211 protein-coding genes, 3 tRNA genes, 1 other RNA gene and 1 pseudogene (2 of these 216 running past the window's edge) are annotated in these 229,260 nt (G+C 74.1%); 71 read left to right on the top strand and 145 right to left on the bottom strand.

The window, feature by feature from the left end; all coding sequences use genetic code 11:
• The 20 genes from serB to LQ327_RS13755 form a co-directional block, all read right to left on the bottom strand.
• A protein-coding gene (serB, locus tag LQ327_RS13850; RefSeq protein ID WP_230734439.1) for a phosphoserine phosphatase SerB crosses the window boundary here: on the bottom strand, positions 1–1,045 show its 5' portion. The gene continues 191 nt to the left of window position 1, outside the view; only the first 1,045 of its 1,236 coding nucleotides appear in the window; the start codon lies at positions 1,043–1,045; its stop codon lies beyond the left edge, outside the window.
• A 50-nt stretch (positions 1,046–1,095) separates the two neighbouring features.
• Positions 1,096–2,859: an aa3-type cytochrome oxidase subunit I gene (gene ctaD, locus LQ327_RS13845; protein ID WP_230734438.1), complete on the bottom strand. Its 1,764-nt coding sequence runs from the start codon at positions 2,857–2,859 to the stop codon at positions 1,096–1,098.
• Positions 2,860–3,069: 210 nt separating this feature from the next.
• Positions 3,070–3,142: transfer RNA gene (locus LQ327_RS13840), tRNA-Ala, on the bottom strand.
• Between the two features lie 64 nt (positions 3,143–3,206).
• The gene (locus LQ327_RS13835; protein WP_230734436.1) at positions 3,207–3,995 is read right to left on the bottom strand and encodes a DsbA family protein; all 789 of its coding nucleotides are present in this window, start codon (positions 3,993–3,995) and stop codon (positions 3,207–3,209) included.
• 23 nt (positions 3,996–4,018) lie between these two features.
• Complete coding sequence (locus LQ327_RS13830) at positions 4,019–5,575, bottom strand: cryptochrome/photolyase family protein (protein ID WP_230734434.1); 1,557 nt, start codon at positions 5,573–5,575, stop codon at positions 4,019–4,021.
• Positions 5,572–6,819: an MFS transporter gene (locus tag LQ327_RS13825; protein ID WP_230734432.1), complete on the bottom strand. Its 1,248-nt coding sequence runs from the start codon at positions 6,817–6,819 to the stop codon at positions 5,572–5,574. The genes LQ327_RS13830 and LQ327_RS13825 overlap by 4 nt, the downstream gene beginning before the upstream one ends.
• A 228-nt stretch (positions 6,820–7,047) precedes the next feature.
• Positions 7,048–8,823: a protein kinase family protein gene (locus LQ327_RS13820; protein WP_230734430.1), complete on the bottom strand. Its 1,776-nt coding sequence runs from the start codon at positions 8,821–8,823 to the stop codon at positions 7,048–7,050.
• A 190-nt stretch (positions 8,824–9,013) separates the two neighbouring features.
• Positions 9,014–9,390, bottom strand: a transfer-messenger RNA (tmRNA) gene (gene ssrA, locus LQ327_RS13815).
• A gap of 72 nt (positions 9,391–9,462) precedes the next feature.
• Positions 9,463–10,395, bottom strand: a complete 933-nt coding sequence (locus LQ327_RS13810; protein ID WP_230734428.1) for an amidohydrolase family protein — start codon at positions 10,393–10,395, stop codon at positions 9,463–9,465.
• Complete coding sequence (smpB, locus tag LQ327_RS13805; RefSeq protein WP_230734426.1) at positions 10,392–10,934, bottom strand: SsrA-binding protein SmpB; 543 nt, start codon at positions 10,932–10,934, stop codon at positions 10,392–10,394. The genes LQ327_RS13810 and smpB overlap by 4 nt, the downstream gene beginning before the upstream one ends.
• 14 nt (positions 10,935–10,948) lie before the next feature.
• Positions 10,949–11,854: a permease-like cell division protein FtsX gene (gene ftsX / locus LQ327_RS13800; protein ID WP_230734425.1), complete on the bottom strand. Its 906-nt coding sequence runs from the start codon at positions 11,852–11,854 to the stop codon at positions 10,949–10,951.
• Positions 11,851–12,540, bottom strand: a complete 690-nt coding sequence (gene ftsE / locus LQ327_RS13795; protein ID WP_230734423.1) for a cell division ATP-binding protein FtsE — start codon at positions 12,538–12,540, stop codon at positions 11,851–11,853. Before ftsE ends, ftsX begins: the two co-directional genes overlap by 4 nt.
• 94 nt (positions 12,541–12,634) lie before the next feature.
• Positions 12,635–13,774, bottom strand: a complete 1,140-nt coding sequence (prfB, locus tag LQ327_RS13790) for a peptide chain release factor 2 (protein WP_230734421.1) — start codon at positions 13,772–13,774, stop codon at positions 12,635–12,637.
• A gap of 27 nt (positions 13,775–13,801) precedes the next feature.
• On the bottom strand, positions 13,802–14,941 hold the full coding sequence (locus tag LQ327_RS13785; RefSeq protein ID WP_230734419.1) for a DUF3500 domain-containing protein: 1,140 nt from the start codon (positions 14,939–14,941) through the stop codon (positions 13,802–13,804).
• On the bottom strand, positions 14,938–15,264 hold the full coding sequence (locus LQ327_RS13780) for a putative quinol monooxygenase (RefSeq protein WP_230734417.1): 327 nt from the start codon (positions 15,262–15,264) through the stop codon (positions 14,938–14,940). Before LQ327_RS13780 ends, LQ327_RS13785 begins: the two co-directional genes overlap by 4 nt.
• An 88-nt stretch (positions 15,265–15,352) precedes the next feature.
• A complete protein-coding gene (locus LQ327_RS13775; RefSeq protein WP_230734415.1) occupies positions 15,353–16,450 on the bottom strand; it encodes an acyl-CoA dehydrogenase family protein in 1,098 nt (365 codons plus the stop codon).
• Positions 16,451–16,458: 8 nt separating this feature from the next.
• Complete coding sequence (locus tag LQ327_RS13770; RefSeq protein WP_230734413.1) at positions 16,459–17,631, bottom strand: acyl-CoA dehydrogenase family protein; 1,173 nt, start codon at positions 17,629–17,631, stop codon at positions 16,459–16,461.
• A 116-nt stretch (positions 17,632–17,747) separates the two neighbouring features.
• Positions 17,748–18,986, bottom strand: a complete 1,239-nt coding sequence (locus LQ327_RS13765; protein ID WP_230734411.1) for a glycoside hydrolase family 3 N-terminal domain-containing protein — start codon at positions 18,984–18,986, stop codon at positions 17,748–17,750.
• A 78-nt stretch (positions 18,987–19,064) separates the two neighbouring features.
• Entirely contained in the window at positions 19,065–19,661 is a 597-nt protein-coding gene (locus tag LQ327_RS13760; protein ID WP_230734409.1) for a class I SAM-dependent methyltransferase, read from the bottom strand.
• 59 nt (positions 19,662–19,720) lie between these two features.
• Positions 19,721–20,020 (bottom strand): YggT family protein, encoded by a 300-nt coding sequence (locus tag LQ327_RS13755; RefSeq protein ID WP_230734407.1) that lies wholly within the window; start codon positions 20,018–20,020, stop codon positions 19,721–19,723.
• 90 nt (positions 20,021–20,110) lie between these two features.
• Here LQ327_RS13755 and LQ327_RS13750 point away from each other — a divergent pair, with 90 nt between their 5' ends.
• Complete coding sequence (locus LQ327_RS13750) at positions 20,111–20,467, top strand: DUF952 domain-containing protein (RefSeq protein WP_230734405.1); 357 nt, start codon at positions 20,111–20,113, stop codon at positions 20,465–20,467.
• Between the two features lie 163 nt (positions 20,468–20,630).
• Here LQ327_RS13750 and LQ327_RS13745 read toward each other — a convergent pair.
• The 4 genes from LQ327_RS13745 to LQ327_RS13730 form a co-directional block, all read right to left on the bottom strand.
• Positions 20,631–20,707, bottom strand: a tRNA-Met gene (locus LQ327_RS13745).
• A gap of 132 nt (positions 20,708–20,839) precedes the next feature.
• A tRNA-Met gene (locus LQ327_RS13740) sits at positions 20,840–20,916 on the bottom strand.
• Between the two features lie 60 nt (positions 20,917–20,976).
• On the bottom strand, positions 20,977–23,937 hold the full coding sequence (locus tag LQ327_RS13735; protein WP_230734403.1) for a UPF0182 family membrane protein: 2,961 nt from the start codon (positions 23,935–23,937) through the stop codon (positions 20,977–20,979).
• A gap of 147 nt (positions 23,938–24,084) precedes the next feature.
• Positions 24,085–25,110, bottom strand: coding sequence for a YlbL family protein (locus tag LQ327_RS13730; RefSeq protein WP_230734401.1), 1,026 nt, complete (start codon positions 25,108–25,110; stop codon positions 24,085–24,087).
• Positions 25,111–25,296: 186 nt separating this feature from the next.
• Here LQ327_RS13730 and LQ327_RS13725 point away from each other — a divergent pair, with 186 nt between their 5' ends.
• Complete coding sequence (locus LQ327_RS13725; RefSeq protein ID WP_230734400.1) at positions 25,297–26,823, top strand: zinc-dependent metalloprotease; 1,527 nt, start codon at positions 25,297–25,299, stop codon at positions 26,821–26,823.
• A 98-nt stretch (positions 26,824–26,921) separates the two neighbouring features.
• Here the strand turns inward: LQ327_RS13725 and LQ327_RS13720 are convergent, their stop codons facing one another.
• Complete coding sequence (locus tag LQ327_RS13720; RefSeq protein WP_230734398.1) at positions 26,922–27,515, bottom strand: M48 metallopeptidase family protein; 594 nt, start codon at positions 27,513–27,515, stop codon at positions 26,922–26,924.
• Between the two features lie 53 nt (positions 27,516–27,568).
• Here LQ327_RS13720 and LQ327_RS13715 point away from each other — a divergent pair, with 53 nt between their 5' ends.
• Both LQ327_RS13715 and LQ327_RS13710 read left to right on the top strand, forming a co-directional pair.
• Positions 27,569–28,540, top strand: a complete 972-nt coding sequence (locus LQ327_RS13715; protein WP_230734396.1) for a TOMM precursor leader peptide-binding protein — start codon at positions 27,569–27,571, stop codon at positions 28,538–28,540.
• On the top strand, positions 28,537–29,853 hold the full coding sequence (locus LQ327_RS13710) for an ABC1 kinase family protein (RefSeq protein ID WP_230734394.1): 1,317 nt from the start codon (positions 28,537–28,539) through the stop codon (positions 29,851–29,853). Before LQ327_RS13715 ends, LQ327_RS13710 begins: the two co-directional genes overlap by 4 nt.
• 96 nt (positions 29,854–29,949) lie before the next feature.
• Here the strand turns inward: LQ327_RS13710 and LQ327_RS13705 are convergent, their stop codons facing one another.
• From LQ327_RS13705 to LQ327_RS13690, 4 genes are all read right to left on the bottom strand, one after another.
• Positions 29,950–30,267, bottom strand: a complete 318-nt coding sequence (locus LQ327_RS13705; protein ID WP_230734392.1) for a WhiB family transcriptional regulator — start codon at positions 30,265–30,267, stop codon at positions 29,950–29,952.
• Positions 30,268–30,386: 119 nt separating this feature from the next.
• Complete coding sequence (locus LQ327_RS13700; RefSeq protein WP_230734390.1) at positions 30,387–30,689, bottom strand: hypothetical protein; 303 nt, start codon at positions 30,687–30,689, stop codon at positions 30,387–30,389.
• Positions 30,690–30,808: 119 nt separating this feature from the next.
• The gene (locus LQ327_RS13695) at positions 30,809–32,932 is read right to left on the bottom strand and encodes an ATP-dependent DNA helicase UvrD2 (RefSeq protein WP_230734389.1); all 2,124 of its coding nucleotides are present in this window, start codon (positions 32,930–32,932) and stop codon (positions 30,809–30,811) included.
• Between the two features lie 56 nt (positions 32,933–32,988).
• On the bottom strand, positions 32,989–33,699 hold the full coding sequence (locus LQ327_RS13690) for an AraC family transcriptional regulator (RefSeq protein ID WP_230734387.1): 711 nt from the start codon (positions 33,697–33,699) through the stop codon (positions 32,989–32,991).
• A 154-nt stretch (positions 33,700–33,853) separates the two neighbouring features.
• Here LQ327_RS13690 and LQ327_RS13685 point away from each other — a divergent pair, with 154 nt between their 5' ends.
• The gene (locus LQ327_RS13685) at positions 33,854–37,204 is read left to right on the top strand and encodes a proline dehydrogenase family protein (protein ID WP_230734385.1); all 3,351 of its coding nucleotides are present in this window, start codon (positions 33,854–33,856) and stop codon (positions 37,202–37,204) included.
• Positions 37,205–37,229: 25 nt separating this feature from the next.
• A complete protein-coding gene (locus LQ327_RS13680; protein ID WP_230734383.1) occupies positions 37,230–37,490 on the top strand; it encodes a mycoredoxin in 261 nt (86 codons plus the stop codon).
• 67 nt (positions 37,491–37,557) lie between these two features.
• Here LQ327_RS13680 and LQ327_RS13675 read toward each other — a convergent pair whose 3' ends face one another.
• The gene (locus LQ327_RS13675) at positions 37,558–39,051 is read right to left on the bottom strand and encodes a DHA2 family efflux MFS transporter permease subunit (RefSeq protein WP_230734381.1); all 1,494 of its coding nucleotides are present in this window, start codon (positions 39,049–39,051) and stop codon (positions 37,558–37,560) included.
• 128 nt (positions 39,052–39,179) lie between these two features.
• Between LQ327_RS13675 and LQ327_RS13670 the strand changes: the two genes are divergently transcribed.
• The gene (locus LQ327_RS13670; RefSeq protein ID WP_230734379.1) at positions 39,180–40,151 is read left to right on the top strand and encodes an Lrp/AsnC family transcriptional regulator; all 972 of its coding nucleotides are present in this window, start codon (positions 39,180–39,182) and stop codon (positions 40,149–40,151) included.
• Between the two features lie 81 nt (positions 40,152–40,232).
• Here the strand turns inward: LQ327_RS13670 and nudC are convergent, their stop codons facing one another.
• The 7 genes from nudC to LQ327_RS13635 form a co-directional block, all read right to left on the bottom strand.
• Entirely contained in the window at positions 40,233–41,291 is a 1,059-nt protein-coding gene (gene nudC / locus LQ327_RS13665) for an NAD(+) diphosphatase (RefSeq protein WP_308286308.1), read from the bottom strand.
• Positions 41,288–42,703, bottom strand: a complete 1,416-nt coding sequence (locus LQ327_RS13660; protein ID WP_230734377.1) for a M16 family metallopeptidase — start codon at positions 42,701–42,703, stop codon at positions 41,288–41,290. Before LQ327_RS13660 ends, nudC begins: the two co-directional genes overlap by 4 nt.
• Positions 42,700–44,025 carry a M16 family metallopeptidase gene (locus LQ327_RS13655; RefSeq protein ID WP_230735091.1) on the bottom strand — a complete coding sequence of 442 codons (1,326 nt, stop codon included), beginning with the start codon at positions 44,023–44,025 and terminating at the stop codon, positions 42,700–42,702. The genes LQ327_RS13660 and LQ327_RS13655 overlap by 4 nt, the downstream gene beginning before the upstream one ends.
• 33 nt (positions 44,026–44,058) lie before the next feature.
• Complete coding sequence (locus LQ327_RS13650) at positions 44,059–44,805, bottom strand: hypothetical protein (protein WP_230734375.1); 747 nt, start codon at positions 44,803–44,805, stop codon at positions 44,059–44,061.
• Positions 44,806–44,963: 158 nt separating this feature from the next.
• Positions 44,964–45,977, bottom strand: a complete 1,014-nt coding sequence (locus tag LQ327_RS13645) for an SDR family NAD(P)-dependent oxidoreductase (RefSeq protein WP_308286307.1) — start codon at positions 45,975–45,977, stop codon at positions 44,964–44,966.
• Positions 45,978–46,017: 40 nt separating this feature from the next.
• On the bottom strand, positions 46,018–47,466 hold the full coding sequence (locus tag LQ327_RS13640) for a M20/M25/M40 family metallo-hydrolase (RefSeq protein ID WP_230734373.1): 1,449 nt from the start codon (positions 47,464–47,466) through the stop codon (positions 46,018–46,020).
• Between the two features lie 22 nt (positions 47,467–47,488).
• On the bottom strand, positions 47,489–47,908 hold the full coding sequence (locus LQ327_RS13635) for a DoxX family protein (protein WP_230734371.1): 420 nt from the start codon (positions 47,906–47,908) through the stop codon (positions 47,489–47,491).
• Positions 47,909–48,060: 152 nt separating this feature from the next.
• Here LQ327_RS13635 and LQ327_RS13630 point away from each other — a divergent pair, with 152 nt between their 5' ends.
• Positions 48,061–49,887, top strand: coding sequence for a gamma-glutamyltransferase family protein (locus LQ327_RS13630; protein WP_230734369.1), 1,827 nt, complete (start codon positions 48,061–48,063; stop codon positions 49,885–49,887).
• Between the two features lie 56 nt (positions 49,888–49,943).
• The gene (locus tag LQ327_RS13625; RefSeq protein ID WP_230734367.1) at positions 49,944–50,348 is read left to right on the top strand and encodes a DoxX family protein; all 405 of its coding nucleotides are present in this window, start codon (positions 49,944–49,946) and stop codon (positions 50,346–50,348) included.
• An 8-nt stretch (positions 50,349–50,356) separates the two neighbouring features.
• On the opposite strand, the gene LQ327_RS13620 is transcribed toward LQ327_RS13625, so the two are convergent.
• From LQ327_RS13620 to LQ327_RS13600, 5 genes are all read right to left on the bottom strand, one after another.
• A complete protein-coding gene (locus LQ327_RS13620; protein ID WP_230734365.1) occupies positions 50,357–51,076 on the bottom strand; it encodes an FAD-binding protein in 720 nt (239 codons plus the stop codon).
• Between the two features lie 37 nt (positions 51,077–51,113).
• Positions 51,114–52,526, bottom strand: coding sequence for an FAD-binding oxidoreductase (locus LQ327_RS13615; protein WP_230734363.1), 1,413 nt, complete (start codon positions 52,524–52,526; stop codon positions 51,114–51,116).
• A 148-nt stretch (positions 52,527–52,674) separates the two neighbouring features.
• Positions 52,675–53,673 carry a pirin family protein gene (locus tag LQ327_RS13610; RefSeq protein WP_230734361.1) on the bottom strand — a complete coding sequence of 333 codons (999 nt, stop codon included), beginning with the start codon at positions 53,671–53,673 and terminating at the stop codon, positions 52,675–52,677.
• A 424-nt stretch (positions 53,674–54,097) separates the two neighbouring features.
• Entirely contained in the window at positions 54,098–57,628 is a 3,531-nt protein-coding gene (locus LQ327_RS13605; protein ID WP_230735087.1) for an ATP-dependent helicase, read from the bottom strand.
• Entirely contained in the window at positions 57,625–60,921 is a 3,297-nt protein-coding gene (locus LQ327_RS13600; protein WP_230734359.1) for an ATP-dependent helicase, read from the bottom strand. Before LQ327_RS13600 ends, LQ327_RS13605 begins: the two co-directional genes overlap by 4 nt.
• Positions 60,922–60,999: 78 nt before the next feature.
• On the opposite strand from LQ327_RS13600, the gene LQ327_RS13595 reads away from it, so the two are divergent.
• Complete coding sequence (locus LQ327_RS13595) at positions 61,000–61,290, top strand: MGMT family protein (protein ID WP_230734357.1); 291 nt, start codon at positions 61,000–61,002, stop codon at positions 61,288–61,290.
• 51 nt (positions 61,291–61,341) lie between these two features.
• Here the strand turns inward: LQ327_RS13595 and LQ327_RS13590 are convergent, their stop codons facing one another.
• The 8 genes from LQ327_RS13590 to LQ327_RS13555 all read right to left on the bottom strand — a co-directional run bounded on the left by LQ327_RS13590 (position 61,342) and on the right by LQ327_RS13555 (position 69,764).
• On the bottom strand, positions 61,342–62,541 hold the full coding sequence (locus LQ327_RS13590; protein ID WP_230734355.1) for an MFS transporter: 1,200 nt from the start codon (positions 62,539–62,541) through the stop codon (positions 61,342–61,344).
• A gap of 138 nt (positions 62,542–62,679) precedes the next feature.
• Entirely contained in the window at positions 62,680–63,414 is a 735-nt protein-coding gene (locus LQ327_RS13585; RefSeq protein ID WP_230734353.1) for a mycothiol-dependent nitroreductase Rv2466c family protein, read from the bottom strand.
• Between the two features lie 172 nt (positions 63,415–63,586).
• The gene (locus LQ327_RS13580; RefSeq protein ID WP_230734351.1) at positions 63,587–64,708 is read right to left on the bottom strand and encodes an MSMEG_0565 family glycosyltransferase; all 1,122 of its coding nucleotides are present in this window, start codon (positions 64,706–64,708) and stop codon (positions 63,587–63,589) included.
• Positions 64,709–64,724: 16 nt separating this feature from the next.
• Positions 64,725–65,555, bottom strand: a complete 831-nt coding sequence (locus tag LQ327_RS13575) for a carbon-nitrogen hydrolase family protein (RefSeq protein ID WP_230734349.1) — start codon at positions 65,553–65,555, stop codon at positions 64,725–64,727.
• An 18-nt stretch (positions 65,556–65,573) separates the two neighbouring features.
• Positions 65,574–66,464, bottom strand: coding sequence for a carbon-nitrogen hydrolase family protein (locus LQ327_RS13570; RefSeq protein WP_230734347.1), 891 nt, complete (start codon positions 66,462–66,464; stop codon positions 65,574–65,576).
• Positions 66,461–68,008 (bottom strand): MSMEG_0567/sll0787 family protein, encoded by a 1,548-nt coding sequence (locus tag LQ327_RS13565; RefSeq protein ID WP_230734345.1) that lies wholly within the window; start codon positions 68,006–68,008, stop codon positions 66,461–66,463. Before LQ327_RS13565 ends, LQ327_RS13570 begins: the two co-directional genes overlap by 4 nt.
• A gap of 3 nt (positions 68,009–68,011) precedes the next feature.
• Positions 68,012–69,154, bottom strand: a complete 1,143-nt coding sequence (locus tag LQ327_RS13560) for an MSMEG_0568 family radical SAM protein (protein ID WP_230734343.1) — start codon at positions 69,152–69,154, stop codon at positions 68,012–68,014.
• 91 nt (positions 69,155–69,245) lie between these two features.
• Positions 69,246–69,764, bottom strand: coding sequence for an MSMEG_0572/Sll0783 family nitrogen starvation response protein (locus LQ327_RS13555; protein WP_230734340.1), 519 nt, complete (start codon positions 69,762–69,764; stop codon positions 69,246–69,248).
• 416 nt (positions 69,765–70,180) lie between these two features.
• On the opposite strand from LQ327_RS13555, the gene LQ327_RS13550 reads away from it, so the two are divergent.
• Both LQ327_RS13550 and LQ327_RS13545 read left to right on the top strand, forming a co-directional pair.
• Positions 70,181–71,542 carry an MSMEG_0569 family flavin-dependent oxidoreductase gene (locus LQ327_RS13550; protein WP_230734338.1) on the top strand — a complete coding sequence of 454 codons (1,362 nt, stop codon included), beginning with the start codon at positions 70,181–70,183 and terminating at the stop codon, positions 71,540–71,542.
• A 70-nt stretch (positions 71,543–71,612) separates the two neighbouring features.
• Complete coding sequence (locus tag LQ327_RS13545) at positions 71,613–74,708, top strand: AfsR/SARP family transcriptional regulator (protein ID WP_230735085.1); 3,096 nt, start codon at positions 71,613–71,615, stop codon at positions 74,706–74,708.
• 4 nt (positions 74,709–74,712) lie between these two features.
• Here LQ327_RS13545 and LQ327_RS13540 read toward each other — a convergent pair whose 3' ends face one another.
• From LQ327_RS13540 to LQ327_RS13530, 3 genes are read right to left on the bottom strand one after another with little or no spacing between them, the layout of a single operon-like run.
• Positions 74,713–75,531, bottom strand: coding sequence for an ABC transporter permease (locus LQ327_RS13540; RefSeq protein WP_230734336.1), 819 nt, complete (start codon positions 75,529–75,531; stop codon positions 74,713–74,715).
• Positions 75,528–76,499, bottom strand: coding sequence for an ATP-binding cassette domain-containing protein (locus LQ327_RS13535; protein WP_230734334.1), 972 nt, complete (start codon positions 76,497–76,499; stop codon positions 75,528–75,530). Before LQ327_RS13535 ends, LQ327_RS13540 begins: the two co-directional genes overlap by 4 nt.
• The gene (locus LQ327_RS13530) at positions 76,496–77,614 is read right to left on the bottom strand and encodes an FAD-dependent oxidoreductase (protein ID WP_230734333.1); all 1,119 of its coding nucleotides are present in this window, start codon (positions 77,612–77,614) and stop codon (positions 76,496–76,498) included. Before LQ327_RS13530 ends, LQ327_RS13535 begins: the two co-directional genes overlap by 4 nt.
• Positions 77,615–77,767: 153 nt before the next feature.
• On the opposite strand from LQ327_RS13530, the gene hrpB reads away from it, so the two are divergent.
• Positions 77,768–80,224, top strand: a complete 2,457-nt coding sequence (hrpB, locus tag LQ327_RS13525; protein ID WP_230734330.1) for an ATP-dependent helicase HrpB — start codon at positions 77,768–77,770, stop codon at positions 80,222–80,224.
• 32 nt (positions 80,225–80,256) lie between these two features.
• Here hrpB and LQ327_RS13520 read toward each other — a convergent pair whose 3' ends face one another.
• The 8 genes from LQ327_RS13520 to LQ327_RS13485 all read right to left on the bottom strand — a co-directional run bounded on the left by LQ327_RS13520 (position 80,257) and on the right by LQ327_RS13485 (position 84,751).
• Entirely contained in the window at positions 80,257–80,628 is a 372-nt protein-coding gene (locus LQ327_RS13520) for a cupin domain-containing protein (RefSeq protein WP_230734328.1), read from the bottom strand.
• Positions 80,629–80,643: 15 nt separating this feature from the next.
• The gene (locus LQ327_RS13515; RefSeq protein ID WP_230734326.1) at positions 80,644–80,958 is read right to left on the bottom strand and encodes a nitrile hydratase accessory protein; all 315 of its coding nucleotides are present in this window, start codon (positions 80,956–80,958) and stop codon (positions 80,644–80,646) included.
• Entirely contained in the window at positions 80,955–81,527 is a 573-nt protein-coding gene (gene nthA, locus LQ327_RS13510; RefSeq protein WP_230734324.1) for a nitrile hydratase subunit alpha, read from the bottom strand. Before nthA ends, LQ327_RS13515 begins: the two co-directional genes overlap by 4 nt.
• Entirely contained in the window at positions 81,524–82,207 is a 684-nt protein-coding gene (gene nthB / locus LQ327_RS13505; protein ID WP_230734322.1) for a nitrile hydratase subunit beta, read from the bottom strand. Before nthB ends, nthA begins: the two co-directional genes overlap by 4 nt.
• A gap of 48 nt (positions 82,208–82,255) precedes the next feature.
• Positions 82,256–83,488, bottom strand: coding sequence for an amidohydrolase family protein (locus tag LQ327_RS13500; RefSeq protein ID WP_230734320.1), 1,233 nt, complete (start codon positions 83,486–83,488; stop codon positions 82,256–82,258).
• A complete protein-coding gene (locus tag LQ327_RS13495; protein ID WP_230734318.1) occupies positions 83,485–83,787 on the bottom strand; it encodes a hypothetical protein in 303 nt (100 codons plus the stop codon). Before LQ327_RS13495 ends, LQ327_RS13500 begins: the two co-directional genes overlap by 4 nt.
• The gene (locus LQ327_RS13490) at positions 83,774–84,163 is read right to left on the bottom strand and encodes a Rieske (2Fe-2S) protein (protein ID WP_230734316.1); all 390 of its coding nucleotides are present in this window, start codon (positions 84,161–84,163) and stop codon (positions 83,774–83,776) included. Before LQ327_RS13490 ends, LQ327_RS13495 begins: the two co-directional genes overlap by 14 nt.
• A gap of 132 nt (positions 84,164–84,295) precedes the next feature.
• The gene (locus LQ327_RS13485; protein ID WP_230734314.1) at positions 84,296–84,751 is read right to left on the bottom strand and encodes a MarR family winged helix-turn-helix transcriptional regulator; all 456 of its coding nucleotides are present in this window, start codon (positions 84,749–84,751) and stop codon (positions 84,296–84,298) included.
• A gap of 63 nt (positions 84,752–84,814) precedes the next feature.
• Between LQ327_RS13485 and LQ327_RS13480 the strand changes: the two genes are divergently transcribed.
• Entirely contained in the window at positions 84,815–85,204 is a 390-nt protein-coding gene (locus tag LQ327_RS13480) for a DUF5313 family protein (RefSeq protein WP_230734312.1), read from the top strand.
• Positions 85,205–85,244: 40 nt separating this feature from the next.
• Here the strand turns inward: LQ327_RS13480 and LQ327_RS13475 are convergent, their stop codons facing one another.
• The 8 genes from LQ327_RS13475 to LQ327_RS13440 form a co-directional block, all read right to left on the bottom strand.
• Entirely contained in the window at positions 85,245–85,925 is a 681-nt protein-coding gene (locus LQ327_RS13475; protein ID WP_230734310.1) for a sirohydrochlorin chelatase, read from the bottom strand.
• Positions 85,922–86,779, bottom strand: coding sequence for a uroporphyrinogen-III synthase (locus tag LQ327_RS13470; protein ID WP_230734308.1), 858 nt, complete (start codon positions 86,777–86,779; stop codon positions 85,922–85,924). Before LQ327_RS13470 ends, LQ327_RS13475 begins: the two co-directional genes overlap by 4 nt.
• On the bottom strand, positions 86,776–87,207 hold the full coding sequence (gene nirD, locus LQ327_RS13465; RefSeq protein ID WP_230734306.1) for a nitrite reductase small subunit NirD: 432 nt from the start codon (positions 87,205–87,207) through the stop codon (positions 86,776–86,778). Before nirD ends, LQ327_RS13470 begins: the two co-directional genes overlap by 4 nt.
• The gene (gene nirB, locus LQ327_RS13460; RefSeq protein ID WP_308286306.1) at positions 87,204–89,807 is read right to left on the bottom strand and encodes a nitrite reductase large subunit NirB; all 2,604 of its coding nucleotides are present in this window, start codon (positions 89,805–89,807) and stop codon (positions 87,204–87,206) included. Before nirB ends, nirD begins: the two co-directional genes overlap by 4 nt.
• Positions 89,808–89,894: 87 nt before the next feature.
• On the bottom strand, positions 89,895–91,286 hold the full coding sequence (locus LQ327_RS13455) for a nitrate/nitrite transporter (RefSeq protein ID WP_230734304.1): 1,392 nt from the start codon (positions 91,284–91,286) through the stop codon (positions 89,895–89,897).
• A 155-nt stretch (positions 91,287–91,441) separates the two neighbouring features.
• On the bottom strand, positions 91,442–92,251 hold the full coding sequence (locus LQ327_RS13450; protein ID WP_372460681.1) for a TIGR02569 family protein: 810 nt from the start codon (positions 92,249–92,251) through the stop codon (positions 91,442–91,444).
• Positions 92,252–92,394: 143 nt separating this feature from the next.
• On the bottom strand, positions 92,395–92,847 hold the full coding sequence (gene cynS, locus LQ327_RS13445; protein ID WP_230734300.1) for a cyanase: 453 nt from the start codon (positions 92,845–92,847) through the stop codon (positions 92,395–92,397).
• Positions 92,848–92,880: 33 nt separating this feature from the next.
• Positions 92,881–93,954: an o-succinylbenzoate synthase gene (locus tag LQ327_RS13440; RefSeq protein ID WP_372460680.1), complete on the bottom strand. Its 1,074-nt coding sequence runs from the start codon at positions 93,952–93,954 to the stop codon at positions 92,881–92,883.
• A 24-nt stretch (positions 93,955–93,978) separates the two neighbouring features.
• Between LQ327_RS13440 and menE the strand changes: the two genes are divergently transcribed.
• The 3 genes from menE to LQ327_RS13420 all read left to right on the top strand — a co-directional run bounded on the left by menE (position 93,979) and on the right by LQ327_RS13420 (position 98,798).
• Positions 93,979–95,193: an o-succinylbenzoate--CoA ligase gene (menE, locus tag LQ327_RS13435; RefSeq protein ID WP_230734298.1), complete on the top strand. Its 1,215-nt coding sequence runs from the start codon at positions 93,979–93,981 to the stop codon at positions 95,191–95,193.
• A 202-nt stretch (positions 95,194–95,395) separates the two neighbouring features.
• On the top strand, positions 95,396–97,861 hold the full coding sequence (locus LQ327_RS13425) for a ferredoxin-like domain-containing protein (protein WP_308286304.1): 2,466 nt from the start codon (positions 95,396–95,398) through the stop codon (positions 97,859–97,861).
• A gap of 10 nt (positions 97,862–97,871) precedes the next feature.
• Complete coding sequence (locus LQ327_RS13420) at positions 97,872–98,798, top strand: 1,4-dihydroxy-2-naphthoyl-CoA synthase (RefSeq protein WP_230734296.1); 927 nt, start codon at positions 97,872–97,874, stop codon at positions 98,796–98,798.
• A 3-nt stretch (positions 98,799–98,801) separates the two neighbouring features.
• Here the strand turns inward: LQ327_RS13420 and LQ327_RS13415 are convergent, their stop codons facing one another.
• On the bottom strand, positions 98,802–98,993 hold the full coding sequence (locus tag LQ327_RS13415; RefSeq protein WP_230734294.1) for an LLM class flavin-dependent oxidoreductase: 192 nt from the start codon (positions 98,991–98,993) through the stop codon (positions 98,802–98,804).
• Positions 98,963–99,733 carry an LLM class flavin-dependent oxidoreductase gene (locus LQ327_RS13410; RefSeq protein WP_230734292.1) on the bottom strand — a complete coding sequence of 257 codons (771 nt, stop codon included), beginning with the start codon at positions 99,731–99,733 and terminating at the stop codon, positions 98,963–98,965. Before LQ327_RS13410 ends, LQ327_RS13415 begins: the two co-directional genes overlap by 31 nt.
• Before the next feature lie 461 nt (positions 99,734–100,194).
• Between LQ327_RS13410 and LQ327_RS13405 the strand changes: the two genes are divergently transcribed.
• Together LQ327_RS13405 and LQ327_RS13400 are read left to right on the top strand one after the other, a co-directional pair.
• A complete protein-coding gene (locus LQ327_RS13405) occupies positions 100,195–100,452 on the top strand; it encodes a hypothetical protein (protein WP_230734290.1) in 258 nt (85 codons plus the stop codon).
• Positions 100,453–100,594: 142 nt separating this feature from the next.
• Positions 100,595–100,981 carry a VOC family protein gene (locus LQ327_RS13400; RefSeq protein ID WP_230734288.1) on the top strand — a complete coding sequence of 129 codons (387 nt, stop codon included), beginning with the start codon at positions 100,595–100,597 and terminating at the stop codon, positions 100,979–100,981.
• A 10-nt stretch (positions 100,982–100,991) separates the two neighbouring features.
• Here LQ327_RS13400 and LQ327_RS13395 read toward each other — a convergent pair whose 3' ends face one another.
• Positions 100,992–101,504: a GNAT family N-acetyltransferase gene (locus tag LQ327_RS13395; RefSeq protein WP_230734286.1), complete on the bottom strand. Its 513-nt coding sequence runs from the start codon at positions 101,502–101,504 to the stop codon at positions 100,992–100,994.
• 78 nt (positions 101,505–101,582) lie between these two features.
• On the opposite strand from LQ327_RS13395, the gene LQ327_RS13390 reads away from it, so the two are divergent.
• On the top strand, positions 101,583–102,644 hold the full coding sequence (locus tag LQ327_RS13390; protein ID WP_230734284.1) for an MBL fold metallo-hydrolase: 1,062 nt from the start codon (positions 101,583–101,585) through the stop codon (positions 102,642–102,644).
• 65 nt (positions 102,645–102,709) lie between these two features.
• Here LQ327_RS13390 and LQ327_RS13385 read toward each other — a convergent pair whose 3' ends face one another.
• A complete protein-coding gene (locus tag LQ327_RS13385) occupies positions 102,710–103,570 on the bottom strand; it encodes a formate/nitrite transporter family protein (RefSeq protein WP_230734282.1) in 861 nt (286 codons plus the stop codon).
• Positions 103,571–103,789: 219 nt separating this feature from the next.
• On the opposite strand from LQ327_RS13385, the gene LQ327_RS13380 reads away from it, so the two are divergent.
• Positions 103,790–104,320 (top strand): dihydrofolate reductase family protein, encoded by a 531-nt coding sequence (locus tag LQ327_RS13380; protein WP_230734280.1) that lies wholly within the window; start codon positions 103,790–103,792, stop codon positions 104,318–104,320.
• Positions 104,321–104,630: 310 nt separating this feature from the next.
• Here the strand turns inward: LQ327_RS13380 and LQ327_RS13375 are convergent, their stop codons facing one another.
• Complete coding sequence (locus tag LQ327_RS13375; protein ID WP_230734279.1) at positions 104,631–108,632, bottom strand: glycosyltransferase; 4,002 nt, start codon at positions 108,630–108,632, stop codon at positions 104,631–104,633.
• A gap of 216 nt (positions 108,633–108,848) precedes the next feature.
• Here LQ327_RS13375 and LQ327_RS13370 point away from each other — a divergent pair, with 216 nt between their 5' ends.
• Entirely contained in the window at positions 108,849–110,516 is a 1,668-nt protein-coding gene (locus LQ327_RS13370; protein ID WP_230734277.1) for a sensor histidine kinase, read from the top strand.
• Here LQ327_RS13370 and LQ327_RS13365 read toward each other — a convergent pair.
• The gene (locus LQ327_RS13365) at positions 110,451–111,131 is read right to left on the bottom strand and encodes a response regulator (protein WP_230734275.1); all 681 of its coding nucleotides are present in this window, start codon (positions 111,129–111,131) and stop codon (positions 110,451–110,453) included. The two genes, LQ327_RS13370 and LQ327_RS13365, sit on opposite strands and share 66 nt — an antisense overlap.
• A 127-nt stretch (positions 111,132–111,258) precedes the next feature.
• On the opposite strand from LQ327_RS13365, the gene LQ327_RS13360 reads away from it, so the two are divergent.
• The gene (locus LQ327_RS13360) at positions 111,259–112,668 is read left to right on the top strand and encodes a cation:dicarboxylate symporter family transporter (RefSeq protein WP_230734272.1); all 1,410 of its coding nucleotides are present in this window, start codon (positions 111,259–111,261) and stop codon (positions 112,666–112,668) included.
• Between the two features lie 69 nt (positions 112,669–112,737).
• Here LQ327_RS13360 and moeZ read toward each other — a convergent pair whose 3' ends face one another.
• From moeZ to LQ327_RS13345, 3 genes are all read right to left on the bottom strand, one after another.
• Complete coding sequence (gene moeZ, locus LQ327_RS13355; protein WP_230734270.1) at positions 112,738–113,913, bottom strand: adenylyltransferase/sulfurtransferase MoeZ; 1,176 nt, start codon at positions 113,911–113,913, stop codon at positions 112,738–112,740.
• 92 nt (positions 113,914–114,005) lie between these two features.
• Positions 114,006–114,968: a DUF3152 domain-containing protein gene (locus tag LQ327_RS13350; protein ID WP_230734268.1), complete on the bottom strand. Its 963-nt coding sequence runs from the start codon at positions 114,966–114,968 to the stop codon at positions 114,006–114,008.
• Positions 114,965–116,071 (bottom strand): alpha/beta fold hydrolase, encoded by a 1,107-nt coding sequence (locus LQ327_RS13345; protein ID WP_230734266.1) that lies wholly within the window; start codon positions 116,069–116,071, stop codon positions 114,965–114,967. Before LQ327_RS13345 ends, LQ327_RS13350 begins: the two co-directional genes overlap by 4 nt.
• 195 nt (positions 116,072–116,266) lie before the next feature.
• Between LQ327_RS13345 and LQ327_RS13340 the strand changes: the two genes are divergently transcribed.
• The gene (locus tag LQ327_RS13340) at positions 116,267–116,908 is read left to right on the top strand and encodes a TetR/AcrR family transcriptional regulator (RefSeq protein WP_230734264.1); all 642 of its coding nucleotides are present in this window, start codon (positions 116,267–116,269) and stop codon (positions 116,906–116,908) included.
• A 168-nt stretch (positions 116,909–117,076) separates the two neighbouring features.
• Here LQ327_RS13340 and LQ327_RS13335 read toward each other — a convergent pair whose 3' ends face one another.
• On the bottom strand, positions 117,077–117,316 hold the full coding sequence (locus LQ327_RS13335; RefSeq protein WP_230734262.1) for a DUF3107 domain-containing protein: 240 nt from the start codon (positions 117,314–117,316) through the stop codon (positions 117,077–117,079).
• Positions 117,317–117,489: 173 nt separating this feature from the next.
• Positions 117,490–118,158, bottom strand: coding sequence for a ferritin-like fold-containing protein (locus LQ327_RS13330; RefSeq protein WP_230734260.1), 669 nt, complete (start codon positions 118,156–118,158; stop codon positions 117,490–117,492).
• Positions 118,159–118,521: 363 nt separating this feature from the next.
• On the opposite strand from LQ327_RS13330, the gene LQ327_RS13325 reads away from it, so the two are divergent.
• The 5 genes from LQ327_RS13325 (at position 118,522) to LQ327_RS13305 (ending at position 124,599) form a co-directional block, all read left to right on the top strand.
• Positions 118,522–120,153, top strand: coding sequence for a DEAD/DEAH box helicase (locus tag LQ327_RS13325; RefSeq protein ID WP_372460679.1), 1,632 nt, complete (start codon positions 118,522–118,524; stop codon positions 120,151–120,153).
• 7 nt (positions 120,154–120,160) lie between these two features.
• Positions 120,161–121,555, top strand: coding sequence for an Rv3212 family protein (locus LQ327_RS13320; RefSeq protein WP_230734258.1), 1,395 nt, complete (start codon positions 120,161–120,163; stop codon positions 121,553–121,555).
• Between the two features lie 136 nt (positions 121,556–121,691).
• Positions 121,692–122,570, top strand: a complete 879-nt coding sequence (locus LQ327_RS13315; RefSeq protein WP_230735074.1) for an alpha/beta fold hydrolase — start codon at positions 121,692–121,694, stop codon at positions 122,568–122,570.
• Entirely contained in the window at positions 122,567–123,400 is an 834-nt protein-coding gene (locus LQ327_RS13310; protein WP_230734256.1) for an oxygenase MpaB family protein, read from the top strand. The genes LQ327_RS13315 and LQ327_RS13310 overlap by 4 nt, the downstream gene beginning before the upstream one ends.
• Positions 123,397–124,599, top strand: coding sequence for a kynureninase (locus LQ327_RS13305; protein ID WP_230734255.1), 1,203 nt, complete (start codon positions 123,397–123,399; stop codon positions 124,597–124,599). Before LQ327_RS13310 ends, LQ327_RS13305 begins: the two co-directional genes overlap by 4 nt.
• 52 nt (positions 124,600–124,651) lie before the next feature.
• Here LQ327_RS13305 and LQ327_RS13300 read toward each other — a convergent pair whose 3' ends face one another.
• The 6 genes from LQ327_RS13300 to LQ327_RS13275 form a co-directional block, all read right to left on the bottom strand.
• Positions 124,652–125,242 carry a hypothetical protein gene (locus tag LQ327_RS13300; protein WP_230734253.1) on the bottom strand — a complete coding sequence of 197 codons (591 nt, stop codon included), beginning with the start codon at positions 125,240–125,242 and terminating at the stop codon, positions 124,652–124,654.
• A 39-nt stretch (positions 125,243–125,281) separates the two neighbouring features.
• Complete coding sequence (locus tag LQ327_RS13295; protein WP_230734251.1) at positions 125,282–126,133, bottom strand: RecB family exonuclease; 852 nt, start codon at positions 126,131–126,133, stop codon at positions 125,282–125,284.
• 10 nt (positions 126,134–126,143) lie between these two features.
• Entirely contained in the window at positions 126,144–126,995 is an 852-nt protein-coding gene (locus LQ327_RS13290; protein WP_230734249.1) for a PHP domain-containing protein, read from the bottom strand.
• A 13-nt stretch (positions 126,996–127,008) separates the two neighbouring features.
• Complete coding sequence (locus LQ327_RS13285; protein ID WP_230734247.1) at positions 127,009–127,518, bottom strand: PH domain-containing protein; 510 nt, start codon at positions 127,516–127,518, stop codon at positions 127,009–127,011.
• A 70-nt stretch (positions 127,519–127,588) separates the two neighbouring features.
• Positions 127,589–127,750, bottom strand: a complete 162-nt coding sequence (locus LQ327_RS13280) for a hypothetical protein (protein WP_230734246.1) — start codon at positions 127,748–127,750, stop codon at positions 127,589–127,591.
• A 64-nt stretch (positions 127,751–127,814) separates the two neighbouring features.
• A complete protein-coding gene (locus tag LQ327_RS13275; RefSeq protein ID WP_230734243.1) occupies positions 127,815–128,330 on the bottom strand; it encodes a MaoC family dehydratase in 516 nt (171 codons plus the stop codon).
• A 378-nt stretch (positions 128,331–128,708) separates the two neighbouring features.
• Here LQ327_RS13275 and LQ327_RS13270 point away from each other — a divergent pair, with 378 nt between their 5' ends.
• Positions 128,709–129,797 carry a magnesium and cobalt transport protein CorA gene (locus LQ327_RS13270; RefSeq protein ID WP_230734241.1) on the top strand — a complete coding sequence of 363 codons (1,089 nt, stop codon included), beginning with the start codon at positions 128,709–128,711 and terminating at the stop codon, positions 129,795–129,797.
• Between the two features lie 101 nt (positions 129,798–129,898).
• Positions 129,899–131,401: an MFS transporter gene (locus LQ327_RS13265; RefSeq protein WP_230734239.1), complete on the top strand. Its 1,503-nt coding sequence runs from the start codon at positions 129,899–129,901 to the stop codon at positions 131,399–131,401.
• A gap of 301 nt (positions 131,402–131,702) precedes the next feature.
• Here the strand turns inward: LQ327_RS13265 and LQ327_RS13260 are convergent, their stop codons facing one another.
• From LQ327_RS13260 to LQ327_RS13250, 3 genes are all read right to left on the bottom strand, one after another.
• On the bottom strand, positions 131,703–132,221 hold the full coding sequence (locus LQ327_RS13260; protein ID WP_230734237.1) for a YflT domain-containing protein: 519 nt from the start codon (positions 132,219–132,221) through the stop codon (positions 131,703–131,705).
• A 293-nt stretch (positions 132,222–132,514) separates the two neighbouring features.
• The gene (locus tag LQ327_RS13255; protein ID WP_230734235.1) at positions 132,515–133,711 is read right to left on the bottom strand and encodes an acyl-CoA dehydrogenase family protein; all 1,197 of its coding nucleotides are present in this window, start codon (positions 133,709–133,711) and stop codon (positions 132,515–132,517) included.
• A 109-nt stretch (positions 133,712–133,820) separates the two neighbouring features.
• On the bottom strand, positions 133,821–134,825 hold the full coding sequence (locus tag LQ327_RS13250; RefSeq protein WP_269069883.1) for an HpcH/HpaI aldolase/citrate lyase family protein: 1,005 nt from the start codon (positions 134,823–134,825) through the stop codon (positions 133,821–133,823).
• 185 nt (positions 134,826–135,010) lie between these two features.
• Here LQ327_RS13250 and LQ327_RS13245 point away from each other — a divergent pair, with 185 nt between their 5' ends.
• The 3 genes and pseudogenes from LQ327_RS13245 (at position 135,011) to LQ327_RS13235 (ending at position 138,209) form a co-directional block, all read left to right on the top strand.
• Positions 135,011–136,387 (top strand): magnesium transporter MgtE N-terminal domain-containing protein, encoded by a 1,377-nt coding sequence (locus LQ327_RS13245; RefSeq protein WP_230735072.1) that lies wholly within the window; start codon positions 135,011–135,013, stop codon positions 136,385–136,387.
• Positions 136,380–136,820, top strand: a pseudogene (locus tag LQ327_RS13240) (DUF1003 domain-containing protein); the annotation flags it as partial. The gene LQ327_RS13245 and the pseudogene LQ327_RS13240, both read left to right, overlap by 8 nt.
• A gap of 252 nt (positions 136,821–137,072) precedes the next feature.
• Positions 137,073–138,209, top strand: a complete 1,137-nt coding sequence (locus LQ327_RS13235) for an Mrp/NBP35 family ATP-binding protein (RefSeq protein WP_230734231.1) — start codon at positions 137,073–137,075, stop codon at positions 138,207–138,209.
• A gap of 58 nt (positions 138,210–138,267) precedes the next feature.
• Here the strand turns inward: LQ327_RS13235 and LQ327_RS13230 are convergent, their stop codons facing one another.
• From LQ327_RS13230 to LQ327_RS13220, 3 genes are all read right to left on the bottom strand, one after another.
• A complete protein-coding gene (locus tag LQ327_RS13230) occupies positions 138,268–138,747 on the bottom strand; it encodes a GNAT family N-acetyltransferase (protein WP_230735070.1) in 480 nt (159 codons plus the stop codon).
• A 117-nt stretch (positions 138,748–138,864) separates the two neighbouring features.
• Positions 138,865–140,220 carry an MFS transporter gene (locus LQ327_RS13225; protein ID WP_230734229.1) on the bottom strand — a complete coding sequence of 452 codons (1,356 nt, stop codon included), beginning with the start codon at positions 140,218–140,220 and terminating at the stop codon, positions 138,865–138,867.
• A gap of 48 nt (positions 140,221–140,268) precedes the next feature.
• Positions 140,269–141,144, bottom strand: coding sequence for a dioxygenase family protein (locus LQ327_RS13220; protein ID WP_230734227.1), 876 nt, complete (start codon positions 141,142–141,144; stop codon positions 140,269–140,271).
• Between the two features lie 80 nt (positions 141,145–141,224).
• Here LQ327_RS13220 and LQ327_RS13215 point away from each other — a divergent pair, with 80 nt between their 5' ends.
• Positions 141,225–141,731 carry a MarR family winged helix-turn-helix transcriptional regulator gene (locus LQ327_RS13215; RefSeq protein ID WP_230734225.1) on the top strand — a complete coding sequence of 169 codons (507 nt, stop codon included), beginning with the start codon at positions 141,225–141,227 and terminating at the stop codon, positions 141,729–141,731.
• A gap of 46 nt (positions 141,732–141,777) precedes the next feature.
• Here LQ327_RS13215 and tatB read toward each other — a convergent pair whose 3' ends face one another.
• The 4 genes from tatB to sigE form a co-directional block, all read right to left on the bottom strand.
• Positions 141,778–142,269 carry a Sec-independent protein translocase protein TatB gene (gene tatB / locus LQ327_RS13210; protein ID WP_230734223.1) on the bottom strand — a complete coding sequence of 164 codons (492 nt, stop codon included), beginning with the start codon at positions 142,267–142,269 and terminating at the stop codon, positions 141,778–141,780.
• An 8-nt stretch (positions 142,270–142,277) separates the two neighbouring features.
• Entirely contained in the window at positions 142,278–143,915 is a 1,638-nt protein-coding gene (locus LQ327_RS13205; RefSeq protein ID WP_230734221.1) for a S1C family serine protease, read from the bottom strand.
• A gap of 152 nt (positions 143,916–144,067) precedes the next feature.
• Positions 144,068–144,757, bottom strand: coding sequence for a zf-HC2 domain-containing protein (locus LQ327_RS13200; protein WP_230734219.1), 690 nt, complete (start codon positions 144,755–144,757; stop codon positions 144,068–144,070).
• Positions 144,754–145,422, bottom strand: a complete 669-nt coding sequence (gene sigE, locus LQ327_RS13195; RefSeq protein WP_230734217.1) for an RNA polymerase sigma factor SigE — start codon at positions 145,420–145,422, stop codon at positions 144,754–144,756. Before sigE ends, LQ327_RS13200 begins: the two co-directional genes overlap by 4 nt.
• A gap of 120 nt (positions 145,423–145,542) precedes the next feature.
• On the opposite strand from sigE, the gene LQ327_RS34750 reads away from it, so the two are divergent.
• Positions 145,543–146,634 (top strand): class I SAM-dependent methyltransferase, encoded by a 1,092-nt coding sequence (locus LQ327_RS34750; protein ID WP_230734215.1) that lies wholly within the window; start codon positions 145,543–145,545, stop codon positions 146,632–146,634.
• A gap of 85 nt (positions 146,635–146,719) precedes the next feature.
• Here the strand turns inward: LQ327_RS34750 and LQ327_RS13185 are convergent, their stop codons facing one another.
• From LQ327_RS13185 to dapE, 9 genes are all read right to left on the bottom strand, one after another.
• Positions 146,720–148,255 (bottom strand): leucyl aminopeptidase family protein, encoded by a 1,536-nt coding sequence (locus LQ327_RS13185; RefSeq protein WP_230734212.1) that lies wholly within the window; start codon positions 148,253–148,255, stop codon positions 146,720–146,722.
• 4 nt (positions 148,256–148,259) lie between these two features.
• A complete protein-coding gene (locus LQ327_RS13180) occupies positions 148,260–148,427 on the bottom strand; it encodes a DUF3117 domain-containing protein (protein WP_230734210.1) in 168 nt (55 codons plus the stop codon).
• Between the two features lie 146 nt (positions 148,428–148,573).
• Positions 148,574–149,158: a DNA-3-methyladenine glycosylase I gene (locus LQ327_RS13175; RefSeq protein WP_230734209.1), complete on the bottom strand. Its 585-nt coding sequence runs from the start codon at positions 149,156–149,158 to the stop codon at positions 148,574–148,576.
• Positions 149,155–149,616: an SRPBCC family protein gene (locus LQ327_RS13170; RefSeq protein WP_230734207.1), complete on the bottom strand. Its 462-nt coding sequence runs from the start codon at positions 149,614–149,616 to the stop codon at positions 149,155–149,157. Before LQ327_RS13170 ends, LQ327_RS13175 begins: the two co-directional genes overlap by 4 nt.
• Positions 149,603–150,043 carry a DivIVA domain-containing protein gene (locus tag LQ327_RS34745; RefSeq protein ID WP_308286302.1) on the bottom strand — a complete coding sequence of 147 codons (441 nt, stop codon included), beginning with the start codon at positions 150,041–150,043 and terminating at the stop codon, positions 149,603–149,605. The genes LQ327_RS13170 and LQ327_RS34745 overlap by 14 nt, the downstream gene beginning before the upstream one ends.
• 36 nt (positions 150,044–150,079) lie before the next feature.
• A complete protein-coding gene (locus LQ327_RS13160; protein WP_230734205.1) occupies positions 150,080–151,012 on the bottom strand; it encodes a glucosyl-3-phosphoglycerate synthase in 933 nt (310 codons plus the stop codon).
• A 16-nt stretch (positions 151,013–151,028) separates the two neighbouring features.
• The gene (locus LQ327_RS13155) at positions 151,029–151,580 is read right to left on the bottom strand and encodes an LOG family protein (protein ID WP_230734203.1); all 552 of its coding nucleotides are present in this window, start codon (positions 151,578–151,580) and stop codon (positions 151,029–151,031) included.
• On the bottom strand, positions 151,577–152,386 hold the full coding sequence (locus tag LQ327_RS13150) for an LOG family protein (RefSeq protein WP_230734201.1): 810 nt from the start codon (positions 152,384–152,386) through the stop codon (positions 151,577–151,579). Before LQ327_RS13150 ends, LQ327_RS13155 begins: the two co-directional genes overlap by 4 nt.
• Positions 152,387–152,547: 161 nt before the next feature.
• Positions 152,548–153,618 (bottom strand): succinyl-diaminopimelate desuccinylase, encoded by a 1,071-nt coding sequence (gene dapE / locus LQ327_RS13145; protein ID WP_230734199.1) that lies wholly within the window; start codon positions 153,616–153,618, stop codon positions 152,548–152,550.
• 40 nt (positions 153,619–153,658) lie between these two features.
• On the opposite strand from dapE, the gene dapD reads away from it, so the two are divergent.
• A complete protein-coding gene (dapD, locus tag LQ327_RS13140) occupies positions 153,659–154,639 on the top strand; it encodes a 2,3,4,5-tetrahydropyridine-2,6-dicarboxylate N-succinyltransferase (protein ID WP_230734198.1) in 981 nt (326 codons plus the stop codon).
• Between the two features lie 73 nt (positions 154,640–154,712).
• Here dapD and LQ327_RS13135 read toward each other — a convergent pair whose 3' ends face one another.
• The gene (locus tag LQ327_RS13135; protein WP_230734196.1) at positions 154,713–155,870 is read right to left on the bottom strand and encodes a PucR family transcriptional regulator; all 1,158 of its coding nucleotides are present in this window, start codon (positions 155,868–155,870) and stop codon (positions 154,713–154,715) included.
• Positions 155,871–156,029: 159 nt separating this feature from the next.
• On the opposite strand from LQ327_RS13135, the gene LQ327_RS13130 reads away from it, so the two are divergent.
• From LQ327_RS13130 to LQ327_RS13095, 8 genes are all read left to right on the top strand, one after another.
• The gene (locus LQ327_RS13130) at positions 156,030–156,911 is read left to right on the top strand and encodes a squalene/phytoene synthase family protein (RefSeq protein WP_230734194.1); all 882 of its coding nucleotides are present in this window, start codon (positions 156,030–156,032) and stop codon (positions 156,909–156,911) included.
• On the top strand, positions 156,908–157,861 hold the full coding sequence (locus tag LQ327_RS13125) for a squalene/phytoene synthase family protein (RefSeq protein ID WP_230734192.1): 954 nt from the start codon (positions 156,908–156,910) through the stop codon (positions 157,859–157,861). The genes LQ327_RS13130 and LQ327_RS13125 overlap by 4 nt, the downstream gene beginning before the upstream one ends.
• Positions 157,861–159,252 carry a hydroxysqualene dehydroxylase HpnE gene (gene hpnE, locus LQ327_RS13120; protein ID WP_230734190.1) on the top strand — a complete coding sequence of 464 codons (1,392 nt, stop codon included), beginning with the start codon at positions 157,861–157,863 and terminating at the stop codon, positions 159,250–159,252. Before LQ327_RS13125 ends, hpnE begins: the two co-directional genes overlap by 1 nt.
• Positions 159,253–159,329: 77 nt before the next feature.
• The gene (locus tag LQ327_RS13115) at positions 159,330–160,349 is read left to right on the top strand and encodes a polyprenyl synthetase family protein (protein ID WP_230735068.1); all 1,020 of its coding nucleotides are present in this window, start codon (positions 159,330–159,332) and stop codon (positions 160,347–160,349) included.
• Position 160,350: 1 nt separating this feature from the next.
• Entirely contained in the window at positions 160,351–162,297 is a 1,947-nt protein-coding gene (gene shc / locus LQ327_RS13110) for a squalene--hopene cyclase (RefSeq protein WP_230734187.1), read from the top strand.
• Complete coding sequence (gene ispH, locus LQ327_RS13105) at positions 162,294–163,889, top strand: 4-hydroxy-3-methylbut-2-enyl diphosphate reductase (RefSeq protein WP_230734185.1); 1,596 nt, start codon at positions 162,294–162,296, stop codon at positions 163,887–163,889. The genes shc and ispH overlap by 4 nt, the downstream gene beginning before the upstream one ends.
• Before the next feature lie 2 nt (positions 163,890–163,891).
• Positions 163,892–164,908: an adenosyl-hopene transferase HpnH gene (gene hpnH / locus LQ327_RS13100; protein WP_230734183.1), complete on the top strand. Its 1,017-nt coding sequence runs from the start codon at positions 163,892–163,894 to the stop codon at positions 164,906–164,908.
• A gap of 102 nt (positions 164,909–165,010) precedes the next feature.
• Positions 165,011–165,673 (top strand): VC0807 family protein, encoded by a 663-nt coding sequence (locus LQ327_RS13095; RefSeq protein ID WP_230734181.1) that lies wholly within the window; start codon positions 165,011–165,013, stop codon positions 165,671–165,673.
• On the opposite strand, the gene LQ327_RS13090 is transcribed toward LQ327_RS13095, so the two are convergent.
• Complete coding sequence (locus LQ327_RS13090; RefSeq protein ID WP_230734179.1) at positions 165,670–166,743, bottom strand: MGDG synthase family glycosyltransferase; 1,074 nt, start codon at positions 166,741–166,743, stop codon at positions 165,670–165,672. The two genes, LQ327_RS13095 and LQ327_RS13090, sit on opposite strands and share 4 nt — an antisense overlap.
• Before the next feature lie 17 nt (positions 166,744–166,760).
• Here LQ327_RS13090 and LQ327_RS33895 point away from each other — a divergent pair, with 17 nt between their 5' ends.
• From LQ327_RS33895 to LQ327_RS13070, 3 genes are read left to right on the top strand one after another with little or no spacing between them, the layout of a single operon-like run.
• Positions 166,761–169,271 (top strand): WS/DGAT domain-containing protein, encoded by a 2,511-nt coding sequence (locus tag LQ327_RS33895; protein ID WP_269069881.1) that lies wholly within the window; start codon positions 166,761–166,763, stop codon positions 169,269–169,271.
• A 33-nt stretch (positions 169,272–169,304) separates the two neighbouring features.
• On the top strand, positions 169,305–170,264 hold the full coding sequence (locus LQ327_RS13075; RefSeq protein WP_230734177.1) for a DMT family transporter: 960 nt from the start codon (positions 169,305–169,307) through the stop codon (positions 170,262–170,264).
• Positions 170,207–170,986 (top strand): SDR family NAD(P)-dependent oxidoreductase, encoded by a 780-nt coding sequence (locus tag LQ327_RS13070; protein ID WP_308286301.1) that lies wholly within the window; start codon positions 170,207–170,209, stop codon positions 170,984–170,986. Before LQ327_RS13075 ends, LQ327_RS13070 begins: the two co-directional genes overlap by 58 nt.
• Before the next feature lie 32 nt (positions 170,987–171,018).
• On the opposite strand, the gene dapC is transcribed toward LQ327_RS13070, so the two are convergent.
• From dapC to LQ327_RS13010, 12 genes are all read right to left on the bottom strand, one after another.
• Positions 171,019–172,128 carry a succinyldiaminopimelate transaminase gene (gene dapC, locus LQ327_RS13065; protein WP_308286300.1) on the bottom strand — a complete coding sequence of 370 codons (1,110 nt, stop codon included), beginning with the start codon at positions 172,126–172,128 and terminating at the stop codon, positions 171,019–171,021.
• Entirely contained in the window at positions 172,125–172,445 is a 321-nt protein-coding gene (fdxA, locus tag LQ327_RS13060; protein WP_230734175.1) for a ferredoxin, read from the bottom strand. The genes dapC and fdxA overlap by 4 nt, the downstream gene beginning before the upstream one ends.
• A 222-nt stretch (positions 172,446–172,667) precedes the next feature.
• Entirely contained in the window at positions 172,668–173,492 is an 825-nt protein-coding gene (locus tag LQ327_RS13055; RefSeq protein WP_230734173.1) for a hypothetical protein, read from the bottom strand.
• Between the two features lie 103 nt (positions 173,493–173,595).
• Positions 173,596–173,976: a hypothetical protein gene (locus tag LQ327_RS13050; RefSeq protein WP_230734171.1), complete on the bottom strand. Its 381-nt coding sequence runs from the start codon at positions 173,974–173,976 to the stop codon at positions 173,596–173,598.
• Complete coding sequence (gene mshB / locus LQ327_RS13045; protein ID WP_230734168.1) at positions 173,973–174,842, bottom strand: N-acetyl-1-D-myo-inositol-2-amino-2-deoxy-alpha-D-glucopyranoside deacetylase; 870 nt, start codon at positions 174,840–174,842, stop codon at positions 173,973–173,975. Before mshB ends, LQ327_RS13050 begins: the two co-directional genes overlap by 4 nt.
• 10 nt (positions 174,843–174,852) lie before the next feature.
• A complete protein-coding gene (locus LQ327_RS13040; protein WP_230734166.1) occupies positions 174,853–175,521 on the bottom strand; it encodes a maleylpyruvate isomerase family mycothiol-dependent enzyme in 669 nt (222 codons plus the stop codon).
• A 31-nt stretch (positions 175,522–175,552) separates the two neighbouring features.
• Complete coding sequence (locus LQ327_RS13035; RefSeq protein WP_230734164.1) at positions 175,553–176,566, bottom strand: ABC transporter ATP-binding protein; 1,014 nt, start codon at positions 176,564–176,566, stop codon at positions 175,553–175,555.
• Positions 176,563–177,606, bottom strand: a complete 1,044-nt coding sequence (locus LQ327_RS13030) for an ABC transporter ATP-binding protein (protein ID WP_230734162.1) — start codon at positions 177,604–177,606, stop codon at positions 176,563–176,565. The genes LQ327_RS13035 and LQ327_RS13030 overlap by 4 nt, the downstream gene beginning before the upstream one ends.
• A gap of 7 nt (positions 177,607–177,613) precedes the next feature.
• On the bottom strand, positions 177,614–178,546 hold the full coding sequence (locus LQ327_RS13025; RefSeq protein WP_230734160.1) for an ABC transporter permease: 933 nt from the start codon (positions 178,544–178,546) through the stop codon (positions 177,614–177,616).
• The gene (locus LQ327_RS13020; protein WP_230734158.1) at positions 178,539–179,465 is read right to left on the bottom strand and encodes an ABC transporter permease; all 927 of its coding nucleotides are present in this window, start codon (positions 179,463–179,465) and stop codon (positions 178,539–178,541) included. The genes LQ327_RS13025 and LQ327_RS13020 overlap by 8 nt, the downstream gene beginning before the upstream one ends.
• A 98-nt stretch (positions 179,466–179,563) precedes the next feature.
• Entirely contained in the window at positions 179,564–181,183 is a 1,620-nt protein-coding gene (locus LQ327_RS13015) for a peptide ABC transporter substrate-binding protein (protein ID WP_230734156.1), read from the bottom strand.
• Between the two features lie 174 nt (positions 181,184–181,357).
• A complete protein-coding gene (locus tag LQ327_RS13010; RefSeq protein ID WP_230734154.1) occupies positions 181,358–183,499 on the bottom strand; it encodes an ABC transporter family substrate-binding protein in 2,142 nt (713 codons plus the stop codon).
• Positions 183,500–183,717: 218 nt separating this feature from the next.
• Here LQ327_RS13010 and LQ327_RS13005 point away from each other — a divergent pair, with 218 nt between their 5' ends.
• The gene (locus LQ327_RS13005; RefSeq protein WP_230734152.1) at positions 183,718–184,095 is read left to right on the top strand and encodes a hypothetical protein; all 378 of its coding nucleotides are present in this window, start codon (positions 183,718–183,720) and stop codon (positions 184,093–184,095) included.
• 1 nt (position 184,096) lies between these two features.
• On the opposite strand, the gene LQ327_RS13000 is transcribed toward LQ327_RS13005, so the two are convergent.
• Positions 184,097–184,513, bottom strand: coding sequence for a (deoxy)nucleoside triphosphate pyrophosphohydrolase (locus LQ327_RS13000; RefSeq protein WP_230734151.1), 417 nt, complete (start codon positions 184,511–184,513; stop codon positions 184,097–184,099).
• Positions 184,514–184,581: 68 nt separating this feature from the next.
• Here LQ327_RS13000 and LQ327_RS12995 point away from each other — a divergent pair, with 68 nt between their 5' ends.
• The 3 genes from LQ327_RS12995 (at position 184,582) to LQ327_RS12985 (ending at position 186,708) form a co-directional block, all read left to right on the top strand.
• Positions 184,582–184,875 (top strand): 4a-hydroxytetrahydrobiopterin dehydratase, encoded by a 294-nt coding sequence (locus tag LQ327_RS12995; RefSeq protein ID WP_230734149.1) that lies wholly within the window; start codon positions 184,582–184,584, stop codon positions 184,873–184,875.
• Positions 184,876–184,880: 5 nt separating this feature from the next.
• Positions 184,881–186,083 carry an MFS transporter gene (locus LQ327_RS12990; protein ID WP_230734147.1) on the top strand — a complete coding sequence of 401 codons (1,203 nt, stop codon included), beginning with the start codon at positions 184,881–184,883 and terminating at the stop codon, positions 186,081–186,083.
• A 112-nt stretch (positions 186,084–186,195) separates the two neighbouring features.
• Positions 186,196–186,708, top strand: a complete 513-nt coding sequence (locus LQ327_RS12985; RefSeq protein WP_230734145.1) for a hypothetical protein — start codon at positions 186,196–186,198, stop codon at positions 186,706–186,708.
• 125 nt (positions 186,709–186,833) lie between these two features.
• Here LQ327_RS12985 and LQ327_RS12980 read toward each other — a convergent pair whose 3' ends face one another.
• Positions 186,834–187,463, bottom strand: coding sequence for a hypothetical protein (locus tag LQ327_RS12980; RefSeq protein ID WP_230734143.1), 630 nt, complete (start codon positions 187,461–187,463; stop codon positions 186,834–186,836).
• Between the two features lie 104 nt (positions 187,464–187,567).
• Entirely contained in the window at positions 187,568–188,275 is a 708-nt protein-coding gene (locus LQ327_RS12975) for a GPP34 family phosphoprotein (RefSeq protein WP_230734141.1), read from the bottom strand.
• 300 nt (positions 188,276–188,575) lie between these two features.
• Between LQ327_RS12975 and LQ327_RS12970 the strand changes: the two genes are divergently transcribed.
• Positions 188,576–189,349: an isocitrate lyase/PEP mutase family protein gene (locus LQ327_RS12970; RefSeq protein ID WP_230734139.1), complete on the top strand. Its 774-nt coding sequence runs from the start codon at positions 188,576–188,578 to the stop codon at positions 189,347–189,349.
• 78 nt (positions 189,350–189,427) lie between these two features.
• On the opposite strand, the gene LQ327_RS12965 is transcribed toward LQ327_RS12970, so the two are convergent.
• A complete protein-coding gene (locus tag LQ327_RS12965) occupies positions 189,428–190,009 on the bottom strand; it encodes a TetR/AcrR family transcriptional regulator (RefSeq protein WP_230734137.1) in 582 nt (193 codons plus the stop codon).
• A gap of 49 nt (positions 190,010–190,058) precedes the next feature.
• Between LQ327_RS12965 and LQ327_RS12960 the strand changes: the two genes are divergently transcribed.
• Complete coding sequence (locus LQ327_RS12960) at positions 190,059–190,904, top strand: alpha/beta fold hydrolase (protein ID WP_230734135.1); 846 nt, start codon at positions 190,059–190,061, stop codon at positions 190,902–190,904.
• On the opposite strand, the gene LQ327_RS12955 is transcribed toward LQ327_RS12960, so the two are convergent.
• The 3 genes from LQ327_RS12955 to LQ327_RS12945 form a co-directional block, all read right to left on the bottom strand.
• On the bottom strand, positions 190,905–191,315 hold the full coding sequence (locus LQ327_RS12955; protein WP_230734132.1) for a VOC family protein: 411 nt from the start codon (positions 191,313–191,315) through the stop codon (positions 190,905–190,907).
• Between the two features lie 18 nt (positions 191,316–191,333).
• Positions 191,334–191,969, bottom strand: coding sequence for a maleylpyruvate isomerase family mycothiol-dependent enzyme (locus LQ327_RS12950; protein ID WP_230734130.1), 636 nt, complete (start codon positions 191,967–191,969; stop codon positions 191,334–191,336).
• A 72-nt stretch (positions 191,970–192,041) separates the two neighbouring features.
• Positions 192,042–193,115: a DICT sensory domain-containing protein gene (locus LQ327_RS12945; RefSeq protein ID WP_230734128.1), complete on the bottom strand. Its 1,074-nt coding sequence runs from the start codon at positions 193,113–193,115 to the stop codon at positions 192,042–192,044.
• Between the two features lie 235 nt (positions 193,116–193,350).
• Between LQ327_RS12945 and LQ327_RS12940 the strand changes: the two genes are divergently transcribed.
• Positions 193,351–194,370, top strand: coding sequence for an LLM class flavin-dependent oxidoreductase (locus LQ327_RS12940; protein ID WP_230734127.1), 1,020 nt, complete (start codon positions 193,351–193,353; stop codon positions 194,368–194,370).
• A 3-nt stretch (positions 194,371–194,373) separates the two neighbouring features.
• On the opposite strand, the gene LQ327_RS12935 is transcribed toward LQ327_RS12940, so the two are convergent.
• The 6 genes from LQ327_RS12935 to ychF form a co-directional block, all read right to left on the bottom strand.
• Positions 194,374–194,640 carry a hypothetical protein gene (locus LQ327_RS12935; RefSeq protein ID WP_230734125.1) on the bottom strand — a complete coding sequence of 89 codons (267 nt, stop codon included), beginning with the start codon at positions 194,638–194,640 and terminating at the stop codon, positions 194,374–194,376.
• Between the two features lie 32 nt (positions 194,641–194,672).
• Complete coding sequence (locus LQ327_RS12930) at positions 194,673–194,987, bottom strand: muconolactone Delta-isomerase (RefSeq protein ID WP_230734123.1); 315 nt, start codon at positions 194,985–194,987, stop codon at positions 194,673–194,675.
• 49 nt (positions 194,988–195,036) lie between these two features.
• Positions 195,037–196,227, bottom strand: a complete 1,191-nt coding sequence (locus LQ327_RS12925; protein WP_372460678.1) for an FAD-dependent monooxygenase — start codon at positions 196,225–196,227, stop codon at positions 195,037–195,039.
• 87 nt (positions 196,228–196,314) lie between these two features.
• Complete coding sequence (locus tag LQ327_RS12920) at positions 196,315–196,719, bottom strand: TA system VapC family ribonuclease toxin (protein WP_230734119.1); 405 nt, start codon at positions 196,717–196,719, stop codon at positions 196,315–196,317.
• Positions 196,716–196,946: a hypothetical protein gene (locus tag LQ327_RS12915; protein ID WP_230734117.1), complete on the bottom strand. Its 231-nt coding sequence runs from the start codon at positions 196,944–196,946 to the stop codon at positions 196,716–196,718. Before LQ327_RS12915 ends, LQ327_RS12920 begins: the two co-directional genes overlap by 4 nt.
• 892 nt (positions 196,947–197,838) lie before the next feature.
• Entirely contained in the window at positions 197,839–198,912 is a 1,074-nt protein-coding gene (gene ychF / locus LQ327_RS12910; RefSeq protein WP_230734115.1) for a redox-regulated ATPase YchF, read from the bottom strand.
• Positions 198,913–199,024: 112 nt separating this feature from the next.
• Here ychF and LQ327_RS12905 point away from each other — a divergent pair, with 112 nt between their 5' ends.
• The 3 genes from LQ327_RS12905 (at position 199,025) to LQ327_RS12895 (ending at position 202,351) form a co-directional block, all read left to right on the top strand.
• A complete protein-coding gene (locus LQ327_RS12905) occupies positions 199,025–199,633 on the top strand; it encodes a methylated-DNA--[protein]-cysteine S-methyltransferase (protein WP_308286299.1) in 609 nt (202 codons plus the stop codon).
• 48 nt (positions 199,634–199,681) lie between these two features.
• On the top strand, positions 199,682–201,097 hold the full coding sequence (locus LQ327_RS12900; protein ID WP_230734113.1) for a DNA recombination protein RmuC: 1,416 nt from the start codon (positions 199,682–199,684) through the stop codon (positions 201,095–201,097).
• 111 nt (positions 201,098–201,208) lie between these two features.
• Positions 201,209–202,351, top strand: a complete 1,143-nt coding sequence (locus LQ327_RS12895; protein ID WP_308286319.1) for a DUF6542 domain-containing protein — start codon at positions 201,209–201,211, stop codon at positions 202,349–202,351.
• A gap of 45 nt (positions 202,352–202,396) precedes the next feature.
• Here LQ327_RS12895 and LQ327_RS12890 read toward each other — a convergent pair whose 3' ends face one another.
• Positions 202,397–203,419 (bottom strand): 4-hydroxy-3-methylbut-2-enyl diphosphate reductase, encoded by a 1,023-nt coding sequence (locus tag LQ327_RS12890; protein ID WP_230734109.1) that lies wholly within the window; start codon positions 203,417–203,419, stop codon positions 202,397–202,399.
• Positions 203,420–203,530: 111 nt separating this feature from the next.
• Between LQ327_RS12890 and LQ327_RS12885 the strand changes: the two genes are divergently transcribed.
• The 4 genes from LQ327_RS12885 to LQ327_RS12870 all read left to right on the top strand — a co-directional run bounded on the left by LQ327_RS12885 (position 203,531) and on the right by LQ327_RS12870 (position 206,845).
• Complete coding sequence (locus tag LQ327_RS12885) at positions 203,531–204,088, top strand: lipid droplet-associated protein (RefSeq protein WP_230734107.1); 558 nt, start codon at positions 203,531–203,533, stop codon at positions 204,086–204,088.
• A gap of 55 nt (positions 204,089–204,143) precedes the next feature.
• Positions 204,144–205,379 (top strand): exodeoxyribonuclease VII large subunit, encoded by a 1,236-nt coding sequence (gene xseA / locus LQ327_RS12880; protein WP_230734104.1) that lies wholly within the window; start codon positions 204,144–204,146, stop codon positions 205,377–205,379.
• 107 nt (positions 205,380–205,486) lie between these two features.
• Positions 205,487–205,717 carry an exodeoxyribonuclease VII small subunit gene (locus tag LQ327_RS12875; protein ID WP_230734103.1) on the top strand — a complete coding sequence of 77 codons (231 nt, stop codon included), beginning with the start codon at positions 205,487–205,489 and terminating at the stop codon, positions 205,715–205,717.
• A gap of 39 nt (positions 205,718–205,756) precedes the next feature.
• A complete protein-coding gene (locus tag LQ327_RS12870) occupies positions 205,757–206,845 on the top strand; it encodes a hypothetical protein (protein WP_230734101.1) in 1,089 nt (362 codons plus the stop codon).
• Between the two features lie 160 nt (positions 206,846–207,005).
• Here the strand turns inward: LQ327_RS12870 and LQ327_RS12865 are convergent, their stop codons facing one another.
• Positions 207,006–207,575 (bottom strand): DUF4245 domain-containing protein, encoded by a 570-nt coding sequence (locus tag LQ327_RS12865; RefSeq protein ID WP_230734100.1) that lies wholly within the window; start codon positions 207,573–207,575, stop codon positions 207,006–207,008.
• Positions 207,576–207,712: 137 nt separating this feature from the next.
• Here LQ327_RS12865 and glpX point away from each other — a divergent pair, with 137 nt between their 5' ends.
• The 3 genes from glpX (at position 207,713) to LQ327_RS12850 (ending at position 211,789) form a co-directional block, all read left to right on the top strand.
• Positions 207,713–208,768 (top strand): class II fructose-bisphosphatase, encoded by a 1,056-nt coding sequence (glpX, locus tag LQ327_RS12860; protein WP_230734098.1) that lies wholly within the window; start codon positions 207,713–207,715, stop codon positions 208,766–208,768.
• 61 nt (positions 208,769–208,829) lie between these two features.
• A complete protein-coding gene (locus tag LQ327_RS12855) occupies positions 208,830–210,257 on the top strand; it encodes a class II fumarate hydratase (protein ID WP_230734096.1) in 1,428 nt (475 codons plus the stop codon).
• Positions 210,258–210,268: 11 nt separating this feature from the next.
• A complete protein-coding gene (locus LQ327_RS12850; protein ID WP_230734093.1) occupies positions 210,269–211,789 on the top strand; it encodes an ATP-dependent DNA ligase in 1,521 nt (506 codons plus the stop codon).
• Between the two features lie 32 nt (positions 211,790–211,821).
• On the opposite strand, the gene LQ327_RS12845 is transcribed toward LQ327_RS12850, so the two are convergent.
• The gene (locus tag LQ327_RS12845; protein WP_230734091.1) at positions 211,822–212,478 is read right to left on the bottom strand and encodes an O-methyltransferase; all 657 of its coding nucleotides are present in this window, start codon (positions 212,476–212,478) and stop codon (positions 211,822–211,824) included.
• A gap of 67 nt (positions 212,479–212,545) precedes the next feature.
• On the opposite strand from LQ327_RS12845, the gene LQ327_RS12840 reads away from it, so the two are divergent.
• Both LQ327_RS12840 and LQ327_RS12835 read left to right on the top strand, forming a co-directional pair.
• On the top strand, positions 212,546–213,469 hold the full coding sequence (locus LQ327_RS12840; protein ID WP_230734089.1) for a LysR family transcriptional regulator: 924 nt from the start codon (positions 212,546–212,548) through the stop codon (positions 213,467–213,469).
• Positions 213,470–213,490: 21 nt separating this feature from the next.
• Positions 213,491–214,930: a GuaB1 family IMP dehydrogenase-related protein gene (locus LQ327_RS12835; RefSeq protein ID WP_230734088.1), complete on the top strand. Its 1,440-nt coding sequence runs from the start codon at positions 213,491–213,493 to the stop codon at positions 214,928–214,930.
• Between the two features lie 162 nt (positions 214,931–215,092).
• Here the strand turns inward: LQ327_RS12835 and phoH2 are convergent, their stop codons facing one another.
• Together phoH2 and LQ327_RS33890 are read right to left on the bottom strand one after the other, a co-directional pair.
• Complete coding sequence (phoH2, locus tag LQ327_RS12830) at positions 215,093–216,493, bottom strand: RNA 5'-3' helicase PhoH2 (RefSeq protein ID WP_372460660.1); 1,401 nt, start codon at positions 216,491–216,493, stop codon at positions 215,093–215,095.
• Positions 216,494–216,875: 382 nt separating this feature from the next.
• Positions 216,876–218,192 carry an amino acid adenylation domain-containing protein gene (locus tag LQ327_RS33890; protein ID WP_269069878.1) on the bottom strand — a complete coding sequence of 439 codons (1,317 nt, stop codon included), beginning with the start codon at positions 218,190–218,192 and terminating at the stop codon, positions 216,876–216,878.
• A gap of 345 nt (positions 218,193–218,537) precedes the next feature.
• Here LQ327_RS33890 and LQ327_RS12820 point away from each other — a divergent pair, with 345 nt between their 5' ends.
• The gene (locus LQ327_RS12820; RefSeq protein WP_230734086.1) at positions 218,538–218,885 is read left to right on the top strand and encodes a hypothetical protein; all 348 of its coding nucleotides are present in this window, start codon (positions 218,538–218,540) and stop codon (positions 218,883–218,885) included.
• 176 nt (positions 218,886–219,061) lie between these two features.
• Here LQ327_RS12820 and LQ327_RS12815 read toward each other — a convergent pair whose 3' ends face one another.
• Positions 219,062–219,841: an isoprenyl transferase gene (locus LQ327_RS12815; RefSeq protein WP_372460659.1), complete on the bottom strand. Its 780-nt coding sequence runs from the start codon at positions 219,839–219,841 to the stop codon at positions 219,062–219,064.
• A gap of 183 nt (positions 219,842–220,024) precedes the next feature.
• Between LQ327_RS12815 and trhA the strand changes: the two genes are divergently transcribed.
• Positions 220,025–220,651, top strand: coding sequence for a PAQR family membrane homeostasis protein TrhA (trhA, locus tag LQ327_RS12810; RefSeq protein WP_230735053.1), 627 nt, complete (start codon positions 220,025–220,027; stop codon positions 220,649–220,651).
• Here the strand turns inward: trhA and abmR are convergent.
• From abmR to mca, 4 genes are all read right to left on the bottom strand, one after another.
• Complete coding sequence (gene abmR / locus LQ327_RS12805; RefSeq protein ID WP_504766136.1) at positions 220,642–221,298, bottom strand: ATP-binding transcription factor AbmR; 657 nt, start codon at positions 221,296–221,298, stop codon at positions 220,642–220,644. The two genes, trhA and abmR, sit on opposite strands and share 10 nt — an antisense overlap.
• Before the next feature lie 162 nt (positions 221,299–221,460).
• A complete protein-coding gene (locus LQ327_RS12800) occupies positions 221,461–223,503 on the bottom strand; it encodes a thioredoxin domain-containing protein (RefSeq protein ID WP_230734083.1) in 2,043 nt (680 codons plus the stop codon).
• A 59-nt stretch (positions 223,504–223,562) separates the two neighbouring features.
• The gene (locus tag LQ327_RS12795) at positions 223,563–223,865 is read right to left on the bottom strand and encodes a hypothetical protein (RefSeq protein ID WP_230734081.1); all 303 of its coding nucleotides are present in this window, start codon (positions 223,863–223,865) and stop codon (positions 223,563–223,565) included.
• Positions 223,862–224,770: a mycothiol conjugate amidase Mca gene (gene mca, locus LQ327_RS12790; protein WP_230735048.1), complete on the bottom strand. Its 909-nt coding sequence runs from the start codon at positions 224,768–224,770 to the stop codon at positions 223,862–223,864. Before mca ends, LQ327_RS12795 begins: the two co-directional genes overlap by 4 nt.
• Before the next feature lie 309 nt (positions 224,771–225,079).
• On the opposite strand from mca, the gene greA reads away from it, so the two are divergent.
• Positions 225,080–225,574 (top strand): transcription elongation factor GreA, encoded by a 495-nt coding sequence (gene greA / locus LQ327_RS12785; RefSeq protein WP_230734079.1) that lies wholly within the window; start codon positions 225,080–225,082, stop codon positions 225,572–225,574.
• Here greA and ilvA read toward each other — a convergent pair.
• Positions 225,562–226,815: a threonine ammonia-lyase gene (gene ilvA, locus LQ327_RS12780; RefSeq protein ID WP_230734077.1), complete on the bottom strand. Its 1,254-nt coding sequence runs from the start codon at positions 226,813–226,815 to the stop codon at positions 225,562–225,564. The genes greA and ilvA overlap by 13 nt on opposite strands.
• A gap of 243 nt (positions 226,816–227,058) precedes the next feature.
• Between ilvA and LQ327_RS12775 the strand changes: the two genes are divergently transcribed.
• Complete coding sequence (locus LQ327_RS12775) at positions 227,059–227,328, top strand: hypothetical protein (RefSeq protein ID WP_230734075.1); 270 nt, start codon at positions 227,059–227,061, stop codon at positions 227,326–227,328.
• Between the two features lie 120 nt (positions 227,329–227,448).
• Here LQ327_RS12775 and LQ327_RS12770 read toward each other — a convergent pair whose 3' ends face one another.
• Both LQ327_RS12770 and LQ327_RS12765 read right to left on the bottom strand, forming a co-directional pair.
• Complete coding sequence (locus LQ327_RS12770; protein WP_230734073.1) at positions 227,449–228,597, bottom strand: cystathionine gamma-synthase; 1,149 nt, start codon at positions 228,595–228,597, stop codon at positions 227,449–227,451.
• Positions 228,598–228,672: 75 nt separating this feature from the next.
• On the bottom strand, positions 228,673–229,260 hold the 3' end of the coding sequence (locus LQ327_RS12765; protein ID WP_230734071.1) for a cystathionine beta-synthase. It continues 789 nt past the right edge of the window; 588 of the gene's 1,377 nt are visible here — the last part of the coding sequence; the start codon falls outside the window, past its right edge; it ends in the stop codon at positions 228,673–228,675.

The raw sequence follows: 229,260 nt of genomic DNA, 5'->3' as shown, positions 1-229,260 counted from the left end.
TGGCGCCGTCCCCGACCGCGACCGTCTGCTCGATCGGGACCTCGACCGCCTCCGCGAACGCCTCGAGCTGCCGTGCCTTCCCCGCCCGGTCGACGACGTCCCCGACCACGCGGCCGGTGAGCTTGCCGTCGGCGATCTCGAGCTCGTTCGCGGCCGCCCAGTCGAGCCCGAGCTCGTCCACCAGGTGCGCGATGACCTGCGTGAAACCGCCGGAGACGACACCGCACTTGTAGCCGAGACGCTTGAGGGTGCGGATCGTGGTCCGTGCCCCGGGGGTGAGCGCGAGCTTCTTGCCGACCTCGTCGAGGCAGGACGCGTCGAGGCCCTCCAGGGTCGCGACCCGGCGGTGGAGCGACTGCGAGAAGTCGATCTCGCCGCGCATCGCGGCCTCGGTGACCCGGCGGACCTCGTCCTCGCGCCCGGCGTAGGCCGCGAGCATCTCGATGACCTCGCCCTGCACGAGCGTCGAGTCGACGTCGAACACGATGAGCCGCTTGGCGCGCTGGGCGATCCCGACCCGCTGCACCGCGACGTCGACCCCCGCCCGCTGCGAGGCCCCGACGAGGGCCTGCCGCAGCGCCGCGTCGGTCGGCGGCGACGACGCCGGCGTCGAGATCCGCAGTTCGAGGCCGGTCACCGGATAGTCCGCCACGCGGCGCACGCGGTCGATGTTGACCCGCTGCGCGGCGAGCGTGCGCGCGACCTCGGCGAAGCCCGCCGCGGTGATCGGCCGCCCGAGCACCGAGACCACGTGCGTCGAGTAGGGGTGCACCGAGGACGCGTCGCCGCCGGTCTCCACCGTCACGGCGAGCCCGAGGGCCGGGATCGCGACGTCGAGGCTGCGCTCGAGCCGTCCCGGGTCCCCGCTGACCCCGACCAGCGCGGACAGCGTCAGGTGGCCGTGGATCGTGGCCTGCTGGACGTCGAGCATCTCGGCCCCGTGCTCGGCGAGCACCGTGAACAGTGTGGCGCTGACCCCCGGGAAGTCCGGGCCGGTCACGGTGACGAGCAGGGTCGTCCGTTCCGCGGCCAGGACCTCCGACACCGACTCCGTCGATGCCGGGAGGTCCGAGCCGTCATCCCCCGATATGTCGGTCACTTGTTCCGGGGATCGCTGCCCGGCAGGTGCTCCTGCCCGACGAGCCCGGTCGCGGCCTCACCGATGCTCTCGCGGTGCCCGCCCCCGCCGATGTGCGCCTCGAGGCGGATCCGCTCGGTGAGGTGCGGGTAGTGCAGCTCGAACGCCGGGCGCTCCGAACGGATCCGTGGCAGCTCGGTGAAGTTGTGCCGCGGCGGCGGGCAGGACGTGGCCCACTCCAGCGAGTTGCCGTGGCCCCAGGGGTCGTCCACCTCGACGGGACGGCCGTACCGGTAGCTGTAGAACGCGTTCCAGATGAACGGCAGCGTCGAGGCACCGAGGACGAACGCGCCGATCGAGGAGATCGTGTTCAGCGTCGTGAACCCGTCCGAGGGCAGGTAGTCCGCGTAGCGCCGCGGCATGCCCTCGTTGCCCAGCCAGTGCTGCACCAGGAAGGTCGTGTGGAACCCGATGAACGTCGCCCAGAAGTGGAACTTGCCGAGGCGCTCGTTCATCATCCGGCCGGTCATCTTCGGGAACCAGAAGTAGATGCCGGCGTAGGTCGCGAACACGATCGTCCCGAACAGGACGTAGTGGAAGTGGGCGACCACGAAGTACGAGTCCGAGACGTGGAAGTCCAGCGGCGGCGCGGCGAGCAGGACACCGGTCAGGCCACCGAACAGGAACGTCACCAGGAAGCCGACCGAGAACAGCATCGGCGTCTCGAAGGTCAGCTGCCCCTTCCACATGGTGCCGATCCAGTTGAAGAACTTGATGCCGGTCGGGACGGCGATCAGGAACGTCGTGAAGGAGAAGAACGGCAGCAGCACGGCGCCGGTCGCGTACATGTGGTGCGCCCACACCGCGACCGACAGCGCCGCGATCGACAGCGTCGCGTAGATCAGCGTCTTGTAACCGAAGATCGGCTTGCGGCTGAAGACCGGGAAGATCTCCGAGACGATGCCGAAGAAGGGCAGCGCGACGATGTAGACCTCGGGGTGCCCGAAGAACCAGAACAGGTGCTGCCAGAGGATCACGCCGCCGTTGGCCGGGTCGAAGATGTGCGCCCCGAGGTGGCGGTCGGCCAGCAGGCCGAACAGCGCGGCGGTGAGGATCGGGAAGGCCAGCAGCACGAGCACGACCGTCACGAGGATGTTCCAGGTGAAGATCGGCATCCGGAACATGGTCATGCCCGGGGCGCGCATGCAGACGATCGTCGTCACGAAGTTGACGCCGCCGAGGATGGTGCCCAGACCGGAGACGGCCAGGCCGACGATCCAGAGGTCGGCGCCGTAGCCCGGCGTGTAGAGCGAGTCCGACAGCGGCGAGTAGGCGAACCAGCCGAAGCTGGCGGCGCCGCCCGGGGTGAAGAACCCGGAGACGACCATCGTGCCGCCGAACAGGAACAGCCAGTAGGAGAAGGCGTTGAGCCGCGGGAACGCGACGTCGGGGGCGCCGATCTGCAGCGGCACGATGTAGTTCGCGAAGCCGAACAGGATCGGCGTCGCGTACAGCAGCAGCATGATCGTGCCGTGCATGGTGAACAGCTGGTTGTACTGCTCGACCGAGAGGATCTGCAGGCCCGGCTGGGCGAGCTCGGCGCGCATCAGCAGCGCCATCAGCCCGCCGATGAGGAAGAACGCGAACGACGTGATCAGGTAGAGGATCCCCAGGTCCTTGGGGTCGGTCGTCTTCAGCATCCGACCGATGAACGAACCGCGCTTCGACTCCCGCGCCGGGTACGGCGTGGTCGAGATCGGCTTCGGTGCGACGGCCGTCACGGATGCCTCCTGCCCACGTCTGCCTCCTCTGCCGCGGTCCCGACGGCGGGACCGCTGAACGACCGGGCGATCGTAACCGCCGCGGAGCCGGGTGGCTCGGTGGGTGACCCTATCCACGACGCTGCGTCGTACGACAGCGGGGAGCAGATCGTCCGCAGACGACGAAGGCCCGCCGACCAGGTGGTCGACGGGCCTCGTGCGTTCATCGGGTGGAGCTGAGGGGACTCGAACCCCTGACCCTCACACTGCCAGTGTGATGCGCTACCAGCTGCGCCACAGCCCCAACACCGGTGAACGCTACACGGCGGATGAACGCTCGTCGTCAGGGGGGTCGTGGCCCTCGGGCGTCAGCCGAGCGCGGCGTCGAGGGCCGGGTCGTTCACGCTCACGGTCTTGCCGTTGACCTGGATCGTCGGCGTACCGAACCCGCTCTGACCGCCCTGCTGCTGCTGGAGAGCCGGGTCGGACGACGCCTGCTGGTAGTTCTGGGAGACCGCGGCGCCATAGGTGTTGTTGCGGACGCACGCCTCGTACCCGGGTCCCGCGCCGGAGTTCTTCCCCATCGTCACGAGGTCGTCGACGGTGAACCCGGCACCGCCCTCCTCGGGCTGGCGGTCGTACAGCGTCCGGTGCAGCGTCGCGAACCCGCCGTTCTGTGCGGCGCACATGATCGCGTTGCCGCCCAGGGTCGAGTAGCCGGGCGGGTTCGAGCTCTGCTCGAGCAGGTTCACCATGTGGTACCGGACGGTGAGCTTGCCCGCGTTCAGCCCGTCGGTGATCTTCTGCCCGTCGAGCTGCTCGAACTGCTTGCAGGCCGGGCACTGGGCGTCCTCGTAGACGTCCAGCGTGGTCGGGCCCTTCCCCGCGACGACGACGGAGCCCTGGACCTGGGTCTGGTAGGTCGCGTTCACCGGGGTGATCGGCTGGTTCGCCGGCTGCGCGGCGGTCTTGGTCTGGTTCGCCGAGTACACGGCGACCCCGATCACCCCGACCAGGATCACCAGCACGACGACGGCGATGATCGTCGGTGTCCGCGACTTCCCGACCGAGGGCTTGCGGCGCCCGCCCGAGACCGGGTTCCGCCCCCGGCTGGCTGTGTTCGGCCGCGACCGGCCCGCCTGCTGGTTCTTGGCCATGTCCCTACCGTATCCAGGCCGGATCAGAACCCCGTACGGCCCTTCTCCTGCTCCAGCAGCGCGTCGAGGTCGGCCAGCCGGTTCATGGTCGCGACGGCGCGCGAGGTGCGGTGGTTGCCGCGCAGCAGGTCCGCGTGGCGGTGCACGAACTGCCAGTAGCCGGCAGTGAACGGGCAGGCCTTGTCCCCCACCCGGACCTTCGGGTCGAACACGCAGTCACCGCAGTGGTCGGTCATCTTGTTCAGGTACGCCCCACCGGAGGCATAGGGCTTCGTCGCGAGCTTCCCGCCGTCAGCGTGCTGGCTCATCCCGACGACGTTGGGCGGCATCACCCACGCGAAGCCGTCCACGAACGACGTCGTGAACCATTCGGACAGGGCGCTGGGCCGGTAGCCGCGCTGCAGCGCGTGGTTGCCCAGGATCATCAGCCGCGGGATGTGGTGGACCCAGCCGCGGTCGCGGACCTCGTTCATGGTGTGCGAGAGGCAGGCGGCGGTGACCGCGTCGCCGTCGAGCTCGGTCCACCACCGCGGCAACTGCTGCCGCGCGTCGAGCTGGTTGCTGCGGTGGTAGCCCTTCCCGAAGTGCCAGTACAGGTGCCAGATGTACTCGCGCCAGCCGAGGATCTGGCGCACGAAGCCCTCGACGGAGCTCAGCCGGGCGGTGCCGTCGTGGTGGGCCTGCTCCGCGGCGTGCACGGCGTCGAGCGGGTGCAGCACCCCGAGGTTGAGCGGTACCGAGAGCAGCGAGTGCGCCATGGTCGGGTCGCCGGAGAGCACCGCGTCCTCGAAGGGCCCGAACGGGTCGAGCCGGTGCTCGACGAACCGCTGCAGCGCCTGGTGCGCCTCGTCGGGGGTGACCGCGAACCAGCGGGGTCCGTCGGCCCCGACGGTGTCGAGCGCCATCGCGTCGAGGTCGGCGCGCACCTGCTCGTCGATGCCGTCCTCGGTGGGCCACCACGGTTCGGGGACGCCGAGCGTCCCGGCCTTCTTCGGGGGCTGCTCGCGGTTGTCGTGGTCGAGGTTCCAGGTGCCCCCGACGGGCGCGTCGCCCTCCATCAGCACGTCGAAGCGCTGCCGCTGGTCGCGGTAGAAGTTCTCCATCGTGAACGAGCTCGCGTCGCCCGCCCAGGCCGCGAACTCCGTCCTCGGCCGCGCGAACGTCGTCGTCGGGAGGACGGCCGCGACCAGGCCCTCCTTGCGCAGCCGGTCGACGAACTCGGCGGCGGCGTACGACGTCGGCTCGTGCACGACGACGGGTCGACCCACCTTCTCCAGCGCCTCGCGGTAGGTGGTGGTGCGGTGGTAGGCCGAGCGGTCGCCGAGGTCGTCGTCGAGGTGGCGCATGCCGGACAGCAGCAGGTGGAGCTTCTGGCGGTGGTAGCGCCGGCGGCGCAGCACGGCCGAGGACTCGACGAGCACGACCTCGCGCTCGGCATGCTGCGGCAGGCCGTGCACGGCCGGGCCGAGCTGGTCGCCGAAGCACCACAGCGGCGCCGTCGGGTCGACCCCCTCCAGGGCGGCGTCGACGGCCTCGCCGTAGATGTCGACGACGCCCTCGGGCACGGCTGTCCTGGTCATGCGGCGCGGGTGCCCGCCTCCTCCGGGGGCGAACCGCAGGACCCCTCGGGCACCGGCTCGGTGGTGAGCAGCCAGACGACCATCGCGGCCAGGGCCACCGCTCCGGAGACCCCGAAGGCCGCGCCGAACCCGACGTACTGGGCGAGCGCACCCGCGGCCAGCGGGCCGACGATCGCGCCGACGTCGGAGGCCATCTGGAACCCGGACAGTGCGGGACCGCCGGAGCGGCGCGATCCGACGAGGTCGGCGACGGCGGCCCCCTGCGCGGGTTGCAGCAGCCCGCCGCCCGCACCCGCGACGAGGGAGGCGACGAGGAGCGCGGGCAGGGTCGGCACGACGCCCAGACCGGCCGTGCCCACCGCCACCATGGCCAGGCCGAGGACGACGACCGGACGGCGGCCGCGGCGATCGGAGAGCCCGCTGGTGAGGAGCAGCATCGCGCCGTCGCCGACCGCGAACACGGTCAGCGCGATCCCCGTCCACAACGGCTCGCGGCCGAGGGCGACTGTCACGAAGAGCGGGACCAGCGCGATGCGCACGCCCTGCACCGCCCAGCCGGTCGCGAGACCCGACGTCAGCGCGGCCCGGTAGGTCGGCCGGCGCAGCGCCCGCGCGATCGTCAGCGGTTCGACCGTGGGGTCGGGGGCGCGGACGCCGACCCCGGTCGAGCGGGCGAGCAGGCCCCCGACGACGGCCGTCGCCAGCACAAGCGCGGCGGCGTAGACCACGAACGGCGCGCGGACGTCGACCGAGACCAGTAACCCGCCGAACGCCGGCCCGGTGATCCCGCCGAGCAGGAACGAGCCGGTGAACAGGCCACTGACCTGGCCGCGTCGACCCTCCGGGGCCAGCCGGAAGATCAGCGAGAACGCCGAGACGGTGAACATCGTCGACCCGATGCCGCCGAGCCCGCGGTAGATCAGCAGCTGCGGGTAGCTCGTGGCGAGCGCACACGCTCCCGTCGAGGCCGCGACGACCATCAGCCCCGTGAGGTACATCGCGCGCTCCCCGACCCGCGCGACCAACCGTCCCGAGACCGGCGCGAACAGCAGCCGCAGCACGGGCAGCGCGCTGACGACGGCCGCGGCGGCGGTCACCCCGACCCCGAAGCTCCGCGCGAACACCGGCAGCGCGGGCGCGACGATCCCGTAGCCCGCGGCGACGAGGAAGCTGCCCGCGAGCAGCGCCCACACCTCCCAGGGCAGGCCCTCGCGGGGCACCGCACGACCCTCGCGCGCGGACATCCTCGTCCTCCTCACCGCCATGGTGCGGGGCCGAGCGCACCGCAGCGCCACGACCCTACGGTCCGGGCCGGGTCGGGGCTCGGGCGTTCTGAGCGAGGGGCCCCTTCGCTCGGTAGAGCCGCCGAAGGGCGCCCACCGCCGGAACGCGGCCTCGCCGGCCCCCTGAGCGAGGGGCCCCTTCAGTCGGTTCTATCGACCCAAGGGCACCTTCGCTCAGAACTCCTGGGGTCAGCGGCCGGCCGCGAGGACCTGCGCTGCCGGGACGGTCGTGGTGGTGGGCGTCACCACGCCCGTCCCCGTCGTGGTCGTGCCGGTGGTCGTGGTGCCGGTCGTCGTGGTGCCCGTGGTGGTGGTGCCCGTGGCCGCCGGGACGGTGGTGCTGGTCGGCTGGGTCGTCGTCGACTGCTGGGTGGTGGTCGACGGCTGCGTGGTGCTCGGCTGCGTCGTCGGCGGCTGCGTCGTCGTCGGCTGGGTCGAGCTCGGCGTGGTCGGCCGGGTCGTCGTCGACGGGGGCTGCGTGGTCGGCCGGGTCGACGACGGCGGGAGGCTCGTCGGGTCGGTCGGGTGCGTCGGCCCGGTCCGCGGCGGGATCTCCGAATGGCTCGACGTGGTGGTGGGATCGGTCGACGAGGTCCGCGCCTGCGGCAGCGCCGCCTGCCGGGAAGCGACACCGACCGCCTCGGCCCGGGAGCCCGACCCGTCGCCGCTGTCGGACCCGGAGGAGCCGGACCCGGATCCGGAGTCGCCGGGCCAGCTGTTCTCGGTGTAGAGGCCGCCGAACGACGGGAAGTGCGGCACCGCGGGCGCCGGCACCGAGGGGGCGGACGCACCGATCTCGGCCTGCGCCTCCGGGCGCACGACGTGCGACTCGCCGGCCCAGATGACCAGCCCGGACGCGAGGGCCAGCGTCGCGGTGGCGGCGCCGAGCACGCCGGCCCGTCGGGCACGCCGGCGCGCGGACTGACCGACGACGGCGAACGGGGTGACGCCGCCGGCCCCGCGGGTTCGCACCGCCGGTCCGGACGCGAGCGCCGTCGTCGTCTCGACCGCGGGGACGGGCGGGCTCTCCGACCAGGACGCGACGACCGGGACGAGCCGGGCGGGCTCCCCCTCGCCGGCCCGTCCCCCGCCGCGCGCGACGCGGACCAGCCGCTCGGACAGCAGCGCGGCGCTCGGCGGGGTCGGGGAGTCGACGCCCCGCAGCACCGCGACCAGCGGTGAGACGGGGGCGTCGTCGTCCCGGGCCGTGGGCCGGGTGACGGCCTCCGGGTCGTCGCCGCCCTCGACGGCCGCCGCGTGCTCGACGACCTCGGCGAGGGTCGCGGCGAGCGCCCGCACGTCGGTGTCCCGCCGCCGCGCCGCGCCGTCCCCGTCGTCCTCGGCGTCGGGGTCGACGACCGGGAGCGGGCCGCTCAACGACGCCGTGAGCCCGACGAGCCAGGCGTCGGCGTTCGCGCGGTCGACCAGGATGCTCGCGGCACCGATGGCGCCGTGCTCCACGCCGTGGGCGTGCGCGTGCGCCAGGGCGGAGGCCAGCTGCGCGCCCATCCGGGCCAGGGCGGGCTCGGTGATCGGGCCCTCGCGCAGCACGAGCGGCAGCGGCTCGCCCGGGACGTTCTCCAGGACGAGGGTGCTCTCGGTGTCCGGAGCGAGCCCGTCGACGTCGTAGACCTCGAGCAGGTGCGGGTGGTGCAGGCGGGCGAGGTGGCGGACCTGCTCGATGCGTTCGGAGAGGACCTCGCCGGACGCCGGCGGGAGGGTGACGAGCCGGACCTCGCGGCCCAGGACCTCGTCGACCCCGCGCACCGCGGCATCCGCGGCGCCGATGGTCAGGCCACCGGTCGGGTCGTCGTCGGCCACCACCTCGTCGACCACCACGTCGTCCACCGCCGGCCCGCCCGGGCCGCTCTCGGTGACCGCGTGCGGACTCTCCGTGCCCGACCTCGGGAGAGCGTCACCGTCCGGAGTGGTCCTGGTCTTCTCGACCGGCGCCTGGGACGTCACGACGGCTCCCCCTGCCTCCTCTACGTGGACACGATGCCGACTCGATCACTCGGCCGGGTGATGTTATCGCCCGAGCGGGGCTTGGTCGACGGGTATTGAGGAGATCCACACCGGGGATCGGCGATCTCACGCCCGGCGGGAGCACACACGACGACGGCCGGAGAGCGTGTGCTCTCCGGCCGTCACCTGGGGGTGGAGGTGCCGGGAATCGAACCCGGGTCCTCCGAACACTCGTCAGGACTTCTCCGTGCGCAGTCTGCGTCGTCTCTGCTCGGGTCCGTCGGTCGTGCAGACACGCCGACGTGACGACCCCAGTCGCTGTGAGATGTCCCGACGGGCCCCGCGACCGGGCCCGGCGGTGGAGTCCCCTAGCTGATGCCGGTGACCGGGTCGGGGACGAACCCGGGCCGACACAGTTCAGTCGCTACTTAGGCAGCGAGCTGGAACTGGCGCTGAGTACTGTTCTCGGCGCTTATTTCTTTGCGACGGGTGGTTATCGAGATCATCGTCGCCTTCCTCGGCACGCTTCTCCTGATCAACCGCTCGGAGTCGAAACCAGTCACCCCCTTCTCCCCGCCGTCGTCGGCAGGGCCAGTCATCATAACGCGCCGCGGCCCGGCGATCATCCCGCCGGGTCGATCAGACGAGGCCGAGCAGGTCGGCGGGCGCGTCGTGCAGCACCGACCGGAGGAACCCCTTCCCCAGCCGGTCGTCGGCGGCCGCCCAGGAGCGGATCGCCTCGAGCTGGTGGAAGTAGCCGTACGGGATGTTCGGGAAGTCGGTGCCCAGCACCACCCGGCCCTCGCCGGTCAGGTCCGCGAGCCGCGCCGGCCAGTCGTCGGGCAGGGGCGCGAACCCCTGCGTGAACGGGGTCCCGACCATCGTCGTGTCGAGCCGGACCGCCGGGTGACGTTCGACCAGGCGCAGCGCCTCGTCGTACTCCGGCAGCCCGGCGTGGGCCAGCACCAGGCGCAGCCGGGGGTGCCGGTCCATCACCTCGCCGATGATCCCGATCCCGGTGTGCTTCCCGGGGATCGGGCCGTCGCCGCAGTGCGCGACGACGGGGACGCCGGCCTCGGCGAGCAGGCCCCAGGCCGGGTCCAGCAGGGGGTCCCGCGGGTCGTAGCCGCCGACCTGCACGTGGGCCTTGACCAGCCGCACCCCGCGCTCGACCGCCTCGCCGAGGTACGTCGTCACCGACTCCTCGGGGAAGAGCGTCGCGGTCGGCACCGCCTCGGGGACCTCGGCCGCCCAGTCCAGCGCCCACCCGGTCAGCCACTCCGCCATGTCCGGCTTGTGCGGGTAGACCAGCGGGGCGAACGTGTCGACACCGAACGAGCGCAGCCGAGCCAGGCGCTCGTCCTCGGGGAGCTTGTAGTGGATCGGCCACTCGTAGCCGTAGTTCGCCACGGCGTCGTCGAAGTAGGCCCAGACCTTGCGCAGCATCCGCTCGGGCAGGAAGTGCACGTGCACGTCGACCAGACCCGAGCGGCCGTCGGGACCCAGCCCCAGCGAACGCACCCAGCCCGCGACGTCGTCGTCGGACGTCAGCGGGGTCTGGAGGGCCGTCACCAGCCCTTGATCCGGCGTCCCACGATCCGCTCGGCCTCCCGCTTCGCGTCCCGCTCGGCCATGGCCTCCCGCTTGTCGTGCTTCGCCTTGCCCTTCGCCAGGGCGAGCTCGACCTTGGCGAGCCCGCCGGAGAAGTACAGCGACAGCGGCACCAGGGTGTGCCCGCCCTCGCGGGTCTTGCCGATCAGCCGCGAGATCTCCTCGCGGTGCAGCAGCAGCTTGCGGTGCCGGCGCGGCTCGTGGTTGGTCCAGCTGCCGTAGTCGTACTCCTGGATGTGCAGGCCGCGGAGCCAGACCTCGCCGTCGGTCACCGTCGCGAACGCGTCCGCGAGGGAGGCCCGGCCGGCGCGCAGGCTCTTCACCTCGGTGCCCTGCAGGGCGATCCCGGCCTCGTAGACGTCGAGGACGGTGTAGTCGTGCCGGGCCTTGCGGTTGGTCGCGACGACCTTGCGCCGCTCCTCGGGGCGGTTGGAGGAGGTGGCCTTCCTGGCCTTCTCCTTCGCGCGCCCCGAGTCCGTCGGGACGGCCGTCTTCGCCACCGGGATGACCCCCTCTAGTTACGCACGTACAGGCGCAGGGTGACATACCCCGTCGCCGTCGCGATCGCCGCGCCGACGACCACCAACAGGGGTGCAACGAACAACAGCACGTCGCTCATTCCGACCGCGGGGATCGCGTTGGAGATCAACCGGCCGGACAGCAGCCGGTCGATGAAGAAGAGCTTGCCGAGCACCAGGCCCCCGGTCGCCAGGACCGCCCCGACCACGCCCGTGATCACCGCCTCGATGAGGAACGGCACCTGGGTGTACCAGCGGGTGGCGCCGACGAGGCGCATGATCCCGACCTCGGTCCGCCGCGTGAACGCCGAGACCTGGATGGTGTTGGAGATCAGCAGCAGCGCCGCGAGCGCCTGGATCGAGGCCAGCCCGAACGCGGCGTTGCGGACGCTCGCGAGGAACGTGAAGAGGTCCTGGACCAGGGCGCGCTGGTCGACGACGTTGCGCACGCCCGGCTTCCCGGTGTACTCGGCGACGAGCGCGTCGCCGCGGGTCGGGTCCTTGGGCGTCACGCGCAGCGTCGCCGGGAGGCTCTGCGGGCGCACCAGCTGCAGGATCGACTGGCCCGCGTAGATGCGCAGGAAGCGCTGGTAGGCCTGGTCGCGGCTCTCGTAGGAGACGGCCGAGACGAGCGGGTCGCCCTGCAGCTGCTCGCGCAGCCCGGTGCAGGTCGGCGACGAGCAGTTCGCGTCGCCCGCGCTCGTCGGCTCGTCGAGGGCGACCTGCACCGCGAGCTGGGAGTAGTAGAGGTCCTGGGTGCGGTCGATGGTCCGCACGGCGAGCAGGCCCGCGCCGAGCAGGCCGAGCGAGATCGCCGTCGTCAGGACCATCGCCACGCTCATGGTGACGTTGCGACGCAGGCCCGCGAGGGCCTCGCGCCAGACGAAGCCGAGCCCGTTCACCGGCTCGCCCCGTAGACGCCGCGGGCGTCGTCGCGGGCCAGCTTGCCCAGGTGCAGCTCGACGACCCGGCGGCGCATGGCGTCGACGATCTGGCGGTCGTGGGTGGCCATGACGACGGTGGTGCCCGCACGGTTGATCCGGTCGAGCAGCAGCATGATGTCGTCGCTGGTCTCGGGGTCGAGGTTGCCGGTGGGCTCGTCGGCGAGCAGGACCAGCGGCCGGTTCGCCAGCGCCCGGGCGATCGCGACCCGCTGCGCCTCGCCGCCGGAGAGCTCGGCGGGCATCCGCTCGCTCTTCCCGTCGAGCCCCACCAGCTCGAGCATCTCCGGCACGACGGTGCGGATCGTGTGCTCGGACTTGCCGGTCACCTCGAGGGCGAACGCGATGTTCTCGGCGACGGTGCGGTTTCCCAGCAGCCGGAAGTCCTGGAACACGCAGCCCATGCGCTGGCGCAGCTTGGGGACCTTGCGGTTCGCCAGGCGCGCCACGTTCCAGTTGGCGACGAACACGTTGCCGCTGCTCGGGGCCTCCTCGCGCAGCAGCAGACGCAGCAGCGTCGACTTGCCGGACCCGGAGGGCCCGATGAGGAAGACGAACTCGCCACGGTCGACGTCCATCGACACGTCGTCCAGCGCCGGCCGGACGGACGTCGGATAGAGCTTCGTGACGTTTTCGAGCCGGAGCACGACGCGGGATGCTACGCGGCGGGCGGGCGCACCCCGGACGGGCGAGCGTCGTCCGTTCGGGCGCCGGACGTGTGGGGGACCGACGCGTCCGGGACTAGGCGGCCTCGGTCTGCTTGCGCCAGCGGATGCCGGCGTCGAGGAAGTCGTCGATGAACCCGTCGAGGACCTGGCCGGTCTGCGAGGTCTCCTGGTCGGTCCGCAGATCCTTGACCATCTGGTACGGGTGCAGCACGTAGGACCGCATCTGGTTGCCCCAGCTCGAGCCGGAGTCCTTGAGCGAGTCGATCAGCGCCCGCTCCTCGGCGCGGCGGCGCTCGAGCAGCTTCGCGGCGAGCACCGTCATCGCCGTCGCCTTGTTCTGCAGCTGCGAGCGCTCGTTCTGGCAGCTCACGACGATGCCGGTGGGCAGGTGGGTCAGGCGCACCGCCGAGTCCGTGGTGTTCACGCCCTGCCCGCCGGGGCCGGACGAGCGGTACACGTCGACGCGCAGGTCCTTCTCGTCGATCTCCACGTGGTCGGTGGACTCGACGACGGGCACGACCTCGACGCCCGCGAAGCTGGTCTGGCGACGGCCCTGGTTGTCGAACGGCGAGATCCGGACGAGCCGGTGGGTGCCCTGCTCGACCGACAGCGTCCCGTAGGCGTAGGGCGCCGAGACCTTGAAGGTGGCGGACTTGATCCCCGCCTCCTCCGCGTAGGAGGTGTCGTAGACCTCCGTCGGGTAGCCGTGGCGCTCGGCCCAGCGCAGGTACATCCGCATGAGCATCTCGGCGAAGTCCGCGGCGTCCACCCCGCCGGCCTCGGCGCGCACCGTGACCAGCGCGTCGCGCTCGTCGTACTCGCCGTTGAGCAGGGTGCGCACCTCGAAGGCGCTGATGTCGGCGTGCAGGCTGGACCGCTCGGAGTCCGCCTCCGCGGTGAGCTCGGCCGAATCGGAGCCGGACTCCTCGTCGGCCATCTCGTAGAGGGTCGAGAGGTCGTCGAGCCGGGAGCGCAGCGACTCCGCCTTCCGCAGGTCGGACTGCTTGTGCGTGAAGTCGCTGGTCAGCTTCTGGGCGGTCTCGACGTCGTCCCACAGATCCGGGGCGGCGACCTGCGTCTCGAGCTCCGCCACCTGGCGCCGCAGACCGTCGAGGTCCATGGCCGCCTCCACGGAGTCGAGGCTGGCGGCGAGGTCCTTGAGTTCGGTCGCGGTCGAGTCGTCCACGTCCCCAGGGTAATGCCGGGGTGACATCCCACCGACGGGCGCGGGGCGTGCCCGTCAGTGGTGCGTGCGCCGGTGCTCGGCGAGCACGTCCCGGCCGAACTCGTGCCCCGACGCCCGCCAGACCGAGTGGGCGTGGTTCACGCCGCGCTGGGTGTTGTCCCACTCGGCGAGCAGGCCCGGGCCCTCGAGCCGGTAGTAGTGCGGCTGGCCCCGCTGGTAGCCGCCGGCCCAGGCGAAGTGCACGGCGTCCAGCGCGTCCCCGTCGAACCGGGCCCGCTCCCGTTCGACCAGGCCCGGGGGCATCCGGCCGACGTAGGTCTCGAGCAGGTTCCGTAGCGTGGCCCGCTGCTCGGCGTCCAGATCGGACCCGGCGATCCCCTTCGGCGCGGCGCCGATCTCGGTGGCGGCCCGGTCGGCCTCGGTGACCCCGAGCTGGGCCTCCAGGCCGTCGTGCATCGACCAGAGCCGGTCCTCGAGGGCCTGGTCGTCGAAGTGGCCGCGCCACAGGTCGGGCAGCGGGATGAGCCGGTCGCCGGGCGAGACCTCGACGCGGTTGGCGCCGATGATGTCCGCGGGCGCGATCGGGGAGAGCACCGCGACGGCCCGCCGGCCGGGGTCCAGTGCGTGCAGCAGGGCGCGCCCGAGGTCCTCGATCCCGCCGAGCGGGCGCAGCTCCTGCCCGCCGAGCAGCGGCGAGACCATCGGGTCGGCGCCCAGGAAGCACGGCGAGCCGGCGACCGCCTCGCCGTCGACCACGAGGTGGTTCACCGACACGTGGTGACCGCCGAACCGCCATCCCCAGGGACCGTCGCCCGACGGGTCGCCGAAGACGCGCAGGTAGTACATCCCCGGGTCACGGCCGCGATCACGCGCGAATCCGACGGTGAAGCCCTCGGTGCGGTCGAGGACGTTCTCCAGGCCCATGATCGTCGTGGCGCTGACGTAGGCCGGTTCGGACAGTCCCGTCGCGAGCAGCCGCATCGCGGCGCGCTGCTGGTGGGGCAGCTGCTCGTGCAGGGTCAGCCCGCCGTGGTCGGTGGGCGTGTAGAACCACGCGGTCCGCTCGGCCTCGGCGGCCTTCGACCCCGGCCAGCTCCACACGCCCTGCGCGCGCTGCTCGTCGTCGAGGGTCTCCCGCCACGCCCCCGCCGCCTCGGCCATGGCCGAGGCGACGGACGCCGGGGTGGTGCTCACTTGATGCGGTTGAGCCGCTGGATGACCAGGCCCTCGGAGCCGCCGGCGAGGAGATCCTCGAGCTTGCTCGCGAAGTCCACCAGGTGGTCGGCGGCCAGGTGGGCGTCGAGCTTGGCGCCGGACTCCCAGTTCTCGTAGAAGAAGAACGTGGCCGGGTCGTCCTCGGCCACGTGCAGGTCGTAGTTGACGCAGCCGTCCTCCTGGACGGTGATCGGCACGAGCGCCTCGAGGGCGCTGCGCAAATCCCTCTCCCGGCCCGGCTTCGCGGTCATGCGGGCGACGACCGTGAGGAGGTTCGGGTTCTCGTCGGTGGGGGTGGCCACGGGATTCCTCCTGGCTGCGCTTCGCGCTCGTGAACGGTGATCCGAGTCGTAGCACGGATCACCGCTCACCCGCGCGGTTCAGACCTGCCTAGATGGTCAGGGCGGCGAGCCGCTCCCGGTGCTCGTCGGCCGACCCGAAGAGCGGCGCACGACGGCGGGCGCGCTTGTAGAAGAAGTGCGCCTCGTGCTCCCAGGTGAAGCCGATGCCACCGAAGAACTGGATCATCGCGCCGGTGGCCTCCCACGCCGCGTCGGACGCCTTGGAGCCCGCGACGGCCACCGCCACGTCGGCGCCCGGGTCGTGGCTGTCCAGCGCGTACGCGGCGAAGAGCACCGCGTGCTCGGCCATCGTGACCGCGACGTGCAGGTCCGCCATCCGGTGCTTGATCGCCTGGAACGAGCCGACCGGGACGCCGAACTGGGTGCGCTCGCGGTCGTAGGCGACGGTGCGGGTGAGCGCCTCGCGGGCGACCCCCACCAGGTCCGCGGCATTGAGCACGGCCCCGCGGGCGAGCAGCGCCCGCACGGCCTCGGGCCCGCCGGCGGTCAGCGCCTCGGCCGGGGTGTCGGCGAGCTCGACGGCGCCGACGCGGGCGGTGCCGTCGTAGGTCTGCTGGTCGCGGACCGAGAGCCCGCTCGCGGCGGCCTCGACGACGTACAGGCCGGGCGTCCCGGACGAGTCCGTGGCCGCGACGACGAGCAGGCCGGCGACGCCCGGGTAGTCCACCGGGGAGGCGGAGCCGGAGAGCCTGCCGTCGTTCGCGTCCACGGTGATGCCGGAGCCGTCCCAGGCCCCACCCTCCCCGCGTAGCGCGACCGTCCCGACGGTCTCGCCCGCGGCCAGCGCGGGCAGCCACCGGGCCTGCTGCTCGGCCGAGCCCGCGAGCCGGACCGCCTCGGCGGCCAGCACCGTGCCCAGCCAGGGGCCGGGCGCGACGCCCGCGCCGAGCGCCCGCGCCACGACCTGCGCGTCGACCAGGCCCAGCCCGAGCCCGTCGTGCTCCTCGGGGACGAGGACGGCGAGCGCCCCCTGGTCCGCGAGGCCCTTCCACAGCGTCAGCGGGTGCCCGTCGCCGTGGGAGTCCTCGACCACACCGCGCACGGCGTCGAGGTCGAAGCGGTCCGCGAGGAACTCCGAGACGGTCGAGGCGAACGCCTGCTGCTCGTCGGTCAGTGCGAAGAACACGAGCGCTCCTACCGGGGCAGGCCGAGCACGCGCTCGGCGACGATGTTGCGCTGGACCTGCGACGAGCCGCCCCAGATGGTCACCGACCGGGACCAGTGGTCCTGCGCGTGGAACGGCGTGAGGTCGACGTCCGGGCGCGGGGCGGCGAGCGTGGCCTCCGGGCCGAGGACCTTCTCGAAGGCCTCCCAGAGATCCTGGAACGCCTCGGACCACTGCAGCTTCGTCATCGACGACTCCGAGCCCAGGTCACGGCCCTGCTCGGTCTGGGTGAGGATGTGCATCGCGTGGTAGCGCAGGCACTCCAGCTCGACGAGGCAGCGCGCGAGCTCCTGGCGGGCCACCGGGTCGTCGGCGCGACCGAAGCGCTTCGCCTCGGCCACGATCTCGTCGTACTGGCGGCGGAACTCGGTGTACTGGCCGACGCCGGACGCGCCGCGCTCGAACGACAGCAGCAGCATCGCCGTGCGCCAGCCCTGCCCGATCTCGCCGAGGCAGTCCTTCGCCGGCACGCGCGCGTCGGTGAAGAACACCTCGCCGAACTCGCTGGCCCCGCTCATCTGCTTGAGCGGGCGCGCCTCGACCCCGGGCTGGTTCATGTCGATGAGCAGCATCGAGATGCCCTTGTGCTTCTCCGAGCCCGCCTCGGTCCGCACCAGGGTGAAGATCTTGTCGCCGTGCATGGCGTTGGTCGTCCAGATCTTCTGGCCGTTCACGACGAAGTCGTCGCCGTCGCGCACGCCGCGGGTCGACACCGCCGCGAGGTCGGACCCGGCGCCGGGCTCGGAGAAGCCCTGGCACCAGATGACCTCGTTGCGCAGCATCGGGCCGATGATCTCGGTCTTCTGCTCCGGGGTGCCGATGGCCATCACGGTCGGCGCCAGGAAGGTCAGCCCGAGGGTGTTGACGGTCTGCGGGGCGCGGGCCCGGATCGTCTCCTCGTCGTAGATCGCCTTCATGCCGGGCGTCCCGCCGCGGCCGCCGTACTCGACGGGCCACTGGATGCCCGAGAAGCCCGCCGCGGTCTTGCGGGCCTCCCACTCCCGGCGCTTCTCGAACGACTCGGTGTCGTCCAGCGAGGCCCAGTACCCGGGCTCGGTCCACTCCGCGGGGATGTTCTCCGCCAGCCAGGTCCGCAGCTCCGTGCGGAACTGCTCCTCCTCGGCGGTATAGCTCAGGTCCACATCGGCTCCAAGGCTCTCTGCGGGTCGGCCGGTACGCATCCGGCCCGCGGTGCACTCTCGCAGGTCCGCCCACAGCCTGCACTACCCACGGGTAGCCCGCCCGGGTGGGAAGATGATCAGCAGTGCAGGACGCCCTGCTGCTGCTTCAGGGCGAGGACCCGGTGCACCGCGTCCTGGGCCCGGGCCGCGAAGGCCGGCTCCTTCGCGGCCGCCGTGATCGCGTCGAGCATGGGCGTGAGGTCCTGGGGCTGGACGGTGAGGATCAGGTCCCCGCCCGCCGCGAGGAACTTCGTCGCGCGGGCGCCGACCGGAGTGTCGGCGAGCGCCTGGGCCGCGCCGACGTCGTCGGTCATGATCACGCCGGTGAAGCCGAGGCGCTGACGGAGCAGGTCGTTCATGACCTTGGACGAGAACACCGCCTGGTTGTCCGGGTCGATCTTGGCGTAGCGCGCCGAGGACATCATCACCAGCGGGGCACCGGCCTTGATGCCCGCGGCGAACGAGCCCAGCTGCGGGGAGTCGGCGCTGGTCTGCTGGTCGACCACGCCGCCGGCGAAGTCGGTGTTCTGGCGGACCTCGCCCAGCCCCGGGAAGTGCTTGAGCGCCGACGCGACCTTGGCGTCCCGCATCCCGTTCACGAACGCCGTCACCGCCGGCGCCACGGTGTTCACGTCGGTCCCGAACTGCCGGCCGAACTTCCCGACGGGGGCGTTCGCCGTCCCCAGGGCCGGGTCGACGACGTCGGCGACCGGCGCGAGGTCGGCGGTGACCCCGACGTCGCGCAGTTCCTTGCCCCACGTCTTCGCCTGTCCCCGCAGCGCCGCGGGGTCCTTGCCCTGGGTGGTGGCCGGCGGGATCCGGGTGAACCCGGGCCCCTTGAGCTCCTGGACCTGCCCGCCCTCCTGGTCCGCGGTGACCAGCATCGGGACGTCGCCGCCTCCGGTGGCCTGCGCGCTCGTGACGACCTGGGTGACGTCGTCGGAGCTCGCGGTGTCGCCGTCGGTGAGGATGATCCCGCCCGGCTCCTTCGTCAGCGCGGTCCGCGCCGCCGGGCTGACCCCGCCCGCGGGCAACCCGACGACGAGCAGCTGCGCCCACCGCTGCGCGGGCGTGAGCCGGTCGTAGGTGGCGTCCACGCAGGCCGCCGGACCCGCCGGGGCCGTCGTCGGGGACGCCGGGCTCGCGGACGTGCCGGCGGTCGGGGAGGAGGCGGCGGGCGGTGCCGTCGGGGCCTGCGTCGACCCGCACCCGGCCAGCAGACCCGCGGCGAGCACCGTCGCGCCGGCGAGGCGGACCTGGCGCGAGGCCGCAGTGCCGGAGGGACGGGACGGTCGCGGGTCCGGGCGGGGCGTCATCGCGGGCCAGCGTAGGGACCGCGCACGGTCACCGAGGGCGCCCCTCGCCGGAGACGCCCCGATCGGGAGGTCGCCGGCTCAGACGCCCAGGTTGCGGCACTGGTAGCAGAGCGCGGGCGGGACGTTGCGCCACACCGTCGGCGTCACCCGCACCTCGTCGAAGCTCTCCTCGAGCAGCTCGCGGAAGCGCCGCTGGGTGGGCAGGTGCATGACGTGGCGGTAGGCGAACGTCGTGAACACGCCGCCGGGCACGAGCACCCGCGAGACCTGCTCCATGATCCCCCGCTGCGCCTCGCGCGAGAACAACGTCCAGGGCAGGCCGCTCACCACGGCGTCGACCTGCGTGATCCCGATGTCGGCGAGCAGCTTCTGGAGGTCCTTCGCGTCGCCGCGCACCACCTCGAGCCACGGGCGCGTCCGGGTCAGGTGCGCGACCATCCCCGGGTCGATCTCGACGGCGACGTGGCGCGCCTCGGGTGGCAGACGGCGCCGCAGGGCCTGGGACACCACCCCGGTGCCGGGGCCGAGCTCCACGACCGTCGCCGTCCCGTTCACGGGGGCGACCGACGCGAGCAGGTCGCACAGCGCCCGTCCGCTCGGCGCCACCGCGCCGATCACGCCGGGGCTGCGCACGGCCGAGGAGACGAACGTCAGGAGGTCACGAGCTGCCGTCACCACGGCAGAGTCTCAGGTGTGGTGGTGGAGGGACCAGCCGGGACGTCGTTCGTCACGACTCACCGGGGATCGACGACCCGCATGATGATGTAGACGACGATCAGCAGGATCATCATCGAGAGGTCCAGGCTGATGTTGCCGATGCGGACCGCCGGGATGAGCTTCTTCAGCAGCTTCACCGGCGGATCGGTGACCCGGTACATCAGCTCGAGGCTGACCGCGGTGCCGCCCGCGGGCCGCCAGTCGCGCGCGAAGCCCCGGACGACCTCGACGACGAGGCGCCCGATGATGAACAGGTAGAACACGAACAGGACGTAGTAGACGACCAGCAGGATCGTGTCCGTCGGGCTCGCGAGCATGGTTACCACTATGGCGCGTTCTCGTAGGGCCGGTGTGGGCCACCCCCGCCCGAATCGTCCGGGGACCCACCCGCTGCGAGGCTGTCCCGCGTGATCCTCCACATCTGTCCGCGCGCGGACTGGGACGCCGCGGACGAGTTCCTCACGCCGGCCTCGCTCGACTCGGAGGGGTTCGTCCACTGCTCCGATCCGGGCACCGTCGCGCTGCCCGCCTCGGCGATCTACGCCGGACGGACGGACCTGCTGCTGCTCGAGGTGGACCCGGGGAGGGTCGGGGCGCCGGTGCGCTGGGAGCCGGGCGTGCGCGACGGCCGGGTCGAGGCGTCCGGGCCGTGGTTCCCGCACGTGTACGGGCCGCTGCCGCGGGCCGCCGTCGTCGACGTCCACGCCTTCCCGCCCCAGGACGACGGGACGTTCCGGCTGCCCGCGTCGCTCGCGGAGCGCTGAGGGGCCGGTCGGGTTCGGCCGCCCCGGAAACCACGAACGGCACTTTCGTGACGCTCGAAGGTGACGAACGCGCCGTTCGTGCCGTGGACGGGCGGGCGGGTGGGGCGATCCCCAGAACGACGAAGGCCCCCGATCTCACCGAGGAGATCGGGGGCCTTCGTGGTGGTAGCGGGGACAGGATTCGAACCTGTGACCTCTGGGTTATGAGCCCAGCGAGCTACCGAGCTGCTCCACCCCGCGCCGCACCGGAGTACTTCCCGGTGATGGATATGAGACTACCGGGCGGTGAACCGGGCCCGCGTAGGGGGGTGGGGCGGGGCCGGGAACGACGAAGGCCCCCGATCTCACCGAGGAGATCGGGGGCCTTCGTGGTGGTAGCGGGGACAGGATTCGAACCTGTGACCTCTGGGTTATGAGCCCAGCGAGCTACCGAGCTGCTCCACCCCGCGTCGCAGAGAGGAACTCTACGCGACGCGGGGTGGACGCCGATCACCCGGGGTCGGTCGGCGTCACTGCGAGCCGGTCGCCGACCGGTACTGGTTGATCGCGGTCGCCAGGTCCTGCTGGGCCTTCCCGATCCCGGCGAAGTCCCCCTGCTGCTGGGCGGTGCGCAGCTCGTTCAGCGCGCTGTTCATCGCGGTGACGGCCGAGCTGACCTGCGGGTTCGCCGCGGCCGCCGCCCCGCCGGCCGCCGGGGCCTGGGCCGCGGCGCCCTGGCCCACGCTCGCCTGCGCCGGGGCCTGCGGTGTCGCGGCCTGGCCCGGCGTCGTCGTGGCCGTGCCCGAGGACCCGAACACCTGCGTGAGCGCCTCCGGGAGGGTCGGGGCGTAGCCGATCTTCCCGCCGAAGCTGACCAGCACGCGGGAGAGCTGCGGGAACGACGACTCCTGGTTGGAGCGCTCGATGTAGACCGGCTCCACGTAGAGCAGGCCGCCCGCGATCGGCAGCGTCAGCAGGTTGCCGTAGAGCACCTGCGTGCCCTGCTGGCGCAGCAGGTTCAGTTCCGTGGAGACCTGCGGCGACGACAGGAACTGCGTCTGCACCTGCTGCGGGCCCTGGGTCTGGGTGTCGGTCGGGAGCTGGAGCAACGTCATGTGCCCGTAGCTGCCCGGGTCCGAGCTCACCGAGAGGTACGCCGAGAGGAACTCCCGGCGCAGGCTCACGAGCGCCGTCGTCAGCTGGAACTGCGGGGTCGTGCTGCCCCCGCGCCGCGGATCGTCGGCGAGCAGGTAGTACGGCGGCTGCGGGTCGCCCGCGGCGGCCGCGGCGTCGCTCGTCGGGTCCGACGGGACGTCCCAGAACGACACCGTCGAGTAGAACTCGTTCGGGTCCGAGACGTGGTAGCGCGTGAGCAGATCACGCTGGACCTTGAAGATGCCCTCCGGGTAGCGGAAGTGCGCGCGCAGGTCCGGCGGGATCTCCGCCTGCGGCTTGACGACGCCGGGGAAGGCCTTCTCCCAGGTCTTCAGCACCGGGTCGGTCGGGTCGTTCTCGTAGAGCTGGACCTGACCGGTGTAGGCGTCGACGGTGGCCTTCACCGAGTTGCGCATGTAGCCGGCGGTCTGCGGGGCGATCGTGCCGGTGTTGGCCGAGTCGCGCGTGGCGTCGCCGAGCGAGACCTGCTGGGCGTACGGGTAGCGCGGCAGCGTGGTGTACCCGTCGACGACGTACTTGATCTGGCCGTCGACGACGGCCGGGTAGGTGTCGTTGTCCAGCTGCAGCCACGGGGCGACCTTCTGGACACGGGTCAGCGGGTCGCGGTTGTACATGATCCGCGAGTTGTCGCCGATCGAGCTGTTGAACAGGATGTTCCGCTCGAAGCCGTAGTAGGCGAAGAACGCCAGCCGCGACAGCGGGTTGGACAGCGCCACGCCCCCGGGGCCGTTGTAGGTGGACTGCTTGGTGTCGGTGTCGTACTCCCGCGGCGGCGTGCCCGGGTCGCCGCCGACGATCGCGTAGTCGTCGGGCTGGTTGACCAGCTCGCCGTAGTAGATCCGCGGCTGCTTGAGGCCGAACGGTCCGGGGGTGTCGACGTCCGAGACCTGGAACTGCGGGTAGCCGCCCTGCCCGCCGTTCGAGTCGACCGCCGCGTTCACGGTGTTCGCCGGGGCCGCGATGAAGCCGTTGCCGTGGGTGTAGACGAGGTGGCGGTTGATCCAGTCCTGCTGGTTGCCCGTGAGGTTGTCCGGGTCGATCTCGCGCGAGGCGACGATGTAGTCCTGGGTCTGGCCGTTCAGCGTGTAGCGGTCGACGTCGAGGGTGGGCGCGAACCCGTAGAAGTTCCGTCGCTGCTCGAGCTGGGTGAACGTGCGGGAGAGCCGGTTCGGGTCGAGCAGCCGGATGTTCGGGACCGTGCCCTGGTCGGTGGAGATCGCCTGCTGGACGCCGGCCGCGCTCTGGTCGGTGGTCCCGGCGTACGGCTGCACGCTGACGTTCTGCGGCGTGATGTTGAACGCCTGCCGCGTGGCCTGGATGTTCCGGTCGATCGACACCGCCTCGCGCTGGTTGGCGTTCGGGCGGACCGAGAACTGCTCGAGCACCGCGGGCCAGGCGGCGCCGATCAGCACGCTGGACAGGATGAGCAGCGCGAGCGCGATCGCGGGGATCTGCAGGTTGCGCAGGAACACCGCGGCGAAGAAGGCCGCCGCGCAGATCACCGCGATGAGCAGCAGGATCAGCTTGGCCGGCATCGCGGCGTTGAGGTCGGTGTAGCTCGCGCCGAAGAAGTTGGCGCCGCCGACCGAGGCCTTGCGGTCGGAGAAGAGCAGGTCGTAACGGTCGAAGAAGTACGCGACCGCCTTGAGCAGCACGAACGTCCCGGCGAGCACGGCGAGGTGGGCCCGCGCCGCCGTCGCGAGCGAGCCGTTGCGCCCGGCGAGGCGGATGCCGCCGAAGATGTAGTGGGCGACGAGCGCGGCCAGGAAGCTGAGGCCGACGCCGACGAAGAGCCACGACAGCACCGCGCGCCAGAACGGCAGCGCGAAGACGTAGAAGCTGATGTCGTGCCCGAAGACCGGGTCGACCTGGTTGAACGGCGTCTGGTTCAGGAACAGCTGCGTGGTCTGCCAGTCGCCCTGCGCCGAGAGGGCGGCGATGATCGCGACCAGCAGCGGGATCCCGATCGCGAACAGCCGCAGGTGGGCGAGGACGACGGTGCGGTAGCGCGCGACCGGATCCTCGGGACCGGCCACCGGGACGAACACCGGCCGGGTGCGGTAGGCGATGTAGAGGTTGACCGCGATCAGCCCGCCCATGAACACGGCGGCGACGACGGCCTGCACGATGCGGGTGACCAGGACGGTCGTGAAGACGTTGCGGAAGCCGACCTCGCCGAACCAGGCCCAGTCGACGTACACGTCGACGAGGCGGGCCAGGGCGACCAGCACCACGAGCACGACCGCGCCCAGCACCAGCAGGGACTTCGTTCGCCGGGACAGCTGCGGGTTCCCGGTCGCCGGCCGGTTGGCCACTGTCGGTCACACTCCAAGCGGGGACGGGTGCGTTCGGGTCGGGACTGACCGAGTGAGCCGGTCCGGTGTGTGAACTCTACGAACGGCGTGTGGGTTCCCTGTGCTCCGTGTTCCTCGTGTCGGATTCTCCGGCAGCACCCCACCTGGTCAGCAGGTCGGAGGCACCCGTCCGGCCGCGAGGTCCTGCACGGCCGACACACCTTCGCGCAGGTCGGACACGCGCGCCAGGGTCAACCCCGAAGGAGCGGAGCGGACCGCCTCGGAACAGTTGCCCGCGGGCACGAGGAAGGCCTGCGCCCCGTCGTCGCGGGCGGCGTCCATCTTGAAGCGGATGCCGCCGATCGGGCCGACGCGGCCGTCGGCGTCGATCGTCCCGGTCCCGGCGATCTCCTTGCCGCCGGTCAGCTCGCCCGGCGTCAGCTTGTCGACGATCGCGGTCGCGAAGATCAGTCCGGCCGACGGTCCACCGACGTCGGCGAGCCCGATCTTGATGTTCGCGGGCGAGGTGGTCTGCGACGCCGCGGTGATCCCCAGGTAGCCGCGGGACGCATCGCCGGGGCGGGCCGCCGCGGTGACCGTGACGTCGCGGGTGTCGGCGCCGCGCTGGACCCGCAGCACGACGGGGGTCCCCGGGGCGATGGCGCCGACGGCGTCCACGACGTCCTGCGGGGTCGTCACCGCCCGCCCGGCGATGGTGAGCACCCGGTCCCCCGGGTTGAGCAGGCCCGCCGACGGACCGGGGTTGGTCACGTCGCCGATCTGCACCGTGGACGGGTAGCCCAGGTAGCGCAGGGCGGCGGTCTGGGCGTCGTTCTCGGACTGCGAGAACTGCCGGGTGTTCTCGGCGTCGACCTGCTGGCTGGACTGGCCGGTGGGATAGACCTGCTCGCGGGGCACCACCTCGTGCGAACCCGTGACCCACATGGCGATGGCGCCGAACAGCGTCACCTGGCTGGTGACGGCGACCGTGGTCATCCGGAGCTGGCCCGACGTCGGATAGGTCGGCACCGGACCGGACACGTCGATGATCGGCTTGCCGGACTGGTCGCCCAGGACGTCGAAGGTGGGCCCGTCCCCCAGGGCCACGAACGGCACCCGCACGGTGGCGCCGGCCAGGCCGAGGACCGCGGCGAGCACCAGCCCGAGGGCGATGGTCGCGCGCAGACGGGTCACGGGCGGGCAGGGTAGTGATCGGGGGTGTGGGGCGCGCGTCCGGTCTCGACTTCCGATCATCGCCGGTGACTCGCCCATGGCTCGCCTTGCCGCGACGACACTGTTCGCTGTGGGCTTGCCGAGAACCCGCTGAGGACACGTCCGGACGGGGGTCGGGGCAGCACGTCACGCGTACCGTGGGGCGGTATGAGTGACCTGCCCTTCGGATTCGGCCCGTCCGACCCAGACGACTCCCGACGCCAGGGGTCCTCCGGGTCCGGGTCCGGTGACTCCGGCTCCGGGGGCTCGGGTTCCGGCGGCTTCGGCTTCGGTTCCGGCGGCTCCGGCGGCTCGGGGGACAACCCGTTCGCGGCCTTCGGTGGCGGCGCGGGCGGAGCGGGCGGGTTCGACCTCGGCCAGCTCGGCCAGATGCTCACCCAGCTCGGTCAGATGCTCTCGCAGTCGGGCGGCTCCGGCGGGGGCGACGGCGGGCCGGTGAACTACCAGCTCGCCGCGCAGATGGCCCACCAGCAGCTGGGGTCGCGCGGGTCGAAGCATCCGACCGCCGAGCAGCGGTCCGCGATCGAGGAGTCGCTGCGGCTGGCCGAGCACTGGCTCGACGACGCGACGACGCTGCCGTCGGGGGTCTCGACGGTCACCGCGTGGTCCCCGAACGACTGGGTCGACGCCACCGTGCCCACGTGGCAGCGGCTGTGCGACCCGGTGGCGCGGCGCGTCGCGGACGCCTGGGTCGAGGGCCTGCCCGACGAGGCCCGCGAGATGGCGGGCCCCATGCTCGGGATGATCTCCCAGGTCGGCGGCATGGCGTTCGGCTCGCAGCTCGGGTCGGCGCTGGGCCAGCTCGCCGGCGAGGTGCTCACCTCCTCCGACGTCGGACTGCCGCTCGGCCCCGAGGGCACCGCGGCGCTCCTCCCGGAGGCCGTCACCCAGTTCACCGACGGCCTCGACCGGCCGTCGAGCGAGGTGCTCGTCTTCCTCGCCGCCCGCGAGGCCGCGCACCACCGCCTCTTCGGGCACGTGCCGTGGCTGCGCCAGCGCCTGCTCGCCACCGTCGAGGAGTTCGCGCACGGCATCACCATCGACACCTCGCGCATCGAGGAGCTCGCCCGGGACCTCGACCCGTCGAACCCCGCCGCGATCGAGCAGGCGATGTCGTCGGGGCTGTTCGAGCCGCAGACCACCGAGGCCCAGAAGGCCGCGCTCGGTCGGCTGGAGACCCTCCTCGCGCTCGTCGAGGGCTGGGTGGACCACGTCGTCGCGCAGGCCATCGGCGAGCGGCTCCCCGGCGCGGACGCGCTGCGGGAGAGCATGCGTCGCCGCCGCGCCTCCGGCGGGCCCGCCGAGCAGACCTTCGCGACGCTCGTCGGGCTGGAGCTGCGTCCCCGCCGGCTGCGCGATGCCGCCGATCTGTGGCGTCGTCTCGCCGAGGAGCGCGACGTCGACGGGCGCGACGCGGTCTGGGCGCACCCCGACCTGCTGCCCACCGCCGAGGACCTCGACGACCCGACCTCCTTCCTCCGCGGCCGCTCGAGCCTCGCCGAGGGATCGGGTGAGGAGTCGGAGTCGTTCAGCGACCTCGACGACCCGATCGCCCGCCTCGAGGCAGAGATGCGGGCCGAGAAGGAGTCGGGGAAGTCGGCGCCCGACGAGGGCTCGACCGGGTCGTCCGGCGAGAAGGGTGACGACGACGGGTCGGAGGGCCCGAAGTCCTGAGTCGGCTCCGTGCCGCCGTCTTGATCAGGAGCACGTAGCGCAGCTTTCGCGCGCTCGAAGCCTGCGTGGCGTGCCCCTCGACGCAAGACGGCGATCCGTCAGTCGGTGTCGTCCGCGTCGTCGCCGATCTCGAGGCCGGCTCCGGCGGAGAGGCCCTCGAGGTAGCCGATCGCGCGCTCGCTGCGCGGGTAGCGCGCCTCCAGGGCCCGGAACGCCGGGCTGTGGTTGCCCTCGCGCAGGTGCGCCAGCTCGTGGACGAGCACGTGGTCGAGCACCCAGCCGGGGACCTCGCGGAGGCGCTCGCTCACCCGGATCGTGCCGTCGACCGGGGTGCACGAGGCCCACCGCGTCCGCATCGGGCGGGTCCAGCGCACCGACGACGGCCGGGGCCAGCGACCGTCGGGGGACGCCGCGTCCAGGTGCTCACGGGCGAGGCGGTCGGCGCGGGCCGCGAGGTCCTCGTCGCCCGCGCTGCGGCCGGGCCGGCGACGCCGGTCCGAGCGCTCCAGCCGCTCCAGCATCTTCTCGACCCACTGCTTCTCCTGCGCCCGGGTCATCGAGGCGGGGACCGAGACGATCACCGTGTCGCCCTCGCGCCGGGCGTCGACCGTGCGGCGGCGCCGTGCGCTGCGCCGCACGATCACCTCGGGCCGCTTCGTGTCCTCGTCGCCGTCACCGCCCACAGTGCCCACGACGCACCACGCTAGCGAGGGAGCCGACGGGGCCGCGCGTGCGTCCAAGTCCCGTGAGTCCCTCCCCGCTCCCCCGCCGTCCCGACGACCGGCCCGTCCTGCTCTGGCGCGACGTCGCCACCGTGCAGGTCGGGGCCGACCCCGCGACCGCGCTCACCCTCGGTGCGCTGACCCCGCCGCTCGCGTCGCTGGTGCGGGCCCTCGCCGACGCGACGCCACTCGCGCTCGCGGTCGCCGACGCGGTCGCGCGTGGCGGCACGCCGGTGGAGATCGCCGCCGTCGTCGCGGCGCTCGCGCGGGCCGGGCTGCTCGCCGCACCGCGCCCCGCTCCGGCGGCCGCGTACGTGCGCGTCCACGGCGCCGGGCGCCTCGGCACGGCGATCGCCGTCCTGCTGGCCGGCGCCGGGGTGGGCCGGGTGGCGGTGCGGGCGGCGGGCACGGTGGCGCCCGACGACGTCGGGACAGGGCTGCGCGACGCCGACGTCGGCCGTCCGGCGGTGGTGGCGGCGGCCGAGGCGGTCGCGCGGACCGCACCCGTCGTCGTCGGGGAGCCGACGCGACGGCGGCCGGAGCTCGCCGTGCTCGTCGGGGCCGCGGCCGCGGACCCGGTGCTCTCCGCGCGCCTGCTCGCGCGACATCAGCCCCACCTCGCGGTGACCGCGACCGGCGGCACCGGCACCGTCGGGCCCCTCGTCGTGCCGGGGCGCGGCTCGTGCCTGCGGTGCGCCGACCGGCACCGGGCCGCCGCCGACCCCGCCTGGCCACGGCTCGCGGCGCAGCTCGCCCACACGGTGGAGTCGGCGGGGGTCGCGACGGCCGCCGCGGTGGCCGCCCTCGCCGTCGAGCACGTCCTGGACCACCTGGCGCACGGAACGTCCCGACTGATCGATTCGGCCCTGGAGCTGGACCTCGGCGTGAGCACACTCACCCGGCGCTCCCGGCCTGCGCACCCCCGTTGCTCGTGCTCGGGGGCCCCGCCCTGGTCGAGCCGCGGCGGAGCAGTCGGGGGACAATCGGGATCGTGACGTCCGATGACATCCCGCGCCGCACGGTCCAGCGCTCCGCGCGCCTGGCGTCGCTCCCCCTGGGATTCGCGTCACGCACGGCGGCCGGCTGGGGCCGGCGGCTCGCGGGCGGGGACGCCGGAGAGATCTCCGCCGATGTCGCGCGCCGGGGCGCCGAGCAGCTCTTCGCCGTGCTGGGCGAGCTCAAGGGCGGCGCGATGAAGTTCGGGCAGGCGCTCTCGGTGTTCGAGGCGGCCGTGCCCGACGAGCTCGCCGAGCCCTACCGCGAGGCCCTCACCCGGCTGCAGACCGCGGCGCCGCCGATGCCGGCCGCGCGGACCCACCGGGTGCTGGCCGAGCAGTTCGGGCGGGGCTGGCGCGACCGGTTCCAGGAGTTCGACGACACCCCGGCGGCCTCGGCGAGCATCGGCCAGGTGCACCGCGCGGTGTGGGGCGACGGTCGCGAGGTCGCGGTCAAGGTCCAGTACCCGGGCGCGGAGGAGGCCGTCATGGCCGACCTGCGCCAGCTGCAGCGCTTCGCGCGGGTCATCCAGCCGATGGTGCCGGGCATGGAGATCAAGCCGCTCCTGCAGGAGCTGCGCGACCGGATGGCCGAGGAGCTCGACTACCGCGACGAGGCCGACGCCCAGCGCGCGTTCTCGGCCGCGTTCGAGGGCGACGAGCACGTCGTGGTGCCGCGGGTCGTGGCCTCCGCGCCGAAGGCGATGGTGTCGGAGTGGATCGAGGGCACCCCGCTCTCGCACATCATCCGGACCGGGGAGCCCGAGGAGCGCGATCGCGTCGGGAAGCTGCTCTCGACCTTCCACTTCTCCGCGCCCGCCCGCGTCGGCCTGCTGCACGCCGACCCGCACCCCGGCAACTTCCAGATCCTCGCCGACGGTCGGCTGTGCGTGATCGATTTCGGCGCGATCGCACGGCTGCCCGACGGTCTGCCGCACGAGCTCGGCGAGATGCTCTCGCTGTCCGTGGAGGACCGCTCGGGCGAGCTGCTCGACCTGCTGCGGCGGCTCCACTTCGTGCTGCCCGACACCGACATGTCCGCCGAGCGCGCGATGGCCTACCTCGGACCGCTGGTCGACCCGCTGCGCGCGGAGAAGTTCCACTTCACCCGCGAGTGGATCCGTGGTCAGGCCGAGCGGCTCGGTGACCTGCGGCGGCCCGAGTTCGAGACCGGGCGGGGGCTGAACCTGCCGCCGCAGTACCTGCTCATCCACCGGGTCACGCTCGCGTCGGTCGCGGTGCTCTGCCAGCTCGACGCGGAGATCCCGATGCGCCAGATCTTCCGCGACTGGCAGCCCGGCTTCGACATCTGAGGGTCCCGGAATCGAGCGAAGGGCACCGTCGGTCGACCAGATCGACCGACGGTGCCCCTCGCTCAGAACCAGAACCTCCCCCGACGACGGCGGGCGTCACGCCACGCCGGCCGCCTGCCGGGCCGCCGCGATCTCGGCGTCCCGGGCCAGATCGGCCTTGCTCGGCCGGCCCCGCGGCCGCTTGCGGGCGATCACGGCGCCCCGGTCGAGGATCTCGCCGCCCCACACGCCGGCGAACTCGCGACGCTCCAGGGCACCGGTCAGGCACGCGCGCCGGACCGGGCAGGAGGTGCAGAGGATCTTCGCCTGCTCGAGCTCGGCGGGGCTCTCGGAGAACCACAGGTCGTCGGTCTCGTCCCGGCAGGGCAGTGAGACCGACCCGGGTATCTCGGGGGCAGAAGGGACGGGGTACATGCTCGGACCTCCTACGGCGGGTGTTCGGGGATCACCCGGGAACCGCGGAGTCCTCGTCGCCACCTGAGACGACGAAGGCCGCGAACCCGGGGGGTCCGCGGCCAGTGCTCGGGGGTGTGTCAGCCACACCCGCCGCTGGGTCGCGGACGCTGGGGGTCGAGATCGATGTGCTGGTTGCGCTTGCGCTGCGGCATGCCGGCCGGTCGGCGACCGCCCTGGGACCACACGTGTCCCGTGACGCCGCCGGTGCTCGGCGCGACCGTGGACACGCGCGTGCCGGCGAGCCCCGCGGACGGGACCTCCCAGCGCGGCGTGGCGACCGCGGAGCAGCGCGATGCGGCGACGGCTTGGACGCCGTACGCCTCGAACACATCGGACACCCGGGACGGAGAGACGGGCGTGCCCGTGAGCAGCAGCTTCATGATCGGCACACCTCCCGTCGTGGGGTATCGACCCGGCACGTCCGCGCCGGTGCGATCGAACTTAGGGGCCCCCGCGCGGAGGCCGCAACGGAATTTCCGGCGAGATCCGAGAAGTTTTTTCAGGCGTCGTGCTCGCGGACCATGGCGAGCACGTCGTCGCCGTAGCGCTCGAGCTTCGAGGCGCCGATGCCCGGGATGGTCACCAGGCCCTTGGCGTCGGTCGGGCGCTGTTCGGCGAGGGCGACGAGCGTCGCGTCGGTGAACACCACGTAGGCGGGCACCGAGCGCTGCTTGGCCTCGTTCGACCGCCACGCCCGTAGCGCGTCGAGCAGCTCCACGTCCACGTCCGACGGGTGCTCGGTGCAGCGGCCGATCTTCTGCGCGGCCGGGTCGGACAGCACCTTCCCGCACACCCGGCAGCCTGGCTTGGAGACCTTCGCCTTCGGCCCGCCGTCGACCCCCGACCCGGGCTTACGCGCCGCCGGGTGGTCCTCGGGCACCAGGCCGTACAGGAAGCGACTCCGACGACGGGTCCGCCGCCCGCCCGACGACCGCGACAGCGCCCACGAGAGCCGCAGGTGCACGCGGGCCCGGGTCACCCCGACGTAGAAGAGCCGCCGCTCCTCCTCGACGGCGTCGTCGTCGCCGTCGGCGTGCTGGATCGGCAGCGTGCCGTCGGTGAGCCCGACGAGGAACACCGCGTCCCACTCGAGGCCCTTCGCGGCGTGCAGCGAGGCCAGCGTGACGCCCTGCACCGTCGGGGGGTGCTGGGCCTGCGACCGGGTGTGCAGCTCGGCGAGGAACCCGCCGAAGGTGGTCTCCGGGACGCTCTCGACGAGGTCGTCGGCCAGCTCCGCGAGGGCCCGCAGCGACTCCCAGCGCTGCCGCTGCGCACCGTCGGCCGCGCTGCCCGCCGGGGGCACCTCGGTCAGGCCCTGCTCCCCCAGCACGGCCCGGACGGTCGTCACGGCGTCCTGACCGGCGACGGCGTCCTGACCGCCGTCGAGCCGGCCGGCGGTGGTGCGCAGAGCGGCGATCGCGTTGCGGACCTCGGTGCGCTGGAAGAACCGCTCGCCGCCGCGTACCTGGTAGGCGATGCCCGCGTCGGAGAGCGCCTGCTCGTAGGCCTCGGACTGGGCGTTGACGCGGTACAGCACGGCGATCTCGGCGGCTGCGACGCCGTCGTCGAGGAGGTCACGGATCTGCTCGGCGACGGCACCGGCCTCCGTGGGCTCGTCGTCGTGCTCGGTGAAGTCCGGCGCCGGGCCGGGCGGGCGCTGGCCCTCGAGGCGCAGGCGGGACCCGGCGGCGCGGCCGCGGGCGGCGCCGATCACGGTGTTCGCGGCCGCGACGACCTGCGGGGTCGAGCGGTAGTCGCGCACCAGCCGGACCACCTCGGCCTCCGGGAAGGCGCGCGGGAAGTCCAGCAGGTAGGAGGGGCTGGCGCCGGCGAACGAGTAGATCGTCTGGTTGGCGTCGCCGACGACGGTGAGGTCGTCCCGCCCGCCGAGCCACGCCGAGAGCAGCCGGTGCTGCAGTGGCGTGACGTCCTGGAACTCGTCGACCACGAAGCAGCGGTAGCGCTCGCGGAACTCGTCGGCGACCTCGGCGGACCCCTCGAGCGCGCCCGCGGTGTGCAGGAGCAGGTCGTCGAAGTCGAGTTGTTCGGCGCGGTTCTTGAGCTGCTCGTAGGCCTCGTAGACCTGCGCCACCTGGTCGACCGGGGCGGGGGCGTCGCGCTGCGCCGTGGTCGCGGCCGTCGCGTAGGCGTCGGGCGCGATCAGGCACGCCTTGGCCCACTCGATCTCGCTGGCGAGGTCGCGCAGCGACTCCCGCGTGGTCGGGGCGTTCGAGCGCTGGGCGGCCTGGCCGACGAAGCGCATCTTGTTGTCCAGCACCGGCCAGGCCTCGCCGCCGACCGCGCGCGGCCAGAAGTACCGCAGCTGGCGCAGCGCGGCCGCGTGGAAGGTGCGCGCCTGCACGCCCCCGACGCCGAGGTCCCGCAGGCGGGTGCGCATCTCGCCGGCGGCGCGCGCGGTGAACGTGACCGCGAGGACCTGGCCCGAGCGGACCTGCTCGGAGCGGACGAGGTGGGCGATGCGGCGGGTGATGGTGCGCGTCTTGCCCGTGCCGGCGCCGGCGAGCACGCAGACCGGGCCGCGTGGGGCGAGGACGGCGGCCCGCTGCTCGGGGTCCAGGCCCTGCTCGGGGCTCTGCTGGGCCTGGGCCGCGGTCGCCGTCACCGCCCCATCGTCTCAACCCGGGCCGACGTCGTGGGGCGGGACGGGCCGGTGGGTCGCTATGTCGTCTGCGCGCGGCGGCGGAACTGGCCCGGCGTCTCCCCGGCCAACCGGGTGAACTGGCGGGTGAAGGCGGGCTGGTCGTAGAACCCGCACGCGACCGCGATCTCCGCGAGCGGCCGGTCGCTGCCGGTGAGCAGCGCCCGGGCACGGTCGATGCGGGCGCGCAGCACGAACTGGGTCGGGGCGAGCCCGAACACCGCGCGCATCCGCCGCTCGAGCACCGACGGCGAGAACCCCGCGGCCGCGGCCATCTCCTCGACCCGCGGCGGCTGCTCGAGACGCGACTCGACGAGCTCCACCACCCGGGTCAGCGCCGGCATCGACGGGTCCGACGCGTCCGCCGAACGCAGGTCCTCCGAGACGCTCACGACGCCGTCGACGGTGCCGTCGGCGTCCGTCACCGGGATCTTCGTCGTGAGGTACCAGCCCGGGGAGCCGCCCTCGCGGCGGATGAGCTCGAGCTCGTGCCGCAGCGCTGCCCCGTCGGCGAGCACCCGCGCGTCCTGCTCCTCGTACCGCTCGGCGAGGGCGGGCACGAACAGCTCGCCCGCGCGGTGCCCGATCACCCCGGCCCGCGTGCGCTGATTGGTGCGCCGCACGAACGCGTCGTTGACCTCGACGTAGCGCCCGTCCGCGTCCTTCGCGCAGAACATGACGCCGGTCAGCTCGGCGAACAGCGCCAGCAGCGCCGACGCGGGCACCTCCACGGTCGCCTCCTCCTGGGCCGTCGTGAGGGGAGGATCCGGTCGCTCTAGGAGGCCGAGGGTTCCCCTCGTGCGGAACGGGGTTGGCGCGGGCCCGCGCACCGGGAGCGGGAATCGTACAAGACCGACAGCCACCTCCCGGCCGACGATGAACGGCATGAGCGAGCAGGTGACGGCACCGACGGGCGGGCTCGACACGGCCCTGGTCGAGCGGGCGATCGTCCGCGCGGACCGCTGGAGCGCGGCCAGCGCGAGCGGCCACGACGCGGCGACCCGCCGGCTCGCGTCCCTCGTCCACGACCCCGACGGCGTCGACTTCGCGTTGCGCTTCGTCGACCGCGTCGCCCGTCCCGACGACGACGGCGTGGCCGCCCGGGAGCTGGCACGGCTCGCCGGACGTGGCGCGACGCTGCCGGGCTTCGCCTCCGCTCTCGACCGCGGGATGCTGCGGGCCGGCGCGATGCTGGCCCCGAAGGCCCCGCGGCTCGTGGTGCCGGTCGCGCGGCGGCGGCTCGAGCAGCTCGTCGGGCACCTCGTCGTGGACGCCTCGGACCGGTCGCTGCGCCGCCATCTCGCCGCGGCGCGGGCCCAGGGCCGGCGGCTGAACCTCAACCTGCTCGGCGAGGCCGTCCTGGGTGAGGACGAGGCCGACCGGCGGCTGGCGCGCACGGTCGAGCTCATCCGCCGCCCGGACGTCGACTACGTGTCCGTGAAGGCGTCGTCGGTCGCGTCGCAGCTCGTGCCGTGGGACCTCGAGGGCAGCCGGGACCGGCTCGTCGAGCGGCTGGCCCCGCTGTTCGCGACCGCCCGCGACCACGGTGTCTTCGTCAACCTGGACATGGAGGAGTACAAGGACCTCCACCTCACGGTCGCGCTGTTCACGGCGCTGCTCGATCGGCCGGAGCTGCGCGGGTACTCGGCCGGGATCGTGCTGCAGGGCTACCTGCCCGACTCCGTCGCCGCGCTGGAGCACCTCGCGCAGTTCGCCCGACGGCGGGTCGAGGGCGGCGGGGCGCCGGTGAAGGTGCGGCTGGTCAAGGGCGCGAACCTCGCGATGGAGCGGGTCGACGCCGCGCTGCACGACTGGCCGCAGGCCCCGTACGCGACCAAGGCCGAGGTCGACGCCAACTACGTCCGGCTGCTCGACCACGCGCTGCGCCCGGAGCTGGCCGACGCGCTGCGGGTCGGGGTCGCGAGCCACCACCTGCACCACGTGGCGCTCGCCGTCGAGCTGGCCGCGGCGCGCGGGGTGGAGCGGCAGATGGACGTCGAGATGCTGCAGGGGATGGCGCCGGCGCAGGCGGACGCGGTTGCCGCCGATCTCCGCGGGACCGAGAACCTGGTGCTCTACACGCCGGTGGTGCACGCCGAGGACTTCGACGCCGCGGTGAGCTACCTGGTGCGGCGGCTCGAGGAGAACGCCGGGCAGGAGAACTACCTGTACGCGATGTTCTCGGCGGCGGGCCCGTCGTCGTACGTGGACCGGTTCCGGGCGTCGGTGCGCGACCGCGACGTCGTCGCCGACACGCCGCGGCGGCCGCAGGACCGGTCGGCCGAGGCGTCAGCGGTGGCACGTTCCTGTCATCTGACGAGCGAAGAGCGCCACTTGCGCACGGATGGCCCGGCGTTCCACAACGAGCCCGACACCGACCCCTCCCTGCCCGCGAACCGGGCCTGGGCACGGCGCGCGGTCGCGGCCCCACCCGCCGTCGTCACCGAGCCCGAGCTGACCGACCCGGCCGCGGTCGACGTCGTCGTGGAGCGGGCCGCGGCGTCGACGTGGCGTCACCAGGAGCCGGCCGAGCGGGCGCGGCTGCTGCGGGAGGCCGCCCGGTCGTTGGCCGCGGCGAGGACCGAGCTGCTCACGACGATGGTCCACGAGGCGGGCAAGACCGTCACCGAGGCCGACCCGGAGATCTCCGAGTCGATCGACTTCGCCGCCTACTACGCCGACCGGGCACTCGAGCTGCCGCCGCAGCGGTTCACGCCGGACCGGGTCGTCGTCGTGACCCCGCCGTGGAACTTCCCCGCCGCGATCCCCCTCGGCGGCTGCCTCGCCGCGCTCGCCGCCGGGGCGGCCGTCGTCATCAAGCCGGCGCCGCAGGTGCGGGCGTGCGCGGAGGTCGGCGTCGCGGCGCTGCACCGGGCGGGCATCCCGGCCGACGCGCTGCAGCTCGTGCACACCGACGAGGCCGCCGCCGGACGACGGTTGATCACCCACCCCGCCGTCGAACGCGTGGTGCTGACCGGGGCGAGCGAGACGGCCGCGCTGTTCCGGTCGTGGCGGCCCGACCTGGGGCTCGTCGCGGAGACGAGCGGCAAGAACGCGCTGGTGATCACGCCCGCGGCGGACCCGGACCTCGCCGTCGCCGACCTGGTCCGCTCGGCGTTCGGGCACGCCGGCCAGAAGTGCTCGGCGGCGTCGCTGGCGATCCTCGTGGGGTCGATGGCGGATCCGCGCTCGCGGGTCGGAACGCGGTTCCGGCGCCAGCTGGTGGACGCGGTGACGACGCTGCGGGTGGGTCACGGGAGCGACCTCGCGACGACGATGGGCCCGCTGGTCGGCGAGCTGTCCCCGAAGCTGGAGCGGGCGCTGACGACGCTCGACGACGGCGAGTCGTGGCTGGTCCCGCCGCGGCGTGTCGGTGAGGCGCTGTGGACGCCGGGGGTGCGCGACGGCGTGGCGCCCGGGTCGTGGTTCCACCGCACCGAGTGCTTCGGGCCGGTGCTGGGGCTCATGACGGCGGGGTCGCTGGAGGAGGCGGTCGCGCTGCAGAACGCGACCCGGTTCGGGCTGACCGGGGGGCTGCACTCCCTGGACGCGGATGAGATCGCTCGGTGGAGTTCGGCGGTCGAGGTCGGGAACGCCTACGTCAACCGGCACATCACCGGGGCGATCGTGCAGCGGCAGTCGTTCGGCGGGTGGAAGGGCTCGGTCGTGGGGCCGGGCGCGAAGCCGGGTGGGCCGAACTACGTGGCGCAGTTCGGGTCGTGGGGCGATCCTTCCGAGTTGCCGTCCGCGCCGCTGGGCCGGGCGGTGTCGGACCTGCTCGCGTCGGTGGCGTCGTCGGTGTCGGCGGAGGATCTGGGGTGGCTGCGGGCGGCGGCCGGGTCGGACGCGTACTGGTGGCGTGAGGAGTTCTCGGTGGAGCACGATCCGACCGGGATCGCCGCCGAGGCCGACGTCTTCCGGTACCGGCCGCTGCCGTCGTTGCGGGTGGTGGTCGGGGCCGGGGTCGCGGAGCGGGACGTGCTGCGGGTGCGGCTGGCCGGGGCGTGCGCCGGGGTGTCTCTGGTGGCGGTGGGCTCCGATGTGATTCCGGAGCCGGGTGAGCGGCTGCGGGTGATCGGGGAGGTCCCGACGACGCTGCGCGAGGCGGCGGCTCGGGTGGGTGCATCGCTGGTCGAGGGTCCGGTGCTGGCCGACGGACGCCGCGAACTGCTCACCGTGCTGCGCGAGCAGGCGGTCAGTGTGACCCGTCACCGGTTCGGCCACGTGGAAGCGTGAGGCCGGACGCGGTGTTGCACGCGACATGGCCCAGATGACGATGTACACGACCAGCTGGTGCGGGTTCTGCCGACGGCTGAAGAGCCAGCTGGACCGCGAGGGCATCGGCTACGAGGAGGTCGACATCGAGCGCACCCCGGACGCCGCCGAGATCGTGATGCAGGTCAACGGCGGGAACCGCACGGTGCCGACCGTCGTCTACCCGGATGGCTCCGCTGCCACGAACCCGGGCTTCGCCGAGGTCAAGGCCGCGCTGGCGAAGGCCGAGGCCGCGTCCGGCGCGTGACCCGCCCGTTCTGACCGAGGGGCCCCTTTCGCTCGAACTAGTCGAGTGAAGGGGCCCCTCGCTCAGTTCAGGAGGACCGGGCCGCCACGGGCCGCGGAGTCGGAGCCGAAGCAGCAGCCGGCGCCGGCCGGACAAGCACCGCCACCAGCAGCGCCGCCACCAGCGCAGCGACGCCGGCGACCGTGAACACCGTGTCGAGCCCGGACGCGAACGCCGCGTGCACCGTGCCGGAAGCGACCGGCACCTGCCCCGCCCGGCCCCCGGCCAGCGCGTTCGCCGCCCCGGTCGGGTCCGCCACGCCGGAGCCGGCGAGCACATGAGCCACCCGGCCCGCGAAGATCGTCCCGAGCACCGCGAGCCCGACGGCCAGTCCGAGCTGCCGGAACGTGTTCACCGCCGCACTGCCCACCCCCGCCCGGTGCGCGGGCAGCACCGACAGCGTCGCCGACACCAGGACCGGCGTCGCCAGCCCCACCCCGAGCCCGGCCACGACGAGCCCCGCGAACAGCGCCCACGGACCCGACGTCGGCCCCACCAGCGTCATCAGCAGCACCCCGACCCCGATCAGGGCCAGCCCACCGGCGATCGGGCGCGCGGGCGCTCCGCCGTGCAGGAACCGACCCGCCGCCACCGAGACCACGAACGAGGCGATGCTCAAGGGCACCGCGACCAGCCCGGCCCGGATCGGCGAGAGCCCCAGCACCGACTGCAGCCACAGCGACACCAGCGCCAGGTGGGAGAACGCGGCCGCCTGCAGCACGGTCGCCGCGACCATCAGCGCCGCGAACGACGGGTCGGCGAAGAGGGCGAGATCCAGCATCGGCGCCTCGACCCGACGCTCCACCACGACGAACGCCACGACCGCCGCCGCGGCGAGCGCCAGGGCGACCACGGTCGTCGTCGCACCCCAGCCGTCCTCGCCGGCCGACACCAGGCCGTAGACCAGCGCGGCCGAGGCGAGCGTGAACGTGGCCGCGCCGACGACGTCGATCCGGGCACGCCCACCGGACGCGGACTCGGTCACCACAGCCAGCGTGAGCACCACCGCGACGACCGCGACCGGCAGGTTGACCAGGAAGATCGCGCGCCAGCCCCAGGCCTCGGTGAACAGCCCGCCGAGAAGCGGCCCGCACGCCGCGGCGAGCCCGTTGACCGCGCCCCACACGCCGAAGGCCACCCCACGACGCGGGCCGTGGTAGGTCGTCGCGAGGATCGCGGCGGTCGTCGCGAACATCGCCGCCCCGCCGACGCCCTGCACGACGCGGGCCGCGACCAGCGCACCCGCGCTCGGCGCGAGACCGCAGGCCAGGGACGCGAGCGCGAACACCACGAGCCCGACGACGTAGAGACGACGACGGCCGAAGCGGTCGGCGAGCGTGCCCGTGACCATGAGCAGCGCCGCCAGGGCGAGCGCGTACCCGTCGATCACCCACTGCAGCGCGCCGAACGACGTGCCCAGCGACGCCGCGATCGGCGGCAGGGCGACGTTCACGATCGTCACGTCCACGAGCAGCATGAAGGTGCCCAGGCACACCGCCACCAGGGGCCACCACGGACGCATCCGTCCTCCTCCGAGATCAGGGATTCCCTCGACGACGGGCGCCGTCGGTGCCACCATCGTCGACATCGGCTGGGTCGAAACCCACCTCTCCTGGCGGACTTCGACGCTCCTCGACATCGAGGTGATACGTGGCGGTGGAATTCGACGATCTCGACCGCGGCGTGCTGCACGCGCTGCAGCTCGACGGCCGGGCGCCGTTCCGGCGGATCGCCGAGGTCCTCGGCGTCTCCGACCAGACCGTGGCCCGGCGCTACGCGCGCATGCGATCGGCGCAGGCGGTGCGGGTGATCGGGTTCAGCGACCCGGCGGTCGTCGGCGACGACCAGTGGATGGTGCGGGCCCGCTGCGCTCCGGACGCGGCGCCGGAGATCGCCGACGCGCTCGCCCGCCGGCCGGACACGTCCTGGATCAGCCTGAACTCGGGCGGGACCGAGATCGCGTGCTCGCTGCGGGCGCAGGACTCCGCGGCCGCGGGCGAGATGCTGCTCTCCCGCCTGCCCCGGACGCCGCGCGTGCTCGACGTCAGCGCCCACCAGGTCCTGCACGTGTTCTACGGCGGGGCGCACGAGCCGTTCACGAAGCAGGGACCGCTCGACGACGGGCAGGTGGCACGGCTCGTCGAGCACCTGCCCGTGCCGGCGCCGCCCCCGAAGCTCGACGACGTCGACCGGCGGATCCTGCGGCTGCTGCGCGGGGACGGACGGTCGTCGGTGGAGGACCTGGCGCGGGACTGCGGGTCGTCACCGTCGACCGTCCGGCGTCGGCTGCACGACCTGCGCGCCGGCGGGCTGCTCTACCTCGACGTCGACGTCTCGCCGGAGGCGCACGACCTCCCGATGCGCACGATGCTCTACCTCACCGTGCTCCCGGCCGATCTCGACGCCGCGGGACGGGCGCTCGCGAGCCACGCCGAGGTGCCGTTCGCGGCGGCGACGACGGGGCGCACCAACGTCTACGCGAGCGTCGCCAGCCGCGACGCCCCGGAGCTCTACCGGTACCTGACGACGAAGATCGCGGCGCTGCCCGGTCTCCAGGGCGTCGAGACGGCGCCGGTCATTCGCACGGTGAAGGCGGCCGGGACCCACTACCCGGCGCGTTGACCTTCGGTACGTGCGTGCCCTATCGGCGTGCTGTGTTACTGCCGTGTGCTTGGACACGGAAACGCACGCACGTACCGAAGGTCAACCGGCCGCGGCCCACGCCTCCAGCATCGCCCGCGCGATCGACACCCCGCCCGGCAGGATCAGGTCCCGGTCCTCGCCCGCCTCGAACGCCGTCCCGCCGACGCCGCGCGCGCCCGACAGCCGCGTCACCGGGCTCTCGCCCTCGCGGGTCATCCAGTCCCCCGCCGCCAGGGCCTCGACCAGTTCCTCGCGCGTCACCCAGCGGGCGTTCTCGATCTCGCCCTCCTGCAGCTCCATCGCCTGGTCCGGATCGGCCACCGCCGAGAACCCGATCATGAGCGACCGCGGGAAAGGCCACGGCTGGGAGCCGAGGTAGGTGATCGTCGAGACGGTCACCCCGACCTCCTCGGCGCACTCGCGCGCCACGCACGCCTCGAGCGACTCGCCGGCCTCGACGAATCCGGCCAGCACGCTGTACCGGCCCTCGGGCCAGATGGGCTGGCGGGCGAGCAGGACGCGGTCGGCGCCGTCGTGCACCAGGCAGATCATCGACGGGTCGGTGCGGGGATACTCCTCGTGGTCGTTCGCCTCGCACAGCTGCGCCCAGCCCGCCTTGATCGCCCGCATCCGGGAGCCGTCGCGGGCGCAGAAGCGGGCACGGTCGTGCCAGGACAGCAGCGCCACCGCCGTCGTCAGGAGCCCGGCGGACCGGGCGTCGAGGTCGCCGCCGGAGACCCGGAGATCCCGCCACAGCTCGACCGCCGAGAACCCCGAGCCGGCGTCGTTCGACTCGTCGGGATCGGGCACCCGCACGCCCCAGTACGCGGTGCCCTCCTCCTCGCCGAGCAGCACCGCGCCCTCGGGGATCGCGTCGCCGAAGTCGCGCGCCGGGGCGTCGACGAGCTCGAGCGACCCGTCCGGCGCCTCCGACACCGGGGTGCGTCCCCGCGGGTCGACCCGGACCACGCGGGCCAGCGGCCAGGTGGACGCGACGTGGTCGGGGTCGTCACGCACCTGCTCGCGCCGGTCCACCGTCGAGCGGGACAGGCGGGGCAGGGAGTCCAGGTGGAACGCGGCCCGCAGATCCGGACCTGACGTCGTGCTGGTGGTCGTCACGAACCCGATGATTCCCCGGGAACCCGGATCCCGCCCAACGCGGACAGCGGCGCCGCCGACGTCGCGGCATCGGCCACGACGACGCCGGTGAACCGGGCGGGCGCGAAGAACTCGGCCGCCGCGGCGGCCACCTCGTCGTCGGTGACCGCCTCGAGCCGCTGCGGGTGCTCGCGGACCCATTCCGACGACAGCCCGACGCCCGCCAGCCCGGCGAGCGTCGACGCGAGCCCGGCCTGGGTCGTCATCGAGATCAGCAGCGAGCCGATCGCGTACCGCCGGGCGGACTCCAGCTCCGACGCCGAGGGCGGCAGGACGGCGACCCGGCCCAGCTCGTAGCGCATCTCGAGCAGGGCGGCCGCGGTGACCTCGGAGGCGCAGTCGGTCTCGACGAGCAGGGCCGCGCCGTACGGGTCGAACTCCAGTGACGACGACGCGTGGTACGTGTAGCCCTTGTCCTCGCGCAGGTTCTCGACCAGCCGCGAGGAGAAGTAGCCGCCGAACGCGAGGTTGGCCAGCTGCAGGGCGGGATAGCGGTGATCGGTGCGCGGGATCGCGGCCGCCGAGAGCCGAAGCTGCGACTGCACCGCGCCGGGCCGGTCGACCAGGAGCAGGTCGGAGCCGTGCAGCTCGGGCAGCCGCGGCAGCACCGAGGCGTCGCCGGGGGTGTCCCAGGGGGCGAGCGCCGCCTGGACGGCGGCCACCGCCTCGTCCGGGTCGAGGTCGCCGACGAGGACCAGCACCGACCCGGAAGGCACCACCATGCGCCGGTGCATGGCGAGCAGGTCGTCGGTGCCGACGCCGGCCACCTCGTCGACCTCGGGCATCTCCCGGGTCACGGGGTGGTCGCCGTAGCGGTGGCGCTGCAGGGCACGGCGGGCGATCACCGACGGCTGCGCGGCCGCGACCTGGATCCGCTCGGCCAGCCGCTCCCGCTCGCGCTCGACCTCGTCGGCCGGGTAGGTCGCCGAGGTCAGGACATCGGCGGCGACGTCGAGCAGGGTCGGCAGGCCCTCGGCGAGGGCGTGGCCGGAGGCGGCGAGACGCTCGGGGTCGACCGAGAACCCCATCTCCCCGCCGACGCCCGCGAGGTCGTCGTCGAGCGAGACCCGGCTGCGTCGCTCGGTGCCCGAGAGCACCGTCGAGGCCAGGACCTCGGCGACGGCGGCGTGCCGCGGGTCGCTGTCGGAGAACGGGATCCGCAGCCGGAGCTCGACCATCGGGACGCCGGGGCGGCGGACCGCGATCACCCGCAGCCCGGTCGGCAGGACGGTGTCGACCTCGGCCGGCGCGGGCACCTGCGGCTGCGGGCGCAGCGGGGGCAGCGCGCGCGGACCGGTCGGGGTGCGCCCGATCTCCGCGGCCGAGCGGCGCAGCGCGGGGTCGGGGGCGTCCGAGGTGGTCGGGGCGCTCATGCGTCGGCTCCGGGGGTGAGGACGAGCAGGGCCCGGGCATCGGGTCGGAGGGACGACGCGGCGGTGGCGACGGCCTCGGGGGTCAGGGCGGCGATGGCGGCCGGGAGCTCGTCGGAGAGCTCGGCGCGCCCGTGCACCAGCTCGGCCGACCCGAGGGCGAGCATGCGGTTCATCAGCCGGTCGTGCTCGCGGTAGAGCGCCGACGACCAGCGGGCCGTGACGCGGCGCAGCTCCTCCGGGTCCGGTCCGTCGGCCCCGAGCGTCGCGAGCTCGGCGTCGACGGCGTCGGTGACCCGGCGGGGCTCGACCCCGTCGGGGTGCACCGCGGTGATCGTGAAGGTGTCCGGGTCGCGGGCGTCCAGCGGCGCGCCCATCAGTCCCGCCGAGGCCGAGAGGTCGGTGACGAGGCCGTCGCCGTAGACCAGCCGCTGGGTCAGCCGGGCGGCCTCGCCGTCGGTCAGCAGGCTCGCGAGCACCGCGTGGGCGAGGTAGCCCGGCAGGTCGGTGCCCGGGTCCGGCATCCGGTAGCCCAGCGCGAGGGCGGGCAGCGGCGCGTGCGCGTCGACGACCGACTCGAACCGCTCGCCGTCGGGACCCGGCTCGGCGAACGACGGCCGGGTGGGCACCGCGCGGGCGGGGATGTCGCCGAAGTGGCGCTCGACGAGCTCGGCCGCGTCGGACACGTCGAAGTCGCCGACCACGGTGAGCACCGCGTTGCCCGGCGCGTAGTAGGCGTCGAAGAACGCCGCGGCGTCGTCGAGCGAGGACCGCTCGAGGTCGGTGAAGTCGCCGTAGCCGTTGTGGGCGTTCGCGAACGTCGAGTACAGCACCGGCGGCAGGAGGATCCAGGGGAACCCGCCGTACGGCCGGTTGAGGACGTTGAGCCGGATCTCCTCCTTCACGACGTCGATCTGGTTGGCGAGGTTCTCCTCGGTCAGCTTCGGCGCGCGCAGCCGGTCGGCCTCGAGGAAGAGCCCGCGCTCGAGCGCCGCGGCGGGGAGGATCTCGAAGTAGTCGGTGTAGTCCTGGTGGGTCGAGCCGTTGAAGACCCCGCCCGAGCCTTGGACGTGCCGGAAGTGGGAGAGCTTCTCGAGGCTCTCCGAGCCCTGGAACATCAGGTGCTCGAAGAGGTGCGCGAACCCGGTGCGTCCCTCGGGCTCGCTGCGGAAGCCGACGTCGACGTGCACCGCGACCCCGACGACGGGGTTCGACCGGTCGGGGGCGAGCAGGACGCGCAGTCCGTTGTCGAGCGTGAGCCGATGGCGCGCCGCTCCGCTCGTGCTCCCGAGGGAACTGGGTGGTGCCGGTGCGGCACCGGGGATCGGGGGGAGTGCGGCCGTACTCACCCCCCGACCCTAACGGCGACGACGAGGGCCGGCCGCGCGCCGTGCGGAGGCGGCTGTCGATCGAGTGGCCCGGACGCGGGTGGGCCGCACGGCGTGTGGGCCGACGGTGCGCCGGGCGGGCGCGGAGACGCTGCGGGAGCGCTGGGCCGGGACCCGGCCCGTCCCCACCCGGGCCCGGGCGGCCGGGCGGCGGCGGGAGGCGCCCCCACGGGCGAGGACGACGACCAGCGAGCCCGCGCCGAGCGCGGCGGCGACGGTGAGGACCAGCTCCAGGCGGGCGACCAGCGGGGAGACGCCGTCACCGGCGAGGTCGGTGGTCGCGGTCGGGGTCTGCCCGCCGCTGCCGACGACGGCGACGGGGCCGGCGATCCGCCCGTCGGCGGGCACCGTCACCGGGACCGGCGTGCCGGCGGGGCGCCCGCACCCGTCGAGGACGGCCTGGTGCCGGGTGCCCGCGACGTCGAGGACGATCCGGTCGTGCGGATCCGGCGAGAGGCACGAGGCGGTGGCGACGACGACGCCGGTGACGGTCACCGGCGGCGCGGCGGCCGGGGCCGGCGCCGTGGGCGCGATCCCGACGGCCTCGGCCAGGGCCGGGACCCGCGGCACCACGAGCGCGACCACGGCCATCGCCCCGAGGGCGAGCGCGACGAGCACCCCGAGGGCGCGTCCCGCCGGTCGCCGGCGTGCCCGTGACCTGCCGTCCGTGAGCGCCGGACGGGGGAGATCGGAAGAGAGGGCACCGGCGAGTGACACGGGCGTGATTCTGCCCTCGCCGCGCCGGACCCGATCGAGGGATCCCGGCGTCGTACCCACGTTCACCGGCTGCTACACCTACGGGTTTCACCGGCGCCCCGCCCGGCCGCAGTGCGGCCGATCGGGACGCCGGGCCCACCACCGTGGGTGCCGGCCGCTCAGGCTGCGGAGAACCCGTCCACGCCGGTCGCCTCGACCGAGTAGGCCCACAGCCGGGCGGCCTGCTCGGGGTCGATCGCGTAGGGCATGACGCCGTTGCGGCGCCCGCCCCGGCCGTCGACCGCCGCGGACTCGTCGACGACCTCCGCGACCTCGCAGTCCTCGAGGTACACCCCGCCCATCCCGGCGAGCCGCGGGCTGGTGGCCGCCCAGGTCTCGGTGGCCGCGCCCTGCCCGGTCGTCTTGAACGACGACGCGGCCGGGCCCGGGTTGCCCTGCTCGTCGAGCCAGCCGAGCGCGACCATCTCCTCGCGCGGGAGGTGGCGCTGCAGCGGGGTCATGATCCCGCCCGGGTGCAGGGCGAACGCCCGGATGCCCCGGTCGCGGGCCAGCGCGTCGAGCTGGACCGCGAACAGCACGTTGGCGGTCTTGGCCTGCCCGTAGGCCTGCCACTTGTCGTACCCGGAGTGCTCGAAGTGCACGTCGTCCCACCGGATCGGCGAGAAGTGGTGCCCGCGCGAGGACACCGAGACGACGCGGGAGCCGTCGGCCAGGGCGGGGGCGAGGCGGTTGACCAGAGCGAAGTGGCCGAGGTGGTTGGTGCCGAACTGGCGCTCCCAGCCGGGCCCGACCCGCTCGAGCGGGCACGCCATGACGGCCGCGTTGTCGATCATCATGTCGACGCGGCGGCCGGAGTCGACGACGCGCTGCGCGAAGGCGGCGACGGAGTCGAGGTCGCCGAGGTCGAGGGTGTCGTGCTCGACGCGGTCGGCGTGGGCGAGGTCCGCGAGGTTCTCGGCGGCGACCTCGGGACGGCGGGCGGGGACGATCACCCGCGCACCGGCGTCGGTGAGGGCGCGGGTGGCCTCCAGACCGAGGCCGGAGTAACCGCCGGTGACGATCGCGAGCCGGCCGGAGAGGTCGAGGCCGGCAAGCACGTCGGCGGCGGTGCTGGTGGCGCCGAAGCCGGAGTCGATCGGACGTTGCGGGGTGGACTGCTGTGCTGCTGTCACGTGATCGACGCTAGGAGTTCGAGCGCGCTCGAACGCAACCTCAGGCGCGGGCCCGCTCCCCGAGCAGCCGGACCAGGTGCGCCACCGACTCCGCCCCGCGCAGCAGCAGCGGGAGCACCGCGCGCTCGTCGGGGGCGTGGATCCGGTCGCCGGGGAGCATGACGCCGAGGAACGCCAGCGGCGCGTCCAGCTCCGTCGTCAGTAGCGCCTCGGGGCCGCTGCCGCCCTCCCGCGCGGGCAACACCTCGGCGCCGAGCGCGATCCCCATCGCCTCGCGGATCGAGGCGACGAGGTCGGAGTCGAGGTCGCAGATCAGCGGCGGCACCCCGGGCCCGCCGGTCGACACCTCGGCGGTGATCCCGGCCGGCACCCGGTCGTTCACGAACCGCTCGACGAGGGCCTTGATGCGGGCGGGGTCCTGGTCGGCGACCAGGCGGAAGGTCATCTTCGCGGTCGCCGAGTGCGGCACGATCGTCTTGTGCCCCGGCCCGGCGTAGCCGCCGTGCAGGCCGTTGACCTCTGCGGTCGGGCGGGCCCAGAGCCGCTCGTAGGTGCTCCAGCCGTCCTCCCCCGCCGTCGCACCCGCACCCGCCGCGGACCCGGCGAGCCAGGCGGGCTCGTCGAACGGCAGCGCCGCCCAGGCCGCGCGCTCCTGCGCGGTCGGTTCGCGGACGTCGTCGTAGAAGCCCGGGACGGCGACCCGGCCCGCGTCGTCGTGGAACGCCGCGACGAGCGCCGCCAGCTCGGTGACCGGGTTCGACACCGCCCCGCCGAACTGGCCGGAGTGCAGGTCCACCGACGCGCCGTGGAAGACCACCTCGAGGTCGACCAGCCCGCGCATCCCGGTGCAGACCGTCGGGACGTCGCGGTCGACCATGCCGGTGTCGGTCACGACGATCTCGTCGCAGGTCAGCGCCTCGCCGTGCGCGGCGAGGACCTCGGCCAGGTGCGGCGACCCGGACTCCTCCTCGCCCTCGACGAGCAGCTTCAGCGAGACCGCGGGGGCGGACGCGCCGGTCGCCGCGAGGTGCGCGCGCACCCCGAGCAGCACCATCGCGATGTGGCCCTTGTCGTCCGAGGCGCCCCGCCCGCGCAGCTCCTCCCCCACGACCCGCGGCTCGAACGGGGCGAACGACCAGCCGTCCTCGAGATCCGCGGGCTGCACGTCGTGGTGGCCGTAGATCAGCACCGTCGGCGCGGCCGGGTCGGCGGCCGGCCAGTGCGCGTACACCGCGGGCAGCGCGGCGGTGTCGTCCCCATTCCCCGTCGCTCCGCTCGCCCGGCCCCACACCTCGACCGTCGGCCACCCGTCGCGGCGCAGCGTGGCCTCCAGCCAGGCGGCGGACCGGGCGACGTCGCCGTGGTGCCCGGGGTCGGCGCTGATCGACGGGATCCGCAGCCACTCCGAGAGCTCGGCGACGAACGCGTCGGCCCGCTGGGCGACCTGCGCCTGCTCGACGGTCCCGGAGTTCGCCACGGTGTCGGTCACGCCGGCCACGGTAGTCCGGGTGTCAGGCCCGTGAGACGAGCGCGGTGATCTCCGCGCGCCGCACCCGGGCGACGACCGCGAGCAGCACCCCGACGATCACCGGGGTGTACCAGTAGCCCACGTCGAGGAAGAACAGCTGCGCGCCGGTGGCCCCGACCATGAGCACGACGAGGCAGGTCGCCGCGAGCCCGGCGAGGCGCGGGACGAGGAGGCCGATCCCGCCGGCGACCTCGGCCAGCCCGACGAACAGGCGCAGCCACGGGCCGCCGCCGAGCTCGTCGAAGATCTGCACGGCGTAGGCCTCGCCGAACAGCTTCGGCAGCCCCGAGCCCGCCACGAACATCAGCGCGAGCAGCCCCTGCAGCGTCCACAGGCCCGCCGTGACGGCGCGCGGACGGGCCGGGGCGACGGTGGCGGTCTCGATGCGGGTGGCGGTGGTCATCGCGGCCTCCTGGCGGGGGTGCTCCCGCCGACTGCGGAAGCGATACCGGGATACTGCTCAACCGCACCGTTGAGTGTCAATAACGTACTGATGGATACTGTTTTCGTACTTGTCTTGCTGCGAGCTGGTCCGCCCTGCGCGACGATGCCGCGATGCGCTTCAGCCGTCCGCCCGCGTTCACCACCCGGCCGACCCTCGAGGGCACCGTCGGGATGGCCGCCTCGACGCACTGGGCCGCGTCGGCCACGGCGATGGGGGTGCTCGAGCGCGGCGGCAACGCCGTCGACGCGGCGGTGGCGGCCGGCTTCGTCCTGCAGGTCGTCGAGCCGCACCTCAACGGGCCGGGCGGGGACCTCACCGCGGTGTTCGCGACCGCCGACGACCCGACACCCCGCGTCCTCGACGGCCAGGGGCCGGCGCCCGCGGCCGCGTCGGCGGCCCGGTACCGCGACGAGGGCCTCGACCGCGTGCCGGGTGCGGGGGCGCTGGCCGCGGCGATCCCCGGCGCCACCGACGCCTGGCTGCTCCTGTTGCGCGACCACGGGACCTGGGAGGTCGCCGACGTCGTCGGGGCGGCGATCGGCTACGCCCGGGACGGCTTCCCCGCCGTCGCGCGGGTCGGCTCGACGATCGGGGCGGTGGCGAGCCTCTTCCGCGCGCACTGGCCGTCGTCGGCGGCGCTGTGGTTGCCGGACGGGCGGGTCCCGGAGCCGGGCGAGGTGCTGCGCAACCCGGCCTGGGCGACGACGCTGGGGCGTCTCGCCGACGCCGCGCAGGGCCCGACGCGCGAGGCGCGCGTGGACGCCGTGCGCGAGGTGTGGGCCGAGGGATTCGTCGCGGAGGCGATCGAGACGTTCTGCCGGACCCCGCACCGGCACGCCTCGGGTACGGACCACGCCGGGGTGCTCGCCGTCGCCGACTCGGCGCAGTGGCGGTCCTCGGTCGTCGACGCGTTCGTCGGCGGGTTCCGGGGCTACCTCGTCGCCAAGACCCCGGCCTGGGGTCAGGGGCCGGCGCTGCTGCAGATGCTGGCGCTCCTGGAGCCCTACGACGACGCCGCGCTCGACCCCTCGACCGAGGCCGGCGCCCACCTGGTCCTCGAGACGATCAAGCTCGCGCAGGCCGACCGGGAGGCGTGGTTCGGGGACGGTCCCGACGTCCCCGGTATCGGCGACCTGCTCGACCCCGGTTACCTCGCGGCGCGGCGCGGGCTGCTGACCGACCAGGCCTCGCCCGACGTCCGGCCGGGTCGCGTGGGCGGCCGCGACCCGCGGCTGGCGACGCTGGCCCTGGCCGGGCACGTCCCCGGGGTGTCGGGGAGCTCGGCGGTGGGCGAGCCGACCGTGACCCTCGGCGGGGAACCCGGGACCTCGTCGCACGGCGAGACGCGGGGCGACACCTGCCACCTCGACGTCGTCGACCGGTGGGGCACGGTCGTCTCGGCCACTCCGTCGGGCGGCTGGCTGCAGTCCTCCCCGACGATCCCGGAGCTCGGCTTCGCGCTCGGCACCCGGCTGCAGATGACCTGGCTCGAGGAGGGCCTGCCCTCGACGCTCACCCCGGGACGGCGGCCGCGGACCACGCTCACCCCCACGCTGGTCCTCGACGACGAGGGCCGCCCGGTGACCGCGGTGGGGTCGCCGGGCGGCGACCAGCAGGACCAGTGGCAGCTGCTCTACCTGCTGCGCACGCTGGTCGGAGGGTGGTCCCCGCAGGCCGCGATCGACGCGCCGGCGCTGCACACCACGTCGTCGCCGGGGTCGTTCTGGCCGCGGGACCGGGAGCCGGCCGGGGCGGTCGTGGAGGACCGGCTCGGCGACGACGTCATCGCCGGGCTCGCGCGGCGGGGGCACCGCGTCTCGCGCGCGGGCGACTGGGCGCTCGGGCGGCTCTCGGCCGTCGGGATCGACCACGCGCGGGGCGTGCTGTGGGGCGCGGCGAACCCCCGGGGCATGCAGGGCTACGCGGTCGGCCGCTAGCGCTGTCCCGCTGGTGCGGTCGGCCGATGGGGTTGTCCTCTGGAAAGGTGCGGCGCATGCGCTTCCCGTCGCCCCGTCGTCGTCGCACCCGGCCCGACCCGGCCGGCCGACGTGCCGCCGTGCTCGCCTACCCGCTGCTGGGCATGGGCGTCCTGCACTTCGCGGTGCCGCAGCCCTTCGACGCGATCGTGCCGTCGTGGATCCCCGGGTCGGCCCGCTTCTGGACCTACGCGAGCGGCGTCGCCGAGCTCGCCGTCGGGGGCGCGGTGGCGACGCCGTCGACGCGGCGGCTCGGCGCGACGGCCGCCATCGGCCTCTTCCTCGCCGTGTTCCCGGCGAACGTGCAGATGGCGTGGGACTGGCGGCGCAAGCCGTGGCCCTACGCGGTCGGTGCCGTCGGCCGCCTGCCGCTGCAGTACCCGATGATCACCCACGCCCTGCGGGTGCGCTCCGAGGCCTGAACCGGACGTCAGTGCGGGACGCCGAGCAGGCCCGCCGGGTCGTACCGGCGGGCCAGGTGCACGAGCCGGATCAGCTCGGCCGGTGACGTGCGCGTCCGGGGCAGCACCGTCGTGGTGTATCGGGCGTCGACGACGACCGCGGTGACGATGCCGACCGCGCCCGGGCGGGCGCGGAAGGCCCACCAGAGTTCGGCCGCGCACCCCTGTTCGGGCAGCCCGTGCACGACGCCGTCGCCGGTGACGACGGTGGCCCCGCGCAGCGTCGTCGCCCCGAGGGTCGATGCCATCGTCCCCGGACGGGACAGCGCCGCGCAGGGTCGCCCGACGGCGTCCGCCGCCACCCGGTGCACCGCCGCCCAGGCCGCGCCGACCCCGGCCCGGACGGTGCCCGAGTCGGGGTCGGCGACGACGTGGTCGACCCGCGAGAGCGAGAGCGCCACCGCCGGGCGGTCCCCGGTCCGGACCCCGTGCCCGTGCGAGGCACCCGTCCCGAGGACCACGACGTCGATGTCGTGCTCGGCCGCCCACCGGACGACCTGGACGACGTCGGCGATCCCCGTCGCCCCGACGACGGCGATCAGCCGCCGCAGCGCACGCACCGGGAGCCCCGGATCGAGGGCGAGCTCGATCGTGGCGTCGATGCTGTAGGGCGGGTGGACGGGTCCGTCGAGGAGGCCGTCGAGGGTCACCAGCGCCTCGCTGGTCCATCCCGGCCGTCGCACGGTCATCGCGTCGCTCGTCCCGGTACCCGGCTCGACGCCCGGCTCAGCGGAGCCCGAGGCGGCGGCCGCCGAGCACGCCGTCGGGGTCGACCCGCCGCGAGACCTCGGTGAGCCGCGCCCGCTCCTCGGCGGTCCAGCACGCCCCGGGGCGCGCCGCGATCGTCTGCGGAGAGGCGAAGTTGACCGGGACCGTGCCGGGCGACCACGGCGCGAGCGCGTCGACGATGCCGTGCCCGACCGCCGGGACGACGTCGACGAGCGGCGGCACCATCGGGGCGATCACGCCCATCAGGTACGGCGCCCGCGGCAGGCACCCGGCCGTGCCGCGCATGCCGGCGCCGCCGATCGCCCGGAGCTCGACCATGATCACCGGCAGCTCGTGCTGCGGACCGGCCGCGGCGAGCAGCGCGTCGATGGTGTCGTCGTCGACGGTGTCGACGAACGCGCCGGTGGCCCAGGCGAGCATCGGCTCGGTCGGGTCGCAGTGCACGGCGTCGATGGCGCCCGCGGGCATCTCGGCGACCATGTCGACGATCGGGGTCGCCACGCGCCGCATCGGGCTCACGACCTCGAGACCCTCGATCTCCGGGCCGAGGTGGGCGACCCGCACCTGGACCACGGTGCGCCCGCGCAGCGGCGGCGGCGCGGCCTCCATGTCGGGCATGCGCAGGATCGCGATCGAGGTGGTGGTGTTCTCCGTGAGGCCCAGCTGCCACGTGCGCCACGCGTGCATGACGGCGGAGGCGTCCGCACCGTCGAAGAAGATCGACCCGCCGTAGAAGCGCGTCATCTCGACGAGCTCGACGGTCATCTCGACGACGATGCCCGCGGCGTCCTTGCCGCCGAGGACGGCGTTGAACAGCTCGGCGTCCTGGGTCGGCGAGACCTCCCGGACCTGGCCGTCACCGGTCACGACCTGCATCCGGCGCACCCGGTCGCAGCCGTAGCCGAAGCGACGCACGAGAGGGCCGATGCCGCCGCCGGTGGTGAAGCCGACGACGCCGACGTCCGAGGACGACCCGGTGACCGCCGACAGCCCGTGCGGCGCCGCGGCCTCGAGCACGCGGGCCCACTTGACCCCGGCGCCGACGGTGACGGTGCGCTCGGCCGCGTCGACCTGACAGCGGTCCAGCCGCTTGGTGGAGATCACGACGACACCGCGGTGCGAGAAGTCGGCGTGGCCGGTCGCGACCACGCCGACGCCGATCCCGCGGACGCGGGCCCACCGCACGGTGGCCGCGACGTCCGCCGCGCTCGTGGCGGCGACGACGGCCACCGGCTCGTGGGACGGGGCGAGGTTGAAGCCGGCGAGCTCGGTGACGACGTCGACGTCCCCCGGATCCCACACGGGTCCGGACACGGCTCTGCGGAGGTCGGCGATCTCCTGGGCCGACGTGGTCTCGGTGGTGACCGGCTCGGTGGCGGCGGTGGCGGGGCGCATGGACAGCTCAGTCATCTGACTCTCCGTGATCTCTTGTGGCGCTTTCAGGTGAAGCACCGCAAGGTTGACGGTAGAGTTACCACGTAGCGTGACACAAGAGCCGGAATTGTCCCGGATCGCTCACCCAGGGTGACTCCGGGTGCTCTCCGATGATGACGGAGCGTCAGCCGCGGGGCTTGATCCGGGCGTTCGGGAGGGCCGGAGCGTGGAGCCGGGCGGTTCCGCCGTCCTTGCCGACGTAGCCGCTGACGTGTCCGTACCGGCCCTCGGGATCGTCCTCCCAGGCGGTCCGGAACGCGACGATCTCGTCGTGCGTGCGGGCCACGAAGTTCCACCACATGACGATCTGCTCGCCGAAGGGGGTGCCGCCGAGCAGCAGCAGTCGGGCCGGGGTGTCGGCGTCGTTGGCCAGCTCGAGGCGGGTCGGACCGGGGGCGAGGTAGCCGAGCTCGGCCGCGGCGATGTCGGTGCGGGTGATGCCGGGGCCTGCGACGGCGACCGTGCCGGCGTCGAGCAGGAGTCCGTGCTCGAAGGCCGGGTCGACGTCGAGGGTGGCGGTGCCGTGCGGGGCGAGGACGATCTCGGCGCCGAGCAGCGGGGAGAACGTCTCGACGGGGCTGGTGACGCCGGCGAGGGTCCCGAGGAAGACGCAAATCTCGGCCGAGCCCAGGTCGACGGGCTCCGGGGCGTGGTGGGCGAAGGCGCGCGGGGTGTCGCGGGCGGCGTCGGGGAGGGCCAGCCAGAGCTGGGCGCCGTGCAGTGTCGAGGTGTCCGGGGTCGAGACCTCCGAGTGGCAGACCCCGTGGCCGCCGGTCATGAGGTTGAGCTCGCCGGGGCGCACGATCGCGTGCACGCCGTGGCTGTCGCGGTGCTCGACCTCGCCGGTGAACAACCAGCTCACCGTGGCCAGGCCGGTGTGCGGGTGCGGGGCGACGTCCATGCCGCCGGTCGCCCCGACGTCGTCGGGCCCGTAGTGGTCCACGAAGCACCACGCGCCGATCAGCGAGCGCCGGCGTTGGGGCAGGGTGCGCCGGACCGTCATCGCCCGGGGACCGCCGAGCGGGACCTCACGCGGGGTCAGGATCTCGACCGCCACCGGCTCGCGCGGAGTGGTGTCCGCGCCGCACACGATCTCGTCCGGTGCCACCTCGACGTTGCTCACCCGCCCGATCCTCCGCTTCCGCGTGGGTCATTTCGAGGCGGGCGGGTGTCCGTTTCGAGCGCCGTCTCTCCGTTCCGAGCGAAGGTGCCCTTCGGTCGAATAGATGGGCCGAGGGCGCCCCTCGCCAGAACGCCCCGAGCTCGAGCGACTGCCGGCTTCGATGATCACGAGCACACGGCGCACCCGCGAACCGAAGTACGCATGCCTCGTGTGCCCCTGGTCGGAGAACCGACGCGGCGGCCCTTGATCACCAGCACAGGACCCATCTCGAACGTTGCGCGAACCTGCGTGACGTGCCCTTCGCGGAGCGGCCGAGCACCCCGTTCCGAGCGAAGGTGCCCTTCGGTCGAATAGATGGGCCGAGGGCGCCCCTCGCCAGAACGCCCCGAGCTCGCGCGATCGACGGAGTGCGGCCGGTGGCGCGTCAGCGGGAGTCGCGGTCGCCGTCGTCGAACCCGGTCCGGTCGGGGTCGGCGTCGTCCTCGGACCAGGGGGCGGGCGGCCCGGGATGCGGCACGACGTCGTCGCCCTCGGGCTCGCGGATCTCGACGGGCACCGAGGCGACCAGAGCACGCAGCCCACCGGCGTCGAGGAGGTCCGACGGGGTGACGGTCCGGTCGGCGCGGACGTAGTGCAGCGCGGCCCGCACCCGCTCGACCGGTACTCCGGACAGTGCCGCCCACGCGAGCCGGTACGCCGCGAGCTGCACCGAGAGCGCGGGCATCGCGTCGGGGGCGGGCGGTGCGCCGGTCTTCCAGTCGACGACGGTGGCCCCGCCGTCGGCGTCCGCGAACACCGCGTCGATGCGGCCGCGGACCAGCGTGCCCTCCACCTCGGTCTCGAACGGCACCTCGATCGCGACGGGACTCCGGGTGGCCCACCGGCTCGCGGTGAAGCGCTCCTGCAGCTCGGCGAGGTCGGCGGCGGCCGGGTCGCCCTCGTCGGGGTCCTCGTCCGCCGCGCCGGGCAGCTCGTCGAACTCGAGCAGCTCGGTCTTGGCGAACCAGCGCTCGACCCACGCGTGGAACTCCGTCCCGCGGCGAGCCCGGGGGTCGGGCGGGCGTGGGACCGGACGCCGCAGCCGGCGGGCGAGCGCGGCCGGATCCGCGGCGAGGTCGACGAGCTGGCTCACCGAGAGCTGCGGGGGCAGCAGCACGCGGGCGTGGCGCTCACGGGCCGCGGCGCGCTCGGCGAGCAGGACGTCGACGTCCGCGGCCCACCCGTCCGGATCGGCCTGGTCGTCCTCGGCCGCCGCCTCGCCGACGGCACCGTCCCCGTCCGCCGATGCGCCGACCGCCGCCTCGCCGACGGCACCGTCCTCGTCCGCCGCATCGTCCCCGGCCGCCAGCCGCTCACGGGCCGCCCGGACCAGCGCCGCCCCCTCCTCCACCGCGTCCCGCCGAGCGCCGAGCGGGTCGACCGGCCAGGCCTGCGTGTGCTCGATCTCGGCGAGCGGGTTCGCCGCGCCCTCCTCCGGCGCCGCCGCCCAGGCGTCGACGACCGCGGCACCACGGCCGGCCAGCTCGCCGATCTCGGTGAGGAACTCCGACGGCCCGCGGGGCTTCTCGCCGGACTCGCCCCACCAGTGCCCCGAGACCAGCAGCGTGCGCTCGGCCCGGGTCAGGGCGACGTAGAACAGCCGCCGTTCCTCCACCAGGCGGCGCTCGTCGAACTCCCGCTCGTGTCGGTCGAGACGGTCCTGGAGCTCCTTGCGGTCGCCGGCGTCGCGGACGTCGAGGACCGGCAGGTCGGGCCGGTCGCCGCGCAGGTCGGCGGGCAGCGACGGGATGCTCGTCAGCCACGACCCGGAGAGCTTCGGCCCGGGGAACGTCTTCGCGCAGACGTGCGGCACCGCGACGACCTCCCACTCGAGGCCCTTCGCGGCGTGCACGGTCAGGATCTGCACCCGGGCACCGCCGAGCGCCGGGTCGGCGCCCGCGGTGGACTCCACCTCGCCCGGGGTCAGGCCGTCCTCGGCCTCCTCGGCGGCGTCGAGGTAGGCGAGCAGCGCCGTCGGGGTGGCGGTGCCTCCGGACGTGGCCGCGCCGCCCGCGAAGTCGGCCACGACGTCGGCGAACGCGTCAAGGTGCGCCCGCCCGACCTCGCCCGGCCGGGCGGCGGCCTCGACGTCGAGCAGCAGGGTGCGCTCGACGTCGGCGACCAGGTCCACCAGTGGCGCCGTGACTCGCCGACGCAGTCCGACCAGCTCGCGCGCGAGCCGCCGCAGCCGCGCGTAGCCGGCGGTCGAGTAGCGCTCGGGCGGTCCCGGGTCGTCGAGCGCGTCGACCAGCCCGGCCCGTTCGGCGTGCTCGCCCGGCAGGGCGTCGGCGATCGGGTCGGGCGCGCCCGCCGTCGGCGCGGTCTCGGGCACCGGCGGGGCGGCGAGCTCGCGCGCCCGCCGCCACAGCGCCGCGAGATCGGCACCCCCGATGCGCCACCGGGCCCCCGTCAGCAACCGGATGGCCGCCCCGCCGGCCAGCGGGTCGACCACCAGCCGCAGCGCGGACACGAGGTCGCGGACCTCGGGCTCGTCGAGCAGGCCTCCGAGCCCGACCACCTCGACCGGCAGGTCCCGGTCCCGCAGCGCCGCGGCGATCTCGGTCATGTCGGCGCGGCGCCGCACGAGGACCGCGCTGGTCGGCGGCGGATCCCCGCGGTCGACGGCGGCCCGCCACCGGTCGGCGACCGCGTCGGCGAGCCAGGCCCGCTCGGCCGTCACGTCGGTGTGCAGCGCGACGTGGACGTCGCCCGGCTCGGCACCCGCGAAGGCCCGCAGTTCGCCGACGCCGTCGAGCGCGCGCGGTTCGCGCAACGGCTCCACGACCCCGTTCGCCAGCTCCAGCACCTCGGGCGGGTTCCGGAAGCTGGTCAGCAGCCCGAACCGCCGGGCCGCGACCCATTCGCCGTCAGCGTCCGGGCGCGGGAAGTCGGTGACGAACCGCGGCAGGTTTGCCGCGCTCGCGCCCCGCCAGCCGTAGATCGACTGGAACGGGTCGCCGACGGCCGTCACCGCGGTCTGCTCGTCGCCCCCGAACAGGGCCCGGAGCATGATCCGCTGGGCGTGGCCGGTGTCCTGGTACTCGTCGAGCAGCACGGCCCGGAACGCGGAGCGCTCGGCCTGCCCGACCTCGGGGTGCCCGTCCGCGAGACGCGCCGCCGCGGCCATCTGGTCGGCGAAGTCCAGGCAGCGCTCGGTCTGCTTTCGCGCGGCCAGCTCCTCGACGAGCGGCAGCAGAGCCACCCGGAACCGCTGGCGCTCGACGATCTTCGTCAGCGCCTGCGGTAGAGCGGGCCGCTGCCCCTTGGCGGGCGGCGCCGACTCGATCGTCCGCGCGAGCGCCTCGGTGTGCTCGCGCAGCTGGTCGGGCTCGGCGAGGTGCTCCCCCAGCTCCCCGGCGAGCGCGAGGACGTAGCCGGTGACACTGGTCGGGATGAGCGCGGTGTCGAGGTCGCGGGTCCAGGAGGAGACCACCCGGTGCGCGAGCTGCCACGACGCCGTCGGCGAGAGCAGCCGCGCCCCGGGATCCGTGGGCAGCCGCAGGCCGTGCTCGGTGAGCAGCCGCCCGGCATAGGCGTGGTAGGTCGAGACGGTCGGCTCGAGGGTCCGGACGAGCACCCGACGCTCCCCGCTGGGATCCAGCTCATCGAGCAGCGGGTCCCCGGCGAGGCGGCGGAGCCGGCGCCGGATGCGGTCGGCGAGCTGGCCCGCGGCCTTGCGGGTGAACGTCAGGCCCAGCACCTGGTCCGGGGTGACGATCCCGTTGGCCACGAGCCACACCACGCGGGCGGCCATCGTCTCGGTCTTGCCCGAGCCGGCTCCCGCGGTGACCAGCGCGGACGCGAACGGCGCCGCGATCACCTCGGCCTGCTCTTCGGTGGGGCGGCGCAGCCCGAGCCGCTCGGACAGCTCCGTCGGGTCGATCAGACCCGTGGCGTTCGCCAGCAGCCCGGTCACGGCACCTGCCTTCCCGAGGAGTGCACCGGGCAGGCGGTGCGCACCGGGCAGCGCGGGCACGCGTCGTTCTCCTGCCCGACGAACACCGGGCCCTCGGTCATCCGGGCCGCGGTCGCGACCTGCTCGCGCCAGTGCTCGACGCCGTCCTCGTCGAGCGGCTGCTGCGCACGTTCCTTCGCCTTCTCGCCGTCGCGCTGCAGGTAGACCAGCCGGGCACCGCCGGGCACGGTGGCCGCGGCCGACCCCTCCGACGCGGGCGGCGCGGCCAGCGCCTCGGCGAACGCCCCGAGCGACACCGCCAGCTGGTAGACCGCGAGCTGCGGGTGCTCGGCCGCCTTCGCCGCCGAGATCGGGCTCTTGCCGGTCTTCACGTCGACGATGACCGGGCGTCCCTGGTCGTCGACCTCCAGGCGGTCGACCCGGCCGCGGATCGCGACGTCGGCGTCGGCCCCCTCGAGCCGGGCGGTCACCGTCTCCTCGACCGCCTGCTCGGTCAGCTCCCGCCGCGTCCCGTCCCGCCACGCGAGGAACGAGCGCAGCATCCGCCGGCAGTTCGCGAGCTCGCGCCGCGAGAACCAGGGCGCACCCGCGTCGACCGAGGCCCACGCGACGTCGAGCGCCTCGTCCAGTTCCTTCTCGCCCGCACCCTCCGCGGCGCGCTGGACCAGGGCGTGGACCAGCGAGCCGGTGACCGAGGCGAGCGAGTCGGAGTCGTCCCCGCCGTGGCTCTGCAGCGCCCAGCGCAGCGGGCAGGTCAGGATGGTCTCGACCGCGCTCGGGCTCACCGTGATCCGGGAGCCCGGCTCGCGCAGCGGCTCGGCGGTGGACACGTCGAGCAGGCCGTACCAGTCGCCGGGGTCGGCGCCCGGCACGCCGGCCTCGGCCAGCCGCGCGAGCTGGGTCGCGGCGCGGGCGCGGCGCTCCGGAGTGGTCGACGGGGCGGTCACCGCGCGGCGCAGGTCGCCCACCAGTTCGGCGAGCACCAGCGACCGGCTCGGCCGGCGGCGCCGACGGCCGGCGTCGTCGGGTTGCCCGTCGCGCCCGGCGGCGTCCGGCTCGACGTCGTCGAGGAACCGCGACGGGGTGACGTCCTCGGACTCGACGGCGCCCACGTGGACCGCACGGCGGGCCCGGGAGAGCGCCACCGCGAACAGCCGCCGCTCCTCGTCGAGCAGCGGGACGCGCGAGGACAGCGCCGGGTCGTCCGGGACGCCCGCGAGCACGTCGACCATCCGCTCGACGCCGAGCAGGGTGCCGCGCCGGCGCAGGTCGGGCCAGACGCCCTCCTGGACGTCGGGGATCACGACGACGTCCCACTCCCGCCCGCGCGCGGCGTGCGCGGTGAGCAGCGCGACCGCCTCGCCGTCGGGCGTGCGCGGTGCCAGCCCGTCGCTCGCGAACCGCTGGTCGTCGACCTGCGCGACGAACCCCGCGACGGTGCCGCCCGGCAGGTCCTCCACGAAGCGACCGGCCCGTTCGACGAGGGCGACGACGGCGTCGAGGTCGCGATCCGCCTGCGCCCCGGTGATCCCACCCCGCTCGCTCGCACTCACCCACCGGGACTGCAGCCCGCTCTCCGACCACACCGCCCACACCACGTCCGGCACGCTCTCCCCCGCCCGGATCGCCTCCACCGCGCTACCGAGCAGGTGCGCGACCCGGCGCAGCGGCCCGGCGTCCGCGTCGGGGAGGACCGCCAGCGGGTCCGGCCGGCCGGCGAGGTGGTCGACGAGGACGTCGACGATCAGCTCGTCGCTGGAGCGCTCGGTGCCGTGGCCGGCCGCCTCGTGCAGGCGCAGCAGGCCGCGCCGCAGCCGGCGCAGCCCGAGCGGTTCCGCGCCGCCCAACGGCGACGAGAGCAGGCCGAGCGCGGTGTCGGCGTCGACCGCCGACGACGGCGGGGCGGTGGCCGCCGTCGCGGCGCAGCGCAGCAGGGTCAACACCGGTGCGACGGCGGGCAGCGCCGCGAGCGGGGTGTCGTCCGCGGGGACCGCCAGGGGAACGCCCGCCGCCAGCAGGGCGCGCCGCAGCGGGGGCAGCGAGAGCGACACCGAACGCACGACGACCGCGAGCCGCGACCACGGCACCCCGTCCACCAGGTGCGCCCGGCGCAGCGTGTCGGCCGCCCAGGCCGCCTGCCGACCCGGCGTCGGGAACACCGACACCGTCGCGGCGCCGCCCTCGGGCGACTCGTCCGGTGGCCCGACGCGTCTGCGGCCCGGCCCGGTGCCCCGCAGCGGCTCGACCGCCCGGGCCACGGCGTCCCGCACCGCGGGGGACCCGCGGTGGTCCAGCGTCAGCACCGCGGTGGACCGCCCCCCGGGATCGGCCTCCCGCAGCACGTCCGGCGCCGCGCCGCGGAAACCGAGCACCGAGGAGTCCGGGTCCCCGGCGAGCACCCACGCCCGGGCGGTGGCCCCCAGCGTGCGGGCCAGCTCGAGCTGCTGGGGGTCCATGTCCTGCGCGTCGTCCACCACGAGGTGGCGGACCTGCTCCTGCTCGCTCGCCAGCAGGCCCGGGTCGGTGGCGAACGCGTCCAGCACCGCCGCGACCAGCTCGGCGGCGTCGAGCGGTGGCGCGGAGGCCAGCGGGTTCGCCGAGCCCGCCGCCGCGCGCAGCAGCGTGACCTCCTCGAACGTCTGGTAGAAGCGCGCGGCCGCGACCCAGACCGCGACGTCGTGCTCCTTGCCCAGCGCCCGCAGCTCACGGGGGCCCAGGCCGCGCTCGGCCGCGCGCAGCAGCAGATCGCGGACCTCGGCGGCGAACGCGGGGGCCTCGAGCGCCGGCTGCAGCCGCGCGGGCCACCCGGACCCCCGGCCGGCACCGTCGGCCTCGCCGGCCAGCAGCTCGCGGACCATCGCGTCCTGCTGCGCGCCCGGCAACAGCCGCGGTGGCGCCTCCTCGCGGCGGGCCGCATGGCGCCGCAGCACCGCGAACGCGTACGAGTGCACGCTGCGCACCAGCGGCTCCCGCGCCGCGGTCAATGCCCCGTCGGCGGCGCCGTCGAGCACCCGACGCCGAGCCGAGATCCGCTCGCGCAGCGCGGCGGCGGACCGTCGATCACCCACCAGTACCAGCGAGCGGGCGTCCGGGTCCGCGTGCAGCAGCTGCGCGACCCGCTCGGCCAGCAGCGTCGTCTTCCCCGTCCCGGGGCCGCCGAGGACGCGCAGGAACCCGGCGTCGTGCTCCAGCACCCGCCGCGCCGGCGGGTCCAGCACCAGGTCCGCGGGCAGGCGGGTGGCCGCGCGCAACAGCTGCGGCGCATCCGCGGCCGGCCGAGCCCCCGTCGTCATGTCCCCGAGGGAACCACGACCCCCCGACAGTCACGTCCCACGGGCTCGCCGGAGGCGGGTTCCGGCACGATGACGGTCATGGACGAGGCCCGCCACGAGCGGATCCGGGAGATCGTCGCGTCGATCCCCGAGGGTCACTGGGTCAGCTACGGCGACGTCGCGGCCGTGGCGGGCGAGCGGTCGGCCCGCGTCGTCGGGACGGTGCTCTCCCAGGACGGCGCCGACCTGCCGTGGCACCGCGTCCTGCGCTCCACCGGCACCCCGGCGCCGCACATCGCCGTCGAACAGATCCGGCGGCTCACCGCGGAAGGGGTCCTCGTCATCGACGCCCGGGCCGCGAAGGGCCAGCGGTACACCTGGCCGTCGTGAGCAGAAATCGACGCCAGAGCCTCAATTTCTGCTCACCAGCGCGAAGCGCACCTAGACGGGCTCCGCCGGCGACGGCCGCCAGAGTTCCAGCGCCCACGTCGCGATCCCGATCAGCGCCACGACCGCGCCGAGCGCGCACACCCCGGGCCATCCGACGACGGCGTAGAGCGCGGACGTCAGGGCCGACGCGATCGCGCCACCGATGAACGCCGACACCAGGTACGCGCTGGTCACGCGGCTGCGGGCGTCCGGGCGGCGGGAGTAGATCGCGTGCTGGTGGGAGATCTGCAGCAACTGCTGGGCGAGGTCGAGCACGACGATCCCGACGATCAGCGCGACGAGCGAGGTCCCCCCGAGCGCGAGCACGCCCCAGCTCACCAGCAGCAGGGCGAGCCCGATCGTCACCACCCGCCGTCCGTGCCCCTGGTCGGCGAACCGGCCCGCGTAGACCGCCGTGACCGCCCCGGCCAGCCCCGCGAGCCCGAACAGCCCGATCACGCCGGAGCCGTAGGAGTACGGCGGCGCGGCGAGCAGGAAGGAGATCGCGGTCCAGAGGATCGTGAAGCAGCCGAACCCGACGCCGCCGAGGACCATCCGCCGCCGGATCAGCGAGTCGTGGCGCACGATCGATCCCACCGAGCGCAGCAGGCTCGGGTAGGACGCCTCGGCCGCGATCGGCACCCGCGGGAGCACCAGCCGGACCGCACCCGCCAGCACCACCATGACGACGGCCGCGAGCACGAACACCAGCCGCCAGCCGCCGATCTCGGCGACGAGTCCGGCCACGGTCCGGGCGAGCAGGATCCCGATGAGCAGCCCGCTCATCACGGTCCCGACCACCGAGCCCCGGTTCTCGTCGGAGGCCAACGAGGCCGCCATGGGGACGACGATCTGGGCCACCGCGGAGGTCACCGCGACGATCGCCACCGCAGCCAGCAGCACGCCGAACGTGGGCGCCGCCGCGGCGCCGATCAGCAGCACGCCGGTGACGAGCAGCAGGACGCTCACCAGCCGCCGTCGCTCGAGGATGTCGCCCGCCGGCACGAGGAACGCGAGCGCGAGCGCGTAGCCGATCTGGGACGCCGTCACCAGCAGCCCGGCCTGGCCCTCCCCGACCGAGAAGGCCTGCGCGACGACGGGCAGGAGCGGCTGCGCGTAGTAGATGTTCGCGACGGCGGCGCCGCACACGACGGCGAGCAGTCCGACGGTGGGACGCCCGAGGTGGGTCGGGGTGGCTGCCTGGGTGCTCATCGCCCGCCGAGCCAACCAGATGACCCCGACCGGTGGCGCGCGATCGGCTCGCGCATCACACCCGGCGTCGGATGTGAGGATGCCGCCTTCCTGACGTCAGATGTCAGCAACGGCCCATCGCTGACACAAGGGCGGGCCTCACCGATGCTGCCGACGACTCCCGGCGTGCCAGTCCTCGGTGAGCCCGACCTCGCCCTGCCCGACCCCGAACGCCGCCAGCTGCGGGCGCTCGCGCAGGCTGCGCTTGAGCTCCGCGAACCCGGGGAAGCGCGCCAGCCCGACGACGTGGTCCCACAGCTCCTCGGCCTCGTCGTCGGAGGGCTTGCGGCTGATCACCGGCCCGAAGAACGCGGGCCCGTCCACCCCGATCTGGATGATCGGCGTCCCGACGTCCTTCCCGGTCAGCGCCAGCGCCTCGTCGGTCTCGGCCTGGATCGTGGGGTCGTGACGGGTGTCGTCCACGGACTCCGCGAGCTCAGCGGGCAGCCCGGCGCGCTGCAGGACCGGGAGCACGAAGGCGTGGGTCCCGCGGTACTCCCGGCTGCCGCTGTGCTCGGGGACCTCCTCGCGCTCGAAGACCGCCGCGCCCAACTCTTCGTAGAACCGGGCGAGCGCCTCCGCGCCCTCCTGCTCGCGCACGGCGGCGCACACCCGGAGCAGACGCAGCCCCGCGGTGTGCCCGGCCTCGTACTCGGGCGGGAACCAGGACTCGTAGTCGACGTGGGCGTTGAGCAGCCGCAGCGAGATGAACCGCCACTCGACCGGGAACCCCCGGCGCCGCGCCACGGTGCGGATCCACGTGCTGGTCAGCCAGCAGTAGGGGCAGACCGGGTCGAACCAGAAGCGGACGGTGTCGTTCGCGGAGTCGGGCACGCACTCACGCTAGGCCTCGCGAGCGGCCGTGGCATCCCTCGTCGCGGGGTCCCGACGACGGGTCTCGGCTCGCCTTGTCGCGGCGAGCTGCGGCACCCGGGCTGCCTTGTCGCAGTGATTCACTGCGACAAGACGCCGAGGCGACCGCGGGAGCCCGCAACAAAGCGGCCGATCAGCCGACCCCGACCCGGGATCCGTACGCCGCGAGGTGGGCCGCGGCGACGGTGTCCCACGAGTGCGACGTCGCCAGTGCGCGCCCGACGGCGGCCCGCGCCGGGCCGCCGTCGTTCCCGCCGGAGAGCACCGCCGCCAGCTCGCCGGCGTACGCCTCGGCGAAGCCGGGACCGTCCGGAGCGAACCGGACCGCGCCCGCGAACACCTCACGCAGCACCGGCAGGTCGCGGGCCACCACCGGCACCCCCGCCGCCAGCGCCTCCATCGCCGCCAGCCCGAAGCCCTCCTTCGTCGACGGGAACGCGAACACCGACGCCCCCGCGACCAGGCCGGGGAGCTCGCCGTCGTCGACCGGCCCCAGCACCACCGGCTCGACGCCCAGCGACGCCGCGAGCGTGAAGACCTCCTCGCGGTAGGGCCGGTAGTCGAACAGCGTGTCCCCGCCGGCCACCACGAGCGGCGCCGCGACTCCCCGAGCAGCCAGCGCGGCCATCGCCGCCACCAGGTCCCGGGTGCCCTTGCGCGGCTCGATGCCGCCGACCGCCAGCACGTAGGATCCGAGCCGCTCCCGCCACGGCCGACCGGCCCCGGACGAGGCCGCGGACGCGAACCGCGCCGCGTCCACCCCGTTCCCGACGACGGGTGCGGTGCGCCCCCAGCCGGCGTGCACCTCGGCGGCCACCGCCTCCGAGACGCACAGCAGCGAGGCCGGCTCGACCAGCGCGCGCTCGTGACAGGCGACCAACGACGGCGTCGTGAACTCGTCGAGGTGGTGCACCGTGCGGACCAGGTCACCGTACCCGCCGGCCGCGCCCTCGGCGTTGGCGGTGAGGCAGTCCTGGGCGTGCCGGACGTCGACCGGCGCGGCGTCCGCGAGCGCCTCGGCGAGCAGGTCGATCGAGCGCAGGATGCGGTCGCCGACCGGCTCCCCCTCGATCTCCGGCACGTCCACCAGCCGGATCGGCACCGACACCGACCGGAAGAACGCCGTGTCACCGCCGCGCGCCAGGGCCCACACCTCGACGTCGTGACCGGCCCGGGCCAGCGCCTCGGCCAGCGCGAGGGTGTGGACGACGCCGCCGCGGGGCTTCGTCGAGTAGGTGGAGAGCCGGATGCGCATCAGCGGCGGCCCCCGCTCAGCAGCGGTACGCCGACGGGCGGCGCTCGTCGAGGTGGTGCAGGACGGCGCGGGCGGCGTCCACCATCGCGGACGGGTCGACCTCGGTCATGGCGAGCCCTCCTTTGGACCAGGTGCGCGCGAGGATTTCACCTCCCGGACCGACGACCTTCGCCCGCCCGAGGAAGTGCAGTGCCCCCGAACGCCCGCTCTGGTTGGCCGAGAGGAGCAGCACCTGGTTCTCGGCGGCCCGCGACTGGTCGTAGAGGTCGAACAGCCGGGCCTGCCGGTCCTGGGCCATGCGCGGCGCGCGGTTGGTCAGCGAGGTCGGCCACGCCGAGAGGCACGCGATCATCGACGCGCCGTCCATCGCCAGCGAGCGGGCCGACTCCGGGAACGTCTTGTCGTGGTCGATCAGCATCCCCATGCGGCCGACCGGGGTGTCGAACGCCGAGAACCCGCAGCCCGGCATGAACAGCTTCGCGACGCCGGCCGGGTGGTGCACCTTGCGGTGCCGGCCCAGGATCCCGTCGCCGTGCAGCGCGACGGCGGCGTTGTAGCGCTCGCCGTCGGGACCGGCCTCGCAGTAGCCGAGGCACACGACCATGTCGCCGGCCAGGTCGATCACCGACCGGACCTCGTCGCCGTTCGGCTCCAGGGCGGGCGGCAGGTCGACGGCGCCGGCGTCGCTCGGGCGCAGGTCGGTGACGTAGCCGCCGAGGGCACCGTCGGGCAGGGCCAGCAGCCCGACCCCGGCCTCGCGCGCATGGGCGATGATCACGCCGATGCGCTCGAGGTCGAAGTCCAGGTCGCGGGTGAAGTGGGCCGCCGCGGCGGCGATCCGGAGCACGGGGTCCCGAGCCCGGGCTCAGGCGGACAGTGGAGCCGTCGCTCCGCTCGCCCCGTAGTTCTCCCCCGTCGCTCCGCTCGCCCCGTAGCTGCCCAGGCGCATGTCCCGCAGGTGCCCCATGAACCGGCGCGCCGAGTCGACCGAGTCGTCCACGTCGATCGAGGCCACCGCGAGCCCCGCCTCGGTGCCGGTGGTCGCGAGGACCTCCCCGCCCGGATCCACGATCTTCGCGCTGGCCACGAGCTGCATCGTGCCGAACTCGCCCGCCTGGTTCGCCGACACCCAGACGATCTGGTTCTCCAGCGCGCGGGCGCGGTCGAACAGGTCGAACCGCCGGGTCCAGCGGTCGTCGGCGAGCACCGGCGCCCGGTTCGTCCGCGAAGCCGGCCACGCCGACATGCACACCACGACGCGCGCCCCGTCGACGGCGAGCGCCCGCGCGGCCTCCGGGAAGGCCTTGTCGTAACAGATCATCATGCCCATGCGCCCGACCGGGGAGTCGAACGCGGCGAACCGGTCGCCCGCGGCGTAGGAGTTGTTCTCGTTCAGCGGCTGGTGCACCTTGCGGTGCCCGCCGAGCACGCCGGTGCCGGTGACCGCGACGCAGCTGTTGTACGGCCGCCCCTGCGAGGCGTCGTCGCCGCGCTCGCAGTACCCGGCGGTGATGACCATGTCCCCGGCGAGGTCAACGAGTCGGGCGATCTCGGGCCCATCGCGGTCGAGCTGCGGCGGCTCGTCGTCGTGGTCGCCATTGAGGGAGGAGAGGTAGCCCCCGAGCGCGGCCTCGGGCAGCGCGAGCAGGTCCGCATCGGCCTCCCGCGCCTGGCCGACGAGCTTCTCGATGCGTCGGAAGTCCTCGTCCAGGTCGCGGACGAAGCCCTCGGCGGCAGCGGCGAAGGTCAGGGTCATCGGTGAGTCCTCTCGTGTCCGGTGGCGGGGCCCAGCCCGGTGACGGGCCCGGCGACGGCGGCCGTCGTCTCCCCGTCCGGCCAGCGCAGCGCCACGCCGGGACCGTCGGTGAGCGTGCCGCACTCGGCGCCCGTGGCGGGCCCGGCGGCGGGCAGCGGGCTGCCCGCCGCGTCGGTGGTGAGCAGGGCGAAGCCCGGGAAGCAGGTGAACCAGTCGGCGACGCCGACCCCGGTCGGCCGGGGCACGGACGCCACGTCCAGGACGGCGCCGGTGCCGCTCGCCTCGGCGAGCATCCCGAGGGTCCCGACGAGGCCCGCCATGGAGACGTCCTTGGCCGCGGCGGGGTGGTAGCCGGCATCCGGCCCGATGGCGTTCACCATCGCGCGGAGATCCTCGCCCCGGCGGCGCGAGGTGGTGTCCCACTGCACGCCCGAGTAGCCGGGGCGCCAGGACCCGTCGAGGTCCGCGGTCAGCCGGACCCGGTGGCCGGGGCGACCGCCGCCGGCCGGGACCGGGGTCGGCGTCGTCCCGAGGGCGGTGACGGCGAGCGAGGCGGGCACGTCGACGGTGGTGTGACCGCCGAGCACCGGCACCCCGTAGGCGTCGGCGGCGGCGCGCAGCCCGCGCAGCACGCGGGCGGCGAAGGACGGGTCGCGGGCGCCGACGGCGTCGAGCAGGCCCACCGGGCGGGCGCCCATCGCGGCGAGGTCGTTGACGTTGACGAGCACGCCGCACCAGCCGGCCCACTCCGGGTCGCGCTCGACCATCGCGGGCAGGATCGCGTCGCAGGCGGCGACGACGTCGGTGCCCGGCACCGGGGCGCCGTCGTCGCCGACGAACCCGTGCGGGGCCATGCCCGCGACGAGCTCGCCGAGGGGCGACTTGGTGGCGTCGACGAGCCGCTGGATGCGGTCCATGGGGTGGCGCATGCGCAGGTGCGGGACCTCGGGCGCGCCGGGCACCGTCACCGGCCGCACGGTCTGCCAGCCGAGCCGGGAGAACAGCGGGCCGTTGGTGGCCTGCACGTCGGCCTCGAAGCGCAGCACACCGGAGGACTCGGCCCGCGCGACGGCGGCCCGGATCAGGGCCGCGCCCACGCGCACCCCCGCCCGGCGACGACCGCCGACGCTGACGGCGAGGCGGCTGCCGGTCCACCACCCGACGTCGGGCTCCGCGGGCCGGGCGGGCCCGAGGCGCACGCCGCCGAGCGGGGTGCCGTCGGCGTCACGGGCGAGCAGCACGAGCGCCCGGGGGTCGGCGTCGGTGTCGTCCAGGTCGTCGCCGCGCCCGCCGAAGAGGCCCTGCTCGTCGACGAACACGGCGCGGCGCAGGGCGCGGTGGGCGACGACGTCGGGGTGCCCGGCGTCGCTCGCGCGGGCCTCGCCGATGGTGATCTCGCGGGGCGCGGGCCGGCGGGCGAGGCCGCCGAGGATCTCCTCCGCGGTGCTCAGCGTGCTGCGCAGGGCGGCGTGCTGGGGCACCACCAGCGGCGGCCGGCCGTCGGGGTTGGCCCGCAGCGGGGGCGGGCCGTCGACCAGCGTCATCGTCTAGCCCCCCGCCGCGGACAGGGCGCTGCAGGCACCGCAGGCGGCACAGCCCGCGGCCTGGTCGGCGCCGCGCATCCCCGCGGCCCGCAGGCTCGCGGCGACCCGGGCGGTGACGTCGGCCAGCAGCGCCGGGTCGGGCGCCGGGTCGCCGTCGGCGAACGCGAGCGTGCCCGGGATGGGGCGGTAGGGGACGACGAAGGGGTAGACGCCCGCGTCGATCAGCTGTTCCGCTCCGGCGACGAGCTCGTCCGGGTCCTCGCCGAGCCCGACGATCAGGTAGGTGGAGACGGCGTTGCGGCCGAAGAGGCGCACGCTCTCGCGCCAGGCCGCCCAGTACTGGGAGAGCGGCACGCTCGCCTTGCCCGGCATCCAGCGGGCACGGACGGCGTCGTCGAGGGATTCGACATGGATGCCGATGGCGTCGGCCCCGGCGTCGTGGAGTGCTGTCAGCGCCGCGAGGTCGTCCGGTGCCGGAGGTTCGCACTGCACCTGGATCGGCAGCCCCGGCACGGCCTCGCGGATCGCGGCGGTGCAGCGGGCGAGGTGACGGGCGCCGCGGTCGCGGCCGTTGGAGGTGCCCGTCGTCATGACCATCTGCGTCACACCGTCGAGCCGGACCGCGGCCTCGGCGACCTCGGCGAGCTGCGCCGGGGTCTTCACCGCGGTGGTCGCGCCGCTGCGCAGCGACTGCTCGATCGCACAGAACCGGCAGCGGTCGGCTGCGTCGTCGTCCGAGCCGTAGCGCACGCAGGTCTGCACGACGGTCGTCGCGAGCACGTCGTCGCCGTGCAGGCGGGCGATCTGCTCGTAGCGGACGCCGTCGGCGGTCGTGAGGTCGTAGAAGGCGGGTCTCGCGACGGTGTCGACGTCCACGCCGAGGTCGGTGACCCCGCCGTCGGGCCCGGTCCGGACGAGCCGGCCGTCGCGCAGCCGGTAGGGGCTGTCCGGGTTGATCGGGATCGTGGTCTTGAGGCCGTCGACGAGGACGTGGCCGTCGTCGGAGGGGCCGGCGCCGCCGGGGCGGCGGAGCGGGATCGTGGATCCCAGGTCGACGGTGGTGCTGCTGGTCGGGGGGTCGATCGCAACGCCGCGGACGGCCACTTCGGAACGGACGGCGACACCGGAATCGGTGGGTGCGGACACGCGGGTGACCTCCTCGGTAGGTGCGGACGGGGCCGCATGTGAGCACTGATCCGTGCCAGGGCACGGATCAGTGCTCACATGCCGGAGGCACCTAGAGCTGATAGGTCGAGTTGATGATCGCGCCCTTGCGCGCGTAGTAGATGAGCGCGTCCTGGACGTCGAGCGGGTGCGTCGGGATGACGCCCTCGATCAGGTCCTCCTCACGGGCACCGTGCAGCGACAGCCCGAAGCGGCAGCAGTAGGCCTTGCCGCCCTCGGCGATGAAGGTCTTGAGCTGGTCGTTGATGTTGTGCTCGCCGGGGAAGGCCGAGCTGCCCGTGGTGGGGAAGCCGCGGGTGGCCAGGCAGTTCAGCGAGCCCGGGCCGTAGAAGTAGATCGCGGTCTCGAAGCCCTTGCGCAGCGCGCGGGTGGCCTGCAGGACCGCGACGAAGCTGACCGACGACTCGTGCGCGATGCCGTGCACGAGCGTGAAGTAGGTCTCGCCACTCTCCGCCTGCAGGTCGGGGAAGACCTTCGTCCCCCCGTAGATGCTCGACCCCTCCGGCAGGGACGGGTGGGGAATCTCCTCGAGGCTCTTCTGCTCGATGTCGGACAGTTCGGCCGTGGTCATGCCGTTCTCCTTCGAATCTCGCGGGGCGGTGGCGGGTGCGTTCTCGGACGGCGCGGGCGCGGCATCGGTGGCGACGGTCCCGGGCTCGCCCCCGGTCCCTCCCGTCACTTTCAGTCGCACCTTCGCCCAGAAGCCAGGCACGATGTCCCCCCGACTCCGCGTGGGGTGCGGTCGGCGACCGGGACATCTCGACCCGGCCTCGTGCTGCGAAAGCCAAACAACGAGCCATTGCGCGACCGTTTCGACGTGACTACGAGCGCGTGACCGAAACGACTTTTCATGACCGTCATGTTTCGAAACATTCGGCAACGCCGCGGTAGTCAGACGGCAACCATTCGGACATCGATCGTCCCGACGCTGAGGACCGAATCGAGACGTGCACCGTCTCGCCGTCCGGACGAGAGGAACGACCGGCCATGACCACCGCATCCGTCACGCCACTGCGCGGCACCGGGAACGGCGACCTGGACGGGGCGCACCGCCCCGTGATCGTCGTGGGTGGCGGACAGGCCGGCCTCTCCATGAGCCGCTGCCTGCAGCGCGCCGGCGTGGATCACCTCGTGCTCGAGCGCGACGAGATCGGCCACTCGTGGAAGACCTACCGGTGGGAGACGTTCTGCCTGGTCACCCCGAACTGGCAGTGCACGCTCCCGGACTTCCCCTACGGCCGCGACGCCCACGGCAACGGGTTCGGCGGCACCGACCCGCACGGCTTCATGGTGCGCTCGCAGATCATCGACTACCTGGAGGCGTACCGGGCCTTCGTCGACCCGCCGCTGTACGAGGGCGTCGGCGTGAACCGGGTCAGCCGCGACGACCACGGCACCTACGTGCTCGAGACGACGGCGGGCACCTGCACGGCCGACCAGGTCGTCGTCGCCACCGGCGGGTACCACACCCCGATCACCCCGCCGATGTCCGAGCCGCTGCCCTCGTCGATCACCCAGGTGCAGTCGCAGCACTACAAGGACGGCTCCGGGCTGCCGCCGGGCGAGGTGCTGGTGGTGGGGTCCGGGCAGTCGGGCGCGCAGATCGCCGAGGACCTGCACCTGGAGGGCCGGCAGGTCCACCTCGTCGTCGGGAACGCCCCGCGGGTGGCGCGCTTCTACCGGGGGCGCGACGTCACGGACTGGCTCGACGACCTCGGCTACTACCGCATGCCGGTCACCGAGCACCCCCGCCGCGAGGCGGTCCGCGCGCAGGCCAACCACTACGTGACGGGACGCGACGGCGGGCGGGACATCGACCTGCGGGCCCACGCGCGTGACGGGATGAAGCTCTACGGCCTCATGACCGACCACCGCGACGGCACCCTGCACTTCAACCCCGACCTCACCGAGAGCCTCGATCACGCCGACGAGGTCTCGGAGTCGATCAAGGACACCATCGACAAGCACATCGCCGCGCAGCAGATCGACGCGCCGAGCGAGGACCGCTACGCGCCGGTGTGGTCGTCCGAGCAGGACCCGACCGAGCTGCGGCTCGCGGACACGAACATCACCTCGGTGGTCTGGTGCATCGGCTTCCGGCAGGACTTCTCGTGGATCGACGTGCCGGTCTTCAGCGGCCGCGGCGCGCCGGGGCACAGCCGCGGGGTGACCTCCGCGCCCGGCCTGTACTTCCTCGGGCTGCCGTGGCAGTGGACCTGGGGCTCGGGCCGCTTCTCCGGGGTCGGCGACGACGCCCGCTACCTCGCCGAGCGCATCCGCTCGCAGCGCGGCCTGACGTCGTCGGGCGGTCGCGGCGACGTCTGCAACGTGCTGGCGCTGGGCAGCTGACGCTGCATGTGAGCGGATTTGGTTGCTGGGACGACCAAATCCGCTCACATGGCGGAGCCTGTGACCCGTGATGGTGATCCGGCTGCTCGGCCCGGTGTCCGTCCGGGACGCGGACGGGCGCGAGCTGCTGCCCGCCGGGGCGCGGGTGCGGGGCCTGCTGGCCCGGCTCGCGCTCGACGCCGGGCACCCGGTCGACACCACGACGCTGGTCGACGCGCTCTGGGACGACGACCCGCCGCCGAGCGCGAACGCGCTGCAGTCGCTGGTCTCGCGGCTGCGGCGCGCGCTCGGGCCGGAGCGGCTGCGGTCGTCGTCGGGCGGCTACGTGCTCGAGGTCGATCCCGACGACGTCGACGCGCTGCGGTTCGCGACGCTGCGCCGCGAGGCGGCCGCCGCGGCCGACGACGAGCGGGCCCGAGCGCTGCTCACCGAGGCGCTCGGACTCTGGCACGACCCGGTGCTCGGCGGCGTGCGGGAGCTCCCCTTCGCCGGGCCGGCGGTCGCCCGCCTCGCCGACGCCCATGCGGCGGCCGCCGAGGACCTGGCCGCCGGCGGGCTCGCCGCGGGGATCCCCGACGCCGGGCGCGACGCCCTGGCAGCGATCCTCGACGAGCACCCCCTCCGCGAGACCAGCGCCGTCGCGCTGGCGCGGGGACTGCACGCGGGCGGTCGCCGGGCCGACGCCCTCGCCGTGCTGGACCGGACCCGGACGGCGCTGGCCGAGGAGCTCGGCGTCGACCCGGGCCCGGAACTGCGCCGAGCCCGCACCGAGCTGCTCCACGACCCGCAGCAGGGACCGCCACCGGATGCGCCACGCCCGCCGGCCGAGAGCCGGTCCCCGGCCTGGCACCGCGCACCCGCCCTGACCTCGTTCATCGGACGCGACGACGACCTCGCCCGCCTCGCCGCGCTGACCCGCACCTCCCGCCTCGTCACCGTCACCGGGCCGGGCGGCGCGGGGAAGACGCGGCTGACGCTGGAGGTCGTGCGGGATCTCGACACCGCGGTGGCCGTCGCCGAGCTCGCTGCGCTGACCGGGCCCGACCAGGTCGCGCCGACCGTCCTGCACGCGGTCGGCGGCCCGGAGCTGGCCCTCGGCGAACGCACCGCGACGGACACCCTCGTCCGGCTGCGGGCCGCCCTGGCCGGCCGGGACCTGGTGCTCGTGCTCGACAACTGCGAGCACCTCGTCGCCGCGGCCGCCGACCTGGTGCACGAGCTGCTCACCGCCGCACCGGGCCTCGTCGTGCTGGCCACCAGCCGGGAACCCTTGGGGGTCCCCGGCGAGGTGCTCCACCCTCTCGGCGCCCTGCCCGACGACTACGCGACCCGGCTCTTCGCCGAGCGCGCGGCCGCCGTCCGGCCGGGCTTCGTGCTCGACGGCGACCAGGCCGTCGTCCGGGAGATCTGCCGCCGTCTCGACGGCCAGCCGTTGCCCATCGAGCTGGCGGCCGCGCGGGTGCGGACCCTCGAGCCGGCCGAGATCGCCGACCGGCTGGCCGACCGGTTCCGGTTGCTGACGACGGGCGCCCGCACGGCGCTGCCGCGGCACCAGACGCTCCGGGCGGTCGTCGACTGGAGCTGGGACCTGCTCTCGCCCGCCGAGCGGACCCTGGCGGACCGGTTCGGGGTGTTCGCCGGAGCCGTGGACGCCCGCACGGTCGAGGCCGTGTGCGGCGAGGACTCGTTCGAGACCCTGGCCGCGCTCGTGGAGAAGTCCCTGGTCGTCGTCACCCCCGGGGCGGACGGCGGGCCGACCCGCTACCGGATGCTGGAGACCGTCCGTGAGTACGCCGCGGCGCGGCTGGAGGCCGCCGCCGACCGGGACGCGGTGTTCGACGCCCACGCCGCCCGGGTGCTCGCCGTCCTGGAGCCCGGCGAACCGCGGCTGCGCACCGACGCCCAGCTCGACGAGCTCGTCGTCGTGCGCGGCGTCGAGGGCGAGGGGGTCCGGGCGCTCGAGCGCGCGGCCGACGCCGGTGAGGGCGCCCGGGCGCACCGGCTGCTGGCAGCCCTGTCGTGGAGCTGGCTCCTGCGCGGCGACATGGCCACGCTGATGCACTGGTCGGACCGGGTCGCCGAGCTCGCGCCGGGCGAGCCGACGATGGCGATCGCGGTGAACACCGCGCTGCACGCGGTGCTGCTCGCCGCCCGGCCGGACACCACGGGCGGCACGGCCGAGATCGCCGCGGTCACCGCGATGCTCCCGGTGCTGCCCCGGCCGTGGCACCCCGTCGTGGTCCTGCACGGCCCGGCCCACCGGACGTTCGCCGACGGCGACCGGTCCGGGCTCGTCGAGATCGCCGACGGCGACGGCGAGCCCTGGACGCGGGCTGCGGCCGCCCAGATCCTCGCGATGCACGCCGAGAACGCCGGTGACCTGGACGTCCAGCGCCGGTACCTGCGCGTCGCCCACGACCTGTTCTCGGCCCTCGGGGACCGCTTCGGGCTGGGCCTGACGACGTTCTCGCTGGGCGAGGTCGAGGACCTCTCGGGCGACCGGGACGCCGCCCGTCGGGCCTGGCACGAAGCGATCGCGCTCGCCGAGGAGCTGCGCAAGGTCGACGACCTGCCGCAGTACCGGACGGCGCTCGCCGCGCTCGCCGCCCGCGACGGCGACCCGGCCGAGGCCCGGCACCAGCTCCGCCTGGCCGAGGAAGTCATGAGCCGGACCAGCGAGGACTGGGCCGCGATCTGGCTGGGATGGCTGCGCGCCGACGTGGAACGCCGGCTGGGCGATCCGGAACGGGCCCTCGCGGTTCTCGACGGGGCCCGACCCTCACCCGACGAGCCGGGGCCCGGCCCGGAGCAGCGCGACGCCCTGGTGCACCGCCTCGCCGCGGCCGCACTCGCCGATCTCGGGCGCTACCCGGAGGCCCGGGAGAAGCTCGAGGTCGCGGCGCGCGCGGCGGTCAAGAGCGACGACGGGCCGGTGCTCGGCCAGGTCGCGGAGGCCTCCGCCCGCGCCGCGCTCGCCCTCGGCGACGCCGCGCGGGCGGGTGAGCTGCTCGGGGTCGCCGAGGCCCGGCGCGGGACGCTGCACCTCGGCGACCCCGAGGTCGTGGCGACCCGCGACGGCGTCGTCGCCGCGCTCGGCCCGGCGGGGGCCGAGGCGGCGATCGCCCGGGGCCGGGCGCTCCCCCGCGACGCCGCGCCCAGCCCCTGACAGATCAGGTCCGACGGCGGTACAGCGCCACCGCCAGCGGCGCGAACACCGCGACCACCACCGCGCTGACCAGCAACGACACCGCCGACGCGGCCCCGGCCGGTGTGCCGTCGAGCAGCGCCCGCACCGCGTCGGCGGTCCGCGAGACCGGGTTGACCGCGACGAACCCCTGTAGCCAGCCGGGCATCGTCGTCGTCGGGACGAAGACCGAGCTCGCGAACGTCAGCGGCAACATGATCACCGCGGAGAGCCCCTGCACCGTGCGCGGCTCGCGGACGACCATCGCCAGCGCGGTGAAGACCCAGCAGAGCCCGAACGCGAACGCGACCACCAGCCCGAAGGCGCCCAGCACCCCGAGCACCCCGGCGCCGGTGCGGTAGCCGAGGACGAGGCCGAACATCAGCATGACGACGCCGGAGGTCACGTAGCGGACGAGGTCGGCGCCGATCGCGCCGATCAGCGGCGCCGCCCGGGAGATCGGGAGGCTGCGGAACCGGTCGAAGATCCCGGTCTTGAGGTCGTCGGCGAGCCCGGTGCCCGTCCCGGCCGAGGCGAACACGACGGTCTGGAGCAGCACGCCGGGCAGGGCGTACTGCAGGTAGTCGCCGCTGCCGCCCGCGATCGCGCCGCCGAAGACATACACGAACAGCAGCAGGAAGATCACCGGCTGCAGCGTGACGTCGATGAGCGCCTCCGGGGAGTGCACCGTCTTCGTGATCCCGCGCCGGGCGAGGGCGGCGCCGTGGCGCAGCGTCGAGGGCAGGCGCCGGGCACGGGTCTCCACGACGGGGGCCGTGCGCCGCGGTTCGAGGGTGATGGTCATGCGGCACCTCGGGTGGGCTCGGAGGCGGACTCGGTGGCTTCGCCGGTCAGGGACAGGAAGACGTCGTCGAGGCTGGGCAGCCGCAGGCCGATCTCGGCGACCGCGATGCCGGCGACGGCCAGCCGCTCCTCGACGCGGCGCAGCGCACCGGCGTCGGGGGTCGCGACGACGACCTCGCCGGACGGCTCGACCGTCGGTTCCACCCCGGTGTCCGACGCGACGATGGCCGCGACCAGCGCCGCCTCGCCCGGCGCCTCGGGGCGCACGTGCAGCCGCCGTCCGCCGGCGCGGGACTTCAGCTCGGCGGCGGTCCCGGAGGCGATCACCCGGCCCCGGTCCAGGACGACGAGGTCGTGCGCGAGCTGGTCGGCCTCCTCGAGGTACTGGGTGGTGAGCAGGACGCAGACGCCCAGCTCCGCGAGGCCGCGCACGGTCTCCCAGACCTCGTTGCGGTGCCGCGGGTCGAGCCCGGTGGTCGGCTCGTCGAGGAAGAGCACGTCCGGGCGCCCGACGAGGCTCGCGGCCAGGTCGAGGCGTCGTCGCATCCCGCCGGAGTAGGTGCGGACCCGGCGGCCGGCGGCCTCGACGAGGCCGAACTGCTCGACGAGCTCGTCGGCCCGGGCCCGGGCGTCGCGTCGGGTGAGGTCCAGGAGGCGGCCGATGAGGAAGAGGTTGTCGCGGCCGGAGAGGGCCTCGTCGACGGCGGCGTACTGGCCGGTGAGCCCGATCCGTCCCCGGACCGCGGCGGCGTCGGCGACGACGTCGTGGCCCAGCACCCGCGCCCGGCCCGCGCTGGGCGGGAGCAGGGTGGCGAGCATCCGGACGGTCGTGGTCTTGCCCGAGCCGTTCGGCCCGAGCAGGCCGAGCACCTGGCCGGGGTGGGCCTCGAAGGCGATGCCGTCGACGGCGCGGCCGTCGCCGAAGGTCCGGACGAGGTCGTCGACCTCGATGCTGGGTGCGTCTCTCACGACCGGCCCCCGCTCGTCGTCAGGAACTCGATGATCTGCTCAGGAGTGAGGTCCCCGACGGCCTGCGACGCCTCGGCGGACGCGGCGCTGCGGGGGAACAGGGCGTGCTCGTAGGCGGCCAGCGCCGCCTCGACGTCGCCGGGGTGCGCGGCGAGGGCCAGGGCGAGCTCGGCGCCGTCCTGCATGGCCAGGTTGGCGCCCTCGCCGTCGGGCGGGGCGAGGTGGGCGGCGTCGCCGAGCAGCGTCACCCCCGGCACCCGCTCCCACCGGTGCCCGACCGGAAGCGTGTGGAGGGGGCGCAGCACCGGCGTGACGTCGCTGTCGGTGATCAGCGCGGTGATCTCCGGGGCCCACCCCGCGAACTGGTCCGCGATGCGGGCGACGCCGGCGGGGTCGGCGAGGTCGACGTCGTCGAACCACTCCCGCGGGCGGGTCAGCGACACGTAGGCGTGCAGGGTCCCGGCCCGCTCGCAGTGGGCGCCGAGCCATAGCCCCTCGGCCCCGACGACGAACATCGAGCCGCCGCCGACGGCCCGCGCGGTGGCCGGGTGGCGGCGGTCGCTGTCGAGCAGCCAGGTCTCGACGAACGACATGCCGACGTACTCGGGCACGGCGGAGGACACCAACGGGCGGATCCGCGACCAGGCGCCGTCCGCGCCGACGACCAGGTCCGTCGTGACGCTGGTGCCGTCGGCGAAGGTCACCTCGTGCCGGCCGCCGCCGAGGGGACGTGCGTCGGTGACCTTCCGGCCCCACCGCACGGTGCCCTCGGGCAACGAGTCGAGCAGCAGGGCGCGCAGCTCGCTGCGCTGCACCTCGGGCCGGCTCCCGTTCCCGTCGTCGGGGCTGTCGGCCAGGACGGTGCCCGCGGTGTCGAGGAGCCGGTACTGCTGGCGGCCCTCGAGGATGAGGGTCTGGAACGGCTCGGTCAGGCCGGCGGCCGCGATGGCCGGCTGGCCGTTCTCCTCGTGGATGTCGAGCAGGCCGCCCTGTGCTCGTGCCGTGGGCGAGGACTCCGCCTCGTGGACCGTGACCGGGATGCCGTGCACGTGCAGGACGCGGGCCAGGACGAGACCCCCGAGACCGGCGCCGATGATCGTGACGGGTGCGGACATTCAGTACTCCCAGGTGTGGTGCCCGGCCGCCGGAGGTGGCGGCCTCGGTGCCGACGGTGCGCCGGGGCGCTGGCACGGCACCGGCATCGCGCTGGCACGGCGCTGATCCGGCAGCTCGGCACGAGGGGAAGGGGCCCTGGTAGACCGGCAGGCGTGATCGGCAGCGTCATCGACCCCGCGGCGCTCGAGCTGCCGGTACGCCCGGCGCTGCCGGACGTGCTCGCGGCGCTGGACACCCACGGCGCGGCGGTCCTGGTCGCGCCGCCCGGGACGGGGAAGACGACGCTCGTCCCGCTCGCGCTGGCCGGGGCGGTGGAAGGGCGGGTCCTCGTCGCCGAGCCGCGCCGGGTCGCCGTCCGGGCCGCCGCCGCGCGGATGGCGTCGCTGATGGGTGAGCGGGTGGGCGAACAGGTCGGGTACGCCGTGCGGGGCGAGCGGCATGTCGGCCCGCGAACCCGGGTCGAGGTGGTGACGACGGGGCTGCTGGTGGCGCGGCTGCAGCAGGACCCGGAGCTCGCCGGGGTCGACGCCGTCGTCCTCGACGAGTGCCACGAGCGCCACCTCGACACCGACCTGGCGCTGGCGTTCGCCGTCGACGCCCGAGCGCTGCGCCCCGACCTGCGCCTCCTCGCGACGTCGGCCACCGCGGCCGCCGACGAGCTCTCCGCCGCGCTCGACGGCCCCGTGATCACCGCGCCCGACCCGATGCATCCCGTCGACACCGTCTGGTGCCCGCCGCCGCGACCGGTGCCGCCGCCGCGCGGGATGCGGGTGGAGCCGGCGCTGCTCGACCACGTGGGCGCGGTGGTGCGCCGCGCGCTCGCCGAGGCGCCGGGCGACGTGCTGGTGTTCCTGCCCGGGCGGCGCGAGATCGACGAGGTGGCGCGGCGACTGGGCGGGACCGACGCCGAGGTGCTCGCGCTGCACGGCGGGCAGGACGCCGCGGTCCAGGACTCCGTGCTGGCCGGGGCGAGCGGAGCGACGGGGGACGGAAACGGGCCCGGGGGCACCCGGCGCGTCGTGCTCTCCACCGCCGTCGCCGAGACGAGCCTGACGGTGCCGGGGGTGCGGGTCGTCGTCGACGCCGGGCTGTCGCGGCAACCGTGGACCGATCACGCCCGCGGGCTCGACGCCCTGGTCACGGTGCTCGCGTCGCAGTCCTCGGCGACGCAGCGGGCCGGGCGCGCGGGCCGGGAGGCGCCCGGGGTGGCCTATCGCTGCTGGTCCGAGGCCGAGCACGCGCACCGCGACCGCGACGACGCCCCGGAGGTCGCGCACGCCGACCTCGCCGGGTTCGCGCTGGCGCTGGCCCGGTGGGGCACGCCGGACGGCGCGGGGCTCGCCCTGCTCGACCCGCCCCCGACGACGGCGTTCGCCGCGGCGCGAGCGGTGCTGCGCGGGCTCGATCTGACCTCCGACGACGCCGGAGCGATCACCGAGCGCGGCCGGGCGGTGGCCGTGGCCGGGGTGCACCCGCGGCTGGGCCGGGCGCTGCTCGACGGCGCCGCGGCGGTCGGCGCCCGGACGGCGGTCGAGGTGGTGGCGCTGCTCGCCGCCGAGGTGTCCGGCGGGTCGGACGACCTCGACGAGCGCTGGCGGGCGGCCCGCGCGACGAACGATCCCCGGTGGCGGGCGGAGGTCAGAAGGCTTCGCCATGTGAGTGGATGTGGTCGTCTGGACGACCACATCCACTCACCTGGCGACGTCGTCGCCCTGGCCTACCCGGACCGGCTGGCCCGGGCACGCGGCGCCGACTCCCGCGAGTACCTGACGACGGGCGGCACCGGCGTCGAGCTGTCCGCGACCTCGGCCCTGCGCGGCTCCCCGTGGCTCGCCGTCGCCGACGCCGTGCGCGGGCCCGGCGACCGGGTCGCGCGGGTCCGGCTGGCCGTCCCGATCGACGAGGACCTCGCCCGGGAGGCCGCGGCCGGCTGGTGGCACGACGACGAGGTGGTCGCCTGGGAGGACGGCGACGTCGTCGCCGAGCGCCGCGAGCGCCTCGGCGCCGTGATCCTCGCCCGCCGTCCGCTGACCCGTCCCGACCCGACGGCGGTCGCGGCCGCCGTCCGCGACGGGCTCACCACCGAGGGACTCGGCCTGCTCCGCTGGGACGACGCCGCCACCGCCCTGCGCGCCCGGCTCGCTTTCCTGCACGAGGCCCTCGGCGACCCGTGGCCCGCGGTCGACGACGCCACCCTGCTCGCCCGCGCCGACGAGTGGCTCGACCTCACCGGCGTCCGCCGCCGGGCCGACCTGCGCCGGGTGAAGGTCGCGACGGCGCTGCGCCACCTCGTTCCGTGGTCGGCGGCGTCCCGGCTCGACGAGCTCGCGCCCACGACCCTCACCACCCCGGGCGGGCGCACCGTCCGCGTCGACTACTCCGACCCGGCCGCCCCGGTGGTGGCCCTCAAGCTCCAGCACGCGTTCGGCTGGGAGCGCGCGCCGGTGCTGGCCGGCGTACCCGTCGTCGTGCACCTGCTCTCCCCGGCCGGGCGCCCGGCCGCGGTGACCGCCGACCTGGCGTCGTTCTGGGAGACCGGATACCCGCAGGTCCGTGCCGAGCTGCGGGGCCGCTACCCGAAGCACGCGTGGCCGGAGAAGCCCATGTGAACGAATTCGGTCGCCCTGGCGACCAGATCCGTTCACATGGGGGTGCCCTCCTCCGCCACCAGCCGGTCGAACCGCGCCGGGCACACGATCGTCAGCAGCCGCGCGGGCCCCTCGCCGATCACCGCCAACGCGTGCTCGACGTCGCGCGGCAGGAAGATCAGGTCCCCGGGCCCGGCCCGGAACGGGTCGTCGCCGCAGTACCCCTCGACCCGCCCGGCGAGCACGTGGAACATCTCGTCCTCGCCGTCGTGGGTGTGCGGCGGGACGACGAGCCCGGCCGGCGCCTCCTGCTCCATGACGCCGACGCGGCCCTCGGTGTCGCCGGCAGGGACCTTCATCGTGAACACCGCCCCGCCGAACGCGAAGCGCTCCCCCGCCCCGGCCGGCCGTACGAACCCGCTCATCGGACCTCCCGGGGGTCAGTGCTCGTGATCGTCCCCATGGTCGTCGACCTCGCGCAGCGCCGCCGCCCGCGCCGTCACCGTGGCCTCGTCGACCGTCCCGGACAGCATGTCCTCCAGCGCGGCGAGCCAGGCCTCCCAGTACGGCCGCGCTTCGACCTCCCCGACCCGCACGATCAGCCGCGACCGGAACTCCTCGTAGGTGAACCGCCCCGAATCCACGAGGGTCACGACGAGCCCGAACGCCCGGCTCTCCCACGGGGCGGCGAACACCAGCTCGCCGTTCGACCGCGGCGGCGCCGCGGGCCCGTCCATGTCCAGCGTCGTGCTCACAGCCGCGCCACCCCCACCATCGCGTCCCGCGTGACCAGGGGGGCCAGCTCATCGACGCCCAGCTCCTCGGTGCCGGCCGGACGTTGCGGGACGACGAGGTAGCGGACCTCCGCCGACGAGTCCCACACCTGGATCCCGACGTCGTCCGGCAGCGGACAACCCATCTCCGCCAGCACGGCCCGCGGCTCGCGCACCACCCGTGAGCGGTACGCCGGGTCCTTGTACCAGCTCGGCGGCAGTCCCAGCACCGGCCACGGGTAGCAGGAGCACAGCGTGCAGACGACGACGTGGTGGACCTCGTCGGTCTGCTCCAGCACCACCATGTGCTCGCCCTGCGGGCCGGAGAAGCCGAGGTCGGCGATGGCCGCGGTGGCGTCCTTGCGCAGCCACTCCAGGTACGACGGATCCGTCCACGCCGTCGCGACGACCCGCGCGCCGTTCATCGGCCCGACGTCGCGCTCGTAGCGCCCGATGAACCCGTCCATGACCGACGGGTCGACCAGCTCCCGCTCGACCAGCAACGACTCCAGCGCCGCGGTCCGCTCGGCGGGTGAGAGCCGCTCGGTCACGAGTCCTCCGTCCCAGTCACAGCAGCCAGGTAGCTGTCGAACAGGTCCGCGTGCAGCCGGAAGGGCTCGGCGTCGGGGCCCCAGAGCTCCGCCGAGTCGAACCCGACCGTGTAGACCTGCTGCGGGTTCTCGCCGACGAAGACCCCGTGGGTGTCGGGCAGGACGTGGGCCGGGCGGACCGCGGTCACCGTCCCCCGCCGTCGTCGCAGGTAGGCGGGCAGTTTCGACGGCCCGCGCGGGTGCACGTCGGCGGTGACGACGGCCTGCCCGACGGCGAGGCGGGGCGGGTCGGCGACCTCGCGCAGCGAGCCGGGGGCGCTCGGCGCGTACTCCGGTTTCCGGGGCTCGGGGAAGGCCGGTTCGGCGACGTCCTCGCCGCGGTCGCGCCGGACCCGCGTGTCCACCGCGCCCGGCGCGAGCACCGCGGACTCGACCAGCATCAGCTCGGCCGCGTTCAGCCAGCGCCCGTAGTAGCCGTCGGCGAGGTAGTCCAGCGGGCTGAGCCGTTCCAGCGCGTGCCGGAAGGCGTCGAGGTTCCGTCCGGAGATCCGCCCCATCGCCAGGACGGTCATCGCGAACGCGCGACCCTCCCACGGCTCGGCGAACGGCGGCTCGTCGGCCATCGGGCGCGACGCGGGCCCGTACCCGAGGACGCCGCCCATGTCGGCGATCGAGTCCATGGTCGACACCTCACCACCGGACGATTGCCAGGGTGTTGCCTCCTGACCTCAGCGGTGTGACGAGGGCGCGATGTCGCCCAGCTCGAACACCTTGCGCGCGGTCTCGCCGAGGATGTTGCGCTTTCCGTGCTCGGACACGAACGGCAGCGCGGCGATCCGGCCCGGGACGTCGAAGTCCCAGTGCGGCCAGTCGCTCGAGTACATCAGCGAGTTCTCGGCGTCGATGGCCTCGAGGGTGGCGGCGAGCAGCTTGTCGTCGGTCCATTCCATCGGCTGGCTCGTGTAGAACATCTCCCGCATGTAGTGCGACGGCGGGCGCGTGAGCAGCGGCGCGTCCGAGGAGCGCATGTAGTACTCGTGGTCGAGGCGCTGCATCATGAACGGCAGCCACGCCAGCCCGCTCTCGATCCAGATCGTCTTCAGGCCCGGGAAGCGCTCCGGGATCCCGTTGACGACCCAGTTCGTCATGTGCGTCATGTTGCAGGTCACGAAGCTCATGGCGTGGGCCGAGAGGAACCGGTTCATCGTCGAGGTCATGGTGTCGGCCTGGTTCGGGCCGGCGTGGAACCCGATCGGCAGCCCGCGCCGCTCCAGCTCGCGGTAGACCGGCATGTAGGCGTTGCGGTGCACGCCGGCATGGCGCTGGCTGGTGACGAGGAACCCGATGACGCCGGGGGTGTCCCCGAACTCCTCGATCGTGGCCAGGCACGCGTCCGGGTTCTCGAACGGCAGCCCGAGCATCGTCCGGATCCGCGGCTCGCGCGGGAGGATCTCCGTCGTGAACCAGCGGTTGTAGGCGGCCAGCAGGGCGGTCGCGACCTCGGGCTGCGGGTGCAGCCCGGTCTCGAGCATCGGCTGCGGGAAGACGACCTGCAGGTCGATGCTCATCGCGTCCATCGCCCGCCGGACGAGCGTGACGTCGCGGTCCGCACCCGTCGTCGCACCCGGGGTGTCCTCGCCGAGCGAGGCCTGGTGCGGGATCCGCCCCGAGACGTCCTGCATCGTCAGGCCGGGCGGGTGGTTGTGCAGCGCCAGGTGGGAGGCCTGCGGCCAGTTGCGCATCATCTGGTTCGCGGTGTCGCGCATGACCGGGCTGTCGAGGTAGGCGAGGATCTCCGGCCAGGAGTCGAGCTCGACGTGGTGCGAGTCGACGTCGACGATCAGGTAGTCGTCCAGCCCGTAGCGCTCGATGTCGCGGCGGGCGTTGGCGAGGATCTCCCGGGTGTCGGTGGCGGTGGTGATCTCCTGGGTGTCCAGGCGCCGCACGCTCGGGTCGGTCATGACGTACTCCTCGAGAACCACAGGGCGAGGTCGAACGGGTTCAGGTCGTGGCTGCGCAGCGCGGCCGTGGCCAGGGCGACGGCGTCGGTCGGGGTGGTGTCGCGACCGTCCGGCGGGTCGGCGCCCTCCTCGGCGGCGACGGCCCAGCAGCGGGCGGCGGTGCTGACCAGCCGCCGCGCGGTGGCCGGGTCGAGCGAGGCGATCGCGCCGTCGTCGAGCCCCTGCTCCACCTCGGCGGCGAGCGTCGTGACAAGCTCGTCGATGCGACGGGCCCGCTCGGTGTGCTCAGACGGCGACACGGATCCGGCCTCCGTCCTCGGCCACCGGGAACGACCGCAGCGCGAGGTCCGGGCGCCCCGGATGCCGACCCGTCGTCACGTCGTACTCGAAGCCGTGCCACGGGCAGACCATGTGCAGGACGTCCTCGTCGAAGCGCAGGCCGAGGCTGCGGCGCTCGTCGTCGAGCCGCTCCCGGACGCGGCTGACGATCCGGCCCTGGCACGCGGGCCCGCCCTGGTGCGCGCATCGGTTCTCCCACGCGTAGAGCCGGCCGCCGAAGCGGAACACCCCGACGGTCACCGGACCCGTCGGACCGCCGATCTCGACGACGAGCCGGCCGCGCTCGGGCACGTCGTCGGACGCGCCGACGTCGACGAGCCGTTCCGTGGTGGTCATCGGTCCACGGTGCTCCGGGTCGCTCCCCCGTGTCGAGCCGTTCCCGGTGCCCGTGATCGTCTTCCGTGTGAGACGGGTGGGCGAGGACCGAACGGTCCCTCACGGTCCTGACGATCACCCGACGACGACGGGTCAGGCCGGTTCCGCGCCGGCCGCGGCGATGACCGCGGTCAGGTCGGCGTGCAGCCGCATCAGCTCCTCCAGCGGCATGCCCAGGCGCTCGACGATGGCCGGCGGGATGCGCTCGGCGTCGGCGCGCAGTGCACGGCCCGCGTCGGTGAGCGTGACGGCGAGGGTGCGCTCGTTACCGGGGACCCGACGACGCTCGACGTAGCCCTGCGCCTCGAGGCGCTTGAGCAGCGGGGAGAGCGTGCCCGGGTCGAGCGCGAGCATCCCGGACAGCTCGGTGACCGACAGCGGCGACCGACCCCAGAGCGCGAGCATCACGAGGTACTGCGGGTGGGTCAGGCCCATCGGCTCGAGCAGCGGCCGGTAGAGCGCGATCACCGAGCGGGCCGCCACCGCCAGCGCGAAGCAGACCTGGTTCTCCAGCGCGAGCGGGTCGATCTCGTCTGTGGTCGCGGTCATGACGCGCACTCTACCCTTGGGGCGCATACTGTTGGTGCACAAAACGTTGGAGGAGGTGCGCCCGTGGTCCCGACGCCGCGACCGGGTCCGCTGTGGTGGCTCTGGTACGCCTACGGCGGCGGGCTGCCCGCGCGCTTCGCCCCGTGGGTCCTGCACGACACCACCTGCCGGACCTGGTGGGTGCGCCACGTCGCGCGGGTGGTCGTGCAGATCGCGCCGTTCGTGGCGGCGATCATCGTCTTCGTGCCGGGCCCGCTGTGGCTGCGGGTGATGAGCGCCCTGGGCGGCGCGATCATGGGAATGATCTTCGCGGTGGCCTACGTGCACGAGACGGCCGAGCACCGGCTGGTCAAGGCCGGGTATCCGCAGGGCACCGGCGTCGAGGCGCGGGCGGAGCGCACGCGGGAGAAGGACGAGGCAGCGGCGGCCCGCTATGCCGCCCGGTGGCGGTAGGTGCGCTTCGCGCTGGTGAGCACAAATTGACGCCAGGGCGTCAATTTGTGCTCACAGGCGCGGAGCGCACATAGCGGTCCAGCACCACGTTCACGACGCCGTCGTGATCACCCAGCGGCTCGGCCACCACGGCCGCCCCGGCGTCGGCGAGCCAGCGGTGGAACGCCCCGGGCGCGACCAGCCAGGTCAGCAGCGCGACCGGCCCGTCCTGCGCCGCGACCACGTCGGCCACCCGCGGTTCGCCGCCCGCGATGTAGCCCACGGGCACCGCCGTGCCGAGACGCTCGGCGAACAGCCCCGCGGCGGTGCGGAGGTCCGCCTGCGCGACCGGGTCCGTCGAGCCCGCGGCCGCCAGCACCACCGCCCGACCGTCCGCGCCGCCGGCCTCGTGCAGCCGCTCCACTGCCACCTCGACCAGCCCCGGGTCCGGCCCGAACGGGTCGGCGAGCGTCACGTCGTCGCGACCGATCTCCGCCAGCTGCCCCGGGACGTCGACCCGCACGTGGAACCCCGCCGCGAGGAACGCCGGCACCACGACGACGGGGCTGTCGAGTTCCGGCAGGACATCGGCCAACCGCGGCCGGGCGACCCCCGCGTAGGCGAGCCGGACCTCGACGCCGGGAAGTGCATCACGCAGCCGCAGCAGCAGCCGGCCCCAGGTGCCGCGACCGGCGGCGTCGCCGGTGCCGTGGGCGAGGACGACCAGTGCCGGCGGTCTCATCGTGCCGGGGTACCCGCTACATGCTCCTCGAGCCGCCGCACCATGGCGCCGAGCCGGAAGCGGTCGGGGGCGATCGACGGCACGTCCCGGCGGTCCAGGGGCGCCGCCGTCACCGGGCCCACGACGCACGCCAGCGCACCCGCACCGTCCGGTCCGCCGCGGAAGGACGCGAGCAGGTCCTCGGTCCGCCCGAGGCTCTCGGCGCGGTGCAGCAGCCCCTCGACGGCGGGCGCGCTGGTGAAGGTCACGGCGTCGACCGCGCGGCCCACGATCGCGTCGATGAGGGCGTCGACCGCGGGCAGGTCGGGCGGCGGTTCCCAGCGGTAGACGTGCACCTCGACGACGTCGGCGCCCGCCTCGCGCAGCGCGGTGAGGAAGGACGTCATCGGGTCGCCGTGCAGCTGGACCGCGATCCGCCGGCCCGCCAGGGGGCCCTCGCCGCCGGAGAGGAGGTGCTCGAGCACCTCCGGCGACGACTCGGTCGCCTCGGCCGCCCACGCCTCGCGCAGCCCGACCCCGCGGATCGCCCCGCGCGCCTTCGGCCCGCGGGCGAGGACGGCCGCGTCACCGAGGACGGCGCGCAGGTCCTCGCCGAGTCCCCACTCGTCGGCCACCTCGATCCAGCCGCGGAAGCCCTGGCCGGTGGTCGCGACGACGACGGCGGCCGGCTTCTCGAGCAGGGTGCGCGTGGTCGTGGCCAACTCGGTGTCGTCGGTGAGCGGGACGATGCGCATCGTCGCGCCGTGCAGCGTGGTGGCGCCGCGTCGGTGGAGCAGCTCGATCTGGTCGTCCGCGCGCCGGTCGGCGGTCACCCCGACCCGCACGCCCTCCAACGGCCCCACCTCCGACGTCATGCGCCTCCGACCTCGACCGTCCCGTCCACCACCCGGACAGGATAGGTCGCGACGGTGACCGTCGGGTCCTCGACGGCGGTTCCGGTGTCGAGCGCGAAGTGCTGTTTGAACAGCGGGGACGCGACGACGGGGGTGCCCGCGAGGTCGCCGACGATGCCGCGGGAGAGCACGGAGGCGCCGGAGAAGGGGTCGACGTTGTGCAGGGCGTAGAGGGCGTCGTCGTGGGTGCGGAACACCGCGACGGGTTCGCCGCCGACCAGCGCGCCGACGCCGCGTTCGCGCTGGAGCCGCTCGAGCGGGCAGATCGGGGTCCAGCCGTCGGCGGGCTCCGGGGTGGTGGGAACCCCCGGGTCCGGACGGGGGTCCTTGGCCTCGGCCCCGGCGGTGGTGCCCGCGGGGTGGAGACGGACGTCGGCCTGGGCGGTCATGCGGGGGCTCCCACGGGAATGGTCGGGCCGGCGATGGGAACGCTGGTGTCGAAGCCCAGGGCGCCGAGGTCGGTGGGTTGGCCGTCCTTCATGCCGGCCGGGACGCGGTGGCCGTGGTGGTCGACGAACTCGATCGTCGGGTCCGGGGTGCCGGGGGCGTTCACGAACGACGTGAACCGGGCGAGCTTGTCGTCGTCGTCGAGCACCGCGGCCCATTCGTCGGCGTAGCTGCGCACGTGGCGGGCCATCTGGGCGTCGAGTGAGGCGCAGATCCCCAGCGAGTCCTCCATGACCACGGCGTGGAGGTGCTCGATGCCGCCGTCGAGGGACTCGATCCACGGGGCGGTGCGCTGCAGCCGGTCGGCGGTGCGCACGTAGAACATCAGGAACCGGTCGATGGTGCGCACCAGCGTGGCGGTGTCCAGATCCGACGCGAGGAGTTCGGCGTGACGGGGGGTGAAGCCGCCGTTGCCGCCGACGTAGAGGTTCCAACCGGTCTCGGTCGCGATGATCCCGAAATCCTTCGAGCGGGCCTCGGCGCACTCCCGGGCGCAGCCACTGACGCCCGACTTGAGCTTGTGGGGGCTTCGCAGCCCCCGATAGCGGAGCTCGAGGGCGACGGCGAGCCCGACCGAGTCCTGCACGCCGTACCGGCACCAGTCCGTCCCGACACAGGACTTCACGGTGCGCAGGGCCTTGCCGTAGGCGTGCCCGGACTCGAACCCGGCATCGACGAGCCGGCGCCAGATGGCCGGGAGGTCGTCGAGGCGGGCGCCGAACATGTCGATGCGCTGCCCCCCGGTGATCTTGGTGTAGAGCCCGAAGTCCCGGGCGACTTCCCCGATCGCGATCAGACCGTCGCCGGTGACCTCGCCGCCGGGCAGCCGCGGCACGACCGAGTAGGTGCCGTTGCGTTGCATGTTGGCGAGGAAGTGGTCGTTGGTGTCCTGCAGCGTGGCCTGTTCGCCGTCGAGCACGTGCCCACCGGCGAGGGTGGCCAGCATGGAAGCCACCGCCGGTTTGCAGACATCGCAGCCGCGGCCGGTGCCGTACTCGGTGAGGATGTCGGAGAAGGTGGTCAGGCCGGTGGCCATCACGATCTCGTAGAGCTCCGCGCGGGACTGGCTGAAGTGCTCGCACAGCGCCTTGGACACCTCGACCCCACAGGACGCGAGGACTTTGCCGAGGGTGGGGACACACGAGCCGCAGGTGGTGCCGGCGCGGGTGCAGGCCTTCAACTGCGGGACGGTGGCCGCCTCGCCGCTGGTGATGGCATGCACCAGCGCGCCTTTGGTGACCGCGTTGCACGAGCAGATCTGCGCGCCGTCGGGCAGCGCGTCGATCCCCACCCCGACCGCGCCGTCGCCGGCCGGGGCGATCAGCGACATCGGATCGCCCGGGAGCTTCTCGCCGAGGAACCCGCGCAACGTCTCGTAGTTCGCCGCGTCCCCGACCAGCACCCCACCGAGCAGGGTCTGTGCGTCGTCGGAGACGACGAGCTTGGAATAGGTGCCCGCCACGGGATCATCGAGGCGGACCTCCAACGCGCCGGGGGTCGACGCGTGGGCGTCGCCGAAGCTGGCGACGTCCACCCCGAGCAGCTTGAGCTTGGTCGACATGTCCGCCTCGGTGAACCGGCCCTCGGCGTCATCCCCCGCCAACCGGCCCGCGACGACCTCGGCCATCGCATAGCCGGGCGCGACCAGGCCGTAGGTGCGGCCACGGACCGCGGCGACCTCCCCGATCGCCCACACGTGCTCGTCGGCCGTCCGGCAGCGCTCGTCGACCAGCACCCCGCCGCGCTCGCCGACCTCCAGGCCGACCTCGCGGGCCAACCCGTCCGCGGGGCGGATACCGGCGGAGAACACCACCACCGACGCGTCGAGTTCGAGGCCGTCCGAGAGCGTCACCGTCAGCCCACCGCGGTGATCCCGGGCGATCGAGGACGTGGACACCCCGGTGTGGATCCGCAGGCCCAGCTCGGAGACCAGCCGCGCCAGCAGCGCCCCGCCGGGCTCGTCGACCTGCACCGGCATCAATCGCGGCGCCATCTCCACCACATGCGGCGAGAGCCCCAGCCGGCGCAGCGCGTTCGCCGCCTCCAGCCCCAGCAACCCGCCCCCGACGACCACCCCGGAACGCCGGCCGGCACCCGCGCCCACCGTGGCCTGCTCGGCGGCTTCCCGCAACCCGTCCAGGTCATCGAGGGTGCGGTAGACGAACACCCCGTCGAGATCGCGGCCCGGCACCGGCGGCACGAACGGCACCGATCCCGTCGCCAGCACGAGCTCGTCGTAGGCCACCGACCGGCCCTTCCGAGTCGTCACCACCCGGCGATCCCGGTCGACGGCGACGGCGGGGTCGTCCAGGTGGAGTTCGACCAGCGAGTCCGCGTGGAACCCGTCGTCGGCCAACGCCAGGTCGTCCTCGCTCGCTTCTCCCACATACGAGGACAGCGCCACCCGGTCGTACGCCGGACGCGATTCCTCAGCGAGAACGACCACTCGCCACGCGCCTCCGGAATCGCGACGACGCAACGACTCGACGAACCGATGACCGACCATTCCATGACCGACCACGACGACAGTGCGGGGTTGCACGAGGCTCCTTTCGACAGGTGGCCTTCGGCCTCGTGAGCACTCATTGGCGCCATAGCGACGATGAGTGCTCACGAGCGCGAAACGCACCTACACGGACGCGTAGCTGACCGTCGAACCCGTCTTCGGGTCGGTGGCCGCCTTCGAGTTCCGCATGTAGACGAGGTAGGTCACGATGAAGCAGACGGCGTAGAAGGCCACGAAGGACCAGAACGCCGGGGTGCCGCTCTTGGCCACCTGGAACGACTGCCGGAAGGCCAGGTTGATGAGCAGGCCACCGAAGGCGCCGATCGCGCCGGCGATGCCGATCACCGCGCCGGAGACCCGCCGGGCCCAGAGCAGGGCCGCGGTCTCGTCCCGGCCCCGGGACTCCGACGCCGCCAGCGCCTTCGTCCGGAAGATCGCCGGGATCATCTTGTACACCGAGCCGTTGCCGATGCCGGACGTGATGAACAGCAGCACGAAGCCGATGACGAACAGCGGGAGCGACTTGATCGACGACGCCCCGATGCAGATCAGGGCGCTGACGGCCATCGCCACGAAGTTCCAGAAGGAGACCTTCGTGCCGCCGATCCGGTCGGAGAGCATCCCGCCGAGCGGGCGCACCAGCGATCCCAGCAGCGGGCCGATGAACGTGATGGCGGCCGCCTGCAGCGGGGTGCGGCCGAACTGGTTCTGCAGCACCAGGCCGAACGCGAAGCTGTAGCCGATGAACGACCCGAAGGTGCCGATGTAGAGGAACGAGATGATCCAGGTCTGCGCGTCCTTCGCCGCCTCGGCCAGTGCCCCGGAGTCGTTGCGGACCGTCGAGAGGTTGTCCATGAACAGCACCGCGCAGACCAGCGCGATCACGATCAGCGGGATGTAGACGGCGAGCACGATCCGCGGCGCGCCGGTCCCGGCCGTGGCGATGACCAGCAGGCCGACCAGCTGGATGACCGCGACGCCCAGGTTGCCGCCACCGGCGTTGAGCCCGAGCGCCTTGCCCTTCTCCTTCTCGGGGAAGAACGCGTTGATGTTCGTCATCGACGAGGCGAAGTTCCCACCGCCGACGCCGGCGATCGCCGCCACGATCATGAAGGTCGTGTACGAGGTGCCGGGGTGCATGACGATGGCGAGGAGGATCGACGGGATCAGGAGCAGTGCCGCCGAGATGATCGTCCAGTTGCGGCCGCCGAACACCGCGACCGCCATCGAATAGGGCAGGCGCAGGACGGAACCGACCAGCGTCGGCATCGACACCAGGAAGAACTTGCCCGCGGTGTCGATGTGGTACGCGTCGCCCATGAACAGCGTGAGCACCGCGAACAGCGACCAGATCGAGAACCCGATGTGCTCGGAGAACACCGAGAACCACAGGTTCCGGTTCGCGATCTTCTTTCCGGTGCTCTCCCAGAACCCCTGGTCCTCAGGGCGCCAGTCGTCGATCCAGCGCCCCCCGCGGGTCCCGGAGGCCCCTGACGGTTCTGCGGCCACGCTCATCTGCCTTCGCCCTCTCGTCGTCCGGGGGCGCGTCCGTTCGGACGATCCCTGATCCGGGGCAGACGGTAGGAATCGGGCGCTACACGCTGATGACTGCGTGTTTCAGGGACGTGACGGAGCGAGAGGGCGGCATGAATCCCGGGTGGGGGATCGCCTCAGAACTGCTCGGTGACCACCCGGGCCGCGTGCTCGAGCCCGCGCAGCGACTCCTTGGTGCAGGCCGGGTGCTGGGCGTGCACGGCGAGCCGGAACAGCAGGCCGTGCAGCAGCATCTGCGGCCACTGCACGAGGTGGGACCAGCGGGTGACGATCCCGGCGTCCGCCCCGCCCCAGGCCAGGGCGTCCACGACGACGACGGCCGCGGCCCATTCGACGGGCCGCCAGAACGGCACGATGTCGAGCACCGCGGGCGGCGCCTGCTCGGTGGTGGGGCCGTCGGGCCCGTCCGGTCCGTCGAAGAGCACGGTGCCGAACAGGTCGCCGTGCACCAGCTGCGAGGGGACCGGCAGCTTCAGGCGGCGCCGCGCGAGCTCGGCGAACAGGTCGCCGCCGGTCTCGGCGTCGAGGGACACCGTGCGCTCGCCGAAGGCCATCCGGTCCGCGCGGGCGAGGATGTCGTCCCGGTCGTCGACGAAGCGGGGACGCGCGATCTTCGCGGTGGCGCGGTGCAGCCGCAGCGAGACCGCGACGACGTCGTCGTGGCGCGGCCGGACCTGGCCCGCGACGTCGTGGCAGGCGGCCCAGCCCGACACCACGCGGCGGCCGTCGGACGCGCGCACCGGGCGGGCAACCCGGACGCCGTCGACGCCGGAGCCGGAGAGCTCCTCCGCCGTGGCGGCCGACCAGGCGGCCAGCACCGTGTCGGAGACCGGGCGCAGCAGCACGCCGTCGCAGGTCCAGGCCGGTCCGGGGAGGTGGGGGCGTGGTCGTGGTTCCGCCTCGCGCACCCCGAACGCGGTCCGCACGTGCAGCGGCGGGCCCTCGGGCTCGCCGCCCGCGGCGGGCTGCTGCACCCGGGAGTCCTGAGGTGGGGCGGCGGTCACGCTCCGCACGCTACCCCCGGACCGGTCGAGTCAGTCCGACGCCGCGGCGGCGTGTCGAGCGTGTGTCACCAGACCTTGTAGGGCAGGAACTTCCCGCTCCAGGTCAGCTTGACGCGGTCGCCCTTCGGGTCGGGTTCGCGCTCGAACTCCAGCGAGAAGTCGATGGCGCTCATGATGCCGTCGCCGAACTCCTCGCGGATGAGCTCGTGCAGCGCGGTGCCGTACACCTGCAGGGCCTCCTGCAGGCGGTAGGTGACCGGCTCGGTGGGGTCGAGCGCGGACTCCCCGCGCACCGGCGGGAGCGAGAGCGCGACGACGACGTCGTCCTCCAGCCCGAGGACCCCACCCACCTTCTGTGCCTGCTCCGCGGACAGCGGCTGCTGTCCCAGCAACGCCGACGTCGTCCACACCAGGGAGCGCTCGAGGGCGTCCGCGAGCTGCTGCCAGCTCATGCCCTTCGCGTCCTTGGCCGCGACGATCGCGCGGCCGGCCTCCAGTCGGTCGTACGTGTCCGGCATCTGCACTCTCCTGATCAGCGGGGTCGGTGGTCGTCAGCGGACCTCGTCGTCCACCCGGTGTAGTACCCGGTTCAACCGGTCGAGCCACCACGACGCCCGGTCCGGGGACGCGAGCGACGGCGCGAGGGTCGTGGGATCCGGCCGCGGCGGTGCGGTCGGGACCGGCAGCGACCCGCCGTCGGGAACATACGGCGCCGCGACGGTGTCCGCCGCCAGCAGGCTCGTCGTGGCCAGCCCGCACGCGTGCGGCAGCGCCGGCAGCGCGCCCGCGAGCGCCAGCCCGGCGGCGAGCCCGACCGAGCTCTCCACGGCCGAGGACACCACGCACGGCAGCCCGATCGCCTCGGCGATCCGCAGCGAGGCGGCGACCCCGCCCAGCGGCGCGACCTTGACGACGGCGACGTCGGCGGCCTCGGCCGCGACCACCAGCATCGGGTCCTCGGCGCGACGGATCGACTCGTCGGCGGCGATCGGGACGTCGACCCGGCGTCGTACGGCGGCGAGCTCGTCCACCGTCGCGCAGGGCTGTTCCACGTACTCCAGCCCGCCCGCGGCGCGATCCAGCGTGGTGACCGCCGCGACGGCGGCCTCGACGTCCCACCCGCCGTTGGCGTCGACCCGCACCCGCCCGCCGGGGCCGAGGGCGTCCCGGACGGCCTCGACGCGGGCGAGGTCCGCGGCCAGCGAGGCGGCGGGGTCGGCGCCCGGCTCGGCGACCTTCACCTTGGCGGTGCCCGCACCGGACGCGGCGACGACGCGGTGCGCGTCGGCCGGCCCGACGGCGGGCACGGTGGCGTTGACCGGGATCTCGTGACGCACCGGGGTCGCCCAGTCGGCACCGATCACGCCGGCCGACTCCAGCGCGCACCGCAGCCAGGGCACCGCCTCCTCGTCGTCGTACTCGACGAAGGGGCAGAACTCGCCCCAGGGCGCGTCCGATCCGGCGTCGGCGCGGCGCAGCAGCAGCGTCTCGCGCACCGTGATGCCGCGGAACCGCGTCCGCATCGGCAGCGCGACGACGACCGCCTCGAGGGGGAGGCCGTGGGGTCCGGTGACGCTCGCGAGCGGGCCGGATCGGGCGGGGGCCGCCGCCCCGCTCGGTGTCACATCCACCGTGCCTACCGTAGAGACATGAACGATCCCTCCGGCCGACCCGTGGAGGTCGTCACCACCGACGGCTCCGCGCGGGCGGCCCGCGAGCTCGCCGCACGCCTGATCACGGCCAGCACCGGAGCGGGGCCCGCGGTACTGCCGACCGGCCCCGGCGACCCGAGCCCGCGCGCGGCCCTCGTCGAACCGGTGCACGCCGGGGTCGCGGCGGTCGTGACGACGTCCGGGTCGACCGGCGTCCCCAAGGCGGTCCTGCTCTCCGGCTCGGCGCTCGCGGCGTCGGCGGCGGCGACGTCGGCCCGGCTCGGCGGCGAGGGACGGTGGCTGCTCGCGCTGCCCGCCCACCACGTCGCGGGCATCCAGGTCCTGTTGCGCTCGGCGCGCGCGGGGACGCCCGCCGCGGTGATGGACCTGCAGGAGGGCTTCCGCCCGGACGCGTTCGCTACGGCGCTCGAGACGGCGGCGGGCGACGGCGGCGGGGCGGTGAGCCGGACGTCGCTGGTGCCGACGCAGTTGCGCCGGCTGCTCGACGACGCCGACGGGTCGGGGTCCGGTGCGGGCCTCGACGCGCTGCGGTCGCTGGAGGCGGTGCTGCTCGGCGGGGCGGCCGCCGATCCCGTGCTGCTCGAGCGCGCCCGTGCGGCCGGCGTCCGGGTGGTCACGACGTACGGCATGAGCGAGACCTGCGGCGGCTGCGTCTACGACGGGGTGGCGCTCGACGGCGTCAGCGTGGAGTTCGACGACGTCGATCCGTCCGGCGCCGGACGGGTCGTGCTGGGCGGGTCCACTGTCGCCGAGGGCTACCGCGGCGCGGACGAGACCGCGGCGGCCGACTTCCTGCCGGCCCGCCGCTTCCGCACCTCCGACCTGGGCCGGCTCGGCCCGGACGGGCGGCTCGAGATCCTCGGCCGGGCCGACGACGTCATCGTCACCGGCGGGGAGAAGGTCGCGCCCACCGCCGTCGAGCGGGCCCTGCTCGCGGTGCCCGGGGTCCGCGAGGCGTGCGTGGTCGGCGTGCCCGACGACGAGTGGGGTGCCCGGGTCGTGGCGGTGGTGGCCGGCGGGGACGGCGGTGCGCTCGACGGCGACGCGGTGCGCGACCAGGTCGCGGCCGGGCTCTCGAGCCAGGGCCTCGGCCGGGCGGCGCCGCGCAGCGTGCGGGTGCTGGACGCCCTGCCGGTGCACGGCATCGGGAAGCCGGACCGCGCGGCCGTGCGGGCGCTCTTCGCCGGCTGAGCGGACCCGGCCGTCCTGAGATCCAGGCCACGCCGCCGGAAACACCGTCGTCACACGCTCGTAGCCGGTGGCGACGACCGTCGTGGTGGGATCACTGCCTTGCCGTCGGTCGGCCACCAGACCCCGCGGCGTCCCGCGCTCCTTCACCCACGACGGGCGCGCGCGGAGGCGGTTCCCACCTCGATCCGGCGGGAGGTTTCGCGTGCACCTGCTCCTCGTCAGCCCAGCAGCTTCCGTCGACGACGTCGTCCCCGGCCTCGCCCTGCTCCCGGCCCACCGCACGACGCTCGTGGGCATGGCCGCGGGCGGCGTCCTCGCCACGCTCGGCGAGGTCGACGGGGTCCTGCTCGACGGCCGCGACCGGCCCCGGGCGGCGGGCGAGCTCGCGGCGGCCGTCACCCGCGCCCGGCCCGGCCTGCCCCGGCTGCTGATCCTCGGTCCGGAGGCGGCGCTGCCCGCGGACGCCGAGGAGCCGCTCGAGGGCCTCCTGCTCACCGACGCCGCCCCCGCCGAGATCGAGCTGCGGCTGCGCCTCGCCGCCCGCGCGGTGCCCCCGCCCGCCCATCCCGCCCCGGCGGCCGCGCCCGCCCCGATCGGCCAGGACGCGCTCGCCGTCGGCGACCTGGTGGTCGACACCGCCTCGTTCCAGGCGCGGGTCGCCGACCGGCCGCTGCACCTGGCGCGCCGCGAGTTCGAGCTGCTCAGCGAGCTCGTCGAGCACGCCGGCCGCCCACTGTCCCGTCGCCACCTGCTCGCCACGGTGTGGGGACGCGACTACGAGGGCAGCGCCCGCACCGTCGACGTGCACGTCAAACAGCTGCGCCGTGTCCTCGGCGCCGGGCACCGCGACATGATCCGCACCGTCCGCGGCACCGGGTACGTGCTGGTCACCGGCCTCGCCCCGGCGACACCATCGCGCGTGAGCGGAACGGTGCCGTCGCTCGCGCGCCCGCTGACCGGGCACCGGCCGGGACAGCGCACCGCCCGGCCCGGCGGACGGGACGCACCCGGCGACGTCGTCGCCAGCAAGCGGGCCGGCCTGCCGCTCGACCTCACCGCCCTCGGCGGCGCGGGCGGGCTCGGGGCACTCGAGCGCTACAGCCTCAAGACCCTCGGGGTCTGCTCCCAGGCCTCCGACCAGCACTTCCTCGTCCGGGCCCGGACGAGGGGCGCGCTCGGCGCCGACGCCGCGCGGGCGCTCGCCGTCCTCGCGCGCCGCCACACCGGCGGGCGGGTCCACCTCACGACGCGCCAGCAGGTCGAGCTGCACGACGTGCCCGCACCGGAGGTCCCGGGTCTGCTCGACCGGCTGCGCGAGGTGGGCCTCGACACCAGCTCCACCTGCGGCCACACCGTCCGCGGCGTCACGAGCTGCCCGGACGCCGGCGTCTCGGCCGAGGAGCCGTTCGACTGCACCGCGGACGCGGCCCAGCTCACCGACTCGCTGCTCGCCCTCGGCCCGGACCTCAACGCCCGGCTGCCGCAGCGCCTCACGATCGGCGTGGGCGGCTGCGCGCGTTGCCGTGACCAGGCCAAGGTGTCCGACATCGGCCTCGTCTCGACCCTCGACGACGACGGCCGCCCCGGCTACGAGCTCTGGGTCGGCGGCAGCCTCGGGCGCTCGTCCCCGACGCTGGCCAGCCGGATCGTCGACTTCCTGCCCCGCGAGCGGATGCTGCCCGCGGTGCACGCCGTTCTCGAGGTCTTCCTCGCGCACGGCGCCTACGAGACCCCGAACCGTGGCCGGCTGAAGTTCCTCGTCGCGCGGCTCGGGCTGGCCCGGTTCACCGCCCTGGTCGCCGAGGCCGAGCAGGCCACCGGCCGCCGTCCGTGGCCCGTGCCCGCCGCGCTGGCGCCCGGGCCCGTGTCCACCGCGTCGCAGACCGCTCCCGACGGCGGGTGGGGCACCGACGTCCGCCCGCAGACCCGCGCGGGCCTCGCGACCGTCACCGCGACCGTGCCGCTCGGCGAGCTCTCGGCCGACGCGCTCGACGCCCTCGCCGCCGTGGCCGAGGCGGACGGCGACGGCGTGCTGCGCCCGACACGGGACCAGAACGTCGTCGTGCGCGACGTGCCCGTCGATCGGGTGGCGGCGCTGCGGTCGACACTGTCCGACGTCGGACTGATCGTCGGCGCCCAGCACCCGGCCCGCGACGTCCGGGCCTGCGTCGGCGCCCCGGTGTGCGCCCTGGCGATCACTCCCACCCAAGACCTCGCGCGCACCCTCTGGGACCTCCCTGCCCTGCGGCGCAACTCCGGCCTGCGGGTGAGCCTCTCCGGCTGCCCGGCCAGCTGCACCCGGCACCAGGCCGCCGACCTCGGGCTGGCGGGCAACCTGGTCTCCATCCACGGCCACCGCGTCCCCGGCTACCGGGTCCACCTGGGCGGCGATCTCGGCCGCGACCGGCTCGGGCGCGTCCTCGGACGCGTCGCCGCCGACCACGTCCCCGCGCTGGTCGAGGCCGTCGTGGCCGTCTGGGAGGAGCACCGGGTCGGCCACGAGTCGTTGGCCGACACGATCGGGCGGACCGGGATCGGCGTCGTCGTCAGCGCCCTGCGCGGGTTGCCCGCGCTCGCGTGGGCGCCGGGCGGTGGCGACGACGGCGACGGGGTGCGCGCTCTCCCCCTCGCGACGGCGGGCCGGGCGGCGGGTCCGGCCGCCTCCTAGAGTCCGGCGCGTGAGCACCGACGAGTCGATCTTCGATCCTGCGGCGTGGCGGGCGGTGGAGGGGTTCGCGTTCACCGACATCACCTATCACCGGGCGTCCGAGCCGTCCGGGGGTCGGGAGTTGGGGTGTGTTCGGATCGCGTTCGACCGCCCGGAGGTCCGCAACGCGTTCCGGCCGCACACCGTCGACGAGCTCGCGACCGCGCTGGAGCACGCCCGGACCTCGCCGGATGTGGGGGTGGTGCTGCTGACCGGTAACGGCCCGTCCCCGCGCGACGGGGGGCATGCGTTCTGTTCCGGCGGTGACCAGCGAATTCGGGGGCGGACGGGGTATCAGTACGCGTCGTCGGAGACCGCGGTGTCGCCGACGGAGGCAGGGCACGCGGGCCGGTTGCACATCCTGGAGTGTCAGCGGCTGATCCGGTTCATGCCGAAGATCTGTATTGCGGTGGTGAACGGCTGGGCGGCCGGGGGTGGGCATTCGCTGCACGCGGTGGCGGACCTGACGCTGGCCTCGGCCGAGCACGCGCGGTTCAAGCAGACCGACGCCGATGTGGGGTCGTTCGACGGCGGGTACGGGTCGGCGTATCTGGCGCGGGCGGTGGGGCAGAAGTTCGCCCGGGAGATCTTCATGTTGGGGCGGACGTATGACGCGGCGGCGATGCACCGGATGGGGGCGGTGAACGAGGTGGTGCCGCACGCCGAGCTGGAGTCGACCGCACTGCAGTGGGCGCGCGAGATCCTGGGGAAGTCGCCGCAGGCGCAGCGGATGCTGAAGTACTCGTTCAACCTGATCGACGACGGGCTGGTCGGCCAGCAGTTGTTCGCCGGGGAGACCACGCGGCTGGCGTACATGACCGACGAGGCCGTCGAGGGCAAGGAGTCCTTCCTCGAGAAGCGCGCCCCCGACTGGTCGCCGTTCCCCTGGTACTACTGATCGCTATGCGTTTCCGAACTGCTCGACGATGTCGGACGCCGCCTTCGGCCCGATGGCGGGCATCAGGATCGGCAGGTCGACGCCGGCCGACCGATAGGATGCGATCCGCTCGCTGCAACGACTCATCGGGCCGATGAGACAGAAAGACTCCAACAACTCGTCACTCAGCCCCGCCGCGCCGGCGCCACGTGCCATCGCATCCGCCTCGTCGACGAAACCGCTCTCGCGCCACATCTGCCGGAAGAACGGGAACGTCGTGTAGAGCGCCAGATTCTGCCGTGCCGTTTCCCGTAGCTGACCCAGGTCCTCGCCGATGAAGTCGGCAGGCCCAGCGTGAGCTCGAATGCCCCGGTCCGTGTCCCGCGCCCGCGTCCTCGTGCGATGTACTCGGCGCTCTTGGCCACCCTTTCCGGGGACCACATCGTGGGCATCAGACCGTCGGCGACCTCGGCGCCCCGCTCGGCGGCGGCGAGGCTCAGGGCGGCGACGTGGATCGGCACCGGACGTGGCGCCTGCCGTTGTGGCAGATGTGTCGCCGGACCACGACCCTCCAGCCAGTCCCTGACCGCGAGCGTGTACGCGACGACGTCCCCGGCGGCATTCCTCATGTCGATCTGCAGCGCGTCGTTCACGGGCCGATGACTGACACCGAGTCCGAGCACGAATCGTCCGTCGGTGTCATCCGCGATCAGCTCAGCCCCCTTCGCGCAGAGGTAGGGGTGCCGGAGATAGATGTTCGCGATCCAGGTGCCCACCCTGATCCGGTCCGTTGCGCAGCCCATGAGGAGAGCCGTCGCCATCACGTCGCTGTTCACCTCGGCCGAGAACATTGCCTCGAAGCCCGCCTGCTCCGCTTCTCGCGCCACCCGACGCACGTCCTCGGCGCGCCAGCCGGCACCGGGAATGACAGTGAGAGCGAGTCGGTCGGAGATCATGGCACACACCCTTTGCCGATTGCGGACGGCAAGTGTCGCGACACCCGGTCGCACCCCGGTTGCGGCGGGATTGCGAATGGCGTCGCCGCGTGACCCCTCGCGCTCACGCCCTCACGCATCGTTTCTGACGTCCCGATATGCTGACCATCGACAACGAATGCACACGATTGACGACACGGCATTCGCATTTCGGGTCGCGACGCCTGCCTCACTGACGCGCCGCGGGGACGCTCGACGGAGGGCCAACCGTCGCCCGGGGGACTCCTGGGCGCCCACTGGTCATCTCGCCCTCACGCTGAGCGTTGGATTCCTCACACGTGGTTAACACAGATGCAAACGGAATAGCCGCCTAGACCGTTCGCGGCATGTCAGTCTCGTCCCCACGTCGGATTCCCCGAGATCCGACACAGCACACGACCCACTGCCCCGACCCCGGGGCGGTCAGTCCGAGGAGGCTCCCCATGTCCCAGAAGATCATCGGCCGGATCGCCGGCGGCGCGATCGCCACTGCCGCCCTCGTGGGCTTCGGCGGCGGCGTCGCCCAGGCCGACGAGGCCCCGAACGGCGCCATCCAGGAGGCCGGGCACGCGGTGCACGGCGTCGAGAAGGAGACCGGCGTCGCCGACGCCTCGAAGAAGATCGACGACGCCACCGGCGTCACCACGATCGACGACGAGACCGGTGTGACCAAGGCCGAGGACGGCCTCGGCCTGGGCTAGTCGGTCGACCAGCCAGGAGCCGGGTCACCCAGCCGGGTGGCCCGGCTCCTGTCGTCCCGGGGCCTTTCCCCGGGCGACCGATGAGTTCGCCCGCCGCGGACGGTCCAATCCTTCGACAGCCGTCCCGCGAAGGAGTTCAGCCATGGCACGACCCGTCGTCCACTTCGAGGTCACCGGACGCGACCCGGAATCCCTCCGCGGATTCTTCGGTGAGCTCTTCGACTGGCGCTTCGACGTCCCGAGTCGGGTCGCCGACGGCATCTCGGATCCGGACGCGTACGGGTTCCTGACCCCGGACACGTCGAACGAGGCGCCCGGCATCCCGGGCGGTGTCGGCGGCGGCCCGGGCTTCGGGCCCAAGGCGTTGTTCTACGTGTCCGTCGAGGACGTCGACGCCTCGCTCGCCCAGGCCGAACGCCTCGGCGGGAAGCGCGTCTTCGGACCGGCGGTGGCGCCGTCGGGACTCGTCGTCGGCCACTTCGCGGATCCCGAGGGCAACCTCATCGGATTGGCCGCTCCCCCGCGGTAGCCGCGCCGGATCAGTCCTCGTAGGGCACCGGCCGGGCGTAGCGCACGTGCGTCTCGCCGCGGTCGGTGAACCCGAGCCGCTGATAGAAGGCGTGCGCTTCCGGGCGCCAGAGCCCGCTCGAGAGCTGGATCGCGGCGCACCCGTGATCCCGCGCGAACCGTTCGGCCACGTCGATCAGCCGACGACCCACACCCCCGCCCCGGGCGGCCGACGACACCACGAGGCTCACGACGACGGCCAGCGGCTCGGCATGGTGGAAGCCGGGCTGAGCGGTCACCGCGACCAGCCCGACCAGCGTCCCGTCGTCGTCGACCACCGTCACCTCGGAACGCGGGTCCTCGGCCCAGGCGGCGAGGCGCTCGCCCACGCCGGGCTCGTCGGGATAGCCCAACTCGCCCAGCAGCGCCACGACGGCGTCGGTGTCCGCGGGCGTCGGGTGGCGCTGCAGCACCGCGCCATGATCCATGTCCGTGCGGCGGAACGCGTCGACGTTGACGCGTTCCGCCGCACATCCGGCGATCATGGTCTGTCCGGGGGTGCCCGGGCGGCCCGCCCGGTGCCACGATCCGCCGAGGAGACCGCCGAGCGGGAGGGCAGCAGCATGTGCACCGAGACCGGGCCCGCCGATCCCGCGGCCGTCGCGTTCACCGCGCCCCGCAGTGCCGAGGGCGCCGCCGTCGACCCCGTCGCGCTCGAGCCGGTCGACGCGCTGAGGATCACCGTCCTCGTCGACAACAGCTTCGACGCGCTGCTCGTGAACAGCGATGTCGCCACCCGCGCGCGTCTCGGCACCGGTGCGCCGCAGGAGGCGCCGCAGTACGTCGGCGGCACCACGACCACCGGGCTGATCGCCGAGCACGGGTTCTCCGCGCTGGTCACGGTCACGAAGAACGGCCACGACCACACCCTGCTGTTCGACACCGGCGTCTCCCCCGACGGACTGGCGATCAACGGCCGTCGGCTGGGAGTCGACCCGTCCGAGGTCGGCGCGGTGGTCCTCTCGCACGGCCACGGCGACCACACCGGAGGGTTCCCGGGCCTGGAGCGCTGGCTGGGCCGCGTGCCGAGCCCGCTCGTGCTGCACCCGGCGGCGTTCACCCGGCGTCGTCTCGCACCACCGAACGCCGAGCCGTTCGTCATGCCGCTGCTCGACCGCGCGGCCCTGACCGGCGACGGGATCGAGCTCGTCGAGCGCCGCGAGCCGTCCTTCCTGCTCGACGGGTGCGTGCTGATCACCGGGGAGGTCGACCGCACGACGGAGTTCGAGCGCGGCATGGCCTTCCACGAGGCGTTCCTCGACGACGCGTGGCGTCCGGATCCGTGGATCGTCGACGACCAGGCCCTCGTCGTGAACGTCCGGGGCCGTGGCCTCGTCGTCCTCACCGGGTGTGGGCACGCCGGCGCGGTCAACATCGCCCGGCACGCGCTGCGCCTGACCGGCTCCGACCGGCTGCACGCGCTGCTCGGCGGCCTGCACCTCACCGGGCCGGGCTTCGAGCCGATCATCGAGCCGACCGTCGCGGCCCTGGCCGACCTCGCGCCCGACGTCCTCGTCCCCGCCCACTGCACGGGCTGGCGCGCCCAGATGCGCCTGGCCCAGGAGCTCGGGGACGCGTTCCTGCCCGGAGCCGTCGGCAGTCGCTACGACTTCGCCGCCGCCTGAGCCCCGGCAGACGACGGCGCCCCGGGGAGAGCGTTCTCCCCGGGGCGCCGTGCTCGCCAGGTGGCTCAGGCCTGGGCGACCTCGCGGTCGCGGGGCACCGCGGAGTCCGCCACGCCCTCGGGGCCGATCGGCTTCTCACCGCGGGAGATGTAGGCGTAGCCCGCACCGAGCAGCGCGCCGCCGACCAGGTTCCCGAGCCCGACCCAGAGCATGTTCGACGCGAACGACCCGACCGTCACGCCCGGCGCCCCGGAGAACAGCCCCAGCGCCAGGACCGTCATGTTCGCGACGACGTGGTCGAACCCGGTGGTGATGAACGCCAGCAGCGCCCAGAACAGGACGACGAGCTTCGCGCCGTCCGAGCGGGTCCGGGCGGCCATCCACACCCCGAGGCAGACCAGGAAGTTGCACAGCACGCCGCGGAAGAACATCGCGGAGATGCTCTCGGTCGACTTCGACTTCGCGAGCGCGAGCAGGAAGTTCAGCATCGCCGGCGGCTGCCCCGGATTCGCGATCTTGAGGACCCCGGACGCCTCGATCAGCAGCGAGAACACCAGCCCGCCGACCAGGTTCCCGACGAACGAGAACACGATCACCGCGACCACCGCGCCCGGCCCGGTGCGCTTGGCCCGGTCGAAGAGGGCGATGACCATGGTCATCATGTTCCCGGTGGTCAGCTCGCCGCCGGCGAACACGACCAGGGTCAGCGCGATCCCGAACACGAGCCCCTGCACGAGCTTCGTGAACGGCGAGTTCATCCCGTTCAGCGGGCCCGCGGCGGCCAGCATCAGGCACACCGCGACCCCGACGTAGGCCCCGGCCAACGCCGCGGACACCAGGTACGAGCCCGGCGAGCGACTCGCCCGGGACTTGCTCGCGGCGACCTCGGCCTGCTCGTCGATCGCTTCGGGAACGGGGATCGGCATGACGACCTCTCCAAGACAAGGGGAGTAACGGCCGCGTTCTCATGAACGCTCGAGAGGCATCCGAACAGCCCAGCGGGCGTCGCCGGTGTGGCCACTGTGAACGCTGTGTGAGCGAACTGTCACCGTCGGCGCCGATCTTCGCGGCGGCGGACAATTCCGGTACGCCCCGACGACGGCCCGGGCCCGGTACCGTCCGTGACCACCCCCGGAGGAGGACCTGTGGCTCGCGTCATCTACTCGGCCGCCGCGTCCCTGGACGGCTACCTCGCGGGCCCGGGCGGCGACATGAGCTGGCTCGCCGAGCACGCCGGCGACGAGAACCCGGCCGCCGAGCGCCTTCTCGCCGGGGTCGGGGCACTGCTCGTCGGACGCCGCACCTACGACGGCGACGACCCGAACCGCGGCACCGATGCCGAGGGCGCCTTCGGCGGTCGGTACGACGGCCCCGTCGTCCTCCTGACCCACCGTCCACCCGCGGCGGCGCCCCCGGGGATCACCGTCGCGACCGATCTGGCCGAGGCGGTGGTCGCGGCCCGCGGGCTGGCGGGCGACGGCTACGTGAACGTCCTCGGCGCCGACGTCGCGGCGCAGTGCCTCGCGGCGGGCGAGCTCGACGAGGTGCTGGTCCTCGTCGTGCCCGTCCTGCTCGGCGACGGCACGCGGCTGTTCCCGCGGCGGCCCGGCGCTCCTCGGGTCCGGCTGGAGCCGATGGCCGACGACACGCCGCACTGGTACCGCGTCGTGCGCTGAGGCCGGCGGCCCGTCGCACCCTGCATGATCATCAGCACGTCAGGCATCGCGGAGCCGCCGATCTCATGCCAGATGTGCCCCTCGTCGGCGCCGCGCCCCCCGCCCGTGAAACCCCCATGATCACGGGCACGCCAGGCATCCCGGAGCCGCCGATCCCATGCCAGATGTGCCCCTCGACCGACGGGGCGCGGCGGCGGGAGCGGCACCGCGACCGAGTCGCCGGCGTCGCAACCGAGTCACCGTGACTCGGTCGCAGCGTCGTAGGTCGGGCTGCCGACGGCGAGGGCGCGACGACGACGGCTCGAGCGGCTCAGCGCCGGTGGCGGCTCGGCGCGTTCGGGTCGTGGATCGAGGTCTGCTCACCATCAGCGCGGTGCGACCCGCGCCGGCTCGTCGCCGGGCCCTCCCGATCACGCGGAGCGTCCCGACGACCGACATCCCCACCCGCGGGCTCGCCGCCGAACGAGAGCAGCCGACGACGGCCGGTGGGGGCGCGTCCGGTCACGCCGGTGACCGCATCCTGCTCCCGGGGCGGCGCCGACACCGTCGTCGGGGGCTGGAGGGCGGTGCCGGGGTGCGACGGCGGGCCGGCGTGGCGGGAGTCGGGGACCCGGACCAGCGGCCCCAACGGCGGCGTCGCCCGGAACGGGAGGGAAGGCACCGGCACCGCCGGCGAAGACCCCGACCCCGACCCCGACCCCGACCCAGGACGACCCGGCACCGGCCGACCCCGCCCCGGCGACGACGCACCCGAGCGCGGCACACCCGGCGTCGCCGGCCCCGGCACCTGTCCCGGCGGCAGCGAACGACCCGCGACCGGGACCGGCGCGGCGAACCGCGGGTCGCGGTGGAAGTCCGACGCCGGACGAAGCGCGTTCAGGGCCGCGAGCGAGCTCTCCTCGGTCTGCGGCGGCAGCAGGAGGCCGCCGTCGCCGATCACCGGCGGCATCGGCGCGGGCCGGCGCGGCTCCCGGCGGCGCAGCGCCCGCTGCTTCGGCCCCGGGATGAGCGCGGGACGGCGACCGGCCGCGAGATCCTCGACCCAGCCCAGGCCGAGCGCGAACACGGTCGTCAGCGCCACCGAGGTCCCGATCAACGCCCCCGTCGACGGCCACCCGAGGCGGTCGTTGATCGGGATCGCGAGGGCGATCGCGACGTTGTGCCAGAGGTAGATGCTGACGGCCCGGGCGTTGATCACCGTGACCAGCCGCCCCAGCCCGGGCACGCGCTCGAGCCACGCGAGGCGCGGGGTGTAGCGCAGGACGAGCAGCACCGCGCCGAGCGAGACCAGGGCCTGGCCGAGCGGGATGTCGTTGAGGTCGATCCCGTCGTCGCCCGCGGGATGGCCGAACGCCCAGGCGACGCCGAGCGCGATCGCGAGGATCGCGAGCAGCACCGCCCGGCTCGCGGCGAGGCGGCGCAGGGTGCCGTCGCGGTGGGCGAAGCCGAGCATCCAGCAGCCCGCGTAGACCGAGGCGTCGACGGCCGCGGTGCCCACTGCTCCGAAGTCGCGCACCCCGCCGCCGAGGACCGCGTCGACGGCGACGATCCCCAGCGGCACCGCCATCGCGACCGCGGGCCGGCGACGCCAGGCGGCCAGCAGCACCGGCGTCAAGAGCACCAGCCACAGGTACGTGCGGATGTACCAGAGCACCACGGTCGCGTCGGCGGCCCACGCGCTGCTCGGCGGGTCGAGGATCGGCACCACCCAGAACAGCCACTGCGAGGCGTCGGGCACCGGGTCCTCGCCGAAGCCGTGCCACAGCATCACCGGCACGACGACGAGGCCGAACACCCAGAACGGCGGGAGCAGGCGCTTGATCCGCCGCCCGATGACGTCGACGGCCTCCGCGCGGCGCAGCGACGCCAGCATCAGCGAGCCGCCGAGCGCGAACATCACGCCCATCGAGGGGAAGACGAACGACAGCCAGCCCCAGCCCAGGATGTGGTAGCCGATCACGCGGACCAGCGCGATCGCGCGCAGCACGTCCAGCCACCGGGTGCGCTCGGCCTTCTCGCCTCCCGACGACCGGTCGCGGGGCCCGTCGACCACCGTGGCCGCCACCCGCGTCGCCTCGAGCCTCGTCGCGGGGGCCTGCTCGCGGCTGGACGGCGGGATCGAGGATGCGGCGTTGCTGACACCGGGCGTCAGCGGTGCCGCATCGCTGACACTCCCGGGAGGCGCCCCCGGACCGCCCGGCATCATCGCCCGCAGCACCCCGAGCCGCTGGATCCGCTGCCAGCGCACCCGGCCACCCGTGATCGCCGAGAGCAGCGAGCGCACCAGCACCGCGTACATCAGCGGGCGGTAGAGCAGCTGCTGCAGCGGGGCCACCCAGAGCGGGCCCGCCGGCTCGCCGTCGAGACGGAACGCGTACGCGGCCGCCGCGGTCTGGATAACGAGCATCGAGCCCCAGAGCACCAGCGTCGTCGCCGGGTCGCCGAAGAGCAGCCCGTAGACGAAGAAGATGTCGACCAGCGGCGCGGCCAGCGGGAACAGCACCTGGAACACGCCGATGTGGCCGAGCCCGAGCCAGCCGGTGCGCCGCGACGCACCGCGTTCCCGCAGCGAGCGCCGGTGCTTCCAGACGGCCTGCATCGTCCCGTAGGTCCAGCGGTAGCGCTGCCGCCAGAGCTGGGTGAGCGTCGTCGGGGCCTCGGTCCAGGCGACCGCGCGCTCCTCGTACACCACCCGCCAGCCCTCGCGGCCGAGCGCGATGGTCAGGTCGGTGTCCTCGGCGAGGGTGTCCAGGGAGAGGCCGCCGACGTCGAGGACGGCCCCGCGGCGGAACGCCCCCGCGGCACCGGGGATCGTCGTGATCGCGCGCATGGTGTCCTGCACGCGGCGGTCGATGCCGAACCCGACGACGTACTCGATGTGCTGCAGCCGCGGGATCAGCTCGGTGCGGTTCGCGACCTTGACGTTGCCGGCGACGGCGCCGATCTCCGGGTCCGCGAACGGCGCGACCAGCCGGGCGACGGTGTCGGGCTGGAAGACGGTGTCGCCGTCCATCATGATCACGAGGTCGTGCTGCGCCCGGGCGACGCCGGTGTTCAGCGCGATCGGCTTGCCGCTGTTCGGCTGGCGGATCACCCGGACCGCGGGCAGCGCCAGCGACTCGACCAGTTCGGCGGTGCCGTCGCTGGACCCGTCGTCGACGACCAGGATCTCCAGCGGGTGGTCGTTCGCAAGGATCGAGCGCAGCGTGGCCTCGATGTTCTCGGTCTCGTTGTACGCCGGGACGATCACCGACACCGGCTCGAGCACGTCGGGTCCCCACCGGAACGACGGGTCCCGACGACGGCGGGCGTGCCGGCGGGCCACGAACAGCGTCAGCAGCAGCCGCAGCACCACGATCGCGCCCACCGCGACGAGCAGCCCCTGGAGCACGCGGACGCCGCTGGTCGCGAGGTCGACCGCGGTGACCAGGCCGCCGCCGACCATCCGGTCGCGCGAAGGCGCGGGCGCGGCCGCCTGGGGCGCCCCGACGGCGTCGGTCGCCGTCGCGAACCGGTAGCCCTGGGCCTGGAGCTCGGGGATGAGGCGGTCGAGCGCGGCGACGGTCTCGGCGCGGTCGCCGCCGGCGTCGTGGAGCAGCACCGTGGCGCCCGCACCGCCGCGCGGGGTGGCGTTGCGGACGATGGCGTCGACGCCGGGGCGCTGCCAGTCCTCGCCGTCGACGTCGGTGAACACGTTGACGTAGCCGTCGCGGCCGGACTCGAGGATCGCGGCGTAGGCGCGGTCGTCGATCGCGTCGACGGTGGAGGAGAACGGCGGCCGGACGAGGTACGTCGTCTCCCCGGTGGCCCCGGCGATCGCTAGCTGGGTCTCGCCGAGCTCGCGCTCGAGGCGCCAGAGGGGGACCTGCGAGAGGTCGACGTGGGTGAACGTGTGGATGCCGATCTCGCTGCCCGAGGCGCGGATCTGGCGCAGCAGCTCGGGGTGGCGCACGGCCAGCGACCCGACGACGAAGAACGTGCCCGGCACCCGGTGCTTCGCGAGCACCGCCAGGATCTGCGGGGTCCAGGTGGGGTCCGGGCCGTCGTCGAAGGTGAGCGCGATGGTGTGGGCCGGGATCACCTTCGAGCGGGCCGGGTCGGTCCGGCCGTCGACGAACGTCCCGCCGTGGGAGATGTCGGCCGGCACGTGCGAGCTGTCGCCCTGGTTGTGCGAGTCCGCGTCGTTGCCGATCGAGGCGTTCACGAGGCCGGTGACGGCGAGGACCGTGGCGATCAGGACCACGAGGACCCCGGTGAGGATCCAGGTGCCCCAGGACCGACGCGGGCGGGCCGGGTCGCGCCGTCGTCCCACGCCCCACTCCCCCCGCGGTCGTGACCGCCGCGTGGGGCGATCGTGTCCTCAGTGTGACATCAGGTTCGCCGAGTTCATCCGTCGGAGTGCCCTCGTTCGTTACTGTGTGTCGCATCTCGTCACGAGACTCGTCCGACTCGTCCGTTCTCCGCCACTGCCCGTCGCATCCGGGGACACCGCTTGCGCCGGACGGTGTCCGCACCTCACGGTGCTGCCATGCGCAGGCGCTCCCGGCTGGTGCGCCGGCTGCTCGTCGTCGAGGTGGTGACCGTCCTCGCGACGGTGCTGATCGCGGCCGGGGTCAGCGGGGTCGGGACGGCGTCGCTGGTCGAGTCCGACGCCACCGCCCGGATGCTCGGCCTCGCCCGCACCGTCGCCGCCTCGCCCGGCGTCGCGCCCGCCGTCGGGGCCCGGGACAGCGCCGCCCTCGAGCCGGCCGCCGAGGCGGTCCGGCTCGGCGCCGACGCGTCGTTCGTGACGATCATGACGCCGGACGGCACCCGGCTGACGCACCCGGACCGCTCGCTCATCGGGCAGACCTACCAGGGCACGTTCCTGCCCGCGGCGCATGGCGAGACCGTCGTCGAGACCTTCCCGGGGACGCTCGGGCCGTCGGTGCGCGCGATCGTGCCCATCACGGCGTCATCGGGCGGCCCGGTGATCGGGATGGCCGCGGTCGGCCTGCTGCGTGTGGACGTGGCCGGGCGGGTGCTGCGCGAGCTCGGCGTCCTCGCGCTCGGCGCGATCGCGGCGATCGGGATCGGCGTCGGGCTCGCCATCGTCGCCGCCCGCCGGGTCCGCCGCGACACCCTCGGGCTGGAACCGGCGGAGATCACCGCGCTGCACCGGCACCACGAGGCCGTCCTACACGCGATGCGCGAGGGCCTGCTCGTGCTCGACGAGCACGACCGGCTCGCCGTCGTCAACGACGAGGCCGCCCGGCTGCTCGGCCTCGACCCCGCGACCGGGCTCACCGGGCGCACCCTCGCCGACCTCGGCGTCGACCCGGCCCTGGCCGCCCGGCTCGCCGACCCCAGTCCGGTGGGCGACGAGACGGTGCTCGTCGGGGAGCGTCTGCTGCTGCTCAACCGGACCCGCGCCGACGACGACGGCAGCGGCCGTCGCGCCTGGGTGGTCACCCTGCGGGACCGCACCGAGGTCGAGCAGGTGATGCGCGCCCTCGACGACGCCCGCTCGGTGGCCGGGGCGCTGCGCTTCCAGGCCCATGAGCACGCCAACCACCTGCAGGCGGTCGCCACGCTCATCGAGCTGGGCGCGCACGACGACGCCCGCGACCTCGCGGTGCGCTGGAGCCGCGACATCTCCAGCCTCGGGGAGGATCTGCGTGCCCGGATCGCCGACCCCGCGCTCGCCGCGCTCGTCCTGGACAAGGCCACCGATGCGCGCGACCGCGGCCTCGAGCTGCGCATCACCCCGGACACCGCCTTCCCGGCCCCGGTCGGCGACGCGGAGTCCTCCGACGACCACGTGACCGTCCTGGGCAACCTGCTCGACAACGCCCTGGACGCCGCCCTCGAGGGCGGGGGCAGCGGCGTCGTCGAGCTCGACCTGTCCGCCGGCGACGACGCGCTCGTCCTGCGGGTCGCCGACGACGGCCCGGGACTGGCCGATCCGGACGCCGCGTTCGCGGCGGGGTGGTCGACGAAGGCGGGCCCGACGGCGGCCGGGGCGCGCGGGCTCGGGCTCGCGCTGGTCGCGCGGGTGGTGGCGCGCCGCGGCGGCACGGTGCGCGTCGAGGGCGGGCTGGAGCACGACGGCGGGCGGGGCACGACCTTCGTCGTCACCCTGCCGAGACCGTCAGCCGCCCAGCCGGTAGCCGATGCCGCGCACGGTCACGACGAGGCCGGGGACGCCCAGGTGTGAGCGCAGGGCGCCGACGTGCACCTCGAGGGTGCGGCGTCCCGCGTCCGCGCCGACGTCGTCGGGAGCCAGGCCCCAGACGTCGTCGAGCAGCTCCTCGCGGGTCGCGACCTTGCCGCCGCGGCGGGCGAGCGCGGCGAGCAGGTCGAACTCCTTGCGGCGCAGCACCACCTCGGCGCCGTCGACGAGGACCGAGCGGGCGCCCAGGTCGACGGTCAGGGGGCCCGCGGTGACCGTCGAGGCGAGCGCGTGTCCCGACGCCCGGCGCATCACGGCGTCGATGCGCGCGAGGAGCTCGTCGACCGAGAACGGCTTGACCACGTAGTCGTCGGCGCCGCTGCGCAGCCCCATGACGCGCGCGCTGTCGTGGCCGCGGGCGGTCACCGCGATGATCGGGACGCTCGACCGGCCGCGGATGCGCCGGCAGACCTCGACGCCGTCGAGGTCGGGCAGGCCGAGGTCGAGCAGCACCAGGTCGGGCGGGTCGACCTCGTCGGCGACGGCCGCGACGGCGTCGACGCCGGTCCCGGCGGTCGCGACCCGCCAGCTCTGGGCGCGCAGCACCGCGGCGAGCGCGTCCCGCACCGCGGCCATGTCCTCGACGAGCAGCACCTTCATCGTCAGCTCAAAGGTTCCTCAAGTTCGGGGTCCGTGTCCTGGGCCACGTCGTTCACGGCTTCCTAACCTCACCGCACCGCATGAGATCCGCGCCACTGCGGATTCGCCCGGCCACGAGGAGACACCGATGTCGACGACCACCGACGCCGCCCCGCCCGAGAGCTCGCCACCGGGTGGGCGCCGCGGCGGCGTGCTCAAGCAGCTGTGGTTCTGGGTGCTGGTGGCGATCGTCGCGGGCATCGTCGTCGGGCTGACCGCGCCGGGCTTCGCCAAGGAGCTCAAGTGGCTCGCCGACGCGTTCATCCAGCTCATCAAGATGGTGACGGCGCCGGTCATCTTCTGCACCGTCGTCGTCGGGATCGCGTCGCTGGGCAACCTCGCCCGGGCCGGTGGGCTCGCGGTGCGGGCCTTGGGCTACTTCCTGCTGATGACGGTGATCGCGCTCGCGCTCGGGCTGATCGTGGTCAATCTCGTGCAGCCCGGCGCCGGGTTCCCGACGGGGGCGATCTCGGCCGGTGACGCGGCGAAGGCGGCGGAGAGCGTGCACGACGCCGGTCAGGAGTCCGGCGCCGTCGCGTTCATCACCGACAGCCTGCTGCCGACCAGCATGGTGGGGCCGTTCGTCGAGAACGAGATCCTGCGGGTGCTGGTGCTCGCGATCCTGGTCGCGGTGGCCACCTCCATGCTGGCGCCGCCGCTGCGCGCCCGGGTCGTCGGCGGGCTCGACCTCATCGCCAAGGTCGTCTTCGGGGTCATCCGGATCATCATGTTCGTCGCCCCGCTCGCGGCCTTCGGCGGCATGGCCTACACGGTCGCGCAGTTCGGCGGCCAGACGCTCGCGAACCTCGGGCTGCTCATGATCGCGTTCTGGGCGACGTGCGCGGTGTTCGTCGTCGTGGTCCTGGGCGCGGTGTGCGCGATCAGCGGGTTCAACGTGCTCAAGCTGATCCGGATGGTGAAGGACGAGCTGCTGATCATCGTGGGCACCTCGTCGTCGGAGACGGTGCTGCCGCGGCTTCTCGCGAAGCTGGAGTCGGCCGGGGCGTCCCGCTCGGTCGTCGGCGTGGTGCTGCCGACCGGCTACTCGTTCAACCTCGACGGCACCTGCATCTACCTCACGATGGCGGCGCTGTTCATCGCGCAGGCCGGCGGCGCGGACCTGCCGATCGGGGTGCAGATCGGCCTGGTCGCGCTGATGGTGCTGACGTCGAAGGGCGCGGCCGGGGTGACCGGGGCCGGACTGGTGACGCTCGCGGCGTCGCTGACGGCGTTCGGGGGCGAGTTCTTCCCGCCGGCCGCGGTCGCGGTGGGGATCGCGCTCATCGTCGGGATCGACCGGGTGATGAGCGAGGGCCGGGCGCTGACCAACGCGATCGGCAACACGGTCGCCGTCATGGTCGTGGCGGGGTGGACCGGGCAGCGGGACGACGTGCGGTTCCACGCGGCGCTCGACGACCCGTCGCTGGTCCGGGACGCCATCACCCAGGAGACCGCGGAGGAGGAGCCGGAGCCCGAGCGGGTGCTGACCCCGGCGTAGGTGCGCTGCGCGCTTGTGAGCAGTAATTGACGCCATGGCGTCAATTACTGCTCACGAGCCGTCAGGCACCTAGTACGTCGGCAGGGAGGTGTCGACCTGCTGCGCCCAGCCGGTCACACCGCCGCCCACGTGCACGGCGTTCGAGAACCCGGCCTTCTGCAGCGCGGACAGCGCCTCGGCCGACCGGACGCCGGACTTGCAGTACAGGATCGTCTGCCGGTCCTGCGGGATCTCCGCGAAGGCCTCGCCAGAGAGGATCTTGTCCTTCGGGATGAGCTTCGCGCCCGGGATGCGGACGATCTCCCACTCGTGCGGCTCGCGGACGTCGATCAGCTCGAACTTGTCGCCCGCGTCGATCTTCTCCTTGAGCTCGGCCGGGGTGATGGTGTGCCCGGCGGCCGCGGACTGGGCGTCGTCGGAGACGGTGCCGCAGAACGCGTCGTAGTCGATGAGCTCGGTGACCTCGGTGGCCTCCGGGTCACGACGGATCTTGACCTGGCGGTACTCCATGTCCAGGGCGTCGTAGACCATCAGCCGGCCGAGCAGGGTGTCGCCGATACCGGTGATCAGCTTGATCGCCTCGGTGACCATGACCGACCCGATCGACGCGCAGAGCACGCCCAGCACGCCGCCCTCGGCGCACGACGGGACCATGCCCGGCGGCGGGGGCTCGGGGTAGAGGTGCCGGTAGTTGAGGCCCTGGCCGTTCGGGGCGTCCTCCCAGAAGACCGAGACCTGGCCCTCGAAGCGGAAGATCGAACCCCAGACGTAGGGCTTGCCGAGCAGCACCGCGGCGTCGTTCACCAGGTAGCGCGTGGCGAAGTTGTCGGTGCCGTCGAGGATCAGGTCGTAGTCGCGGAAGATGTCCAGCGCGTTCGACGAGTCCAGCGGCGTCTCGTGCAGGGTCACCGTCACGAACGGGTTCGTCTCGGCGATCGACTCCTTGGCCGACTGCGCCTTCGACTTCCCGATGTCGGACTGGCCGTGGATGACCTGGCGCTGCAGGTTGGACTCGTCGACGACGTCGAAGTCCACGACGCCGAGGGTGCCGACGCCCGCCGCGGCCAGGTAGAGCAGCGCCGGGCTGCCGAGACCGCCCGCGCCGACGACCAGGACCTTCGCGTTCTTCAGCCGCTTCTGACCCTCGACCCCGACATCCGGGATGATGAGGTGTCGCGAGTAGCGCGCGACCTCCTCCTTGGTCAGCTCGGCGGCCGGTTCCACCAGGGGCGGCAGGGATGCCATGAACGGGACTCCTTCGGCAATGCTCGATCTGCTCGTGGCATTCAACCCCACGCGACGAGTGCGTGTTCCCGACGACGGCGATCGGCTGCGGCTCAGCGGGGCGCCGGGCCGCCCGTCGGGAACGGCCAGGCGTTCGGCCGGCAGACCTTGCCGTCGCGGGGGATCTGGGTGCCCTGCGGCGTGTCGTCGGTGAGCTGGGCGAGGTAGTCGTTCGAGACCCCGAAGCTCTGCTGCATCATCAGCGGCGCGAGCGCCCCGTTCTCCGCGCACGGCACGTGCTGGTTGCGGAAGACGTGCCCGACCTCGTGGTTGATGGCGTACTGCCGGTACAGCCCGAGCTGCCCCTCGAACGCCCCCGCCCCGCGCACCCACCGCGAGCCGTTGATCAGCACGCGCCCGATGTCGGACTTCCAGCACGAGGCCTCGTAGCGGATCTGGTAGCCGCACTGCGCGCGGGTCGTCAGCTGCGAGGTGAGGCTGATCCGGAAGTCGGGCACCTGGCCCGTCGCCGCGTCGATCCGGCGCAGCGCGATCTGCCCCGAGCCCGCCCAGCTGCGGGGGTCGTCGAGGGTGGCGTCGACCGCGGTCGCGAACGCCTGGTCGCCCTCCGCGAGCGTCGCGCCGTCCTCGATCTCGACGGTGTAGGTGTACGGACGCCCCTGCCCGACCTGCGGCGTCGTCCCGGGCACGACGCGCCACGTGCCCCGGCCGGACACCGGGAAGTCGCCGCCCGCGGGGAGCTCGGCGGTCGGGATGTCCACCCCGGCGTAGTCACCGCCGGTGGGGGCCTCCCCGACGACGGGTCCGTCCTCGGCCGCCGCCGCGGGCGAGCGCACGTCCGTGGTGTCACCGCCCGGCAGGATCGTGCGAGCCAGGACGACGCCGGTCAGGACGAGCAGCAGGACCACCAGCACCGCGAGCGCGGCGCGGCGCCGTGACGTGCGGGTCCGGCGGGCACGGTCGTCCCGGGGCGGTTCCGGATCCCAGGACGCGGCGAGCGGCTCACCCCGGCGTCGGGTCGACGATCGACGGGAGGATCCGCTCGATCCGGTCACCCGGGCACGTTCTCACACACCTCGGGCGTCAGGGTGTCCCGGTCGGGGGCGTCCCAGCGGCCGTCGGCGACGGCGTCGTCCATGCCGAGGATCGCCCGCGCCACGAGGGCCGGGGTCTCCATCTGCGCCACGTGCCCGACGTCGGGCAGGCGTAGCAGCCGCGCCCGGGGCACCGTCGCGACCGTCCGGCGGGCCTTGCGCACCGAGATGAGCCGGTCGTGCTCGCCCCACACCACGAGGGTCGGGGTCGCGACGCGGGCCGCGGTCGCCCAGAGCGAGCCGGCACCGCGGGCGAACCACGTCCCGACCAGCCCGCCGAACGAGCGCTGCATCGCCTCCGCGACCCACGGCAGGTCGAGGCGCTCCGCCGCCTCGGCCACGGCCTGGGCGAACGCGGCCTCGCTGACGCGGTCCGGGTCGGCGTAGCAGAGCCGCATGGTGCGCCGCAGCCGCGTGCCCGCGTCCTCGGCGGCGAGCTCGCGCCGGGTCCGGGCCCCGAGCAGCGGGAGCGCGGCGAGCGCCATCTTGCCGTCGCCGAGCCGCGCCGGGGCGGGCCGCAGGTCGGGCACGGCCGGGCTGACCAGCGTCGTCGTGCGCACCAGCTCGGGGTGATCGGCCGCGAGGGTGAGCGCGACCGCCCCACCGAGGGAGTTCCCGACGAGGTGCACCGGCTCGCCCAGGGTGCGCAGGAACGCCGCGACGGTGCGCGCGTGGGCCCGCAGCGAGTAGTCGCGGGTGGGCAGCGGGTCGGTGCGGCCGAACCCGGGCAGGTCGACGGCGAAGCCGCGCCAGCGCGACGAGAGCCCGCCCGCCAGGTCGGTCCAGTTCGTGGACGAGCCGCCGAGGCCGTGGACGTAGACGACGGTGCCGTCGTGACCGGAACCGGGAGCGCGCGGGGTCTCCCGGACATGCAGCGCCACACCGTCGACCGCGACGTAGCGCCCGGGCCAGTGCGGCGTGGGGTCGCCGATCGGGCCGAGCGCGGCCGGGGGCGCGAGCGGCGCCGTCGGCGCGGGGGCCGGCGGGCGGGGCGCGCGGCGGCGGGCCGACACCGGCCACCCGCCGGTCAGCGGGCGACCACTTCGGGGCAGCGTGATCGTCACCGGACAAGGATGCAGGTGTCTGCGAGGTAAAGCGAACCCGACCCCGACGTGTCGGTAGGGCGACCGGCGCGGAACTGCCCGTGACGGACGCGCTCGACCATGGTCATGGGTAGGGTCGACCGATCGGGGCGGGCCCTCTTCAGTGGCGAGGTGCCCGGGGCGGACCCCGGTCGTGTTGCGGGAAGGACGAACCGGATGAGCGAGACCGGCGCGGCAGCGCCGACGGCGGCGGGGCGTCCACGGATGTCCCGCTCCCAGCGTCGGGCCCAGCTCCTCGCGGCGGCGCGGGCGGTCTTCGGCGCCCAGGGCTACCACGCGGCGGCCATGGACGAGATCGCCGAGCGGGCGGGCGTCAGCAAGCCCGTCCTCTACCAGCACTTCCCGGGCAAGCTCGATCTCTACCGCGCGCTCGTGGAGTCCGCGGCCAACGAGATGGTGCGCACGGTGCGCGCGGCCATGCGGTCGACCACCGACAACAAGGCCCGCGTGCACGCCGCGGTCCAGGCCTACTTCGACGTGGTGTCCTCGCGAGACGGCGCGATGCGGCTGGTCTTCGAGACCGACACCCGCGCGACCCCGGAGATCGCCGAGATCGTCGACCGGGCGACGTCGGACTGCATCGACGCGGTCACCGAGGTCGTCACCGCCGACGCCGGGCTCGAGCCGGAGCGGGCGCGACTGCTGGCGGTCGGGCTCGTCGGGCTCTCCACGACGGCCGCCCGGTACTGGCTCGACGCGGGCCTGCAGCCTCCGCGCGAGGACGCCATCGCGCTGATGTCGACGCTCGCGTGGCGCGGGATCGGCGGCGGGTTCCCCCTGGGTGCCGGAGGCTCGTGAGCACGTCCGGTTCCCGCGCCGCCCGGCCCCCGTTCTGAGCGAAGGGCACCTTCGCTCGGATAGAGCGGCCGTGGGCGCCCCTCGCCGGAATCCCGCTCGCGCGCCCTCATACGAGCGAAGGGCCCCGCCGCTCGATCTGTTCGAGCGAAGGGGCCCCTCGATCAGTTCCTAGCTGTTGCTGGACCCCACGCCGAACCCGACGCGGCGCACCTCGGACGGCGCGATCTCCACGTACGCGATGCGGGTGGACGGGATGAGGTAGCGACGGCCCTTGTCGTCGACGAGCGACAGCGTGCCGCTGCTGCCCGAGAGCGCGCCGTCGACGAGCTCCGCCACCTCGTCGGGCGTCTGCCCGCTCGAGACCACCAGCTCCCGCGGGCTGTCCGCGACGCCGATCTTGACCTCCACGCGACCCTCCGGTCTGCTCCGACTCCCCCGGCCGTCATGTCACGGCGACCGGTGCGCCCGCGCAGGTTAGTCCAGATCGACAGCCGGGGTGGGCGGCCCGCCGCCCCGTCCGCGCAGGGCGAACGCCATGTGAACGAATTCGGTCGTCATGGCGACCACATTCGTTCACATGACTAGAGTCCCAGCGCCGACACCCGCTTGTTGTGCTGCGACTTCAGCCGTTTCAGCACCGCCGCACGCGCCGAGGCGCCCGACGAGCCCTCCACCACCGCCGCGAGCCCCGGGTGCTCCTCGAACGTGGCCACGACGGCCGCGAGGGCCTCGCCGAGCAGCCGGCGCCCCCACATCGCCAGCCGCGCGTGCACCTGCGGGTCCTCGCAGGCCTCGCGGAGCCGGGCCTCGACGAACGCGCCGTGCCCGGCCTCGGCGATCACCTCGCGGACCAGCTCCGCCTCCTCGCCGACGAGGCCCTCGAGCGCCTCGGACTGCAGATCGGTGACGAGCCCCCGGCCCAGCGCGGTCGCGACGAGCGCCTCGGGCCAGTCGCGGGCGCCCACGCTGCGCAGCAGCGAGTCGACCCGGGCGACGAACGGGCCCATGGCGTCGAGCACGTCCACCCCGCGGGCCGCGAGGTGGTCCCGGACGCGGACGTAGTGATCCATCTCGACGGCGGCGAGGGTGGCCAGCTCGGCGCGTCCGGCGAGGTCAGGGGCGCGCTGGGCGTCCGCCGCGAGCTGGGTGAACGCCGAGAGCTCGCCGTAGGCCACGAGCCCGAGCAACAGCGCGGTCGGTCCGTACTCGGCCGATCCGTCGCCCCCGGACTCCTGCCCCGCACCCGTCACGTCGGAGCACCCTAGGCGCCACACCCCCGGTGGTGCTGCCGACAGCGCCCAGCTGCGGGTATCATCACCACTGGTCCGAGCCGGTGACACCCCCACTCGACCGATGTGGCCCCACCGGGGCCGCTCCCCCACGTACCGCCCGTCGCCGGCTCCGGCCTCCTGCGGGCGTGTCGCCCGGTGGCCCCAGCCATCCGACGTGCTCCAGGGCGAATCCAGCGCGCGGGCGCCTCGTCGGCTCTCCCGCCCCCGGTGACGTCGGGACCGACGTCCCGGTTCCCGACCGGGCACCGAAGCCCGGGCCCGGGGAGGCGGTCGAGCCAGCCGGCTCACCTCGCGTGCACGAGCCGTGAGGAAGGCAGACCGCTGAACACCGACACCACCTCCCCCGAACCCGATCCCGACGCGGCCGAGCAGGTCGCGCCGCTCGACGACCCGGCCGCCTCGACCAAGTCCGCCGCGGACGCCCCGACGTTCGCCGAGCTGGGCGTCTGTCCCGAGATCGTCGAGGCGCTCGCCGCGAACGGCATCGAGCGCACCTTCGCGATCCAGGAACTGACGCTGCCGCTCGCCCTGAACGGCGAGGACGTCATCGGCCAGGCGCGCACCGGCACCGGCAAGACGCTGGGCTTCGGTGTCCCGCTGCTGCAGCGCCTCGGCACCCCGACCGAGGACGGCACGCCGCGCGCGCTGGTCGTCGTCCCCACCCGTGAGCTGTGCCTGCAGGTCGCGAAGGACATCGAGGGCGCCTCGAAGGGGCTCGGCACGCGGGTCGTGTCGATCTACGGCGGGCGGCCCTACGAGCAGCAGATCGCCGCGCTGCAGACCGGCGTCGAGTTCGTCGTCGGCACGCCCGGCCGGCTGCTCGACCTCGCGCAGCAGGGCCACCTGGTCCTCGCCAAGATCGGCGGCCTGGTCCTCGACGAGGCCGACGAGATGCTCGACCTGGGCTTCCTGCCCGACGTCGAGCGCATCCTCGGGATGCTGCCCGACAAGCGCCAGACGATGCTCTTCTCGGCCACCATGCCCGGGCCGATCATCACGCTGGCCCGCACGTTCCTGACGCAGCCGACGCACATCCGCGCCGAGCAGGTCGACGCCAGCGCCATCGGCGAGCGCACCGCGCAGTTCGTCTACCGCGCGCACGCGCTGGACAAGGTCGAGCTGCTCGCCCGCACCCTGCAGGCGGCCGACCGCGGCCCGACGATGGTGTTCACCCGCACCAAGCGCACCGCGAGCAAGGTCTCCGAGGAGCTCGCCGAGCGCGGCTTCAAGGTCGGCGCCGTGCACGGCGACCTCGGCCAGGGCGCCCGCGAGCACGCGCTCAAGGCGTTCCGCACCGGGCGCATCGACGTCCTGGTCTGCACCGACGTCGCCGCGCGCGGCATCGACGTGACCGGAGTGACCCACGTCGTGAACTACCAGTGCCCGGACGACGCGAAGACCTACATCCACCGCATCGGCCGCACCGGCCGCGCGGGGAAGACCGGCATCGCGATCACGCTCGTCGACTGGGACGACCTGCCCAAGTGGAAGCTGATCTCCGACGACCTGGGGCTCGGCGCCCCGGAGCCGCCGGAGACCTACTCCAACTCCCCGCACCTGCTGCGCGACCTCGGCATCCCCGAGGACGCGACCGGCCGGGTGGCGCGCCGTCGTCGTCCCGCCGAGGAGGAGGACGAGAACGCCCCGGAGGAGACCGCGGAGACCTCGTCCGAGAACGCCGACCGGCCGCGCAAGCGGCGCAACCGGTCCCGTACCCGCAGTCGCGGGGGCGAGGTCGTCTCCGGGCCGGGTGAGAAGGCCGCCGGCTCCGACACCGCGGGTCCCGAGAGCTCCGACGACGGGGGGTCCGCCGACGCCTCGGGTGAGGACGGCGAGGGAGGCGGGTCCTCGCGGCCGCGCCGCCGGCGCCGTCGCGGCCGCGGTGGCCGTGGCTCCGGTGGTGGCGACGAGGCCCAGGCCGCGGTCGCCGCGAACGGCGCGGGCGAGGACTGATCAGGCGGTGACGGCCCCCGGCGGGCGGCGCACCCCGAGCCGCCCGGCCGGGGACGACGCGGGCGAGCGACCGGACCGCCGCGCCACCTGGTGGCCGCCGGCGGAACGGCGCCGACGCGTCGATCTCCTCGCGATCGCGCTCATCGTGGTCGCGGCCGTCGTCGGGACCCTGCTCGTGCTGCGCGCGGGCGACGAGTCCGGCACGACCGTGACGCCCGCGCCCGCCCCGCTGGCCCCGCCGGTCGAAGGGCCGGTGCCGACGGCGCTGGTCCAGGCCTGGCGGGCGCCGAACCCGGCCGGGGCGCCGCCCGGGGCCGACCTGCTCGCCGGTCCGACGACCGCGGGTCCGGTCGTCGCCACCGGGCGCACCGATCCCGACGGCTTCGGCGTGGTCACCGGCCTGGACGCCGCGACCGGGGCGCAGGCGTGGGAGTACCGCCGGCCGAACCCGCTGTGCACGCTGGGCACCGGCTTCGGGGACGTGCTGGCGCTGTTCCGCACGACGTCGCCGGTGGGCACGTTCTGCAGCGACGTCGCGACGATGGACCCGTCGACCGGGCAGCGGGGCCCGACCCGCAACAGCGACGTCCGCCCCGGCACCCGACTCCTCTCCGACGGCTCGCACGTCACCGCGACCGGCCGCGACTACCTCGAGGTCTGGCGCGACGACCTCGTCGCCACCCTCGAGTACGGGCAGTTGCAGAACCCGGTGCAGTCGACCCCGCAGCCGCGGGCGTCCTGCCCGCACGTCTCCGTCGCCGCGGGCGCCGACACGGTGGCCGTCCTGGAGCGCTGCGCCGCCGAGCCCTCGGACCGGCTCAGCCTGCTCTCCGCGAACCCGTCGGAGTACGACAAGCCCGAGGACCGGTTCAGCGTGCTCTCCGGGGTGACCGGTGGCCGGCTGGTCGCGGTCGCCGACGACCGCACCGCGCTGGAGGCCCCGGACGGCACCCTGCGGGTCTACGACAGCGCGGGCACCCCGATCGGCACGGTGCCGCTCGGTCCCGCCGCGGGCCCCGTCGCCGGCGCCGCCTCGGAGACCGCGACCGATCCGCCCGGCCAGTCCACCGGGGTCCGCCAGGCGGGGCCGGTGCTGCTGTGGTGGACCGGCACCGCGACCGTCGGGCTCGACCCGTCCACCCTGCTGCCGCGGTGGACGCTGCCGAACACGCTGGGCCCCGGCGCCGCGGTGCCCAACGGCGTCCCCGGGGCTCCGACGACGGTGCTCGTGCCGGTCCAGGGGGGCCTCGCGGTCGTCGACGCCGCGACCGGTGCGCCCCGACCGACGATCCCGGTGGACCGGCGCGCGGACCCGCCCGGTCCGGTCGGGGTCGAGGTGGTCGGCACCACGGTCGTCGAGCAGCGCGGCACCTCCGTCGTCGGGCTGCGGCCGCCACGCTGAGACCCGCCGCCGACCCGCAGCGTTCACACCGCGACCGGCCCCGGGTTTGGCAGACTCTCCCGGTGTGACCCCGGCTCGCGACCCCCTCCCGGTCCGCGTCGTCGAGGCGCCGCCGTCCGGGGCGGGGGCGGCGCAGCTGACCCCCCACCGGGCCGCCCGGGTGGAGCTGTCGGGCCCGTACGGCCCGCTCGCGGCGCTGCGCGCCGATGCCCGACCCCGCGCCGCGGACGAGCAGTGGGACGCGGTGGCGCTGCTGGTCCCGGGCTACTCCGGGTCCAAGGAGGACTTCGCGCCGCTGATCGACCCGATCGCCGACGCCGGGATCGACGTACTCGCGCTCGACCTGCCCGGCCAGTACGAGTCACCGCCGCTGCACGGAGAGCTCGACCACCGGCCCGGCCCGCTGGGGTCCCTGGTCGCGGACGTCGTCCGCGCCGAGGTCGCCGCGGGCCGCACCGTGCTGCTGCTCGGGCACTCCTACGGTGGGCTCGTCGCGCGGGCCGCCGTCCTCTCCGGCGCCCCCGTCCGCGGCCTGACCCTCATGGACACCGGGCCGGGTGAGCTGCCGATGGGGCCCCGGCGCTCCCGCCTCGACGTCCTGGAGCCCGTCCTGCGCCGGCGCGGCCTCGACTCCGTCGTCGCGCTGCGCGAGCAGGCGGGCGACTGGGCCGGGGCCGACCCCGCCGTCGCGGACTTCCTGCGCCACCGGCTGGCCTCGTCCTCGCCCACGGCGCTGCTCGGGATGGGCGACGCGCTGCGCAACGAGCCCGACCGGGTGCCCGAGCTGGTCGCGGCGCTGCGCGGGCGCCGCCTCGCGACGCTGGTGGTCTGCGGGATGAACGACGACGCCTGGCCGGTCACCACCCAGCGGACGATGGCCGACCGGCTCGAGGCCGAGTTCGCCGCGGTGCCCGCCGCCGCGCACTCCCCCAACCTCGAGAACCCGCAGGCGCTGCTCGACGTCCTCGTCCCCACGTGGCGGACCTGGCTGCGCGAGGACACCCTGGAGCCATGACCGCGTCAGCGCTGCCCTCGGACCCGGGATCGGGCTACTTCGGGCCGGGCAGCGTCACCTGGCAGGTGATGGCCGATCCCGCGGCCGGCGTGGGCGGCCTGGCGGCGCTGTTCCTGCAGGCCCTGCACCCCCGGGCGATGGCCGGGGTCGCCGAGCACTCCGACTTCGACACCGCGTTCTGGCCCCGGTTGAGCCGCACCGCCGAGTACGTCATGACGGTGACGTTCTCCTCGCGCGACCGGGTCGACGAGGTCGCCGCGAAGGTCCGCGCCGCCCACGAGCACGTGCGCGGCGTGGACCCGGTGACCGGCCTGCCCTACCGGGCCTCGGACCCCGACCTGCTGCGCTGGGTGCACGTCACCGAGGTGTGGGGGTTCCTCGACGCGGTGCGCCGCGCCGGGGCCGGGCTGTCCGACGCCGAGGCCGACCGGTTCCTCGCCGAGCAGGTCCGGGCTGCGGAGCTGCTCGGCGCCACCGACGTGCCGTCCAGCCGGGCCGAGGTCGCCGACTACTTCGACGCCGTCCGTCCCGAGCTGCGCGCCTCGGGCACGTCGCGTCGCGCCGCGCTGCGGCTGCTCGCGCCGCCGATGCCGACCCGCGTCGCGCTCACCACCCCCGCGCGCCCGGCGTGGACCGCGCTCGCGTCCCTCGGCTTCGCGCTGCAGCCGCGCTGGGCCCGCCGGATGCACGGCCTGCCCGGGCTCCCGACGACGGACCTGGCCGCCGGCCTCGTCGTGCGCGGCCTGCGGGCCGGGGTGCTCGCGCTGCCGGAGAGCTGGCGCCACGGGCCGACCGCCCGGGAGGCGCTGGCGCGGGAGCACGCGGCGTGACCGGTGCCGGGTTCGCGGCGCGCGCCGCGGAGCTCGACGCCGCCGACCCGCTGGCGCCGCTGCGGGACCGCTTCGTCCTCGACGGCGACGTGACCGCCTACTTCGACGGGAACTCCCTCGGCCGCCCGCTGCGGGTCACCGGCGAGGCGCTCGCCGCGTTCACCGCGCACGACTGGGGCTCACGGCTCATCCGCAGCTGGGACGAGCAGTGGGTGGAGCTGCCGACGGTGCTGGGCGACCGGCTGGGGGCGTTGTTGGTGGGCGCCGCGGCGGGTCAGACGCTGGTGGGCGACTCGACGAGCGTGCTGCTCTACAAGCTCGCGCGGGCGGCCGTCGACGGGGCTGGTGGGGGCCGCGACGAGATCGTGGTGTCCGACGACGACTTCCCCACCGACCGCTACCTGCTCGAGGGGATCGCCGCCGAGACCGGGCGCACGCTGCGCTGGATCCCGACCGACCCGGACGGCGGGGTGTCGGTGGAGCAGGTGGCCGAGGCGGTCGGGCCGCGCACGGCGCTCGTCGTGCTCTCCCACGTCGCCTACCGCTCCGGGTACCTGGCCGACGCCGCGGCGATCACCGCGGTCGTCCACGACGCGGGCGCGCTCGTGTGCTGGGACCTCTGCCACTCGGTCGGTGCGGTGCCGGTGGCGCTCGACGCGTGGGGCGCCGACCTCGCCGTCGGGTGCACCTACAAGTACCTCGGCGGCGGGCCGGGCTCGCCGGCGTTCGCCTACGTCGCGGCGCGCCACCACGGGGTGCTGCGGCAGCCGGTGCAGGGCTGGTTCGGGCGCTCCGACCCGTTCGCGATGGCGGCCGGGTACGTGCCGGCCGAGGGGGTGCGGCAGTTCCTCTCCGGGACGCCGCCGGTGCTGGCGCTCGTCCCGCTGCGCGTCGGACTGGACCTCTACGCCGAGGCCGGGATCGGGGCGGTCCGCGCGAAGTCCGAGGCGCTCACCGCGTTCGCCGTGGAGATCGCCGACGCGGCCGGGCTGGAGGTCGCCTCACCGCGCGATCCGGCGCGCCGTGGCGGGCACGTGACGCTGCGGCACCCGGACGCGCGGGCGATCGTGGCCGAGCTGTGGCGCCGCGGGGTCGTGCCGGACTTCCGCGCGCCGGACGGCATCCGGATCGGGCTCGCGCCGTTGTCGACGTCGTTCGCGGAGGTGGCGTCCGGCCTGGGTGCGCTGACGCGCTTGTGAGCACTAATCGCTGCTATAGCGACGATTAGTGCTCACAAGCGCGTCAGCGCACCTATCGCCACCAGAAGACGGCCAGCACCACCAGCACGTCCACCGGCACGACGAGGGCCGCCACCGTCGCTGCCCACACCGGCGTCTTCCGTGACGCCGCGACGCCGGCCGCCGCCAGCGCCACGACCGCCCCGACGACGTGCCCGACGAGCACGCCGACCTCGGGAGCGGAGCCGGAGAGCACGAGCGGCGCGACGATCACGGCGAGCGTCAGCACCATCAGACCACCGACGAGCACCCGGGCCACCTCGACGAGGCGCTGCAGCGCGGTCGGGCGGTGCTTGCCGATCGGGCGGCCGAACGCGCCGGTGCGTGGCCCGGAGATGACGGCCGTGTAGGCGTCCGGCACCGCCTCGAGCCGCCGCGGCGTCGCCCTCGGACCCGCTGCCGACGTCGGGCCCGCCGGGGTGGCCTCCGACCGGGTCGGCTCGGCCGGTTCCGCGGGCTCGGGCGTTCCCGCCTGGTAGCCCGCCACCGCCTGGTGCAGCGACCCCACCGCCGGACCCGAGGCTGCCGGGACGCCCGCCGGGGGCGTCGGGATGCCGTCCGGAGGGGTCGGGTCCTCGGACGGGAGCGCGGCATGGCCGGTCATCGGGGGCGGTTCCTCGCAGGATGGTCGGGGCGGACGGGGTCAGGGGGCGAGCAGGGCCCAGGGGTCGAGCGGTGGCGCGGCGGCCCGGCCCTCGGGGCAGTTCCGCCGCATGTCACAGCGGGCGCAGCGCGGACCCGGTGCGGGCGGGAAGAGTGCCTCGGGGTCACCGCCGAGGGCGAGCGCGTCACCCGCGGCCGCCATCTCGACCGCGGACTCCTCGGCGCGCCGCCGGTGCCGCGCCAGCGAGGCGTCGTCGTGCACGGCGCTCGCCACCGTGCCCGACGGCAGGTGGTGCAGCTCGACGCGGCGGCACGCCCGCCGCAGCGTGCGGGCGGCGGCGAGCGCGTAGAGCGCCAGCGCCCGGGAGGAGCGGGCGTCGTCCTCGTCGGGCACCCACCGCCCGGTCTTGTAGTCCACGACGACGGCTTCGCGCCCGCCGTCCTCGTCGGTGCCGGCGTCGATCCGGTCGACGCGGCCCTCGGCGACGATCCCGCCGACCGGCGCCGCCACCCAGCGCTCGACGCCGAGCGGTTCGCCGACTCCGGCGCCGTGCTCGTCGGCGTAGCGCGCCACCCAGTCCCGGGCCCGCGCGCGGTACTCGCCCGCCTGGGCGTCGTCGCGGAACCCCTCGGAGGACCAGTGCTCGGTGACGAGCGCGGCGGCACGGTCGGGACGACGGCGCGGGACGGGCAGCTCGAAGAGTGCGCGCAGGGCGTTGTGGACGACGGCGCCGAGGGTGGCGTGCGCCCAGGCGCCGCCGCGGGGTGGGGCCGGACGGTCGAGGTAGGTCATCCGGTAGCGCCGCCGGCAGTCGTCCCAGGTGGCGAGCCGGGCGGGGGTGACCTTGACCAGAGGAGAGGGCATGTCCTGGAGAGTCAGCTGCCCGCTCATCGGTTCCAGCTTATTGCCCTCCGGTCACGACTCCTGCACCGGTGGCCTGCGCGACGAGGGCCTCGAGGACCTCGGGGCGGGTCGTCTCGGCCGCGATCGGGATCGTCTTGTTCGCCCCGTGGTAGTCACTCGAACCGGTGACCAGCAGGTTCAGGTCCCCGGCCAGCGACCGCAGCCGCTCGCGGTCGCCCGGCTCCTGGTCGGGATGGTCGACCTCGAGCCCGGCGAGCCGGAGTCCGGCCATCTCCTGGATCACCTCGGGTTCGACGATCGGGCCCTTCTTCCGGGCCCACGGGTGCGCCCAGACCGGCACCCCGCCCGCCGCGCGGATCATGGCGATCGCCTCCGCGATGGGTGTGTCGGCCTTCGGCTCGTAGTACTTGCCGTTCTTGGCCAGGAACTTCTCGAACGCCTCCGGCACCGAGGCCACCGCCCCGATCTCGACGAGCGCGCGCCCGAGGTGCGGCCGCCCGATCGGCGCGTCACCGGCGTATCTCGTCGGGTCGACGGCGTACCCGTCGGCCCGCAGCCGTTCGGTCATCACGCCGATGCGCCGGGCGCGTTCCCCGCCCAACCGTGCCTGGTCGGCCAGGATCGCCGGGCCCGTCGGGTCGAACAGGTAGCCGAGCAGGTGCGCCGAGACGTGCCCACCGCGGCCGTCGGGCGCCGTCGTCGAGAACTCCGCGCCGCGGACCAGCCGGACGCCCGGGGGAACCGCCGCCGCGGCCTCGTCCCACCCCGCCGTCGTGTCGTGATCGGTGAGCGCGAGCGTCGTCACGCCGGCGTCGACGGCCTTGCGGACGAGCTCGCCCGGCGTGTCCGTCCCGTCGGAGGCGTTCGAGTGCAGGTGGAGGTCGATCACACCGGCGATGATCTCAGGGACGGCTCGGCGTCTGCCGCTTCTCGCCGAACACCAGCTCGGAGATCGCCTCGTAGACCTCTTCGGGGTCGGGGAGGAAGTCGATGCGGTTCAGCGCCTGGATCTGACCGGCCGACTCGATGATCATCGTGCCGTAGCCCATCATGCGGCCGTTGAGGGTGCGCTCGAACGTCAGGTCGGTGACCTTCCCGAGCGGCATCATGCCGACCTTCTGCGTGAAGACGCCCTGGGTGAGCATCACGCGCTTGTCGGTGATCACGACCTTCTCGACCCACCACTCGCTGACCTTGTAGCAGGCCTTCACGAGCACGAGCAGCCCGCCGTACCAGAGCATGTTGGAGAGCACCGGGCCCTCGGGCAGCAGCGAGGCGGCCACCATGAGGATGACCATCAGCACGGTGGCCTGCACGACCTCGTTGACGATCACGACCCAGTGCCGGCGGAAGCGGATGACCCGCCGCTCGGTGGGCAGGACGTACTCGTCGACCTCGCGGGGTGCCAGCACGGCGCCCTCCCCTCCTGCCCCGGCCCTGACGGTGCGTCCTGTGACCGGTGACGAGCGTAACCCGCGCGGGCTACGTGAACAGCGAGCGCAGGAAGAGGACCACTGAGTTGGCGGCGCTCTCGAGCAGGTGCAGGATGTTCAGGACGAAGTCCGCCGAGGCGCGCGGCTGTGAGATCACGAAGAACAGCACGAAGATCACGACGATCGCGATGACGAGCTTCTTCACGTCCACGGCGGCGATCTTAGGGGCGCACCGGTGACGGCCCGTGACCGACACACCGGCGCTCGGGAACCGGTCAGCGGTCCTGCGGGACGGGCCGGTTCGGCTGCTCCGCGGCCAGCGCCGCCTCGGGCGAGTCGGTCTGCGGCCGCTTCGGCACCATCACCTTGCGGCGGTAGATGCAGACCACCACGCCGTCCTGGTTGTAGCCGATCGTCTCGACCTGGACGACGCCCCGGTCGTTCTTCGAGGTCGACTCCTTCTTGTCCAGCACCGTCGACTCGCCGTAGATCGTGTCGCCGTGGAAGACCGGCTTGACGTGGCGCAGCGACTCGACCTCGAGGTTCGCGATCGCCTTGCCCGAGACGTCGGACACCGACATGCCGAGCAGCAGCGAGTAGACGTAGTTCCCGACGACGACGTTGCGCCCCTGCTGGGTGCCCTCGGCGTAGTGGCTGTCGAGGTGCAGCGGGTGGTGGTTCATCGTGATGAGGCAGAAGAGGTGGTCGTCGTACTCGGTGACCGTCTTGCCGGGCCAGTGCTTGTACGTCGCCCCGACCTCGAACTCCTCGAAGTACCGACCGAACTGCACGTGTCCACTCCCTGAACGTCGTCGTCTCCTGGGCCGTCCGAGCAGCGCACCGCCCGTGACGACCCGTAGGATGGACCATTGCGGCAGCGCACGTGGACGCACGGCCGCGTGACACGTACGACACCGGGCCCACCCCCGGGGCGGCTCCACCGTCACGGGGTGGGCAGGCCAGGAGCAGTCAGCCCGGGAGGACCGAGGAGGTGGACGTGGCCATGACGGAACAGCCGGGTGCCGACCCCGGAAGTATCGGCCGCGTCCCCACGAGGGGCCGCTGACGACGGTCCTCGCACCGTCGTGGCCCCCGAGGCGACGCGGCGATCCGTCCGAGATCCCGCTGACCGGACCTCGATCCGGTCGTGTCCCGACACGGAGACCACCATGCCCGCTCTCCCCTCCCTGCGTTCCACCGCGCGCGGCCGGCGTCCCCGCGCCCTCGACAACGGGGTCCACGTCCCGCACGTGCCGCTGTCCGCGTTCGTCGTCGACTGCGCGGTCTACGTCGACGGCAAGCGGCTCGAGGGACGTTGGAACCACCGCCAGGCGATCGAGGAGGTCCGTCGTCGGGAGGAGGGCTTCGTGTGGGTGGGCCTGCACGAGCCCGACGCCGAGCAGATCGACGACATCGCCGAGGTCTTCGGCCTGCACCCGCTCGCCGTCGAGGACGCGGTGCACGCCCATCAGCGCCCGAAGATCGAGCGCTACGACGACATGCTGTTCTCGGTGTTCAAGACGATGCGCTACGTCGCGCACGCGTCCCCGACGACGGCGAACGAGATCGTCGAGTCCGGCGAGCTGATGTGCTTCGTCGGGAAGGACTTCGTGGTGACCGTCCGCCACGGGCAACACTCCGGGCTGCGCCGCGTACGGCGGACGCTCGAGGAGGACCCCGAGCACCTGGCCCTCGGCCCGGCGGCCGTGCTGCACGCGGTGGCCGACCACATCGTCGACGCTTACCTGGACGTCTCGGCCGCGGTCGAGGGGGACATCGACACCATCGAGGCGGAGGTCTTCGCGCCCCACTCGGAGCTCGGCGCCGACCAGATCTACCTGATGAAGCGCGAGGTGCTGGAGCTGCGCCGCGCCGTCCAGCCCCTGGTCGCCCCGCTGCGCCGGCTCACCGAGGGCTACTCGCCGCTCGTCCCGACCGACGTCCGCAGCTACTTCCGCGACGTGGACGACCACCTGGTGACGGTGTCCGAGCGGGTCGCGCAGTTCGACGAGCTGCTGACCACGCTGGTCGACGCGGTGCTGGCCAAGATCACGCTGCGGCAGAACAACGACATGCGCAAGATCACCGCGTACGCCGCGCTGCTCGCCGTCCCGACGATGTTCGCCGGCATCTACGGCATGAACTTCGACTACATGCCCGAGCTGCACTGGACGTTCGGCTACCCGCTGGTGATCGTCGTGATCGTCGCCATCTGCGCCTGGCTCTTCCGGACCTTCCGCCGCAACCACTGGCTCTAGTCGGCCCAGGGATGTCCCTGACGTCCCATTCACACCTCCCGTTCACCTGTCTGTGTGGTTAGGCTCACGACGTTCCAGCGGCGGAAGTCGGGAGGGCGCTCGTGACAACGGCAGACGGGACCACCCAGCAGCCCGGGAGCGTGCGCTCCCTGATACCCGCCCGGATCGACCGATTGCCCTGGTCGTCGTTCCACACCCGGATGGTTCTCGCGCTCGGGACGTGCTGGATCCTCGACGGGCTCGAGATCACGATCGCCAGCAACGTCGGCGAGAAGCTCACCGACAGCGACCGTCTGGGGCTCTCGACCACCGCGGTCGGCTTCCTGGCCACGGTCTACCTGCTGGGGCAGGTCGTTGGCGCCCTGGTCTTCGGGAACCTCTCCGACCGACTCGGCCGACGCCGGCTGTTCTTCATCACGCTGGCGATCTACTTCGGCGGCAGCGCCCTCACGGCGTTCACCCTCGGCTCCGGGGCCCTGTCGCTGACGTTCCTGTACGCGACCCGCTTCATCGCGGGCGCAGGCATCGGCGGTGAGTACGCGGCGATCAACTCGGCGATCGACGAGCTGATCCCGGCCCGGTACCGCGGCCAGACCGACATCGCGGTCAACGGCACCTACTGGGCGGGCGCGGCGATCGCGGCGGCGATCCAGTACCCGCTGCTGTCGGGCGCGATCAGTCCCGCGATCGACTGGCGGATCGCCTTCCTCATCGGCCCGGTGCTCGCGATCGTGATCGTCGTCCTGCGTCGGGCGGTGCCCGAGAGCCCCCGGTGGCTGATCATGCACGGCCGGGCCGACGAGGCCGAGCGCTCCATCGAGTACATCGAGCGCGAGGTCGCCGCGACAGGCCGAGAGGTCGAGCCGGTCGACGAGAGCCGGGCACTGGAGATCAAGCCCACTCCGCAGACCGGGTACATCGCGCTGCTGAGAGTGCTGTTCCGAACATATCCGGGCCGCTCCACGCTCGGCGCGGTCCTGATGATCACCCAGTCGTTCCTCTACAACGCGATCTTCTTCTCCTACGCGATCGTGCTGGCGAACTTCTACCTCGGCCCCGACGCGGACACCTCGATCTACTACATCCCGTTCGCGATCGGGAACTTCCTCGGTCCGATCCTGCTGGGCCGGTTCTTCGACACCCTCGGTCGGCGGAAGATGATCGCCGGGACCTACATCCTGGCCGGCGCGCTCCTGATCATCAGTGCGTTCCTGTTCAAGGCGGGAGCGCTCAACGCGACGACGCAGACCGTCGCCTGGTGCGTGATCTTCTTCTTCGCCTCGGCCGGGGCCTCGGCGGCGTACCTCACGGTGTCGGAGATCTTCCCGATGGAGGTCCGGGCCAAGGCGATCGCGGTGTTCTTCGCGATCGCCCAGGTCTTCGGGTCGGTGGCGCCGCTGGTCTACGCGGCGATGATCGGTCCGAAGACCGCCCCGAGCGAGTCCGGGCTGTTCTGGGCCTACATCCTCGGCGCCGTGATCATGATCATCGGTGGCGTCGTCGCGGCGGTCCTCGGTATCGACGCCGAGCGCAAGTCGCTCGAGGACGTTGCGATCCCGCTCTCCGTGGTGAGAGCGACGGGGGTGTCCGGCAGCGGTCCGTAGGAGCGCTCGCGCGCTCGTGAGCACGGCCGGAGGCCAGCTGCCTTGCGCAAGCTCGAGGGAGTCGTTGCGGGTCGAGCGGATCTACGTTCCGCCCCGTAACGACTCCCTGATCTTCGCGGGCGTGTCAGGCGAGGCAGGGCCCACCGCAGCGCGGTCATGAGTGCCCGCTCCCAGGGCCGTGAGCTTCCGCGGCGGCCGATAGAGTGGATGCCGAGGGCTCCGGCGGCGGGAGTCCACTCGGGCGCCGGCCGAGCCGTCCCGACGACGGGCGCCGCGTCGGCACCCGTCGTCGGGAACGTGGCTAGGTCTGGTCGGTGCCGATCGCGAGCTTGGCCAGCATGTCGCGGGCCTTCTCGGCGCTGCGGGGCTGGCAGAGCACGTCGTAGCGCCCGGCCACCATCTGGCTGGCGCTGGTGAAGTCCCGGCGACCCCGCGACGCGCCGTACGTGATCGCGCCGGACACGACGCCGAACACGATGCCCATCCCGAGGCCGAGCAGGATCGCGCCGATCGAGCCGTTCGCGCTGAACAGCGACAGGATCACGCCGACGAACAGGCCGAGCCAGGCCCCGGACGCCGCGCCGGTGGCGAGCACCCGGCCCCACGTCAGCCGGCCGATCACCCGCTCGACGAGCATCAGGTCGACGCCGACGATGGTCACGTCCGCCACGGGGAAGTCGTTGTCGGCGAGGTGGTCGACCGCGCGCTGCGCCTCCTCGTACTTCGCGTAGGAGCCCACCGGCCAGCCCGAGGGCGGCTCCGGCAGGTTGGGCAGCCCCGGAGCGGATCCGGGTCGGTTCCCCATGAACGGCGAGCTCACGACGTCCTCCGCGTGCTATCGGTCCGAGCATCCTTCCAACGGACCGCATCGGACGAAAGTGCCCACGCGGGGTGTGTGTTCCCTCGCTCACTCGGCCGAACGGCGGCACGGGCGGCCCGGCCGGCGTTCTGAGCGAAGGGCACCTTCGCTCGATAGAGCCGGCGGTGGGCGCCCACCGCCGGAACGACGGCCGCGCCCCGGAACGAGCGAAGGGCACCTCCGATCGAATAGATCGACCGACGGTGCCCTTCGCTCAGAACGGCGGTCCGGGGCTCAGAACGAACCGGCGCGGCTCAGCTGCGCAGCTTGTAGTCCTTCAGCAGGCCGCGGCTGATGATCGTCTTCTGGATCTCGGAGGTGCCCTCACCGATGAGCAGGAACGGCGCCTCACGCATGAGCCGCTCGATCTCGTACTCCTTGGAGTAGCCGTAGCCGCCGTGGATGCGGAACGACTCCTCGGTGACCTCCTTGCAGTACTCCGAGGCGATCATCTTGGCCATCCCGGCCTCGACGTCGTTGCGCTCGCCGCGGTCCTTGAGCCGCGCGGCGTTGACCATCATCAGGTGCGCGGCCTCCACCTTGGTGGCCATCTCGGCGAGCTTGAACGCGATCGCCTGGTGCTGCGCGATCGGCTTGCCGAAGGTGGAGCGCTGCTGCGCGTACTCGATGCCGAGCTCGAACGCGCGGATCGCGATGCCGCAGGCGCGGGCGGCGACGTTCACACGCCCGACCTCGACGCCGTCCATCATCTGCGCGAAGCCCTTGCCGGACTGCCCGCCGAGCACCTGGGCCTGCGGGATCCGGAAGCCGTCGAACACCATCTCGGTGGTGTCGACGCCCTTGTAGCCCATCTTGTCGATCTTGCCGGGGACCGAGAGCCCCTCGGCGACCTTGCCGAACCCGCGCGGCTTCTCGACCAGCAGCGTCGTCAGGTTCTGGTACGGCTTCTCGGCGCCCTCGTCGGTCTTGACGAGCACCGCGGTGAGGTTCGACGAGCCGCCGTTGGTCAGCCACATCTTCGCGCCGTCGACCACGTAGTCGTCGCCGTCGGCCTTCGCGCGGGTCTTGATCGCGGCGACGTCCGAGCCCAGTTCCGGCTCGGACATCGAGAAGGACCCCGTCATCTCACCCGTGGCGAGCAGCGGGAGGTACTTCTGCTTCTGCTCCTCCGTGCCGTGGTGGATGAGCATGTAGCTGACGATGAAGTGGGTGTTGATGACGCCGGAGACGCTCATCCACCCGCGCGCGATCTGCTCGACGACGAGCGCGTAGGTCAGCAGCGACTCGCCCAGACCGCCGTACTCCTCCGGGATCATGAGCCCGAACAGGCCCATCTCCTTCATCCCGTCGACGATCGCCTGCGGGTACTCGTCCGCGTGCTCGAGGTCCTGGGCGGTCGGGATGATCTCCTTGTCCACGTAGTCGCGGACGGTGGAGAGAATCTCCTCCTGGACATCGGTGAGTCCCGCGGTCTGGGCGAGGCGTGCCATGCGACGTGCTCCCTGTTCTGGGTGATTACCGACCAGTTTGCGCTACGCGCATGTGCGTGCGTTTCCGCGTCAGGACACGGAAACGCACGCACGAGGCGAAGCCGAACCCTCACGACTCCGGCGGCGTCCAGCGCTCGCCGCGGGTCATGCCCGCCGCGCGACCCTTGCCCGCGATGACCAGCGCCATCTTGCGCGACGCCTCGTCGATCATCTCGTCGCCGAGCATCGCCGAGCCCTTCGCGCCCCCGGCCTCCGAGGTGAACCACTCGTAGGCGTCGAGGATGTTCTCGGCGTGGTCGTAGTCCTCCTGGCCCGGCGAGAACGTCTCGTTCGCGGCGTCGATCTGGCCCGGGTGCAGCACCCACTTGCCGTCGTAGCCCAGCGCGGCGGCGCGGCCGGCCACCCGCTTGAAACCGTCGACGTCGCGGATCTGCAGGTAGGGGCCGTCGATGGCCTGCAGGTCGTAGGCCCGCGCCGCCATGAGGATCTGCATGAGGATGTAGTGGTAGGCGTCGCCCTCGGTGTAGCCGGGGGGCTGCTCGCCGACCACGAGCGACTTCATGTTGATCGAGGCCATGAAGTCGGCCGGGCCGAAGACGATGGTCTCCATGCGCGGCGACGCGGCGGCGATCTCGTTGACGTTGGTCAGGCCGAGCGCGTTCTCGATCTGCGCCTCGATGCCGATCCGGCCGACCTCGTAGCCCATCGTCTTCTCGATCTGCGTGAGCAGGAAGTCGAGGGCCTGGACCTGGGCCGCGGTCTGCACCTTGGGCAGCATGATCGCGTCCAGCGACGCCCCCGCTCCCTCGACGACCTCGGTGACGTCCCGGTAGGTCCACTCGGTCGTCCAGTCGTTCACGCGGACGACGCGCGTCTTGCCCTCCCAGCCGCCCTCGTTCAGCGCCGACACGATGGTCTTGCGCGCACCGGGCTTGGCCAGCGGGGCGCAGGCGTCCTCCAGATCCAGGAAGATCTGGTCCGCGGGCAGCGTCCGGGCCTTGTCGATGAACTTCTGGCTCGAGCCGGGCACCGCGAGGCACGACCGGCGCGGACGGTTCTCGACACTCACTCGCACTGACCTCCTCGAGGGCTCCACGACGTCGTCGCGGGGCATGGGGTGTTCATCGGGATGTTGACACGGAGGCCCCCGGCTGTCCCGATTCAGGTGAAGACGCTCTCAACCGGCGGGACCGAACCCCGGGTACTCCCCCGCTCGTCGTCCGCCGCTCACCCTCTCACCACCGACAACCCGACGGTCGCCGTTAGCCTCAGCGCGTGACCCGAGCCGCCAGCACAGCGATGACCAGGGTGTTCGTCGCCCGGATGGTCGGTCTGCCCGTTCTGGGTCCCGACGGCGAGAACATCGGTCGGGTCCGGGACGCGGTGTCGGCCGTATCGGTCGGGCCCCGCCCGCCCCGCGTCCTGGGCCTCGTCGTCGGGGTCGGTTCCCGACGACGGATCTTCGTCCCGATGTTGCGGATCACCGCCATCGACGCGGGCGCCGTGACGCTGTCCACCGGACAGGTGAACCTGCGACCGTTCGCGCAGCGGCCGAACGAGGTCCTCGTCGTCGGGGAGATGCTCGACGCCGTCGTGCGGATCGTCGACCGCGACACCGACGCCACCGTCGCCGACGTCCTCATGGAGCACACCCGCAGCCGGGACTGGCTCATCACCCGCCTGGCGGTCACCGAGCGGCTGGGGCGGCTCGGACGACGCGGCCCGGTGCAGGTCCTGCCCTGGGCGGCGGTGAGCGGGCTGTCCCTCGCCGAGGAGGGCCAGGGCACCGAGCAGCTGCTCGCGACGTTCGAGGACATGCGCCCGGCCGACGTCGCGCAGGCCCTGCTCGACCTGCCGCAGCGGCGGCGTCACGACGTGGCCGACGGGCTCGGCGACGAGCGCCTGGCCGACGTCCTCGAGGAGCTGCCCGCCGTCGACCAGCGCGACCTGCTGCGCCACCTGGCCTCCGAGCGCGCCGCCGACGTCCTCGAGGCCATGGACCCCGACGACGCCGCGGACCTGCTCGCCGACCTGCCCGATCCGGAGTCCGAGCAGCTGCTGGGCCTCATGGAGCCGGAGGACTCCGAATCGGTCCGCCGGCTCCTCACGTACTCGGGCGACACCGCCGGCGGCATGATGACGCCGGAGCCGATCGTGCTCACGCCCGACTCCACCGTCGCCGAGGCGCTCGCGCGGGTGATGAACCCCGACATCACCCCGGCGCTGGCCTCGATGGTGTTCGTCTGCCGCCCGCCGTCGGCCACGCCCACCGGGCGCTACCTCGGCTGCGTGCACTCCCAGCGGCTGCTGCGCGAGGCACCGTTCGCCCTGGTCGCAGGCGTGCTCGACGCCGAGCTCACCCGACTGCACCCGGACGCGTCGCTCACCGAGGTCACCCGCTACTTCGCGACCTACAACCTGGTCTGCGGCCCGGTGATCGACGACAACGACCACCTGCTGGGCGCGGTGACCGTCGACGACGTCCTCGACCACCTGCTGCCCGAGGACTGGCGCACCCAGGACCCGGACCCGACGACGACGGGTGGCCTGCGGGTCCCGCCGTCGGCCCTGCCCGCCGCCCGGCCGGCCGCACCCCCCGGCACGAAGCCCCGGTCCGGTCCCCGACCGCCGTCCGCCTCCCCCACCCGACCATCACGCGGAGGCCGCCGTGCCTGAGCGCTCCAGCCGATACCGGCTCGACACGCCCGCCGGGCCGCAGCGCCGGCTGCGGTTCGACCTCGACACCGAGGCGTTCGGGCGGCTCTCCGAACGCCTCGCGCGGTTCCTCGGGACGGGCACCTACCTGCTGTGGCAGACGGTGTTCGTCATCGTCTGGATCGCGCTGAACCTCGTCGGGATCCTCGGGCAGTGGGACCCGTACCCGTTCATCCTGCTCAACCTGGCCTTCTCCACCCAGGCCGCCTACGCCGCGCCGCTGATCCTGCTCGCGCAGAACCGTCAGGACGACCGTGACCGGGTCTCGCTCGAGGAGGACCGGGCGCGGGCGCAGCGGACCATCGCCGACACCGAGTACCTCTCGCGGGAGCTCGCGGCTGTCCGGCTCGCCGTCGGCGAGACCGTGACCCGCGACTTCCTGCGCAGCGAGCTCTCCGAACGGGGCGCGGAGCGCAGCGGGGTCGACCGGGAGATGCAGAAGACGCTCACCCGGGCGGTCGACAAGTCGGTGGACAAGACGCTCGAGCGGGCGCTGGACCGGGTCGTCGACAAGGCCGTGGAGCGCGCCGTGGACAAGGCGGTCGAGCGGGCGCTGGGCCGGGCGCTCGAGCACTCCGGGGCGGGCTCGGGTGGGACCAACCACGCAGGCCCCGGGAGCGCGGAGGACGCCACGTAGCATCGGGGCATGGCTGGTTCCCCGTCCGTCGAGGCGATCCGCACCGCGCTGTCCGGTGTCGAGGATCCCGAGATCCATCGCCCGATCACCGAGCTCGGCATGGTCAAGGACGTGCGCGTCCTCGACCACGGCAAGGTCGAGGTCGCGATCTGGCTGACGGTGTCCGGCTGCCCGATGAAGGACACCATCACCACCCGCGTCACCGACGCGGTCTCCGGGGTGTCCGGGGTGTCGACGGTCTCGGTCGAGCTCGACGTCATGAACGACGAGCAGCGCAAGGAGCTGCGTCGCAAGGTCAAGGGCGACGCCGACGAGCCGGTCATCCCCTTCGCCCAGCCCGGCTCGATGACCCGCGTGTACGCCGTGGCCTCGGGCAAGGGCGGCGTCGGCAAGTCGTCGGTGACGGTGAACCTCGCCGCGGCGATGGCCGACAAGGGCCTGAAGGTCGGCGTGGTCGATGCGGACATCTACGGCCACTCGGTGCCGCGGATGCTGGGCGCCGACGACCTGCCCACCAAGGTCGACGAGATGATCCTGCCGCCCCAGGCGCACGGGGTGAAGGTCATCTCGATCGGCATGTTCACCCCCGGCAACACCCCGGTGGTGTGGCGCGGCCCGATGCTGCACCGCGCGCTGCAGCAGTTCCTGGCCGACGTCTTCTGGGGCGACCTCGACGTCCTGCTCCTCGACCTGCCGCCCGGCACCGGCGACATCGCGATCTCCGTCGCGCAGCTCATCCCGAACGCCGAACTGCTCGTGGTGACCACGCCCCAGCAGGCGGCCGCGGAGGTCGCCGAGCGCGCGGGGGCGATCTCGCTCCAGACCCGCCAGCGCCTGGTCGGCGTCGTCGAGAACATGTCGTGGATGGACATGCCCGACGGGTCGCGCATGGACCTGTTCGGCACCGGTGGCGGCCAGCAGGTGGCCGACTCGCTGTCGAAGTCGGTCGGGTCCGAGGTCCCGCTGCTGGGCCAGATCCCGATCGACACCCGGCTGCGCGAGGGCGGCGACGCCGGGATGCCGCTGGTGCTCTCCTCGCCGCAGTCCGCGGCGGGCGAGGCCCTGCGCAGCGTGTCCGACAAGCTCACCGTGCGCGCCCGGGGCCTGGCGGGGATGTCGCTGAACATCTCGCCGACGTCGCACTGACGTGCATGTGCGTGCGTTTCCGTGCCAGGACACGGAAACGCACGCACACGAGCGAAGCTCACAGATCGCGCTGCATCCACGCGACGTCGTGCCAGGCGTCGTTCTTCCAGCCGATCCGGCCGAACGTGCCGACCGGCTCGAAGCCCAGCGTTGAGTGCAGCCCGACGCTGGCTTCGTTCGGCAGCGTGATGCCGGCGGTCGCGCGTCGGTAGCCGAGCTCGACCAGCCGGGCGAACAACGCCTCGTACAGCGCCCGCCCCGCTCCCGTCCGACGACGGGCGGGCTCCAGGTAGACGCTGACGGTGCAGGACCAGCGGTAGGCCTCGCGCGGGTTAAACGACCCGGCGTACGCGTACCCGACGACGCGGCCGGCGTCCTCGCCCGTCAGCCAGGCGGTCGAGGCGTCGATCCGCGCGGCCATCTCGTCGGCGTCCGGCGCCACCGTCTCGAAGCTGATCACCGTGTCCCTCACGTAGTGGTCGTAGATCGCGGCACAGGCGGCGGCGTCCTCGGCGGTGGCGTCGCGGATCGTCAGCATGGCCACGAAAGTAACGATCATCGACGGTCGGGCGCCCCGTCGGCGTGGCCGCGGCCCGCGCGAGGGAGTCACCACGCGTCGTCCGGATCTCCGTTCCGCCGCGCAACGACTCCCTGATCAGCGCCGGAGCACACCGACCCGCCCCGCCGCCCACGCCGCCACCCCACCCGCCAGCGCGACGGCCCCGGAGAGCAGCAGCACCGATCGGTACCCGACCGGCCCGGCGAGCACCCCGTACGCCGCCAGCGCGACCGCGCTCGCCAGGTACTGCGCCGCCGCGATCACCCCGCCGGCCGCGCCCCGGCGCCCGGGAGGCACGTCGCGACCCGCGAGGGCGAACACCGCGGCGAACGCCAGCCCGCTGCCCAGCCCCGCGACCAGCGACGACACTACGAACGGCCCGAGCGCGGTCCCGGTCGTCCCGAGCGCGGCCACCCCGAACCCGACGGCGGCGCCCCGCGCCTCCCCGACGCGTACGACGACCCGCCCGGCCACGGCGCTCCCGACCACGACGCCGAGGGTCAGCGGCACGAGACGCAGCCCGACCGTCGCAGGGGACGTCAGCGATGCGGCACCGCTGACATCTGACGTCAGCGATGCCGCACGGCTGACACGGGCTGTGAGGAGGAAGTACAGCGCGCCCGGCCCGGCCATGTACGCGGCCGCGAGCAGGGCGCCGAGCCGGACGTCGCGGCGACGGCGCAGGTCGGGACCGAGCAGGGGATCCGAGGAGCGTTCGACGACGACGGCGCCCGCCGCGGCCGCCGTCGCGAGCGCCGCCACCGACAGCGTGGGCGGCGCGGTCCAGCCCAGGGCACCCCCGAGGGTGATCGTCGCGGCCACCGTCACGCCGGCCGTCGTCGTGATCGCGGCGGCGAGGACCGGGACGCGCGCGCCCGGCCCGGGGACCGACGGCGGAGCACCGTCGTCCAGCGGAAGGACGCGCCCGCACCACGCCGCCGCCAGACACACCGGCACGACGACGCCGATCGCGACCCGCCAGTCGAGCCCGACGAGCACCCCGCCCCCGGCGGCCCCCAGCGCGAGCCCACCGGCCCCGACCGCGCTCCAGACGCTCCAGGCGCGGGCCCGAGCGGCGCCGTCGGCCACCCGCGTCATCGCGCCGAGCACCGCGGGCTGCAGCACGGCGGCCGCGAGTCCCTGGCCCGCGCGCCCGGCCAGCAGCACGGCGGGCGACGGCGCCAGCGCGACCACCGCCGTCGTCGCCGTCAGACCGAGCAGTGCAACGCGGAGAACCCGCCGGGTCCCGTACCGGTCGACGATGCGCCCGCCGGCCGGCAGCGCTCCGCCGAACACGACCGCGTAGGCGCCGGGCACCCACGGCACGAGGGCCGGCACGACGCCCAGGTCGGCGACGATCGCCGGGAGGGCGACGAACGCGACCGTGAACTCGTAGGTGGTCGCGGCCTGGGCGAGGGCGAGGACCGTGAGCGGCCCGCCCTCGCGGCGCATCAGGCCCTGGGCCCCGCCGTGACGGACATCGACGGCGACGCTAGCCGATCAGGCCAGCGAGAACGACCGCCGCGAGAGGCCCCACATCATCCCGTCGATCTCGGTGGTCGCCGGGACCTCGGCGTCGGTCGCGGCCCCGAGGGTGACGAAGAGCGGGACGTAGTGCTCCGCCGTCGGGTGGGCGTAGGGCATGCCGGGCGCCGCGCGGAACCGCCGCAGTTCCTCGACGTCGCCGCGGGCCAGGGCGTCGGCGGCCCAGGCGTCGAAGTCGTCGGTCCAGCCGGGCACCGCGTCGCCCTGGAGCATGTCCCGGGTGAGGAACGGCAGCCCGTGGGTCATGAACCCGGAGCCGATGACGAGCACACCCTCCGAGCGCAGCTCGCGCAGCCGGGCGCCGATCCGCATCAGCCGGTCGGGGTCCTCGTCGGGCATGCTCACCTGGATCACCGGCACGTCGGCGTTGGGGTACATCACCGAGAGCGGCACCCAGGCCCCGTGGTCGAGCCCACGGGTGGAGCGGTGCACGGTCTCCGCGCCGTCGAGCATCGCGCCGAGCCGGTCGGCGAGAACGGTCGCGTCCGGCGTCGCGTAGGTCATCGTGTAGTAGCGCTGGGCGAAGCCGCCGAAGTCGTAGACGAGCGGGGTGCCCTCCGCGGGCGAGGAGATCGTGAGCGGCGCGGACTCCCAGTGCGCGGAGACGATGACGATCGCGCGGGGCTGCGGCATGCGGTGCGCCCAGCCGAAGAGCTCGCGCATCCACTCGCCGTCGTCGTACAGCGGCGGCGCCCCGTGGGAGAGGTAGATGGCGGGCAGCGGGCCGTCCTCCGGAGACCAGGGACGACGGCCCGAGGCGGTGTCGCGGGCGGCGCCGATGAAGGCGTCGAAGGCGGCACCCGGGGTGGCGGTGTCGAACGGGGAACTCATGGCGTGCGCTCCTGGGAGGTGAAGGTTCAACCGTGACGGTACACGCTGGACAGTTGAAGCATCAAGTGTAAGCTGGGCGCATGGCCGACTGGTTGACCGCCGAGGAGCAGCACGCATGGCGTCGTACGGCCGCGGTGATGACCCTGCTCCCCGCCGCTCTCGACGCGCAGTTGCAGCGCGATGCCGGCCTCACCCAGTTCTCCTACCTCGTGCTCGCCATGCTCTCCGAGTCCCACGACCGCGTCATGCCGATGAGCGAGCTCGCGTCCATGGTCAGTTCCTCGCTCTCCCGCCTCTCGCACGTGGTGTCGAGATTGGAGCAGCAGGGCTGGGTGTCGCGCGAGCCCTGCGCGGGCAACGGCCGGGTCACGATGGCACGGCTGACCGACGCCGGATGGGAGAAGGTCGTCGCGACGGCCCCGGGTCATGCCGCGGAGGTGCGACGGCTGGTGATCGACGCCGTCGGGCCGGAGCGGATCACCGACCTCGACGCCATCACCGGCGCGATCCTGCGCCGCCTCGACCCGGCCGGGCGGATGCGGGCCAACCCGATGACCTCGGAGGTGCCTCCGGCTCGTGAGCAGTAATCCGTGCCAGAGCACGGATTACCGCTCACGAGCGACGGAGTCGCACCTACGTGGCGTCCGGGTCGAACGGGGCCCGCTCGTCCGGCGCGAGCGGCGCGGTCCGGTCCGACTGGCCCTTGAGCTCGCCGCCCGCGCCGGCCGCCGGGAGGCCGTGACTGCCGTTCCCGTTCCCGGCGCTCAGCGCCGCCGCGCCCGCCGCGCCGCCCGCCGTCACACCGCCCGCCGGGTCCGAGGCCGCCGGGGTGGCGGCGCCGCTCCAGGTGCCGTCGGCGATCGGGTCGAACAGCGAGCGCCGGACCGCACGGCGCGGGTCGAGGTCGCGGATCGAGCGCAGGTCCTCGAGGGGCTTGCGGAGCTCCTCGAACTCCGGCCCGATCTCGTCGCGCAGCTGGTCCCGGGCGCCCGCCGCGTACTCGCGCACGGTGCGCACCGTGTCCGAGACCCAGCGCACGGCGCCGGGGAGGCGTTCCGGGCCGAGCACGAAGAGCCCGATCAGGGCCAGCACGAGGATCTCGCCCCACCCGACGCTCTCGAACACCGTGCCTCCTAGAGCTGCGCCTGCAGCGACAACGGACGACCGCCACGCACGACGCCGAGGGTCACCGTCTCGCCCGGCCGGTGCTCGCGGATGGCCACGGTGAGCTCGTCGGCCGAGGCGATCGGCCGCTGATCGACGCGGGTGACGACGTCGCCCTCGAGGACACCGGCGCGGGACGCGGGCCCGCCCTGGCGCACGTTGAGGATCTGGGCGCCGTCCGCGGTGCCGTCGGTGACCGACTTGGCGTTCACCCCGAGATCGGTGTGCACGAAGCCGCCGGTCCGGATGAGCGACTGCGCGATCACCTGGGCGTCGTCGATCGGGATCGCGAAGCCCAGGCCGATCGAGCCGCCCTGCCCGGAGCTGTCGGTGCCGCCCAGCGTCCGGATCGCGCTGTTGATCCCGACGACGGCACCGGTCGAGTCGACCAGCGCGCCGCCGGAGTTGCCGGGGTTGATCGCGGCGTCGGTCTGGATCGCGTCGATGACCGGGTTGGCGTTGGCCGACTCGGCGTCCAGGCGCACCGGACGGCGCAGCGAGCTGACGATGCCGGTGGTGACGGTGCCCGCGAGGCCGAGCGGCGAGCCGATGGCGATGACGCCGTCGCCGACCCGCAGGTCGGAGGAGCGGCCGAGCTGGGCGACCACCGGGTTCGCGACGTCGACCTTGATCACGGCGATGTCGGTCTGCGGGTCGCGCCCGACGATCCGCGCGGTCGCGCGCTGCCCGCTCGAGAAGACCGCCTCCAGCGTCGCGCGGGGGTCGGTGGCGGCGAGCGAGACGACGTGGTTGTTGGTGATGATGTCGCCGCGCGGGTCGATGACCACGCCGGAACCGGTGCCGCCGGTCGTGCCCGAGCGGACCTCGATGGACACGACGGCGGGCAACACACGGCCCGCGACATCGGCCACCGACCCGGCGGGCCGTTCCTTGCCCGCGTCGACCTGCGCGAGGGAGGCGCCCGGGTCGATCAGCGCGTCGGAGCCCTCGGCGGTCAGGTGCCCGACAACGCCGCCGACCGCTCCCACCAGCAGCGCGACGACCGCGAGGAGGACCAGGGCGCTCGGCGCCACCCGCTTGCCGAACAGCAGCTCGCGCGCCGAGAGGCGCGGGCCCGTCGGACGCCGGTCCGGGCCGGCCTCCCCCTCGCGCACGGCGGGCGCGCCGAGCTCGACGGCCGCGGCCGGATCCCGCCAGGGGTCGCGCTCGGTGGTCTCGCCGGCCCACAGGTCCTGCTCGTCGTCCTCCGGACGCGCGCGGGTGGACTCCGCCGGGCGCTGCAGGGTGTCCGGGGCGCCCTCCGGGCGGCCGAACGCGCCGGCGAGCGCCACCGAGGGCTCACGCGACGCCGGCTGCTCGCGGGGGCGCGGCGGCGGGGCGGGCTCCGACCCGCCGGCCGGGCGACCGAAGGCCGCCGCCATCTCGCCGTCGTCCAGCGCGTGCCCGTTGCCCTCGGCGGACGGGCCCGCCTCGGACCAGGTGTGACCGTTCGCGCGGTGATGGCCGTTGGTGGGCGCCTCGGACCCGGTGGCGGTGTCGTCGGTGGCCCAGGCGTCGGCGTCGGCAGGACCGGCGTCGGCGGAACCGTCGTCCTCGGGCGCGTCGGGGCGCTCCGTCGTCGCGTGACGCGACCAGGGGCTGCTCATGGCTGCGCTCTCATCGGGTGCGCCGGCTACGGGGAGCCCTACTCGCGGTGGGCGTGCGCGCGCGGTGGGTGGTCATCGTCTGCCCACGGTAGAGCGCGGAGGACGACGCTGCGACACCGCCCGATCCTCGGGCGTCGACCGTGAAGGAACGGTCAGGCCGGCGGGCTCGTCGGGGTGGGCGTGCTCGTCGTCGGCGGGGCGGGCTTGGCGATCGCGGGGATCGCCCCGGCCGGTCCGGCGTGCTCGACCGAGCCGGCGACCGGGTTGCCACGGTCGCCCGCGGGGGGCACCGGCACGCCCGCGGTGAGCGAGGCGCCCGCGGTCGGTGCGGGCCCGCCGGGGGTCACGGCGGCCGGCACCGCGCCCGCGGCGACGACGGGCCCGACGACGGCGGCGGCGCCGGCGACGAGACCGGAGGCCACCACGACGGGCAGCCGGCGGCCGGTGACGCGGCGGGTGCGCCGGCGCGCGGCCCCCTCGGTGGTCGCAGCGGGATCCGACGGCACGACGAAGTTGCCCTCGGCGTCGAGCATCAGCCCGGCCGGTGCCTCGGGCAGCTCGGCGCAGTCGGGGATGGCGCGCAGCGAGCACAGCAGCGAATCGGGGACACCGGGGGTGTCGGCGCCGCGGAGCCGCCTGCGGGCCTGGCGCTGGGCCATGACCTCGCCGGCACAGGCCGGGCAGCGGTCCACGTGCGCGGCGGCCCGACCGGCCGGGCCGGTGGGGAGCTCGCCGTCGACGTACGCGACGACGGCGTCGAGCGAGAGGTGCCCGCCGGGCAGTGCTTCCGAGACGGCCCCGACCCAGCGGGAGAACGGGCTGCCGTGCGGCCGGCCGATCACGGCGCCGACCTGGCGCCGAGCGTCACCGGCGCGTGCCCGCCGGCCCCCTCCTCGGCGGCCCGCTGGGCACGGCGCCGTTCGAGAGCGCTGCGGAGCGCCTGACGTCCCCGGTGGATGCGACTGCGCACGGTCCCCAGTTTGACATCAAGCGTGGCCGCGATCTCCTCGTACGAGAGACCTTCCACATCACAGAGCACCACGGCGGCCCGGAACTCCGGCGCCAGCTCGTCGAGCGCGCCCTGGAGATCGGGGTCGAGGTGGGCCTCGGAGAAGACCTGCTCGGGGTCCGGGCCGCCGCCGGGCAGCCGGTCGGTGTCCTCCGGCAGACCCTCCATCCGCAGCCGGCCGCGGCGGCGGACCATGTCGAGGAACAGGTTCGTCGTGATCCGGTGCAGCCAGCCCTCGAACGTGCCCGGCTTGTAGGCCGCGAGGGAGCGGAACACCCGGATGAAGGTCTCCTGGGTGAGGTCCTCGGCGTCGTGCGCGTCGCCGGTGAGCCGGTAGGCCAGGCGGTAGACGCGGTCGGCGTGCTCACGGACGACGTCGTCCCAGGACGGCGGGGTCCAGCCCTCGGCGCCGTCGGTGAAGGCGCCCGCGTGGGTCGTGGCGGCGCCGGAGGAACCAACGTCCGGTCCGGCGGGGCGCGCGGCGAGCGTCTCGGTCATGGGCACACTCTCTCCGGTCGGTATGACACCCGGGTGAGGGTCGTCTGAGAGGGGGCTGAGGAATCCGGCCGACGGCGCGGCGCGATCCTCGGCGGGTGATCGCGATCTAGCCTGGGTCGCGTGACGGAGGACGGGGGCCGCCGGGGCCGTGGCGACGACGGCGAGAACCGTCGCGCCCGCGCCACCCTGCGCGTCGTCGACTCCACCAGTACCCCCTCGCCGTCGGGCTCACGACCGCCCGCCCCCACGGACCGGACGACGCCGCCGCCCGCGGATGACGCCGGTTCACCCGCCGGTGCTCCCGGGCTCGCGGGCCGCCGTCGCGGCGCGGGACGGCCTCCCGGGACGCGGGCCGGCGGCGCGCACGGCAGCAACCGCATCCCGGTATACCCCCGGGTACCGACAGGGCCGCTGCGCGTCACGGCCACCCCGCCCGGGCGACGCTCCGAGGGGCACGCGCACGGGCCCACCCGGCCGGGACCCGACGAGGAGCCGGGCCCCCGCCCGCTCGGCGATCCCCCGCACGACGAGGAAACCGGCTCGGCGGTGACCGTCGCGCTCACCGATCCCACCGGCGAGGCGGGCACCACCGAGCGGCTCCGCGCCCGGTCCGAGCAGTTCACCGGCGACGACGAGGTTCTGGCGGCGGCCCGGGAGCGCGCCACCGAGCACGGGATCGTGCCGATCGGCCCCGGGGCGTGCGCGGCGCTGACCTTCCTGGCGTCGGCGACCCGGGCCCGCAGCGTCGTTGAGATCGGTTCCGGGGCGGGCCTCGGCACCGTGAGCCTGCTGCGCGGGATGCCCCGGGAAGGCCTGCTGACCAGCATCGACTGCGAGGCACCGCACCAGGGGCTGGCGCGCCAGGCGTGCGTGGAGGCCGGGTTCGCGCCGGGGCGGGTGCGGATGATCACCGGGCGGGCGCTCGAGGTGCTGCCGCGGCTCTCCGACGCCGGGTACGACCTCGTCCTCGTCGACGCGCTGACCGTCGAGTACCCGCGCTACCTCGAGGAGGCGGTGCGGCTGCTGCGTCCCGGCGGGGTCGTGGCGCTGGACAACGTGCTCTGGACGGGGCGGGTGAACGACCCGGTGCGCCGCGAGGCGATCTCGTCGGCGCTGCGGGAGACGGTGCGCGCGGTGCGGACGGACGAGCGGCTCGCGCCGCTGCTGCTGCCGGTGTCCGACGGGCTGCTCTGCGCGTCGCTGCTGCCCTGAATTCGGCTCGCTCCACGTTCCGGCGAGGGGCGCCCACGGCCGGTTCCATCGAGCGAAGGTGCCCCTCGCTCAGAATCCCGGAGCCTCAGAACGCGGCGACGAACTCCACCAGCGTCCGCGCCGCGAAACCGGTCGCGCCCTTGGCGACCTCCTCGTGCGGCGAGTCGCACCGCGCGGGCCCGGCGATGTCGAGGTGTGCCCAGGGCAGCCCGCCGGTGAAGCGCTGCAGGAAGAGCGCCGCGACGATCCCGCCGGGACCGGGCGGAGCCTGCCGGACGTCGGCGAGGGTGGACTCGACGTCGGAATCGTGCGCGGCGGACAGCGGCATCGGCCACCACGCCTCGCCGGTCCCGGCGCCCGCGTCGACGAGGCGCCGGCCGAGCTCGTCGGTCGTCGCGAACAGCCCGCCGGTGCGCACCCCGAGCGCGACCTTCATCGCTCCGGTCAGCGTGGCGACGTCGACCATCACGTCCGGCCGGAGGGTCGCGACCGCCCAGCCGAGGGCGTCCGCGAGGACCATCCGGCCCTCGGCGTCGGTGTTGGTGACCTCGGAGGTGCGGCCGTCGTAGTGCCGGACGACGTCGCCGGGCCGGTAGGCCGAGCCCGAGACGTGGTTCTCCGCGAGCGGGACCAGCCCCGTGACCCGCACCGGCAGCTCGAGCGTCGCGATCGCCGCCAGCGCGCCGACCACCGCGGCGCCCCCGGAGCAGTCGGTGCGCATGTCGGCCATGCCGGCGTTCGGCTTGATCGAGATGCCGCCGGTGTCGAACGTGATGCCCTTGCCGACCAGCACGGCGTGGCCCTCGGCGCCGGCCGGGGACCACGAGATCTCGAGGAAGCGGGGCGGGCGGGCGGACCCGCCGCCGACGGCCAGCACCCCGCCGAAGCCCTGCTCGGCCAGCCAGGCCTCGTCGCGCACGACCAGCTCGAGGCCGGGCACCGACCCCAGCACCGCGACCGCCTGGTCGGCGAACCACGCGGGCGACTTGGCGCCCGACGGGGTGTCGGCGAGGTCGCGGGCGGTGGCCGTCGCGCGGGCCAGCACCAGGGCGCGTTCGACGGCGGGTCGGGCGGGTTCGGGCACCGCGACGTGCACCCTCGGCGGGGCGGCGGGCGCGGACGACCGGACAGAGAAACGGTGCGAGCCGAGCAGCAGTCCGGTCGCGAGGGCCGCCCAGGCCGCGTCGTCCTCGGGCCCCGGATGGCCGTCCTCGACCTCCACGAGCACCTTCGCGACGGCGCCGTCGTCGGGCGCGCCGTACAGCTCGCCCGGCTCGGAGCGGCCCGTGACCACCCGCACCGCCGCGGCCCCGGCGGCGCGCCAGTCGGACGTCGACCCGCCGCCAGCGCCCACGAGCCAGCGGCCGGCGCCGTCGGACGGAGCCAGCGCGGTGACGGCACCGGGCGAGGCGACCCAGCCGCTCGGCGTCGGGTCCGTCGGCGGGAGCGACTCGCCGTCGGCGTCGACCGTGCGACGCAGACGCACCAGCGCGTCGCCCGCCGGCGCGGTGCCGGGGTCGACGCAGACGACGTCGGCGAGGGGTGTGGGGAGGGCGGGCTCGGCGAAGGGCACGCCCGCAGCCGGGGTGCCGGGCGCGCCCGACCCCGTCGTGACCGTCACCTGATCAGGGCGCGACGCCGGTGAGCGCCTCCCGCAGGTCACTCGCCTCGTCGGCGGTCATCTCCACGACGAGCCTGCCCCCACCCTCGAGCGGCACGCGCATCACGATGCCGCGCCCCTCCTTGGTGACCTCGAGGGGACCGTCACCGGTCCGGGGCTTCATGGCCGCCATAGTCGTACTCCCTCCACACGGTCCTCGGCGGCGACGGACCGGCGCCACCAGCGGTAGGCGTCGCGCGCCGCACGATGATTCTTCCCCATCAGCCCGCCGGGCACGACACCGGAGCGATCATCGGGCGTGGCGGGGTGGTCGGGCGGTCAGGATCGAGCGCTGCGGAAACATCCCGCGAGGTGCTCGTCGACCATCCCGGTGGCCTGCATCAGCGCGTGCGCGGTGGTCGGGCCGACGAAGCGCAGCCCACGCCCGCGGAGCTCCTTCGCCATCGCGGTCGACGCGGGCGTCGTGGCGTTGACGTCCTCGAGCGCCTCCGGCGGGGCGGGCGGCGGGTCGGGCGCGAACGACCACAGCAGCGCGTCCAGCCCGGGGCCCTCCTCCTCCACGCGCAGGATCGCGCGGGCGTTCGCGATCGCCGCGTCGATCTTCTGCCGGTTGCGGACGATCCCCGCGTCGGCGAGCAGACGCTCGACGTCGTCGTCGCCGAACGCCGCGACCTTGTCGGCGTCGAACCCCGCGAACGCCTCCCGGAACGCCGGCCGCTTGCGCAGGATGATCAGCCACGACAGGCCGGACTGGAACGCCTCGAGGCTCAGCCGCTCGTAGAGCGCGTCGCGGCCGTGGAGCTCGTTGCCCCACTCGGAGTCGTGATACTCGCGCAGCAGCGGGTCCGAGGCGCCCCACGGGCAGCGGCCGACGCCGTCCTCGCCGACGATCGCCCCGGTCATCGCGTCCCCGCCGCCTCGGCGGAGCAGCGCCGGGCGAGGCGGCGCAGGGACACCGCGAGCCCGAGCCGGAACAGCGGGGAGACCACGGTCCAGCCCAGCGCGCCGAGCAGCCCGAGCGGGAGGTCCAGCCGCTCGCCCCACTCGAACCGGGACGCACCCGGACCGCGGTCGATCACCGTGAAGGTCCCGGAGCCGCGGACGAAGGAGCCGGTGTGCACGACGGTGGCCCGGTGCGGCGGGTCCCAGCCGACGATCCGCATGGTGTCGGTGACGCCGAGCGGCCCGATCCCCGTGGTGGCCGCGAGCTCGGAGCCGATGCCGACGCCGTCCCCGTGCGTCACGCGGACGTCGGTGCCGAGCATCCACTCGCCCTGGGCCTCCCAGTCGGTCACCGCCTTCCAGACCTGGTCCCCGGGGGCGTCGACGTCGACGCCGACGGTGATGTCACGGGTGGCCATGGGTGGTGCCCTTCGTGGTGGACGCGGAGCCGGACGGCACGCCGGCGGTCGGGTCGGTGGGCGTGGGGTCCTCCTCCGGCACCGCGGGGCGCGGGTACGCGACGTCGGTGAGCGCCTCCGGCTCCTCCCCCGCGGGCGGCGGCAGGCTCTCGTGCACCGCCAGCCGCGCCCGCAGCGTGTCCACCTCGGCCGCCAGCCGGTCGAGAGCCCAGTCCACCTCGCTCATCCGGTATCCGCGGAACGACTGCTGGAACCGCAGTTCGCGCAGATCGGCCCCGGTGAGGTCGCGCGCGGGCAGCCGCGTCGGCGTGGCGCCGGGCGGCATCGGCTCGAGCTCCTCGCCCCGGCCGGCGAGCAGCGCCGTCGCCGCGTAGATCACGGCCGCGACCACCCCGACGACGAGGACGTAGACCAGCGCACTGCCCATGGGGTGGATCGTGGCACGACCCACCGACAGCGGCCGTCAGGGCGGGTCGGCGCGGGCCGGCTCGCGGATCGGCGGCCGGTCCCCCGTGGCCACGTCGTGGACCTCGGGCAGCCACTGCCCGGCGACCGGCACGAACTGCGTCAGCGGCCGCGGCCCGTCGTCGAGACCCGAGCAGCGACGCAGCGCCACGTCGAGGACCTCCGCCGCGGTGACCCCCAGCGCCCGCAGGCTGCGGTGGCGGTGCTTGCGGACGCCGAGATCGACCTGCGCGATCGCGCCGAGGCCCCGGGTCCGGTGGGTGTCGAGCAGCAGCCCGAGCTCGACCCCGTACCCGGCCGCGAACGGCAGCGACTCCAGCAGCTCCCGGGTCCCGGCGTACTCCCCGCCCAGCGGCTGGACGATCCCGGCGAGCTCGGGGCGCAGCGCGGCCAGCGCCGGTCGGGCGACGAGCTCGGTCACCCGGCCGCCGCCGGTCGCCAGCACGTCGTGCTCCGAGAGGCGCAGCGGCCGGTGGTAGAAGCCCTTCACCAGCTCGACGCCGGGCACCGTCAGCAGCGGCCCGAGCAGCGAGGTCACGAACCGCTCGTCCACGTCGACGAGGTCGGAGTCGAGGTAGACGACCAGGTCACCGGTCGTCGCCGCGAGCCCGCGCCACAGCACCTCGCCCTTGCCGGGCCGCACCGCCACGCCCGGCAGCGCCTCCTCGCGGGTGATCACCCGGGCCCCAGCGGCGTGCGCGACCGCCATGGTGTCGTCGGTGGAGCCGGAGTCGACGACGACGACCTCGTCCACCACCGTCCCCACCAGCGGCACCACCGCCCCGACGACGCCGGCGACGGTCGCCTCCTCGTCGAGCGCGGGCAGCACCACCGAGACGGTCCGGCCGGCCTTCGCGGCGACGAGGTCCGCGGGTGTCCACGGCGGCTCGGTCCACGTCCGGGCGGAGAACCAGGGCTCGTGGGCCGACATCAGGACGGGGACGCGGTCACGACGGGAGCAGGGCGCCGGCGACGGCGTCCAGCGCGGCACCCGCCGTCGTCGTGCGGGTCAGCGCCCCCAGCGAGCCGGACGAGAGGAAGCCGGTCCCGGTGAGGCCGTCGAGCCAGGCGAGCAGCGGGTCGTAGTGCCCGTTCGGGTCGCAGAGCACGACCGGCTTGGCGTGCATGCCCAGCACCCGCGAGGTCCAGGCCTCGAAGAGCTCCTCGAGCGTGCCGAGGCCGCCGGGCAGGGCGACGACGGCGTCGCAGCGGGCGTCCATGGCCGCCTTGCGCTCCCGCATGCCGTCGACGACGAGGAGCTCGTCGGACTCGTCGTCGGCGACCTCGCGGTGCACCAGGTCCGAGGGGATCACGCCGAGGGTGTGCGCGCCGCCGTCGCGGGCGGCTCGCGCGACCTCGCCCATCATCCCGACCCGACCGCCACCCGAGACCAGCGTCCAGCCGCGGGCGGCGATCCCGGCACCGAGGTCCCGGGCGAGCGCGAGGTGCTCCGGCGCGACCGGCCCGGACGCGCAGAACACGCAGACCGCGAGGCTCACGGCTCGACCGGCCCCGGGTCCTCGACCAGCTCCTGGAAGCCCTTCTCGACGATGGCGACGACATCGTCAACGTCGTCGGTGACGGTGAACAGGTCCACGTCCTTCGGGCTGATGACGCCGTGCTCGAGCGCGGTGGTCCGCAGCCAGTCGACGAGCCCGCCCCAGTACCTCGAGCCGAGCAGCACGACGGGGAACCGGGTCACCTTGCCGGTCTGGACCAGCACGAGGGCCTCGAAGAGCTCGTCGAGGGTGCCGAACCCGCCGGGCAGGCACACGAAGGCCTGCGCGTACTTCACGAACATCGTCTTGCGGGCGAAGAAGTAGCGGAACCCGACGCCGAGGTCGACCCACGGGTTGAGGCCCTGCTCGAACGGCAGCTCGATCCCCAGACCGACCGAGAGTCCGCCCGCCTCGGCGCACCCCCGGTTCGCGGCCTCCATGATCCCCGGCCCGCCGCCGGTGATCACCGCGTAGCCGGCGTCGGCCAGTGCCCGGCCGAGGGCCATGCCGGTCGCGTAGTCCGGGTGATCCTCCGGCGTGCGGGCCGACCCGAAGACGGTGACGGCCCGCGGGATCTCGGCGAGCACGCTGAAGCCCTCGATGAACTCCGCCTGGATGCGCTGCAGGCGCCAGGCGTCGGAGTGGACCCAGTCGACGGGTCCGCGCGAGTCGAGCAGGCGCTGGTCGGTGGTCGACGACAGCCGGGCCGGGTCCCGGTGCTCGGGACGCCGCTTGTCGATGGTCGTCGGACGCGGCGTCGTCAGGTCTTCCGCCTTCAGCGGATCGGTGGAGTGGGGCCCGGTCATGTCCGCCAGCGTAGGGACGCCCGATCGTGGCGCGTCCCGCGGTCGCGTACCGGTCACCGGGAGTTGACCCGGACGTCGTGTGGGTCACCCCCCACCGAACCCACGAACGGCACTCTCGTCACCATCACGAGTGACGAACGCGCCGTTCGTGCGTCCGGGCACTACTCCAGATAGCCCCGCAGCGTCGCCGTACCCGCGGTGATGTTCCGGACGTCGACGTGCTCGTCGCGGGTGTGGGCGAGGTTCGGGTCGCCGGGGCCGAAGTTCACGGCCGGGATGCCGAGCGCCGAGAACCGCGAGACGTCGGTCCAGCCGTACTTCGCGACCGGGGTCTGACCGGAGATCGCCACGAACTCGGCCGCGGCGGGCGCGGCCAACCCCGGGAGCGCGCCCGGGGACGCGTCGGTCACCCGCAGCTCGAAGCCGTCGAGCACCGACCGGACGTGGGCCTCGGCGTCGGGAAGGGTGCGGTCCGGCGCGAAGCGGAAGTTGACCGTCACCGACGCCTCGTCGGGTACGACGTTGCCCGCGACGCCCCCGGAGATCCGCACCGCCTGCAGGCCCTCCCGGTAGAGGCAGCCGTCGATGTCGACCGAGCGCGGCTCGTAGGACGCCAGGCGGGTCAGCACCGGCGCGGCGGCGTGGATCGCGTTCTCCCCCAGCCACGAGCGCGCGGAGTGCGCCCGGCGGCCGTGCAGGTCGACGACGACGCGCATGGTGCCCTGGCATCCGCCCTCGACCAGGCCCGACGTCGGCTCCCCGAGGATCGCCAGGTCGGCGTCGAGCCAGGGCCGCAGGTCCCGCTCGATGCGGCCGAGGCCGTTGCGCGCGGCCTCGATCTCCTCGCAGTCGTAGAGCACGAGGGTGACGTCGTGGGCCGGCTCGCGCAGCGCCGCCGTCAGGTGGGCCATCACCGCGACGCCCGCCTTCATGTCGGAGGTCCCGCAGCCGTACAGCAGGTCGCCGTCGCGGTGGGAGGGCACGTTGTCGGCGATCGGGACGGTGTCGAGGTGCCCGGCGAGCAGCACGCGGCGCTCCCGCCCGAGCGCGGTCCGCGCCAGCACCGCCTCCCCGGAGCGGACCACCTCGAGGTGCGGCTCGCGGCGCAGCGCGGTCTCGACGGCGTCGGCGAGCACCTTCTCCTCCCCGGAGACGCTGGGGACGTCCACCAGCGCCGCGGTGAGGTCGACGGGGTCGGCGTGCAAGTCGAGGTCGGGCCGGTCTGCGCTCACGGCGATCCACCCTAGGAGGCCCTCGTTAGGCTGGTCGGCGATGAGCACCCCGAGCGCCCAGACCCCCACCCGCGCCATCGGCGTCGGCCTCGCGACCGTCGCCCTCGACGGCACCGTCCTCGACACCTGGTACCCGCTGCCGGAGCTCGCCGGGACCGACCCGGTGACCGAGGAGCCGGGCACCGTCGTGGTCCCGGCCGGGGAGCTGGAGCCGTCGCTGGTCGACGCGCTCGGCACCGACGAGGCCCGCGGGGTGGAGGTCGTGGCGGTGCGCACCGTCGCCGACCTGACCGGGCCGCCCGCGAGCGCCTACGACGTCTACCTGCGCCTGCACCTGCTCTCGCACCGCCTGGTCCGCCCGCACGGCGTCGACCTCACGGGGATGTTCGGGCTGCTCGCGAACGTCGTGTGGACCAATCACGGGCCCTGCCCGGTGCCCGAGTTCGAGCGGGTCCGGGCGCGGCTGCGGGGCCGCGGGCCGGTGACGGTGTACTCGCTGGACAAGTTCCCGCGGATGGTCGACTACGTGATCCCGAGCGGGGTCCGCATCGGCGACGCCGACCGGGTGCGGCTGGGTGCGCACCTCGCCGAGGGCACCACGGTGATGCACGAGGGCTTCGTCAACTTCAACGCGGGCACGCTCGGCGCCTCGATGATCGAGGGGCGGGTCTCCGGCGGGGTGGTCGTCGGCGACGGATCCGACGTGGGCGGCGGCGCGTCGATCATGGGCACGCTCTCCGGCGGCGGCAAGGAGGTCATCTCGCTCGGCGAGCGCTGCCTGCTCGGCGCGAACGCCGGGATCGGGATCTCGCTCGGCGACGACTGCGTGGTGGAGGCCGGGCTCTACGTCACGGCGGGGACGCGGGTGACGTTGGACGACGGGTCAGTGGTCAAGGCGGCCGACCTGTCCGGGCGCTCCGGCCTGCTGCTGCGCCGGAACTCGACGACGGGCGCCGTGGAGGCGCTGCCGCGCACCGAGGGCGCGAAGGTCGAGCTGAACGAGGCGCTGCACGCGAATTAGGTGCGCTGCCGCGCCTGTGAGCACTAATTGACGCCCCAGCATCAATTACTGCTCACAAGCGACGAAGTCGCACCTACTCACGCCACGCCAGCGCCAGCATGAGCCGCGCGCGCACCGCGGGGTCGTCGAGCGAGTCGCCGAACAGGTCGTGCAGCCGACCCATCCGGTACCGGACGGTCTGCGGGTGGACGTGCAGCTCCTCGGCCATCGCCCGGCGGTCGCCCATGTGCCGCAGCCAGGACCGCAGCGTCTCGCGCAGCCGCTCGCGCGACGACGGTGAGGATCCGTCCAGCGGCGCGAGGACCTGGTCGCCGAGCGCGTCGAGCAGCCGGCGGTCGCGGTGGACGATGATCGCGTCGAGGTGGTCGGCGACGAAGACCGGATCGTCGGAGAGCAGGTGTTCCTTCGTCAGCCGCGCGGCGATCTCGGCGAGGTCGAGGCTGCGGGCCAGGTGCTCGGGAGGGACCGCGGCGCCGACGGTGGCGTGCGCGCCACGCAGCAGCCCGGTGAGCGCCGCCCGTTCGGTCGAGCGCGACCCGTTCGGGACGACGGCCCCGACGAGCGGCGGCCGGCGGATCGGCAACGAGCGGGCGTCGAGCCGGGACAGCGCCCGGCGCCCGGAGGCGTCGTCGGGCTCCACGAGCACCACCGAGACCTTCTCGGGCACGGGCCAGTCGGCGCGCCGGGCCGCCGCGCGGACCGCGGCCGGGTCCGTGGACTCCGAGAGCATGAGGTCGACGAGCTCCTCCCGGTGACGCTCGCGCAGCGCCCCGGCCTCCTCCTGCTCGAGCACGTAGCCGTGTGCCGAGGCCGAGGAGAGCTGGTCGACGAAGAAGAACACCGTCTCGGCCAGGGCCGCCAGCGCGTCCGGCGCCAGCCCGACCTCGAGGGCGGCCGCCGACACGTGGTGCCAGAACACCCGGACGCCGATCTGGTAGACCGCGAGCAGATCGGGCAGGTCCCGTCCCTCGCGCCACTGCGAACGGCCCAGATTCTCGAAGAACTCGCGTTCCCCCGGACGGTCCATCGAACCGTCGTGCGTGAGCGAGATGATCCGCCCCAGAACGGCGCGCACACCCGCCGCCACCTCGTGCTCGTGCTCCGCGAGGAAGTGCGCGTAGTCCGGGACCCGGGCCGCCAGCGCGTCGCGCACCTCCACCATGAGCTCGGGGACACGGCGCCCCACGGCGGCGGACAAGGCTTCGAGCGACGGTGCGGAGATCTCGGTCAAACCCCACCTCTGCCTTCCGACGGGCCACGGACGAGCGGCGGCCCTGCCACACGACCGACGATAATCCGACGGGTTCTGTGCCGCGATGACAAAAACGGGCGTTCGAACTGATCGTCCGGGTCAAGACTTGTCGCGTGCCCCACAAGCAACATCGAGGCCATGGGGCAACGCGCGGGGGCCGTGGTCGACGAAATGTCGCGATTACGTGTCGCCGAACGCGCAGAGAACTTTCCGGTCGCCCTGCGGATACTTCCCGCCCGCCGGCGCGCGGTGCTGCGCGCCGTCTACGACGTCGTCCGCACCGTCGACGACGTCGGCGACGAGGGCGAGGCCGATCCGGCTCAGCGGCTCGCCGCGCTGGACGCGCTCGACGAGGATCTTGACCGGGTCTTCGCCGGCGGAGCGCCCCACGCCCGGGTGATCGGCGCCCTCGCACCCCACGTCGGCCTGCTGCCGGTGGCGCCGTTCCACGACCTCGTCGCGGCCAACCGTGTCGACCAGACCGTCACCCGCTACGCCACCCGCGACGAGCTGATCGGCTACTGCCGGCTCTCCGCGGTCCCCATCGGGCGGCTCGTCCTCGCGGCCTTCGAGATCGACCCGACCGACGCGATGCTCGCCGCGTCCGACGACGTGTGCATCGCCCTGCAGCTGCTCGAGCACCTCCAGGACGTCGGCGAGGACCGCGGGCGCGGCCGCATCTACCTGCCCGCCGACGCCCGCGAGGCGGCCGGCGTCGCCGAGACCGACCTCGACGCCCCGACCGCCTCCCCCGCGCTGCGCCGCCTCGTGCTGGCCGAGTCCGCCGCCGCCCGGGATCAGCTCCGGACGGGCTCGGCCCTCGTCGGCCGGCTGCACGGCGCGGCCCGGCTCGCCGTCGCGGGCTACGCCGCGGGCGGGTTCGCGGCAGCCGACGCCGTCGACCGCACCGGCGGTGACGTCCTCGGCCGGACCGCCCGCACCCGTCGTCGGGACGTCGTCCGCCACCTGGCCCGGCTCGGACTCGGAAGCACCCGCAGGACAGGAGGTCCCCGCCCGTGACCACCGTCGTGACGGATCCCCGCACGGTACGCGCCTACGCCACCTGCGAGGCGATCACCCGCACCGAGGCCCGCAACTTCCACTACGGGATCCGGCTCCTGCCCCCGGACCGCCGGGCCGCCCTGTGCGCGGTCTATGCGCTGGCCCGCCGCGTCGACGACCTCGGCGACGAACAGGGCGAGACCGCCCGCAAACAGACCGCGCTCGCCGAGCTGCGCACCCAGCTGACGAGCCTCGTCGACGATCCCGGCGAGGACCCGGTGATGATCGCGGTCGCCGACGCGACGCGGCGCTTCCCGATCCCGCTCGGAGCGTTCGACGAGCTCGTCGACGGGGTCGCGGCCGACGTCGCCGCGGACGACGCCTTCGCGCGCACCGGCACCGCGTCGGCGCCGTACCGCACCTTCGACGACCTGCTCTGGTACTGCCGGTGCGTCGCGGGCTCGGTCGGGCGCCTCTGTCTCGGGGTGTTCGGGACCCGACCGGGCGCGGACCCGGACGGCGACGCCCCGCAGCTGGCCGACGCGCTCGGCCTCGCGCTGCAGCAGACCAACATCCTGCGCGACGTCCGCGAGGACCTCCTGAACGGGCGGATCTACATGCCGGCCGACGAGCTGGCGTCGGCGGGCGTGACGCTGCGGGTGCGCTCCGACGGGGTCCTCGACGACCCGCAGGGTGCCCTCGCCGACCTGCTGCGCGACAGCGCCGTCCGGGCCCGCGGCTGGTACGACGAGGGCCTGCAGCTGGTCGGGATGCTCGACCGCCGCAGCGCCGCGTGCACGACCGCGATGGCCGGCATCTACCGCCGCCTGCTCGACGACATCACCGCCGACCCGCGCCGGATCTACGACCGGCGGCTCTCGCTGTCCGCCCCGCAGAAGGCGCTGGTCGCCGTCCGGGCCCTGACCGGGATGGACGCCGCCGGTCCCCGGAGGGGCGTGGTGCGGTGATGCGGATCGCGGTCCTCGGGGGCGGGCTCGCGGGGGTGTCCGCCGCGCTGCGCTGTGCCGACGACGGGCACGAGGTGACGCTGCTGGAGCGTCGTGCCCGCCTCGGTGGTCTCGCCGGGTCGTTCCGGCGCGGCGACGCGCACGTCGACACCGGCCAGCACGTCTTCCTGCGCTGCTGCCACGCCTACCGCGGGCTGCTGGCCCGCCTCGACGTCACCGGCTCGACGACGCTGCAGGAGCGGCTCGACGTGACGGTGCTCCGCCCCGGCGCCCCGCCCGCCCGACTCCGCCGCGACCGGGTCCCGGCGCCGCTGCACCTCGCCCGGGCGCTGCTGCGCTACGACCCGGTGCCGTGGCGCGAACGGCTCGCCCTCCCCCGTGCGGCCGCGGCGCTGCGCCGCCTCGATCCCGCCGACCCCGCCGTCGACGCCCAGAGCTTCGGCGAGTGGCTGCGCCGCCACGGCCAGGGCCCGGCGGCCACCCGCGCGCTGTGGGATCTCATCGGCACCCCGACGCTGAACGCCCGCGCCGACGACGCGTCGCTCGCGCTCGCCGCGACGGTGTTCCGCATCGGGCTGCTCGGCGAGCCGGATGCCGCCGACATCGGCTGGTCGGCCGTCCCGCTCGGCGAGCTGCACGACACCGCCGCGCGCCGCGCCCTCGACGACGCCGGGGTGCGGGTGCGCCTCGCCGCCCGGGTCCGCGACGTAGCTCGTGACCTCGCTCCCGACGACGGCGGGTGGCGGGTCGCCGTCGCCGGTCGTGACGGGGCACAGGACGTCCTCGCCGTCGACGCCGTCATCAGCGCGCTGCCCCCCGAGGAGGCGGCCGCGTTGCTGCCCGACCCGGTCGGCGCGCAGGTCGGCGCCGCCGCCGAGGCGCTGGGCGCGAGCCCGATCGTCGACGTCCACCTGGTGCTCGACCGCCCGGTGCTCGACGTGCCCTTCGCGGCCGGCCTGGACACCGAGATGCAGTGGGTCTTCGACCGCTCGGCCGCCCACGGTGCACTGCCGGACGGCGCCCAGTACCTCGTCGTCTCCCTCTCGGCGGCCGACGAGTACGTGGGCCTCGGCGCCGCGGCGCTCGTCGAGCACTTCCGCACCGAGCTCGCCCGCCTGCTGCCCCGCGCAGCGGCCGCGCGCCTGCTCGACGGCTTCGTCACCCGGGAGCCCCGGGCGACGTTCCGGCCGGCCCCGGGCAGCGGCGCCCGGCGGCCGGCCGGCCGGACCGCGCTGCCCGCGCTCGCGCTGGCCGGTGCGTGGACCGACACCGGATGGCCCGCGACGATGGAGGGTGCCGTGCGCAGTGGACAGACCGCGGCCGCGGTGGTGACCCGGGGACACCACGACCGACTCCCCGGACACGACGACCGCGCGCGGGTCGCCGCATGACCGCCGCGACGACCGACGGGGCGGGTGCGCTCCTTCCCCCGACGACGGCGGTGGCGCCGGACCCGACGACGGTGGACGTGACGGCCGTGCTGCGCCGCTGCCGGGACCTGGTCGAGCCCGCCCTGCGCGCGGCGGTACCGCGCCTCGACGAGGCCAGCGCCGCCCAGACCGCCTACCACCTGGGGTGGGTCGACGCCGCGGGCCGACCGTCGCGGGGCGGCGGCAAGGCCCTGCGGCCCGCGCTCGCGCTGCTCGCGGCCCGGGCGTGCGGGGCCGAGGAGGACGTGGCGGTGCCCGGCGGGGTGGCGCTCGAGCTGGTGCACAACTTCTCGCTCGTGCACGACGACCTCATCGACGGCGACACCGAGCGCCGGCACCGCCCGACGGTGTGGTCGGTCTGGGGCGCGCCCGCGGCGATCCTGGCCGGCGACGCGATGCTCGCGCTCTCCCAGGAGGTGCTGCTCGACGTTCCGGCGCCGGCCGCCGCGTTGCTGCTCACGAGGACGGTGCGCGAGCTCGTGGGCGGTCAGGTCGCGGACGTGGCGTTCGCCGGCCGGGACGGCGTCGGGGTCGACGAGTGCCTCGCGATGGCACACGGCAAGACCGGGACGCTGCTCGGCGCGAGCACCGAGATCGGCGCGGTCCTCGCCGGGGCACCGGCTTCCGCGTGCGCCGCGCTCCGGAACTTCGGAGAGGAGCTGGGGCTGGCCTTCCAGCTGGTCGACGATCTCCTCGGCATCTGGGGCGACCCCGCCGTCACCGGCAAGCCCGTGCTCGCCGACCTGCGCGAGCGCAAGAAGTCGCTGCCCGTCACGTGGGCCGTCGTGCACGGCGGCGACGCCGGGCGCGACCTCGCCGCGTGGCTGACCCGGCCCGCCGATGCCGACGACGAGCTCACCCTGCGCCGCGGCGCCGCCCTCGTCGAGACCGGCGGCGGACGCGCCTGGGCCGGCGCCGAGGCCCGTCGTCGGCTCGCCGCCGCCGAGGCCGCGCTGGCCACGCTCGCCGTCCACCTGCCCACCACCGACCCCGCGACGACGCGGGCCCGGGCCGAGCTCGTCGCGCTCGGCCGTCACCTCGCCGACCGGGAGGCCTGAGTTGACGCTGTCCGTTCCCGCTGCCGCCTCGACCGACGTCCGCACCGCGGCGGACGCACTCGAGGCCGGGATCGACCACCTGCGCTCGCGTCAGGACGCGGCCGGGTGGTGGAAGGGCGACCTCGACACCAACGTGACGATGGACGCCGAGGACCTCATGCTCCGGCACGTCCTCGACATCTCCGACGACGACCGCACCGCCGGCGCGGCCCGCTGGATCCGCTCCCAGCAGCGCGCGGACGGCACCTGGGCGACCTTCGCCGGCGGCCCGGGTGACCTCTCCACGACCGCCGAGGCGTGGGTCGCGCTGCGGCTGGCCGGTGTGGACGCCGCCGACCCGTCGATGCTCGCCGCCGCCGCGTTCGTCCGGGCGCAGGGCGGGGTGGAGTCGACCCGGGTGTTCACCCGCATCTGGCTCGCGCTGGTCGGACTCTGGTCCTGGGACGACCTGCCGGCGATGCCGCCCGAGCTGATCCACCTGCCGCGCTGGTTCCCGCTCAACGTGTCCGACTGGGCGTGCTGGGCCCGCCAGACGGTGGTGCCGCTGACGGTGGTCTCGACGCTGCGGCCGACGCACCCGGTCGACTTCGGCGTCGACGAGCTGCGAACCGGCGCCGCGCCGCCGTCGTGGGCGCCGATCTGGACGTGGTCGGGGTTCTTCTCCCGGCTCGACGTCGGGCTGCACGCCTACGCACGGGCGGCGCGCCGCGGCCCGTTGGCGGCGATCCGCCGAGGCGCGATGCGCAAGGCCGGCGAGTGGATCCTGGCCCGCCAGGAGGCCGACGGCGGGTGGGGCGGCATCCAGCCGCCGTGGGTGTACTCGGTGATGGCGCTGGTGCTGCTCGGCTACCCGCGCGAGCACCCGGCCGTGCGCGCCGCGATCGCCGGGCTCGACGGGTTCACGCTGGTCACCGACTCGCCGGACGGTCCGGTGATCCGCCTCGAGGCCTGCCAGTCGCCGGTGTGGGACACCTGCCTCGCGGTCAACGCACTGCACGACGCCGCGGTCCCCGCCGACGACCCCGCCGTCGTCGCGGGCACCCGGTGGCTGCTCGACGAGCAGGTCACCGCAACCGGGGACTGGGGGGTGCAGCGACCGGAGCTGCGGTCCGGCGGGTGGGCCTTCGAGTTCGAGAACGACGTCTACCCCGACACCGACGACACCGCCGAGGTCGTGCTCGCGCTGCGGCGCTCCGAGCACGAGGGCCAGTCCGACGGCGAGCGGGCGGAGCTGCAGGCGGCGGTCGACCGCGGCCTGGACTGGGCCGCCGGGATGGTCTCCGGCGACGGCGGGTGGGGCGCATTCGACGCCGACAACACCCGCGAACTGATCAACAAGCTGCCGTTCTGCGACTTCGGCGAGGTGATCGACCCGCCGTCGGCGGACGTCACCGGACATGTCGTGGAGGCGCTCGCGGCAGAGGGTCGAGCCGCGTCGGAGGTGTGCGTGCGCGGCGTGCGGTGGCTGCTCGACGCGCAGGAGGCCGACGGCTCGTGGTTCGGCCGCTGGGGCGCGAACCACCTCTACGGCACCGGCGGGGTGGTCCCGGCGCTGGTGGCGGCCGGGGTGGACCCGGCGTCGTCGGCGATCCGGCGGGCGGTGCGCTGGCTGCACGACCACCAGAACGACGACGGCGGCTGGGGCGAGGACCTGCGCTCCTACGTCGACCCGGCGTGGATCGGGCGCGGCGCCTCCACCCCGTCGCAGACCGCGTGGGCGCTGCTGGCGCTGATCGCGGCGGGTGACCGGGGTCCGGCCGCCGAGCGTGGGGTGCGGTGGCTGGTGGAGCAGCAGCGTCCCGACGGCGGGTGGGACGAGGAGCAGTTCACCGGGACCGGCTTCCCGGGCGACTTCTACATCGCCTACCACCTCTACCGCGTGGTGTTCCCGATCTCGGCGCTGGGCCGCTGGGTGCACGGCTGGGACCTTGGTGGGGGCGCCGCATGATCGAGACCGGACCGGTCGTCGCCACCCCCCTGGCGATCGAGCGGCGGGCCGTCGCGGGGCCGGGGGACTCGTGTGTCCCGACGGCGAGCGTGGTCCGGACCGGGGCAGGCCGGCGGCGCTCGCTGGCCGCGGCTGCTCGGCTGGGCTCGCGGCCCCGGGTCGTCGCCGGAGTGGCCGGGGCGCCGGCCGAGGGGCTGCTGCCGGGTGACCTGGTGGTGGCCGACGAAGTGCGGGGTCCCGACGGTCGGTCGGTGCGGGTCGCGAGCGCGCCGCTGCTGGCCGCGGCGCTGCGGGCGGCCGGGCTGACGGTGCACGTCGGGCCGATCGTCTCGGCCGACCACGTGGTGACCGGGGCGCAGCGGGCGGCGCTGAGCCAGCCCCGATGTCAGGAACGGTTCATCCTGACGTCAGATGTCAGCGACGGACCATCGCTGACACAAGACGGGCGGGCCCCGCTCGCCGTCGACACCGAATCGGCCTGGCTCGCCCCCGACGACGACCGCACCCCCTTCGCCGTCGTCCGCGCGATCGTCGACACCCCGCACCACCCGCTCGTGCACCCCGGGACCGTCGGCCGCGGGATCGCCGCGCTCCGGGCACTGCGCCGGGCCGCGCCGGTCCTCGCCGCCTGGTGCGCCGCCCTCGGCCCCCGGGAGGTGCTGCTCGCCGAGCCCCGCTCGTTCTGCGCCGGCGTGGAGCGGGCGATCGCGACCGTCGAGCAGGCCCTCGACCGCCACGGCGCCCCGGTGTACGTGCGGCGCCAGATCGTCCACAACAGCCACGTCGTCGCCGACCTCGAGCGCCGCGGCGCGGTGTTCGTCCAGGAGGCGGACGAGGTCCCGACCGGCTCGACGCTGGTGCTGGCCGCGCACGGCGTCGCGCCCTCGGTGCGGCGCACGGCGGCCTCGCGCCGTCTCGCCGTCGTGGACGCCACCTGCCCCCTGGTGACCAAGGTGCACGCCGGCGTGCGTCGCCACGCCGGGCACGGCGCCACGGTGTTCCTCATCGGCCACGCCGAGCACGAGGAGGTCGAGGGCACCGTGGGCGAAGGAGTCGAGGCGCGCGGCACCGTGATCGTCGTGGGCAGCGAGGCCGAGGCGGAGGCCGTGACGGCGGCCGACCCGGCTCGCGTCGCCTCCGCCGTGCAGACCACGCTGGCTGTCGACGAGGCCGAGCGGATCGCCGCGGTGCTCCGCCGGCGGTTCCCGGCGCTGGTCGAGCCCCGCTCGGCCGACATCTGCTACGCGACCACGAACCGCCAGGCCGCCGTGCGCGCGGTGGCCGCCGAGGCCGACCGGCTCGTCGTCGTCGGCTCCGCGAACTCCTCCAACTCGGTGCGGCTCGCGGAGGTCGGCGCCCGCGCCGGGGTCGCCGCGCGCCGCGTCGACCGCCCGGACGAGCTCGACCTGTCCTGGCTCGCCGCGGCACGGCGCGTCGCGGTCACCGCGGGCGCCTCGGCACCCGACCACCTCGTCGACGGCGGGGTCGGCAGCGTCGTCGACCTCCTGCGCGGGCTCGGGCCCGTGACCGTCACCCCCCGGCCGACCACGACCGAGGACGTCCGCTTCACCCTCCCCAAGGAAGTGAGCTGACCATGGGTTTCCCCCTCCGTCAGAGCATCCGGCTCGGCACCTACCTGATGACCCAGAAGGTCCGGCGCCGGGAGAAGTTCCCGATCCTCGTCGAGCTCGAGCCGCTGTTCGCGTGCAACCTCAAGTGCGCGGGCTGCGGCAAGATCGCCCAGCCGGCGTCGCTGCTCAAGCAGCGGATGCCGGTCGAGCAGGCCGTCGGCGCCGTCGAGGAGGCCGGTGCGCCGATGGTCTCGATCGCGGGCGGCGAGCCGCTGATGCACCCGCAGATCGACGAGATCGTGCGGCAGCTGCTGGACCGCAACAAGATCATCTTCCTGTGCACGAACGCGCTGCTGCTCCCGAAGCACCTGCACAAGTTCTCGCCGCACAAGAACTTCGCGTGGATGGTGCACATCGACGGCCTGCGCGAGCGCCACGACGCGTCGGTGCGCAAGACCGGCGGATTCGACGCCGCGGTCGACGCGATCAAGCAGGCGCAGGCGGCGGGGTTCAAGGTCTACACGAACACCACGTTCTTCGACACCGACACCCCGCAGGACGTCATCGACGTCCTCGACTACCTCAACGACGACCTCGGCGTCGACAACATGCAGATCTCGCCCGCCTACGCCTACGAGCGGGCGCCCGACCAGGAGCACTGGCTCGGCGTCGACCAGACCCGCGAGCTGTTCCGCAAGGCGTTCGCGGACGGGCGCCGCAAGAAGTGGCGGCTCAACCACTCACCGCTGTTCCTGGACTTCCTCGAGGGCAAGCGGGACTTCGACTGCACCGCGTGGGCGATCCCGTCGTACTCGCTCCTCGGCTGGCAGAAGCCCTGCTATCTGCTCGACGACGGGTACGTGTCCACCTACCAGGAGCTGATCGAGGACACCGACTGGGAGTCGTACGGACGAGGCCGCAACTCCAAGTGCGAGAACTGCATGGCCCATTGTGGGTACGAGCCGTCCGCCGTCTTCGCGACCATGGGTTCGCTGCGTGACTCGATCCGGGCCGCGACGGACACGGTCGGTGCGCGATAACTCGTGAGAACCCCGTGAAATCCGGGGGTCTCACCATGTGTCGTCATCCGAGTCGCTACCGTCATCACCGACCGGTACCCGGCCGAGAGGCGGCGCTCCCGCATGGCGCACCACGGCACGACGATCCACCTCCCGCACTGGCGGGAGATGGCCCGGCACGCTGTGGTGCCGCTGCTGGAGTCGATCCTCATCCCGTTGGGGCTCTTCGCGCTGCTGCTGCACACCTCGGGCTTCGACGCCGGCCTCTGGGCCGCGCTGTCGTGGTCGGGGCTGGCGGTGCTGGCGCGCCTGCTGTGGCGCCGGGCGCTGCCGGCGATCCTCCTGATCTCCACCGCGATCCTCGTGGTCCGGACGGTGGTCGGGCTCTGGACCGGCAGCGCGCTGGTGTACTTCCTCGAGCCCTCCGCGCAGAACTTCATCTTCGCGGCCGGGCTGCTGGTGACGCTGTTCGGCGGCGGCCGTCCGCTGCTCGCCCGGCTCGCGGACGACTTCGTGGCCTTCCCCGAGGCGCTGACCTCGCGCCCGAAGGTCCAGCAGTTCTTCCGCCGGGTGTCGCTGCTGTGGGCACTGGTGTTCCTCGTGAACGGCGCGACGACGCTCCTCGCGCTGGCGGTGGCGACCGTCGAGGCCTACCTGGTGGTCGCCACGGCGGGTTCGTTCGCGCTGGTGGGCGTGGGGATCGCCATCTCGCTGTGGTGGTTCCGCTCGTCGCTGGCCGGCGAGGGCGTGCGCCTGCGCTGGGGTCCGGCGACCGCGGCCGCCTAGCGGGCTCTCCCGAGGACGCGCTCGGCCAGCCCGGCCAGCGCGCCGTCGAGGTCGCGGGCCGAGAAGGCCCGCGCCGCCGCGGCCAGGGCCTCGCGCCGGGACGGGTCGTCCCGCAGCCCGACGACGGCCGTCGTGACGTCCGCGGGCCGCGGGCACACGACGGCGAGCCCGGCGTGCTCGAGCGCCCTCGCGCCGGCCCGGCCGTGCCCGGGGACCGGGGTCGCGAAGAGCACCGGGCGGCCGACGGCCAGCGCCTCGCTCGCGATCATCCCACCGCCGGTGGTCAGCACCGCGTCGGCGGCGGCCATCTCGGCGGGCACGGTGTCGGTCCAGCCGAGGGTGCGCAGCCGGGGGTCGGCGCGGGCGTCGAGACGCGCCCGCAGCCCGTCGTTGTGCCCGCACAGCACGACCGCCCGGACCCCGCTCCCGGCGTCGAGCACGGCGTCCACGGCATGCTCGAGCGACCCGAAGCCCAGCGAGCCGCCCGTGACGAGCACGGTGAGCTCGTCGCCGTCGGGCGCCGGGCCGGGCACGAACCGCGCGTCGACCACCGGCGGGACCACCCGCACGTCGCCGGCGCCGAGACGCCGCGCCGCGGCGGCGGCCTCGTCGAGCATCACCCAGGTCTCGTCGACGTCGGGCCAGACCCAGAAGGGGTGCACGGCGGGGTCGGTGACGATCGCGACGGTGCGGGCGTCGAGCTCGCCCCGGCGGTGCAGCAGCGCGAGCCCGCCGGAGGTGACCGGGTAGGTGCAGACGACGAGGTCGGGACGCTGCGCCGCGAGGACCGGCCGCAGCGCGCGGGCGGTCGCCGGGGCGCCGAGGCGCTGGAGGACGGAGGCGAGGCGCGGCAGCCGGCCGAGGACGTCGTAGGCGAAGCCGTAGAGCCCGGGCGCCGCCCGCATGACGAGCCGGTACGCGGCGCCGAGCAGGGCCGTCCGCCGCGGACCGCCGGCCACCGTCTCGACCTCGGTCACCGCCGCGTCCGGCCACACCGTGCGCATCCGCGCGGCGAGCGCCCGGGCGGCGGCGACGTGCCCCTCGCCGACCGGCGCGGAGAGCAGCAGCACGCGCGAGGGGGCCTGCGATGACGACGGTCTCCGGTGCGGTCGCGACTCCGTCCTCCGGCTCACCGACGCACGCTAGCGCCGCCGCGGCCGATGCCGCTCCCCGGCGGGTGCTGCTGCTGTCCGGCTCGATCGGCGCCGGGCACCACGCGGCGGCGCGTGCGGTCGCGGAGGCGGTGGGTGGCCGGTGGCCGGACGCCGAGATCGTGTCGAGCGACGTGCTCGCGGGGATGGGCAGCGGCGCGCCGCGGACCTTCGCGGGGATCTACGCGACCTGCGTGCGGGCGCTGCCGTGGGTCTACGGGCTCTACTACTGGCTGCTCGTCCACGTCGGGTTCTTCCGCGCGGGCACGCGGGCGGTGCTGGGGTTCTGGAGCGCGCGGTCGATCGCGCCGCTGCTCGCGCGGCACCGCCCGGACCTCGTCGTGACCACGTTCCCGGAGGGGGTCGCGGGGCTGGGGCACCTGCGGCGGGCCGGGACGCTGGCCGCGCGGGCCGTCGTCGTGCCCGCCGATCCGGCGCCGCAGCCGCTGTGGTGCGACGCCGACCTCGACGCTCACCTGGTCACGACCGAGGAGGCCGCGCGGCGGGTCCGGCGGTCCGCGCCCGGGGCGGTGGTGCACGTGGTGCGCTGGCCGGTCGTGTCGGCGTTCCGGCCGCCGGCCCCCGAGGAGCGTCAGCGATGGTCCGTTGCTGCCACCAGACGTCAGCAACGGACCATCGCTGACAACACAGCACCCCGGATCCGCGTCCTCGTCGCGGCCGGCTCCCTCGGCTTCGGCGACCTCCCCGCCGTCGCCGCCGCCGTGCTCGCCGCCGACGCGGACGCCGTCGTCGCCACCACCGACCCCGCGGCCCGCGCCCGCCTCGACACCCTCGCCGCCGCGCACCCCGGCCGCCTGGAGGTCCACCGCTGGATCGACGACCCCGCCACGATCACCCGCGCCGTCGACGCCGTCGTCACCACCGGCGGCGGGGCCAGCGCGTTCGAAGCGCTCGCCTGCGCCCGCCCGCTGCTGATCGTCGACGCGATCCCCGGCCACGGCCGCGACAACGCCCGGCTGCTCGCCCGCGCCGGCCTCGCCCGCCAATGCGCCGGGCCCCGAGCCCTCACCGCGGCCCTGCGACGCCTCGCCGACCCCCCGACCCACGCCGCGGCCGTCGCCGCGCTCCGCGCCCGCCCGCCCGGCGAGGACCTCGCCGACGTGCTCGCCGGCGTCGGGCGCACCGAGCGGATGCGCTCCGAGGACGCGCTGTTCTGGCACGCCTCCACCCCGCGGGTCCCGCAGGTGCTCGGCGCCCGGATCACGATCGCGGTGCCCGACGACGACACCACCGACTGGCCCGCGCTCATCGCCGACCGGGTTCGCGAACGGGCCGCCGGCGTCGCCCTGCTCGCCCGGCGCCTCGACGACACCGGCCCACCGCGCTGGGTGCCCGCCACCCCGGACCCGGACCGCCACGTCGACCCGGTGCTCCACCGCGGCGACGCGGACGCGCTGGCCACGGACCTCGTCGTCGGCGCCCCCGTCGATCCCCGTGACCTCGGCTGGCGGATCTCGCTCGGCCGTACCGGGCCGGGCGAGGTGACGATGCTCGCCGCGGTCCACCACTGCCTCGGCGACGGTCTCGCGGTGACCGACGCGCTGGTGCGCCTGGTCACCGACGAGGGGGCGACGGTACCCGTCGGGTCACGACGCGAGCCCGACCACCCCGGGGCCCCGACCCGCGCCACCCGGCGCGCGCTGACCCGCCGTCGGGCCGCCGGCATCGTCGCCCTCGCCCGCGCCGGCGGCGCCCGCCGTGGCGCCCTCGGCGACCGCTCCCGCGGCAGCGCGGCGACGACCCGCCTCGTCACCCGGGTGCTCGACGCCGGAGAGGTCCGTGCCGTCGCCCGTGCGCTCGACACCAGCACCACGACCGTCGTGCTCACCCTCGTCGCCGAGGCGCTGTCGGACCCGGGCGCGACGACGGCGCGGGCCATGGTCCCGCTGACCGCCCGGCTGCGGGCCGGGACCGGCACCGCCGACACCGGCAACCGCACCGCGGCCGTCGCGGTCGACCTGCCGATCGCCCCCACGTCGGTACGACGACGGGTCGCGGCGGTCGCCGCCGCCGTCGCCCGCGCGCAGGCCTCCGGGCAGGCCGAGGGATCGGCCGCGGTGCTCTCCGGCCTCGGCCGCCTCCCCCGGCCGGTGCAGCGGGCGTTCGCGCGCCTGACCTATCACGGGCGGTTCTTCCACCTCATCGTCTCGGTCATGCCGGGGGTCCGGCGGCCGCTGCACATCGGGGGCGGCCTGGTGCGGGAGGTGGTGCCGGTGCTGCCGCTCGCGCCGGGGGTGGGGGTCGCGGTCGGGGCGCTCGCCTGGGGTCGGACGCTGGGCGTCGGGCTGGCCGTCGACGACGCCGTCCTGGGCGGCCGGGACCTCCCCGGACGCGTCGACGCAGCGTGGGCGGGACTGATTCGTGAAGCAGGTGTTGCCTCGGAGGGGCAAAATGGGGTCGAACGCAGATTGGACACGGTCCGCTGACCAGGGGCGGACACTGCTCGGAGGCGTACCGCGGTGACCGATGCCGTCTCGCTGCTCGTCGCCGTGCCCGCCGCGGTCGTCGGGGCCGCCGGGTTCGGGATGGCGAGCGCTGCCCAGCAACGGGCCACGCACGAGGTGCCGGTGTCGTCGACGCTGAGCCCGCGGCTCGTCGTCGACCTCATCCGTCACCCGTGGTGGCTGCTCGGGCTCGTCATGACCGTGCTGGCGCTGTCCATGCAGCTCGTCGCGCTGGCCTTCGGACCGCTGACCGTGGTGCAGCCGCTGCTGGTCACCGGCGTCGTCTTCGCGGGCGTGTTCTCCGCGCTGCTGCACCGCCGGGCCCCGGACCGCTGGGTCGTCGTCGGCGGGCTGTTCACCGCGGCGGGCCTGGCGGCATTCCTGCTGCAGGCCCGCCCGGTGGCCGCGCCCGAGGGCGAGCACCTCGACGTCACCGACTCCCCCGCGTTCCTGGTGACGATCGTGGTCCTCGTCGTCGGCTGCCTGATCTACGCGCGCGTGATCTCGAACCCGACCCGGATCCTCGCGCTGGCGCTCGGCACCGGCATCCTCTTCGGGGTCACCGCCGCGCTGATGAAGGCCGTGACGACGGCGGTGCGTGGCGGGCTCGGCGAACTGTTCACGACGCCCGCGCTCTACGCCGCCTGCATCATCGGCCCGATGGGCTTCCTGCTCAGCCAGAACACGTTCCAGCAGGGTCGGCTGGTCTCGCCGTCGGTCGCGGTCATCACCACGGCGGACCCGATCGTCGGCGTCTTCGCCGGGATCGCCTGGCTCGGCGAGAGCCTCGACACCACCGGCCCGCTCATCGCCGGGCAGGCCATCGCGGGCGTCGTGGTGCTCGCCGGGATCGCGTCGGTGACCCTGCGCAGCACCGTCCTGCTGCGCCGCGGCGACGCCCCCGAGGACGCGGCGACGTGGGAGCACCACGACCCGGCACCGGAATCGTCGGCCTCGAGCAGCTGCCCCGGATGACCCCGGACGGCGCTCCGGCCCTCGTCACCGGCGCCTCGTCCGGGATCGGTGCGGCGATCGCCCACCGGCTCGCGGGACGGTCCGCGCCGCTGGTGGTGACCGGTCGGGACGCCGGCCGCCTGAACGCGGTCGCGGCGGCGACCGGGGCGCACCCCGTCGTCGGGGACCTCACGACGACGGCGGGTCGCGCGGCCGTGGTCTCGGCGTGCGACGAGCACGGGGTCGGGCTGGTCGTGCACGCCGCCGGGATCGGGGCGGCGGGGCCGTTCTCCGGCGTCGACGAGGCGGAGGTCGACGCGGTGCTGGCGGCCGACCTGGTGGCCCCGGTGCAGCTCACCCGGGCCCTGTGGCCCGCGGTGCGGCGGGCGCGTGGGCACGTGGTGTTCGTGGCATCGATCGCCGCAATCGGGGTCGCGGGCGAGGCGACGTACTCGGCGGCCAAGGCCGCCCTGCGGACGTTCGCCGACGCGCTGCGGCTGGAGGAACCCGCCGTCGGGGTCACGACCGTGCTGCCGGGCGCGGTCGACACCCCGTTCCTGGCGCGGCGGGGCTACGACCGGTCGTTCCCCCGGCCGGTGCCGGCGGACCGGGTCGCGGCGGCGACCCTGCGCGCGGTGGAGCGGGACCGGGCGGAAGTGTTCGTGCCGCGCTGGCTCCAGGTCGCGTCGGTGGTGCAGGGGGCGGCGCCGGGAGTGTTCCGGAGGTGCGCTCCGCGCTTGTGAGCACTAATTGACGCTATAGCGTCAATTAGTGCTCACAGGCGCGAAGCGCACCTGGTGGCCGCCGCCTCGATCCGCTCGTCGGACGCGGTGAGCGCCACCCGCACGTGCTCCGACCCGGCCGGCCCGTAGAACTCCCCCGGCGCGACGAGGATCCCGAGCTCGGCCAGCCACCCGAGGGTCTCGCGGCAGGGCTTGCCCGCGGTCGCCCACAGGTAGAGACCGGCCTCGGAGTGGTCCACCCGCAGCCCGACCTTCTCCAGCGCCGGGCGCAGGACGGCGCGGCGGGCGTCGTAGCGCTGCCGGGTCTCGGCCACGTGCGCGTCGTCGGAGAGCGCCGCGGTCATCGCCTCCTGCACCGGCCGCGGCACGATCATCCCGGCGTGCTTGCGGACGGCGAGCAGCCCGGCGACGAGTGTCGGGTCACCCGCCACGAACGCCGCCCGGTAGCCCGCGAGCTGCGAGGTCTTCGAGAGCGAGTGCACCGCGAGCAGGCTCTCGAGCGAGCCGCCGTGCACCCGCGGGTCCAGCACGGACACCGGCTCGGAGCCCGGCCCGGGCAGCCCCAGGTAGCACTCGTCGGAGGCCACCACCGCGCCGAGCGCGCGCGCCTCCGCCACCCGTGCCGCGAGCGCCTCGACCCCGAGCACCCGCCCGGTCGGGTTCGACGGCGAGTTCAGCCAGACCAGCCGCGCGCCCGCGGGCAGCGGCTCGTCGTCGGCCACGCGGACCGTCGTGGCGCCCGCCAGCATCGCCCCGACCTCGTAGGTCGGGTACGCGAGGTCCGGGATGGCCACGACGTCGCCGGAGCGCAGCCCCAGCAGCGTCGGCAGCCACGCGACCAGTTCCTTGGACCCGATCGTCGGGAGCACGGCGTCCGGGATGAGGCCATCGACGCCGAAACGGCGCCCGAGCGCGTCCACCGCGGCCGTCCGCAACTGCGGCGTGCCCCAGGTCTGCGGGTAGCCCGGCGAGTTCCAGGCCTCCTGCAGCGCCGACGCCACGATCTCCGGGACCGGGTCGACCGGGGTGCCGACGGAGAGGTCGACGACGCCGTCGGGATGCGACCGCGCCGTCGCCGTCTCCGCCGCCAGGCTGTCCCACGGGAAGTCGGGCAGCTCCGGGAAGGAGACGGGAATCGTCACTCCCCCTGCGGCGGCAGGTTGGGCACCGGGCCCACGTCGCGGTCGGTCTTGCCGACCTTCGAGGCCCCTCCCGGCGAGCCGAGCTCGTCGAAGAAGTCCACGTTGGCCTGGGTGTAGACCGACCACTGGTCGGGGACGTCGTCCTCGTAGTAGATGGCCTCGACCGGGCACACCGGCTCACAGGCACCGCAGTCGACGCACTCGTCGGGGTGGATGTACATCATCCGGCCCCCTTCGTAGATGCAGTCGACAGGGCACTCCTCGATGCAGCCCTTGTCGAGCACGTCCACACACGGTTCGGCGATCACGTACGTCACGTCGGCTCCTGCTCCTCGCTCTCGTCACCGTCGAGGGACGACCCCGCCGGTGGTGGTCGGCGCGTCAGTTGGGTCCCGCGACATCGGTGAAACCGCCCGTCAGTATTCCGTTCGGCGGCGCGTTGCGCCCGGGCGGGTCACCCCCGCAACGACGTGGGTGACACCACATCAGGATCTCGGCTTCCACCGGGTCGCGACGGGGCCCGGCCGCTGCCGGTCGGGTCACCCCCGCACCGCCCTGGCTGCCCGCCGGGCGGCCCGTTTCAATCCCGACCGCTCACTCTTGTACGCCCCGAGGGCGCCGACAACGGGCAGGTTCGCGATCGTGCGCCACCACCACCGGCCCTGTGGCCTGCGCTCCAGCTCCTCGCCCAGTGCGAAGAGCGACCGGCCCATCCGCCACACCGCCCGGGCGAGCGCCTTGAGCCGCCCGTCGTGAGCGGGCTCCCCGGCGGTCCCGAGGTCGCCGGTGAGGTCCCGGGCGTCGCGCTCGACCCGGTCGTCGTGCGGGTCGCCGTACTCGCCCGGGCGCAGGTCACGGTCGAAGAGCACGGTGCCGAGCAGCCGCACCTGGTCGTCGCGGCCGGTCACGCCGTGCTCACCGGCGATGGCGCACACGACGAGGCCCTGCGCGGCCAGCCCGAGGATGTCCGAGACCGGCAGCCGCCGGGCGAGCGCCCCCCCGATGCCCGGGATGGAGGCGATCGCCGAGGTGAAACGCCCCACCCGGCCCACCCACCAGTGGTCCCGCTCCTCCGGTGTCATCACCGACCACCGCGGCGTCCCGGGCAGGCGCGAGGTGGCGAGGCGGTCCAGGAACCGTGTCCGCACCGAACGCACGGCCCGCCGCGCGCGGCCGAGCCTCGTCGTCGGGGCGGGCTCGGGCGGCGCGTCGGCCGGGGCGGCCTCCAGCTCGAGCGCCCGACGGCGGGCGAGCCGCCCGAGCCGGAACGGGTCGGCGTCGCGCAGTCCGGTCAGCACCGGGCCGGTCGCGGCCACGAACGGGCGCAGCACGCTGATCATGTGGCGGTCGGACACGGCGGGCATGACCGCTCCGTTCCCGATGTCGTCCGCCGGCGAACCTCATTCGTCGATCAACAGCACACGAGGCATGCCCGACGGCGCCGGCGCATGCCCCACGTGCCCCTGATCACGACGACGACGTCGCCCGCACCCGCCCCACCGGGCGGCTCGCCACCCACGTGCCCGGCAGCAGCCCGGCCGCCACGAGCAGCAGCCCCCGCCAGTCCTGCGGGAACATCCCGGGCCCGGCCGGGCTCCACAGCCCCGTCACGACCACCACGAGCAACCACACCACCAGCGGCACGAGCGCAATCCGCGTCCCCGGCCGCAGCCGGTCGGCCGCGCGCACGAGCAGCGGCGTGGTCACGGCCGCGACCAGCGCCGAGACCGGGAAGGGCACCGTCCCGATCCGCACCGACAGCCACGCCACCTCGGTCAGCGCGAGCAGCACCGTGTCGAGCAGGATCACCGCGAGCGCCACGGCCCGCACCATCACCGAACCGTTCACGCCGACAGGGCTCCCAGCGTCGCCGCGGCGCCGCCCGGCCCGCGCAACAGCACGAAGTGCTCGGCCGCCAGGACCGGCTGCGCGAGGTCGTTGGACAGCGCGAACGCCGGGGGCTCGCGCCCGTCGTCGAACACCCGGATCTGGGTGGCGTGCGCGCGCAGCGCCGCGAGCTTGCGGACCCGTGCGGGCCCGAGCGCGACCCGCACCGTGACCGTCGCGTCCGGCACCGTCGGGAGGTCCGCCACCGGGGGGACGGGCAGCGGCAGCCAGGCCCGGCGGCCCAGCGCGGTCAGGCCGGCCTCGACCTCGTCGTGCGCGGCGGCCGTGGCCCACAGCCCGATCCGGTCGCCGAGCGGGTCCAGCTTCTCCACCGCGCCGCCCGCGATCTCGTGGGCACGCACGTGGTCGGGGTGGCCGTAGCCGCCCGTGGCGTCGTAGCTGACGACGACGTCGGGCTCGACCTCGGTGAGGATCTCGACCAGCTGGGCCACCTGGAGGTCGACGTCCGCGCGGCGCGAGAACGCGCCCTCCCCGAGGTCGGCGGGCGCGGCGGCGCGGATGCCCTCGCCGGTGGCGACCATGCCGGAGTCGTGCCAGCGGCCCCGCCCGCCGAGCAGGCGGTGGTCGGTGACGCCCAGCGCCGCACAGGCCTGGTCCAACTCGCCGGCGCGGTGCGCGGCGAGGTCCGGGCTCCCCTCGAGGGCCTGCAACGACGGCGGGATCACCTCGCCCTGCTCCCCGAGGGTGCAGGTCACCAGCGTGACCCCCACCCCGGCCTCGACCGCGCGGGCCATCAGCCCGCCGCAGGTGATCGTCTCGTCGTCCGGGTGGGCGTGGACCAGGACCATTCGCCGGGGGGCGGACACGCCGGGCAGCCTATTCGTGCCGTTCCTCGGTCGGCAGCGGGCCGAGGGTGGCGAACGCGTCCAGCACCGGCCCGACGTCCCCGGACCGCACCCACGACCGGATCCGGCCGGCCGAGCGGCGCGCGAGCAGCGCCCGCGCGAGCTCGAAGTCCGGGGCGGCGATCACGACGTCGGCCGACGCCGGATCACCGCCGTCCGAGGCCCACGACCAGGAGTCACCGACCAGTCCGAGCGTCGTGCCCGCCGGGAGCCGCCCGCCGACCCGCGGCGCGAACCGGTCCCGGATCGCGGCCAGCCCGTCGGTGTCCTGTCCGCCGGGGACGCCGAGCGCGCCCCGGAGATCCTGCTCGTGGATGATCACGTCGCCGAGCGGGCGGCTGCCGTGCTCGGCCATCCACGCCCGCAGCGGCTCGGCGGTGCGCTGCCACTCGGTGATCAGGTCGTCGACCGACCGGTCCGCGCGCTCCCGGACCTGCTTCGCGGTCCAGTCGGCGTTGTGGTCATCCGGCTCGTCCCCGGCGACGACGTCGCTGCCCAGTCCGACCATGTGCGAGAACAGGTCCCGCGCGGTCCAGTCCGGGCACGCGGGCACGGTCGTCGAGACCTGCTCGGCGGTGGCGCCCGCCATCAGGGCGATCACCCGTGCCTGCGCCCGGCTCCACTCCTCGATCTCGTCCACGTGCACCCGCGTACCCGCTGCGGGCGGGGAGTCACCGCGAGGGCACCGGCAGGGTCCGATACACCTCGGCGTAGTGGCACGCCGACGGGTGGTCGCTCGCCGGCCCGGCCGCCAGGGCCGGCTCCTGCTCCGCGCAGAGGTCCGTCGCCTTCGGGCACCGGGTCCGGAACCGGCAGCCCGACGGCGGCGCGGCCGGGCTCGGGACGTCGCCGGTCAGCCGGATGGTCTCCCGCTTCCCCCGCGCCGCGGGGTCGGGCACCGGGACCGAGGACAGCAGCGCCTGGGTGTACGGGTGGGTCGCCCGCTCGTAGATCTCCTCGCTGGTGCCGGTCTCGACGATCTTGCCGAGGTACATGACCGCGACCCGGTCGGAGAGGTGCCGGACGACGCCGAGGTCGTGCGCGATGAAGATGTAGGAGAGCCCGAACTCGGTCTGCAGCTCGCCCAGCAGGTTCATCACCTGGGCCTGGATGGACACGTCGAGCGCGGAGACCGGCTCGTCGCACACGATCACCCGGGGGCGCAGGGCGAGCGCCCGGGCGATGCCGATGCGCTGGCGCTGGCCGCCCGAGAACTGGTGCGGGTAGCGGCGGATGTGCTCCGGGTTGAGCCCGACGACGTCGAGCAGTTCCTGGACCTTGCGCCGCCGCTCGCCCTTCGGGGCCACCTCGGGGTGGATCTCGAACGGCTCCCCGACGATGTCGCCGACGGTCTTGCGCGGGTTGAGCGAGGTGTACGGGTCCTGCAGCACGACCTGCATGTCCCGCCGCCACGCCTTCAGCGCCGCCCCGGACTTCGCGAAGAGGTCCTCGCCGTCGAAGGTGACCGTGCCCGACGTCGGGGGCTCGAGGCGCATGAGCACCTGCGCGAGCGTCGACTTCCCGCACCCGGACTCGCCGACGACGCCGAGGGTCTCGCCCGGGTGCAGGTCGAACGACACCCCGTCGACGGCGTGCACCTGCCCGACCGTCTTCTGGAACACCACGCCCCGGGTGATCGGGAAGTGCTTCACCAGGTCCTTGACCTGCAGGATCGGCTGGCTCACGGCGTGAGCACCTCCTCGGGCGAGGCGCCGACGAAGCGTTCGGCGAAGTGGCACGCCGCACGGTGGTCGTCCCCGGTGGCGTCGGGGTCGTCGAGGGCGCGCAGCGACGGCAGCTCGCTGCGGCACCGGTCCTCGGCGTGGGCGCAGCGCGGGTGGAACGGGCAGCCCGGGGGGATCGCCGACAGCGACGGCGGCAGGCCCGGGATCGGGTCGAGCTGGCCGCCCCCGCCGTCGAGCCGGGGCACCGAGGCCATCAGCCCGCGGGTGTAGGGGTGCGCGGGATGCGCGTAGAGGCTGGCCGCGTCGGCCTCCTCGACGATCCGGCCCGCGTACATGACGGCGATCCGGTCGGCGACCTCGGCGACGACGCCGAGGTCGTGGGTGATCAGGATCATCCCCATGGTGCGCTCGCGGCACAGCTCGTCGAGCAGCTCCATGATCTGGGCCTGCACGGTGACGTCGAGCGCGGTGGTCGGCTCGTCGGCGATGAGCAGCTCGGGGTCGAGCGCCAGCGACATCGCGATCATGGCGCGCTGGCGCATCCCGCCGGAGAACTGGTGCGGGTACTCCCGGACGCGCTGCGCCGCGTTCGGGATCTTCACGAGGTCGAGGAGCTCGGCCGCCTTCACCATGGCGTCCTTGCGCGACATGCCCCGGCGGAAGCGGAACTGCTCCGCGATCTGCGCGCCCACGGTGTAGACCGGGTTCAGCGCCGACAGCGCGTCCTGGAAGATCATCGCCATCGACTCGCCGCGCAGCAGCCGGCGCCGCTCCGGGTCCGCGCCCAGCAGCTCCTCGCCCTTGAACCGCACCGAGCCGCCGGTGATCCGGCCGGGCGGGGTGTCGAGGATGCCCATCACGGTCTGGGCCGTGACGCTCTTGCCGGAGCCGGACTCGCCGAGCACGGCGAGTGTCTCGCCGGCCGACACCTGGTAGCTCACGCCGTTCAGGACGGACGCGACATCACCGTGCCTGGGGTTCCCGAACTCCACGCGGAGGTCGGACACCTCGAGCAGCGGGGCCGCTGCTGTCTCGGTCATGCCCCGCTCACCGTCCTCTCGGGTCGATCGCGTCGCGCAGGGCGTCGCCCATCATCACGAACGCCAGCACGGTGACCACCAGGAAGGTGGCCGGGAAGAACAGCGCGTGCGGCATCTGGATGATCCGGGACTGCACCTCGGCGATCATCACGCCCCAGGAGACGACGGGATCCTTGAGGCCGATGCCGAGGTAGGACAGCGTCGCCTCGGCGCCGATGTTCACGCCGAGCTGGATGGTGCCGTAGACCAGCACCGGCGCGAGGCAGTTCGGCAGCATGTGCCGGAACATGATCCGCAGCGGTCCGGCGCCGAGGGCCCGGGCGGCCTTGACGTAGTCCTGTTGCGCCGCGGTCAGCGCGGCCGCGCGCATGATGCGCATCGCGAGCGGCCACGTCAGCACGACGATCGTGAGCACCACCTGCGCGATCAGCCGGCCCGCCGGGACGATCTCGCCGGGCTTGTTGAACGTCGTCAGGATGACGATGCCGCCGAGCACGAACGGCAGCCCGGCGAAGATCTCGGCGATCCGCGAGAGCACCGCGTCGGTCAGGCCCCGGGCGTAGCCCATGACCAGCCCGGCGAGGGACCCGACGAGGACGGTGCCGATCGTGGCCAGCAGGCCGACCGCGAGCGAGGGACCGGCGCCGTGGATCGTCCGCGAGTAGACGTCCCGGCCGTAGAGGTCCCGGCCGAACCAGGCGTCCGACGACGGGTCGGCGCCGGACTGGTCGAGGTTGCCCGTCACGGGGTCGACGTGGGTGAACAGCGACGGGAAGAGCGCCATCAGCAGGACGATGACGATGACGGTCCCCGAGATGAGGAACAGCGGGCGCCGCCGGAGCTGCTTCCAGGCGTCCGACCAGAGCCCGGCCTCGGCGGCCGGCTCGGCGGCCGAGCCGATCTCCGCCTCCGCCTGGGGGTCGGTGATCGTGTCAGTCATAACGGATCCTCGGGTCGAGGACCGCGTAGAGCAGGTCCACGACCAGGTTGACGAGCAGATAGATGATCACCAGCAGGACGACGACGCCGACGACCTGGGCCTCCTCCTGGCGCTGGATGCCCTGGAACACCAGGCCGCCGAGCCCGCGGATGTTGAACACGCCCTCGGTGACCACCGCGCCGCCCATGAGGCTGCCGAGGTCGGTGCCGATGAAGGTGACCACCGGGAGCAGCGAGGTGCGCAGGATGTGCGCGACGACCACCCGGCGTCGGGACAGCCCCTTCGCGACCGCGGTCCGGACGAAGTCCGCGCGGGTGTTCTCCATCATCGAGGTCCGGGTCAGCCGGGCGACGAACGCCATGGAGAGGCTGCCCAGGACGAGGCCGGGGACGAAGAGCTGGAACACGTCCGGGTCGGTGGGCACGGAGGTGCGGATCCAGCCGAGCTCGACCCCGAAGACCTGCTTGACCACCAGGCCGGTGACGAACACCGGCAGCGAGATCAGGAACAGCGTCGAGATCAGGATCAGCGAGTCGACGAAGCTGCGGCCGCGCAGTGCGGACACGACGCCGGCCGTGATGCCGATGACGATCTCGATGACCACGGCGACCACCGCGAGCCGGAAGGAGATCGGGGCGGCGTTCGCGATCAGGTCGGAGACCTCGTTGCCGCTGAACGTCCGGCCGAAGTCGCCGGTGAACAGCCCGCCGAGGTACTTCAGCCACTGGACGATGACGGGGTCACCCAGGTTCAGGCGCTTGGTCATGAGGTCGACGTAGGACTGCGGGCAGGCCCGCTGCCCGCACTTGCCGGCGAACGGATCGCTCGACAGGCCCCAGACGAGGTAATAGATCATCAAGGTGGTCCCCAGGAACACGGGGATCGCCTGCAGCAGGCGCCGCAGGGTGTAGCGGCCCATCGGTCCTCCTCGGGCGGCACGTGACCCGGAAGCGGCCGGCTCCCCCACGTCGGGGAGCCGGCCGCGACCGGTGGTGGAAGGTCAGGCCGTTCGCCCGATCAGCTCCCGGGCTTGAGCTGGAAGCTCGAGGTGACCAGACGGTTCAGGGGATTCTGGACCCCGTTCGTCAGGCGCTGACCATTGCCCCAGATGACCGGCCGGCTCCACAGCGGGATGCTGGGCATGTCGTTGAGGGCGATCTTCTCGGCCTGGGCGTACGCCTGGTCCGCGGCCTCGATGGTCGGGGCGCCGTCGGCGGCGTCCATGGCGGCGTCGAAGGCCGGGTTCGAGTACTTCGAGTCGTTCGACGAGCCACCGGTCCGGTAGAGCTGGGTCAGGAACGTCTCGATGTTCGGGTAGTCGCCCTGCCACGCCGCGCGGAACGGCCCGGTGTACTGCTTCGAGTTCGCCAGCTTGCGGGCCTCCTGGAAGGTCGGCACCGGCGCGTAGCGGACGTCGATCCCCAGGTTCTGCCGCAGCTGATTGGTGATCGCCTGCATCCACTCGTCGTTGCCGCCGTCGGAGTTGGCGACGAGCGTGACCGGCCCCTGGACGCCGCCGGCCTGGGCGAGCATGGCCTTGGCCGCGGTCGGGTTGAACGTGCAGGCCTCACCGCACTGGTTCGGCACGTAGCCCTGCACCGACGGCGTGGTGTAGCCGTCGGCCGGGGTGTAGAGCCCGTTGAACAGCTGGTCGATGATCGCCTTGCGGTCGATCGCCATCGAGAACGCCTTGCGCAGCAGGGGGTTCTGGAAGCGGGGGTCGTAGAGCGGGAAGGCGAGGTCGGTGGTGACCAGGCCGGGGACCGAGCCGGCACCCGCGCCGAGATCCTGCTTGTAGCGCCCGCCGGCCAGCGCCGACGACGGGATCTGGCGGATGTGGTCGAGGTTGCCCGAGACCACGTCCTGGTAGGCGGTGTTGAGGTCCGAGTAGACCTTGAACTGCAGGTTCTGGACCTGCGGCTTGTCGTCGCCCTGGTACTGGTCGTAGCGGGTGAGGTCGAGCTCCTGGTTCGGCGTGCGGGAGACGAACTTGAACGGCCCGTCGCCCACCGGCGAGGCCTCGTACCCGGCGCGGTCGGTGAAGAACTTCTGCGGCATCGGGTCGTAGGCGGTGTAGCCCAGGGTGACCGGGAAGACCGTGAACGGCTTCGTGAGCGTCACGGTGAACGTCGTCGGGTTGACGACCTTCAGGCCGGACATCGTCTTCGCGGTGGCGTTCGAGGCGCTGACCTGGTCGTAGCCCTCGATCTTCTCCATGAAGGTCTGGTTCTGGGCACCGTTCGGGCCGAACGCGGTCCAGTTCCAGGAGTCCACGTAGCTCTGCGCCGTCACCGGCGTGCCGTCGTGGAAGGTCCAGCCCGGCTTGATCGTGATGGTGAAGGTGCGGTTGTCGGTCGTGGTGATCGACTGCGCCTGCTCGTTGGACGGCTGCCCGGTCTTCGGGTCGTACTTGACGAGCCCGGCGAACAGCGCGTCGACGGCGTCGCCGCCGTTCTCCTCGTTCGTCGAACCGGGGATGAGCGGGTTCTCCGGCTCGCCCCACTCGATCGACACGGTCTGACCGTCGTTGCCGCCGCCTCCGCCGCCGCCGCACCCGGACAGCACCAGCGCGGCGGTAGCCGCGACCGCTCCCAGCACGATCCAGCGCGAGCGACCGCGCCTGGTGATCCTGGTCACCACACCTCCCGAAAACGTTTGACGAAGGCGGGGTCGCCGCCCGGGGCAACCTAAGTGGTCCAGACCTCTCGCGCTACCCCAGAGTGTTTCCTCAGTGTCACGAGTCGGTCGCCGGGCGTTCGGGACCGTGCCCCGTTCGGAGGACCATCCGGACGCTCTGCTGCGTCATACGGATCAGTTGTTGGCATCCCCATTGGCCTGCGCCTGTCGGGCGGGAGGCGTCCACCGACCCGCCGAGGCGAACGGGCTGGCCCCCAGCGGGGGGACGACGACGTCGGTGCGGCCGGCCGGGCTGACCAGGGTCGAGGACGCCTGGAAGAGCGGCACCACCGGTGTCGAGCGCCAGAGCAGCGGCTCGGCGAGCGCGAGGGCGGTGTCCTCCCCGATCGCCCCGGACGAGGCGCCGTCGAGCACCGACTGCAGCGCCGGATCGCAGAACCCGGTCACCGAGAGCGCCTCCGAGGTCTCCGGGGTGCCGACCGAGTCCAGCGGCGTCGTCGTGGCCGCCCCGGAGGTCGTCGACCCGTCCGACGACGACGCGCTCGGCGTGGGCGTGCCCGACGTCGTCATTGGCGGGTTGGTGCTCGTCGGCGCCACCGTGGTCGTCGGCGGGGCGGGGGCGGCCGGCGCGACCGCCGAGGTCGTCGTCGCCGGGGACGCCGTCGTGGTGCGGGGGACGGCGGGCGAGCTGCCCGACGTCGTCGGCGCCCGGCGGCCGGGACACCCGACCACCGAGTCCAGGTCGGCGATCGCGTCCCCGCCCACGGGCAGCGCGAGCACCGTGAGGTCGGCGACCGCCATGTCCGAGGCGGACTTCGGCGTCGGCGGCACCGAGGTCGTCGTCCCCGACGACTCGCTCGTCGTGGTCGGGGTCGACGACGGCGGCTCCGGCGAGGTCGTCGTCGTACCGGGCAGGGCCGACGAGGTGAGCGGACCCGGCGTCGAGGGGGTGGCGGGCGCCGAGGCGGTGCTCGACGGGATCGGGCCCCGTCCGGGCGGGAAGGGGTTGGCGCCGCTGTCGGCCACCACCGTCGTCCCGATCCCGGCCGCGTTGAGCTCCTGGGCGACGGTGTCGAGCAGCCGACCGTAGGGCGAGGCCTGCGCAGGCGCGGAGAGCCGCAGCCGCAGGCCGCGGCCGTCGATGCTCCAGCGACCGTCCGAGCCGCGGACGTACCCGGCGGCGGTGAGCAACCGGGCCGCCTCGGCCGGGTCGGGGGTCGCGGCCGGCGAGTCGGCGGGCAGGGTCGGCCGGTAGTTCGGCTCCGACGGTGCCGTCGCGAACGCGTCGGCGCGCAACGCCGCCGACGGTCCCCCGCCCGTCCCGGACGCGATCAGGGCGTCCCGGTCGAGCAGCGAGACCACCGCGCGGCGCACCCGCGGATCGGAGAGCGGGCCGTCGTCACTGCGCAGCGCGAGCTGCACCTCGCTCGCCTCGGGCACCGTCTTCACCGCGAGCGGTCCCGCCGGTCCCGGTGGCGCGGCGGCGAGTGCGTTCAGCGCCGCGAGGTCCGAGGAGTCGGCCCGGAACTGGGTCGCCTGGACGTCCCCGGTGCGGACCCGGTCGATCAGCGAGGCGTGGTCGGCGGCCTGCAGGACGATCTGGTCCGGAACGGGAGGAGTGCCCCAGTAGACGCTGTTGCGGGCCAGGGTCACCTGACCTCGGATCCTGTCCACCAGGCGCACCGCGTAGGGCCCGCCGGAGACCGGGATGCTGTCCTGCAGCGCGCCACCCCAGGAGCCGGGGGCGTCCTTGAGGAGGTGGGCGGGCAGCAGGTTGTCGAACAGCGTCTGCCACGCCGGGTAGGGCCGGTCGAAGACGACGTCGACGGCCTTGCCGCCGGCGCGCGAGCGCACGTCGGAGATCGCCCGGTAGCCGGCCGCGTCCGCCACGCCGGGCTGCGAGCGCATCTGCTGCCACAGGTAGACGAAGTCCTCGGCGGCGATGGGGGCGTTGTCCGACCACGCCGCGGCCGGGGCGATCTCGTAGGACACCGTGTAGGGCGCGATCGAGGTGACCTTCGCCGACGTCACCACCGACGTGTCCAGCTGCCGGCCACCGTTCGCGGCGGCGCGGAACGCCGAGGGCAGGACCAGGGCGGCCATCGTGCGGCTGGTCGGGGTGAGATCGGCGATCCGGTGGACGTTGAACCCGCCCCCGAGGTCGTCGACCCCGATCCGCAGCTGGGTGGGATCCGGCTCGAGCTGGGGTTTCACGGGCGCCGGGGTCGGGGCCTGCCCGACGAGCGGCGGGGGCGACGTACTGCAGCCGGCCAGGAGCGCCAGCACCGCCAGGACACCCGCCGCGATCAGACGCATCCGGCCACCGCGACGACGCGCCCCCGCGACACGGCGGGCGGCTCGGGGTGACGGGGCCATGTCGGGGTGGGGTGGAACCTCTCCGCCGCCGCCCGGCGACCGTTGCCATCGGGCCCGCGGCCTGCTGGAGTGCGGGGATCGTCATCGTGGCACGACGCCCCGTCCGGAGCATCGTCGACCCCTTCCGTGGCGGGCGGAGATCAGGTTAGCCTCACCTCATGCGCACCGGGGCCACGACGACGAGCTGGGTGGACGCCCTGGCCCGGCTGCGTCCGCGGGATCACGGCAGGTCGCGGTCCCGCACCGCGAGGCCGTCGGCGAGTCGCGTCGCGGTGCCCGTGGCGGCGGTGCCCGCGGCGGCAGTGGTCAAGCCGGCGCTGGTCGAGGCCCCCGTCGCACCACCGCAGCGGCTCGGCGTGAGCCGGGAGCAGGCGTGCGCGATCACCGGGGCCAAGCGGGTCAAGAAGAAGTGCTGCCGGTCGACGCCCCGCTGCAAGGGCTGCCCCGTGGTGCTCATGCGAGCCGCGCGCGCCGCCGAGTCCGGGCTGACCGGCAAGGACCTCGCGAAGGCGGTCAAGCGCGCCCGCGCCGCGTAGCTCAGCCCGGCTCGGGGACCCCGTCCTCCAGCGTCTCGCGCAGGGCGGGCAGCAGTTCCCGGTCCGAGGGCAGCCAGTCGAGCGTGTCGAGCTCGTCCGGGCCGACCCAGCACACCGCGAGGTGCTCGAGCGCGTGCGGGACGGCGCCGTCGACGACGCTGCACCGGTAGAAGCGCAGCACCAGGTCCGTGCCGCGGCGGCCCCGGACCTCGATGTCCGGCCCGACCCGCTCCTCGACGACGACGGGCAGCGCCAGTTCCTCGCGCAGCTCCCGGGCCAGCGCCTCCGGTTCGTTCTCCCCCGGCTCCACCGAGCCGCCCGGCAGTTCCCAGCGCCCCCGCATGTCCGCGGGCTCGGCACGCTGGGCCGCGAGCAGCCTCCCGTCGGCGATGACCGCCGCCCCCACCACGACCTGCACCGGAACATCGTCGCCCGGGCGGCCCGCGCGCGCTGCTCGGGCCCCTCGAGGCGTGTCAGGATGGCGTCATGGCCGATCTCCTCTCCGACGACGCCGTCGCCGACGCCCTGTCCGGGCTGCCCGGGTGGGAGCGGGACGGCGCCGCCATCGTCCGCACCGTGAAGCTCCCGTCGTTCCGCGCCGCGATCGCCGTCGTCGACGCGGTGGCCGACGCCGCCGAGAACGCCGACCACCACCCGGACATCGACATCCGGTACAACACGCTGACCTTCGCGCTGTCCACGCACTCCGAGGGCGGGCTCACCGCGAAGGACCCCGACCTCGCCGGCAAGATCTCCGCGGCGGTCGACGCGCACTCCTGACCCCCGTGGCCGGCGGGTCGCCGCTGCTCGCGCGGCCGTTCCTCGCGGTCCTGGCCGCCACCCTGGCGACCTTCGGGGGCTACTCGCTGCTGCTGCCCGTCCTGCCGCTCTGGGTGGCCTCGGGCGGCGCGGGCCCGGGACTCGCCGGCTCCGTGACCGGCGTGTTCATGGCGGCCACGGTGCTCACCCAGCTCGCCGTGCCCGCGCTGCTGCGGGCGATCGGGCACCGCGCGGCGCTGGTCCTGGCGGCGGTGGCCCTCGGGGCGCCGGCGGCGCTGCTCGTCCTGACCCCGTCGGTGTGGCTGGCGATGCCGGTGTCGGTCGTCCGGGGTGCGGGCTTCGGGGTCCTGACGGTGGCCGGGGCGGCCCTCGTGTCCGACCTCGTCCCCGCGCGGGTCCGCGGCCGGGCCACCGGCATCTACGGCCTGGCGCTGGGGCTGCCGCAGCTCGTCCTGCTCACCGGCGGCGTGTGGGCGTGGGCCCGGCTCGGCCCGTCGACGGTGCTCCTCACCGGAGCGGTGCTGCCGTTGGTCGCGCTGCCGGCGATGGGGCTGCTGCCCCGGCGGGTGGGCGCGTCGGTTCCCGAGGTGGTTCCTCCGGTGGTTTCCCCGGTGGTTTCCGACGCTGTTTCCGACGGCGCGCGGCGCTCCTTCGCGCGGGCCGCCGTCGCGCCGTGGCTGGTCATGCTGGTGTGCGCCGCGAGCGCGGGCGGCGTCATCACCGTGCTCCCGTTGGCCCAGCCGGCCGGTCCCGCGGCGGGAGCGCTGTTCGCGCTGACGGCCGCGCAGCTGGTGGGGCGCAGTGTCTCCGGGGAGCTCGGCGACCGACTCGGGCTCGGCGGTCGGGTCACCGCGCCCGCCCTCGGTGTCGCCGCGCTCGGGGCGGGGGTGGTCGCGTGGGGGTTGACCGGGGCCGGGACGGCGGCCGTGCTCGGTGGGGCGGGCCTGGTCGGTCTCGGGTTCGGCGCGGTGCAGAACGACACCCTCGTCACGCTGTTCACCCGGGCCGGTCCGGGGCGCTCCGGGACGGCCAGCAGCGTGTGGAACACCGCCTACGACACCGGCACCGGGCTGGGCGCGACCGCCCTCTCGGCGGTGCTCGGCGCGGCCGGCGCGCCGTGGTCGTTCGTGGTCGCCGCGCTGGCGTGCGTCCTGGCCCTCGGCAGCGCTCCGTGGTTGCGGCCGGACCCGACTGGGACACCCGGGTGACAGCGCCCCGGCGTCCGGGTGGCGGTCCCCGGCGACGCTGACGTGCGTGCGCCGCCGCACGATCACCGGGAGACCGGCCGAGTGATGCGGCCCTGGATCCCGGGAGGGCGTCGTGCGCCGGATGCTGCTCGCCGTCGCGGTGGGCGCGCTCGGGATGATGGTGCTCGCACGGGTCGCGACGGTGCTGACGCTCGCGCCGATCGGGCTCCCCGAGCCGTGGGAGCTCTCCGACCCGCCGGCCGCCGTCGCCCCGGCTTCTGTGGCCCCTCCGGCACCGGCCGTCGCCGCCGTCGTCACCGGCCTGCCCGCGCCCTCCACGTCGCCGCGCGCTGTACCCGCGGCGGACCGCCCGGGCGTCCCGACGTCATCGCGCGCCGCCACCGTCCCGGCGCCCCGGATCGGCGCTGGGACATCGTCGTCGTCGGGAGCGACATCGTCGTCGGGGTCGGACGCGTCGTCCTCGCGAGCGGCGGTCGGCGCGCCGGCGCCGTCGTCGTCCGGGTCGGACTCGGCCGCACCGGAGGCCCGCAGCGCCTCCTCCGCGGACTCGGGCGGAGCCACGCAGGCCCCGCCGGCGAAGGTGTGCCTGAAGGTGGTCGCGGGGCTCTGCGTGCAGCTGGGCTGAGTCGGCGAGTGAATCTGGCTGCCGTGAGGGGCACATCGCGCATGATCAACCGTCGGCGACGGTGCCTCACGTGCTGTTGATCATCGGCGTGGGGTGGGCCGGCCGCGAGCGGGCGGGACGGACGCTCAGCCCGCGGCAACCCTCGACGTCGTCGGGACCAGCTCGCCACGGATCGTCGCGAGGCAGTCGTCGAGCAGGTCGACGAGCACCGCGTCCCGCGCCGCCGTGTCGAGTCCGGCCGCTCGAGCCGCGACGAGCAGGTGCGCACAGGCGTGGTTGACGGGACCCACGTGCAGCAGCGTGGCGATCCGCCCGCCGGAGCCGTCCCCGGCGTCGTGCCCGTCCGCGCGACGGCGGTCCGCCTTGGCGTGGGCCTCCTCGACCCGGCGCTCGAGGCGGGTGAAGAAGCGGCTGGTGGGATCGAGGCGGAGGCCGGCCCGCGCGACGGCGGCGAGCACCACCGGGCGCACCGGCCCGTCGACGTCCCGCCCGGCCCCGACCAGGTCCACGGCGCGCAGCCCCAGGTGCTGGCGTGCCTCGTGGGACACCGCGTCGTTGACCTGCCACGCCAGGGCGGCGACGGCGGGGTGGGTGCACTGCGGACGGTCGGTGAAGCGTTCACCGGCCAGGACCGACACGTACTCCATGACGCAGCTGCCCGAGCGCGCGTCGCGATGGGCTCCTGCCTCGAGCACGGGCAGCCCATCGGGCGTGCTGGGTGGGACGAACGGCGACGACGGCTGACTGATCGGCATGGCGTGCCCCCTCGGTCCGGGCGCTGCTCGCGGAACGTTGTGAGCCTAGACCGCTCGGCGCCCGATCGGGACCCGTCGGCGCCCGGGGATCCGTCGGACGGGGATCAGTGCCCCGAGCTGAGCACCTCGGTCGCCGTCAGTGCGGCGAGGACCGCCTGCACCGTCGGGCTCACCAGCCGGACGATGTCCTGGTCGATGCCGGGCGGGACGAACCGCCCGCTCGCGATCGCGCGGGCCCTGGAGACGGCGCCGTGCGGGTCCACCGGGTGCAGGGCCCGGACCCGGCGGCCGTGGTGGAGCAGCACGGTGATCATCGCGGTGTCCTCGTCCGGGTCAGCCCCGTCGAGGACGGCCCGCACGACGGAACGGTCGTGGTGCAGCGCCGCGGTCTCGTGCACCCGCAGCGCGGAGCCGAACACGGGCATCGCGAGGTAGCCGAACACGCGGCGGGGCTCGCGATGGGCGAGGCCACGGTCCACGAGCCGGTCCATGGTGTGCCGGATCATCTGGGCGCCCCGGGGTCCGGTGACGGCGTGCCCGAGGTCGGCCTTGCGGCCACCGCTGCGCATGACGCCCTCGGCGACCCACTCGAGGAGCGGATCCGTGGCATCGACGGGACCCCGACGGAAGCTCGACCCGGCGTCGAGGAGCGAGGCGTCGAGCAGCAGTTCGACGAGCGCCGCGGCGACGAGCAGACCGGCGGGCTCCGTGAGGCTCGAGACGGGGCGTCCGTCCTCGTTGCCCAGCACCCAGGCGACGCGCTCGGGAAGGGTCAGATCCCGGGTCGGGGTCGACCACCGTTCGGAGCGCACGAGCGACAGCCTAGGCACACGAACCCGTGATTCCTCACCCGGTCGGGGGCCCCGGATCGAGATCGTTCGCCACGCGGTGTCCACCACACGACGGGCGGTGCACGACGGCTCCGGACGGACCACCCATCCGGGCCGCAGCGGTCCGGCCGTCCGGACGCCGGCGGTCCGACGACCAGCCGTCGGTGTCCGGTCTGCGCACGGCCGTCAGCCCCTCGGCGCGCGCTCCGAGGGCCGTCACCCGGGCGGACCGGATCCCGGCCCCTCGGAAATAGGTTGTGCGCCATCGAAGTTGCACCGCGCATGAGCACCCTCGACAAGGCCCAGGAGCTCCAGCGGCTGCACGCCGCCCCGGAGCTGCTCCTCGTGGTGAACGTGTGGGACGCGATCACCGCCCGCATCGTCGCCGACATCCCCGGCACGAAGGCTCTCGCGACCGCCAGCCACGGGATCGCCGCCTCCCGCGGCTACCCGGACGGCGAGGTGATCCCGCGCGACGAGATGATCGCCGAGGTCGGGCTCATCGCCCGGCAGACCGAGCTGCCCGTGACCGCCGACCTCGAGGGCGGCTACGGCGACGCGGGCGGCACGGTGTCCCGCGCGATCGACGTCGGCATCGTCGGCGCCAACCTCGAGGACCAGATGAAGCCCCTCGACGCGTCGGTCCGCGCGGTCGAGGCGGCGGTCAAGGCCGGCGAGCAGGCCGGCATCCCGTTCGCGCTCAACGCCCGCACCGACGCGTTCCTCAAGGCGGGCGACCGGGACCCGGAGGAGGTCATCACCGACGCCATCGCGCGCGGGAAGGCCTACCTCGAGGCCGGCGCCACGAGCTTCTTCGTCCCGGGCAAGCTCGACGAGGCCCAGCTGACCCGCATCGTCGGTGAGCTCGGCGAGCGCAAGGTCAATATCATCGGCATCCCCGGCTCGATCTCCCTCGAGGCCGCGCAGCGGATCGGGCTCGCCCGGGTCTCCTACGGGCCGTGGAGCCAGAACACCGCGCTCACCGCCCTGGCGAAGCTCGCCGAGGACGTCTACTCCGGCGGCGGACTCCCCGCGGACACCCGCAAGCTCAACTGAGGCGCACTGATCGCGTCGGGCGGGCCGCAGGTGTCGATCTCGATCTCCACGACGACAATGCCGGTCCGCTCGATGTGATCATGGCGCGGGCACCCCGACCGGCAGCGTCGCGACCCACGCGCCCAGCGCGCGGCCCGCGGCGTCGAGGGGCTCGCGACTGCGCAGTCCGCGGGCGACGACGAACGCGCCCTCCAGCGCGGCGAGCACCGCGTGCACGACCTCCCGGGCGTCGTCGTCGCCCAGCCCCCGCCCGCGCAGGAACGCGGCGCCGCCCTCCACCCAACCGGTCATGACGTCGGCGCCTACGGCCCGCAGCTCCGGCTCGACGTCGGCGATCTCGGCGGTCACCGTCGCCACCGGGCACATGGCCATCCAGCCGCTCTCCGCCATCGTCCGGCCCGCCTCGGCGAACGCCGCCTCGATCCCGGTCGCGAGGTCGTCGTAGGGCTCGAGCAGGGTCGGCAGCAGCTGCCCGTACGCGGCTCCGGACTCGCGCAGCGCCCGCGCCGCGACGTCGCGCTTGCCGCCGCGGAAGTGGTGGTAGACGGACCCGTTCGGCACCCCTGCGGCCCGGGCGAGCTCGGCGATCCCCGTCGCGGCGTACCCCTGCCGGCGCATCAGCTCGGCCATCGCGGTCGTGATCCGCTCGACGGTGCCCACGCCACGATGCTAGAACGTTCGCTCTAGAGCGAACACTCCAGGAGGCGTCGTGCACACGCTGGACCTGCCGGCCGGGACCGTCGAGTACACCGAGAGCGGCGAAGGCCCGCCCGTCGTCCTGCTGCACGGGCTGCTCATGGACCACACCGTGTGGGACCCGGTGCTGCCGCTGCTCCCGCCCGGGTTCCGGTACGTGCGCCCGGTGCTCCCGCTCGGGGCCCACCGGATCCCGATGCGCCAGGACGCGGACCTGACGCTGCCCGCGATGGTCGACCTCGTCGCCGATCTCCTCGACGCGCTGGACCTGACCGACGTGACGCTCGTGCACAGCGACTGGGGCGGGGCGCTGTTCCTCACCGCGCGGGGCCGGGACGCCCGGGTGAACCGCCAGGTGGTGCTCCCCTGCGAGGCGTTCGACAACTTCCCGCCCGGGCTCCCTGGCGCGATGGTCGGCCTCGCCGCGCGCCTGCCGGGCGGCCTACGGCTCGCGGCCCGGCCGCTGCGGGTCTCGTGGTTGCGGCGCCTGCCGTTGCTGTTCGGCCGGATGGCGCGGGACCCGATCCCCGACGACGTCGTGCGCCGGTGGACCGACCCCGTCCTGCACGACGACGGGGTGCTGCGCGACCTGACGGCCTACGTCGCTACCCGCTTCGACCGGGCGGCGCTCCTTCGGGACACCGCGGCGCTCGAGCGGTTCCCGGGCGAGGTCCTGGTGCTCTGGTCGCCGGACAACCGTGTGATGCCCCCGGAGCACGGGCGCCGGCTCGCCGGGCTCTTCCCGGCCGGTCGGCTCGTGGAGATCCCCGGAGCGCGGGTGCTGTCGATGCTCGACGAGCCCGCCGCCGTCGCGCGGGAGACCGGCCGCTTCCTCGTGCGATCCCGGAGCCGGGGGTGATCAGTCCAGCGGTTGCAGGAACTCCAGGCGGTTGCCGAACGGGTCGTGGGCGTAGAAGCGACGGAAGCCGGGGAACTCGGCGTCCCAGCCGACGTCCTGACCCGTCGTCGCCACCCGGCGCGCGGCGTCGTCGAGGTCGTCGACGACGAGGCCGGGGTGAGCCTTGCGGGCCGGCGCGAAGTCCGGCTCCACCCCGAGGTGGATCTCGACCCCGCCGGCCCGGAACCACGCCCCGCCCCGCGCCGCGAGCACCGGCGGCTTGTCGATCTCCGTCATGCCGAGCACCCCGACGAAGAACGCGCGGGCGTCGTCCTCGCGGCCGGCGGGCATGGCGAGCTGGACGTGGTGCAGGCGGCTCAGCACTCCCCCAGTGTCCGCGATGCGGCAGTGCTGACGCTGGACGTCAGCCACTCCACATCCTCGGCGAGCTCAGCCGAACCGGCGCCGCGCCTCGTCGAGACCCTCCCCGTGCAGGCCCTCGACCCCGGCCGCGCGGCCGTTCGCGGCCAGCAGCAGGGCACCCACCGGGCCGCGGACCTCCGGCCCCTCGCCCTCGGCCCACTCGGCATCCGTCGCGATCAGCCGCAGCCCGGCGAAGCGCTTCGCGGCCCCGACGAACGGCGCCACCCAGATGTGCCGCAGACAGGGCAGCGCACGCTCGACCGGGAGCTCTCGCGCCCGCCCGAGCGGGATCGCGAGGTCCTGGGAGTGCACGAGCAGGTCGTTGAGCGGGTCGAGCTCCCCGGCCAGGGCCAGGCGCCGGTCGACGTGCGCCATCTCCCGGAGCTGCGCGATCAGGTCCGCCGGCGGGAACTCCCGCGCCCGCTCGCGTGCCATGTCGGCGAACGCCCGCTCGAGATCGCCGCGGGCGCGCACCGTGCGCCACAGCGTCCAGGGCACCGACTGGCGCGTCGAGAGCGTCAGGTGCGCGACGACGTCGTGCACCGTCCACCCCGCGCACAACGACGGGGTCGCCCACTGCCCCGGCGTCAGTGACTCCAGGTCGTCGGCGAGCCGGAGCCGCTCCGCGGCCACGTCGTCGAGCATCCCCACCTGCGTGCCCATGTCCCGCTCCTCCTCATCCGGTCCCCTCGCGAGGTGGGACCGGCCCGACGGCCGGGACTCATCGCGCGAGGGTCAGGAGTACGCGAGCGGCAGCAACTGGTGCGGCGGGTGGTGGATGGCCGCGTTCATCAGCTCGGGCACCGGGAGCGGACGTACCCGGGTGACGAGCGCCGCCGCCGAGCTCGGGAGGGGGATGAACGGGTAGCGGTGCTCGCAGTCGTCGAGGGCCCGGGTGAGGGCGTCGTGGTAGGCGGCGAGGTCGTCGTCGTGGCGGGCCGGGTAGAGCAGCAGGAAGTCGCCGTCGCGCAGCCGCACCGCCCGGTCGATCGGCGAGGGCAGGACCTGCTGGATCTGCTCGCCGATGGTGGCCAGCGCGGCGTGCTCGGCGCGCACACCGTGGGCCTCGCGCAACCCGGCGATCGTGTGCACCCGCAGTCCGATCATGCCGATGGCGAGCGTGCCGCTCGCCCCGCCCGCGGTCCAGCGCTGCAGGAACGCCTGGGTGCGCATGCCGCTGAGGCGGTCGTGGGAGTCGCCGTCGGGCGCGGCCTCGAGGGCGGTGTGCAACCGGGCGGCCCGGCGGAAGGCCCGGTCCATCTGCCCGGCGACGTAGCGCAGCGCGACCTCGGTGCGTCCGTCACCCGCGTCGTCGGGGTGGGCGACGACCGCGCGCATGACCTCGTCGAGCCGCTCGAGCAGTTCCGGCGCGGCCCGGCCGTCGAGGGCCTCGCGCAGCCGGAGCGTCTCGCGGTAGGCGTCCTCGCGGCGGAAGGACCAGCGGCCGTCGAACATCCGGCCCGCCTCGAGGGTGGGCGCGTGCTCGTGGACGGTCTCGGTGTCGGTGGCGACCAGCGTCGCCCCGGCGTGCGGGGACAGCACGGTCACGCTCCACTCGCGCGCCAGTTCCTCGTCCTCGTCCAGCAGCACGTGCCCAATCCCCGGGGGCAGCGTCGGCGGGAGGTCCTCGACGAGTCCGACGAGGGTGGTGGCCCCGGTCGCGGCGATCTGCCGGTAGGTCTCGGCCTCGCGCTCGAAGTAGGAGTAGCGCTGGAACATGGCGATGACCAGGGTCGGGCCGTCGTCCTCGGTGGCCAGCGCGAAGCGCTCGAGGGCGTGCGAGATGGCCACCAGCAGCCGCTTGCTCATGTCCTCGGACACTCCGGCCCCTCACGGTCGACGACGAGCGGACCCCCCATCGTGGACTACCGTCCGTGGCGTGCTGACCTCGGGGAGTAGTTCCGCCTGGTCATGATCGCCTTCATGGCCCGGGACGAGGTCGGGGCACCCACGGCCGAGGGACACCGACCCGGCGAGCGGGGACGGGTCGCAACGACCACCCCTGCTGCGGAATGCGGTTCACCCGCCCCGAGTTGGTTGAAGCGTGAAGAGAATCGGGTTCCTGTCCTTCGGGCACTGGTCGCCGTCGGGCCACTCGCTGGTGACCTCCGCCGGGGACTCCCTGCTGCAGTCGATCGATCTGGCGGTGGCGGCCGAGGAGCTGGGCGCCGACGGTGCCTACTTCCGGGTCCACCACTTCGCGCAGCAGCTCGCGTCCCCGTTCCCCCTGCTCGCGGCCGCGGCCGCGCGGACCAGCCGCATCGAGCTGGGCACGGGCGTGATCGACATGCGCTACGAGAACCCGCTGTACATGGCCGAGGACGCCGGCGCCGCGGACCTGATCTCGGGCGGCCGCCTGCAGCTCGGCATCAGCCGGGGCTCCCCGGAGCAGGTGATCGACGGCTTCCGGTACTTCGGCCACGAGCCGGCGGAGGGCACGACGGACGCCGACCTGGCCCGGGAGCACACGCGCCGGTTCCTCGAGGTCCTCGACGGCGAGGGCTTCGCGCGGCCCAACCCCCGTCCGATGTTCGCCAACCCGCCCGGCCTGCTGCGGATCGAGCCGCACTCCCCGGGGCTGCGGGACCGGATCTGGTGGGGCGCCGGCAGCCGGGCCACCGCGGAGTGGACGGCGGCGCAGGGCATGAACCTGATGAGCTCGACGCTGCTCACCGAGGACACCGGCGTGCCGTTCCACCGGCTGCAGGCCGAGCAGATCCGGCGCTTCCGGGACGCGTGGGACGCCGCCGGGCACGACCACGAGCCGCGGGTGTCGGTCAGCCGCAGCATCTTCCCGATCGTGTCCGACCTCGACCGCCAGCTGTTCTGGCGCGAGCGGCACTCGACCGACCAGGTCGGCCACCTCGACGGCGGCGAAGCCCGCTTCGGGAAGACCTACGCGGGCGAGCCGGACAAGCTGATCGCCGAGCTGGCCGAGGACGAGGCGATCGCGGCCGCGGACACCCTGCTGCTCACCGTGCCCAACCAGCTCGGGGTGGACTACAACGCGCACGTGATCGATGCCGTGCTGACCCACCTCGCCCCGGAGCTCGGCTGGCGGTGACGCTCAGTCGTCCGGACCGATCGCGCCGGCCTGCACCCCGATCACGCGGGCGGGGCGGTTGATCGCCCGCAGGGTGCGCTCCAGGACCCGGCACACCTCGTCGACCGCCGCGCGCGCGTCCGGGGCCTCGGTGCTGCCGGTGACCTCGAGGACGCCGTAGGGCACCGAGGGGACCCCGCCGACCTCGACGAGACGTTCGAGGATGTCGTCGAGGCCGTCGTCGTCGAGGCTGCGCAGGTCGGTCATGAGGTGGACCCGGTACTCGGTCATGGGTGGTGCCTCCCCCGGTCCGGCCGTGCCGCTCAGCTCTCGAGCAGCTTCGTGACGGTGCCGGCGAAGTCCTCGTACCGGCGCAGGGCAGTGACCTTGATGTCCACGAACTGGCCCATCTCGACCATGATCGGGAGGGTGAACGCGATCTCGTCGAGGGTGTCGGGACCGTCGACGTCGAGGATGGCGATCACCCGCCGCTCGCCCGCCGCCTTCCAGAGGTCGACGACCACGCCCGCCTTCTTGGCGCCGAGAGCAGCCTCGGCCTCGCGGGCCCAGATGGCGAAGAAGTCCTTCTGGTTCCAGTCGGCGCCGTACTCGACGTGGAAATCGAGGTGGAACAGCATCGTCGATCCTCCGCGGGGTTGAAGGTGATCTTGACCATACCGCTGTCGATCAGGCGATGACAGTGCCTCGGGAGTCCGGCACCCCGGCGAAGTCGGGGAGCTCGACCCCGTTGATCGCGCGCTCGACGAGCTCGGTGAGCGCCTCCATGTCGGGCTCCGGGCCCGGCTCGGCGTCCGGGTCGGCCGCCTCGAGGCTCGCGACGTGCATCCGGCCGATCTCCTGGTTGGCCTCGACGAACGAGCGCATCCGCTGCTCGTAGGCGGCGAACGCGGACTCCGGGTCCCACTTGGCGGCAGCCAGTTCCCCGGCCAGCAGGTAGGCCGCGACGAGGGCCAGCCCAGTGCCCTGCCCGGACATCGGCGACGAGCTGAACGCCGCGTCCCCGATCAGCGCCACGCGTCCCTCGGACCAGCGGTCCATCACCACCTGGGCGACCTGGTCGAGGTAGAAGTCCGGGGAGTCGTCCAGCTCCTCGAGGAGGCGAGGGGTCAGCCAGCCCAGGCCGGCCGTCCGCTCGCGCAGCAGCCCCTTCTGCGCCGGGATGTCGCGGTGGTCGACGTCGAAGTCGGCCAGCGGGAACGAGAACATCGCCATCGCCCGGGTCGCGTCCTGGATGGGCCGCAGGAGCGCGGAGCGTCCGGACTCCCGCTCCTGGTACTCGAGCAGCCAGCGGTCCAGCCCGAACTCGTTGGGCACGCTGTAGAAGGCCAGCACCAGGCCGAGGTGGCGGACGAACCGCTCGTGCGGCCCGAAGACCATCCCGCGCAGCGCCGAGTGCAGCCGGTCCGCCCCGATCACCAGGTCGAAGCGCCGCCGGTCGCCGCCCGCGAAGGCCACGTCGACCCCGTCCGCGTCCTGGGTGAGCTCGGCGATCCGGTCGCCGAAGACGTACTCGACGGCGTCGCGGGTGTCGTCGTGGAGCACCCGGGACAGATCGCCGCGCAGGATCTCGATCTCCGCGATGTACCCGTCGCCGCCGTGGTCCTCCGCGCTGAAGGTCTCCAGCACCGTCCCGTCCGCGTCCACGGTCTGCGCGCCCGCGGTGTCGGTGCGGGCCGCGCGCACCTCCGCGTCGAGCCCCATGCGCCGGATGACCTCCCGGGCCACCCCGCGCGCGTCCACGGCCTGCCCGCCGGGTCGCAGCTCGGGCGCCCGCTCCACCACGGTCACCTCGGCCCCGCGCCGGGACAGCCAGTGGGCCAGCGCGGGCCCCGCGATGCTCGCCCCCGCCACCAACACCCTGGTACCGCTCACCGCGCGCCCCCTGCTCACCCGTCCGGATCTCGGTCCGGATCGTACGGTGGCGGAGGCCACAGACGCCGAGAGTCAGCGAAGAGCCGGGACCAACAGGATCCGGTCCGGGTGGGACTGCACGAGTCCTTCGTCGAGCGTCGCCAACGCCCCGCCGGGCCGACCCGCGGCCAAGCCCACGAGGTACGCATCGGTCACCTGCCGGTGCCCGCGTACTCGACTGAGATCGGATGCGGCGTATGAGACCGAGTCCGGCCAGAACTCGAAGCCCGGTGCGGCGTGGACCGCGCGGAGCAACTGCTGGGCGACGGCAGCACCCTCACCCATGCGAACGAGGAAGCGGACCAGCGCACCTTCGACCACCGGGCACACAGCGAAGCCCGTGATTCCGGACGCCCATGAAGACGTCCTTTCGTGGTGCTCGTGGTCGGCGACCGTGAGCGCGATCAGGACGTTCGCGTCCAGCAGGTAGGTCGTCACTCCTCGTCCGATGCGGCCGCGACCTGCTCCGACGTGACCCTGCGCCCGACCGTGATGACGGGGAAGCCGGACCGTGGGTCGGTGGCGATCACAACGGGCTGATCGAGCTGCCCCAGGCCGCGGGCGGCCAGATCGGCGATCACCGCGGAGAGCGACCTACCGGTGTCCCTGGCGATCTCCATCGCGCGCTGATGGACAGCCATCGGCAGGTCGACGGTGGTACGCACCCCTGCATCGTAGCTGCATCAGCGGTGATGCAGGCGCGCTCCGTCATCGACACACGGTGAACCCGCGCGAACGACAGACCCATCGAGATGTCTCGACGCGGTCGACTTCGGGTCGTCCCTGTCGGTCTGGGAGGCCCTCTGCCCAGCCTCGTGGCGGGCCGACCAGGAGATCAACAACGTCCCGCCGCTTCCTCCGCCGACAACCACCGCTCAGTGGATCAACGGAGCAGCGCGGGTGGCGCCTCCGAACACGAATGTGGCGGCCGTAACGACTAATGAACCAATACCGACCAGGGCCGATATTGCAGCGGGCCTGTCCGCAGAACTTCGACACGAGATGCCGGACTGCGATAATTCCCTGCTGACGGGACGTGAACATCTTGACATTCTCCCATTTATTGCGCTTCAGATAGCAGGCACCGAGGAGACCGTTCCCGTTGTTGCCGCACAGGTCGATCTCGCCGTTACGCTGCTGCTTATTGATCGCGGCACAGGGAGTCTCGGCGAAGAAGAGAGCGAAGATGACGATGTGGCCGGATTTTCGCGCTTTCGAGCAGCGTTCGCGGCCTCACGACTCGGTCATGCAGCAAGCGTTCGAGCCGACGAACATCAGCTTTCTGGCCGGATGTTGACGCTGGCTGGTCAGCTGGGGGGCGAGACTGGCGGTGGTGGAGCCGCGGCATCCGAAATGCGGTTCGGAGCGACCCGTACAACCCCGGACCGCTCCGTCCTGATCCTCGCCAAGGTCGTGGCTCAGCGACCTCAGTCTGAATACGTACACGCGGCTGTGGCCGACCGCAGAGGATCGAGCTCGCGACTGCCCGGGACATGCTCGGAGCCACTCCCGCTTCTGCGGACCAGCAAGAGCCATCGGCCTGGCGAACGCCACACGTCACACGTTGAAGCGGAACTCGACCACGTCGCCGTCGTGCATGACGTAGTCCTTCCCCTCCATGCGGACCTTCCCCGCGTTCTTGGCGGCGTTCATCGACCCGGCGGCCACGAGGTCGTCGTAGGAGACGATCTCGGCCTTGATGAAGCCCTTCTGGAAGTCGGTGTGGATGACCCCGGCCGCCTCGGGGGCGGTGGCACCGATCGGGATCGTCCAGGCCCGCGACTCCTTCGGCCCGGCCGTCAGATAGGTCTGCAGCCCCAGCGTCCGGAAGCCGGCCCGCGCCAGCGCGTCGAGGCCGGGCTCCGCCTGGCCGATCGACTCGAGCAGCTCGGTGGCCGACTCCGCGTCCAGCTCGAGCAGCTCCGACTCGACCTTCGCGTCGAGGAACACCGACTCCGCGGGCGCGACCAGCTCCGCGAGCTCCTTGCGGCGCGCGTCGTCGGTGAGCACGCCCTCGTCGGCGTTGAACACGTAGAGGAACGGCTTGACGGTGAGCAGGTTCAGCTCCCGCAGCAGGGCCGAGTTCATGCCCGCCGAGAAGAGCGTCCGGCCCTCGTTCAGCACCGTCTGCGCGGCGACCGCCTCGTCATGTGCGGGGCGGTTCTCCTTCTTCGTCCGCGCCTCCTTCTCGAGACGCGGGATCGCCTTCTCCAGGGTCTGGAGGTCGGCGAGGACGAGCTCGGTGGCGATGGTCTCGATGTCCGAGCCCGGGTCCACCCGGCCGTCGACGTGCACCACGTCGTCGTCGTCGAAGACGCGCACCACCTGGCAGATCGCGTCCGCCTCGCGGATGTTCGCGAGGAACTTGTTGCCGAGCCCGGCGCCCTCGCTCGCGCCGGCGACGATCCCGGCGATGTCCACGAACGACACCGTCGCCGGGACGATCTTCTCCGACGAGAACATCTCGGAGAGCCGATCCAGCCTCGGATCGCGCAGCGGCACCACACCGACGTTCGGCTCGATCGTGGCGAACGGGTAGTTCGCCGCGAGGACGTCGTTGCGGGTCAGGGCGTTGAACATCGTCGACTTGCCCACGTTGGGCAGCCCGACGATGCCGAGGGTCAGGCTCACGGTCGACCAGTCTAGAGACCGGCCCCGGCACTCCCCGGAAACCGGAGGGAGCCGAACGGGCCCCGGCTGCGTCCAAGCCCCCGAGAACCACTCCCGACCCTCGGAGGCCCCGATGACCGACACCCCCCACACCCGTCCCGGCGCCCGCGCCACCCTCGACACCCCGTTCGGCCCGTTCACCGTCGTCGTCGACGCCGACGGCGTCGTCCTCGCGGCCGGGTGGACGACGGCTCCCGACGACGAGGTCCTGCCGCTCGTGCACCCGACGCTGCGGCCCCCGGAGATCGTCGAGCGCCCCGAGCTCGGCGCGGTGACGGCCGCCGTGACCGCCTTCCACTACGGCGACCCCGGTCCGGTCGCGACGCTGCCGGTGCACCAGTACGGCAGCGAGTTCCTGCAGGCGGCGTGGGCGCGCATGCGCGAGATCCCGGCCGGATCGACGTTGTCCTACAGCGAGCTGGCCCTGCGGGCGGGGCGCCCGTTCGCGCCGCGGAGCGCGGGGCAGGCGTGCCAGCGCAACGCCATCGGGCTCTTCGTGCCCGACCACCGCATCCGGCGCGGCGACGGCTCGCTCGGCGGCTTCCGCTGGGGCCTGTCGGTGAAGGAGGCCCTGATCGCGGCCGAGTCGGCGCACGCGGCCGCGGACCTCGCGGCGGAGACCCCCGACGCTCCGGAGACCCCGGAGACGTCCGACGCGGTCGGGTCGACGACCGACGCCTGACCGGCGAGGCGCCCGAGGCTGTCGGACCCCTCTGGCAACGTCATCGCCATGACGATCACCGGCGAGGGCGTCCTGCTCGGCCTGTTGCTCGGGGCGCTGCTGGGCGCCCTGGGCGGCGCGGTCGTGGCGAGCCGGTTCGCCGCTGCCCGCCAGGAGGCCGCGGTCGCCGAGGCGGTCCGCCGGTCCGGCGCCGCCGCGTCCGCCGCCCGGGCGGAGCTGGACGCCGAGCGCCGCTCCGCCGCGGACCGGGAGGCCACCGAGGAGCGTCGTGACGCCGCCGTCCGGGAGGCGTTCGCGTCCCTGTCCGGCGAGGCGCTGGCGGCGAACTCGGAGAGCTTCGCGCGGCTCGCGGAGTCGCGGATGCGCGAGGTGACGGGGGCCCTGGCCTCATCCGCGCATGCGGACGCCGGCGCCCGGCAGCAGGCGATGTCCTCGCTCCTCGATCCGGTCGCGTCGACGCTGCAGCGCCTGGAGAACCAGATGCGCAGCGCCGAGTCCGAGCGCGAGGCCGCCTTCGCGGGGCTGCGCGAGCAGGTCGGGGCGGTGGCGGAGTCGGCGCGCGGGGTGGCGGGCGAGACGCGGGCCCTGACGACGGCGCTGCGCACCCCGCACGTGCGGGGGCGCTGGGGCGAGATGCAACTCGAGCGGGTCGTGCACCTCGCCGGGATGGTCGAGCACTGCGACTTCACCACGCAGTCCACCGCGGGCGCCGAGGGGTCGGGGCAGCGGCCGGACCTCGTGGTGCACCTCGCGGGCGGCAAGCACGTGGTCGTCGATGCCAAGGTGCCGTGCGAGGCCTACCTCGACTCGCTCGAGGCCGCCGACGAGAGCGGACGGCGCGAGCGGTCCCTGGCCCACGCCCGGCAACTCCGGACCCACGTCGACGCCCTCTCGGCGAAGGCCTACTGGCGCTCGTTCGACCCCACGCCGGAGTTCGTCGTCATGTTCGTGCCCGGCGAGGTGTTCCTCTCCGCGGCGCTCGAGGCCGACCCGGGGCTGCTGGAGCACGCGTTCTCCGCGGATGTGGTGGTCGCCACCCCGACGACGCTCATCGCGCTGCTGCGCACCGTGGGCTTCGCGTGGCGTCAGGAGTCGCTGGCCCGGGACGCGGCCGAGATCCACACCCTCGGACGCGAGCTGCACGCCCGGCTGTCCACCCTCGGCGGGCACCTCGGCAAGCTGGGTCGCTCGCTGGACGCGGGCGTGCGGGCCTACAACGACACGGTCGGCTCGCTGGAGTCCCGGGTCCTCGTCACGGCCCGCCGGTTCTCCGAGCTGTCGGTGACCCGGGGCACGCTCGACGAGGTGGAGCAGGTCGACCGGCGGGCCCGGGTGCCGGGCGCCCCCGAGCTGACCGGCGAGGACGGTGTGGACCGCGGGTACGGGCCGCCCGAACCCGGGGACGAGGAGGAGCCCGACACCCCGTCGTCGGGCGGAGCGGGGGTGCACCGCTTGACCGGCTGAACCGGACGGCGCCGTCCGGACGGGGACGATCTGCAACCCAGGCGTGCCGTGGCGTCCCGAGGGGGCCCGGATCGGCGAGAAGGGACCGCTACCGTTGATCGGGTGACCACCATGCGGGACGACGCGGTGCCGTCGTCGAGCTCCCCCGATGTCGGGGATGCTTCCGTGTTCCCGGGGGTCCTGGGCATGCGCTGGTGGGCGGTCCTCCTGCTCGCGCTGGTCCTCACCGCGGGCGGGGTCGCGATCGACGTGGTCCGCTCCGGTGCTCTCGGGGTGGTCTTCATGGCCGCGTACCCCGGCGGGTGCGTGCTCGCCACCCTCCTCGCCCAGCGGCGTGGCCTCTTCGTACCGATGGTCCAGCCGCCCCTGCTCCTGGCCGTCTCGGTGCCGGTGGCGGTCGCGGCGACCGGGTCGCTGCCGGCCTCCGGGGGCGTGGTGTCCAGCGCGCTCGCCATCGGCGCGCCGCTGATCAACGGGTTCCCGGCGATGGCGATCACCACGGTGGTGTGCGTCGCCATCGGTCTGATCCGGATGCGTGTCCAGCGCTGGCAGCGCCCCGGCGACGACGCCGACGCCCGTTGCGAGCCGGCGCGTGGCGGCCCGCAGCCGGCGGCGGGACGTGACCGCGGGAAGTCCGGCGGCGCCTCGTCGCGGGACCGCGCGCCGGCGGCTCGGGAGGACCGCGATCGGCGGGACACCGAGCGCGAGCAGGCCGAGCGCGACCGGCGCCGCGCCCAGGAGCGTGCCCGGGCGGAACGGGACCGGGAGAACGGCGAGCGGGAGCGCGCCGAACGGGAACGCGCCGAGCGCGAGCGCACCGAGCGGGAGCGCCGGGACCGGGAGCTCGCGGAGCGTGACCGCGCACAGCGTCAGCCCGCGCGCGGTGACGGCGCCGAGCGGCGTCCCGCGGCCAACCCCAACCCGCCTGCTCCCAAGCCGGACCGTGACGAGCCGCGACCCGCGGCCCAGCGCAGCTCTCCGCCGCCGGCCAAGCCCGACCGCGACGGGTCGGCCGCGCCCGCCCAGCGCAGCCCGGGCCGCGCCGTCCCGAAGTCCGAGCGCCCGGCACCCGAGCGACCCGCACCCGCGCCCGCCCCGGCTCCGGGCCGGGGCGCACCGGGCCCGCGCACCCGGGAGGACCGGATGCGCGAGGAGCGGCTGCGCGAGGAACAGGAGCGCCGTGGCGGTCCGGGGCAGCCCCCGCCCGGGGTGCACCCGGTGCGGGAGCGCCGCCCGGACGACCGTTCGCGCTGACCGTCCGGAGCGCCTCTTCCCGCTGCGGCTCTTCCCGGCTACGCCTCAGCGCACGGCGTCGGGCTTCATGTCGCGCTTGAGCTCGCGCGGCAGCGAGAAGGTGAGCTTCTCGTTCGCCGTCGTGATCTCCTCGACCTCGGCGTACCCGCGGTCGGCGAGCCAGTGAAGCACGTCGCCGACGAGGATCTCGGGCACCGAGGCCCCGCTGGTGACGCCGACCGTCGTCACACCCTCGAGCCAGCGCTCGTCGATCTCACCGGCGTGGTCGACGAGGTGCGAGTCCCGGGCGCCGGCCTGCAGCGCGACCTCGACCAGGCGCACCGAGTTCGACGAGTTCTTCGAGCCGACGACCACGACGAGGTCGCACTGCGGGGCCATCGCCTTGACCGCGACCTGACGGTTCTGGGTGGCGTAGCAGATGTCGTCCGACGGCGGGTCGGAGATCGCCGGGAAGCGCTCGCGCAGTGCGGCGACCGTCTGCATGGTCTCGTCGACCGACAGCGTCGTCTGGGAGAGCCAGATGACCTTCTCGGGGTCCCGGACCTCGACGGAGTCGACCGCGCCGGGCCCGTCGACGACCTGGATGTTCTGCGGGGCCTCGCCGGAGGTGCCCTCGACCTCCTCGTGACCCTCGTGGCCGATGAGCAGGATGTCGTAGTCGTCGCGGGCGAAGCGCTTGGCCTCCTGGTGGACCTTGGTGACCAGGGGGCAGGTCGCGTCGATGGTCCGCAGCTCGCGCTCGCGGGCCTGCGAGTGGACCTGGGGCGAGACGCCGTGCGCGGAGAAGACGACCGTGGCGCCCTCGGGCACCTCGTCCGTCTCCTCGACGAAGACCGCGCCGCGATCGGCGAGCGTCGTCACCACGTGTCGGTTGTGCACGATCTCCTTGCGCACGTACACCGGTGGGCCGTACGTCTCGAGCGCCTTCTCGACGGCGATGACGGCCCGGTCGACGCCTGCGCAGTAGCCGCGCGGCTTGGCGAGGAGCACCCGCCGGGTCCCGTCGGCGCCGTCGGGGTCGCCGGCGTTCTCGACGGTGGTGGTGTCGGGTCCCGGGGAGACGGACATGCCCCGAGCCTACGGGCCGAGAGCCCCGCGAGCCGTCCCTGCGCGGTCCGCGACGTGCCCCACGCCGTGGGGATTCGCACAGCCGCGTCGTGGGCTGGCAGGGTGTCTGCCATGAGTTCCCTCCCGTTCCCGGTGCGCGTCGCCGCCGGTCTGGTCGTGACCGCGGTCGAGGAGGTGCAGGCCCTCCCCCGCACGATCGTGGGTCTGCCGATCACGGCCGCGAGCCAGGTGCTGCAGCTCTCGATGCGCGCGCAGCAGGTCGTCACCGAGCTGGCCATCAAGGGCGACACCGCTCTCGAGGGCGCCCGGCCGGTGGAGGAGGCCCCTTCCTGGGCGCGTTTCGACGACGACACCGACGACCGGACGCCCGTCCTGCCCCGTCGCTCGCCCTTCGACGACGCCGCCGTCGCGCCGTCCGCCGCGGCGACCAACGGGCACCCCCGCCCCGTCACCGGCACCCCGATCGGCGTGGCCGAGGAGGCGCCGCCCACCCCGGACGCCCTGCCCGGCTACGAGACGATGACCATCGCCCAGCTCCGCGCGCGGCTGCGGAGCCTGTCGGTCGACCAGCTCACCGAACTGCTCGCGTGGGAGTCGGCCCACGCCGACCGCCCGCCGTTCGTGACGATGCTGACCAACCGCATCGCGACGCTGACCGCGGAGTCGTGAGCGCACCCGGGAGACGCAGCAATGAGATGAGCACGCCGACAGGGGAGCTCGACCCGTGAGTGCGGACCCGGACCCGGCGACCACCGCCGAGGCGCCGTGGCCGGTGCGCACGGTGGCCCTGAAGGTCTCGAAGTGGATCGACCGTCTCGGGGCGGTGTGGGTGGAGGGCCAGCTCACCCAGGTCAGCGCCCGCCCCGGGACGGGGACCGCCTTCCTGACGTTGCGCGACCCCGCCGCCGACGTGTCCCTCTCGCTCACCGCCCCCGCGCAGATCGTCCGCGGGGCGGCGCCGCCGCTCGCCGAGGGCCAGCGGGTCGTCGTGCACGGCAAGTTCTCGTTCTACTTCGGGCGCGGCACCCTCTCGCTCCGGGTCGACGAGGTCCGCGCGGTCGGCGTCGGCGAACTGCTCGCCCGGATCGAGCGGCTCCGCGCCCTGCTGGCGGCGGAAGGGCTGTTCGACCCCGCCCGCAAGCGCCGACTGCCGCGGCTGCCCGGGTGCGTCGGGCTCGTCACGGGGCGGGCGAGCGCGGCCGAGCACGACGTCGTCACCGTCGCGACCGGACGCTGGCCCGCGGTCCGGTTCCGCGTCCTCAACACCGCCACCCAGGGCGTGCAGGCGGTCCCCCAGATCCTCGACGCGTTGGAGACCCTCGACCGGGACCCGGACGTCGACGTCATCGTCCTCGCGCGCGGCGGCGGCAGCGTCGAGGACCTGCTGCCGTTCTCCGACGAGGCGCTGTGCCGCGGGGTGGCGAGCTGCCGCACCCCCGTCGTGACCGCCATCGGGCACGAGCCGGACACCCCGCTCGTCGACCACGTCGCCGACCTGCGCGCCGCGACCCCGACCGACGCCGCCAAGTCGATCGTCCCGGACCTCGCGGAGGAGACCGCCCACCTCGAGCACCTGCGGACCCGCGCGCGGCGTGCCCTCCACGCGTGGGTCGAGCGGGAGGAGGCGGCGCTGGCGCGGCTGCGCTCCCGACCGGTGCTCGCCGACCCGCTGCGCGCGGTCGCGACGCGGGAGGACGAGGTGGCCGGGCTCGTCGTCCGGGGGCGCCGGGTGATCGACGGCGGGCTGCGCGAGCGGGACGCCGACGTGCGGCACCTGCGCGCCTCGCTCACCGCGCTCGGGCCGGCCGCGACGCTCGCGCGGGGCTACGCGATCGTGCAGGCGGGCGGTGAGGTGTCGGCGCCGGTGCTCCGGTCGGCCGAGGACACGTCGCCGGGGGACGTCCTGCGCGTACGGCTGGCCGACGGGGCGGTGCGAGCCCGGGTGGAGCCGGCCGAGTGACGGGCCCCGGAACGTCAGCGATGGGCCATCGCTGACACAGGATCCAATTCAGCACGCCGATAGGGTCAGCAACGCCACATTCTCGATCCGCCCGAGGGGAGGACCGCATGGCCGCCGAGAAGGACGCCGACCCGTCCACCGACGAGCCGGGCTACGAGCAGGCCCGTGAGGAACTGGCGGCCGTCGTCGCGAAGCTCGAGGCGGGTGGGCTCTCCCTGGAGGACTCGCTGGCGCTGTGGGAGCGGGGCGAGTCGCTGGCGCGCACCTGTGAGCGCCACCTCGCGGGCGCCCGCGAGCGGGTGGAGACCGTCCTGCGCGAGGCCGAGTCCCGCGAGTAGTCGCACGACGGTCGGACCCGTCGGCCACACTGTGCGTCCATGAGCGCCGGGAAGGGCAGTCCGGAGAGCGCCGAGGACGGATGGGCGCGGACGATCCGTGAGGCCCACGACGGGTACCACGCGGGAACACGCGGGCACCGCGACCCGGACGTGCTCGTCGACGACGTCGTCACGTGGCGGATGCTCTCGCCGCACCTGATCCGCGCGCTGCTCTTCCTCGTCTCCCCGACCGTGCTGCTGCTGATCTGGCTGCTGCTCGACTACCTCGCCAGCACCTCCAGCCCGTCGATCACCGGCCGGCTGATCATGAACGTGATCGCCGCCGTGACCGCGGTGCTCTACCTGGCCGGGCTCGCGTCGTTCTTCGCGCCCGCGAAGGAGCCGATCGCGGAGTACTCCCGGCTGCTCGAGGGACGCGCGGCGGCGGCACGGGGCGCGTACCAGTGGGTCAGCCGTGCCGCGCAGGCCCGCCGGACGCCTGCGGAGGTCACGCCGAGCACCGTCGCGGGGGTGCCGGTGCTGCTGTTCCGGCAGCGCAGTGAGCGCGCAATGCTCCTGGTGCAGCCGTACGGGGCGGATCTCTACGTCGGCTGGACGATGTGGCGCTCGCGCTCGACCGCGACCCTGCTCGCCCACTTCCTCCGCGACACCTTCGGCCGCTTCGCCCCGCTGCCGGTCTTCTCCTCGGAACTGCGCGCCGCGTCGACGCGGGCGATGCGCGAGAGCGTGCACTCCCTCGCGCGCGAGGGGGTCGCGGCGGCGGCGCACGTCGAGGAGGTCCGGGAGCAGCAGACCGCTTTCGACGACGGGTACGGCCGGTCCGGGCATGACGACCGCGCGTACGACGACGGGTACGGCCGGTCGAGGTCCGGCCGCGCCGGATACGACGACGGCCGGGACCACGCCGGCCGGACGGCCCGGACCGGCTGGGACGACGAGCGGCAGTACGAGGGCGCCCCGCCGCCCGAGCCCGACGACGCGGCCGAGACCGGTCGCCCGGACCCCGGCGCCCTCCCCCGCTCCACCCCCGCTGCCGACCCGACCGCGGGCTGGACCACCGAGGAACGCGAACGCGAGCACGCGACCCGCCGCTCCACCGAGGGCTGGGGCCCGCCGCCGCGCGACTGACCTCGAAGATCGCGAATCGTGCGGCGGAGTGATCGCTGAGCGAGCACTTCGCCACACGGATCGCGATCATGGGCGAGCGCGAGCCGTGAGTGGCGCCGTCCGCTCGTCAGATGGCAGCAACGAGCCATCGCTGACATCACGAGCGCCGGACCCGAACCCCTCACCCGTGCGGCACCACCGGCGCACCCGCCGTCGTCGTCGCCACCTGCACGAAGCGCGCGGGCGACCCGTCCCCGGTGAGCAGCCAGCGCACGCCGTCCACGTCGGTCACCCAGAGCGCCTCGCCGCGCACCCCGCGGTAGGTCGTCCACGTCCGCCCGCCGGCCGACACCGGCCCGAGCGCCTGCGGCGCGCCCTCCTCGGACGCCACCAGCGCCGCCTCGTCCGCGTTCGACTGCACCAGCCGCACGAACCCGCTCTCCGGCGTCACCCACCCGAGCCGGAACGCGCGCCCGGCGCCGACCGGACGCACGTCGGAGGACTGCGGGATCCAGTCGGCGGGCAGCGCGGGGGCCCGGACGGCGAAGGGCACCGAGCGGGCGGCGTCCCGCGCGGCCTGGGCCACGTCGATGTGCTGCACGGAGCCGCGGTCGACGGAGGGGCTGGTCGGGGAGAACGAGCAGGCCCGGGTGAGACCGGTGAGCGCGAGGACGATCACCGCGAGCACGATCGTCCCGATCGCCAGCGGTCCCAGCGTCGAACCGCCCGATCCCCCGCGCGGCGCACTCACCGAAGCCTCCGATCCATGCCTCCATCGTTCCAGTGGCGGGCGCCCCGGCCCCGGCCGGTCGAAGCCGGTTCCGTGACCGGGCTGGTCTGGGAGGATGAGGGTTCCGCCCGCCCTGCACCCGATGAGGAGACAACTCGGTGACCTCCACGCAGTCCCCGGCCGCCGCCCGTCGCCCCGAGGCGCCCGACCGCAACCTCGCGCTCGAACTGGTGCGGGTGACGGAAGCGGCTGCGATGGCCGCCGGACGCTTCGTGGGACGCGGGGACAAGAACGGCGGCGACGGGGCTGCCGTCGACGCGATGCGCAAGCTCATCGGCTCGGTCTCGATGCGCGGCACGGTGGTGATCGGCGAGGGCGAGAAGGACGAGGCGCCGATGCTCTACAACGGCGAGGAGGTCGGCAACGGCGACGGGCCGGAGTGCGACGTCGCCGTGGACCCGGTCGACGGCACCACGCTGATGGCCAAGGGCATGCCGAACGCGCTCGCCGTCCTCGCCGTCGCCGAGCGGGGCGCGATGTTCGACCCGTCGGCCGTGTTCTACATGGAGAAGCTCGCGGTCGGGCCGGAGTACGCCGACGTCGTCGACATCACCGCCACGGTCAAGGACAACCTGCGGGCCATCGCGAAGCGCAAGGGGTCGGGCATCCCGGACGTCACGGTCGTCGTCCTCGACCGGCCGCGGCACGACGACCTGGTCCAGGAGATCCGCGACGCGGGGGCACGCATCCGCTTCATCTCCGACGGCGACGTGGCCGGCGCCATCGCGGCGGCGCGGCACGAGAGCGACGTCGACCTGCTGCTCGGCGTGGGCGGCACGCCGGAGGGGATCATCGCGGCGTCGGCGATCTCCTGCATGGGCGGGTCGTTCCAGGGCCGGCTGTGGCCGAAGGACGACGAGGAGCGCCGCAAGGCGATCGCCGCGGGGCACGACCTCGACCGCGTGCTGCACACCGGCGACCTCGTCCGCGGCGAGAACATCTTCTTCTGCGCCACCGGCGTCACCAACGGCGACCTGCTGCGCGGCGTGCAGTACCGCGCGGGCGGCGCGACGACGCAGTCGCTGGTGATGCGTTCGAAGTCCGGCACGGTGCGCCTCATCGACGGCTTCCACCGGCTCAAGAAGCTGCGTGAGTACTCGACGGTGGACTTCGGCGCCGACGAGATCGAGAGCGACGAGAGCCCCTGGGGATAGGTGGCCCGAGCCACTCCCACCCCGACTCGTCCGGCGCCCGGTCAGGCGCGAGGATGCGGCCATGGGCAATGACGCAGGCACGAACGGGTACCGGACCGAGCACGACACCATGGGCGAGGTCCAGGTGCCGGCGAACGCGCTCTACGCAGCGCAGACGCAGCGCGCCGTCGAGAACTTCCCCATCTCGGGCCGCCCCATCGAGCCGGCGCAGATCCGTGCGCTCGGGCTGGTCAAGGGCGCCGCGGCGCGCGTGAACTCCTCGCTCGGGGTGATCGACGCGTCGATCGCCGACGCGATCTCCGCCGCCGCCGACGAGGTCGCCTCCGGCGCGCACGACGGCGAGTTCCCCATCGACGTGTTCCAGACCGGCTCGGGCACCAGCTCGAACATGAACGCCAACGAGGTCATCGCGACGCTGGCCTCGAAGGCCCTGGCGTCTTCCGGGTCTGGCCAGAAGGTCCACCCGAACGACCACGTCAACGCCTCGCAGAGCTCCAACGACGTCTTCCCGACGACGATCCACCTGGCCGCCACCGAGGCGGTCGTCACGGACACCATCCCCGGGCTGGACCACCTCGGCGCCGTGCTCAACCGCAAGGCCCAGGACTGGAAGCACGTCGTGAAGTCCGGCCGCACCCACCTCATGGACGCCGTGCCGATCACGCTCGGCCAGGAGGCCGGCGGCTGGGCGACCCAGTGCAGCCACGGCACCGAGCGGCTGCGGGCCGCCCTGCCGCGCCTGGGCGAGCTGCCCATCGGCGGCACCGCGGTCGGCACCGGGATCAACACCCCGGAGGGCTTCGGCGGCAAGGTCGTCGAGGAGCTGCGCCAGGCCACCGGCATCCCCGAGCTGACCGAGGCCCGCGACCACATCGAGGCCCAGGGCGCCCGCGACGGCCTCGTCGAGATCTCCGGGGCGCTGCGCACCGTCGCCGTCAGCCTCTACAAGATCGCCAACGACCTGCGCTGGCTCTCGTCCGGCCCGTCGACCGGCCTCGCCGAGATCCACCTGCCCGACCTGCAGCCCGGCAGCTCGATCATGCCCGGCAAGGTCAACCCGGTGATCTGCGAGGCGACCATGATGGTCGCCGCCCAGGTGATCGGGAACGACGCGACCGTCGCCTTCTCCGGCTCGCAGGGCAATCTCGAGCTCAACGTCATGATGCCGGTGATGGCGCGCAACGTGCTGGAGTCGGCGCGCCTGCTCGCCAACGCCGCCCGCCTGCTGGCCGACCGCGTCCTCGAGGGCACCGAGGCGAACGAGGAGGCGTGCCTGCGCTACGCCGAGTCGTCGTCGGCGATCGTCACCCCGCTCAACCGCCTCATCGGCTACGAGGAGGCCGCGAAGATCGCCAAGAAGGCGATGAAGGAGCGCAAGACGATCCGCGAGGTCATCGACGAGGACGGCTACGTCAAGGACGGGAAGCTCACCCAGGAGCAGCTCGACGAGGCCCTGGACGTGCTCGCGATGACGCGCGTGGACTCGTGACGGGGTAGCGCGTGCTCTTCGCCGTCGTCGTCGAGGCCTCGTCACAGGTCGGGGCGACCCGTTCCCGCAAGGCCAAGACCGCGGCACTCGCCGCGGTCCTGGCCGAGGCGGGCCCCGACGAGGTCCGGCCGGTCACCGCGTGGCTGGCCGGGGACATGCTGCAGGGCCGCACCGGCATCGGGTGGCGGACGCTGTCGGGTCTGTCGGTCGAGCCGGCGGTGGAGCCGTCGTTGTCGGTCGTCGATGTCGACGCGGCGCTCGACCGGCTGGCCGCGCTGGCGGGGTCGGGCGCCGGGGTCGGTGCGCGGCGGACGGCGGAGCTCGAGGCGCTGCTGGGTGCTGCCACCGCTGACGAGGGCCGCTTCCTCGTCCGGCTGCTCGGCGGTGAGCTGCGCCAGGGGGCGCTCGAGGGGCTGATGCTCGAGGCGGTGGCGTCGGCGGCAGACGTTCCGGGCGATGCCGTCCGTCGGGCGTTCATGCTCTCGGGTCGGCTCCCGGAGACGGCCACCGTGGCGCTGACCGGCGACGATCCGGTCGCGGAGCTGGGCGCGATCGGGCTGGAGGTCATGCGCCCGCTGCGCCCGATGCTCGCCTCCCCCGGCGATTCCCTCGAGGCCGCCCTGGCCGAGCTCGGCGCTCCCGACGGTGACCCGGGGGTCGTCGTCGAGCACAAGCTCGACGGGGCGCGCATCCAGGTGCACCGAAGCGGCGACGAGGTCCGGGTGTGGTCGCGGACGCTGCACGAGATCACCTCCTCGGTGCCGGAGATCGTGGCGCTGGTCTCCGAGCTGCCGGTCGAGACCGTCGTGCTCGACGGGGAGACACTCGCCGTCGCCGAGGACGGGCGACCGCGCCCGTTCCAGGAGTCGATGAAGGGCCTCGGGAACGGGGCGATGCGGCCGTGGTTCTTCGACTGCCTGCACCGCGACGGGACCGACCTCGTCGACGAGCCGCTCGAGACCCGTCGTCGGGAACTCGCGGAGGTCGTCGGCGACCGGCTGATCCCGGGCGTGGTGCGCCCGACGCCGGAACAGGCGGCGGACGCCGTCGCCGAGGCGCTGGCCGCCGGGCAGGAGGGCTCGATGGTCAAGGCCCTCGACTCCACCTACACGGCGGGGCGGCGCGGCCGGTCGTGGCAGAAGGTCAAGCCCGCGCACACGCTCGATCTCGTTGTGCTGGCCTGTGAGTGGGGCTCGGGGCGGCGGCGCGGATGGCTCTCGAACATCCACCTCGGGGCGCGGGGCGCGGACGGCGAGTTCGTCATGATCGGCAAGACGTTCAAGGGGATGACCGACGAGACGCTGCGCTGGCAGACCGAGACGTTCCCGCAGTACGAGACGCATCGGGATTCCTACACGGTGTACCTGCGCCCGGAGATCGTGGTCGAGATCGAGCTGGACGGCGTGCAGACCTCGACCCGCTATCCCGGTGGCGTGGCGCTGCGGTTCGCGCGGGTGGTGCGCTACCGCGATGACAAGCCCGCCGCCGAGGCGGACACGCTGGAGACGGTCAAGGGCCTTCGGCCCATGTGAACGAATATTGTCGTTCCGGCGACGAAATTCGTTCACAAGCGAACGCTCATCTCCAGCCCGTCCCCCAGCGGGAGGTGCTGCGAGCGGTACCCGGGACCGCGGACGTGCGCGAGGTAGTCGACCAGCGCCTCGGGGAGCATGTCGGTGTCGTCGGCGATGATCAGGGCGCCAGGTCGCAGCCGGGGCTCGACGACGCGCAGCACCGGCAGGTAGAGCTCGCTCCACCCGTCGAGCAGGAGCAGGTCGACCTCGGGCAGGTCGCGCAGCGTCTCCAGCGCGTCCCCGACCCGTAGGTCGACGAGGTCGTCGAGCCCGGCCCGGCGCAGGTTGGCCGCAGCGACGGCCGCCTTCGTCGGCTCCAGCTCGGTGGTGATCACGGTGCCCGCGGCCGCGTTGTCGCGCAGTGCCGCCGCGAGGTACGTCGTCGAGACCCCGAACGAGGTGCCGAACTCGACGACGGTGCGGGCGCGGGTCGCGTGGACGAGCGTGGCGAGGAGATCGCCCACCTCGCGGGGCACGCAGATCCACGCCTCGCGCAGTTCCGGCGCGAGCGCGGTCTCGGAGATCGGGCCGGCGGCGGCCACCCGGCTGACGAGTGCCTGGAGCTCCGGCTCCTGCGCGTCGGCGGCGTGGAGCATCTCGTCGAGGAGGGTCCGGACGGGGTCGGTGTCGAGCGTGCTGATCGTCATGGCGACGACGCTAGGTCGGCCGCGGATTGTGCTGAAGACACGCGTGCTGACCCTAGGATTGCGTCCCGTGCAATCCGTGGACCTCAACCTGCTCGAGGTGCTCGACGCGCTCCTCCAGGAGGGCAGCGTCACCCGGGCCGCGGAACGGCTGCACCTCAGCCCGCCCGCGGTGAGCCGCTCGCTGACCCGGTTGCGCCGGATCACCGGGGACCCGCTGCTGGTCCGCGCCGGGCGCACCCTGGTCCCGACCCCCGCGGCCGAGGCGATGCGCGGCCCCGCGCACGAGGTCCTCGCCGCCGCGCAGGGACTGCTGTCGACCCGGGCCAGCCCGTCCGACGCCGACCTGGAGCGCTCGCTCGACGCCGTGCTCACGGTCCGGACCGGCACCGACGCCGCCGAGGAGTTCGGCCCCGACCTGCTGGCCGCGATCACGGCCCGGGCTCCCGCCGCACGGCTGCGGCTCGTCGGCGAGGGCGACGAGAGCGCGGCGGACCTCCGTGACGGCACGGTGGACCTCGACCTCGGCGCACCGATCACCGGCGACGAGGGGCTGCGGCACGAGACGCTGACCCGCGACGTGATGGTGCTGGTCGGCCGGCGCGACGGTGCGCTGGCGCGGCGCACGGAGGACCGGGATCCGACGGCGGCCGACCTCGCCGTCGTCGGACACGTGAACGCCTCCCGACGGGGCGTGCTGCGCGGCCCGCTCGACGAGGCGCTCGAGGCCCGGGGCGAGGCGCGCACCGTCGTCGCCACCGCGCCCGGGTTCTCCGCGGCCTGCACGCTGGCCCGGTCGGCCGACCTGGTCTGCCTGGCCCCCGAGCGCCTGACCCGCCGGGTACGGGGCGCCGAGCTGCGGACCTGGCCGAGCCCGGTGCCGCTGCCCCCGGTGCACCTCGTCCAGACCTGGCACCGGCGCACCGACGCCGACCCGGTGCGGCGCTGGCTGCGCGACCGGGTGCGGGAGGTCGTCGGCGCCTCCGGTTCCTGACGGCCGGTAACCTGTGCGCACGTGCGGTTCCTCGACGGCCACGGCCCGGCTCATGACCTGACCTACGACGACGTCTTCCTCGTCCCCGAGCGCTCGGACGTCGCATCCCGGTTCGACGTCGACCTCGCCGTCGCCGACCCGTCGGGCGCCACCATCCCCGTCATCGCGGCGAACATGACCGCGGTCTCCGGCCGGCGCATGGCGGAGACGCTGGCGCGCCGCGGCGGGATGGCCGTGATCCCGCAGGACGTCGACGCGGCCGCCGTCGCCGACATCGTCGCCGGGGTGAAGTCGCGGCTCACCGTCTGGGACACCCCCGTCGTCCTGAACCCGGGCGAGGCGGTGGCCGACGCGCTCAACCTCGTCAACAAGCGCGCGCACGGCGCGGTGGTCGTCGTGGACGACGGCGGGCGCCCGCTCGGCGTCGTCCGGGAGTCCGACTGCGCCGGGGTCGACCGCTTCACCCGCCTCGCCGACGTGCTGGTCCCGGCGGTGACGGTGTCGGTCGGCACCGAGCCGCGCACCGTGTTCGACAAGCTCTCCGCGCCCGGCGCGGGCGACCTCGCCCTCGGGGTCGACGACGGCGGCCGGCTCGCCGGGGTCCTGACCCGCACCGGCGCGCTGCGGGCCGACGTCTACACCCCCGCGCTCGACGGCGGGGGCCGGCTGCGGGTGGCGGCCGCGCTCGGCGTGAACGGTGACGTCGCGACCCGTACCAAGGAGCTCGGCGCGGCGGGGGTCGACGTGCTCGTGGTGGACACCGCGCACGGGCACCAGTCCAAGACGATCAGCGCGCTGCGGACGGTCCGGGCGACCGCACCGCACGCGGTCGTCGTCGCGGGCAACGTCGTCACGTCCTCCGGGACCGCCGACCTCGTGGATGCCGGAGCGGACATCGTCAAGGTCGGGGTCGGGCCGGGCGCGATGTGCACGACGCGCATGGCGACCGGGGTCGGGCGGCCGCAGTTCTCCGCCGTGGCCGAGTGCGCCGTGGCCGCGCGGGAGCGGGGCGCGCACGTGTGGGCCGACGGCGGGGTCCGACACCCGCGCGACGTGGCGCTGGCGCTGGCCGCGGGCGCGTCGGCGGTGATGGTGGGCTCGTGGTTCGCCGGGACCTACGAGTCGCCGGGCGACCTGCAGCGCGACGAGTCGGGCGCGCCGTACAAGGAGTCGTTCGGGATGGCCTCGAAGCGGGCGGTCACCGCCCGGACGCGCACCGACTCGGCGTTCGACCGCGCCCGCAAGGGGCTCTTCGAGGAGGGCATCTCGTCGTCGCGGATGCGTCTCGACCCCGCCCGGCCCGGCGTCGAGGACCTGCTGGACGCGATCTGCGCGGGCGTGCGCTCGGCGTGCACGTACACCGGGGCCGGGACGCTCGAGGAGTTCCACGCCCGCGCGGTGCTGGGGGTGCAGTCGGCGTCCGGGTTCGCGGAGGGCCGCCCGCTGCCGACCGGCTGGTGATCGACTTCGGCTCGTTCTGAGCGAAGGGCCCCTTCGCTCGAATAGATGGGCCAGGGGCGCCCCTCGCCGGAACGCGTTGCCCGGGCCCGGAACTGAGCGAGGGGCCCCTTCGCTCGATCTACTCGACCGAAGGGGCCCCTCGCTCAGAACGGCAACGGCGGGTCAGCCGAGCCCGGCCTCACCCTCCAGCATCTCGGTGACCAGCGCGGCGATCGGCGAGCGCTCCGAGCGGGTCAGCGTGATGTGGGCGAACAGCGGGTGGCCCTTGAGCTTCTCGATCACCGCGGCGACCCCGTCGTGGCGGCCCACCCGCAGGTTGTCGCGCTGGGCGACGTCGTGGGTGAGCACCACGCGCGAGTTCGTGCCGAGGCGGGAGAGCACCGTCAGCAGCACGTTGCGCTCGAGCGACTGGGCCTCGTCGACGATGACGAACGCGTCGTGCAGCGAGCGCCCGCGGATGTGGGTCAGCGGGAGCACCTCGAGCATGCCGCGCTCGATGACCTCCTCGACGACGTTGGTCGAGACCAGCGCCCCGAGGGTGTCGAAGACCGCCTGCGCCCAGGGCGCCATCTTCTCGTTCTCGCCGCCGGGCAGGTAGCCGAGCTCCTGCCCGCCGACCGCGTACACCGGGCGGAACACGACGATCTTGCGGTGCTGCTGGCGCTCGAGCACCGCCTCGAGACCGGCGCACAGCGCGACCGCCGACTTCCCGGTGCCCGCGCGCCCGCCCAGCGAGACGATCCCGACGTCGGGGTCGGTCAGCAGGTCGATCGCGATGCGCTGCTCGGCGGAGCGGCCGTGCAGCCCGAAGACGTCGCGGTCGCCGCGCACGAGCCGGACCTGCTTGTCCGGCGTCACCCGGCCCAGCGCGGAGGAGCCGCCGCCCAGCAGGCGCAGCCCGGTGTGGCAGGGCAGCTCGCGAGCGCTCTCGACGTCCGCGACCCCGTCGGCGAAGAGCGAGGAGATCTCCGTCTGCTCGGCGGCCACCTCGGCCATGCCGTTCCAGCCGGAGAGCACGACGTCCTGGGCGTGGTACTCGTCGGCGGGGAGGCCCACCGACGCGGCCTTCACCCGCAGCGGCATGTCCTTGGTGACGAGCGTGACCGCCAGGCCCTCGCTCGCGAGGTTCGCGGCGCACGCGAGGATCCGCGAGTCGTTCTCCCCGGTGCGGAAGCCCAACGGGAGCACCGTCGGGTCGGTGTGGTTGAGCTCGACGTGCAACGTGCCGCCCTCGGGCGTGATCGCGATCGGCTCGTCCAGTCGGCCGTGCGAGATCCGGAGGTCGTCCAGCAGGCGCAGGGCCTCCCGGGCGAACCACCCGAGCTCCGGGTGGTGGCGCTTCCCCTCGAGCTCGGTGATGACGACGAGGGGGACGACGACGTCGTGCTCGGCGAAGCGGGTCGGGGCCCACGGGTCGCTGAGCAGGACGGAGGTGTCGAGTACGTACGTGATCCCGTCCCGCGGGGCCGTCGTCGGGGTGTGACCAGGGATGCGGTCCGCGTCCTGACGGGACGGGACGGTGCCGGACACCGACGGGGGACGCTCGACGTGCTCTGCGCTCACGGCTACTCCCTCGGCGGTCGCGGCACCCACGACCACATTCCTCGACGGACGAGTCGGTCGGGACTAGGTCGCGATGCGGAACCGGTGGCGCAGCCCCCCGCCGGGGGACCTGCCTCTCCGGCGCCGAGCGGGTGGACCGGGTGCCGGCCCTCCCGCCGAGCCCGCCCGGTCGACGACGCCGAGGGCCACCGGGGGCAGCGCGGCCGGAACGGAGTCCGGCCTTCGCACCCCGGCGGTGCCGCGGCACCGCGATCCGAACCGACCCGTCACGTTCTCCGGCCTCCCCGGACGGTCCGCATCCGCTACGGCGCCGTCGAGGCGGACGGTACAACCGATGACCGGTCGTTGTCGCGCGCCGAACGTGACGAGTTCATGTCGCGCGTCATACTGTCGGTGACATCGATGAGTCGTCGGCGTGGCCTGGATACCGCTCGTCGTGACCGCGCGGGGTGTCGCTCCCCGTGTCGAATTGCTCGCGCCCCGTGAGCGTCTCGCGCCGCAGCCGCGCCGGCGTCCAGGCCTCGTCGAGCAGCCGGGCGAAGCGCGGGCCGGGGCTCCCGGCCCCCTCGGCGTCGAGCCACGGCCGCACCAGGCGCACCCCTTCCACGTAGGTGGTCGTGTGGATCCGCCAGCGCGGGTGGGCGAGGAACTCGAGCATCCGCCCGGCGCGGTCGTCGTCGATGAGCAGCCACCGGCGCAGATGGGCGCGGGCCTGCTCCTCCCGGTCCACCGCGTGACCGCCGTGCAGCAGCAGTGCGGCGTCCTGTCGGACGGCCGCCAGCGGGAGCATCGCGTCCTCGACGGCCTCCCCCAGCGCGCCGTCGGCCGCCGTCGTCGTCACCCCCGCCGCCGCGAGGTGCCCGGCGGACCACGCTCCCCAGCCCGGCCCGACGACCGCGGCGATCCCGCACTCGGCCGCGCCCTCGGCCACGAGGCTCTGCGGCGTGCGCGCGAGGAAGAGGGCGCGCTCGGGTGCCGGGTCGGCCTCGGCCCGGACCATCTCCGTGTGGTGCCCCGGGTAGGCCTCGTGCGCCGCGAGCAGCGGCAGGTGGCTGCGGCGGTGCCCGCCGTCATGTGAGACCTGCATCACCGAGCGCCCGGGCCCGACGCGGCGCGCGAAGCCGGCCCAGGGCACGCCCGTGACGATCTCGAGGTCGACCCCCTCGCCCGGCGGCAGCCCCACGACCGCCGCGGTGCACTCCCGGAGGGCGACGGTCATCGCCGCGAGGCCGGGACGCAGCAGTTCGGGGGCGACCCGGTCGCGCTCCCGGAACGCGGCCAGCGCGGCGGGCAGTCCGCGCGACGTGGTGGCGAGGAGATCCGCGAGCCGGTCGTGCGCGGCGCGGTACGCGTCGGGATCGCCGGCGACGACCTCGACCCCGAGACACCCGCGGACCTCCGCGGCGACGCCGACGTCCTCGCCCGCCGCCCGCGCCGCGATCACCTCGCACGCGGCGAGCTGGGCGTCGAGGTACTCCGCGCGATCGGCACCGGGAGCACGGTCGGACGCGAGCCGACGACGCAACCGTCCCGCCTCGCGCCGCAGCACGGCCGGGTCCGCCACGGGCTCGTCGGCGATGCGGCGGGCGATCGCGGGATCGCCGAGATGGGCGTCGACGAGCCCCGGGACCACGCGTCCGAGGCGCAGTCCGAGTGCCACGTAGGCCCGCGCGAGCCCCTCGGGGCCGTTCTCGTCCACCGCGCCCGGACAGTACCCGCCCGTGACCGTCCGGAGCCCTCGGCGCGGACGCGTCGTCACTGGATACGACGCCCGGGTGTCGAGGTCGGTGACGGATCGCGCGCTGAATGCTCCCGGTGGGTCGGGCCCGGAACCATTTCCGGCGCGGGTCCCACCCGTTCCGGTGACTCAAGTCGCGGTACGAATTGCCCGCCACTCGATCAGGGAACGACCGATGTCCACGGCCCGGTGGCTTCGTTAAGTTTCACGTCATCGGCCACACCGTCCGTGAGGCCGGAACACACGAAAGCGGGTCACCCGGAACTCGATCCGGGAACCGCAACTCTCACGAGGGAGCTTCTCCGAATGCTGCTGAAGAAGGCGGGAATGGTCGTGCTGGCTGCGGGCGCCGGGATGGTGGCCCTGACGCCGGCCGCGTTCGCGGGCGACATGCCGCAGTCCTCCGACAGCGGGGACAGCGGGCACAGCTGGGGCGGGGACCACGGCGGCAAGGACCACGGCCACTGGGGCCACGGCTCGGGCAACCACAAGTCGGCGTCGTCGTGCGACAACGGCGCGAACCAGCTGAACGCGTCGAAGAACGGCAGCCTGGTCGGCGTGCTCGACGGCTCGCAGGTCGCGGCCCCGATCAACGCCTGCCACATCCTCGACGACAACAACATCCTCAACAACGTGGGCATCGACGTCCTCTGAGCCGACCCACCACCTGACGAACCACGCCGCGGGCTCCCGGCAACCTGGGAGCGCGCCGGGCGCCTGCGGCGTGGGTCACGAGAGAACGCACCGGCGCGTCCGTGCCCATCGGGGGATGGCGCGGGCGCGCCGGTGCGTCGTGCTGTCCCCGCTACTTCCCGACGACGACGGTGGATTCAGCCGCCGTAGCGGCGGTGCCGGTCGGAATAATCGCGCAGCGCACGCAGGAAATCGATGCGGCGGAACTGCGGCCAGAACGCCTCGGTGAAATAGAACTCCGAGTACACGGACTGCCACATGAGGAATCCGGAGAGCCGCTGCTCGCCCGAGGTGCGGATGACGAGGTCGGGGTCGGGCTGGCCCGAGGTGTAGAGGTGCTCGGCGATGTGGTCGACGTCGAGGACCTCCGCGAGCTCCTCGATCGACGTGCCCGCCTCCGCGTGGCGCAGCAGCAGCTTGCGGACCGCGTCCGCGATCTCCTGGCGCCCGCCGTACCCGACCGCGGCGTTGACCTGCATCCCGGTGCGGCCCTCGGTGCTCGCGGCGGCCGCGGCCAGCCGCTCGTAGGTCGGGGCGGGCACCAGGTCCGGGTTGCCGACCACCCGCAGCCGCCAGCGCCGGTCCGGCGCGGCGAGCCCCTCCACGGCGGTCGCGATGATCTCGAGGAGCTGTTCGAGCTCGTCGGCGGTCCGGCCCAGGTTGTCGGTCGAGAGCAGGAACAGCGTCACGATCTCGACGCCGGCGTCGTCGGCCCAGTCGAGCATGTCGACGATCTTGCGGGCGCCGACGCGGTGGCCGTCGCTCGGATCGGTCAGCCCCACCTCGCGGGCCCACCGCCGGTTGCCGTCGAGGATCACCCCCACGTGCCGTGGCGGGTGGCTGACCGCGACCCGGTGACGCAGCCGTCGCTCGTAGAGCGAGTAGGCCACCTCACGGATGTTGTCCCGGACGCTCACGGACGGCCAGGTTACGCCGCCGATGCGACGGATCTAGCCCGTGTCCCCACCCGGGCGAGGGTCGCGTGCCCGTCACCCCTCGGTCGTCGGACGTTCCCCGGGCGCCCAGGCGGCTGCCCTACCCTGTTTCCCGTGAGCCTCACCGACTCGCCCTCGCCCCCGGCGCTGCCGACCAAGCCGCGCATGCGCGGGTGGCTGCACCTGTGGTCGTTCGGGGTCGGGATCGCGGCGGGCGCCACGCTGATCGCGCTCGCGGGCTCCACGGTGTCGGCCGGGGCGGCCGCCGCGTGCGCGATCTACTCCGCGACGGTGCTGGGCCTGTTCGGGATCAGCGCGCTCTACCACCGCCGGTCGTGGACCTCGCTGCGGGCGCGCACGACGATGAAGCGGCTCGACCACGCGATGATCTTCATCTTCATCGCGGGCACCTACACCCCGTTCGCCGTGCTCGCGCTCCCACCGACGACCGGACTGATCGTCCTGCTCGTGGTGTGGATCGGCGCCATCGGCGGGGCGACGCTCAAGCTGCTGCGCCCGCACGCCCCGCGGTGGGTCGGGGTGCCGTTCTACCTGGCCCTGGGCTGGGTCGCGGTGTTCGTGCTGCCCGACCTGCTCCACCGCGGGGGCGTGGCGGCGCTGGTCCTGCTGATCATCGGTGGTGGCTTCTACACCCTCGGAGCACTCTGTTACGCCTTCCAGCGGCCCATCGGATGGCCGAGGACGTTCGGCTACCACGAGTTCTTCCACGCGGCGACCGTCGTCGCGGCGATCTGCCACCACATCGCCATCTGGCTGGTGCTCTACGCCTGAGCGTCGCCGTCGGTCGGGGCCCCGTCCTCGTCGTCGCCGTCCAGCCGCGGGCCCCGCGCCCGGAGCTCGTCGACGGTGCTCATGGCCTCACGCAGCTCGGCGAGCCACGGCTCGGTGTGCTCCCCCACCAGCGCGACCGCCCAGGCCAGTGCCTCGGATCGTGACCGCGCCACGCCGGCGTCGACCAGGGTGTCGAGCACCCGCCGCTCGTTCTGGCGCAGCCGCGTCATGACCGGCACCGACAGCGTCGTGAAGAGCTCCTCCACGCCGTCCTCGTCGTCCGATCCGGAGATCCGCGCGCCCCAGGCCACCTTGCGGCCGTAGCGGTGCTCGGCCTGCCGGGCGATCTCCATCCGGTCCTCGCGGGTCTCCTCCCGGAACCGGCTGATCCGCCCGGCCGCGGTCGCCGCGCGGGCCGCCGCGTCGGTGTCCGCGCCCGCCTCCGGTGCCGGCAGCTCGCCGACGACCAGGATCTCCTCCCGGTCCACCGTCACCTCGGGGGCGTCGACGAACCAGCCGTCGGGCAGCCGGCCCGCCAGCCACGCCGTGAGGTCCTCCGTGCCCGGGAGCTCGCTCGTGGGGCGTCCGCCCCGACCGACCCGTCCACCGCCGCCGGGGCGTCCCCGGTGTCCTCGTCCCACCATCATCTCGGCTCCTCGTCTTTCGCGCCTGCAGCAATTACAGCATTACAAGTACGCAGGAGTCGACGCCGTTCGCCGAGGGAGGACGGGCACGTGGGTTGTCAGCGATGCGGCATGGCTGTCATCCAACGTCAGCGATGCCGCATCGCTGACAACGGCGCGGAGCGCTCAGACCGCCCGCAGGGCGTCCGCGACCTCGTCGGGCGACGCAGTCGGGCGCCGGCAGACGTACCCCTGGCACACGTACGCCGCGGGCCCGCCGTCGACGAGGGGCCGGTCGGCCAGCAGCGGCACCCCGGGGGCGTCGGGCTCGCCCGCCACCACGACGGTGCCGCCCGGCGCGGCCCGGCGCGCCGCGGTCAGGAGCGGCTCACGCTGCGTCTCGTCGCTCCCGACGACGGCGACCTGCAGCGGCCCGCGCAGCGCCGCCTCGGCCGCCGTCGCCCAGCCGCCGGCGAACCGGGCGTGCCGGCCGAGCAGCCTGCCGGCCGTCGTCAGGGACGCCTCGGCGACGCCGCGGTAGCGCTCCGCCCGCTCCGGGCCGGCGAGGACCGCCGCGCCGAGCAGCGCCGACGCCAGGACCGACGACCCGCAGGGCGTGGCGCCGTCGGTGATCTCGCGCGGGCGGCTGACCAGCGCCTCGGCGTCGTCGGCGGTGTCCCAGAAGGCGCCGGTCGGGGCCCCGGCGTCGTCGTGCTCGGCGAAGTGCTCGAGCGCCACGTCGAGCAGGGCGCACGCCTCGTCGAGCCAGCGTGGCTCGGCCGTCGCCTGGTGCAGCGCGAGCAGGCCCTCCGCCAGCCCCGCGTGGTCCTCGAGCACCCCGGGGGCCTCGCCGACGACGCCGTCGCGGGACGTCCGGCGCAGCCGCCCGTCGACGACATGGGTGCGCAGCAGCAGGCTCGCGGCCCGCCGCGCGGCGGCCAGCCAGTCCGACCGCCCGAGGGCCGCCGCGCCCTCGACGAGTGCGGTGACGGCGAGGCCGTTCCAGGCGGCCACGACCTTGTCGTCCCGCGCCGGCTGCGGGCGCGCCCCGCGGGCGGCGAGCAGGGCCTTGCGGGCGGCCTGCCAGCGCCCCTGGTCGTCGGGGTCGACGGGCATCTGCAACGTCGAGCGGCCGTGCTCGAACGTGCCCGCCTCGGTCACCGTCAGCAGCTCGGCCGCCCAGGCGCCCTCGGTCGGTCCGAGGACCTCGACGAGCTCGGCGGGCGACCACACGTAGGTCGAGCCCTCCTCGCCCGCGGCGTCGGCGTCGAGCGCCGAGGCGAACCCACCCTCGGGGGTGCGCAGGTCGCGCAGCAGGAACGCCCCGGTGAGCTCCGCGGCGTGGCGGGCGAGCGTGCCGGCACCGGGCCGACCGGCGGCCAGGCGCGCCTCGTGGGCGTAGCTGCGCAGCAGCAGGGCGTTGTCGTAGAGCATCTTCTCGAAGTGCGGCACGACCCAGCGGGCGTCGACCGAGTAGCGGGCGAACCCGCCCGCGAGCTGGTCGAACAGCCCGCCGCGGGCCATCCGCTCGTGCGTGGCGGTGGCCATGCGCCAGGCCGGCTCGCTGCCGGTGCGCTCGTGGTGGCGCAGCAGGAACTCGAGCACCGAGGACGGCGGGAACTTCGGTGCCCCGCCGAACCCGGCGTTCGCCCGGTCGAACTCGCCCTCGAGGACGTCGATCGCCCCGCCCAGCGTCGTCTCGTCCACCGCCGCGGCGGGCAGCGACCGCGCGACCCCGGCCAGGCGCTCGGCGATCCGACCGGCAGCGCTGCGCACCGAGTCGCCGTCGGTCTCCCACGCCTTCGTCACGGCCGTGAGCAGCTGCGGGAACGACGGCATCCCGCCCTGCGGCTCGGCCGGGTAGTAGGTGCCGCAGTGGAACGGCTGGGCGTCCGGGGTGAGGAAGCAGGTCATCGGCCAGCCGCCCTGGCCGGTCATGGCCTGGGTGGCCTCCATGTAGACCGCGTCGACGTCCGGCCGTTCCTCCCGGTCGACCTTGATCGCCACGAAGTGCTCGTTGACGAACGACGCGATCCGGGGGTCGGAGAACGACTCGTGCGCCATGACGTGGCACCAGTGGCAGGCCGAGTAGCCGACCGAGAGCAGCACCGGGACACCGCGCTCACGCGCCTCGTCGAACGCCGCGGTCTCCCAGGGCCGCCAGTCGATCGGGTTGTCGGCGTGCTGGCGCAGGTACGGACTCGTCGAGTCCGCGAGCCGGTTGGCCATGGGCCCGATCGTCGCACGGAGTCACCACACGGCTCGCCCCGTCGGGCGGCGGGGCCCGATCAGCCGTCCGGCGAGGCCCGTTCGCCCTTCTCGGAACCGGCCGCACCCGACGTCGTCGGCTCGTCCTTCGCCTCCGGCTCCTCGGCCTCCGGCTCCGCGTCCTGCTCCGGCGGGTCGAACGACTCCGGGACGTTGCGCAGCCGCTTGTTCATCGACCGGATGAGCAGCACCGTCGCCACGCCGAGCAGCAGGATCACCACGAGCGCGATCGGCGAGGTCTTGCCGAACTCCTCGCCGCGGTCCGAGCCCGGGGCGGGGGGCTGGGCCTGCGCGAGGACGATCGCCACCGACGCGGGGATCACGGGGTGAGCACCCTCTCGCGGACCCCGGCGAACAGGTCGCCGTCCTCGGCGGACTCGGTCTCGGCCGGGTCCCCGACCAGGGAGCGGGCCAGTTCGTAGTCCTCGGTCGGCCACACGCGCTGCTGCATCTCCATCGGCATGGAGAACCACCGGCCGTTCGGGTCGATCTGGGTGGCGTGGGCGAGCAGAGCCTGGTCCCGCACCGGGAAGAACTCGGCGCAGCGCACCCGCGTGGTCACCCGCGTGCCCGGGTCGGTCCGCGTCTCGTCCCACCTCTCGATCCACTCCGCCCACGGCGATTCGAGGCCTGCCGCCAGGAGTGCTTCGTGGAACGCGACCACCCGCGCCTTCGAGAACCCGTGCGAGTAGTAGAGCTTCAGCGGCTGCCAGGGCTCACCCGCCAGCGGGAAGCGGTCGGGGTCCCCGCAGGCCTCCCACGCCGCCATGGACACCTCGTGGCACCGGATGTGGTCCGGGTGCGGGTAGCCGCCGTTCTCGTCGTAGGTCACGACGACGTGCGGCCGGAACTCGCGCATCACCCGGACGAGCGCCTCGGTGGGCACCTCGAGCGGCTCGAGCGCGAAGCAGCCCTCGGGCAGCGGGGGCTTCGGATCGCCCTCCGGCAGCCCGGAGTCCACGAACCCGAGCCAGCGGTGCTCCACGCCCAGGATCTCGGCGGCGCGGGCCATCTCCGCCCGGCGCACCCCCATCATGTCCGCGAGCACCTCGGGGCGGTCCATGGCCGGGTTGAGGATGCTCCCCGCCTCCCCGCCGGTACACGTCACGACCATGACCTCGGCGCCCTCGGAGACATAGCGCGCACAGGTCGCCGCGCCCTTGCTCGACTCGTCGTCGGGGTGCGCGTGCACCGTCATCAACCGCAGCTGATCTCCCACGCCCCCCATCATCCCTCCCACCCCCGACAGCCTGCCGAGCCGCTCTCCCCGACGACCCCGGATCCCACGATCGCCGCAGGTCGCAAAGGCCCTGTGAGATTCTCCGGAGATCCGGGAACCTCTCGGGCGCATCGTTCGTACGGGTCCCGCAGGGGCTCGACCGTGTTAGTGTCGCCCGACACGGCCCGCATGCCGCGGGTCGTGTTTTTCCGTCTGTGGGCGTTCCCGTCCCCGGCCCGGCCGGGGTCCGCGGGGAGGTCCGGAACAGGCAGCCGCCCCGCGAACCGGCGGGACCGGACCTCCGAGGAGTTGATCGCCGTGACCGAGACGCAGACCCAGGTGACCTGGCTGACCCAGGACGCCCACGACCGCCTCAAGGCCGAGCTCGACGACCTGGTGGGGCAGCGTCCCGCGATCGCGCAGAAGATCAACGCCGCCCGCGAGGAGGGCGACCTCAAGGAGAACGGCGGCTACCACGCGGCCCGCGAGGAGCAGGGCGTGATGGAGGCCCGCATCCGGCACCTCCAGGAGCTGCTGCACACCGCGAAGGTCGGCGAGACGCCCACCGAGTCGGGGACCGCCGTCCCGGGCACCGTGCTCACCGTCCGCTTCGAGGGCGACGACGACACCGAGACCTTCCTGCTCGGCTCGCGCGAGGAGGGCTCGCACGGCGACCTCGAGGTCTACTCGCCGAACTCCCCCCTCGGCTCGGCCCTCATCGGCGCCAAGGCCGGCGACACCGTGAGCTACGACCTTCCCGACGGCGGGTCGATGGAGGTCACCCTGGTCTCCGCGGAGCCCTACTCGCCCTGAGTCCCGGGCGTCCCCGGTTCCACCGTGCCCTCCGCGACGGCGTAGCCCGCCTCGCGGAGGGCGTCGACCATCGCGGCACGGTGGTCGTTCCCGCGCGCCTCGAGCGTGAGCGCCACCTCCACGGAGCCCAGCGCGAGCGGACCGAGGTCGGCCGAGACCTCGAGGCGCCGGTGCTCGACGTCGACGACGTTCCCGCCGAGCCGGCCGACCCGGGCGAGCAGGTCCGCGAGGTAGCCGGGGCGGTCGGGCAGGCGCACCCGCAGGTGCGCGTAGCGCCCGGCGGCCGCCATGCCGCGTCGCACGATCTCGTCGAGCATCAGCGGGTCGACGTTGCCGCCCGAGAGGACCGCGACGACGGGGGCCCGCCACCGCCCGGGGTACTCGGCGAGGGCCGCGACCGCCGCCGCGCCCGCGGGCTCGACGAGCAGCTTGCCGCGCTCCAGGCACTGCAGCACGGCCCGCGACAACGCCTCCTCGCTGACCGTCACGACCTCGTCGACCTGGGCGCTGACCTGCGCGAACGTCAGCTCGCCGGGGCGGGGGACGGCGATGCCGTCGGCGATCGTCGCGCCGGTGACCGTCACGGGCGCGCCCGCCTCGAGCGACGGCGGCCACGCGGCCAGCGCCTCGGCCTGCGCCCCGACGACGCTCACGCCGGTGCCCGCCAGGGCGGCCGCGATACCGGCCACCAGGCCGCCGCCCCCGGTGCAGACGACGACGGTGGCCACGTCCGGCACCTGCTCGAGGATCTCGAGGGCGACGGTGCCCTGGCCGGCGACGATGTCCGGGTGGTCGAAGGGGTGGATGAGCACGGCACCGGTACGTGCAGCGAACTCCTGCGCGGCGGTCAGCGTCGCGTCGAAGGTGTCGACGAGCTCCACGTCGGCGCCGTAGCCGCGGGTCGCCGCGAGCTTGGGCAGCGGTGCGCCCGCGGGCATGAAGACGGTCGCGTGGGTGCCGAGCAGGCCGGCCGCCAGCGCGACGCCCTGGGCGTGGTTGCCGGCACTCGCCGCCACGACGCCGCGGGCGCGCTCGTCGTCGGTGAGTCGCTGGATGCGCCGGTACGCACCGCGGATCTTGAAGCTACCGGTGCGCTGCAGGTTCTCGCACTTGAGGCTGACCGGTCCGCCCGCGGAGCGCGCGAGCACCCGGGACGGTTCGACGGGCGTCCGTCGCACCACGCCCTCGAGGGCGACCCGCGCCGCCTCGACGTCCTCACGGGTCACCAGCGTCTGCGGCACGGTCGCGATGGTGCCCGCTCGGCCGGGGCCGGGTCGCACCGGGAGTTCCCGGTGTGGTCGTGACGTCGCCGACCGGTTCACCATGGCGGCGGACGGCCCGCTCCGTGGTGGGTCGAACGCCGTCCGTGGCCGGTCGGCGCTGCGCGGGACTCGCCGGTCGGACGCGTCGAACCGAACGACCGACATGTGCGGACGTCATCGGTAGCCTGTGTTGAGAGCGTGAACGGCCAGGAGGACAGACGGATGACCGGGACACAGGGTGTCGGCGAACGCCGACCGCTGCGCCGGGCCGCGCGCCTCGGGCTGATCGCCCCGCTCGTCGCGGCCGCCGCGCTCACCGGTGCCGCCGTATTCACCGTCTCGCAGGCGGGCTGTGACGACCCGGGGACCCTCGTCTCCACCCACCACGGGCCGGTCCTCGTGGGCGGGTGCAGCATTCCCGGGCTGGTCCTGCCGGGCCACACCGCGCCGCACGGCTCCGCGAACGACCAGGCGGACGCCCGGCGCGGTTAGCGCCGCCGCACCTTCGCCTCGCCTCCCCCTTCGGGACGAACGACTCGTTCGTGGCGTCTATGGGCACGAACGAGTCGTTCGTCCCGAACGCCGGCGGGCGGCCGGGCGCCGATCGGCGCCTCAGAGCGTCCCGAGCGCCTGCAGCAGGTCCTCGACGAGGTCGTCGCCGTCCTCGATGCCCACCGAGAGCCGCACCAGGTCGGACGGCACCTCCAGCGGCGAGCCCGCCGTCGACGCGTGCGTCATCGCGCCCGGGTGCTCGATCAGCGACTCCACGCCGCCCAGCGACTCCGCGAGCGTGAACACCCGCGTCGCCGCGCACAGCGCCCGCGCCGCGGCGTCTCCCCCGGCCAGCCGGATCGACACCATCCCGCCGAAGCGCCGCATCTGCTTGGCGGCGACCTCGTGGCCGGGGTGCGAGGCGAGCCCGGGGTAGAGCACGGCCGTGACGGCGTCGTGCGCCTCGAGGGCCTCCACCACCCGCTCGGCGTTGTCGCAGTGGCGCTCCATCCGCACCGCGAGGGTCTTGATGCCGCGGGTGGTGAGGAAGCAGTCGAACGGCCCCGGGACCGCGCCCATGCCGTTCTGCAGCCGCGCGAGGTCGGCGGCGAGCTCCTCGTCGGAGGTCACCACGGCGCCGCCGACGACGTCGGAGTGCCCGCCCAGGTACTTCGTGGTCGAGTGCACGACGACGTGCGCGCCGAGGGCCAGCGGCTGCTGCAGATAGGGCGAGGCGAAGGTGTTGTCGACGACGAGGCGCAGCCCGTGCTCCCCGGCGATCCCGGCCAGCGCTGGCACGTCCGCGACGGAGAGCAGCGGGTTGGTCGGCGTCTCGCACCACAGCAGCTTCGTCTCCGGCTGGATCGCCGCGCGGACGGCGTCGAGGTCGGAGAGGTCGACCGCCGAGTGGTGCACGCCCCAGTCCGCCAGCACCGTCGAGACCAGCCGGAACGTCCCGCCGTAGGCGTCGATCGGGATGACGACGTGGTCGCCCGGGCGCAGCGTCGCGCGGAAGAGCGTGTCCTCGGCCGCCATGCCGGACGCGAACGCGCGACAGAACCGCCCGCCCTCGAGCGCCGCGAGCTGGGCCTCCAGCGCGGTGCGCGTCGGGTTGCCGGTGCGCGCGTACTCGTAGCCAGAGCGCAGCCCGCCGACGCCGTCCTGGGCGAACGTCGACGTGGCGTGCACCGGCACCACGACGGAGCCCGTGGTCGGGTCCGGCTCCTGGCCGGCGTGGATGGCGCGGGTGGCGAAGCCGTGGTCACTCACCGGACCATCTTCGCCTACGGCATGTGCGTGCGTTTCCGTGCCCCAGGACGGAAACACACGCACATGCGCGCTGCGCTAACGCCCGGCGAGGAACGCGAGCACGTCCGCGCGCGAGACGATCCCGGCGGGACGGCCGTCGGAGATGATGAGCAGCCCGTCCCCGCCCTGGAGCGAGGTCATCGCCTGCGAGAGCGGCTCGGTGATCCCGACGGTCGGCAGCGGCGGCGCGAGGTGGTCCTCGACGCGGTCCGTGAGCGACGCCTTCCCTGTGAACAGCCGGTCGAGCAGGTCCCGCTCGGTGACGGCGCCACGGACCTCGGCCATCATCACCGGCGGCTCGGCCTTGACGATCGGCATCTGCGAGACGTTGAACTCCCGCATGATCGCGACGATGTCGGAGACCGTCTCGCCGGGGTGCCCGTGCACGAGATCGGGGATCGAGCCGTCCTTGAGCCGCAGGACGTCGCCGACGGTGTACTCCGACGAGTCCGCGCGCAGGAACCCGTAGGACTGCATCCACTGGTCGTTGAAGACCGTCGACAGGTAGCCGCGCCCGCCGTCGGGAAGCAGGACCACCACGACGTCGTCGGGACCCAGATCCTCGGCCACCCGCGCGGCCGCCACCGTCGCCATCCCGCAGGAGCCGCCGACGAGCAGCGCCTC

It is taken from the genome of Actinomycetospora endophytica (genome assembly GCF_021026375.1).
Lineage (GTDB): Bacteria > Actinomycetota > Actinomycetes > Mycobacteriales > Pseudonocardiaceae > Actinomycetospora > Actinomycetospora endophytica.
Note: the sequence above shows the minus strand (reverse complement) of the source record. Positions and strands in the feature narration are given on the sequence as shown.

What these genes read in the sequence shown, in the direction of transcription:
- LQ327_RS12950 (WP_230734130.1), bottom strand. Translation starts at nt 191,969, where the DNA reads ATGGGCACGCAGGTGGGGATGCTCGACGACGTGGCCGCGGAGCGGCTC.
- LQ327_RS12875 (WP_230734103.1), top strand. Translation starts at nt 205,487, where the DNA reads ATGGCCGCCGAGAAGGACGCCGACCCGTCCACCGACGAGCCGGGCTAC.
- LQ327_RS13030 (WP_230734162.1), bottom strand. Translation starts at nt 177,606, where the DNA reads ATGACCGAGACAGCAGCGGCCCCGCTGCTCGAGGTGTCCGACCTCCGC.
- menE (WP_230734298.1), top strand. Translation starts at nt 93,979, where the DNA reads ATGAACGATCCCTCCGGCCGACCCGTGGAGGTCGTCACCACCGACGGC.
- LQ327_RS13530 (WP_230734333.1), bottom strand. Translation starts at nt 77,614, where the DNA reads ATGTCCGCACCCGTCACGATCATCGGCGCCGGTCTCGGGGGTCTCGTC.
- LQ327_RS13255 (WP_230734235.1), bottom strand. Translation starts at nt 133,711, where the DNA reads ATGGCACGCCTCGCCCAGACCGCGGGACTCACCGATGTCCAGGAGGAG.
- LQ327_RS12820 (WP_230734086.1), top strand. Translation starts at nt 218,538, where the DNA reads ATGCTGCTGAAGAAGGCGGGAATGGTCGTGCTGGCTGCGGGCGCCGGG.
- LQ327_RS12845 (WP_230734091.1), bottom strand. Translation starts at nt 212,478, where the DNA reads ATGACGATCAGCACGCTCGACACCGACCCCGTCCGGACCCTCCTCGAC.
- LQ327_RS12930 (WP_230734123.1), bottom strand. Translation starts at nt 194,987, where the DNA reads ATGCTGTTCCACCTCGATTTCCACGTCGAGTACGGCGCCGACTGGAAC.
- LQ327_RS12775 (WP_230734075.1), top strand. Translation starts at nt 227,059, where the DNA reads ATGACCGGGACACAGGGTGTCGGCGAACGCCGACCGCTGCGCCGGGCC.
- LQ327_RS12935 (WP_230734125.1), bottom strand. Translation starts at nt 194,640, where the DNA reads ATGACCGAGTACCGGGTCCACCTCATGACCGACCTGCGCAGCCTCGAC.
- LQ327_RS13520 (WP_230734328.1), bottom strand. Translation starts at nt 80,628, where the DNA reads ATGAGCGGGTTCGTACGGCCGGCCGGGGCGGGGGAGCGCTTCGCGTTC.
- LQ327_RS13490 (WP_230734316.1), bottom strand. Translation starts at nt 84,163, where the DNA reads ATGACCACCACGGAACGGCTCGTCGACGTCGGCGCGTCCGACGACGTG.
- LQ327_RS34745 (WP_308286302.1), bottom strand. Translation starts at nt 150,043, where the DNA reads ATGGGCAGTGCGCTGGTCTACGTCCTCGTCGTCGGGGTGGTCGCGGCC.
- LQ327_RS13455 (WP_230734304.1), bottom strand. Translation starts at nt 91,286, where the DNA reads ATGAGCGTGGCCGCAGAACCGTCAGGGGCCTCCGGGACCCGCGGGGGG.
- LQ327_RS13635 (WP_230734371.1), bottom strand. Translation starts at nt 47,908, where the DNA reads ATGACCACCGCCACCCGCATCGAGACCGCCACCGTCGCCCCGGCCCGT.
- LQ327_RS13360 (WP_230734272.1), top strand. Translation starts at nt 111,259, where the DNA reads ATGTCGACGACCACCGACGCCGCCCCGCCCGAGAGCTCGCCACCGGGT.
- LQ327_RS13365 (WP_230734275.1), bottom strand. Translation starts at nt 111,131, where the DNA reads ATGAAGGTGCTGCTCGTCGAGGACATGGCCGCGGTGCGGGACGCGCTC.
- LQ327_RS13625 (WP_230734367.1), top strand. Translation starts at nt 49,944, where the DNA reads ATGCGCTTCCCGTCGCCCCGTCGTCGTCGCACCCGGCCCGACCCGGCC.
- prfB (WP_230734421.1), bottom strand. Translation starts at nt 13,774, where the DNA reads ATGTCACCCCGGCATTACCCTGGGGACGTGGACGACTCGACCGCGACC.
- LQ327_RS12855 (WP_230734096.1), top strand. Translation starts at nt 208,830, where the DNA reads ATGGGCAATGACGCAGGCACGAACGGGTACCGGACCGAGCACGACACC.
- LQ327_RS33895 (WP_269069881.1), top strand. Translation starts at nt 166,761, where the DNA reads ATGACGACGGTCTCCGGTGCGGTCGCGACTCCGTCCTCCGGCTCACCG.
- LQ327_RS13830 (WP_230734434.1), bottom strand. Translation starts at nt 5,575, where the DNA reads ATGACCAGGACAGCCGTGCCCGAGGGCGTCGTCGACATCTACGGCGAG.
- LQ327_RS12980 (WP_230734143.1), bottom strand. Translation starts at nt 187,463, where the DNA reads ATGCCGATCAGTCAGCCGTCGTCGCCGTTCGTCCCACCCAGCACGCCC.
- nirD (WP_230734306.1), bottom strand. Translation starts at nt 87,207, where the DNA reads ATGACCGCCCAGGCCGACGTCCGTCTCCACCCCGCGGGCACCACCGCC.
- LQ327_RS12870 (WP_230734101.1), top strand. Translation starts at nt 205,757, where the DNA reads ATGAGCGCCGGGAAGGGCAGTCCGGAGAGCGCCGAGGACGGATGGGCG.
- LQ327_RS13475 (WP_230734310.1), bottom strand. Translation starts at nt 85,925, where the DNA reads ATGAGACCGCCGGCACTGGTCGTCCTCGCCCACGGCACCGGCGACGCC.
- LQ327_RS13615 (WP_230734363.1), bottom strand. Translation starts at nt 52,526, where the DNA reads ATGACTGAGCTGTCCATGCGCCCCGCCACCGCCGCCACCGAGCCGGTC.
- LQ327_RS13555 (WP_230734340.1), bottom strand. Translation starts at nt 69,764, where the DNA reads ATGACCACGGCCGAACTGTCCGACATCGAGCAGAAGAGCCTCGAGGAG.
- LQ327_RS13400 (WP_230734288.1), top strand. Translation starts at nt 100,595, where the DNA reads ATGGCACGACCCGTCGTCCACTTCGAGGTCACCGGACGCGACCCGGAA.
- trhA (WP_230735053.1), top strand. Translation starts at nt 220,025, where the DNA reads ATGCGCGGGTGGCTGCACCTGTGGTCGTTCGGGGTCGGGATCGCGGCG.
- LQ327_RS12995 (WP_230734149.1), top strand. Translation starts at nt 184,582, where the DNA reads ATGGCCGATCTCCTCTCCGACGACGCCGTCGCCGACGCCCTGTCCGGG.
- LQ327_RS13620 (WP_230734365.1), bottom strand. Translation starts at nt 51,076, where the DNA reads ATGACCGTGCGACGGCCGGGATGGACCAGCGAGGCGCTGGTGACCCTC.
- LQ327_RS13545 (WP_230735085.1), top strand. Translation starts at nt 71,613, where the DNA reads ATGGTGATCCGGCTGCTCGGCCCGGTGTCCGTCCGGGACGCGGACGGG.
- LQ327_RS13595 (WP_230734357.1), top strand. Translation starts at nt 61,000, where the DNA reads ATGGACGAGGCCCGCCACGAGCGGATCCGGGAGATCGTCGCGTCGATC.
- LQ327_RS13540 (WP_230734336.1), bottom strand. Translation starts at nt 75,531, where the DNA reads ATGACCATCACCCTCGAACCGCGGCGCACGGCCCCCGTCGTGGAGACC.
- LQ327_RS13250 (WP_269069883.1), bottom strand. Translation starts at nt 134,825, where the DNA reads ATGCCCCGCGACGACGTCGTGGAGCCCTCGAGGAGGTCAGTGCGAGTG.
- LQ327_RS13395 (WP_230734286.1), bottom strand. Translation starts at nt 101,504, where the DNA reads ATGATCGCCGGATGTGCGGCGGAACGCGTCAACGTCGACGCGTTCCGC.
- LQ327_RS13470 (WP_230734308.1), bottom strand. Translation starts at nt 86,779, where the DNA reads ATGACGTCGGAGGTGGGGCCGTTGGAGGGCGTGCGGGTCGGGGTGACC.
- LQ327_RS13725 (WP_230734400.1), top strand. Translation starts at nt 25,297, where the DNA reads ATGAGTGACCTGCCCTTCGGATTCGGCCCGTCCGACCCAGACGACTCC.
- abmR (WP_504766136.1), bottom strand. Translation starts at nt 221,298, where the DNA reads ATGATGGTGGGACGAGGACACCGGGGACGCCCCGGCGGCGGTGGACGG.
- LQ327_RS13300 (WP_230734253.1), bottom strand. Translation starts at nt 125,242, where the DNA reads ATGACCGGCCATGCCGCGCTCCCGTCCGAGGACCCGACCCCTCCGGAC.
- LQ327_RS13485 (WP_230734314.1), bottom strand. Translation starts at nt 84,751, where the DNA reads ATGACCGCGACCACAGACGAGATCGACCCGCTCGCGCTGGAGAACCAG.
- LQ327_RS13590 (WP_230734355.1), bottom strand. Translation starts at nt 62,541, where the DNA reads ATGAGCACCCAGGCAGCCACCCCGACCCACCTCGGGCGTCCCACCGTC.
- LQ327_RS12890 (WP_230734109.1), bottom strand. Translation starts at nt 203,419, where the DNA reads ATGTCCGTCTCCCCGGGACCCGACACCACCACCGTCGAGAACGCCGGC.
- LQ327_RS13570 (WP_230734347.1), bottom strand. Translation starts at nt 66,464, where the DNA reads ATGACCCTGACCTTCGCCGCTGCCGCCGAGGGCTTCGTCCGCGACCTG.
- LQ327_RS13235 (WP_230734231.1), top strand. Translation starts at nt 137,073, where the DNA reads ATGGCTGGTTCCCCGTCCGTCGAGGCGATCCGCACCGCGCTGTCCGGT.
- LQ327_RS13180 (WP_230734210.1), bottom strand. Translation starts at nt 148,427, where the DNA reads ATGGCGGCCATGAAGCCCCGGACCGGTGACGGTCCCCTCGAGGTCACC.
- LQ327_RS13225 (WP_230734229.1), bottom strand. Translation starts at nt 140,220, where the DNA reads ATGCGCCGCGAGGGCGGGCCGCTCACGGTCCTCGCCCTCGCCCAGGCC.
- LQ327_RS13765 (WP_230734411.1), bottom strand. Translation starts at nt 18,986, where the DNA reads ATGACGCCCCGCCCGGACCCGCGACCGTCCCGTCCCTCCGGCACTGCG.
- LQ327_RS13160 (WP_230734205.1), bottom strand. Translation starts at nt 151,012, where the DNA reads ATGTCGGCCCACGAGCCCTGGTTCTCCGCCCGGACGTGGACCGAGCCG.
- LQ327_RS13370 (WP_230734277.1), top strand. Translation starts at nt 108,849, where the DNA reads ATGCGCAGGCGCTCCCGGCTGGTGCGCCGGCTGCTCGTCGTCGAGGTG.
- LQ327_RS13405 (WP_230734290.1), top strand. Translation starts at nt 100,195, where the DNA reads ATGTCCCAGAAGATCATCGGCCGGATCGCCGGCGGCGCGATCGCCACT.
- LQ327_RS13025 (WP_230734160.1), bottom strand. Translation starts at nt 178,546, where the DNA reads ATGACTGACACGATCACCGACCCCCAGGCGGAGGCGGAGATCGGCTCG.
- LQ327_RS13310 (WP_230734256.1), top strand. Translation starts at nt 122,567, where the DNA reads ATGACCGCGTCAGCGCTGCCCTCGGACCCGGGATCGGGCTACTTCGGG.
- LQ327_RS13565 (WP_230734345.1), bottom strand. Translation starts at nt 68,008, where the DNA reads ATGACGCTGGTCGACGGCCCGCCCCCGCTGCGGGCCAACCCCGACGGC.
- LQ327_RS13170 (WP_230734207.1), bottom strand. Translation starts at nt 149,616, where the DNA reads ATGGCCACCCGTGACATCACCGTCGGCGTCGACGTCGACGCCCCCGGG.
- LQ327_RS12895 (WP_308286319.1), top strand. Translation starts at nt 201,209, where the DNA reads ATGCGGGACGACGCGGTGCCGTCGTCGAGCTCCCCCGATGTCGGGGAT.
- LQ327_RS13295 (WP_230734251.1), bottom strand. Translation starts at nt 126,133, where the DNA reads ATGAGCGGGCAGCTGACTCTCCAGGACATGCCCTCTCCTCTGGTCAAG.
- LQ327_RS13175 (WP_230734209.1), bottom strand. Translation starts at nt 149,158, where the DNA reads ATGACCGGGGCGATCGTCGGCGAGGACGGCGTCGGCCGCTGCCCGTGG.
- LQ327_RS13415 (WP_230734294.1), bottom strand. Translation starts at nt 98,993, where the DNA reads ATGGCACGTGGCGCCGGCGCGGCGGGGCTGAGTGACGAGTTGTTGGAG.
- LQ327_RS13410 (WP_230734292.1), bottom strand. Translation starts at nt 99,733, where the DNA reads ATGATCTCCGACCGACTCGCTCTCACTGTCATTCCCGGTGCCGGCTGG.
- LQ327_RS13550 (WP_230734338.1), top strand. Translation starts at nt 70,181, where the DNA reads ATGACCACCGCATCCGTCACGCCACTGCGCGGCACCGGGAACGGCGAC.
- LQ327_RS13005 (WP_230734152.1), top strand. Translation starts at nt 183,718, where the DNA reads ATGCGCACCGGGGCCACGACGACGAGCTGGGTGGACGCCCTGGCCCGG.
- LQ327_RS13600 (WP_230734359.1), bottom strand. Translation starts at nt 60,921, where the DNA reads ATGACGACGGGGGCTCGGCCGGCCGCGGATGCGCCGCAGCTGTTGCGC.
- LQ327_RS13680 (WP_230734383.1), top strand. Translation starts at nt 37,230, where the DNA reads ATGGCCCAGATGACGATGTACACGACCAGCTGGTGCGGGTTCTGCCGA.
- LQ327_RS13685 (WP_230734385.1), top strand. Translation starts at nt 33,854, where the DNA reads ATGAGCGAGCAGGTGACGGCACCGACGGGCGGGCTCGACACGGCCCTG.
- moeZ (WP_230734270.1), bottom strand. Translation starts at nt 113,913, where the DNA reads ATGGCATCCCTGCCGCCCCTGGTGGAACCGGCCGCCGAGCTGACCAAG.
- LQ327_RS13095 (WP_230734181.1), top strand. Translation starts at nt 165,011, where the DNA reads ATGGCGCACCACGGCACGACGATCCACCTCCCGCACTGGCGGGAGATG.
- LQ327_RS13245 (WP_230735072.1), top strand. Translation starts at nt 135,011, where the DNA reads ATGACCAGGGTGTTCGTCGCCCGGATGGTCGGTCTGCCCGTTCTGGGT.
- LQ327_RS12885 (WP_230734107.1), top strand. Translation starts at nt 203,531, where the DNA reads ATGAGTTCCCTCCCGTTCCCGGTGCGCGTCGCCGCCGGTCTGGTCGTG.
- LQ327_RS13270 (WP_230734241.1), top strand. Translation starts at nt 128,709, where the DNA reads ATGCCCGCTCTCCCCTCCCTGCGTTCCACCGCGCGCGGCCGGCGTCCC.
- LQ327_RS13675 (WP_230734381.1), bottom strand. Translation starts at nt 39,051, where the DNA reads ATGCGTCCGTGGTGGCCCCTGGTGGCGGTGTGCCTGGGCACCTTCATG.
- sigE (WP_230734217.1), bottom strand. Translation starts at nt 145,422, where the DNA reads ATGACCGAGACGCTCGCCGCGCGCCCCGCCGGACCGGACGTTGGTTCC.
- LQ327_RS13580 (WP_230734351.1), bottom strand. Translation starts at nt 64,708, where the DNA reads ATGCGCATCCGGCTCTCCACCTACTCGACGAAGCCCCGCGGCGGCGTC.
- LQ327_RS13390 (WP_230734284.1), top strand. Translation starts at nt 101,583, where the DNA reads ATGTGCACCGAGACCGGGCCCGCCGATCCCGCGGCCGTCGCGTTCACC.
- LQ327_RS13020 (WP_230734158.1), bottom strand. Translation starts at nt 179,465, where the DNA reads ATGGGCCGCTACACCCTGCGGCGCCTGCTGCAGGCGATCCCCGTGTTC.
- LQ327_RS13150 (WP_230734201.1), bottom strand. Translation starts at nt 152,386, where the DNA reads ATGACCGGGCCCCACTCCACCGATCCGCTGAAGGCGGAAGACCTGACG.
- LQ327_RS13215 (WP_230734225.1), top strand. Translation starts at nt 141,225, where the DNA reads ATGGCCGACTGGTTGACCGCCGAGGAGCAGCACGCATGGCGTCGTACG.
- LQ327_RS13630 (WP_230734369.1), top strand. Translation starts at nt 48,061, where the DNA reads ATGCGCTTCAGCCGTCCGCCCGCGTTCACCACCCGGCCGACCCTCGAG.
- LQ327_RS13835 (WP_230734436.1), bottom strand. Translation starts at nt 3,995, where the DNA reads ATGGCCAAGAACCAGCAGGCGGGCCGGTCGCGGCCGAACACAGCCAGC.
- LQ327_RS13705 (WP_230734392.1), bottom strand. Translation starts at nt 30,267, where the DNA reads ATGTACCCCGTCCCTTCTGCCCCCGAGATACCCGGGTCGGTCTCACTG.
- LQ327_RS13205 (WP_230734221.1), bottom strand. Translation starts at nt 143,915, where the DNA reads ATGAGCAGCCCCTGGTCGCGTCACGCGACGACGGAGCGCCCCGACGCG.
- LQ327_RS13220 (WP_230734227.1), bottom strand. Translation starts at nt 141,144, where the DNA reads ATGAGTTCCCCGTTCGACACCGCCACCCCGGGTGCCGCCTTCGACGCC.
- LQ327_RS13055 (WP_230734173.1), bottom strand. Translation starts at nt 173,492, where the DNA reads ATGCCCGCCGTGTCCGACCGCCACATGATCAGCGTGCTGCGCCCGTTC.
- ispH (WP_230734185.1), top strand. Translation starts at nt 162,294, where the DNA reads ATGATCGAGACCGGACCGGTCGTCGCCACCCCCCTGGCGATCGAGCGG.
- LQ327_RS13230 (WP_230735070.1), bottom strand. Translation starts at nt 138,747, where the DNA reads ATGCTGACGATCCGCGACGCCACCGCCGAGGACGCCGCCGCCTGTGCC.
- LQ327_RS12900 (WP_230734113.1), top strand. Translation starts at nt 199,682, where the DNA reads ATGACGATCACCGGCGAGGGCGTCCTGCTCGGCCTGTTGCTCGGGGCG.
- cynS (WP_230734300.1), bottom strand. Translation starts at nt 92,847, where the DNA reads ATGCCGGACACGTACGACCGACTGGAGGCCGGCCGCGCGATCGTCGCG.
- LQ327_RS12970 (WP_230734139.1), top strand. Translation starts at nt 188,576, where the DNA reads ATGAGCACCCTCGACAAGGCCCAGGAGCTCCAGCGGCTGCACGCCGCC.
- LQ327_RS13660 (WP_230734377.1), bottom strand. Translation starts at nt 42,703, where the DNA reads ATGAGCGCCCCGACCACCTCGGACGCCCCCGACCCCGCGCTGCGCCGC.
- LQ327_RS13825 (WP_230734432.1), bottom strand. Translation starts at nt 6,819, where the DNA reads ATGTCCGCGCGCGAGGGTCGTGCGGTGCCCCGCGAGGGCCTGCCCTGG.
- LQ327_RS12945 (WP_230734128.1), bottom strand. Translation starts at nt 193,115, where the DNA reads ATGAGCAAGCGGCTGCTGGTGGCCATCTCGCACGCCCTCGAGCGCTTC.
- LQ327_RS13700 (WP_230734390.1), bottom strand. Translation starts at nt 30,689, where the DNA reads ATGAAGCTGCTGCTCACGGGCACGCCCGTCTCTCCGTCCCGGGTGTCC.
- LQ327_RS12800 (WP_230734083.1), bottom strand. Translation starts at nt 223,503, where the DNA reads ATGGCCAACCGGCTCGCGGACTCGACGAGTCCGTACCTGCGCCAGCAC.
- LQ327_RS13385 (WP_230734282.1), bottom strand. Translation starts at nt 103,570, where the DNA reads ATGCCGATCCCCGTTCCCGAAGCGATCGACGAGCAGGCCGAGGTCGCC.
- LQ327_RS13130 (WP_230734194.1), top strand. Translation starts at nt 156,030, where the DNA reads ATGGGGCAACGCGCGGGGGCCGTGGTCGACGAAATGTCGCGATTACGT.
- LQ327_RS13500 (WP_230734320.1), bottom strand. Translation starts at nt 83,488, where the DNA reads ATGACCGACCCGAGCGTGCGGCGCCTGGACACCCAGGAGATCACCACC.
- LQ327_RS13010 (WP_230734154.1), bottom strand. Translation starts at nt 183,499, where the DNA reads ATGCGTCTGATCGCGGCGGGTGTCCTGGCGGTGCTGGCGCTCCTGGCC.
- hpnH (WP_230734183.1), top strand. Translation starts at nt 163,892, where the DNA reads ATGGGTTTCCCCCTCCGTCAGAGCATCCGGCTCGGCACCTACCTGATG.
- mca (WP_230735048.1), bottom strand. Translation starts at nt 224,770, where the DNA reads ATGGGGGGCGTGGGAGATCAGCTGCGGTTGATGACGGTGCACGCGCAC.
- hpnE (WP_230734190.1), top strand. Translation starts at nt 157,861, where the DNA reads ATGCGGATCGCGGTCCTCGGGGGCGGGCTCGCGGGGGTGTCCGCCGCG.
- LQ327_RS13755 (WP_230734407.1), bottom strand. Translation starts at nt 20,020, where the DNA reads ATGCTCGCGAGCCCGACGGACACGATCCTGCTGGTCGTCTACTACGTC.
- LQ327_RS12905 (WP_308286299.1), top strand. Translation starts at nt 199,025, where the DNA reads ATGACCGACACCCCCCACACCCGTCCCGGCGCCCGCGCCACCCTCGAC.
- dapD (WP_230734198.1), top strand. Translation starts at nt 153,659, where the DNA reads ATGAGCACCCCGAGCGCCCAGACCCCCACCCGCGCCATCGGCGTCGGC.
- LQ327_RS13340 (WP_230734264.1), top strand. Translation starts at nt 116,267, where the DNA reads ATGAGCGAGACCGGCGCGGCAGCGCCGACGGCGGCGGGGCGTCCACGG.
- nthB (WP_230734322.1), bottom strand. Translation starts at nt 82,207, where the DNA reads ATGGACTCGATCGCCGACATGGGCGGCGTCCTCGGGTACGGGCCCGCG.